This is a genomic window from Martinezella sp. CNPSo 3795 (genome assembly GCF_057784475.1).
Genome location: NZ_JBXSOQ010000006.1, coordinates 57239 through 281538 on the forward strand (window position 1 = coordinate 57239; position 224300 = coordinate 281538).

General features: G+C 59.9%; 229 protein-coding genes and 1 tRNA gene (1 of these 230 cut by a window edge). 121 read left to right on the top strand and 109 right to left on the bottom strand.

Translation table 11 applies throughout. The features are described 5' to 3' along the window. Positions 1 to 188 precede the first annotated feature (188 nt). From pgsA to AC13QY_RS18220, 3 genes are all read left to right on the top strand, one after another. A complete protein-coding gene (gene pgsA, locus AC13QY_RS18210; RefSeq protein WP_113354689.1) occupies positions 189 to 776 on the top strand; it encodes a CDP-diacylglycerol--glycerol-3-phosphate 3-phosphatidyltransferase in 588 nt (195 codons plus the stop codon). Beyond that, positions 776 to 1030 carry a molybdopterin converting factor subunit 1 gene (gene moaD, locus AC13QY_RS18215; RefSeq protein ID WP_069616328.1) on the top strand — a complete coding sequence of 85 codons (255 nt, stop codon included), beginning with the start codon at positions 776 to 778 and terminating at the stop codon, positions 1028 to 1030. Before pgsA ends, moaD begins: the two co-directional genes overlap by 1 nt. 125 nt (positions 1031 to 1155) lie before the next feature. Continuing rightward, positions 1156 to 1623: a molybdenum cofactor biosynthesis protein MoaE gene (locus tag AC13QY_RS18220; RefSeq protein ID WP_488487119.1), complete on the top strand. Its 468-nt coding sequence runs from the start codon at positions 1156 to 1158 to the stop codon at positions 1621 to 1623. A 3-nt stretch (positions 1624 to 1626) separates the two neighbouring features. Here AC13QY_RS18220 and AC13QY_RS18225 read toward each other — a convergent pair whose 3' ends face one another. Further along, complete coding sequence (locus AC13QY_RS18225; RefSeq protein WP_488487120.1) at positions 1627 to 2523, bottom strand: branched-chain amino acid ABC transporter permease; 897 nt, start codon at positions 2521 to 2523, stop codon at positions 1627 to 1629. A 67-nt stretch (positions 2524 to 2590) separates the two neighbouring features. On the opposite strand from AC13QY_RS18225, the gene AC13QY_RS18230 reads away from it, so the two are divergent. Beyond that, entirely contained in the window at positions 2591 to 3139 is a 549-nt protein-coding gene (locus AC13QY_RS18230) for a CGNR zinc finger domain-containing protein (RefSeq protein ID WP_488487121.1), read from the top strand. Beyond that, positions 3136 to 3657 carry a hypothetical protein gene (locus AC13QY_RS18235; protein WP_488487122.1) on the top strand — a complete coding sequence of 174 codons (522 nt, stop codon included), beginning with the start codon at positions 3136 to 3138 and terminating at the stop codon, positions 3655 to 3657. Before AC13QY_RS18230 ends, AC13QY_RS18235 begins: the two co-directional genes overlap by 4 nt. Before the next feature lie 359 nt (positions 3658 to 4016). Here the strand turns inward: AC13QY_RS18235 and ndk are convergent, their stop codons facing one another. After that, positions 4017 to 4439, bottom strand: a complete 423-nt coding sequence (ndk, locus tag AC13QY_RS18240; RefSeq protein ID WP_069616210.1) for a nucleoside-diphosphate kinase — start codon at positions 4437 to 4439, stop codon at positions 4017 to 4019. A gap of 192 nt (positions 4440 to 4631) precedes the next feature. Here ndk and AC13QY_RS18245 point away from each other — a divergent pair, with 192 nt between their 5' ends. From AC13QY_RS18245 to AC13QY_RS18270, 6 genes are all read left to right on the top strand, one after another. Further along, positions 4632 to 5141 carry a DinB family protein gene (locus tag AC13QY_RS18245; RefSeq protein WP_113351710.1) on the top strand — a complete coding sequence of 170 codons (510 nt, stop codon included), beginning with the start codon at positions 4632 to 4634 and terminating at the stop codon, positions 5139 to 5141. Between the two features lie 157 nt (positions 5142 to 5298). After that, a complete protein-coding gene (locus AC13QY_RS18250) occupies positions 5299 to 5799 on the top strand; it encodes a hypothetical protein (RefSeq protein ID WP_113351709.1) in 501 nt (166 codons plus the stop codon). A gap of 49 nt (positions 5800 to 5848) precedes the next feature. Then, a complete protein-coding gene (locus AC13QY_RS18255) occupies positions 5849 to 7738 on the top strand; it encodes an ABC-F family ATP-binding cassette domain-containing protein (RefSeq protein WP_152096028.1) in 1890 nt (629 codons plus the stop codon). 104 nt (positions 7739 to 7842) lie between these two features. After that, complete coding sequence (locus AC13QY_RS18260; RefSeq protein ID WP_113329071.1) at positions 7843 to 8736, top strand: polysaccharide deacetylase family protein; 894 nt, start codon at positions 7843 to 7845, stop codon at positions 8734 to 8736. 116 nt (positions 8737 to 8852) lie between these two features. Next, complete coding sequence (locus AC13QY_RS18265; protein ID WP_152096027.1) at positions 8853 to 10913, top strand: prolyl oligopeptidase family serine peptidase; 2061 nt, start codon at positions 8853 to 8855, stop codon at positions 10911 to 10913. 143 nt (positions 10914 to 11056) lie between these two features. Further along, positions 11057 to 12166: a TRAP transporter substrate-binding protein gene (locus AC13QY_RS18270; RefSeq protein WP_069616205.1), complete on the top strand. Its 1110-nt coding sequence runs from the start codon at positions 11057 to 11059 to the stop codon at positions 12164 to 12166. Positions 12167 to 12261: 95 nt separating this feature from the next. Here the strand turns inward: AC13QY_RS18270 and AC13QY_RS18275 are convergent, their stop codons facing one another. Continuing rightward, positions 12262 to 14028 (bottom strand): TRAP transporter large permease, encoded by a 1767-nt coding sequence (locus AC13QY_RS18275; RefSeq protein ID WP_488493774.1) that lies wholly within the window; start codon positions 14026 to 14028, stop codon positions 12262 to 12264. Further along, positions 14028 to 14603 carry a TRAP transporter small permease subunit gene (locus AC13QY_RS18280; protein ID WP_145320542.1) on the bottom strand — a complete coding sequence of 192 codons (576 nt, stop codon included), beginning with the start codon at positions 14601 to 14603 and terminating at the stop codon, positions 14028 to 14030. The genes AC13QY_RS18275 and AC13QY_RS18280 overlap by 1 nt, the downstream gene beginning before the upstream one ends. Before the next feature lie 204 nt (positions 14604 to 14807). Between AC13QY_RS18280 and AC13QY_RS18285 the strand changes: the two genes are divergently transcribed. Together AC13QY_RS18285 and AC13QY_RS18290 are read left to right on the top strand one after the other, a co-directional pair. Beyond that, the gene (locus tag AC13QY_RS18285; RefSeq protein WP_488493775.1) at positions 14808 to 15731 is read left to right on the top strand and encodes a Gfo/Idh/MocA family protein; all 924 of its coding nucleotides are present in this window, start codon (positions 14808 to 14810) and stop codon (positions 15729 to 15731) included. 75 nt (positions 15732 to 15806) lie between these two features. Beyond that, entirely contained in the window at positions 15807 to 16352 is a 546-nt protein-coding gene (locus AC13QY_RS18290) for a GrpB family protein (RefSeq protein WP_113351705.1), read from the top strand. 21 nt (positions 16353 to 16373) lie between these two features. Here AC13QY_RS18290 and AC13QY_RS18295 read toward each other — a convergent pair whose 3' ends face one another. Beyond that, positions 16374 to 16823, bottom strand: a complete 450-nt coding sequence (locus AC13QY_RS18295) for a DNA polymerase III subunit chi (protein WP_095434413.1) — start codon at positions 16821 to 16823, stop codon at positions 16374 to 16376. Positions 16824 to 16956: 133 nt separating this feature from the next. Continuing rightward, positions 16957 to 18453: a leucyl aminopeptidase gene (locus tag AC13QY_RS18300; protein WP_488493776.1), complete on the bottom strand. Its 1497-nt coding sequence runs from the start codon at positions 18451 to 18453 to the stop codon at positions 16957 to 16959. A 202-nt stretch (positions 18454 to 18655) separates the two neighbouring features. On the opposite strand from AC13QY_RS18300, the gene AC13QY_RS18305 reads away from it, so the two are divergent. From AC13QY_RS18305 to rsmA, 7 genes are all read left to right on the top strand, one after another. Next, positions 18656 to 19438, top strand: coding sequence for a phosphatase PAP2 family protein (locus AC13QY_RS18305; RefSeq protein ID WP_113351703.1), 783 nt, complete (start codon positions 18656 to 18658; stop codon positions 19436 to 19438). A gap of 102 nt (positions 19439 to 19540) precedes the next feature. Next, positions 19541 to 20719: an LPS export ABC transporter permease LptF gene (gene lptF, locus AC13QY_RS18310; RefSeq protein ID WP_113329079.1), complete on the top strand. Its 1179-nt coding sequence runs from the start codon at positions 19541 to 19543 to the stop codon at positions 20717 to 20719. Beyond that, positions 20716 to 21801 (top strand): LPS export ABC transporter permease LptG, encoded by a 1086-nt coding sequence (lptG, locus tag AC13QY_RS18315; RefSeq protein ID WP_113329080.1) that lies wholly within the window; start codon positions 20716 to 20718, stop codon positions 21799 to 21801. Before lptF ends, lptG begins: the two co-directional genes overlap by 4 nt. Next, positions 21802 to 24195, top strand: a complete 2394-nt coding sequence (locus AC13QY_RS18320; protein ID WP_488493777.1) for an LPS-assembly protein LptD — start codon at positions 21802 to 21804, stop codon at positions 24193 to 24195. A gap of 309 nt (positions 24196 to 24504) precedes the next feature. Further along, positions 24505 to 25449 carry a SurA N-terminal domain-containing protein gene (locus tag AC13QY_RS18325; RefSeq protein WP_069616195.1) on the top strand — a complete coding sequence of 315 codons (945 nt, stop codon included), beginning with the start codon at positions 24505 to 24507 and terminating at the stop codon, positions 25447 to 25449. A 6-nt stretch (positions 25450 to 25455) separates the two neighbouring features. Continuing rightward, positions 25456 to 26481, top strand: a complete 1026-nt coding sequence (gene pdxA / locus AC13QY_RS18330; RefSeq protein WP_152096025.1) for a 4-hydroxythreonine-4-phosphate dehydrogenase PdxA — start codon at positions 25456 to 25458, stop codon at positions 26479 to 26481. Next, the gene (gene rsmA / locus AC13QY_RS18335; RefSeq protein ID WP_152096024.1) at positions 26481 to 27308 is read left to right on the top strand and encodes a 16S rRNA (adenine(1518)-N(6)/adenine(1519)-N(6))-dimethyltransferase RsmA; all 828 of its coding nucleotides are present in this window, start codon (positions 26481 to 26483) and stop codon (positions 27306 to 27308) included. The genes pdxA and rsmA overlap by 1 nt, the downstream gene beginning before the upstream one ends. 6 nt (positions 27309 to 27314) lie before the next feature. On the opposite strand, the gene gmk is transcribed toward rsmA, so the two are convergent. The 7 genes from gmk to fabD all read right to left on the bottom strand — a co-directional run bounded on the left by gmk (position 27315) and on the right by fabD (position 34014). Next, on the bottom strand, positions 27315 to 27977 hold the full coding sequence (gene gmk, locus AC13QY_RS18340; protein WP_069616193.1) for a guanylate kinase: 663 nt from the start codon (positions 27975 to 27977) through the stop codon (positions 27315 to 27317). Between the two features lie 3 nt (positions 27978 to 27980). Beyond that, positions 27981 to 28868: a YicC/YloC family endoribonuclease gene (locus AC13QY_RS18345; RefSeq protein ID WP_069616192.1), complete on the bottom strand. Its 888-nt coding sequence runs from the start codon at positions 28866 to 28868 to the stop codon at positions 27981 to 27983. A 110-nt stretch (positions 28869 to 28978) separates the two neighbouring features. Further along, the gene (gene mltG / locus AC13QY_RS18350) at positions 28979 to 30193 is read right to left on the bottom strand and encodes an endolytic transglycosylase MltG (protein ID WP_113351698.1); all 1215 of its coding nucleotides are present in this window, start codon (positions 30191 to 30193) and stop codon (positions 28979 to 28981) included. A gap of 213 nt (positions 30194 to 30406) precedes the next feature. Continuing rightward, positions 30407 to 31669, bottom strand: a complete 1263-nt coding sequence (gene fabF, locus AC13QY_RS18355) for a beta-ketoacyl-ACP synthase II (protein ID WP_113351697.1) — start codon at positions 31667 to 31669, stop codon at positions 30407 to 30409. A gap of 114 nt (positions 31670 to 31783) precedes the next feature. Then, complete coding sequence (locus tag AC13QY_RS18360; protein ID WP_004122114.1) at positions 31784 to 32020, bottom strand: acyl carrier protein; 237 nt, start codon at positions 32018 to 32020, stop codon at positions 31784 to 31786. A gap of 286 nt (positions 32021 to 32306) precedes the next feature. Then, complete coding sequence (gene fabG / locus AC13QY_RS18365) at positions 32307 to 33044, bottom strand: 3-oxoacyl-[acyl-carrier-protein] reductase (protein ID WP_092710547.1); 738 nt, start codon at positions 33042 to 33044, stop codon at positions 32307 to 32309. Between the two features lie 25 nt (positions 33045 to 33069). Beyond that, complete coding sequence (fabD, locus tag AC13QY_RS18370) at positions 33070 to 34014, bottom strand: ACP S-malonyltransferase (protein WP_113351696.1); 945 nt, start codon at positions 34012 to 34014, stop codon at positions 33070 to 33072. 194 nt (positions 34015 to 34208) lie between these two features. Here fabD and AC13QY_RS18375 point away from each other — a divergent pair, with 194 nt between their 5' ends. Further along, a complete protein-coding gene (locus AC13QY_RS18375; RefSeq protein ID WP_113351695.1) occupies positions 34209 to 35252 on the top strand; it encodes an aldo/keto reductase in 1044 nt (347 codons plus the stop codon). A 49-nt stretch (positions 35253 to 35301) separates the two neighbouring features. On the opposite strand, the gene AC13QY_RS18380 is transcribed toward AC13QY_RS18375, so the two are convergent. Both AC13QY_RS18380 and AC13QY_RS18385 read right to left on the bottom strand, forming a co-directional pair. After that, on the bottom strand, positions 35302 to 36483 hold the full coding sequence (locus tag AC13QY_RS18380) for a hypothetical protein (RefSeq protein ID WP_269244366.1): 1182 nt from the start codon (positions 36481 to 36483) through the stop codon (positions 35302 to 35304). Between the two features lie 156 nt (positions 36484 to 36639). Then, a complete protein-coding gene (locus AC13QY_RS18385; RefSeq protein ID WP_113329142.1) occupies positions 36640 to 37386 on the bottom strand; it encodes a histidine phosphatase family protein in 747 nt (248 codons plus the stop codon). Between the two features lie 390 nt (positions 37387 to 37776). Here AC13QY_RS18385 and rpsF point away from each other — a divergent pair, with 390 nt between their 5' ends. The 4 genes from rpsF to rplI all read left to right on the top strand — a co-directional run bounded on the left by rpsF (position 37777) and on the right by rplI (position 40227). Next, positions 37777 to 38223 carry a 30S ribosomal protein S6 gene (rpsF, locus tag AC13QY_RS18390; protein WP_069616186.1) on the top strand — a complete coding sequence of 149 codons (447 nt, stop codon included), beginning with the start codon at positions 37777 to 37779 and terminating at the stop codon, positions 38221 to 38223. Between the two features lie 13 nt (positions 38224 to 38236). Beyond that, on the top strand, positions 38237 to 38485 hold the full coding sequence (gene rpsR / locus AC13QY_RS18395) for a 30S ribosomal protein S18 (protein ID WP_004122103.1): 249 nt from the start codon (positions 38237 to 38239) through the stop codon (positions 38483 to 38485). A 165-nt stretch (positions 38486 to 38650) separates the two neighbouring features. After that, positions 38651 to 39628, top strand: a complete 978-nt coding sequence (locus AC13QY_RS18400; RefSeq protein ID WP_113351693.1) for a DUF2232 domain-containing protein — start codon at positions 38651 to 38653, stop codon at positions 39626 to 39628. Between the two features lie 20 nt (positions 39629 to 39648). Continuing rightward, positions 39649 to 40227 carry a 50S ribosomal protein L9 gene (gene rplI, locus AC13QY_RS18405; RefSeq protein WP_069616184.1) on the top strand — a complete coding sequence of 193 codons (579 nt, stop codon included), beginning with the start codon at positions 39649 to 39651 and terminating at the stop codon, positions 40225 to 40227. A 97-nt stretch (positions 40228 to 40324) separates the two neighbouring features. Here the strand turns inward: rplI and AC13QY_RS18410 are convergent, their stop codons facing one another. Genes AC13QY_RS18410 through AC13QY_RS18420 form a run of 3 tightly spaced genes read right to left on the bottom strand, consistent with a single transcriptional unit; the run spans position 40325 to position 43508 of the window. After that, on the bottom strand, positions 40325 to 41392 hold the full coding sequence (locus tag AC13QY_RS18410; protein WP_113351692.1) for an HlyD family secretion protein: 1068 nt from the start codon (positions 41390 to 41392) through the stop codon (positions 40325 to 40327). 17 nt (positions 41393 to 41409) lie between these two features. Next, positions 41410 to 43056, bottom strand: coding sequence for an MFS transporter (locus AC13QY_RS18415; protein ID WP_113351691.1), 1647 nt, complete (start codon positions 43054 to 43056; stop codon positions 41410 to 41412). Between the two features lie 8 nt (positions 43057 to 43064). Further along, positions 43065 to 43508 carry a MarR family winged helix-turn-helix transcriptional regulator gene (locus tag AC13QY_RS18420; protein ID WP_069616181.1) on the bottom strand — a complete coding sequence of 148 codons (444 nt, stop codon included), beginning with the start codon at positions 43506 to 43508 and terminating at the stop codon, positions 43065 to 43067. A 329-nt stretch (positions 43509 to 43837) separates the two neighbouring features. On the opposite strand from AC13QY_RS18420, the gene AC13QY_RS18425 reads away from it, so the two are divergent. Further along, complete coding sequence (locus AC13QY_RS18425) at positions 43838 to 45334, top strand: replicative DNA helicase (RefSeq protein ID WP_069616180.1); 1497 nt, start codon at positions 43838 to 43840, stop codon at positions 45332 to 45334. 60 nt (positions 45335 to 45394) lie between these two features. On the opposite strand, the gene AC13QY_RS18430 is transcribed toward AC13QY_RS18425, so the two are convergent. The 3 genes from AC13QY_RS18430 to AC13QY_RS18440 all read right to left on the bottom strand — a co-directional run bounded on the left by AC13QY_RS18430 (position 45395) and on the right by AC13QY_RS18440 (position 47335). Continuing rightward, complete coding sequence (locus AC13QY_RS18430; RefSeq protein ID WP_113351690.1) at positions 45395 to 45697, bottom strand: AzlD family protein; 303 nt, start codon at positions 45695 to 45697, stop codon at positions 45395 to 45397. After that, a complete protein-coding gene (locus AC13QY_RS18435; RefSeq protein WP_113351689.1) occupies positions 45694 to 46398 on the bottom strand; it encodes an AzlC family ABC transporter permease in 705 nt (234 codons plus the stop codon). Before AC13QY_RS18435 ends, AC13QY_RS18430 begins: the two co-directional genes overlap by 4 nt. Before the next feature lie 115 nt (positions 46399 to 46513). Continuing rightward, positions 46514 to 47335, bottom strand: a complete 822-nt coding sequence (locus AC13QY_RS18440; protein ID WP_113352017.1) for an AraC family transcriptional regulator — start codon at positions 47333 to 47335, stop codon at positions 46514 to 46516. 226 nt (positions 47336 to 47561) lie between these two features. On the opposite strand from AC13QY_RS18440, the gene AC13QY_RS18445 reads away from it, so the two are divergent. Together AC13QY_RS18445 and alr are read left to right on the top strand one after the other, a co-directional pair. Beyond that, complete coding sequence (locus AC13QY_RS18445) at positions 47562 to 48062, top strand: GFA family protein (RefSeq protein WP_113351688.1); 501 nt, start codon at positions 47562 to 47564, stop codon at positions 48060 to 48062. Positions 48063 to 48377: 315 nt separating this feature from the next. Beyond that, positions 48378 to 49541: an alanine racemase gene (gene alr, locus AC13QY_RS18450; protein WP_113351687.1), complete on the top strand. Its 1164-nt coding sequence runs from the start codon at positions 48378 to 48380 to the stop codon at positions 49539 to 49541. 21 nt (positions 49542 to 49562) lie between these two features. On the opposite strand, the gene AC13QY_RS18455 is transcribed toward alr, so the two are convergent. Next, positions 49563 to 50198: a LysE family translocator gene (locus tag AC13QY_RS18455; RefSeq protein WP_113351686.1), complete on the bottom strand. Its 636-nt coding sequence runs from the start codon at positions 50196 to 50198 to the stop codon at positions 49563 to 49565. Between the two features lie 151 nt (positions 50199 to 50349). On the opposite strand from AC13QY_RS18455, the gene radA reads away from it, so the two are divergent. From radA to rarD, 11 genes are all read left to right on the top strand, one after another. Then, on the top strand, positions 50350 to 51753 hold the full coding sequence (radA, locus tag AC13QY_RS18460; protein WP_113351685.1) for a DNA repair protein RadA: 1404 nt from the start codon (positions 50350 to 50352) through the stop codon (positions 51751 to 51753). 92 nt (positions 51754 to 51845) lie between these two features. Continuing rightward, entirely contained in the window at positions 51846 to 52466 is a 621-nt protein-coding gene (locus AC13QY_RS18465) for a CvpA family protein (RefSeq protein ID WP_069616173.1), read from the top strand. 164 nt (positions 52467 to 52630) lie between these two features. Further along, positions 52631 to 54115 (top strand): amidophosphoribosyltransferase, encoded by a 1485-nt coding sequence (gene purF, locus AC13QY_RS18470; protein WP_113351684.1) that lies wholly within the window; start codon positions 52631 to 52633, stop codon positions 54113 to 54115. Between the two features lie 69 nt (positions 54116 to 54184). Further along, on the top strand, positions 54185 to 54925 hold the full coding sequence (locus AC13QY_RS18475) for an SDR family NAD(P)-dependent oxidoreductase (protein ID WP_113351683.1): 741 nt from the start codon (positions 54185 to 54187) through the stop codon (positions 54923 to 54925). Positions 54926 to 55148: 223 nt separating this feature from the next. After that, on the top strand, positions 55149 to 56540 hold the full coding sequence (gene cysS, locus AC13QY_RS18480; protein ID WP_113395697.1) for a cysteine--tRNA ligase: 1392 nt from the start codon (positions 55149 to 55151) through the stop codon (positions 56538 to 56540). A 212-nt stretch (positions 56541 to 56752) separates the two neighbouring features. Further along, positions 56753 to 57121: an endonuclease domain-containing protein gene (locus tag AC13QY_RS18485; RefSeq protein ID WP_113351681.1), complete on the top strand. Its 369-nt coding sequence runs from the start codon at positions 56753 to 56755 to the stop codon at positions 57119 to 57121. Beyond that, on the top strand, positions 57118 to 57603 hold the full coding sequence (locus AC13QY_RS18490) for a GFA family protein (protein WP_488493778.1): 486 nt from the start codon (positions 57118 to 57120) through the stop codon (positions 57601 to 57603). The genes AC13QY_RS18485 and AC13QY_RS18490 overlap by 4 nt, the downstream gene beginning before the upstream one ends. Then, positions 57596 to 58072, top strand: coding sequence for a GFA family protein (locus tag AC13QY_RS18495; RefSeq protein WP_113351679.1), 477 nt, complete (start codon positions 57596 to 57598; stop codon positions 58070 to 58072). Before AC13QY_RS18490 ends, AC13QY_RS18495 begins: the two co-directional genes overlap by 8 nt. Further along, positions 58069 to 59028, top strand: a complete 960-nt coding sequence (pip, locus tag AC13QY_RS18500) for a prolyl aminopeptidase (RefSeq protein WP_113351678.1) — start codon at positions 58069 to 58071, stop codon at positions 59026 to 59028. Before AC13QY_RS18495 ends, pip begins: the two co-directional genes overlap by 4 nt. Positions 59029 to 59073: 45 nt before the next feature. After that, positions 59074 to 60690, top strand: coding sequence for a citramalate synthase (gene cimA / locus AC13QY_RS18505; RefSeq protein ID WP_488487126.1), 1617 nt, complete (start codon positions 59074 to 59076; stop codon positions 60688 to 60690). Positions 60691 to 60798: 108 nt separating this feature from the next. After that, positions 60799 to 61710 carry an EamA family transporter RarD gene (rarD, locus tag AC13QY_RS18510; protein WP_488493779.1) on the top strand — a complete coding sequence of 304 codons (912 nt, stop codon included), beginning with the start codon at positions 60799 to 60801 and terminating at the stop codon, positions 61708 to 61710. Between the two features lie 126 nt (positions 61711 to 61836). On the opposite strand, the gene AC13QY_RS18515 is transcribed toward rarD, so the two are convergent. After that, positions 61837 to 62460 (bottom strand): LOG family protein, encoded by a 624-nt coding sequence (locus tag AC13QY_RS18515; RefSeq protein WP_113329107.1) that lies wholly within the window; start codon positions 62458 to 62460, stop codon positions 61837 to 61839. Between the two features lie 155 nt (positions 62461 to 62615). On the opposite strand from AC13QY_RS18515, the gene AC13QY_RS18520 reads away from it, so the two are divergent. From AC13QY_RS18520 to AC13QY_RS18545, 6 genes are all read left to right on the top strand, one after another. Next, on the top strand, positions 62616 to 64667 hold the full coding sequence (locus AC13QY_RS18520; protein WP_113351675.1) for a LysM peptidoglycan-binding domain-containing protein: 2052 nt from the start codon (positions 62616 to 62618) through the stop codon (positions 64665 to 64667). Positions 64668 to 64870: 203 nt separating this feature from the next. Continuing rightward, positions 64871 to 66757 (top strand): ABCB family ABC transporter ATP-binding protein/permease, encoded by a 1887-nt coding sequence (locus AC13QY_RS18525; protein WP_488493780.1) that lies wholly within the window; start codon positions 64871 to 64873, stop codon positions 66755 to 66757. A 133-nt stretch (positions 66758 to 66890) separates the two neighbouring features. Next, entirely contained in the window at positions 66891 to 67589 is a 699-nt protein-coding gene (locus AC13QY_RS18530; RefSeq protein WP_113351673.1) for an acid phosphatase, read from the top strand. A 306-nt stretch (positions 67590 to 67895) separates the two neighbouring features. Continuing rightward, positions 67896 to 68594, top strand: a complete 699-nt coding sequence (locus AC13QY_RS18535) for a phosphatidylserine decarboxylase (RefSeq protein ID WP_113329110.1) — start codon at positions 67896 to 67898, stop codon at positions 68592 to 68594. 20 nt (positions 68595 to 68614) lie between these two features. Next, positions 68615 to 69475 (top strand): CDP-diacylglycerol--serine O-phosphatidyltransferase, encoded by an 861-nt coding sequence (gene pssA / locus AC13QY_RS18540; RefSeq protein WP_015339321.1) that lies wholly within the window; start codon positions 68615 to 68617, stop codon positions 69473 to 69475. A gap of 327 nt (positions 69476 to 69802) precedes the next feature. Beyond that, the gene (locus AC13QY_RS18545; RefSeq protein WP_015339320.1) at positions 69803 to 69943 is read left to right on the top strand and encodes a hypothetical protein; all 141 of its coding nucleotides are present in this window, start codon (positions 69803 to 69805) and stop codon (positions 69941 to 69943) included. Positions 69944 to 70019: 76 nt separating this feature from the next. On the opposite strand, the gene AC13QY_RS18550 is transcribed toward AC13QY_RS18545, so the two are convergent. Then, positions 70020 to 70784, bottom strand: a complete 765-nt coding sequence (locus tag AC13QY_RS18550; RefSeq protein WP_113351672.1) for an SOS response-associated peptidase — start codon at positions 70782 to 70784, stop codon at positions 70020 to 70022. Positions 70785 to 70827: 43 nt separating this feature from the next. Continuing rightward, complete coding sequence (locus AC13QY_RS18555) at positions 70828 to 71148, bottom strand: YnfA family protein (RefSeq protein WP_113351671.1); 321 nt, start codon at positions 71146 to 71148, stop codon at positions 70828 to 70830. 162 nt (positions 71149 to 71310) lie between these two features. On the opposite strand from AC13QY_RS18555, the gene AC13QY_RS18560 reads away from it, so the two are divergent. The 7 genes from AC13QY_RS18560 (at position 71311) to AC13QY_RS18590 (ending at position 75556) form a co-directional block, all read left to right on the top strand. Then, on the top strand, positions 71311 to 71730 hold the full coding sequence (locus AC13QY_RS18560; RefSeq protein WP_069616156.1) for an NUDIX hydrolase: 420 nt from the start codon (positions 71311 to 71313) through the stop codon (positions 71728 to 71730). A gap of 94 nt (positions 71731 to 71824) precedes the next feature. Continuing rightward, on the top strand, positions 71825 to 72259 hold the full coding sequence (locus AC13QY_RS18565) for a TIGR02301 family protein (protein ID WP_488493781.1): 435 nt from the start codon (positions 71825 to 71827) through the stop codon (positions 72257 to 72259). Positions 72260 to 72363: 104 nt separating this feature from the next. Beyond that, positions 72364 to 72621, top strand: a complete 258-nt coding sequence (locus AC13QY_RS18570) for a hypothetical protein (protein ID WP_068385602.1) — start codon at positions 72364 to 72366, stop codon at positions 72619 to 72621. Between the two features lie 16 nt (positions 72622 to 72637). Continuing rightward, the gene (locus AC13QY_RS18575) at positions 72638 to 73396 is read left to right on the top strand and encodes a hypothetical protein (RefSeq protein WP_488493782.1); all 759 of its coding nucleotides are present in this window, start codon (positions 72638 to 72640) and stop codon (positions 73394 to 73396) included. Positions 73397 to 73572: 176 nt separating this feature from the next. Beyond that, the gene (gene ygfZ, locus AC13QY_RS18580; protein ID WP_113352016.1) at positions 73573 to 74412 is read left to right on the top strand and encodes a CAF17-like 4Fe-4S cluster assembly/insertion protein YgfZ; all 840 of its coding nucleotides are present in this window, start codon (positions 73573 to 73575) and stop codon (positions 74410 to 74412) included. Next, the gene (locus AC13QY_RS18585) at positions 74409 to 75026 is read left to right on the top strand and encodes a YfbR-like 5'-deoxynucleotidase (RefSeq protein ID WP_113329114.1); all 618 of its coding nucleotides are present in this window, start codon (positions 74409 to 74411) and stop codon (positions 75024 to 75026) included. Before ygfZ ends, AC13QY_RS18585 begins: the two co-directional genes overlap by 4 nt. After that, the gene (locus AC13QY_RS18590) at positions 75023 to 75556 is read left to right on the top strand and encodes a tyrosine phosphatase family protein (RefSeq protein WP_113329115.1); all 534 of its coding nucleotides are present in this window, start codon (positions 75023 to 75025) and stop codon (positions 75554 to 75556) included. Before AC13QY_RS18585 ends, AC13QY_RS18590 begins: the two co-directional genes overlap by 4 nt. A gap of 57 nt (positions 75557 to 75613) precedes the next feature. Here the strand turns inward: AC13QY_RS18590 and AC13QY_RS18595 are convergent, their stop codons facing one another. The 3 genes from AC13QY_RS18595 to AC13QY_RS18605 all read right to left on the bottom strand — a co-directional run bounded on the left by AC13QY_RS18595 (position 75614) and on the right by AC13QY_RS18605 (position 77515). After that, positions 75614 to 76246: an EF-hand domain-containing protein gene (locus AC13QY_RS18595; protein WP_233788689.1), complete on the bottom strand. Its 633-nt coding sequence runs from the start codon at positions 76244 to 76246 to the stop codon at positions 75614 to 75616. Positions 76247 to 76516: 270 nt separating this feature from the next. Then, on the bottom strand, positions 76517 to 77029 hold the full coding sequence (locus AC13QY_RS18600; RefSeq protein WP_113390074.1) for a superoxide dismutase family protein: 513 nt from the start codon (positions 77027 to 77029) through the stop codon (positions 76517 to 76519). 147 nt (positions 77030 to 77176) lie between these two features. Next, positions 77177 to 77515 (bottom strand): hypothetical protein, encoded by a 339-nt coding sequence (locus AC13QY_RS18605; RefSeq protein WP_113351666.1) that lies wholly within the window; start codon positions 77513 to 77515, stop codon positions 77177 to 77179. A gap of 294 nt (positions 77516 to 77809) precedes the next feature. Here AC13QY_RS18605 and AC13QY_RS18610 point away from each other — a divergent pair, with 294 nt between their 5' ends. From AC13QY_RS18610 to AC13QY_RS18620, 3 genes are all read left to right on the top strand, one after another. Continuing rightward, complete coding sequence (locus AC13QY_RS18610) at positions 77810 to 80569, top strand: DUF2339 domain-containing protein (protein ID WP_113352015.1); 2760 nt, start codon at positions 77810 to 77812, stop codon at positions 80567 to 80569. A gap of 70 nt (positions 80570 to 80639) precedes the next feature. Next, on the top strand, positions 80640 to 81293 hold the full coding sequence (locus tag AC13QY_RS18615; protein WP_371864907.1) for an HD domain-containing protein: 654 nt from the start codon (positions 80640 to 80642) through the stop codon (positions 81291 to 81293). Positions 81294 to 81302: 9 nt separating this feature from the next. Beyond that, positions 81303 to 82151, top strand: a complete 849-nt coding sequence (locus AC13QY_RS18620) for an MOSC domain-containing protein (protein WP_113351665.1) — start codon at positions 81303 to 81305, stop codon at positions 82149 to 82151. 30 nt (positions 82152 to 82181) lie between these two features. Here the strand turns inward: AC13QY_RS18620 and recO are convergent, their stop codons facing one another. The 11 genes from recO to rpoZ form a co-directional block, all read right to left on the bottom strand. Beyond that, positions 82182 to 82961 carry a DNA repair protein RecO gene (gene recO / locus AC13QY_RS18625; RefSeq protein WP_069616149.1) on the bottom strand — a complete coding sequence of 260 codons (780 nt, stop codon included), beginning with the start codon at positions 82959 to 82961 and terminating at the stop codon, positions 82182 to 82184. Positions 82962 to 83019: 58 nt separating this feature from the next. Next, positions 83020 to 83502 (bottom strand): response regulator, encoded by a 483-nt coding sequence (locus AC13QY_RS18630; protein WP_233788697.1) that lies wholly within the window; start codon positions 83500 to 83502, stop codon positions 83020 to 83022. Between the two features lie 219 nt (positions 83503 to 83721). Then, a complete protein-coding gene (locus AC13QY_RS18635; protein ID WP_113351664.1) occupies positions 83722 to 84477 on the bottom strand; it encodes a Crp/Fnr family transcriptional regulator in 756 nt (251 codons plus the stop codon). 84 nt (positions 84478 to 84561) lie between these two features. Beyond that, on the bottom strand, positions 84562 to 85506 hold the full coding sequence (gene era / locus AC13QY_RS18640; RefSeq protein WP_113351663.1) for a GTPase Era: 945 nt from the start codon (positions 85504 to 85506) through the stop codon (positions 84562 to 84564). A 20-nt stretch (positions 85507 to 85526) separates the two neighbouring features. Next, on the bottom strand, positions 85527 to 86246 hold the full coding sequence (gene rnc / locus AC13QY_RS18645; RefSeq protein ID WP_113351662.1) for a ribonuclease III: 720 nt from the start codon (positions 86244 to 86246) through the stop codon (positions 85527 to 85529). Further along, complete coding sequence (gene lepB / locus AC13QY_RS18650; RefSeq protein ID WP_113351661.1) at positions 86243 to 86989, bottom strand: signal peptidase I; 747 nt, start codon at positions 86987 to 86989, stop codon at positions 86243 to 86245. Before lepB ends, rnc begins: the two co-directional genes overlap by 4 nt. Positions 86990 to 87103: 114 nt before the next feature. Beyond that, positions 87104 to 87508, bottom strand: coding sequence for a holo-ACP synthase (gene acpS / locus AC13QY_RS18655; protein WP_015339297.1), 405 nt, complete (start codon positions 87506 to 87508; stop codon positions 87104 to 87106). A gap of 39 nt (positions 87509 to 87547) precedes the next feature. Next, positions 87548 to 88135, bottom strand: coding sequence for a DUF2062 domain-containing protein (locus AC13QY_RS18660; RefSeq protein WP_069616144.1), 588 nt, complete (start codon positions 88133 to 88135; stop codon positions 87548 to 87550). 221 nt (positions 88136 to 88356) lie between these two features. Continuing rightward, positions 88357 to 88506: a DUF3563 family protein gene (locus AC13QY_RS18665; RefSeq protein WP_015339295.1), complete on the bottom strand. Its 150-nt coding sequence runs from the start codon at positions 88504 to 88506 to the stop codon at positions 88357 to 88359. 192 nt (positions 88507 to 88698) lie between these two features. Then, positions 88699 to 90921 (bottom strand): RelA/SpoT family protein, encoded by a 2223-nt coding sequence (locus AC13QY_RS18670; RefSeq protein WP_113329125.1) that lies wholly within the window; start codon positions 90919 to 90921, stop codon positions 88699 to 88701. Between the two features lie 100 nt (positions 90922 to 91021). Next, the gene (gene rpoZ / locus AC13QY_RS18675) at positions 91022 to 91420 is read right to left on the bottom strand and encodes a DNA-directed RNA polymerase subunit omega (RefSeq protein ID WP_069616142.1); all 399 of its coding nucleotides are present in this window, start codon (positions 91418 to 91420) and stop codon (positions 91022 to 91024) included. A gap of 311 nt (positions 91421 to 91731) precedes the next feature. On the opposite strand from rpoZ, the gene AC13QY_RS18680 reads away from it, so the two are divergent. Then, positions 91732 to 92316, top strand: a complete 585-nt coding sequence (locus AC13QY_RS18680) for a LabA-like NYN domain-containing protein (RefSeq protein WP_069616141.1) — start codon at positions 91732 to 91734, stop codon at positions 92314 to 92316. Positions 92317 to 92616: 300 nt separating this feature from the next. Here AC13QY_RS18680 and smpB read toward each other — a convergent pair whose 3' ends face one another. Continuing rightward, the gene (gene smpB, locus AC13QY_RS18685) at positions 92617 to 93096 is read right to left on the bottom strand and encodes an SsrA-binding protein SmpB (protein WP_069616140.1); all 480 of its coding nucleotides are present in this window, start codon (positions 93094 to 93096) and stop codon (positions 92617 to 92619) included. 139 nt (positions 93097 to 93235) lie between these two features. Beyond that, the gene (gene dapA, locus AC13QY_RS18690; protein ID WP_113333821.1) at positions 93236 to 94120 is read right to left on the bottom strand and encodes a 4-hydroxy-tetrahydrodipicolinate synthase; all 885 of its coding nucleotides are present in this window, start codon (positions 94118 to 94120) and stop codon (positions 93236 to 93238) included. A gap of 217 nt (positions 94121 to 94337) precedes the next feature. Here dapA and AC13QY_RS18695 point away from each other — a divergent pair, with 217 nt between their 5' ends. Both AC13QY_RS18695 and AC13QY_RS18700 read left to right on the top strand, forming a co-directional pair. Then, positions 94338 to 96389, top strand: a complete 2052-nt coding sequence (locus AC13QY_RS18695) for a lytic transglycosylase domain-containing protein (protein WP_113333820.1) — start codon at positions 94338 to 94340, stop codon at positions 96387 to 96389. A gap of 126 nt (positions 96390 to 96515) precedes the next feature. Then, positions 96516 to 97409 (top strand): alpha/beta fold hydrolase, encoded by an 894-nt coding sequence (locus AC13QY_RS18700; protein WP_113333819.1) that lies wholly within the window; start codon positions 96516 to 96518, stop codon positions 97407 to 97409. A gap of 125 nt (positions 97410 to 97534) precedes the next feature. Here AC13QY_RS18700 and AC13QY_RS18705 read toward each other — a convergent pair whose 3' ends face one another. From AC13QY_RS18705 to AC13QY_RS18720, 4 genes are all read right to left on the bottom strand, one after another. Next, positions 97535 to 98602 carry a porin gene (locus tag AC13QY_RS18705; protein ID WP_112723018.1) on the bottom strand — a complete coding sequence of 356 codons (1068 nt, stop codon included), beginning with the start codon at positions 98600 to 98602 and terminating at the stop codon, positions 97535 to 97537. A gap of 447 nt (positions 98603 to 99049) precedes the next feature. Then, positions 99050 to 100111 carry a porin gene (locus tag AC13QY_RS18710; protein WP_113333818.1) on the bottom strand — a complete coding sequence of 354 codons (1062 nt, stop codon included), beginning with the start codon at positions 100109 to 100111 and terminating at the stop codon, positions 99050 to 99052. Between the two features lie 541 nt (positions 100112 to 100652). After that, positions 100653 to 100937, bottom strand: coding sequence for an Atu4866 domain-containing protein (locus AC13QY_RS18715; protein ID WP_269244456.1), 285 nt, complete (start codon positions 100935 to 100937; stop codon positions 100653 to 100655). Between the two features lie 35 nt (positions 100938 to 100972). Then, positions 100973 to 101701, bottom strand: coding sequence for an SDR family oxidoreductase (locus tag AC13QY_RS18720; RefSeq protein WP_113354066.1), 729 nt, complete (start codon positions 101699 to 101701; stop codon positions 100973 to 100975). A 118-nt stretch (positions 101702 to 101819) separates the two neighbouring features. On the opposite strand from AC13QY_RS18720, the gene AC13QY_RS18725 reads away from it, so the two are divergent. Then, on the top strand, positions 101820 to 102734 hold the full coding sequence (locus AC13QY_RS18725; RefSeq protein WP_113354065.1) for a LysR family transcriptional regulator: 915 nt from the start codon (positions 101820 to 101822) through the stop codon (positions 102732 to 102734). Between the two features lie 70 nt (positions 102735 to 102804). Here AC13QY_RS18725 and AC13QY_RS18730 read toward each other — a convergent pair. The 3 genes from AC13QY_RS18730 to AC13QY_RS18740 form a co-directional block, all read right to left on the bottom strand. Further along, positions 102805 to 102894: transfer RNA gene (locus AC13QY_RS18730), tRNA-Ser, on the bottom strand. 129 nt (positions 102895 to 103023) lie between these two features. Next, entirely contained in the window at positions 103024 to 104241 is a 1218-nt protein-coding gene (locus AC13QY_RS18735; RefSeq protein WP_113354064.1) for an NAD(P)/FAD-dependent oxidoreductase, read from the bottom strand. 136 nt (positions 104242 to 104377) lie between these two features. Then, positions 104378 to 105496, bottom strand: a complete 1119-nt coding sequence (locus AC13QY_RS18740; RefSeq protein WP_488493783.1) for a Gfo/Idh/MocA family protein — start codon at positions 105494 to 105496, stop codon at positions 104378 to 104380. Positions 105497 to 105729: 233 nt separating this feature from the next. Between AC13QY_RS18740 and AC13QY_RS18745 the strand changes: the two genes are divergently transcribed. The 5 genes from AC13QY_RS18745 to iolB all read left to right on the top strand — a co-directional run bounded on the left by AC13QY_RS18745 (position 105730) and on the right by iolB (position 112545). After that, a complete protein-coding gene (locus AC13QY_RS18745; protein WP_113333813.1) occupies positions 105730 to 106602 on the top strand; it encodes a MurR/RpiR family transcriptional regulator in 873 nt (290 codons plus the stop codon). Positions 106603 to 106781: 179 nt separating this feature from the next. Continuing rightward, on the top strand, positions 106782 to 108716 hold the full coding sequence (locus AC13QY_RS18750) for a bifunctional 5-dehydro-2-deoxygluconokinase/5-dehydro-2-deoxyphosphogluconate aldolase (RefSeq protein WP_113333812.1): 1935 nt from the start codon (positions 106782 to 106784) through the stop codon (positions 108714 to 108716). Between the two features lie 25 nt (positions 108717 to 108741). Beyond that, positions 108742 to 110592, top strand: coding sequence for a 3D-(3,5/4)-trihydroxycyclohexane-1,2-dione acylhydrolase (decyclizing) (iolD, locus tag AC13QY_RS18755; protein ID WP_488493784.1), 1851 nt, complete (start codon positions 108742 to 108744; stop codon positions 110590 to 110592). Between the two features lie 63 nt (positions 110593 to 110655). Continuing rightward, on the top strand, positions 110656 to 111573 hold the full coding sequence (gene iolE / locus AC13QY_RS18760) for a myo-inosose-2 dehydratase (RefSeq protein WP_113390069.1): 918 nt from the start codon (positions 110656 to 110658) through the stop codon (positions 111571 to 111573). Between the two features lie 174 nt (positions 111574 to 111747). Next, on the top strand, positions 111748 to 112545 hold the full coding sequence (gene iolB / locus AC13QY_RS18765) for a 5-deoxy-glucuronate isomerase (RefSeq protein ID WP_152093515.1): 798 nt from the start codon (positions 111748 to 111750) through the stop codon (positions 112543 to 112545). A 275-nt stretch (positions 112546 to 112820) separates the two neighbouring features. Here the strand turns inward: iolB and tnpA are convergent, their stop codons facing one another. From tnpA to AC13QY_RS18780, 3 genes are all read right to left on the bottom strand, one after another. Then, entirely contained in the window at positions 112821 to 113255 is a 435-nt protein-coding gene (gene tnpA / locus AC13QY_RS18770) for an IS200/IS605 family transposase (RefSeq protein ID WP_152093868.1), read from the bottom strand. A gap of 152 nt (positions 113256 to 113407) precedes the next feature. Continuing rightward, positions 113408 to 114775: an MATE family efflux transporter gene (locus tag AC13QY_RS18775; RefSeq protein WP_488493785.1), complete on the bottom strand. Its 1368-nt coding sequence runs from the start codon at positions 114773 to 114775 to the stop codon at positions 113408 to 113410. Positions 114776 to 114839: 64 nt separating this feature from the next. Further along, positions 114840 to 115274: a glyoxalase superfamily protein gene (locus AC13QY_RS18780; protein ID WP_113330842.1), complete on the bottom strand. Its 435-nt coding sequence runs from the start codon at positions 115272 to 115274 to the stop codon at positions 114840 to 114842. A gap of 309 nt (positions 115275 to 115583) precedes the next feature. On the opposite strand from AC13QY_RS18780, the gene AC13QY_RS18785 reads away from it, so the two are divergent. Further along, positions 115584 to 115982, top strand: a complete 399-nt coding sequence (locus tag AC13QY_RS18785) for a PilZ domain-containing protein (RefSeq protein ID WP_173002491.1) — start codon at positions 115584 to 115586, stop codon at positions 115980 to 115982. Between the two features lie 16 nt (positions 115983 to 115998). Here the strand turns inward: AC13QY_RS18785 and AC13QY_RS18790 are convergent, their stop codons facing one another. Then, the gene (locus AC13QY_RS18790; protein WP_113390318.1) at positions 115999 to 116907 is read right to left on the bottom strand and encodes an AraC family transcriptional regulator; all 909 of its coding nucleotides are present in this window, start codon (positions 116905 to 116907) and stop codon (positions 115999 to 116001) included. Positions 116908 to 117004: 97 nt separating this feature from the next. On the opposite strand from AC13QY_RS18790, the gene AC13QY_RS18795 reads away from it, so the two are divergent. Then, positions 117005 to 117757: an SDR family oxidoreductase gene (locus tag AC13QY_RS18795; RefSeq protein WP_488493786.1), complete on the top strand. Its 753-nt coding sequence runs from the start codon at positions 117005 to 117007 to the stop codon at positions 117755 to 117757. Between the two features lie 121 nt (positions 117758 to 117878). Here AC13QY_RS18795 and purN read toward each other — a convergent pair whose 3' ends face one another. Next, the gene (gene purN, locus AC13QY_RS18800; RefSeq protein WP_152096013.1) at positions 117879 to 118478 is read right to left on the bottom strand and encodes a phosphoribosylglycinamide formyltransferase; all 600 of its coding nucleotides are present in this window, start codon (positions 118476 to 118478) and stop codon (positions 117879 to 117881) included. A gap of 179 nt (positions 118479 to 118657) precedes the next feature. Between purN and AC13QY_RS18805 the strand changes: the two genes are divergently transcribed. After that, positions 118658 to 119770, top strand: coding sequence for a pyridoxal phosphate-dependent aminotransferase (locus AC13QY_RS18805; RefSeq protein ID WP_113390377.1), 1113 nt, complete (start codon positions 118658 to 118660; stop codon positions 119768 to 119770). Between the two features lie 130 nt (positions 119771 to 119900). Here AC13QY_RS18805 and AC13QY_RS18810 read toward each other — a convergent pair whose 3' ends face one another. Continuing rightward, on the bottom strand, positions 119901 to 120164 hold the full coding sequence (locus AC13QY_RS18810; protein ID WP_015339268.1) for a sel1 repeat family protein: 264 nt from the start codon (positions 120162 to 120164) through the stop codon (positions 119901 to 119903). Between the two features lie 463 nt (positions 120165 to 120627). Between AC13QY_RS18810 and AC13QY_RS18815 the strand changes: the two genes are divergently transcribed. The 3 genes from AC13QY_RS18815 to AC13QY_RS18825 all read left to right on the top strand — a co-directional run bounded on the left by AC13QY_RS18815 (position 120628) and on the right by AC13QY_RS18825 (position 122967). Beyond that, the gene (locus AC13QY_RS18815; protein ID WP_488493787.1) at positions 120628 to 120966 is read left to right on the top strand and encodes a DUF2147 domain-containing protein; all 339 of its coding nucleotides are present in this window, start codon (positions 120628 to 120630) and stop codon (positions 120964 to 120966) included. A gap of 202 nt (positions 120967 to 121168) precedes the next feature. Then, a complete protein-coding gene (locus AC13QY_RS18820) occupies positions 121169 to 121345 on the top strand; it encodes a hypothetical protein (protein WP_167376563.1) in 177 nt (58 codons plus the stop codon). Between the two features lie 119 nt (positions 121346 to 121464). Then, entirely contained in the window at positions 121465 to 122967 is a 1503-nt protein-coding gene (locus AC13QY_RS18825; protein ID WP_112335670.1) for an AMP nucleosidase, read from the top strand. Between the two features lie 17 nt (positions 122968 to 122984). Here the strand turns inward: AC13QY_RS18825 and AC13QY_RS18830 are convergent, their stop codons facing one another. Next, positions 122985 to 123215 carry a hypothetical protein gene (locus AC13QY_RS18830; protein ID WP_488493788.1) on the bottom strand — a complete coding sequence of 77 codons (231 nt, stop codon included), beginning with the start codon at positions 123213 to 123215 and terminating at the stop codon, positions 122985 to 122987. A 156-nt stretch (positions 123216 to 123371) separates the two neighbouring features. Between AC13QY_RS18830 and AC13QY_RS18835 the strand changes: the two genes are divergently transcribed. Genes AC13QY_RS18835 through AC13QY_RS18850 form a run of 4 tightly spaced genes read left to right on the top strand, consistent with a single transcriptional unit; the run spans position 123372 to position 125755 of the window. Further along, a complete protein-coding gene (locus AC13QY_RS18835) occupies positions 123372 to 123731 on the top strand; it encodes a YciI family protein (RefSeq protein WP_488493789.1) in 360 nt (119 codons plus the stop codon). A gap of 10 nt (positions 123732 to 123741) precedes the next feature. Further along, positions 123742 to 124104, top strand: coding sequence for a YciI family protein (locus AC13QY_RS18840; protein ID WP_113330852.1), 363 nt, complete (start codon positions 123742 to 123744; stop codon positions 124102 to 124104). Between the two features lie 17 nt (positions 124105 to 124121). Beyond that, a complete protein-coding gene (locus AC13QY_RS18845) occupies positions 124122 to 124499 on the top strand; it encodes a YciI family protein (RefSeq protein WP_183811590.1) in 378 nt (125 codons plus the stop codon). An 11-nt stretch (positions 124500 to 124510) separates the two neighbouring features. Next, entirely contained in the window at positions 124511 to 125755 is a 1245-nt protein-coding gene (locus tag AC13QY_RS18850) for an RNA polymerase sigma factor (RefSeq protein ID WP_488493809.1), read from the top strand. Positions 125756 to 125771: 16 nt separating this feature from the next. On the opposite strand, the gene AC13QY_RS18855 is transcribed toward AC13QY_RS18850, so the two are convergent. Beyond that, positions 125772 to 126740 (bottom strand): lysylphosphatidylglycerol synthase domain-containing protein, encoded by a 969-nt coding sequence (locus AC13QY_RS18855; RefSeq protein ID WP_113330831.1) that lies wholly within the window; start codon positions 126738 to 126740, stop codon positions 125772 to 125774. Between the two features lie 96 nt (positions 126741 to 126836). Between AC13QY_RS18855 and AC13QY_RS18860 the strand changes: the two genes are divergently transcribed. Continuing rightward, positions 126837 to 127856 (top strand): glycosyltransferase family 2 protein, encoded by a 1020-nt coding sequence (locus AC13QY_RS18860; RefSeq protein ID WP_173002505.1) that lies wholly within the window; start codon positions 126837 to 126839, stop codon positions 127854 to 127856. Between the two features lie 50 nt (positions 127857 to 127906). Further along, complete coding sequence (locus AC13QY_RS18865; RefSeq protein WP_246661765.1) at positions 127907 to 128527, top strand: NUDIX hydrolase; 621 nt, start codon at positions 127907 to 127909, stop codon at positions 128525 to 128527. Here AC13QY_RS18865 and AC13QY_RS18870 read toward each other — a convergent pair whose 3' ends face one another. Then, on the bottom strand, positions 128528 to 129895 hold the full coding sequence (locus AC13QY_RS18870; protein ID WP_488487074.1) for an aspartate aminotransferase family protein: 1368 nt from the start codon (positions 129893 to 129895) through the stop codon (positions 128528 to 128530). A gap of 287 nt (positions 129896 to 130182) precedes the next feature. On the opposite strand from AC13QY_RS18870, the gene AC13QY_RS18875 reads away from it, so the two are divergent. Continuing rightward, positions 130183 to 131523, top strand: a complete 1341-nt coding sequence (locus tag AC13QY_RS18875; protein WP_113354044.1) for a glutamine synthetase family protein — start codon at positions 130183 to 130185, stop codon at positions 131521 to 131523. A gap of 5 nt (positions 131524 to 131528) precedes the next feature. Here AC13QY_RS18875 and AC13QY_RS18880 read toward each other — a convergent pair whose 3' ends face one another. Further along, positions 131529 to 132476: a diacylglycerol/lipid kinase family protein gene (locus AC13QY_RS18880; RefSeq protein ID WP_113354043.1), complete on the bottom strand. Its 948-nt coding sequence runs from the start codon at positions 132474 to 132476 to the stop codon at positions 131529 to 131531. A 321-nt stretch (positions 132477 to 132797) separates the two neighbouring features. On the opposite strand from AC13QY_RS18880, the gene AC13QY_RS18885 reads away from it, so the two are divergent. Further along, on the top strand, positions 132798 to 134015 hold the full coding sequence (locus AC13QY_RS18885) for an MFS transporter (protein WP_488493790.1): 1218 nt from the start codon (positions 132798 to 132800) through the stop codon (positions 134013 to 134015). Here AC13QY_RS18885 and AC13QY_RS18890 read toward each other — a convergent pair. After that, positions 133980 to 134384, bottom strand: coding sequence for a winged helix-turn-helix transcriptional regulator (locus AC13QY_RS18890; protein WP_069616108.1), 405 nt, complete (start codon positions 134382 to 134384; stop codon positions 133980 to 133982). The genes AC13QY_RS18885 and AC13QY_RS18890 overlap by 36 nt on opposite strands. 105 nt (positions 134385 to 134489) lie before the next feature. Between AC13QY_RS18890 and AC13QY_RS18895 the strand changes: the two genes are divergently transcribed. After that, positions 134490 to 135503 carry a zinc-binding alcohol dehydrogenase family protein gene (locus tag AC13QY_RS18895; RefSeq protein ID WP_113354041.1) on the top strand — a complete coding sequence of 338 codons (1014 nt, stop codon included), beginning with the start codon at positions 134490 to 134492 and terminating at the stop codon, positions 135501 to 135503. A gap of 354 nt (positions 135504 to 135857) precedes the next feature. Beyond that, on the top strand, positions 135858 to 137231 hold the full coding sequence (mgtE, locus tag AC13QY_RS18900; protein ID WP_113354040.1) for a magnesium transporter: 1374 nt from the start codon (positions 135858 to 135860) through the stop codon (positions 137229 to 137231). Positions 137232 to 137296: 65 nt separating this feature from the next. Here mgtE and AC13QY_RS18905 read toward each other — a convergent pair whose 3' ends face one another. Beyond that, positions 137297 to 137818 (bottom strand): Lrp/AsnC family transcriptional regulator, encoded by a 522-nt coding sequence (locus AC13QY_RS18905; protein ID WP_371864906.1) that lies wholly within the window; start codon positions 137816 to 137818, stop codon positions 137297 to 137299. Between the two features lie 96 nt (positions 137819 to 137914). Between AC13QY_RS18905 and AC13QY_RS18910 the strand changes: the two genes are divergently transcribed. The 3 genes from AC13QY_RS18910 (at position 137915) to AC13QY_RS18920 (ending at position 139479) form a co-directional block, all read left to right on the top strand. Next, the gene (locus AC13QY_RS18910; protein ID WP_488493791.1) at positions 137915 to 138817 is read left to right on the top strand and encodes a DMT family transporter; all 903 of its coding nucleotides are present in this window, start codon (positions 137915 to 137917) and stop codon (positions 138815 to 138817) included. Positions 138818 to 138919: 102 nt separating this feature from the next. Then, entirely contained in the window at positions 138920 to 139117 is a 198-nt protein-coding gene (locus AC13QY_RS18915) for a type II toxin-antitoxin system VapB family antitoxin (protein WP_069616104.1), read from the top strand. After that, positions 139114 to 139479, top strand: a complete 366-nt coding sequence (locus AC13QY_RS18920; RefSeq protein ID WP_113354039.1) for a type II toxin-antitoxin system VapC family toxin — start codon at positions 139114 to 139116, stop codon at positions 139477 to 139479. The genes AC13QY_RS18915 and AC13QY_RS18920 overlap by 4 nt, the downstream gene beginning before the upstream one ends. Before the next feature lies 1 nt (position 139480). On the opposite strand, the gene AC13QY_RS18925 is transcribed toward AC13QY_RS18920, so the two are convergent. Then, a complete protein-coding gene (locus AC13QY_RS18925; RefSeq protein WP_113330821.1) occupies positions 139481 to 140008 on the bottom strand; it encodes a GNAT family N-acetyltransferase in 528 nt (175 codons plus the stop codon). 6 nt (positions 140009 to 140014) lie between these two features. Beyond that, the gene (locus AC13QY_RS18930; protein ID WP_152096003.1) at positions 140015 to 141679 is read right to left on the bottom strand and encodes an electron transfer flavoprotein-ubiquinone oxidoreductase; all 1665 of its coding nucleotides are present in this window, start codon (positions 141677 to 141679) and stop codon (positions 140015 to 140017) included. 292 nt (positions 141680 to 141971) lie between these two features. On the opposite strand from AC13QY_RS18930, the gene AC13QY_RS18935 reads away from it, so the two are divergent. The 7 genes from AC13QY_RS18935 to AC13QY_RS18965 all read left to right on the top strand — a co-directional run bounded on the left by AC13QY_RS18935 (position 141972) and on the right by AC13QY_RS18965 (position 150556). Then, entirely contained in the window at positions 141972 to 142760 is a 789-nt protein-coding gene (locus AC13QY_RS18935; RefSeq protein WP_113390329.1) for an SDR family oxidoreductase, read from the top strand. 427 nt (positions 142761 to 143187) lie between these two features. Continuing rightward, positions 143188 to 144420: an efflux RND transporter periplasmic adaptor subunit gene (locus AC13QY_RS18940; protein ID WP_113354036.1), complete on the top strand. Its 1233-nt coding sequence runs from the start codon at positions 143188 to 143190 to the stop codon at positions 144418 to 144420. Then, a complete protein-coding gene (locus AC13QY_RS18945; RefSeq protein ID WP_152096002.1) occupies positions 144417 to 147536 on the top strand; it encodes an efflux RND transporter permease subunit in 3120 nt (1039 codons plus the stop codon). Before AC13QY_RS18940 ends, AC13QY_RS18945 begins: the two co-directional genes overlap by 4 nt. Before the next feature lie 227 nt (positions 147537 to 147763). Further along, complete coding sequence (locus tag AC13QY_RS18950) at positions 147764 to 149053, top strand: Hsp70 family protein (protein ID WP_152093527.1); 1290 nt, start codon at positions 147764 to 147766, stop codon at positions 149051 to 149053. Between the two features lie 55 nt (positions 149054 to 149108). After that, entirely contained in the window at positions 149109 to 150002 is an 894-nt protein-coding gene (locus AC13QY_RS18955; protein WP_488493792.1) for a uracil-DNA glycosylase, read from the top strand. Positions 150003 to 150140: 138 nt separating this feature from the next. Beyond that, positions 150141 to 150332 carry a hypothetical protein gene (locus tag AC13QY_RS18960; RefSeq protein ID WP_092710297.1) on the top strand — a complete coding sequence of 64 codons (192 nt, stop codon included), beginning with the start codon at positions 150141 to 150143 and terminating at the stop codon, positions 150330 to 150332. A gap of 59 nt (positions 150333 to 150391) precedes the next feature. Further along, positions 150392 to 150556 (top strand): hypothetical protein, encoded by a 165-nt coding sequence (locus AC13QY_RS18965; RefSeq protein WP_168192546.1) that lies wholly within the window; start codon positions 150392 to 150394, stop codon positions 150554 to 150556. Between the two features lie 74 nt (positions 150557 to 150630). Here AC13QY_RS18965 and AC13QY_RS18970 read toward each other — a convergent pair whose 3' ends face one another. Beyond that, the gene (locus AC13QY_RS18970) at positions 150631 to 151482 is read right to left on the bottom strand and encodes a hypothetical protein (protein ID WP_183813258.1); all 852 of its coding nucleotides are present in this window, start codon (positions 151480 to 151482) and stop codon (positions 150631 to 150633) included. Between the two features lie 469 nt (positions 151483 to 151951). On the opposite strand from AC13QY_RS18970, the gene pepN reads away from it, so the two are divergent. Together pepN and AC13QY_RS18980 are read left to right on the top strand one after the other, a co-directional pair. Continuing rightward, on the top strand, positions 151952 to 154600 hold the full coding sequence (gene pepN / locus AC13QY_RS18975; protein ID WP_488493793.1) for an aminopeptidase N: 2649 nt from the start codon (positions 151952 to 151954) through the stop codon (positions 154598 to 154600). A gap of 229 nt (positions 154601 to 154829) precedes the next feature. Beyond that, the gene (locus AC13QY_RS18980; RefSeq protein ID WP_113354030.1) at positions 154830 to 157145 is read left to right on the top strand and encodes a PAS domain-containing sensor histidine kinase; all 2316 of its coding nucleotides are present in this window, start codon (positions 154830 to 154832) and stop codon (positions 157143 to 157145) included. Here AC13QY_RS18980 and AC13QY_RS18985 read toward each other — a convergent pair whose 3' ends face one another. The 13 genes from AC13QY_RS18985 to AC13QY_RS19045 form a co-directional block, all read right to left on the bottom strand. After that, complete coding sequence (locus AC13QY_RS18985) at positions 157146 to 160103, bottom strand: bifunctional [glutamine synthetase] adenylyltransferase/[glutamine synthetase]-adenylyl-L-tyrosine phosphorylase (RefSeq protein WP_113354029.1); 2958 nt, start codon at positions 160101 to 160103, stop codon at positions 157146 to 157148. 153 nt (positions 160104 to 160256) lie between these two features. Further along, a complete protein-coding gene (locus AC13QY_RS18990) occupies positions 160257 to 161672 on the bottom strand; it encodes a sensor histidine kinase (RefSeq protein ID WP_113354028.1) in 1416 nt (471 codons plus the stop codon). Next, positions 161669 to 162427 carry a response regulator transcription factor gene (locus tag AC13QY_RS18995; protein ID WP_069616091.1) on the bottom strand — a complete coding sequence of 253 codons (759 nt, stop codon included), beginning with the start codon at positions 162425 to 162427 and terminating at the stop codon, positions 161669 to 161671. The genes AC13QY_RS18990 and AC13QY_RS18995 overlap by 4 nt, the downstream gene beginning before the upstream one ends. Positions 162428 to 162531: 104 nt before the next feature. Continuing rightward, the gene (locus tag AC13QY_RS19000; RefSeq protein ID WP_113330810.1) at positions 162532 to 164088 is read right to left on the bottom strand and encodes a Do family serine endopeptidase; all 1557 of its coding nucleotides are present in this window, start codon (positions 164086 to 164088) and stop codon (positions 162532 to 162534) included. Positions 164089 to 164255: 167 nt separating this feature from the next. Further along, positions 164256 to 164711 (bottom strand): cytochrome c-type biogenesis protein, encoded by a 456-nt coding sequence (locus AC13QY_RS19005; protein WP_488487080.1) that lies wholly within the window; start codon positions 164709 to 164711, stop codon positions 164256 to 164258. Positions 164712 to 164923: 212 nt separating this feature from the next. After that, the gene (locus tag AC13QY_RS19010; protein WP_488487081.1) at positions 164924 to 166912 is read right to left on the bottom strand and encodes a heme lyase CcmF/NrfE family subunit; all 1989 of its coding nucleotides are present in this window, start codon (positions 166910 to 166912) and stop codon (positions 164924 to 164926) included. Beyond that, entirely contained in the window at positions 166909 to 167358 is a 450-nt protein-coding gene (gene ccmE / locus AC13QY_RS19015) for a cytochrome c maturation protein CcmE (RefSeq protein WP_488487082.1), read from the bottom strand. Before ccmE ends, AC13QY_RS19010 begins: the two co-directional genes overlap by 4 nt. Then, positions 167355 to 168497 carry a c-type cytochrome biogenesis protein CcmI gene (gene ccmI, locus AC13QY_RS19020; RefSeq protein ID WP_488487083.1) on the bottom strand — a complete coding sequence of 381 codons (1143 nt, stop codon included), beginning with the start codon at positions 168495 to 168497 and terminating at the stop codon, positions 167355 to 167357. The genes ccmE and ccmI overlap by 4 nt, the downstream gene beginning before the upstream one ends. 95 nt (positions 168498 to 168592) lie before the next feature. Continuing rightward, positions 168593 to 169024 carry an RT0821/Lpp0805 family surface protein gene (locus AC13QY_RS19025; RefSeq protein WP_069616086.1) on the bottom strand — a complete coding sequence of 144 codons (432 nt, stop codon included), beginning with the start codon at positions 169022 to 169024 and terminating at the stop codon, positions 168593 to 168595. A gap of 91 nt (positions 169025 to 169115) precedes the next feature. Continuing rightward, positions 169116 to 170510 (bottom strand): sensor histidine kinase, encoded by a 1395-nt coding sequence (locus AC13QY_RS19030; protein ID WP_488487084.1) that lies wholly within the window; start codon positions 170508 to 170510, stop codon positions 169116 to 169118. Beyond that, positions 170500 to 171171: a response regulator transcription factor gene (locus AC13QY_RS19035; RefSeq protein ID WP_113330802.1), complete on the bottom strand. Its 672-nt coding sequence runs from the start codon at positions 171169 to 171171 to the stop codon at positions 170500 to 170502. Before AC13QY_RS19035 ends, AC13QY_RS19030 begins: the two co-directional genes overlap by 11 nt. 123 nt (positions 171172 to 171294) lie before the next feature. After that, complete coding sequence (locus tag AC13QY_RS19040; RefSeq protein ID WP_075852053.1) at positions 171295 to 171549, bottom strand: hypothetical protein; 255 nt, start codon at positions 171547 to 171549, stop codon at positions 171295 to 171297. Between the two features lie 566 nt (positions 171550 to 172115). Next, the gene (locus AC13QY_RS19045) at positions 172116 to 172424 is read right to left on the bottom strand and encodes a Dabb family protein (RefSeq protein ID WP_113330801.1); all 309 of its coding nucleotides are present in this window, start codon (positions 172422 to 172424) and stop codon (positions 172116 to 172118) included. Between the two features lie 152 nt (positions 172425 to 172576). Here AC13QY_RS19045 and AC13QY_RS19050 point away from each other — a divergent pair, with 152 nt between their 5' ends. Continuing rightward, entirely contained in the window at positions 172577 to 172906 is a 330-nt protein-coding gene (locus AC13QY_RS19050) for an MmcQ/YjbR family DNA-binding protein (protein ID WP_113354022.1), read from the top strand. On the opposite strand, the gene AC13QY_RS19055 is transcribed toward AC13QY_RS19050, so the two are convergent. Further along, positions 172884 to 173372, bottom strand: a complete 489-nt coding sequence (locus AC13QY_RS19055) for a YcgN family cysteine cluster protein (RefSeq protein WP_069616308.1) — start codon at positions 173370 to 173372, stop codon at positions 172884 to 172886. The two genes, AC13QY_RS19050 and AC13QY_RS19055, sit on opposite strands and share 23 nt — an antisense overlap. A gap of 166 nt (positions 173373 to 173538) precedes the next feature. Here AC13QY_RS19055 and AC13QY_RS19060 point away from each other — a divergent pair, with 166 nt between their 5' ends. The 3 genes from AC13QY_RS19060 to AC13QY_RS19070 all read left to right on the top strand — a co-directional run bounded on the left by AC13QY_RS19060 (position 173539) and on the right by AC13QY_RS19070 (position 177102). Continuing rightward, positions 173539 to 175758, top strand: a complete 2220-nt coding sequence (locus AC13QY_RS19060) for a transglycosylase domain-containing protein (protein ID WP_113354021.1) — start codon at positions 173539 to 173541, stop codon at positions 175756 to 175758. A gap of 215 nt (positions 175759 to 175973) precedes the next feature. Then, positions 175974 to 176561: a DUF1214 domain-containing protein gene (locus AC13QY_RS19065; protein ID WP_113354020.1), complete on the top strand. Its 588-nt coding sequence runs from the start codon at positions 175974 to 175976 to the stop codon at positions 176559 to 176561. Continuing rightward, positions 176554 to 177102 carry a DUF1254 domain-containing protein gene (locus AC13QY_RS19070; protein ID WP_113330797.1) on the top strand — a complete coding sequence of 183 codons (549 nt, stop codon included), beginning with the start codon at positions 176554 to 176556 and terminating at the stop codon, positions 177100 to 177102. Before AC13QY_RS19065 ends, AC13QY_RS19070 begins: the two co-directional genes overlap by 8 nt. Before the next feature lie 180 nt (positions 177103 to 177282). On the opposite strand, the gene AC13QY_RS19075 is transcribed toward AC13QY_RS19070, so the two are convergent. Then, positions 177283 to 177450 carry a hypothetical protein gene (locus tag AC13QY_RS19075; RefSeq protein ID WP_167459816.1) on the bottom strand — a complete coding sequence of 56 codons (168 nt, stop codon included), beginning with the start codon at positions 177448 to 177450 and terminating at the stop codon, positions 177283 to 177285. A gap of 524 nt (positions 177451 to 177974) precedes the next feature. On the opposite strand from AC13QY_RS19075, the gene AC13QY_RS19080 reads away from it, so the two are divergent. Further along, positions 177975 to 178181: a hypothetical protein gene (locus AC13QY_RS19080; RefSeq protein ID WP_113330796.1), complete on the top strand. Its 207-nt coding sequence runs from the start codon at positions 177975 to 177977 to the stop codon at positions 178179 to 178181. A gap of 430 nt (positions 178182 to 178611) precedes the next feature. Continuing rightward, positions 178612 to 179628 carry a DUF2336 domain-containing protein gene (locus tag AC13QY_RS19085; protein ID WP_113395720.1) on the top strand — a complete coding sequence of 339 codons (1017 nt, stop codon included), beginning with the start codon at positions 178612 to 178614 and terminating at the stop codon, positions 179626 to 179628. A 7-nt stretch (positions 179629 to 179635) separates the two neighbouring features. Here the strand turns inward: AC13QY_RS19085 and AC13QY_RS19090 are convergent, their stop codons facing one another. From AC13QY_RS19090 to AC13QY_RS19100, 3 genes are all read right to left on the bottom strand, one after another. Next, complete coding sequence (locus tag AC13QY_RS19090) at positions 179636 to 179995, bottom strand: DUF1491 family protein (protein WP_069616307.1); 360 nt, start codon at positions 179993 to 179995, stop codon at positions 179636 to 179638. A gap of 97 nt (positions 179996 to 180092) precedes the next feature. Beyond that, a complete protein-coding gene (locus tag AC13QY_RS19095; protein ID WP_113354019.1) occupies positions 180093 to 181118 on the bottom strand; it encodes a peptidoglycan-binding domain-containing protein in 1026 nt (341 codons plus the stop codon). Next, entirely contained in the window at positions 181090 to 182643 is a 1554-nt protein-coding gene (locus tag AC13QY_RS19100; protein ID WP_113354018.1) for a sensor histidine kinase, read from the bottom strand. The genes AC13QY_RS19095 and AC13QY_RS19100 overlap by 29 nt, the downstream gene beginning before the upstream one ends. A gap of 453 nt (positions 182644 to 183096) precedes the next feature. On the opposite strand from AC13QY_RS19100, the gene AC13QY_RS19105 reads away from it, so the two are divergent. After that, a complete protein-coding gene (locus AC13QY_RS19105; protein ID WP_113330793.1) occupies positions 183097 to 183561 on the top strand; it encodes a DUF5330 domain-containing protein in 465 nt (154 codons plus the stop codon). A gap of 129 nt (positions 183562 to 183690) precedes the next feature. Continuing rightward, positions 183691 to 184113 carry a SufE family protein gene (locus AC13QY_RS19110; protein WP_092710230.1) on the top strand — a complete coding sequence of 141 codons (423 nt, stop codon included), beginning with the start codon at positions 183691 to 183693 and terminating at the stop codon, positions 184111 to 184113. Between the two features lie 72 nt (positions 184114 to 184185). On the opposite strand, the gene AC13QY_RS19115 is transcribed toward AC13QY_RS19110, so the two are convergent. The 8 genes from AC13QY_RS19115 to AC13QY_RS19150 form a co-directional block, all read right to left on the bottom strand. Next, on the bottom strand, positions 184186 to 184614 hold the full coding sequence (locus tag AC13QY_RS19115) for a Ros/MucR family transcriptional regulator (protein WP_069616071.1): 429 nt from the start codon (positions 184612 to 184614) through the stop codon (positions 184186 to 184188). Between the two features lie 531 nt (positions 184615 to 185145). Then, a complete protein-coding gene (gene mnhG, locus AC13QY_RS19120) occupies positions 185146 to 185511 on the bottom strand; it encodes a monovalent cation/H(+) antiporter subunit G (protein WP_069616070.1) in 366 nt (121 codons plus the stop codon). Further along, positions 185511 to 185888: a cation:proton antiporter gene (locus tag AC13QY_RS19125; RefSeq protein ID WP_113354017.1), complete on the bottom strand. Its 378-nt coding sequence runs from the start codon at positions 185886 to 185888 to the stop codon at positions 185511 to 185513. The genes mnhG and AC13QY_RS19125 overlap by 1 nt, the downstream gene beginning before the upstream one ends. Then, entirely contained in the window at positions 185885 to 186358 is a 474-nt protein-coding gene (locus AC13QY_RS19130; RefSeq protein WP_113354016.1) for a Na+/H+ antiporter subunit E, read from the bottom strand. The genes AC13QY_RS19125 and AC13QY_RS19130 overlap by 4 nt, the downstream gene beginning before the upstream one ends. After that, the gene (locus AC13QY_RS19135; protein ID WP_113354015.1) at positions 186355 to 187917 is read right to left on the bottom strand and encodes a Na+/H+ antiporter subunit D; all 1563 of its coding nucleotides are present in this window, start codon (positions 187915 to 187917) and stop codon (positions 186355 to 186357) included. The genes AC13QY_RS19130 and AC13QY_RS19135 overlap by 4 nt, the downstream gene beginning before the upstream one ends. Positions 187918 to 187921: 4 nt before the next feature. Continuing rightward, entirely contained in the window at positions 187922 to 188299 is a 378-nt protein-coding gene (locus AC13QY_RS19140; RefSeq protein WP_069616066.1) for a Na+/H+ antiporter subunit C, read from the bottom strand. Then, positions 188299 to 188718, bottom strand: a complete 420-nt coding sequence (locus AC13QY_RS19145; protein ID WP_069616065.1) for a Na+/H+ antiporter subunit B — start codon at positions 188716 to 188718, stop codon at positions 188299 to 188301. Before AC13QY_RS19145 ends, AC13QY_RS19140 begins: the two co-directional genes overlap by 1 nt. Beyond that, positions 188715 to 191111, bottom strand: a complete 2397-nt coding sequence (locus AC13QY_RS19150; RefSeq protein WP_113354014.1) for a putative monovalent cation/H+ antiporter subunit A — start codon at positions 191109 to 191111, stop codon at positions 188715 to 188717. Before AC13QY_RS19150 ends, AC13QY_RS19145 begins: the two co-directional genes overlap by 4 nt. A gap of 359 nt (positions 191112 to 191470) precedes the next feature. Between AC13QY_RS19150 and AC13QY_RS19155 the strand changes: the two genes are divergently transcribed. Continuing rightward, on the top strand, positions 191471 to 191986 hold the full coding sequence (locus tag AC13QY_RS19155; RefSeq protein WP_113330786.1) for a hypothetical protein: 516 nt from the start codon (positions 191471 to 191473) through the stop codon (positions 191984 to 191986). Here AC13QY_RS19155 and trhA read toward each other — a convergent pair. Beyond that, a complete protein-coding gene (trhA, locus tag AC13QY_RS19160; protein WP_069616062.1) occupies positions 191961 to 192629 on the bottom strand; it encodes a PAQR family membrane homeostasis protein TrhA in 669 nt (222 codons plus the stop codon). The genes AC13QY_RS19155 and trhA overlap by 26 nt on opposite strands. Positions 192630 to 192955: 326 nt before the next feature. Between trhA and AC13QY_RS19165 the strand changes: the two genes are divergently transcribed. Together AC13QY_RS19165 and AC13QY_RS19170 are read left to right on the top strand one after the other, a co-directional pair. After that, on the top strand, positions 192956 to 193822 hold the full coding sequence (locus tag AC13QY_RS19165; RefSeq protein ID WP_152095996.1) for a VOC family protein: 867 nt from the start codon (positions 192956 to 192958) through the stop codon (positions 193820 to 193822). 103 nt (positions 193823 to 193925) lie between these two features. Next, positions 193926 to 195098, top strand: coding sequence for an AI-2E family transporter (locus AC13QY_RS19170; protein ID WP_113354012.1), 1173 nt, complete (start codon positions 193926 to 193928; stop codon positions 195096 to 195098). Between the two features lie 11 nt (positions 195099 to 195109). On the opposite strand, the gene AC13QY_RS19175 is transcribed toward AC13QY_RS19170, so the two are convergent. Further along, positions 195110 to 195901: a polysaccharide deacetylase family protein gene (locus tag AC13QY_RS19175; RefSeq protein ID WP_113354011.1), complete on the bottom strand. Its 792-nt coding sequence runs from the start codon at positions 195899 to 195901 to the stop codon at positions 195110 to 195112. Between the two features lie 260 nt (positions 195902 to 196161). Here AC13QY_RS19175 and AC13QY_RS19180 point away from each other — a divergent pair, with 260 nt between their 5' ends. Both AC13QY_RS19180 and AC13QY_RS19185 read left to right on the top strand, forming a co-directional pair. Beyond that, complete coding sequence (locus tag AC13QY_RS19180; protein ID WP_069616058.1) at positions 196162 to 197073, top strand: DnaJ C-terminal domain-containing protein; 912 nt, start codon at positions 196162 to 196164, stop codon at positions 197071 to 197073. A gap of 3 nt (positions 197074 to 197076) precedes the next feature. After that, complete coding sequence (locus AC13QY_RS19185) at positions 197077 to 197409, top strand: chaperone modulator CbpM (protein WP_113330782.1); 333 nt, start codon at positions 197077 to 197079, stop codon at positions 197407 to 197409. Between the two features lie 79 nt (positions 197410 to 197488). Here AC13QY_RS19185 and AC13QY_RS19190 read toward each other — a convergent pair whose 3' ends face one another. Beyond that, positions 197489 to 197878, bottom strand: a complete 390-nt coding sequence (locus AC13QY_RS19190; protein ID WP_113354084.1) for a DUF930 domain-containing protein — start codon at positions 197876 to 197878, stop codon at positions 197489 to 197491. Further along, positions 197841 to 198179, bottom strand: a complete 339-nt coding sequence (locus AC13QY_RS19195) for a hypothetical protein (RefSeq protein ID WP_152095995.1) — start codon at positions 198177 to 198179, stop codon at positions 197841 to 197843. Before AC13QY_RS19195 ends, AC13QY_RS19190 begins: the two co-directional genes overlap by 38 nt. Here AC13QY_RS19195 and AC13QY_RS19200 point away from each other — a divergent pair. Together AC13QY_RS19200 and AC13QY_RS19205 are read left to right on the top strand one after the other, a co-directional pair. Then, positions 198166 to 200259 (top strand): S9 family peptidase, encoded by a 2094-nt coding sequence (locus tag AC13QY_RS19200; RefSeq protein ID WP_152095994.1) that lies wholly within the window; start codon positions 198166 to 198168, stop codon positions 200257 to 200259. The two genes, AC13QY_RS19195 and AC13QY_RS19200, sit on opposite strands and share 14 nt — an antisense overlap. Before the next feature lie 21 nt (positions 200260 to 200280). Next, positions 200281 to 200802, top strand: a complete 522-nt coding sequence (locus AC13QY_RS19205) for a DUF1697 domain-containing protein (RefSeq protein WP_113390338.1) — start codon at positions 200281 to 200283, stop codon at positions 200800 to 200802. Here the strand turns inward: AC13QY_RS19205 and AC13QY_RS19210 are convergent. Beyond that, positions 200799 to 201110, bottom strand: a complete 312-nt coding sequence (locus AC13QY_RS19210; protein WP_113330778.1) for a type II toxin-antitoxin system RelE/ParE family toxin — start codon at positions 201108 to 201110, stop codon at positions 200799 to 200801. The two genes, AC13QY_RS19205 and AC13QY_RS19210, sit on opposite strands and share 4 nt — an antisense overlap. A gap of 2 nt (positions 201111 to 201112) precedes the next feature. Next, positions 201113 to 201373: a ribbon-helix-helix domain-containing protein gene (locus tag AC13QY_RS19215; RefSeq protein ID WP_113354008.1), complete on the bottom strand. Its 261-nt coding sequence runs from the start codon at positions 201371 to 201373 to the stop codon at positions 201113 to 201115. Positions 201374 to 201468: 95 nt separating this feature from the next. Between AC13QY_RS19215 and AC13QY_RS19220 the strand changes: the two genes are divergently transcribed. Beyond that, on the top strand, positions 201469 to 202974 hold the full coding sequence (locus AC13QY_RS19220) for a protein adenylyltransferase SelO (protein WP_113354007.1): 1506 nt from the start codon (positions 201469 to 201471) through the stop codon (positions 202972 to 202974). 70 nt (positions 202975 to 203044) lie between these two features. Next, on the top strand, positions 203045 to 203578 hold the full coding sequence (locus tag AC13QY_RS19225) for a hypothetical protein (protein ID WP_368518255.1): 534 nt from the start codon (positions 203045 to 203047) through the stop codon (positions 203576 to 203578). 81 nt (positions 203579 to 203659) lie between these two features. Here the strand turns inward: AC13QY_RS19225 and bla are convergent, their stop codons facing one another. The 3 genes from bla to dmeR all read right to left on the bottom strand — a co-directional run bounded on the left by bla (position 203660) and on the right by dmeR (position 206052). Beyond that, positions 203660 to 204661 carry a class A beta-lactamase gene (bla, locus tag AC13QY_RS19230; protein WP_113354006.1) on the bottom strand — a complete coding sequence of 334 codons (1002 nt, stop codon included), beginning with the start codon at positions 204659 to 204661 and terminating at the stop codon, positions 203660 to 203662. An 85-nt stretch (positions 204662 to 204746) separates the two neighbouring features. Continuing rightward, on the bottom strand, positions 204747 to 205748 hold the full coding sequence (gene dmeF / locus AC13QY_RS19235) for a CDF family Co(II)/Ni(II) efflux transporter DmeF (protein WP_113354005.1): 1002 nt from the start codon (positions 205746 to 205748) through the stop codon (positions 204747 to 204749). A gap of 31 nt (positions 205749 to 205779) precedes the next feature. Then, complete coding sequence (gene dmeR, locus AC13QY_RS19240; protein WP_113354004.1) at positions 205780 to 206052, bottom strand: Ni(II)/Co(II)-sensing transcriptional repressor DmeR; 273 nt, start codon at positions 206050 to 206052, stop codon at positions 205780 to 205782. Between the two features lie 193 nt (positions 206053 to 206245). On the opposite strand from dmeR, the gene AC13QY_RS19245 reads away from it, so the two are divergent. Further along, entirely contained in the window at positions 206246 to 206659 is a 414-nt protein-coding gene (locus tag AC13QY_RS19245; protein WP_015339186.1) for a MerR family transcriptional regulator, read from the top strand. A gap of 198 nt (positions 206660 to 206857) precedes the next feature. Continuing rightward, a complete protein-coding gene (locus AC13QY_RS19250; protein ID WP_069616046.1) occupies positions 206858 to 207346 on the top strand; it encodes a GNAT family N-acetyltransferase in 489 nt (162 codons plus the stop codon). 98 nt (positions 207347 to 207444) lie between these two features. On the opposite strand, the gene AC13QY_RS19255 is transcribed toward AC13QY_RS19250, so the two are convergent. Next, on the bottom strand, positions 207445 to 208014 hold the full coding sequence (locus AC13QY_RS19255) for a cysteine peptidase family C39 domain-containing protein (protein WP_233788695.1): 570 nt from the start codon (positions 208012 to 208014) through the stop codon (positions 207445 to 207447). Positions 208015 to 208170: 156 nt separating this feature from the next. Here AC13QY_RS19255 and AC13QY_RS19260 point away from each other — a divergent pair, with 156 nt between their 5' ends. Continuing rightward, the gene (locus AC13QY_RS19260) at positions 208171 to 208950 is read left to right on the top strand and encodes a class I SAM-dependent methyltransferase (RefSeq protein ID WP_488493794.1); all 780 of its coding nucleotides are present in this window, start codon (positions 208171 to 208173) and stop codon (positions 208948 to 208950) included. A gap of 9 nt (positions 208951 to 208959) precedes the next feature. On the opposite strand, the gene AC13QY_RS19265 is transcribed toward AC13QY_RS19260, so the two are convergent. The 3 genes from AC13QY_RS19265 to AC13QY_RS19275 form a co-directional block, all read right to left on the bottom strand. Continuing rightward, the gene (locus AC13QY_RS19265; RefSeq protein ID WP_488493795.1) at positions 208960 to 209874 is read right to left on the bottom strand and encodes a cytochrome c; all 915 of its coding nucleotides are present in this window, start codon (positions 209872 to 209874) and stop codon (positions 208960 to 208962) included. Between the two features lie 86 nt (positions 209875 to 209960). Beyond that, positions 209961 to 210404, bottom strand: a complete 444-nt coding sequence (locus AC13QY_RS19270) for a c-type cytochrome (RefSeq protein ID WP_113330767.1) — start codon at positions 210402 to 210404, stop codon at positions 209961 to 209963. A 164-nt stretch (positions 210405 to 210568) separates the two neighbouring features. Further along, positions 210569 to 211204 carry a LysE family translocator gene (locus AC13QY_RS19275; protein ID WP_183813305.1) on the bottom strand — a complete coding sequence of 212 codons (636 nt, stop codon included), beginning with the start codon at positions 211202 to 211204 and terminating at the stop codon, positions 210569 to 210571. Between the two features lie 128 nt (positions 211205 to 211332). On the opposite strand from AC13QY_RS19275, the gene AC13QY_RS19280 reads away from it, so the two are divergent. Further along, the gene (locus tag AC13QY_RS19280; protein ID WP_488493796.1) at positions 211333 to 212034 is read left to right on the top strand and encodes a helix-turn-helix transcriptional regulator; all 702 of its coding nucleotides are present in this window, start codon (positions 211333 to 211335) and stop codon (positions 212032 to 212034) included. Positions 212035 to 212068: 34 nt separating this feature from the next. Here AC13QY_RS19280 and AC13QY_RS19285 read toward each other — a convergent pair whose 3' ends face one another. After that, on the bottom strand, positions 212069 to 212851 hold the full coding sequence (locus AC13QY_RS19285) for an SDR family NAD(P)-dependent oxidoreductase (RefSeq protein WP_488493797.1): 783 nt from the start codon (positions 212849 to 212851) through the stop codon (positions 212069 to 212071). A 161-nt stretch (positions 212852 to 213012) separates the two neighbouring features. On the opposite strand from AC13QY_RS19285, the gene AC13QY_RS19290 reads away from it, so the two are divergent. Then, positions 213013 to 213909: an AraC family transcriptional regulator gene (locus AC13QY_RS19290; protein ID WP_488493798.1), complete on the top strand. Its 897-nt coding sequence runs from the start codon at positions 213013 to 213015 to the stop codon at positions 213907 to 213909. A 30-nt stretch (positions 213910 to 213939) separates the two neighbouring features. Here the strand turns inward: AC13QY_RS19290 and AC13QY_RS19295 are convergent, their stop codons facing one another. From AC13QY_RS19295 to AC13QY_RS19305, 3 genes are all read right to left on the bottom strand, one after another. After that, on the bottom strand, positions 213940 to 214446 hold the full coding sequence (locus AC13QY_RS19295) for an anthrone oxygenase family protein (protein ID WP_488493799.1): 507 nt from the start codon (positions 214444 to 214446) through the stop codon (positions 213940 to 213942). A gap of 82 nt (positions 214447 to 214528) precedes the next feature. After that, positions 214529 to 215377, bottom strand: coding sequence for a metallophosphoesterase (locus AC13QY_RS19300; RefSeq protein WP_488493800.1), 849 nt, complete (start codon positions 215375 to 215377; stop codon positions 214529 to 214531). 125 nt (positions 215378 to 215502) lie between these two features. After that, entirely contained in the window at positions 215503 to 216105 is a 603-nt protein-coding gene (locus AC13QY_RS19305; protein ID WP_015339177.1) for a superoxide dismutase, read from the bottom strand. Between the two features lie 265 nt (positions 216106 to 216370). Between AC13QY_RS19305 and AC13QY_RS19310 the strand changes: the two genes are divergently transcribed. Then, positions 216371 to 217027, top strand: coding sequence for an aspartate/glutamate racemase family protein (locus AC13QY_RS19310; protein ID WP_488493801.1), 657 nt, complete (start codon positions 216371 to 216373; stop codon positions 217025 to 217027). Between the two features lie 4 nt (positions 217028 to 217031). On the opposite strand, the gene AC13QY_RS19315 is transcribed toward AC13QY_RS19310, so the two are convergent. Continuing rightward, positions 217032 to 217376, bottom strand: a complete 345-nt coding sequence (locus tag AC13QY_RS19315) for a nuclear transport factor 2 family protein (RefSeq protein ID WP_113390341.1) — start codon at positions 217374 to 217376, stop codon at positions 217032 to 217034. A gap of 179 nt (positions 217377 to 217555) precedes the next feature. On the opposite strand from AC13QY_RS19315, the gene AC13QY_RS19320 reads away from it, so the two are divergent. The 4 genes from AC13QY_RS19320 (at position 217556) to AC13QY_RS19335 (ending at position 221063) form a co-directional block, all read left to right on the top strand. Next, complete coding sequence (locus tag AC13QY_RS19320) at positions 217556 to 218371, top strand: helix-turn-helix domain-containing protein (protein WP_488493802.1); 816 nt, start codon at positions 217556 to 217558, stop codon at positions 218369 to 218371. 106 nt (positions 218372 to 218477) lie between these two features. Beyond that, on the top strand, positions 218478 to 219164 hold the full coding sequence (locus AC13QY_RS19325; RefSeq protein WP_488493803.1) for a YbhB/YbcL family Raf kinase inhibitor-like protein: 687 nt from the start codon (positions 218478 to 218480) through the stop codon (positions 219162 to 219164). Then, on the top strand, positions 219161 to 220390 hold the full coding sequence (locus AC13QY_RS19330) for an MFS transporter (RefSeq protein WP_152093549.1): 1230 nt from the start codon (positions 219161 to 219163) through the stop codon (positions 220388 to 220390). Before AC13QY_RS19325 ends, AC13QY_RS19330 begins: the two co-directional genes overlap by 4 nt. Positions 220391 to 220523: 133 nt before the next feature. Next, the gene (locus tag AC13QY_RS19335) at positions 220524 to 221063 is read left to right on the top strand and encodes a GNAT family N-acetyltransferase (RefSeq protein ID WP_113353992.1); all 540 of its coding nucleotides are present in this window, start codon (positions 220524 to 220526) and stop codon (positions 221061 to 221063) included. A gap of 14 nt (positions 221064 to 221077) precedes the next feature. On the opposite strand, the gene AC13QY_RS19340 is transcribed toward AC13QY_RS19335, so the two are convergent. After that, entirely contained in the window at positions 221078 to 221689 is a 612-nt protein-coding gene (locus tag AC13QY_RS19340) for a TetR/AcrR family transcriptional regulator (RefSeq protein ID WP_113353991.1), read from the bottom strand. Positions 221690 to 221805: 116 nt separating this feature from the next. Here AC13QY_RS19340 and AC13QY_RS19345 point away from each other — a divergent pair, with 116 nt between their 5' ends. Beyond that, on the top strand, positions 221806 to 222489 hold the full coding sequence (locus tag AC13QY_RS19345) for a glutathione S-transferase N-terminal domain-containing protein (protein ID WP_113353990.1): 684 nt from the start codon (positions 221806 to 221808) through the stop codon (positions 222487 to 222489). Positions 222490 to 222532: 43 nt separating this feature from the next. Here the strand turns inward: AC13QY_RS19345 and AC13QY_RS19350 are convergent, their stop codons facing one another. After that, positions 222533 to 223420, bottom strand: coding sequence for a branched-chain amino acid aminotransferase (locus tag AC13QY_RS19350; protein WP_113330753.1), 888 nt, complete (start codon positions 223418 to 223420; stop codon positions 222533 to 222535). A 309-nt stretch (positions 223421 to 223729) separates the two neighbouring features. Here AC13QY_RS19350 and AC13QY_RS19355 point away from each other — a divergent pair, with 309 nt between their 5' ends. Further along, positions 223730 to 224300 carry the 5' portion of a zinc-dependent alcohol dehydrogenase family protein gene (locus tag AC13QY_RS19355; RefSeq protein ID WP_113353988.1) on the top strand. 470 nt of this gene lie beyond the right edge of the window, so the window shows 571 of its 1041 coding nt (coding positions 1-571); its start codon is at positions 223730 to 223732; the stop codon falls past the right edge of the window.

Here is a 224300-nt window from a genome sequence, read left to right on the forward strand (position 1 = left end):
TCCACGCAATAGCGGTGAAAAAACAGAAACAATATTGACGATAAACTGACCAACCCATCATCTAGGGTGTGACCACCAAAAAGTGCGGAGCGGTTTTTGGGATCACACTCCATCAGACGACTTCAGCGGGATGGGATCAACAGTGCCCAATCCGGTTCGGTCGAGACAACAGAAACGAAACGATTTCCATGGCTTCGCGCGCTTACAGCATCCCCAATCTGCTCACCTACGGCCGCATTATCTGCGTACCCCTGATCGTTCTTTGCTTCTTCATCGAGGGTAAGCTGGAGGGCTCCGATTTTGCGCGCTGGGTCGCGCTCTGGATCTTCATCATCGCCTCGATCACCGATTTCCTCGACGGCTATCTCGCGCGCATCTGGAACCAGACCTCGAATATCGGCCGAATGCTCGATCCGATTGCCGACAAACTGCTGGTCTCCGCGATCCTGCTTCTGGTTGCCGCCGACGGTACCATTGCCGGCTGGTCGCTCTGGGCCGCCATCATCATCCTCTGCCGCGAAATCCTGGTTTCGGGCCTGCGTGAGTATCTGGCGGCGTTGAAGGTCAGCGTTCCCGTGACGCGCATCGCAAAATGGAAGACGACGGCCCAGCTCGTCGCCATCGCCTTCCTTCTGGCTGGGCCGGCAGGCGACAAGGTGCTACCCTACACGACAGAGATGGGCATCGTCCTGCTCTGGGTCGCAGCGCTTTTGACCATCTATACCGGCTATGACTATTTCCAGGCCGGGCTAAAGCATGTCGTGGATGAGGAATGATGACGAAACTCGTCTATTTCGCCTGGGTGCGTGAGCGGATCGGTAAGGCCGAGGAAGAGATTTCCCTGCCCGCCGATGTCGTCACCGTCGGCGATCTCCTGAGTCACTTGAAAGGCTTGGGCGAGGAATACGAGGCGGCACTTCAATTCCCCCAGGCGATCCGCGTCGCTATCAACATGGAACATGCGGAGCACGATGAGCCGATCGCCGGAGCGCGGGAGATCGGGCTCTTCCCGCCGATGACCGGGGGGTGAGGAGCGGTCGGGCGAAGCCCGAGTAATCGATCCAGTGAATCGATTGCAGCGACGAACGCCCTGAGCCTTAGCGAAGGGTCGGGAGGCACCTCAGCATGTTTGCGAAGCCGATCAAGGAAATTGCGATGATTTCACCATTCGTCAAAGTCCAGCGCGAGGATTTCGATCTCCAGGCGGAGATCGATCGGCTAGCCGCCGGGCGGCGCGATATCGGCGCTGTCGTGACCTTCTCGGGCCTCTGCCGTGACGAAGGGGGCGCGCTCGGTGCCCTCGAACTCGAACATTATCCCGGCATGGCGGAAGCGGAGATCACCCGCATCGCCAGACTAGCCATCGAGCGTTTCGAGCTTCTCGGCCTGACCGCCATCCATCGCTTTGGCAAGATCGCGCCCGGCGAGAACATCGTGCTCGTCATTGCCGCGGCACCGCATCGGCAGGCCGCCTTCGACGGCGCCAATTTCGTCATGGATTTTCTGAAGACCTCTGCTCCCTTCTGGAAGAAGGAGCACGGCAAGGATGGCGAAGAAGGCGGCTGGGTTTCCGCCAGGGATGCCGACGATGCCGCGCGAGCCAGGTGGGCCGGCAACAAATAGGCTTCAGGGAACCACTCTTTCACGACGGCTCATGACCAGCAGCAGGACGAGCAGCGAGAAGATGACGAAGTCGCGCCACAGGAACGGGCCGTAGGCACCCCACATGGTTTCGAAGAGGCCGAGAAGTGCCGCCCCACCAGCCGATTTCAGCGGATCGGAATAGCCGCCGACGGCCGCGATCATCAGCACCTTGAGCCCGAACATCAGCCCTGCCCCAAAATCCATCGTTCCATAGTAGGAAGTAGCCAGCAGGCCGCAGATGGTTGCGACGAGGGCTGACGCGACATAGGCCAGCAGGAAGACGCGGTTGGCGCTGGCGCCGCAGAGCTCGGCAGCAAGGGAATCGTCCGTCACCGCCCGCCAGATACGCCCCCAGCCGGTGTATTTCAGCACATAGGCGCCCGCGAGGATGACAAGGATCATCAGGGCCGTATTGAGCAGCTGGATTTCCGTCAGCGTCACGCGGAAATCGCCGCTATCCCAGAAGACGACAGCATCGTTCAGGAAGGATGGCAGCCAGATGCCACGCGTATTCGAGGCAAGCCGCGCCGTTTCCATCAGGATGATCATCATGCCGAGTGCCGCAACGATGACGGTATTCGGCGATTTTCGCGACAGCGGCAGCATGATTGCACGGCCGACGAGGAAGCTGGTGCCGATCGTATAGCCGACGGCGACGACGGCACCGAAGGCAAAGGCGGCCGGCAGAACCAGATACATCTTGGTGTAGCCGACATCGGTAAAGAGCACGAGCATCTGGCCGGCAAAGGCAAACAGCGCGCCATAGGTGATATCGGCCCGCTTCATGACCCCGAAGGCAATGGAATAGCCGAAGGCCAGCGTCGCATACAGTGCAGCGAGCGGAACGGCATTCGCCAGTTGCTGCAGAAGATAAGCCATTCCATCTCTCCGAAGAACCAGCAAATAGTAACTGGCAAAATGAATTTTACCAGTTATAATTTTCGCCATGAGTTTTTCCTGGACCCCACATCGCTTCTCCGGCGGCGCACTCGCGCTCGATGTCGCCAACAGCGTGATCCTGCGCCATGACGACGGGCGTCGGATCGACCGCTTCGAGGCACCGGGACAGATGGATAGCTTCCCGAAGGCGGCTGCCAATTTCTGCGCGGAGCGAGCGCTCTTCGGCGATATCCTGCCCGTGAAGCGGGAAAACCAGGCCGATTTCGTTGCCCTCCGCGAGTTGATCGACCGCTATTTCCGGGCACGCATTCTTGGCGAGGCTGTCGATCTGCTGCTTGCGGATCTGCTTGCGGCATTGGCGAAAGTTCTGAAACGAGCCTCATCCGGTGGACTCGATGCCGCGACCGTGCATTCGACGCTGCGCCTCATCGCCATGCCCGATCCCGAACGAATGAAAATATGCCGCAACTGCGGCTGGCTCTTCATCGACCGCAGCAAGAACAAAAGCCGCGCCTGGTGCGACATGGCGGTTTGCGGCAACCGAGCCAAGGCTAGCCGGCACTACCGGCGCAAGAAGGAGGAGACTGCGCCATGACAATAAGAAGGATTATGCTGACAACAATAAGTGTCGGGATCATCGCCGGCCTGGCGCTGGCCGGCTGCCAGAGGAAAGACGACGAAGGCCCGACCCAGCTCACCGGTCGCCTTTTCGTCTTCAACTATCGCGTGGCGAGCGCAAGCTACATGATCACGCTCAAGAAGATCGCCCCGATCCCGGAGGGAACAAAGGCGATCGCGGAATTCGAAAATCCCGCGGGCGGCAACCCACTCGTCGTCACCCAGAAGATCTATACATTCTGGGACAAGATCACGCTGGAAAGCCCGGACCTGCACTGCGTGCGCAAGGACCGCCCCTATGCCGTCTCGATCAAGCTGGTGGATGCCAGCGACAAGACTATCCAGACGATCAAGACCGAAGTCAAATCCGATCTCGACCAGACCGTGCTGCCGACGAAACCGCTGGTCGTCGGCCCGGTCTATACCGCCAATCCGGATGTCTTCAAAGGTGACGGCAGCGCCGATTACGGGAAGGATATGGCCTGCCCGGCTTGAGAGGCAGCAGCGGGATAGTCTCCTCTTCCCACTCGCGGTAGGACAATCACATATGGGGTAATCAGCGCCGGAAATCCCTTCTCCCCTCGGGGAGAAGGTGGCCCGAAGGGTCGGATGAGGGGGTTACGATTTGAATTCATGAATTTTGGTGGTCTTGGCGCGCACCCCCTCATCCGCCTTGCGGCACCTTCTCCCCAAGGGGAGAAGGAGGACGGCGGCGATTTCAGTTCATATGCGATACCCCCTGCCGCCCACGGGGAGAGGGAGTCTAATTTGCCTGCATGAAAAAAGCCGGGATGCGAGGTCCCGGCTTTCATGAGTCAATTCAAATCGTTCAGCGCTGAAGCTGAGAGGCTGATTCAGCCGACGATTTCGGTTTCGGAGAACCAGTAGGCGATTTCGACGGCAGCCGTTTCCGGAGCGTCCGAGCCGTGAACGGAGTTTTCGCCGATCGAAAGGGCGAAGGTCTTGCGGATCGTGCCTTCGGCAGCGTTGGCCGGGTTGGTCGCGCCCATGATTTCGCGGTTCTTCAGGATGGCGTTTTCGCCTTCCAGAACCTGAACGACGGTCGGGCCGGAGGTCATGCCTTCAACGAGTTCGCCGAAGAACGGACGTTCCTTGTGAACGGCGTAGAAGCCTTCAGCTTCGCGCTTGCTCATCCAGACGCGCTTGGAGGCGATGACGCGCAGGCCATTGTCTTCAAAAACCTTGGTGATGGCGCCGGTCAGGTTGCGCTTCGTCGCATCCGGCTTGATCATCGAGAAAGTACGTTCAATCGCCATGGGTCCATTCCTTGTAATCAGAGAAAAGTGGGCGGTCTTTACCTGCCCCAAGGCCCGAAAACAAGGGGGATCGGCCAATTTCACGCCGCTGTCACAGTCCGAGCAGCTGATTCGCGATCTGCTGGGTGGCGAAGCGGCTGTCCGCCACCAAACTTCGCGATAAAATCACCACCACTATAAGAGGAGACGCATATGCTCAAACATTTCAAGATGCTTGCCGACTATAATCGCTGGGCCAATGTCCAGGTCTACAATGCCGCAGCAGACCTCAGCGACGCCGAATTTCACGAAGACCGCGGCGCCTTCTTCGGCTCGCTCCACGGAACGCTCAATCATCTGCTGATAGCGGACCGGCTGTGGATGCACCGTTTCAACGGCACTGGCGGCGTACCTGCGTCACTCGATACCGTCCTACATGACACCCTTGAAGGCCTTTACAGCTTACGGGAGGCGGAAGATCGAAATATCATTACTTGGTTGGAAACGCTCGATGCCGATGCACTTGCCTCCGACATCACCTATACCTCGATCCTGCGCCCGGGCGCCATCACCGTTCCCCTCCATGCGGCGGTATCCCATATGTTCAACCATCACACCCATCACCGCGGCCAGTGCCACACTATCCTCACATCCATGGGCAAGCCGTCACTGGTGCTGGACCTCCTGCATTTTCTGCGCAGCGAAGGACAGCACTGGATGTAGCCAAGGGGAGAACCGTCGTTTCCCATCTTCGCCCAGACGTTGATCACATGCCTCATTTTGTTGCGCTGCGGCGAGGATCGGCCGTCTTGTTCATGTTCCCTTAACCTGCCGACCTGCAGATTGATAAGATATATCAGCTCACGGTCCAAAGGCAGGCATGAAGAACTCGCAGACAAGCGTTTCGGCATATTCCATCGATGACGATGAAACGGAAACCGAGCTTGAGGTTATCGGCCGCTTCATGACGCGGCTGAAGGTGAAAAACCTGCCGCGCAACTATCAGCTCTTCTATGAAGCGCTCTATGGCCAGGACCGCTGTCTTGCCGAAGAGATCGAGGCGCTTGGCCCCCTTCCCCCGCAAAGCGGGCTCGACGAGATTGGCCTGAAGCATCGCCTTGTCAGCCATTGCGGGCTGGTGGCGCGCAAATCCGAGAGCGACGCGGCCGAGATGCTGCGCGAAGTCGCCGATCAGCTCGCCAAGGGGCTGATGAAAAAGCAGCATTTTGCCCGCGAGATCGACACGACTCCGCATGCCAATGCTGCACTCGACAGCCTCAATGCCTCGCTCAGCAATCTCATGCTCTATGAAACGGAGCTGACCGAGCGGCTGCGTAACTGCGCCAATCTCTCGAAATCCTCGCAGAAGGCCGGCGCCTAAGCGCCGTCCCGCTCTTGCCTTCAGCGTCGAGTTCGGCCAAAACCGCGCCATGATTTCGATTTCAGACCTTTCCGCCCGCATTGCCGGCCGCCTTCTCATCGACCATGCCAGCGTGACGCTTCCGGCGGGCACGAAGGCTGGCCTCGTCGGCAAGAACGGTGCTGGCAAATCCACGCTGTTCAGGATCATCACCGGCGATCTCGCTGCCGAGAGCGGCTCGGTCTCGATCCCCCGCAATGCCCGCATCGGCCAGGTGGCGCAGGAGGCACCCGGCACCGAGGAGCCTTTGATCGATATCGTCCTGGCAGCCGACAAGGAACGCTCCGCATTGCTTGCGGAAGCCGAGACCGCAACCGATCCGCACCGCATCGCCGATATCCAGACGCGGCTTGCCGATATCGATGCGCATTCGGCTGAAGCGCGCGCCGCCAGTATCCTTGCCGGCCTCGGCTTCGACCATGAGGCGCAGAAGCGCCCCGCCTCCTCCTTCTCCGGTGGCTGGCGCATGCGCGTTGCGCTCGCGGCCGTCTTGTTTTCCGAGCCGGATCTGTTGCTGCTCGACGAACCGACGAACTATCTCGACCTTGAAGGCACGCTCTGGCTGGAGGACTACATCCGCCGCTATCCGCACACGGTCATCATCATTTCGCACGACCGCGATCTGCTGAACACGGCCGTTAATTCCATCGTGCATCTCGACCAGAAGAAGCTCACCTTCTATCGCGGCTCCTACGATCAGTTCGAGCGGCAGAAGGCTGAGGCCGACGAGTTGCAGATGAAGGCGAAGGCGAAGAACGATGCAGCCCGCAAGCACCTGCAGAGCTTCATCGACCGCTTCAAGGCCAAGGCCTCGAAGGCGCGGCAGGCGCAATCGCGCATCAAGGCACTGGAGCGCATGGGCACCGTCGCCGCCGTCATCGAAGACCATGTGATGGGCTTCAGCTTTCCGGAACCCGAAAAGCAGCCCGCCTCGCCGATCATCGCAATCAGCAGCGGTGCCGTCGGCTATGAGCCGGGCAAGCCGATCCTGAAACGGCTGAACCTGCGCATCGATGCCGACGACCGCATCGCGCTGCTCGGCTCCAACGGCAACGGCAAATCGACCTTCGCGAAGTTCATTTCCGGGCGGCTGGGCGCAGAAAGCGGCGAAGTCAGGCTCGCACCGAACCTGAAGATCGGCTTCTTCGCCCAACACCAGCTCGACGATCTCATCCCCAACCAGACGGCCGTCGAGCATGTCCGCCGCCGCATGCCCGAAACGCCGGAAGCGAAGGTGCGCGCCCGCGTCGCGCAGATGGGGCTTGCGACGGAGAAGATGGACACGCAGGTCAAGGATCTCTCCGGCGGCGAGAAGGCACGGCTTCTCATGGGCCTTGCCGCCTTCGACGCACCGAACCTGCTGATCCTCGACGAACCGACGAACCATCTCGATATCGACAGCCGCAACGCGCTGATCCAGGCGCTGAACGATTATTCCGGCGCCGTCATCCTGATCTCGCACGACCGTCACCTGATCGAAGCCACCGTCGATCGGCTGTGGCTGGTGCGCGACGGCACCGTCTCGACCTTCGACGGCGATCTTGAAGAATACCGCAGCCTCGTTGTTGCCAGCCCGAAAGCCAAGGACGACAAGGCCAAGGCAAATACCAGCGACGATTCCGTTTCCAAAGCGGATCAGCGCAAGCTTAATGCCGATCGGCGCGCCTCGCTGGCGCCGCTCAAGAAGAAGATCAATGAAATCGAATCCTTGACCGGCAAGCTTGAGAAACTGATTCAGGCTCTTGACGCAGAACTTGCGGACCCCGCCCTCTATGAGAAGGCACCGGCCAAGGCTGCGGGAAAGGCAAAACAGCGTGCCGATGCGGCAGAAAAGCTCGCGGCGGCCGAGGAGCAGTGGCTGGAACTTTCATCGGAATATGAGAGCGGCATGGCCAGCTGAAGCTGACCGCTTGTTAAGGAATTCGCGGCCGCTCCTAACCGATCATTAACCATAACTGCAGAATATGCGCTCAACTTTCATAGACATAGTGTTGAGCGATTCTGATGAACTACCGTGTGTTGCTGGCTGGCCTCGCCGTGTCCCTGGCTCTCGGAGGATGTGCCACGAAACCAGGCAATGAAGCGTCGCTCAAGAGCAGCTATGCCGCCGAAGAGCCGCGTCACAAGCCGCTGAAGGCCAACGATCCCATCGAGATGGAGCCGAAGAAATGGCTCGTCGCCGATCTCGAAACAAGGAGTGACCTGGCGGGCATGAATGGCCCGCACAATCTCGCCGGCCGGACGCTGGAGGTCTCGTCGCTCAAAGATATCAGGCTCGCCGACAAGGAGGTCATCCTGACCTTCGATGACGGCCCGGCTCCCGGCAAGACGGAGCGCATTCTCGCCACGCTCGACAAATTCGGCGTCAAGGCCGCCTTCATGATGGTCGGCGAAATGGCGCAGGCACATCCGGCGACGGCACGCGAGGTGCTTGCGCATGGCGATGCGATCGGCAGCCACACCTTCCGCCATCCGGATCTCGACAAGATGACCTTCGACGCGGCGATGACCGAGATCGCCCGCGGCAAGGATGCCGTCACCAAGGCGATCGGCACGGACGTTCCCTTCTTCCGCTTCCCCTATCTTGCCGACTCCAAACGCCTGCGCACGGCGATTGCCGCTCGCGACATGATCGTCATGGATGTCGATATCGACAGCAAGGATTACTTCACTTCGACTCCAGCCTCAGTGGTCGATCGCACCATGAAGCAGCTCCATCAGCGCGGCCGCGGCATCGTTCTGATGCACGACATCCATCAGCGCACGGTTAGGATGCTGCCCGTTCTCCTCAGCCGACTGGAGAATGAGGGCTACAAGGTCGTCACGCTGAAATACAAGCGCGAACCGGCCCCGGCGAGCAATATGGTCGCACAGGCCGACACAAAGATGGTCCGCTAAGGCGGGTCGACACCGAAAAATCTATGACCGATACGGGCGCGGAAGCATGGTTGCTTCAGCGCCCGTATTTTGGTTTGCTGAGGGCGACCACCACCAACAATGGAATGGCGAGCCCCATGCACCTTCACCTTGAACGCGACGACGACCCACAAACTCTGCAGTTCGTTGCAGAGAAGGATACCGAATCCGAGCGGCTGCTAATGACGCCGGAATTCGAGGCGGATCGCAACGCGATCAAGGAGATGATCGAACGCGAGGATCGGCTGATCGCCACGACCCGGCGCGGCAGCTGGCTGTTCGATTTTCATCGCAGCGCCGATCATCCGCTCGGTTGCTGGTATCGGCTGCCGGCCGATCTTACCCCTCTACCCGACGCTCCCTGGGAACCAATCTTCGATCTCGACGCCTTCTGCGCCGAGGAGGGCAGAAAATGGCTCTGGCGCGGTGCGCTCACCTGCCCCTGGGAGCCGACGCGCGTGCTGCTTTGCCTTTCCGATGGCGGCTCCGATCCCATTCGGATGCTCGAATTCGATTGCGAGACGAAGAGCATCGTCGAAGGCGGCTTCGACACGCCGGCCGTGCGCAGTCACGCGACCTGGCTCAGCCGCGACGAAATCGCCTATTTCGGCTCCATCGACCGCGAATCCTCGACGCGTTCCGGTTGGCCGCGTGTCGGCCGCCGCCTGAGGCGTGGTCAGGTGCCGTCCGATGCACCGGCACTCTATGCCGCCGATGACAGCGACATCTATGGCTCCTGTTCGGTCTTCGATCCGCAACTCGCCGGTCTGGCGACGGGAGATGCGGCTAGGCCGATCCGTATTTTTAGCGCAGGTCACGAAATCGGCAGCGCCAGCCATTTCATCGAGGATGGGGACGGTTCGCTGCGGCGGATCGACCTGCCGAAGGATGCCGAGTTCGGGTTCAACCACTCCCATCTGATCTGGCTTGCCAAGACAGACGAACGGATCCCGGCCGGCAGCCTGGCCCTGCAACCCCTGCCTCGAGAGCCCGGCAAGACCGGTATCGATGCAAGACGCATCCTGTTTTCGCCCAATGACCGACAATCGGTTTCGCAATTCCTTTTGATGCGCGAATGGTGCGTCTTCATCGTCTCGGACAATATGCAACCGCATCTCTTCGTTCTCGACCTGACGAGCGCCGATGCCGAAATCCGCGAAATCGCACTGCCTGATGATGTTCAGACGGTGTCGGTCGCCCCGCTCTATTCCGATCTGCATCTCGGTGACGACACGCTGCAGGTCTATGGCGCGGGCTTTCTGCAGCCGCCCTCCTCCTACCGGCTGGATCTTGGCGATCGCAAGGCCCCGCTTGAACTCAAGCACATTGCCAGTTCGCCGACCTATTTCGACAGCGAAGGCATGACGTCCCTCCTGCTGGAAGCTACCTCCGAGGACGGGACGAAGGTGCCCTATCATATCGTACTGCCGAAGGCCTGGACCAAGGGCGAACTGCCGGTGCTGCAATATGGCTACGGCGGCTTCGACGTCCCGCTCGGCCCATATTATTCCGGGGTCATCGGCCGCTGGCTGGAACAGGGTAACGCCTTTGTGACGGCCTATATTCGCGGCGGAGGCGAATTCGGGCCGAACTGGCATCGCGTCGCAAAAGGCCAGGGTCGCCACAGGGCATTCACGGACTTTGCCGCCGTCGCCCGCGACCTCGTCGCCCGCGGCTATACCAAGCCATCGCGCATAGCCGGCAATGGCGGCAGCAATGGAGGTTTGCTGACTGGCGTCATGGCGACACGCTATCCGCAGGATTTCGGCGCGATCTGGTGCCAGGTGCCTGTTCTGGATATGACCCGCTTCCATGTCTTCCCGGCCGGAAAAGCCTGGATCGACGAATATGGCGATCCCGACAATCCGGCTGATCGCGATTACCTGCTGAGCTATTCGCCGCTGCACAATGTCAAGCCTACCTCCGAGATCACGTATCCGTCGATCTACATCGAAAGCTCGAGCAATGACGACCGGGTTCATCCTTCGCATGCCCGGCGCTTCGCCGCCCAGCTGGAAGCGCTCGGCCATCATCCGCTGTTCCACGAATTCGGCTCGGGTGGCCATGGCGGCGACGGCGCATCAATCGAGCTCGCGACGCGCACGGCTCTGGGTTACAGTTTTTTGCGGGAGACGATCGTGAAGGGCAAAAGCCTTTAGATCACGCTTACGGCTCGCAGCAAAAATCAATGGTTGCACCAGCTTCCGATACGCTTGAAACGCGCCGAGCGGCATGATTAGCTGCGGCCGTGATTACGAAGAGCGGGCGAGTCCGCCCCGCTCGTATCCGGGGGGAGTAATAGATGGATCGTCGTTCATTTCTGCGGAAAGCCGGCGTCGCCGGCGCCGGGTCGGTGGCAGCGGCTGCAACACTTGCAGCACCGGCCATTGCGCAGAGCAATCCGAAAATCAACTGGCGCCTCACATCGTCGTTTCCGAAGTCGCTCGATACGATCTATGGCGGCGGTGAAGTGCTATCGAAATATGTTTCCGAGGCTACCGACGGCAATTTCAACATCCAGGTATTTGCAGCCGGCGAAATCGTGCCTGGCCTGCAGGCTGCAGACGCAACTTCGGCCGGAACCGTCGAAGCCTGTCATTCGGTCGCCTATTATTATTGGGGCAAGGATCCGGTCTGGGCCTTGGGAGCTGCCGTTCCTTTCGCGCTCAATGCCCGTGGCATGAATGCCTGGCAATATCACGGCGGCGGCATCGATCTCTTCAATGAATTCCTGGCGACGCAGGGGCTGATCGGCTTCCCGGCCGGCAATACCGGCGTGCAGATGGGCGGCTGGTTCCGCAAGGAAATCAACACGGTTGCCGATCTCAAGGGGCTGAAGATGCGTATCGGCGGCTTTGCCGGCAAGGTGGTCGAGCGCCTCGGCGTCGTGCCGCAGCAGCTCGCCGGCGGCGACATCTATCCGGCACTCGAGAAAGGCACGATCGATGCGGCCGAATGGGTCGGCCCCTATGACGACGAGAAGCTCGGCTTCTACAAGGTGGCACCCTATTACTACTATCCCGGCTGGTGGGAAGGTGGCCCGACGGTGCATGTCATGTTCAACAAGGCCGCCTATGAAGGCCTGCCGAAGGCTTATCAATCGCTGCTGCGCACGGCCGCGCAGGCGACCGACGCCAACATGCTGCAGAAATACGACTACCTGAACCCCGCCGCCATCAAGCGGGTCGTGGCCGAAGGGGCGAAGCTCAGGCCCTTCAGCACCGAGATCCTGAATGCCTGCTTCGACAAGGCCAACGAGGTCTATGCGGAAATGGAAGCCAACAACCCGACCTTCAAGAAGATCTGGGAATCGATCAAGGGCTTCCGCGGCCAGCACTATCTCTACACTCAGGTCGCCGAATACAGCTACGATGTCTACATGATGACGCTGCAGCGCTCCGGGAAGATTTGAGCGACCGGTAGGTTCAAAAGAGAAAACCCCGGAGCGATGCTCCGGGGTTTTTCGTTGCGTCAGATCGACAAGCAGGCCGATGCAGACCGTATGTCTCAATTAAAAGACGGCGGCTGGCTGAGATCGTTGGCCGGCGGGTTTGACGCGCCGCCGCCCTTATCGGCTGGCTTGCTGTCAAGCGGATTGCCGCCTGGAAGCTGCAGGCCCGGCAGGCCGAGGCCGCCGCCATTATCCTGGCCGGGTGCGCCGAAGCCGGGGACCTCGATCTTGATCGTGTTGGGATCGACGCCGGTGCCGGCTCCCTTGTAGTGCATGACCATCTGCGGGAACATGATCGTCAACGCCACCATCAGGACCTGGATGCCGACGAAGGGCACGGATCCCCAGTAGATCTGCCCGGTCGTGACGGGCGCGATCTGCTTGCCGGTCACCCTGTCGAGATAGGGCACGCGCGCGGCCACCGAGCGGAGATAGAACAGCGCGAAGCCGAAGGGCGGATGCATGAAGCTCGTCTGCATGTTGACGCCGAGCAGCACGCCAAACCAGATGAGATCGATGCCGAGCTTTTCGGCAGCAGGTGCCAACAACGGTACGATGATGAAGGCAAGCTCGAAGAAATCGAGAAAGAAGGCCAGCACGAAGACAAGGATGTTGACGGCAATCAGGAAGCCGACCTCCCCGCCGGGCAGCGATACCAGCAGATGCTCGACCCAGACATGGCCATTGACGCCATAGAAGGTCAGCGAAAAGACGCGCGAGCCGATGAGGATGAACAGCACGAAGGCCGAAAGCCGGGTGGTCGAGGTCAGTGCCGAACGGATGACCTCCATGTTCAGCCGGCCTTTCGCAGCGGCCATTATGAGCGCGCCCACTGCCCCCATTGCGCCGCCTTCCGTCGGCGTCGCGATGCCGAGAAAGATCGTGCCAAGCACGAGGAAGATCAGCGCCAGCGGTGGAATGAGGACGATGATGACCTGCTGGGCCAGCCGCGACATCACGTTGAGCTTCATCCCCTTATCGAGCACGGCGATCGCGTAGATGAAGGCGACGCCAACCGTTGCACCGAGAATATCGGCGTTTTCGCCATAGGCGGGCGTCAGGTAAACGTGTGCGGCATAGGCCACGCCTGCGCATATCAACAATGCGATCAGCAGGGACGTGACGCCGGAGCCAAGCGAGCGAGCCTCCTTCGGCAATGCCGGCATGGAGTTCGGCTTCACGATCGACATGATCAATACATAGAGCATGTAGAGACCGGTCAGCACCAGGCCGGGAATCAGGGCGCCGGCATACATGTCACCGACCGAACGGCCGAGCTGGTCGGCAAGCACGATCAGGACGAGCGACGGCGGAATGATCTGCGCCAGCGTGCCGGAAGCGGCGATGACGCCGGAGGCGACCCGCCGGTCATAGCCATAGCGCAACATGATCGGTAGCGAGATCAGACCCATGGCAATGACCGAAGCGGCAACGACGCCGGTGGTGGCCGCCAGCAGCGCTCCGACGAAAATCACCGCATAGGCAAGCCCCCCGCGGATCGGCCCGAACAGCTGGCCGATCGTGTCGAGCAGGTCTTCGGCCATGCCGGATCGCTCCAGCACGATGCCCATGAAGGTGAAGAACGGGATCGCCAGCAGCGTGTCGTTCGACATCACCCCCCAGAATCGATCCGGCAACGCGTTGAGAAGCGGCCATGAGAGATTGATGGTCCCGCCCGAATAGGGTGCGAGCTCGACACCGATCCAGAAGAACAGAAGTCCGTTCGCAGCAAGCGCGAAGGCGACGGGATAGCCCAGAAGCAGGAAAATGATCAGCGAGGCGAACATGATCGGCGCCATGTTCACGGCAATGAATTCGAGCATCAGCGCGCCTCCCCGGTCGGGGTTTCGACATCGAGCGGCGCATGCGTCGGCACATAGGGAGTCGGATCATCCATATCGCCGCGCATGACGGCGATCTTCTTGATGATTTCGGAGATCCCCTGCAGCGCCAGCAGAAAGAAGCCCGCCAGCAACAAGGCCTTGCCCGGCCAGATGATCAGGCCGCCGGCACTCGAGGAAACTTCCCCTGATAGGAAGGAGATGCGGACATAGGGCACGAGATCGTAGACCATCAGCAGCACGAAAGGCATCAGGAACAGGCAGTGGCCGATGAGATCGATCCAGTGCTGCACGCGGCGCGGCAGGGAGCCGTAGATGATATCGATGCGGATATGCTCGTTCTGGCGCAGCGTATAGGCGGCGGCGAGCATGAAGGCGGCGCCGAACAGATACCATTGCGCTTCCAGCCAGGCATTGGACGATGTGTTGAAGACCTTGCGGACAACGGCATTTCCGGCGCTGACCAAGACAGCGACCAGAATAAGCCATGAGACTGATTTTCCGATGATCTCAGTCACATAGTCGACGATTCGGCTGAAGCCGAGCAATGTTTTCATGATTTCCCCCCGCAGCGATTCTTCCCGGATCTTTTGGCTGCGCAGAGGAAGAGTGCCGATTTCAGGCTGTGAATCAAGAGCCGGCACCCGTTTTCCAAGCATCAAGATTGGACCTGACGGCTGCATTTGCGATTTGCCGCCCTTGCCCGCATGCGGCATTCTGATAAAGATCGCATCAATAATCATACTAATCGAGAGACACCCATGTCCCCCATCAACCTCGCTATCGTCGGTGTCGGCAAAATTGTCCGCGACCAGCATCTTCCGTCCATCGCGAACAATGCGGATTTCAAACTGATCGCTACGGCAAGCCGTCATGGCACTGTCGAAGGGATCCCGGCCTTCACGACCATCGAAACCATGCTCGATGCCGTACCGGAGATCGACGCCGTTTCTCTCTGCATGCCGCCGCAATACCGCTATGAAGCCGCATACAAGGCGCTTTCGGCCGGCAAGCATGTTTTCCTGGAGAAGCCGCCGGGCGCGACGCTCAGCGAAGTGGCCGATCTCGAGGACCTGGCAAAAGGTAAGGGCGTCTCGCTTTTTGCAAGCTGGCATTCGCGCTATGCGCCGGCCGTGGAGGCTGCAAAGAGCTTCCTCGCCAGCACCAATATCCGCAGCGCTCATGTGATCTGGAAGGAAGATGTCCGTCACTGGCATCCGAACCAGGAATGGATCTGGCAGGCTGGCGGTCTCGGTGTCTTCGATCCCGGCATCAATGCGCTGTCGATCGTCACCCACATTCTGCCGCCGCTCTTCCTGACCGGCGCGACGCTCGAATTCCCGGAAAACCGTGATTCGCCGATCGCGGCCGACCTGCACTTCAAGAGCGGAACCGGCCTCCCCGTCCACGCCGAATTCGACTGGCGCCAGACCGGCAAGCAGAGCTGGGATATCGTCGCCGAAACGGACGCCGGCCAAATGCTTCTTGCCGAAGGCGGTTCCAAGCTTTCCGTCAATGGCGAGCTGAAATTCTCGGCGCCCGAGGCAGAATATCCCTCGCTCTATCGCCGCTTTGCCGAGATCGTCAAAGCCAGTACATCCGACGTCGACGTTTCGCCGCTGCGCCACGTCGCCGATGCCTTCATGCTCGGCAAGCGCAAATTCGTTGAAGCATTTTACGATTGATGAGGCTTTCCCGGTGAAGACAATGCCGCCCGCGGCGTGCTAGCGTGGCGCATCGTCTTCACTGGAGAGATGCCTATGGCATCGGAGCATGAACAATCTTTTGGCCTCGGCGTCGGCAACAAGTCCGTCAAGCTCGCCGACCCGAACCAGAGCTGGCACGAAGCCTATTTGCTGGAGGAAGCTGCCATTCGCAAGGCTCTCGGCGACCTTGCCGTCGATGTCCAGCATTTCGGCAGCACGTCGATCCCAACGATAAAAGCCAAGCCGATCATCGATATTGCCGTCGGCGTGCGGCGCTTCGAGGATGGGCTTGCCTGTGTCGAGCCGATGGCCTCCATCGGCTACGTCTATGCCGGCAGCAATATCGTCCCGGACGACCATATTTTCGGCCGAGACATAGAAGGGGATACCCGCACGCATCTCGTGCATGTGGTCGAATATAATGGCCCGACCTGGCGCAACTTCCTCATCTTTCGCGACCGGTTGCGCAGAGAACCGGATCTGGCGCATGCCTACGAAGCGCTGAAGATCGAGCTTGCGGCAAAATATGCCAATGATCGCGCATCCTATACGGCAGCGAAGAAGGATTTCATTCAGAAGATCCTGTCGGAAGGCGCGTAGCTCTTCACGAGCGGAAAAAGGTCAGGCCTTCTTCTCCCACCGGCCGTCCTGCGTCTGCTGCCAATAGGTAAGGTTATGCCCCTCGCCTTTCAGGCGTTTCCATTGGGCCCGCGCGCTTTCCAACTGTTCCTGATCGTAGCCGTCGAACATCAGCACGACGCGCTGATAGGCTCCGACATCCGTCACCTCAGCGCCGTCGATGAAGAAACGTACGGTGGCATCATTTATATTATCAGGCGAAATCGTCAGCAGCACGGGCTGGCGACTTGCCATCTCATCTTCATCGGTGCCATGCGGCAGAAAGCTGTCCTCCCGATAGGTCCAGAGATGGCTATCAAGGAGATCGCGCCTGGCCGGCTCGCGCATCTGCACAGCGACCTGCCAGCCGCGTTCGACACTCTTGTCGATCAGCGGCGGCAGGGCGTCTTCAAGCTTCGATTCCGTCAGATGATAGAAGAGAACGTCGGTCATGACGCCTCTTCTAAAGCAATTCCAGGAAAAGTGCGAAGCGGTTTTCCGTTCGTAATTGCGTCGGAAAAAAGGATAGAGCGTTTTCGCGATTCGAAGAAAAGCGGAAAGGCTCTATCTCACAAAATCCGGCTAGTCACGATTCGTAATTGGAACGGACCAGCTGATCGAGCAGGCGCACGCCGAAGCCCGAACCCCAGGACTGATTGATCTCGTCCTGAACCGAGCCCATCGCCGTGCCGGCGATATCGAGATGCGCCCAGGGCGTGTCGCCGACGAAGCGCTTGAGAAACTGGGCAGCGGTGATCGAACCCGCATGGCGTCCGCCGGTATTCTTCATATCGGCGAATTTGCTGTCGATCATCTTGTCATAGTCCTTGCCGAGCGGCATGCGCCAAAGGCGCTCGTCGGTCACAAGTCCCGCCGCCGTCAGCTCGCCCGCCAGCTTGTCGTCATTGCAAAATAGGCCGGCCTGCAGATTGCCGAGCGCGACAAGGATCGCACCGGTCAAGGTCGCCAGGTTGATCATGAACTGCGGCTTGAAACGGTCGTTCGTGTACCAGAGCGCATCGCAGAGAACGAGCCGCCCCTCGGCATCCGTGTTGATGATCTCGATCGTCTGGCCGGACATGGAGGTGACGATATCGCCCGGGCGCTGCGCATTGCCATCGGGCATGTTTTCCACAAGACCGATGACGCCGATGGCGTTGACCTTGGCTTCGCGTGCAGCAAGCGTATGCATGAGGCCGGTAACGGCCGCAGCCCCTCCCATGTCCCCCTTCATCTCCTCCATGCCGGCAGCCGGCTTGATGGAGATACCGCCGGTGTCGAAGACGACGCCCTTGCCGATGAAGGCAACCGGCTTGTCTTTCGCCTTGCCGCCCTTCCATTGCATGACCACCAGCCGCGGCGGCCGGGCCGACCCTTGCGCGACGCCCAGCAGGGCCGCCATGCCGAGCCGGCGCATCTCACGCTCCGTCAAGATTTCGATCTCGACGCCAAGCTTCTCCAATTCCTTGGCCTTGGCCGCAAACTCGACGGGACCGAGAACATTCGGCGGCTCGTTGACGAGATCACGCGCGAGAATCACGCCGCCGGCTACGGCTTCGGAGGTCGCATAGAGCTTCTTGGCCGCAGCCGCTTCCTGGGTAACGATCGTCACCTTCACCGCCTTGCGGGAGGCCCCCTTCTCGTCCTCATCGCCCTTCTTCGTCTTGTAGCTATCGAAGCTGTAGGCACGCAGAAGCATGCCCAGGGCAAAATCGGCCGCTTCCTTTGGTCCGACTTCGACGCTGGGTGCATCGAGGAAAATCGCGACCTTCTCCGTGTTGCGGATTTTTGCAGCGGCGGTGCCGCCAAGCTTCAGCCAGTCGTGCGCGGTCAGGTCCTTGGCCTTGCCGGCACCGATGACGATGATCCGGTCGACGGGCGAGGCCTCGGGCGCGATGATATCCAGACTGCTCAACGCCTTGCTCTTGAAGCCGAATACCGGCGCCGCCTTGGCGAAAACATTCGCCGGATCGGCGCTTTCGGCACCAGCCGGCAGCGCACTGTCCGTTCCTTTCAGGAGAATAGCCAGACCGCGGCTGAGACGAGCTGACTTGGCGAAGGAAATCTCGAATTTCACAGACATTTCTGCTCCGATAATATGCGTCGTAGTGAGAGAACTTTGCACAACCATCATTCAAGGTCTGGCTAAGGAATACAAGCGTTTGGCAAAGCATTCCTTATATATGGCTGTTGGCGGCTTCAAATCCCTGTCATTTAGCGAGGCTAGACTATACGCGATGGTGTTTTAGCCGCCTCGGCGGCACAATTCTTGTCGGAAAGCCGCCTTGATCATAGATTTCAACAGCCTCAATCGCGAAGATCGCTTTCCAGAGATTCTACGGCCGCGCACGGCAGGTGATGCCTTCATCGCTCTCTTCTGTCTCTGGTGGGCTTTGCTGGGACTGTTTTCACTTTTCCCACAAATCGATCTCGGCGTCGCGACCATGTTCTTCCAACCGCAGCAATGCCTCGGAAGCACCAAGCCCGATCAGATCTGCGGCATTTTCCCTTATAGCGGCGATCAGCACATGCGCCTGCTGAGGGAAATATTCTTTCAGCTACCCTACGTCGTCGCCTTCGTGCTGCTCTGGATGCTTCTCAGGTGCTGGCAGGATCACGGCGCAACCTTCAACGCGCTGAGAGCCCGCAATCTCAAGGTTGCGCTCGGCTCCCTGCTCCTGGGGCCGGTGCTGATCGTCAATCTGTGGCTGAAAGCCTTCTCCGGGCGCCCGCGCCCACGACAGACCGATCTCTTCGGCGGCACGCTCGACTTCGTGCATGCCGGATCCTTCGCCGGCAAATGTGTCAGCAACTGTTCCTTCATCTCGGGCGAAGCGGCAGCGGCAGGCTGGCTGTTCTGTCTGATCCTCATCATTCCGCAGCCGTTCCGATCGGCGGCCGCCCTGCCGATCGCGGCAGTTTCGCTGCTGATTCCGGCACTTAGAATAGCCTTTGGCGGACACTATCTTTCCGATGCCGTCCTCGGCTGGCTTTCCTCGCTTGTCATATTCGCCGCGCTGCTCGCTTTATCCGAAACGACACACGACAGAAGAATCTCGGAAAATTAACGAATTTTTTTCGAGTTGGTTGTCGCCAAAAAAACGTAAACAGCGTAGAGGAGGGTGAATCTCTGTCGGCTCGTTCGGCAGCTGTTGCGTTTAAGGGCCGGCATGAAGTTATTCGAGACATATATCGTACGGCGTGTCGGTATGATGTTCCTGGTAGCGCTGCTGCCAGTGCTCGCCATTATTTGGACCACCCAGGTCCTGCAACGCATCAATCTCGTGACCGATAGCGGCCAGTCGATGGGCTCGTTTGCGAAGCTCGCGACACTCATTCTGCCGACGATCATCCCGATCGTTCTGCCTTTCGCATTGGTCATCGGCATCACGCAGACCTTGACGGCGATGAACAGCGATTCCGAGCTGACCGTCATGGAAGCTGCCGGCGCGAAGCGCAGCATCATCATCCGCCCGATCATGATTCTCGCCATTGCGATTAGCGTCTTCTCCTTTTTCGTGGACAATGTCGTCGAGCCGAGAGCGCGTGTCGCCGCCCGCCAGATGGTGGCCGAAGCCTATGCTGATCTTCTGTCCACCGTGATCGAAGAGAAGAACTTCCGGCGCATCGAGGATGGGCTCTATGTGCAGATCTCGCAGCGCCTTTCGGGACGAATCCTGAAGGGGCTGTTCGTCGTCGATTCCCGCGACCCAGCCTTTGACCTCATCTATTATGCCAAGGAAGGCGCCGTCGATCCGAGCGGTACGTCGCTGCTGATGAAGGATGGCGAGGTGCACCGCAAAACGCCCGATGGCAGCGTCTCGGTCATCAAGTTCGATTCCTACTCCTTCGACTTGTCGGATATGACGCAAAGCCGCGGCCAGGCAAATGCGCGTGCCAGCGACCGCAGCCTCGGCTTCCTGTTCAATCCGGATACGAACGATCCGGACTACAAGCAAAGACCTGGCGATTACCGCGCGGAATTGCATCGCCGCCTCAACGACTGGGCGCTGCCGGCAATCTTTGCGCTGATATCGCTTGTTATTGCCGGTGATGCGCGATCACATCGCGAGGCGCGGCTACATCCGATGGTATCGGCGCTGACTCTATCCTTCGCGTTGCGCTGGGCGGATTTCTACGCTGCCAACCAGATCGACCATTCAGCCAAATTCATCGGCGTTCTCTACGCAATCAATATCATCGCGGCGCTTATCGCGATCATCCTCTTGCTGCGGAACCGGAAGATGACGATGCCCGTCTCGATCCGCAACCGCCTCAGCAACTGGCGGCAAAGAGTTCAGGACCGCATGCCGACCGCACCAGGCAGCTCGAACGGGGGCGGTGCATGATTTTCGGCACGCTCGGGCGCTACTTCTTCACGCGTTACATCGTGACGACGTTCTGGTTCTTCCTCGGCGTCCTCTCGATCGTTTATCTCGTCGATTTCAGCGAGACCGCTGGGCGGCTTGCCGGCCTGCCCGGATATACCGTCTCCATCGGCTTGCTGATGACGGCGGTCAGACTGCCATTCATCCTGCAGCAGACGGTGCCGTTCATCGCGCTCTTCGTGGGCATGACGGTACTGATCGCCCTCAATCGCCGCCGCGAGCTGGTTATCGCACGCGCTGCCGGCATTTCCGTCTGGCAGTTCATGACGCCCTTTCTGATGGGGGCTTTCTGCGTCGGGCTTCTGACCATGCTTGCCCTCAATCCAGTAGCAGCATGGGGCCAGCGACATGCCGAAGCGATCGAAGCCGATCTGCGCGGCGACCCGTCCTATCGCAATACACTTTCGATTCCGTGGCTGCGCCAGTCCAACGGAAAAGACGACACGATCATTGGTGCAAAGGCCATTCTGAATAACGGAACGACCCTGACGGGCGTCGTGTTTATCCACTTCGATTCACAGGGAAATATCGTCCTGCGACAGGATGCGGACTCGGCAAAGTTGGAAGATGGTTACTGGCTTCTTAACAATGTTGTCGAACGGCGGCCGGGCGAAATTCCGGATCACAAAAATTCGATACAGGTCCGTACGAATCTGAAACAGGATTTCGTCTCGCAACGTTTGGCGCAACCGGAAACCATTGCTTTTTATGATCTTTCTAATCGAATAAAGGTCGCACGCTCCTTCGGCATCTCGACCAACGCACTTGAGACACAGTTTCATTCGCTGCTGTCACAGCCATTCCTTCTCGTGGCAATGACTCTGATTGCGGCAACCGTGTCCCTAAAATTCAGTAGATTCAATCAATCGCGCTCTGTGATTCTGGGTGGAATCCTCTCCGGCTTCGTGCTTTATGTTGTCACCGTGCTTGTAAAGGCATTCGGGAGCAGCGGAGTGGTTCCTCCCTACGTGGCGGCATGGATACCCGTGATCGTCGCATTGGCATTCGGGGCAACGATCCTGCTTCATCAGGAGGACGGCTAAGTGGCGGCAGGCAACCGCAAGAGTATCAGAAAGTATGTGGCTGCCCTCGTTACGGGCACGGCCGCGTGTGCATATATTTTGAGTCCGGTCGTCGCTTACGCCCAGGCCAATAATAATAATGCCAACACCAACAATGGCGGCTCCGGCGCTGCGACCTCCCCTCTCAAGGTGAAGGTGCCGGAAGGCTCTAAGCTAGTCCTTTCGTCCAACGAATTGGTCTATAACAAGGATACGCAGATCGTCACGGCGACGGGTGCGGTCCAGATCAACTATGGCGGCTATAGAATGGTCGCCCAGAAGGTTGAATATAATCAGAAATCCGGGCGGATGACGGCTCTCGGCAATGTCGAGCTGATCACCCCGGACGGCAATCGCATGTACGGTGACAAAATGGACGTCACCGACAGCTTCTCCGACGGTTTCGTCAACGCTCTGCGCATCGAAATGCCCGACAACACCCGTATGGTCGCCGAAAAGGGCGAGCGGGTCGGCGGCAATCAGCTGATTCTCACAAAAGGCGTCTATACCGCTTGCATGGCCTGTTCCGAGCAAGGCCGCGCGCCACTGTGGCAGGTCAAGGCACAGCGTGTCGTCCAGAACGGCGTGACACACACGATTCGTCTCGAGCACGCCCGTTTCGAGTTGTTCGGACAGCCGATCGCCTATGTTCCGTGGGTCACGGTTCCCGACAATACGGTCAAGCGCAAGTCCGGCTTCCTGTTTCCGTCGGTGACTGTCTCCCAGCGTCTCGGCGTCGGTGTAACGGTTCCTTATTATTACGTCATCTCGCCGAGCATGGATGCGACGGTCACCGCAACGGGCTACAGCAATCAGGGTCTGCTGCTCCAGGGTGAATTCCGCCAGCGCTTCGAGAACGGTACTCACACCCTGCGTGTTGCCGGCATCAGCCAGATGAATCCGGACGCCTTCACGGCCGGTACGACCGATGCCGAGCACAAAACACGCGGCATGATCAGCTCCAAGGCAGATTTCAGGATCAATCCTCGCTGGACTTTCGGCTGGGATGTCATGGCGCAGAGCGATAATAACTTCTCGCGCACCTATGGCCTGGATGGTCTCAACCAGAGCACCCATACGAACCAAGCCTATCTGACCGGCATCGGAAAGCGCAATTTCTTCGATATGCGCGCCTTCTACTATAACGTGCAGGACACAGACGATAACGCCACGGCGCAGAAGCAGCAGGCATATGTCTATCCGAGCGTCGATTATCACTATGTCGATCCGAACTCGGTTTACGGAGGCGAGCTGTCGGCAACGATGAATTTCACGCATCTGTCGCGTGATAAGACGTCTGTGCTCGATAATGTCGCAAATCTCGGCGACGCCAGTCTGAATGACCGCTACCTCGGTCTTTCCGGAGATTATACGCGTCTGAGCACCGAGCTGCAGTGGCAGCGTACCTTCACCACGGATCAGGGTCTGGTTTTGACGCCGCTGGCAGCACTTCGCGGCGACGTCTACGGCCTGGACATGAACGGGCCGGCGGCCAACACCTACTCCGGCAATTATGACAACAGCGACTATGCCGCGCGCGGCATGGCGACCCTGGGTCTCGAAGCCAAGTATCCGTTCCTCATTACGACAAGCAATAGCACCCACGTGTTCGAACCGATCGCACAGATCTATGTGCGCCCGGACGAGCAACTTGCCGGACGGCTGCCGAATGAAGACGCGCAGAGCTTTGTCTTCGATGCGACCAACCTGTTTGATCGTGACAAGTTCTCGGGCTTCGACCGCATTGAAGGCGGCACGCGTGCCAATGTCGGGTGGCGCTACACCGCCAGCTTCGACAGCGGTTACAAACTGCAGCATATTTTCGGACAGTCCTATCAGCTCGCGGGACGCAACTCCTTTGCGACCGACGATCTGGTCGGTGCAGGTTCGGATTCGGGACTTGAAACCACCCGTTCTGACTATGTCACCATGTTCGGCTTGACGACGCCGCAGGGCATTTCGCTGTCGCAGTCCTACCGCTTCGACGAGAAGGATTTCGCCTTCCGTCGCGGGGATACGGCAGTCGGCTTCTCGAACGATGTGTTCCAGACATCCTTGATCTACACGCATATTGCGGCCCAGCCGCAATATGGTTTCACCAGCAATCAGGACGAAATCCAGTCGCGCGCGCAGATCAAGTTCAAGGAATACTGGTCTGTCTTCGGCACGGTCAGCTATGATCTCAACAGCAATGAGATCACTCGCCAGGGCGTCGGTCTTTCCTATGAGGACGAATGCACGATCTTCACCGTGTCATTCCTCGACAAGAAGGATTCGACAGCCAGCTCGGCCACCAATTGGTCGATCGGCGCTCGCCTGACCTTCCGTACGCTTGGCGACGTCAACCTCGGCAGCGTTCAGGACGCAACATTCTGATCTGAATCGAAACTGCAGAGAGCCGGCTTCATCGCCGGCTCTTTTGCATGGATGCGGTTGACCGCTGCCTACCGCGCAATTCCTTAAATCTGGATCGATTTAAGGAATTGCGCGGCAGATTTAAAATACTACAGCGACCTTTGCGCGTCACATATGACGCGCGGCGCTGTCGTGTCATTGTTTCGCCGCAAGGATTTTGCAATTCATCGCGCTTGATGTAGACATGTGGCGCGAAGTTGCCGTACTGCGCAACAGGCATAGCAAAACGGCGCCATGCTGGCAGGAAATACCTTTGGGAAGGGGTAATTGATGTTTTCTGGAAAGACACCGATGCGCGCTCTGTTGTTCGGAGCCGCGGCCTTGGTTATGGCGAGCTTCGCCGTGCCGAGCAGCGATGTTGCTTTCGCAGCAAGCGAAGTGAAGGTCCTCGTCAATAGCCAGGTAATCACATCCGGCGACATAGCCAGGCGCGTCGCCTTCCTCAAATTGCAGCGCCAGAAAGGCGATCTGAACAAGCTTGCCAAAGAGCAGCTTGTTGACGAAACGCTGAAGCGCGCGGAGATCTCCCGCCTGCGCATGTCCGTTTCGACGACGGACGTCGATGCCGCCTTCGGCCGTTTCGCCTCCAGCAACAAGATGACACCGGCACAGCTTAGCCAGATTCTCGAAAAGGCCGGCGTGGGCGTCGATCACTTCAAATCCTATATCGCCGTTTCCATGAGCTGGCCGCGGGTCGTCAATGCACGCTTCGGCGCAAGAAGCCGCATGTCGAACGATGATCTCGTGACGCGCATGACGGAAAACAAGACGAAGCCGGTCACGACGGAATATTTCCTGAAGCAGATCGTCTTCGTCGTTCCGGCTGCGAAGCGGAACGCCATTTTGAATCAGCGCAAGGCGGAAGCCGAAGCATCGCGGTCGAAGTTCCCGGGCTGCGACCAGGCAAAGGTCTTCGCCGCGACCATGCGTGACGTCTCCGTCCAGGACCTTGGCCGCGTCCTTGCACCAGAAGTTCCGGAAATGTGGAAGCCGCTCCTGGAGAAGGCATCCGGCAACACGACCACGCCGATCGTAACCGATCGCGGCGTCGAATATGTCGCCATTTGCTCGCAACGTCAGGTGAATGATGACGTCGCCGCCGCTGCCGTGTTCCGTGCCGAGGATATCGGTAAGGACAAGGCAACGGGTGTGAGCGCCAATGACAAGAAGTATATGGATGAGCTGCGCTCCAAGGCGCAGATCGTCTATCGCTGATTGACGATGCCACCGCGCTCTTCCCTCCCCCTCGCGCTCACGCAGGGGGATCCGGCTGGCATAGGTCCCGACATCACCCTCGCCGTCTGGCTTCGCCGCGGCGAGCTGGATCTGCCGCCCTTCCTGTTTCTTGGCGATGCCGCCGTGCTTGAGGCGCGAGCTTCTCAGCTCGGCCTGACCGTACCGCTTGCGACTGCCGATCCGGCGAATGCCTGCAATATCTTTCCCGATGCGCTGCCGATCCTGCCGATCGACGCTGGCATGGATATCATCGCCGGCGAGCCGCATGTGGCGACCGCAAAAGGTACGATTGCCGCCATCGAAACGGCCGTTTCCCTCAGCATGAGCGGCCGGACATCCGCAGTCGTCACCAATCCGATCGCCAAATCGGTGCTCTATGACGCCGGTTTCGGCTTTCCCGGCCATACGGAATTCCTGGCGGATCTTGCAACGCGCGCCACTGGAAAGCCGGTCATGCCGGTCATGTTGCTTGCCGGTCCCAAGCTTCGCGCGATCCCAGTCACCATCCATATTCCGCTGAAGGAGGTGCCTGAAACGTTGACCTCCGATCTGATCGCCGAAACCTGCCGGATTACCGATCACGACCTCCGCGTCCGTTTCGGCATCTCCAAGCCGCGTCTTGCCGTTGCCGGTCTCAATCCGCATGCGGGAGAGAATGGCGCGCTCGGCAAGGAAGACGACGAAATCGTACGGCCTGCGATCGACAGGCTCCGCTCCGAGGGCATCGACGCATTCGGGCCCCTGCCCGCCGACACCATGTTCCATGACGACGCCCGTCGACGTTACGATGTAGCCATCTGCATGTATCACGATCAGGCATTGATCCCGGCCAAAGCGCTCGGCTTCGACGATTCCGTCAATGTCACGCTCGGCTTACCTTTTGTCCGCACGTCTCCGGATCACGGCACGGCTTTCGGCATCGCCGGTAAAGGTATTGCCAAGGAAGACAGCCTTGTCGCTGCGCTGAAGCTGGCCAGCGAAATCAGCAGCACGACCGGAAACAACCCCTGATGGCCGCTCTCGATGGCTTGCCGCCCCTTCGCGATGTAATCCAACGCCACGGCCTCGATGCGCGCAAGGCGCTTGGCCAGAACTTCCTTCTCGACCTCAATCTGACCCAGAAGGTCGCGCGCGCAGCCGGATCACTTGAGGGCGTCACCGTTTTCGAGGTCGGGCCTGGGCCGGGCGGACTGACGCGCGCCATCCTGGCGCTCGGTGCGGCCAAGGTCATCGCCGTCGAGCGCGATGCACGCTGTCTGCCGGCGTTGGCCGAAATTGCCGATCACTATCCGGGCCGACTAGAGGTGATCGAAGGCGATGCGCTGAAGACGGATTTTGCCTCCCTTGCCCCGCAAGGGCCGGTGAAGATCATCGCCAACCTGCCCTATAATGTCGGGACGCAGCTTTTGGTGAACTGGCTTCTGCCGGCGCAATGGCCACCCTTCTGGCAATCCCTGACCCTGATGTTCCAGAAGGAAGTCGGCCAACGGATCGTGGCGCAGGAAGATGACGATCATTATGGCCGGCTCGGCGTGCTCTGCGGCTGGCGGACAGAGGCCCGCATGGCTTTCGACGTGCCGCCACAGGCCTTCACGCCGCCGCCCAAGGTGACCTCGACCGTGGTGCACCTGACGCCGAGGGAAAACCCTATTCCTTGCGCGGTCGACAAGCTGGAGAAGGTGACACAGGCCGCCTTCGGCCAGCGCCGCAAGATGCTGCGCCAGAGCCTGAAGCCGCTTGGCGGCGAAGCCCTGCTGCTAAAGGCCGATATCGACCCGCAGCGCCGCGCCGAAACGCTTTCGGTAGAAGAATTCTGTCGGCTGGCGAATTGCCTGTAACCAGCTTTATAGCTTCGGCGTCTCTTCCAGCAGATCGCGGACGAAATCGAACATGCCATGCCGACGGTCGCGGCGCAGGCGCTCGGCCTTGACGATCGACTGAACCGCGTCGAAAGCAATGTTCAGATCGTCATTGACGATGACATAGTCGTATTCGCGCCAGTGAGCGATCTCGGCCCGGGAATTGGCAAGACGCATGGCGATGACCTCTTCGGAATCCTCTGCGCGGCGATGCAGCCGCGATTGCAGCTCCGTCATAGTCGGCGGCAGCACGAAGATGGAGACGACATCTGCCGGCATCTTCTCCTGCAACTGCTGGGCGCCCTGCCAGTCGATGTCGAAGAGCATGTCGCGGCCTTCCGACATCGCCGTCTCCACGGGCTCGCGTGGCGTGCCGTAGAAATTGCCGTGTACCTCCGCCCATTCGAGCAAGGAGTCGGAATCGCGCAGACGCTCGAATTCGCGCTGCGAGACAAAATGATAGTGCACGCCTTCGATTTCGCTCGGCCTGCGCTGCCGCGTCGTGACGCTGACCGAGAGGCTCACCTGCTTGTCCTTGTCGAGCAGTGTGCGCGCGATCGTCGACTTGCCGGCTCCTGACGGCGAGGAGATGGCTAGCATCAACCCCCGGCGGGCGATCGGAATGGATGTGGATGTCGCCGGCTTCATGGCCTACTCCAAATTCTGGACCTGTTCGCGGAACTGGTCGATGACTACCTTCAGCTCGATGCCGGCGGCAGTCACGGCCGCTGCATTCGATTTCGAACAGATGGTATTCGATTCCCGGTTAAATTCCTGTGCAAGAAAATCGAGCTTGCGGCCGACAGGGCCGCCCTTGGAGATCAGATCGCGCGCCGCGGCCACGTGGGCCTTCAGGCGATCGATCTCCTCCCGCAAATCGGCCTTGGTGGCGAGAAGGGCAGCTTCGGCATGGAGCCGGTCACGGTCAAGGCCCGACGAGCCGTCCAGAAGCATCGAAACCTGCGTCGCCAGTCTCGCGGCAATTTCCTGCGGGGAACGGGACGGATCGCGCTCGACCGTTGATGTCAGCGCCTCGATCGTCGCGACATGACCGAGCAGAACCTTGCCGAGTGCATCGCCTTCCTGCCGGCGCATGTCGCGGAGATCGGCGAGTGCCGCCTCGAGGCCGGCCATGATATCTGCGTCGCGCGCGGCGACGGCGTCCTCGTCTTCCTCGGCTTCCTTGAATTCCACCAGGCCGCGCACAGCCATCAGGCTTTCCAGGCGCAGCGGAGCGGGATCCACGATGCCGGCCAGCTGATCGCGTAGCGCCAGGACCGCCGTCAGCGCATCCTGGTTCACGACGACCTCGATACGGCTTTCTTCCACCGAGAGCGACAGGCTGACCTGAAGATTGCCGCGGGAGAGCCGATCCGCGATCGACTTGCGGACATCAGTTTCGAGGCGCTCCAGGCCTGGCGGCAAGCGCAGGCGGATATCCAACCCCTTGCCGTTCACCGAGCGCAGTTCCCATGCCCAGCGGCCACGACCACTCGTTCCCTCACGCCGGGCAAAGCCGGTCATGGACTGCAACGCCATGCAAGCCTCCGATAGTTCCTATCCCCAATCCATCGAAAATCTTCGGATTACGGGCCAATGTAAAGTGAATCCACGCCGGGCACTCTATGCAGACCACGGCGTGGCGAGGATTAGTTGGTCTTCTTCTTCTGCTGCGTGCCCGAACCGGGGGCTACGGCAGCATCGTCGGGCTGACCATCAACGGCAATGGCGCTGGGATCTTCGCCCTTCTCGGCAACCAGCTTGCGCCAGCGCCTGACATTGGCATTGTGCTCGTCCAGCGTTGCGGCGAAGACATGTCCACCGGTGCCATCCGCCACGAAATAGAGGTCCTGCGTCTTCCAGGGGTTGGCGACGGCCTCCAGAGCATCCTTGCCCGGATTTGCGATCGGCGTCGGCGGCAAGCCCTTGATGAGGTAGGTATTATAAGGCGTGTCCTTCTTCAGGTCGGACTGGTAGATGGGGCGATCGGACGGCTTTCCTTCACCACCGAAGAGGCCATAGATGACCGTCGGGTCGGACTGCAGACGCATACCCTTGCCCAACCGGTTCAGGAAGACGGAAGCGACATGGGCGCGTTCGTCCGCCACACCGGTTTCCTTCTCCACCATGGAAGCCAGCGTGATGAAATCCTGCTTGCTCGCCAGCTGGACGCTGGAATCGCGCTTCTCCCAGATCTGATCGACCAGTTTGGCCTGTGCTGCCGCCATCTGCTGAACGATTTCGGTGCGCTTGGTGCCGCGCGTGAACTTATAGGTGTCCGGTCTCAGGCTGCCTTCCGGCGGCAGGGCCGACGGCAGATCGCCCTCCAGCACAACATCGGCCTGCAGCTTGTTGAACATCTGCCGCACCGTAAGCCCTTCCGGCAAAGTAACCGAATAGAGGATAGACTTGCCGGACTTCAGCAGCTCCATGATGTCCTTCATGGAAGCGCCGGCCTTGATCTCGTATTCGCCGGCGCGAAGCGTTTCACCATCACGCAGATAGGTGGCCGTCAACCAGCGGAAGATGCGCTGATCGGTGATGATGTTATTGGATTCCAGGCGGTTGGCGATCTCGCTGAGGCCAGCACCATTGCGCACGATGAAATTGGTGTTGGTCGTCAGAGGACCGGGACCCTGATAGATCGAAAACGCGTAATAGGCGCCGCCGATGGCGGCAACGGCGACGAAAACCGCAAGTGTCATCAGGAAGTTCAGGAAGATGACCATCTGGCTGCGGGCCTTGCGCGAACGCTTCGGCGGATCCGGAACACGCTCCGGACGCAGGGCTTCATTGGCCGATTTCGGGATAATCGGTCCCTTCTGCCCGTTCGGAGTTCCGTTGCTCTGGTTCGTATCGCTCACCGGCAATCCCTTCCTTTTTGTGATTGCCTGCTCTTTGGCCAAGCAATGCGGCAAAAAGCAGGTTCAGAAGATAAGGCGGAGCTCGAGGCTCCGACTTCGACCGATCAGGCGTTCCCGCACCACATTCCCGAGAAAGACGAAGGCGCAGCAACAATCAAGGATGCGGGCGAGATTGCCACAAGGCACCCTCACCCCAACAGTTACGCGTTGTTATTAAGCCTCATAACGGCGCAGGACAAGCGACGCATTCGTGCCGCCGAAGCCGAAGGAGTTTGACAGCGCGACGTTGATTTCGCGCTTGCGGGCCTTGTGCGGAACGAGGTCGATGGCGGTCTCGCGCTCCGGATTGTCCAGATTGAGCGTCGGCGGGGCGATATTGTCGCGAATGGCGAGCGTGGCAAAGATCGCTTCGATGGCACCGGCAGCGCCAAGAAGATGACCGGTTGCCGACTTGGTGGACGACATGGAAATCTTCGACGCGGCATTGCCGACCAGCCGTTCGACAGCGCCGAGTTCGATCGTATCGGCCATCGTCGATGTGCCATGGGCATTGATGTAGTCGATATCGGCAGGCGTCAGGCCGGCGCGCTTCAGCGCAGATGTCATGCAGCGGAAAGCGCCTTCGCCGTCCTCGGACGGAGCAGTGATATGATGGGCGTCGCCCGAGAGGCCGTAGCCGACGACTTCTGCGTAGATCTTGGCGCCGCGCGCCTTGGCGTGTTCTAGTTCTTCGAGAACGACGATGCCGGCGCCCTCGCCCATGACGAAGCCGTCACGGTCGCGGTCATAGGGGCGCGAGGCCTTTTGCGGCGTATCGTTGAAGTCTGTCGACAGCGCCTTGCAGGCAGCAAAGCCTGCAAGCGAAATGCGGCAGACGGGAGCTTCGGCACCGCCTGCTACCATGACGTCGGCATCGCCGAGCATGATAAGACGGGCGGCATCGCCGATCGCGTGCGCACCGGTCGAACATGCGGTAACGACCGCATGGTTCGGGCCGCGCAGCTTGTGGCGGATCGAAACCTGGCCGGAAACGAGATTGATGAGGCGGCCTGGGATGAAGAAAGGCGAAATGCGGCGCGGACCCTTGTCGCGCAGCGTGTAGCCAGCCTCGACGATGCCTTCGAGGCCGCCGATGCCGGAACCGATCATGACGCCCGTCGCGATCTGATCCTCATCCGTGGCCGGGTGCCAATTCGCATCGGCCAGCGCCATGTCGGCGGCCGCCATGCCGTAGATGATGAAGGGATCGACCTTGCGCTGCTCCTTCGGCTCCATCCAATCGTCTGCGTTGAACGTGCCGTCGGTGCCGTCGCCGACAGGGATGCGGCAGGCAATCTTTGCCGCGAGATCATCGACCTCAAATTCGGTCACGAGGCGGGCGCCGTTGTGCCCAGCGAGCAAACGCGTCCAGGACACCTCCGTGCCACAGCCCAAAGGTGATACCATGCCGGTACCCGTGATAACGACACGTCTCATCGCCCGCAGACCCCCGTCTTTTTATGATGATATGCGTATAAGCTTGCTTCGTCCGACGTCGCCGGACGAAATAGGGCGGACTCTTCAGCCCGCCCCGTCAAAAAGCGCGAAAGATTAGGCCTGAGCCTTCTCAATGAACTTTACCGCGTCGCCGACCGTCAGGATCGAGTCAGCAGCGTCGTCCGGAATTTCAACGCCGAATTCTTCTTCGAAGGCCATGACCAGTTCGACGGTGTCGAGCGAGTCCGCACCCAGATCGTCGATGAAGCTTGCGCTTTCAACAACCTTGTCGGCGTCAACGCCAAGATGATCAACAACAATTTTCTTTACGCGTTCTGCGATATCGCTCATGTCGGTTTCCTCGACCTTATATCCTGATGAGAATGCCTTGTGACATCCCTACCCTAATTCAAACCTGCAGCATCTGTTCCGACGCCGCTGGCAAACCCGTTCAACCCGGCATTGAGATCCGGTCCAGCGCCTTGAATGTGGCCCAGTCCGCCTGAATTTTCCGGACGACTGTTCACAGTCATGGCCCGCTTAACACGGTTTAAGTCCGTCGCAAAGCCAGAAAATAGCCGGCTCCGGGTTGCTCAACATGCTATTGGCGGGAAAGTTCCCCCCAACAGCAATTCCTTTAGATCATTGCCATGCCACCGTTGACATGGATCGTCTGCCCCGTGACATAGCTCGCCTCCGAGGAAGCGAGATAAGCAACGGCAGAAGCGACTTCCTGACCCGTGCCCATACGCTTCATGGGGATCGCCCCCATGATGGCTTCTTTCTGCTTGTCGTTCAGCTTGCCCGTCATCGCGCTTTCGATGAAGCCGGGGGCAACGCAGTTGACCGTGACGTTTCGCGTTGCGATTTCCTGCGCCAGCGACTTGGTGAAGCCGATCATGCCCGCCTTGGAGGCGCAGTAGTTGGCCTGGCCCGGATTACCCGTCACGCCGACGACGGAGGTGATGTTGATGATGCGGCCGTAGCGGCGGCGCATCATCGGATGGGTCAACTCCCGCGTCAGGCGGAAGACGGCGGTCAGATTGACTTCCAGCACGGCGTCCCAGTCCTCGTCGCTCATGCGCACGAAGAGGCCGTCCTTGGTGATGCCGGCATTGTTGACCAGGATATCGACGCCGCCGAGCTCCTCTTCCGCCTTGGCGCCGAGTGCCTTGACTTCGTCGCGGTCCGACAGGTTGGCCGGGAAGATCTTGACGCGATCGCCGAGCTCGGAGGCCAGCGCCTCCAGCTTTTCGACGCGCGTGCCGTGCAGGCCGACGATGGCGCCCTGCTTGTGCAGGAGCCGGGCAATTTCTTCACCGATGCCGCCGGATGCGCCGGTTACCAGGGCCTTGCGGCCGGTCAAATCAAGCATATGTGTCCCTCGTTCCTTGAATATATCAGCCGAGCAATGCGGCAAGCGCCGTATCTATATCTGCAGCATTGTTGACGGCGATGCCGTTGACCGACTTGTCGATGCGGCGGGCAAGACCCGTCAGCACCTTGCCGGCGCCAATTTCATACAATGTTGTCACATTGTTGGCGGCAAACCATTCCACCGTCTCACGCCAGCGCACCTGGCCGGTAACCTGCTCGACCAGCAACCGCGCAATCTCATCAGCATCGGTAACCGGAGCCGCCTTCACATTAGCGATAACAGGCACGACCGGGTTGGCCTTGGCGACGCCGGCGAGCGCCTCGCGCATGGCGTCGGCAGCCGGAGCCATCAACGCAGAATGGAACGGTGCGGAGACGGGCAAGAGGATGGCGCGCTTAGCGCCCTTGGCGGTCGCAAGTTCCGCTGCCTTTTCGACCGGGGCTTTCTCGCCGGAGATAACGATCTGGCCGCCACCATTGTCATTGGCGATCTGGCAGGCGCCGAGTGCAGAAGCCTCCTCGCAAATGGCGACGACATCGGCATGTTCAAGGCCGATGATTGCGGCCATGGCACCGACGCCGACGGGGACTGCCGCCTGCATGGCATTGCCGCGGATGCGCAGCAGCCGCGCCGTATCGGCAAGCGAGAAGGTGCCGGCGGCACAGAGCGCGGAGTATTCGCCGAGCGAGTGACCGGCAACATAAGAGACCTTGCTCTTCAGATCGAGGCCGCGAGCCTGCAGCACGCGGATGACTGCGAGCGAGACGGCCATCAGCGCAGGCTGCGCATTGGCCGTCAGCGTCAGCTTGTCTTCCGGGCCGTTGAAGATGACGTCGGAAAGCTTTTCACCGAGCGCTTCATCGACTTCCTCGAAGACGGCGCGCGCCTCGGAGAAATTGTCGGCAAGATCCTTGCCCATGCCGACGGCTTGGCTGCCCTGGCCGGGAAATGTGAAAGCAACAGTCATTATAAAGCGTCCTTTTGGGGGTCGTTTTGCTTCCCAATGACATTGTTTGCAGCGGAGTCAATAGTGCAAGCCCCGCAGCCACAGGCTTTTGCACCCGCGAAGCGCAATGATTTTTTTCTTGCGCTCGCTCAGATCGGGCCTAAATTTGCGCGACCTCATTCATTTTGACCTTCTCCCATCCCCAAGGTTTTCCCATGAAATATAAGAGATTAGGCCGTACCGATATTTCCGTTTCGCAGATTTGCCTGGGCACGATGACCTGGGGCACGCAGAACAGCGAAGCCGAAGCCCATGAACAGATGGACTATGCTGTCCAGAAGGGCATTAATTTCTTCGATACCGCCGAAATGTATCCGACGACGCCTGTGGGGCCGGAGACTCAGGGGCGCACTGAAGAATATATCGGCACCTGGTTCGAGAAGACCGGCAAGCGTAGAGATGTCGTGCTCGCTACCAAAGTCGCCGGGCCGGGCCGCGAATATCTGCGCGGCGGGCAAGGTCCGGACGCCGCCAATATCAATGCGGCTGTCGACGCCAGCCTGAAGCGGCTGAAGACCGATTATATCGACCTCTATCAGGTTCACTGGCCGAACCGCGGCCATTTCCATTTCCGCCAGAACTGGCGCTATAACCCCTTCAACCAGGATCGCGAGAAAGTCATCGCCGAGATCACCGAGATCCTGGAGACGATGGGCGAGCTGGTGAAGGCCGGCAAAATCCGCGCCGTCGGCCTCTCGAACGAGACGACCTGGGGTATCCAGAAATATCTGACGATTGCAGAGCAGAAGGGCCTGCCGCGCGTCGCCACCACGCAGAACGAATACAATCTCCTCTACCGCCATTTCGACCTCGATCTGGCTGAACTGTCGCATCACGAAGATGTCGGCCTGCTCGCCTATTCGCCGCTCGCTGGCGGCATCCTCACCGGCAAATATGTCGGTGGTGCCCGTCCGGCCGGCTCGCGCGGCTCGATCAATCTCGACATCGGCGGCCGCCTGCAACCGCTGCAGGAGCCGCCGGTTAAGGCCTATCTCGAGATCGCCGCCAAATACGGTATTGACCCGTCGAAACTGGCGCTGGCCTACTGCCTCACCAAGCCCTTCATGACGTCCGTCATCATCGGCGCGACGACGATGGCGCAGCTCGAGACCGACGTGGCCGCCGCTTATGTGACGCTACCCGAGGAGGCACTGGCCGAGATCGAGCAAGTGCATCGGAAATATCCGATGCCTATGTGAGAAGCCTGCCGGTAGGATCGAAAACGGATAAGCGGGCAAGTTTGCCCGTTTATTCGGCCGTGGCAGCGGAAGCACTGCAGCAGATTTCGCGAACGTAGTCGTTGCCATGAGTGATGATGGCGTTGAGAGGGATTTTTTTACTCCCTATCAGGTGTTGATATACCAGCGGAGCGATATTTTTGTCGTAGGCGTCCTTAATGGTAAGGGCATACCGCCCCTGCGCGGTCAAATGGACCGCCATAGGAGGGTTTGCCCCCTTGGCCAACTGTATGGCTGTCGTCAACGAGGGATCGACGAATATTTGGATGTATTGTTTGCCAAAGCGATTTTCTTCGAACTCGCGCACCCACACTGACGTCTGAAGCATATAGCCGGATTTCTTGCCGATCGACACACGATACCAATCGCCGATGCTCTTTTTGATCGTCAATTCGCTCCCATTCGGGAAAGTCGCAATCGTCTTGGCGCTCATGTTCCGGCTGGTCTTGAGCAGGGCCGCTCCTGCGTCGTCTTGAACAATGCCGTTTCTCGGGATTGGAACTTGCAGAAGCGGCGACTCCTCGTTCAGTGGCTGAGTTGCCTTACGCGCTTCAGCACTCGCTGCCGGAGCATTATTAGACGACGACTTTGCTGCGAACTCCTGAATCTCCTGGTATGACACGGTCGTCACTCGAAACTGTGTCATTTCGCTCGATGACAGATAACGAATATCGTTGCTGTCATATTTGAGCGTGAGCTGCAGCAAGCCCGGGTCAATGCCCATTTCGTTCATATAGGCAATCACGTCCGCAGTCTGCCGTTGGACGGCTGCTACGGCAGTCTCGACATCCATTCCTTTTGCATCGCTGACCGAAGACTTGTGAACGCCGATCGAGCCCGGTTCGGCAAACCGGCCCACTCCGCCAAGAAAGGACAAGGAACAAGCCGAGGAGCATTCGGCGCTTCTTACAGCGAGAGTGCTGAGCCCCAGAGATCTTATCAGCCGGCCAAGTTCCAATGCCTTGGATACATTGCCGCCGCCGCTGTCGAAGCCGACGTAGATAGCGTGGCTGGAAACAGCCTTATCGCGGAATAAGCTCAAATCATCGTCGGCTTCGAAACTGCCAATTACCGTAATGTAGGTAATTCCATCATCCGCAGTTCGAACGTCGTAGCTCAGCCGCGCCGCGGCATTTTGCGCAAGAAGCGCGAAGCCCAGAGCAAAACCCAGCAAAGCAAAGCTTTTCTTCACAGCCCACCCCCAAATTGCAACCAAGCCATGAATTCCATAGCTCCAGGCGCTTCACAAGCCATGATTGCAGCCCACATTCGAAAGATTCGGCCTTACCGATGAAATGAAAGCAGGCTCATATGGCAGCGGGAAAAAGCCATGCTTACGGCAAGCTGCCTATTGCTTTGTCTTCGGCGCAATTGCCAATTCGGAACCATAAGCCGCCTTCAATTCCTCCTGCCCCTTCACACGGTCCACGGACTTATGAAGCAGGATCGAGCGATAGCCTTCCGAACTCCGCTCCTCGATCAAGGTGACATCGGCGTTTCCTGGATTGTCCGAGCGCTCGAACCAATCGACGGGGTGATGCAGGAAATTCATCTCGAAGGCCCGGTTGGTGACGCCATGGCCGACGATGATGACATTGTTCTTTCCGTTTTCGGCATCGTGCATGACCGTCTGCAGAAATAGACGGACACGCTGGGCGACATCGGCGCGGCTCTCGCCGTCCGGCGGCCGGGCGTAGAACTTGCCGTTATTGTTGCGCAGCCTTGCCCATTTCTCGAACTCATCGGGGAATTTCCGCTTCTGTTCGGCATGATCGTAGATTTCGGTGAAGAGGCCGAAGTCCTGCTCACGCAGGAGATAATCCTCTCTGATATCTCCGATGAGTTCGGCGGGCAGAACCTCCAGCAGGGCATCCTTGCTCTGCCGCGTCCTCAGGAAGGGCGAATACCAGACGCTCAGCTTGCGCAGTTCGGCTGATGGCAATCCCTTGAGATAGGCTGATATCGCCTGCCCTGCTTCCAGCACCTGCCGATAGCCCCATTCCGTCAGGGGCACATTATGGTCGCCGAATTGCCGATAGGCCTGGTCATCGATATTGCCAAGGGATTCGCCGTGCCGAACGAGAAAGATGCGCATGAATCGTCCCTGTTGCTGCAATTCGCATCCCATCATATGGGAGAGCGCGGCGGGTGCAACGCTGCGGCGGATGGGAGCTCGCGATTTGGCCCAAGCATCGACGCCGCTCGCGGGCAAAACGGCATAATTTCGCCCCTACCCTTGCCTTTCGAAGAAAAATCCGTATAAGCCGCCCTGTTCGCAACCCGGTCTTCTGGCTGGTGGCTGAACGGAGGGCCGGTTTCCGATAAGGGAATCGTTCGGAACGGAAGCGTTCCAGCCTCCCGTGTCTCCGCTCTCGACCGTCTCGGAAACGCTTTTCTTGCTTGGGTTTACCCTATCAGGAGCAGTCGTTGAGGCTTAGCCGCCGAATATCGGGTTCAGACCAACGCAAGAAAGGCAAAGCTATCCATGGCTCTTTACGAACATGTATTCCTTGCCCGGCAGGATATTTCCGCTCAGCAGGTCGACGCCCTCGTAGAACAGTACAAGGGTGTCATCGAAGCTCACGGCGGTAAAGTCGGGCGTATCGAGAACTGGGGCCTCAAGTCCCTCACCTACCGCATCAAGAAGAACCGCAAGGCTCATTACGCCCTGATGGACATCGATGCTCCGGCCGCTGCGATCCAGGAAATGGAACGCCAGATGCGCATCAGCGAAGATGTCCTGCGTTACATGACGATCGCTGTCGAGCAGCACGAAGACGGCCCGTCGGCCATGATGCAGAAGCGCGACCGTGACGACCGTCCGCGCCGCGATGGCGACCGTCCGGAGCGCAGCTTCGGCGATCGTGGTCCGCGCCCGGATCGTGGTGACCGCGAAGACCGTCCGCGCCGTCCGCGCGAAGACCGCGTATAAGGAGATTTGAGAGATGTCTGAAGTTTCTTCCGCACCGGTCCGCCGTCCGTTCCATCGCCGCCGCAAGACCTGCCCGTTCTCGGGCGCCAATGCGCCGCGCATCGACTACAAGGACGTTCGTCTCCTGCAGCGCTACATTTCCGAGCGCGGCAAGATCGTTCCGTCCCGCATCACGGCCGTTTCTCAGAAGAAGCAGCGCGAACTCGCCCAGGCGATCAAGCGCGCCCGTTTCCTCGGCCTGCTGCCCTACGTCGTCGCTTAATAGCGCCTGACGGAGAATGAATTAGAGGGAAGGCAGCGATGCCTTCCCTTCTCCCTTTCGCGATGGGCGCGGATCGGAACCTTGAAACCCCATGTTGGGGATAAGCTTTCAGGCCCGTGTGGCGAAGGCATCCTCTAACTGCTCGATACGAAGCAGGACAGCGACGTGAAAAAGTTGAACGCAAAAGAGCTTGGCATCGGCGCGCTCGCCGGTCTGACCGCCGCCCTACTCGTGTATGGCGCGACGGTGCAGCCATTGCTGTTCATCCTGTTCGGCGCACTTTCCGCTCTCCCGATCCTGATCGTCGGCCTCGGCTGGGGCAATATGGCCGTCATCGTTGCCGTCGTGGTCGCCGGCATCGTCGGAACCGTTACGCAGTCGGTCTATTTCGGGCTCTTCGTCGTTCTCCTGACGCTGATCCCCGCTTGGCTCAGCCATCTCGCCAATCTGGCGCGTCCCGCCTCCGAACTCGGAGGCCCGGATAATCTGATGGCCTGGTATCCGCTCTCCGACATCATGCTGCACCTGTGCGGTCTCGCCGCCATCGTCATCATCGTCGCCGGAGCGGTCATGGGCTACGGTGCCGATCTGGTGGGTCAGGTCGTCGACGCCTACATGGCCGCGGTGAACCAGCAGTCTCCCGATCTTCAGCTCAATCCGGCTGCGATCGCGAAGATGAAGTCACTGATGCTCTACATGATCCCGATCGCCTGGGGCATGATCTGGGTCATGATGCTGTTGGCCGCCTATTACGTGGCGACACGCATCGTTGCGGCTTCGAGCCATAATCTGCGCCCGCGCGACGATATCCCCTCGTCGTTGCGCATGAACCGCAATGCGATCTTCGTCTTTCTCGTGGCGATCGTCGCTATCTTCTTTGGCGGAGTTCTGGCTCTCATCGCCGCCGCCGTGCTCGGCGCCTTCGGTGCTGGCTTCATCGTTTCCGGCTTTGCTTCGCTGCATTACCGGACGCGGGGCAAGGACTGGCGTCTGCCGGTTCTGATCCTCTGCTACCTGGTATGCTTCTTTGTGACGCTGCCGCTCTTCATCGTTCTCGTTCTCGGTCTTTACGATACCCGCAAGGCGATATCGCTGACCCCGAACAAGAATGCCGACACATCCAAACAAGACACAAAAATCTGACATCGAAAGGAACAACGAAAATGGAAGTCATTCTCCTCGAACGCATCTCCAAGCTCGGCCAGATGGGCGAAACCGTCAAGGTTCGCGACGGCTTTGCCCGTAACTACCTGCTGCCGCTCGGCAAGGCACTGCGCGCCAACGCCGCCAACAAGGCTCGTTTCGAAGCCGAGCGCGCAACGCTCGAAGCCCGCAACCTCGAGCGCAAGAGCGAAGCCCAGAAGGTTGCCGACGTTCTCGCCGGCAAGTCCTTCATCGTCGTTCGCTCGGCTGGCGAAACCGGCCAGCTCTACGGTTCGGTCGCTGCTCGTGATGTCGTCGAAATCCTCGCCGCCGAAGGCTTCAACGTCGGCCGCAGCCAGGTTCACATGAACACGCCGATCAAGGCCATCGGCCTGCACAACGTCACGATCGGTCTTCACGCCGAAGTCGAAATCACGATCGAACTCAACGTTGCACGCTCCGCTGAAGAAGCCGAGCGTCAGGCCAAGGGCGAAACCCTCACCTCCGCCGACGCCATCTACGGCGTTGACGAAGACGCCCTGCGTCCGGAAGACTTCTTCGATCCGGAAGCTGACCGCGACGGCGACGAAGAAGCTTGATCTTCAAGCCTTTTTCGTAATTTCTAATGCAAGAAAGCCTGGGTCCTCCGACCCAGGCTTTCCTGTTTTCTGACAGAAGATGGAGCGAACGCCCAGGTCAGTCGTTATCCTTGATTTCCGGCAACGGAGCCGAATCCTTGTCGATCGAAACGACGACGGACATACCGGGCGCCAACTGGTCCGCCAGAGGCTGCCCATCCTCGATCTTGATCCTGACGCCGAGACGCTGGGCGACCTTGGTGAAATTGCCCGTGGCATTATCGGGTTTGATGACCGCAAATTCCGAGCCAGCGGCCGGGGAGAAGCGCTGGATGCGGCCCTTGATCTCGCGATGTCCGAGCGCATCCACGGAGATGGTGGCAGGCTGATCGAGCTTCATGCCATCAAGCTGCGTTTCCTTGAAATTGGCGATGACCCAGACGTCCTTCGGAACGAGGTTCATCAGCTGCGTGCCGGGCGTCACATATTGGCCAAGACGCACGCCGATCTCGCCGACGCGGCCGTCCTGCGGCGCCCTGATCGTCGTATTGTCGAGATCGATATCGGCAAGCTGCACGGCCGCTTCCGCGCCGCTGACACCGGCTTCCAGCGAAGCGCGGTTGACGATGATCGTCGTCAGGTTCTGCTGGGAGACATCGAGAGCGGCCTTTGCCTGATTGACCGATGCCTGCGCCTGCTGCAGCGTCGCCTGCGCCTGTTCGGAATCACTGGTGGTCGAGACGCCTCTGGAGACGAGTGTCGTGACGCGATCGAAGGCAAGCTGGGCACGCTTCAGCGCTGCATTGGCGCTGTCGATCTGCGCCTGGCTGGAGACGATGCCGGCCTTGGCGGCCTGCTCCTGCTGCTGCGAATTGGCGAGTGCGGCCTTCTGTCCGTCCAGCGTCGCGTGGGCCTGCGCCACCTTCTGCTTGTAGATGCGGTTATCGATCTGGGCGAGCACATCGCCTTCCTTGACGAGCTTGTAGTCCTTGATCGGCACGTCGGTGATATAGCCGCTGACCTGCGGGCTGATGGTCGTGACATAGCCTTTGACATAGGCGTCGTCCGTGGTTTCGACCGCGGTCTTGAACGGCGGCAGATGCCAGGCGTAGAGCACCAGCATGACGCCGCCGACACCGGCAAGAACGGCGATGACTTCAATTGGGGAGCGAACGAGCCTCGACATGGAGCTATTTCATATCCTCATGGGTTGGATGTCGCGACCTCTACCCGATCGCCAGCGAAGCGAGCCCTGACGACGCGGAAGAGAACATGGATTGAGAGGCCGGCAAGTGACAGGAAGGCGATTACGGCGGCAGTGAAGAAGGCATCTCCATAGGCAAGCATATTGGCTTCGCGGCTGACCTGCGCGCCGAGCAGCGCCAGCCCCTCCCCCTTCAGCAGCGCGCTATCCCCAATCACCTTGCCATAGGAGGATGAAAGCTGGCTGACGCGTGTGGCCACATGCGGATCCGTCAGCAGCACGCGCTCGGTCAGGACGGCCGAATGGAACTTCTCGCGAATGGTGATCAGCGTGCCGTAGAAGGCCGAGCCGACGAGGCCGCCGATGCTTTGCGTGAAGGTGAAGACGACGAAGAAGGTCACCAGATAGGGCGGCCCCTTGGATATAGCCTCCTTGAAGCCTGCCGACATGGATGGCGGCAAGAAGAGCGCCGCACCGGCCGCCACCAGGGCCTGGCTGAGATACATCTGCTCGGGACGGGTCAGGTTCGTCACCTGAGAATCCATCAGCGAACCCACCCCCATCAGAATAAGCGCGACGAACTGGATCTGCCACGTGTAGCCATAGCTCATGAACACGGTGCAGATGAGGCCGCCGATGATCGAGAAGGCGAGGATGATCCAATAGAGCAAGGCAAGCTGGTCATAGAGCAGGCCGACCGCATTCTGATAGAAGGTCATGATGACGGAGGTCTGCTCGGCGGCAATGATGCGGAAGACCAGGAGGATCGCCGTCAGATGCAGAATTTCCGGCCGAAGCAGCCAGCGAACGTCGATCAAAGGCGTCGACCGTCTCAGTTCGACGACGATGGCAACGGTCAGGGATGCGACGGCAATAGCCAGAACGACGCCGAGCCATGGCACCTCCAGCCACCAGTAGAGGCGCCCGACCGACAAGGCGACGGCAAGACAGCCGAAACCGACCGCGACAAGAAGATAGCTGAAGATATCGCCCAGCACGATAACCTTGACGCGCGGCGGCGGCGTCAGCGGCAGCAGATAGATGATCGGCATGACGAGGAGCGCCAATGCCATTTCAAGCGTATAGAGGCCGCGCCATTCGCCATAATCGAGTAGCGAGGGCGATACGAGACGGGTGATGGGAGCGGCAAGCAGCGTGTTCATCATCGCCAGACTGACGCCGATCGTCATCTTCTTCGCCGGCTCGAAGGCCTCCAGCATATAAAGAAAGCCGAGCGTCGAGAGTGGCGCACCGGCAATCCCGCTCAGGAAGCGGACGACGATCGCAGAATGCAGGTCGGAAACGAAAAGATTGAGCAGCGAGGCGAGCACGAAGCCGAGAATGCTGACCTCGGCGAAATTGCGCACGCCATATTGAAGGCGGATCTTCACCAGCGCGATGGCGAGGCTGACATTGGGCGCCATATAGGCAGCAGAAAGCCATGCCGACTCTGTGGTGGTCGCCGCGATGGTTCCCTGAATTTGCGTAAGGTTGGCGAAGGCGAGATTGAGACCGAGGCCCTGCGTCAGGAAGAACATGACGGACGCCGCAATATAGAGCGGCACTTTCCAGCCCGGCATAGGCGGTGGAGCGGATGGGACGGCGTTGGCTTCCGCATTGGCGACCGGGCCCGGATCCCCGCTCATGCACTACCTCATGATTTGCCGATATTCTGAAGATTGGCAGTCATGGCACGGATAACTTTCAGCGCCATGCCGACATCCTCGTCCGAAATCCCCTCCAAGATATCCGCACGCACACTGGTGGCAAGAGCCTCAACCTCGGCGGCAACGACTTTTCCTGATTCCGTCATGAAGATCTGCTTGGCGCGGCGATCGGATACGGCGGCGCGGCGCTCAATGAAATTCTGCGCCTCCATGGCATCGAGGATGCGCACGAGCGTCGGCGTTTCCAGCTCCAGCTCGTCGGCAAGCTCCCTCTGGTTTATTCCGTCCCGGCGGGAGAGCTTGCGAAAAACCCTCGCGCGGGAAAGGGTCATGCCGTGCTCTCGAACGAGAGCGTCGAAAGCCGCCCTCAGCTTGCGATTGAACGCGGAGAGGTCGTCGAAGAGTTCTTGTCTTGATGGCGCACCTGGCATTATTGCAACTTTATACTATTAGCATCCTACCCTAATTTAAGGGGAATACCCGGATTTTCCCAGTTTTTCAAGCAGGATAGCCGCAACAGTTGATGCGCGCAGCGAAAGACCGGCTAAAATGTTCCCCACAGATAGTTTGCATAAGTGATTCGTGTGTCGATCTTTGCGTTGCAAAGTGGCCACAAGGGATTTTTTACGTGGCGGAAACTTGTCCCTGTGGACGAGTGGAACAACGTTGATAGGTCGGTATGGCCATCCGTTTGCACGGTTGACCATGACATCGGAACATCGCAAACCAGACGACACCCTAAAGCATGAAGAGATGGAAAATGAACGAAGCTGCGCGCAAGCTTGCCGCCATTGCTCCCGCCGACCAGCATTATCGCGAAGCGCCCAATAACATTGAGGCGGAACAGGCTCTGCTCGGTGCCATCCTCGTCAACAACGATGCCTATTATCGCGTCTCCGATTTCCTGAAGCCGATCCATCTCTACGAGCCGCTGCACCGGAAGATCTTCGAAGTCGCCGGTGATATCATCCGCATGGGCAAGACCGCCAATCCTGTGACCATCAAGAGCTTCGTGCCGGCTGACGAGAAGGTCGGCGACATGACGGTCGCGCAATATCTCGCGCGCCTCGCCGTCGAGGCCGTGTCGATCATCAACGCTGAAGATTACGGCCGCGCCATCTATGACCTGGCGCTGCGCCGTGCGCTGATCACCATCGGCGAGGACATGGTCAACATCGCCTATGACGCGCCGCTCGACATGCCGCCGCAGACGCAGATCGAGGATACGGAGCGCCGGCTGTTCGAGCTTGCCGAGAATGGCCGCTACGACGGCGGCTTCCAGTCGTTCAACGACGCCGTGGCACTGGCGATCGACATGGCGGCCGTTGCCAAGGAGCGTGACGGCGGCCTCTCCGGCATCTCCACGGGCATCCACTCGCTTGATAGCAAGATGGGCGGCCTGCAGCGCTCCGACTTGATCATCCTTGCCGGCCGTCCCGGCATGGGCAAAACCTCGCTTGCCACCAACATCGCCTATAATATCGCCGCCGCCTACGAGGGCGAAGTCCAGCCCGACGGCTCGATGAAGGCAAAGAACGGCGGCGTTGTCGGCTTCTACTCGCTGGAAATGTCATCGGAGCAGCTCGCCACCCGTATCATCTCCGAGCAGACGGAAGTCTCCTCCTCGAAGATCCGCCGCGGCGACATCAACGATGCCGATTTCGAAAAGCTGGTGGCCTGCTCGATGATGATGCAGAAGGTGCCGCTTTATATCGACCAGACCGGTGGTATTTCCATCGCCCAACTCGCCGCCCGCGCCCGCCGCCTCAAACGCCAGCGCGGCCTCGACGTTCTGGTCGTCGACTACGTGCAGCTCATGACCGGTTCGAAGAAGTCGGGCGAAAACCGCGTTCAGGAAATCACCGAGATCACCACTGGCCTGAAGGCGCTCGGCAAGGAGCTCAACGTTCCGATCGTCGCACTCTCCCAGCTCTCGCGCGCGGTCGAAAGCCGCGACGATAAGCGCCCCCAGCTTTCGGACCTTCGCGAATCCGGCTCGATCGAGCAGGACGCCGACGTGGTGCTCTTCGTGTTCCGCGAGGAATATTATGTGAAGAACCAAGAGCCCCGCGACCCGAACGACCCGAAATATGCGGAATGGGAAGCGCTGTTCGACCGCGTGAAGGGCACGGCCGATGTCATCATCGCCAAGCAGCGTCACGGACCGACGGGCACGGTGAAGCTCGCCTTCCAATCGGAATTCACCCGATTTGCCGACCTCGCCGACCCGTCTTTCACGCAGTACGAAGAACATTGACGCTTGCCGCGTCAATGTTCCGCTGGGATGAGAACCGCTTCGCACTTTGCCGGAAAGGCTTCAGAGTCCCGCAGCCCTCAGCAAAGCCACCGTCGCAACGCCGACGATAACGCTTGCCAGCAACGGCAAGCGGCGAGAGACGATTGCGGTGACCATGCAGGCCAGCGTCTCCGCCCAGCCGGTGGCAAAAGCTGTGGGGGCAATGACAGCCATCAGCACGGCCGGTGGAATGGCTTTGATTGCGGTTTGCCGACGCTCGTCAAGCTTCACGTAGCGAATCAAGACGAGACCGCCAACACGGGTGAAGATCGTTGCGGCAGCCATGGCGAGGATGGCGAGCAGAGTGTTGAAATCGAGCGTCATGCCGCTTGCTCCCGCGCTCTGCCCTTCCAGAAAGCCATTGCCAGTCCCGCCAGCGCGCCGGCTGCAATATGCCAGACACCGGGCACGAACTGGTGGACAGCAACGGCTGCAATTCCGCTTGCGGCAAGCACCGCGCCGGTTTCCGGTCCTTTCCAGAAGCCCATGACCAGCACGATGAAGACGGCCGGAAAGGCGAAGTCGAGACCGATGACGGCGGGATCGCCGAGAAAAGCGCCAAGCAGAGCACCCGCAAGCGACGAGCCGACCCAGGCCAAGTAAAATGGCGTGACGATGCCCGCATACCAAGCGGGCGTGAGCCGCATCGTGCCGGCGCGGAACTCCGCCATGGCCCAAATCTCATCGGCGAGAAACAGCATGGCGAGATAGCGTTTGATGCCGGAGAAAGACTGCATCTTCGTGCCGATCGAAGCGCTCATCAGCAAGTGCCTGACATTGACGAGCAGGGCCGCGAAGCCGGCGCCGATCCAGCTTGCGGGATGTGTCCAGATATCCATCGCCACGAATTGCGAGCCGCCAGCAAAGACGAGCGCGCTCATCAGTGTGGTCTCCAGCGGCGAAAGCCCCTTGGTCGCCGAAACCGCGCCGAACACGAGGCCGATCGGCAGGACGGCAACGATCAGCGGAAGAATGGCACGCATCCCGGCTTTGAATTCGCCGGCCGGCCGGCTTTGCTGCAACATTGGCAACCTCCACTTCAACAATGACGGAGGGGTAGCCGACGGCAGCCGGCGCTGTATTGAACGAAAGTGATCAGACGCATTCCGGACAGAAAGCCGTTTCGCAATTGGAAATGCGCTAGCCGACGCGGAACTGGCCCGGGGTGACGCCGGTGCGCGATTTGAAGTGGCGCGTGAAATGCGCCTGATCGGCAAAACCACATTCCATGGCAACATCGGCGGGCATGCGGCCCTCCCTAAGCAATCGGCGGGCAACGATGACACGCCGGTCGGTCAGAAAGGCATGGGGCGTAATATGATACTCCCTGCGGAAGGCGCGAATCAGGTGCGCGCGGCTCAGGCCTGCGATCTTGGCCAACTCCTCCAATCCGATATCGCTGTCGAAATTCTCAGTGAGATAATCGCGGGCGCGCACGACGGCGCTACGCTCCTTGGTGTCGACGGGAAGGACGATCGTGCTACCATAGCGCGCAAAGAGGGCCGCCAGCACCGAGAACATGCCTTCATCGGATTCCAGCGCACCGGCGCCGCTCTCGAGTGTGCGATGCGCCTTGTGGAAGGCGCTTGCAAGCTGCGGATCGCGCAACAACGAACTGGCGAAAGATGGCGTCGCATTGAAGGCTTTGCCCGTGACGTCTTCCAGAATATCGACGAAGAGCTTCGTGTCCGGGTAGATCATGCGGTAGCGATAGCCTTCGCCGCCCGGAGCGCCGTCATGCACTACTCCAGGATTGATCATATAGAGATCGCCCGGTCCGGCTTCCTCCCGACTGCCGAGCAGCGTGGTGATCTGGCTGCCTCTTTCAATCGTCCCGATGCTGAAGGTGTCGTGCGCATGCGGCGCATATTCATGCGTCACGAAGCTTGCGCTCAGGCATTCCATGTCACGAAAGCGACCGTCTCGCCAGAAGCGGGTCGATTCCACCTTGGCAAGCGGCATGGCGTCAGCCGCCTCTTTCTGCGAAACGTTCTGCATCCCCGAAGATTAGCGCGCCGGCTCCCGCGCGTCTTGAACAAAAGTGATCGCATGTGGGAAAGGCTGGCATCCACCCGTCCGCGCTTTTTTTGAGAAGGTGTGGTCGGATCCGTCGTTCCGCTGGACGATCCCAAGATGAAAACCTAAAAAGCATTTAGGCCCAAACTCGCCTTTTGGAGGAGAAGGAAAATTGAAACGCATTGAGATGACGGTAAGCGGCGGCTGCCAGTGCGGTGCCGTGCGCTATCACGCAACTGCCATGCATGATAATTCGCATCTCTGCCATTGCCGCATGTGCCAGAAAGCCTCCGGCAACATCTTTGCCGCGCTTGTCGCCGCGCCTGATGATGCGCTCACCTGGACGCGCGGCAAGCCGAGCATCTGGAAGAGTTCTGAGCTTGTCGAGCGCGGCTTCTGCGCCAATTGCGGCACGCCATTGTTCTTCCATCACCTCAAAAACGGCCGCACCAACCTGATGATCGGTTCGCTTGATAATCCGCACGCCTTCCCGCCGCATGCCAATACCTGCACCGAGAATATGGTGACATGGTTCGATACGATCACGGGCATAGAAAATACCGGTGCGACCGAAAATAACGGCGCCGAATGGGCTGCGGCGATCAAGACGAGCAACAACCAGCACCCTGATTGCGATACCGCCTCATGGGCGGTGAGATGGCGTGACGACTGAGCCTATTCCGGCGATCGCCAGCGGGGAACGATGCCGCTGTTCCGAAATAGCCATCATCCCGGAAACTAAAGCCTACGACAGCCTGCCTTCAAGATGATGCGCACAGCGTGCCTGAAGGCCTGCCCTTCAGCTCATTCGTGCCGCAAAGCAGCCTGTTGGTTTCCGACCTTTAGCCGGAAGCTGTCGTCAGAAATGTGGCGGCAGTTTCTGCCTAATTCCGCATACATGCATCGCAGCACTTTTTCTTTTCATCGACGGCCAGTATCCTGACCCAAGCCAAATCACTTCCGGCCACTTCCTTGTTTAGGGCGCCCCATGACAGATAATTTCAATGACGACGATGCTTTCGCTTCCGCCGGCCTGCGGCTGACGGTGGATCTCGGCGCGCTCGTCGAAAACTGGCGCGACCTCGCGCACCGCTCGGGGAAGGCGCGCACGTCAGCCGTTGTCAAGGCCGATGCCTACGGGCTCGGGATCGAGGATGTCGGCGAAACGCTTTACGCTGCCGGGGCGCGCGATTTCTTTGTCGCCACCGCCGATGAAGGCGCGACCTTGCGGCTCTACGCGCCCGAGGCGCGCATCTTCGTGCTCAGCGGCATCTGGCCGGGCATGGAGCGCCGGTTCTTCGAAAACGACCTCGTACCCGTCATTGCTTCGGAAGAACAGCTGACCTTCTGGATGTCGGTTCTGTCTGATTATGGCGATTATCCCTGCGCACTGCAGGTCGATACCGGCTTCAACAGGCTCGGCCTGCCGATGGATGATGCGATCGCGCTTGCCGATGACGTCTCGCGTCCGGCAAGCTTTGCGCCGGTTCTCGTCATGAGCCACCTCGCCTGCGGCGACGATCCTTCCAACGCGATGAACGGGCAGCAGCTCGAGGCTTTCCGCAAAGTCAGTGCCGCCTTCGAAGGCATCGAGGCGAGCCTTGCCAATTCGGCCGGCATCTTTCTTGGGGCCGACTATCATTTCGATCTCACCCGCCCCGGCATCGCCACCTATGGCGGCGAGGCAGTGCCGGGCATGGCCAATCCGATGCGCCCGGTGGCGACGGCGGAGGCTCGGATTATCCAGACCCGCTCGGTCAAGGCGGGCGAAACGGTGGGATATGGCCGCGCGCTTCAATTGACCCGCGACAGCCGACTGGCGATCGTCTCGGCAGGGTACGCCGACGGCTATATGCGCAGCCAGTCGAGTGCCGGCGTGCCATTGCGCCAGACCGGTATTGCGGGCGGTCACGGCTTTATAGCCGGCCATAAGGTGCCCGTTGCCGGCCGCATCACCATGGACCTCACCATCTTCGATGTCACCGACCTGCCGGAAAACCTGGTCAGAGCTGGTGACTACGTTGAACTTTTCGGCAGCAACATCTCGGTCGATGAGGCCGCAAGGGCGGCAGGCACCATCGGCTACGAGATGCTGACCAGCATGGGGCTGCGGCACGAGCGTCGGTATATCTCGGAGGAGAACGAGGAATAGCCCGGCTACTCCTCAAAATATTTAGCGGGCGCTGATCGCCAGCCGGACACCAAGGGCGACGAAGAGCGTGCCGAGCCCGCGATCGAGCCACAGACCGAGGCTGCGATTGCGCCGAAGCGCGTCACTCAGGCGACCGCCCAGCAGGATAAGCGGCGGCTCGATGAAGGCTGCCACGACGATAATCAGGCTTCCGTGCAGCAAAAGCTGCGCCCAAACCGGGCCGGCACCCTCGACGACGAATTGCGGCAGGAAGGCCAGGAAGAAGATGGCGACCTTCGGATTGAGCAGCGAGACCAGAATACCTTGGCGATAGATACGGCTAAAGGGCAAGGACTTGCCGGCTTCCTTGATCCATGCGCTCTCGCCCTTCGAGCGCAGCGCCTGGATGCCAAGCCAGATCAGATAGGCCGCACCGACCCATTTGACGGTCGAGAAGGCCAGTGCAGAGGCGGCAAGGATCGCCGACAGGCCGGCGGCCGCCATCAGTACATGCAGGCACGCGCCGCTCCAGATGCCGAACAGCGCTGCAAAGCCGGAGCGCATGCCGCTTCTGATCGTGTGACCGAGAATGAAGGCGATATCCGGCCCCGGCGACAGATTAAGGAGAATCGCAGCAGTCAGAAAGCCCATCCAGTGCGCAAGCGAATAGTCAAACATCGATCATCATCCATAAAACCCGGCATAAAGGCTGACACGATCGCCGTTGATACGGAAATCATTAGTTTTGATAGGCCGGGAAAGACATTATCTGACTGCCCAAGCGATTCGTCGCGAAAAGCGAAGCATTTGAACTTGAGAATAGCATCCTATGGCTAAGGCCCGCACACAATTCATCTGCCAGAACTGCGGCACGGTCCACAATCGCTGGGCCGGCAAGTGCGACAGTTGCGGCGCGTGGAACACCATCGTCGAGGAAGATCCGATGGGCGGGATCGGCGGCGGACCAACGAAGACGCCGCGAAAGGGCAAGCCCGTCACGCTGACCACGCTTTCGGGTGAAATCGAGGAAGCGCCGCGCATCCATACCGGCATATCCGAGCTCGACCGCGCCACGGGCGGCGGTTTTGTGCGTGGCTCGGCCGTTCTCGTCGGCGGCGATCCTGGCATCGGCAAGTCGACGCTGCTGATGCAGGCGGCAGCAGCCCTCGCCCGGCAGGGGCACAAGATCGTCTACGTCTCCGGCGAAGAGGCCGTGGCGCAGGTGCGCCTGCGCGCCCAACGGCTGAAGGCGGCCGATACCGAAGTGCTGCTCGCCGCCGAAACCAATGTCGAGGATATCCTGGCAACGCTGGCAGAAGGCAAGCGGCCGGATCTTGTCATCATTGATTCCATCCAGACGCTGTGGAGCGAGCTTGCCGAATCCGCACCCGGCACGGTAACGCAGGTGCGTACCGGCGTGCAGGCGATGATCCGCTTCGCCAAGCAGACGGGAACTGCCATGGTGCTGGTCGGCCATGTCACCAAGGATGGCCAGATCGCCGGGCCGCGCGTCGTCGAGCATATGGTCGATGCCGTTCTCTACTTCGAAGGCGATCGGGGCCATCATTACCGTATCCTGCGCACGGTGAAGAACCGCTTCGGTCCGACCGACGAGATCGGCGTCTTCGAAATGTCCGACGCCGGGCTTCGCGACGTGCCTAATCCGTCCGAACTTTTCCTTGGTGAACGCAACGAAAAGTCGCCAGGCGCGGCGGTCTTCGCCGGCATCGAAGGCACGCGTCCGGTGCTGGTGGAGGTGCAGGCGCTGGTCGCGCCGACATCGCTCGGCACGCCGCGCCGCGCCATCGTCGGCTGGGATTCGGCGCGGTTGTCGATGATTCTGGCCGTTCTGGAAGCGCATTGCGGCGTGCGGCTCGGTCAGCACGATGTTTACCTCAATATTGCCGGCGGCTACCGCATTTCCGAGCCGGCTGCGGACCTTGCGGTCGCTTCTGCACTGGTTTCCTCCCTGGCTGGTCTTGCTCTGCCCGCCGATTGCGTCTATTTCGGCGAAGTCAGCCTGTCGGGCGCCGTCCGGCCGGTTGCGCACACCGCCCAGCGCCTCAAGGAAGCCGAGAAGCTGGGATTTTCCGCGGCCGTTCTGCCTGCCGCTTCCGCCGATCTGCCAAAGGGCAATGGCGGACGCTGGAGCGAGATCGACAGCCTGCCGGATCTGGTGGCGCGCATTGCCGGATCGAAAGGTGCGCTCAAGCGAGCGGAAGACGAAGACTGAGCCTTACTTCAGCCGTTCTTGGCGAAGAAGAGGCTCATGAATTGAGGCCGATGCCGACCATGAGGTCCGGCAAGTCTTGAAGTGGATTATAGATGCCCATTACGATTTTCGACGGTATTGTTATCGGCGTTCTTCTCTTCTCCGCCATTCTGGCCATGGTTCGCGGCTTCTCACGCGAAATTCTCTCGATCGTCAGCTGGGGCGGCTCCGCAGTCGCCGCATACTATCTCTATCCGCTGCTCGTTCCCTATGCGTTGCAATACAAGGCCGACACCAAGATCGCCACGATTGCGTCAGCCGCCGTCATCTTCCTGCTGGCGCTCATCATCATTTCCTTCATCACCATCCGGATTGCCGATTTCATCATCGACAGCCGCATCGGCGCGCTCGACCGCACTCTCGGCTTCCTCTTCGGCGCGGCACGCGGCCTGCTGCTCATGGTCGTCGTCGTTGCCTTCTGGAACTGGCTGGTGGCACCGGCCGCACGTCCGGACTGGGTCAATAACGCCAAGTCGAAGCCTTTCCTCGATTCGATGGTGGAGAAGCTGACTGCGGCGCTGCCCCAAGACATTCAGGCAAGGCTGCCGGCCGAAATCCTCAACAAGATCGCGCCAAACCAGCAGCAACAGCAGCAGCAGGGAAGCGGCGACAACGCCACGCCGAACGATACCGCGCCGTCGGATGACGCACCGGCGCCGCAGACAAACAATTGACGGTGCGTTTACAGGCTTGACCTGCCGCCCGAGAATCGCCATTTGAGCGGCGTGACAATAGAAGATCCGGCCCGATATTTTTTCCGGCCGGATTTTAAGTTATTTTAATGGTCACTCGTGACGCCGCCCCGATCCGCCCACGTTGAGAGCAAAGGCCCGCAGCCATGAACCATTCCGTTTCCTTCGAGGACGATATCGACGGCGACACGCTGCATGAAGAATGCGGCGTCTTCGGCATCCTGGGGCACCCGGATGCGGCAACACTGACGGCGCTCGGCCTGCACGCCTTGCAGCATCGCGGCCAGGAAGCGGCCGGCATCGTCTCCTTCGATGGTCAGCGCTTCCACTCGGAGCGGCGGATGGGTCTGGTCGGAGACCACTACACTGACCCGGCCACCCTCGCCCGCCTCCCCGGTGACCGCTCGATCGGTCATGTACGCTACTCCACCACCGGCGAGACCATCCTTCGCAATGTCCAGCCGCTGTTTGCCGAGCTGGAAGTCGGCGGCATCGCCATTGCCCATAACGGTAATTTCACCAATGGCCTGACCATGCGCCGTCAGCTGATTGCCGATGGTGCCATCTGTCAGTCGACCTCGGATACCGAAGTCGTGCTGCATCTCATCGCCCGCTCCAAGCATCCCTCCTCCTCAGATCGTTTCATCGATGCTATCAGGCAGATGGAAGGCGGCTATTCGATGCTCGCCATGACGCGCACCAAGCTGATCGCCGCCCGCGATCCGATCGGCATCCGGCCGCTGGTCATGGGCGAACTCGACGGCAAGCCCATCTTCTGCTCGGAGACCTGTGCTCTCGACATCATCGGCGCAAAATATGTCCGCGACGTTGAAAACGGCGAGGTCATCATCTGCGAGATCCAGCCTGATGGTTCGATCACCATCGACGCCCGCAAGCCGGAAGTTTCACAACCCGAGCGTCTCTGCCTGTTCGAATATGTCTATTTCGCCCGTCCCGATTCCGTCGTCGGCGGCCGCAACGTTTATGTTGCCCGCAAGAACATGGGCATCAACCTTGCCAAGGAAGCGCCTGTCGCCGCCGATGTTGTCGTCCCCGTGCCGGATGGCGGCACGCCGGCCGCTATCGGCTATGCGCAGGCAAGCGGTATTCCCTTCGAGCTCGGCATCATCCGCAACCATTATGTCGGCCGCACCTTCATTGAACCCACGCAGCAGATTCGCGCCTTCGGCGTTAAGCTCAAGCATTCCGCCAATCGCGAAATCATCGCTGGCAAGCGCGTGGTGCTCGTCGACGATTCCATCGTGCGCGGCACGACATCGGTGAAGATCGTGCAGATGATCCGCGATGCCGGCGCCAGCGAGGTGCATATCCGCGTCGCCAGCCCGATGATCTTCCATCCGGATTTCTACGGCATCGACACACCGGACGCCGACAAGCTGTTGGCAAACCAGTACACGAGCCTGAAGGCCATGTGCGAGTATATCGGCGCGGATTCGCTGGAGTTCCTGTCCATCGATGGCCTTTACCAGGCTGTCGGCGGCGAGCCGCGCAACAATGCGCAGCCGCAGTTCACCGACCATTACTTTACCGGTGACTATCCGACGCGTCTGCTCGACAAGGAAAGCACCAGCAACGTGCGCAAGCTCTCCGTCCTCGCGAGCAACGGCTGACAAGCCCAAGTAACGGCTGACAGGGGCGCCCTGCCCCTTTCTCTTTCCACGCATTCGGATCAAGGCAGCATGAGCGTCAATCTCAAGGACAAGATCGCCCTCGTCACCGGCGCATCGCGCGGTATCGGCTATTTCACGGCACTGGAGCTGGCCAAGGCCGGCGCGCATGTGATCGCCTGCGCCCGCACGGTCGGGGGCCTTGAGGAGCTTGACGATGCCATCAAGGCTGCCGGCGGCTCGGCGACCCTTGTGCCCTTCGATCTTGCCGACATGAATGCCATCGATGCGCTCGGCGCCTCCATCTACGAGCGCTGGGGCAAACTCGACATCCTCATCGCCAATGCCGGCGTGCTTGGCGTGATCTCGCCGATCGGCCATGTCGAAGCCAAGGTGTTCGAAAAGGTGATGACGATCAATGTCACCGCCACCTGGCGGCTGATCCGTTCCGTGGAGCCGCTGCTGATGCGCGCCGAGGCGGGCCGCGCGGTTATCCTCTCTTCGGCCGCCGCCCATCGCTGCCGGCCATTCTGGGGTCCCTACTCCGCCTCCAAGGCTGCCGTCGAGGCGCTGGCGCGGACCTGGGCCGGGGAAACGCAGAGCACGCCGCTGCGCATCACCAGCGTCGATCCGGGCGCTACCCGCACCGCCATGCGCGCCCAGGCCATGCCCGGTGAAGATCCGGATACACTGCCGCATCCGCGAGAGGTCGCTCAGGCGATCCTGCCTCTGGTCGGCCCCGACGTCACCGAAACCGGCAAGCTTTTCGTCGTGCGCGAGAACAGGCTCGTCGACTATCGGATGCCGGAATAAAAACATCTCAGCCCTTTACGCGAGACGCCTTATCCCTACTTGACCAAATTCATCCGGCGCGCGATAAAGCCGCCCATGAAAACGGTTATCTGCATTATCTGCCGGAAGATTATTCGCTAGCGTTTCGCTGGCCTGGCCGTTTTCGTCTCCCAAAATCCAAGATGACAAACGTCCGGCCTGCCGGTGACGGTATTTTTTCGGATTTATGCCTTGGGAGAGTGACATGGCCGCCGAGCCGCAATTGAAGTTCTACAACACGCTGACGCGCGAAAAGGTCGATTTTCAGCCGATCGACCGCAATAACGTCCGCATGTATGTCTGCGGCCCCACGGTCTATGACTTCGCCCATATCGGCAATGCCCGCCCGGCGATCGTCTTCGACGTGCTGTTCCGGCTGCTGCGGCACGTCTACGGTGAGAGCCGTGTCACCTACGTCCGCAACATCACCGACGTCGACGACAAGATCAATGCGCGTGCGCTGCGCGACCATCCCGGCCTGCCGCTGAACGACGCGATCCGCCTGGTGACGGAAAAGACCGAGCGGCAGTACCGTGAAGACACGACAGCGCTCGGCTGCCTGGAGCCATCGGTGCAACCGCGTGCGACCGACAATATCGCACAGATGATCGGGATCATCGAAACGCTGATCACCAAGGGCCATGCCTATCGGGCCGCCGGCGAAGTGCTGTTCGATACCAAGTCGATGGCCGATTATGGGCAGCTTTCGAAGCGCAATCTCGACGAGCAGCAGGCCGGCGCCCGCGTCGCCGTCGACGAGCACAAGAAGAGCCCCGGCGATTTCGTTCTGTGGAAACTTTCGGACGAGAACGAACCCGGCTGGGAAAGCCCCTGGGGCCGCGGTCGTCCGGGCTGGCATATCGAATGCTCGGCCATGAGCGGACGCTATCTCGGTGATGTCTTTGACATTCACGGCGGCGGCCTGGACCTGATCTTCCCGCACCATGAAAACGAAATTGCCCAATCGCGTTGCGCGCATGGCACGCATGCCATGGCCAATGTCTGGATGCATAACGGCTTCGTGCAGGTCGAAGGCCGCAAGATGTCGAAATCGGAGGGCAACTTCGTCACCATCTACGAGCTGCTGCAGACGGAAAAGCTCGGCGGCCGGACCTGGCCGGGCGAGGTGCTGAGGCTTGCCATGCTGATGACGCATTATCGCGAGCCGATCGATTTCTCTGTGAAGCGTCTGGAAGAGGCCGAACGGCTAATCGCCAAATGGCCGGCGGGGGATGCCAGCGGTGCCGCGCCGGATCAGACAGTCCTTGCCGCTCTCGGCGACGATCTCAACACCGTCGCCGCCATCCAGGCGCTGCATGCCCTGGCGCAAGCAACCAATGCCGATGCCAGCCTCCTGCCGGTGTTCGCGGCCAGCGCCGATCTTCTCGGCCTGCTGCCGAAGAAGGCGGAGATGGACGAAGCTGTGGTCGCGGAGATCGATACCAAGGTACGTCAGCGACTGGAGTTGTTGAAGGCAAAGAACTTCGCCGAAGCCGACAAGCTTCGCGAGGAGCTGACGGCCATGGGTATCCAGCTCAAGGATGGTAAGGATCCAACGACGGGCGAGCGTATCACGACTTGGGAGATCAAGCGGTGAGTCTGGTTACCCCCCTCTGTCACTTCGTGACATCTCCCCCACAAGGGGGGAGATTGGGGGAGTTTGCCGACCGCTCTAGTTCCAAGCTGCCTTCTATTTCAGCAGCAATACGTTTCCGCCTGCGCGGGAAAGAAGATGGAGGGCTAACAGCTCGCCGCGAACAATCTCCCCCCTTGTGGGGGAGATGTCACGAAGTGACAGAGGGGGGTAACTTGCCGCATACTCCAGTCCCGCCGAAAGCCCGAAGCAATGCACGCCGCATGCGCAAGGTCATGACGGATGCGGAACTGCGTCTATGGAACGAATTGCGTGCCCATCGCCTCATGGGCCTCGGCTTCCGCCGCCAGTTGCCCATCGCTGGATATATTGTCGATTTCGCATGCCCTGCCGAAAGGCTGATTGTCGAAGTCGACGGCTTCCAGCATGGTAATGACCACGATCAGACCTATGACCAGGTTCGCACCCGCCGCCTCGAAGCCGATGGCTGGACTATCCTGCGCTTCTGGAATGACGATGTCCTGAAGGATATCGATAACGTCTGCATGCATATCCTGATCGTCAGCGGAAAGGATAAATCATGACCGTCTCGACCTACACCGGCGGCTGCCAGTGCGGCGCGGTTCGCTTCCGGGTGCGGGGCGGACTGAAGGATGCGTCGATCTGTCATTGCCGCATGTGCCAGAAGGCCTTTGGCGCCTATTACGCACCGCTGGTCTCGACGCGTGGTGCCGAGCTCACATGGACGCGCGGCGAGCGGAAGCTGTTTCAATCGTCGAATTATGTAAAGCGCGGCTTCTGCGGGGATTGCGGAACGCCGCTGACCTACGAGGCACTCGATGGCATTGCGGTCGCGGCTGGCGCCTTCGATGATCCCGCGCAACTGCCGCCTGTGATCCAATACGGCACGGAGGCCAAGATCGGCTTTGTCGATCGGTTGCATTTGCTGCCCGGACGCTCGACGGAGGAAGATGCCGCGCAAGCGCCCTTCGTTGTAAACATCGTGTCAAATCAACATCCCGATTACGATACCCCAAGCTGGCCAGAGGAGAAGAGCCATGAATGAAGCTACCAGAAGCGGAGGATGCCAATGCGGCGCGGTACGGTTTCGCATCCGCGGCCAGCTCGGCCGCCCCTCAATCTGCCATTGCCGCATGTGCCAGAAGCAGTTCGGCAACTTTTTCTCTGCGCTTGTTACCGCACCTGAAGACGGCGTGGAATGGACGCGCGGCGAGCCGAGTTATTTCCAGTCTTCCGTCAATATCGACCGCGGCTTCTGCAAGAACTGCGGCACGCCGTTGACCTACCGTCATCCGGGCGGCCTCGAAATCGCCATCGGCGCCTTCGACGAGCGCGACGATCTCGCCCCGCAGATCCAGGTCAACCACGCCTATCGACTGCCTTGGGTAGAGACGATTTTCGAAAAGCCCATTCATCAGGATCCAGATTTCTATTCGCGGCAGGAGCAGATCATTTCCTTCCAGCATCCCGATCATGACACCGATGTCTGGCCGGCCGAGGGGCTGAAAATATGACCGAAGTCCTGCGCACATTCTATCCGGAGATCGAACCTTACGCCTCCGGTCATCTCGATGTCGGCGACGGTCATGTGATCTATTGGGAACGGGTGGGAACGCCCGGCGCCAAGCCCGCCGTCTTCCTGCATGGCGGACCCGGCGGCGGCATTTCGCCCAGTCATCGCCGCGTATTCGATCCGGCGCTTTACGACGTGACCCTTTTCGACCAGCGCGGCTGCGGGCGCTCGACGCCGCATGCCGGCCTTGAAGCCAATACGACCTGGCATCTGGTCGAAGATATCGAGCGGCTGCGCAAAATGGCCGGCGTTGAGAAATGGCTTGTTTTCGGCGGCTCCTGGGGCTCGACGCTGGCGCTCGCCTACTCCGAAACACATCCGGATCGGGTTTCCGAACTGGTCGTGCGCGGCATCTATACGCTGACGAGAGCCGAACTCGACTGGTATTATCAGTTCGGCGTCTCCGAAATGTTCCCTGACAAATGGGAGCGCTTCATCGCCCCTATCCCACCGGAAGAGCGCCATGAGATGATGGCCGCCTACCATCGGCTGCTGACGCATCCCGATAAGGCTGCCCGCCTGGAAGCCGCAAAGGCATGGTCGATCTGGGAAGGCGAGACGATCACGCTTCTGCCGGAACCTGCCGTCAGCGCCCAGTTCGAAGATGCGGAATATGCGCATGCCTTCGCCCGTATCGAGAACCATTTCTTCGTCAACGCCGGCTGGCTCGAAGAGGGCCAACTCCTGCGCGACGCCTACAAGCTGAAAGACATTCCCGGCGTCATCGTCCATGGCCGCTACGACATGCCCTGCCCCGCCAAATATGCCTGGGCGCTGCACAAGGCTTGGCCGAAAGCTGAATTTCACCTGATCGAGGGCGCCGGCCATGCTTCGTCCGAGCCTGGCATTCTGGATCGGCTCATCCGCGCCACCGACAAGTTTGCAGGCAAAGCATAGGCCGGGCATCTCAATATCAATAACCGGTTCGCCGGAGGAAACAGTATGACACGCGCAAAAATCTATCTCTTCGACACGACGCTCCGCGATGGCCAGCAAACACCCGGCATCGATTTTTCGGTCGAGGACAAGATTGCCATTGCGACCATGCTGGATGAATTCGGCCTGGATTATGTCGAAGGCGGGTACCCCGGCGCCAACCCGACCGATACGGCCTTCTTCAACGAGAAGCGCACGACATCGGCCTCCTTCGTCGCCTTCGGCATGACGAAGCGCGCCGGCATCTCCGCCTCCAACGATCCCGGCCTTGCGAGCCTGCTGCAGGCGAAATCAGACGCGATCTGTTTCGTTGCGAAGAGCTGGGACTATCACGTCCAGGTGGCGCTCGGCTGCACCAACGAGGAAAACCTGGAAAGCATCGCCGAAAGTGTCAAGGCGGCCATTGGCGCCGGCAAGGAAGCCTTGGTCGATTGCGAGCACTTCTTCGACGGCTACAAGGCCAATCCGACCTATGCGCTTGCTTGCGCCAAGACGGCCTATGATGCCGGAGCGCGCTGGGTCGTGCTCTGTGACACCAACGGCGGCACACAGCCGCCGGAGATTCGCGCCATCGTCGAGGCCGTCATCGCCTGCGGCGTTCCTGGGCACTGTCTCGGCATCCATGCCCATAACGATACCGGCCAGGCGGTCGCCAATTCGCTCGCGGCGGTCGAGGCCGGCGTGCGGCAGATCCAGGGCACGCTGAACGGCATCGGCGAGCGCTGCGGCAATGCCAACCTGATCACACTGATCCCGACCCTGGCGCTGAAAAGAGCCTATAGCGAACGCTTCGAAACGACGATCGACGCCGAGCGGCTGGTGGGCTTGACCGGCCTTTCGCATGCCTTCGACGAGCTTCTGAACCGCTCACCCGACTATCAGGCGCCCTATGTCGGTGCCTCCGCCTTTGCCACCAAGGCTGGTATCCACGCCTCGGCGCTGCTGAAGGACCCGCGCACCTACGAGCATGTGCCGCCGGAAAGCGTCGGCAACTTCCGCAAGGTCATGGTCTCCGACCAGGGCGGCAAGTCGAACTTCATCAATGCGCTGAAGCGGCGCGGCATCGAGGTCGGCAAGGACGATCCGAAGCTCGACCAGCTGATCCACATCGTCAAGGAACGCGAAGCGACAGGCTATGCTTACGAAGGCGCGGATGCGAGCTTCGAACTTTTGGCGCGCCGCACGCTCGGTACCATCCCGGAATTCTTTGCGATCGATGGTTTCCGCGTCATGGTGGAACGCCGCTTCGATTCCCACGGCCGAGTGAAAATCGTCTCGGAAGCCGTCGTCAAGATCATCATCGATGGCGAAACCATCATGTCGGTTGCAGAGGGCGACGGCCCGGTTAATGCGCTCGACCTGGCGCTGCGCAAGAATTTCGGCAAATACCAGCACGAGATAGACGATCTGGAACTGGCCGACTTCAAGGTGCGTATCCTCAATGGTGGCACAGAGGCCATCACCCGAGTCCTGATCGAATCCACCGATAGCGATGGCGTACGCTGGTGGACGGTCGGTGTCTCCGAAAACATCATCGATGCGTCGTTCCAGGCCTTGATGGATTCCGTCATCTACAAGCTGATGAAAAACCGGCATATGGCAGGCAGGATTGCGGCGGAGTAATCCGCCGCCCATCAAAAAGCTTGACGATGCCGTCAATGAAATGAATTAGCCATGCCGCATGCATTGGGGTAATCCCGTCTCAAATAACAGAGAATGACGGGAAAATTCATGGCCACTGACGCGGTCAAACCTGAAATCAAGAACAACGACGCTATCCGCAGCTTCGGCTTTGCGATGACGGCCTATCTCTTCTGGGGCGTTCTGCCACTCAATATGAAGGCGTTGGCGCATATCCCGGCTTTCGAAGTCATCGCCCATCGCATCGTCTGGTCGGTTCCCGTCGCCGGCATCGTGCTGCTGGCGCTCGGCCGCCTGGGTGACGTGAAGGCGGCGTTTCGCAACCCGCGGACAATCGCCATGGCGTCGCTGACGGCAGCGCTCGTCACCATCAACTGGGGAACCTATGTCTGGGCCATCGGCGCCGGCCATTCGCTCGATGCGGCCCTCGGTTACTTCATCAATCCGCTGTTCAGCATCGCGCTCGGCGCCATCCTGCTCAAGGAAAAGCTGGCGCCGACGCAGATCGTCGCGATCTGCCTTGCAGCCGCCGCCGTCATCATTTTGACGGTGAAAGCCGGCACCCTGCCCTGGGTCGCGTTGTCGCTGACCTTCTCCTGGGGCTTCTATGCCTTTTTCCGCAAAACCCTGCCTGTTGGAGCCAACCAGGGCTTTTTCATCGAGGTGCTACTGCTCTGCATCCCGGCAGCATTTTACATCCTCTATCTGGAAGCGCGCGGCGAAGGCCACTTTTACCAGACCGGCCTTTCGGATACCGGGCTCCTGCTCGGCTGCGGGCTCGTGACGGCGCTGCCGTTGATGATCTTCGCCAATGGTGCGAAGCTTTTGAGGATGTCGACCATCGGCATCATGCAATACATCGTTCCCACAATGGTCTTCCTGATCGCCGTTTTCCTGTTCAAGGAACCCTTCGGCACGACACAGCTCGTTGCATTCTCGCTGATATGGGCCGGTCTCGTGCTCTACAGCTGGTCGATGCTGCGTCAGAGCAGAGGAGCATAACCAGGCGATATGGTTAGCAAATCGCTATTTGTGGCGGTTTGGCTTTCAAGAAAGCCGTGAACCGCCTCGTCCCTTGTCATCACGCAGCCCTAAGCGAAAACCGCTGCTCGTTTGCCGGAACAGCTTTTAGAGCTTGGAAATCACGGCCTCTTCTCCGCCGCGGTCGCCGCGCGTCTCTGCGGCATGCTTGCGGATGGCCGGAATGATATCGGCCACCTTGTCGATCACAAGCGGCTGGACACGATGGGCGGTATGGATGAAGCCCTCGTCCCGCATATGACGGACGATTTCCATCATCGAATCCCAAAAGCCGTTGATATTGGCAAAAACCATCGGCTTTTCGTGACGGCCCAGCTGGCCCCAGGTCATGATCTCGACGATCTCCTCCAGGGTGCCGATTCCGCCCGGCAAGGCCACGAAAGCGTCGGCGCGCTCGAACATGCCATGTTTGCGCGTATGCATGTCCGGCGTTATGATGAGTTCGTCGAGCTGACCGAGCGAGTGGCGCGTCGCTTCCATATCGACCAGAAATTCCGGAATGATGCCGGTGACCTGACCGCCGTGCGACAGCACGCCGCTTGCGACAGCGCCCATGATGCCCTTCGTTCCGCCGCCATAGATCAGGCGCAGGCCGTTTTCGGCAATGCTTTTGCCGAGTTCGCGGCCAGCGGCCATGTAGGAAGGATCGCGTCCCGGCTGTGAGCCACAATAGACGCAAATGGTTCGAATTGGCGCGGAATCGTCGGTCATGGATGCAAAGAACTATGCTGCAGGTGCGCAGTCAAGATTTTTCAAAGGAAAACTTGTGTCGGAACATGCGAAAATGGCTGAGAAAGCTTGTAAAAGCAGGCGAAATCGCTAGCAATTTCAGGAGTTGCGATGACTTCGCCGCGTGGAGATGAATGATGATGAAGAACCGTGCCGGTTGGCTGGCTCTGTTGGTGTTGGCAATTGCGACCTTGTTGATGGTCTTCTTCGTGATGCCGCGCATCAACGGTGACAAGACCCCGATCGGCAACGTGGTTAATCAAGCCGGCAATGCGGTGAAAAATACGATCGACCAAAACGCGCAGAAGGCTGGTGAGACCGCCGAGAACGCAACCAAGGCCACGCAGAATGCCGTGTCGACCGCCGTCAATACGGCAGACCTCGCGAAAAAGCTGACCGGCCTGACCGACGCGGCAACCGCTTCGCTGGCCGATTTGAAGGCGCTCTTCAAGGATGGCAATGGACCGGCCCAGGATGTCTTCACGGCTGCGAAGACAAAGGCGATTACTGCCCTGCAATCGATCGTCGGCTTCGCGCTTCCCGAAGGGATCGACGCAACGACAACGGGACTCGTTAAGAAAGCGCAGGACGGTGCAGGCAAGGCTCTCGCCATCATCCAATCTCTCCCCGAGAATGCTGCCGAAGCCAGTGCGGCGATCGACAAGGCTCTTGCAACGCTGACAGGGCAACAGGCGCCCGGGACCAACTCGGCTGCCAATCCTCGCGTACCATCATTCGACGTATTGCGCGTCGAGCCGGATGGCTCCACTGTTATCGCAGGCTCAGCCGAGCCGAATGCCAAGCTAGAGATCGTCGACGGCGAAAAGGTTGTCACGACGACCAATGTCGGCCCGAGCGGCGACTTTGCCGCCGTACTCGACAATCCGCTGCCGCCTGGAGACCACGAATTGGTGCTGCGCGCCACCGGCAAGGACGGTAAGGCCGTCAGTTCCGAGGAAATCGCAACCGTCTCCGTGCCGAAGGACAATTCCACCCAGGTTCTCGCGATGGTGTCGAAGCCAGGCGCTGCAAGTCGCATCATCACCGCGCCTTCCGCCAAGCAGGGCCGCGTGACCGCCGGCGAACAGGACGCGTCCGCAGCCGGCACTCAGGCCAAAGCGACCACGACAGATGCCAAGCCGCAACAGGATGGTACGGCGGTCGCATCCGCCAATCCCGCGGCAGGCACGGCAACACCGCCAGCAGCGAAGGTAGAGGCGAATCCAGACGTCATGGTCAATGCGGTGGAGATCGAAAACGATCATATCTTCGTTGCCGGCACCACGAAGCCGAATGCCAAGGTCCGCGCCTATGCCGACGACAAGCTCATCGGCGAGAACGTCGCGGGTGCGGACGGTCACTTCGTCGTGGACGGCCCCATGCCTCTTGCCGTCGGCGATCACAAGATCCGCGTCGACATACTCGATGGCGCAGGCAAAGTCGTCGTGCGGACCAGCGTCAACTTCACGCGCCCCGAGGGCAATCAGGTGACGGTCGCGGCGCAGACACCCGCCGCCGCAAATGGTCAAGGGCAGACGGCCACGGCAAACATGGTGCCGCTCGACGAGGGCGAGCTTGCCAAGCTCAAGGAAGGCGCGGGCAAGGCTTTTGCGCTGCTCAAGGGCCTCTTTACCGACGGCAAGCAGCCGAATACGGAGCAGCTCGCAGCCGCCCGCTCCGGCACGGAAATCGCGCTCAAGTCGCTGTCTGAATTCCGGCCGACCATCAACGCCAGTGCTGCGTTGAAGAAGGCTGCTTCCGACGCTTCGAGCACAGCCTCCAAGGCGCTTGCCACCTTGCTGGCTTTGCCGAAAGATCCGAAATCGGTCGGCGCGGCGCTGCCTGGGCTCGAACAGATGATCGCTGTTATCACGCAGCCTGCTCAGACGGCACCGGCGCAGCCGAACACAGAGGTCTCATCCAACGACAGTGGCCCGAAGACGCTCGAACAGGCACCGCTGTCGCAGGACACCAATGCCGTCATCATCCGTCGCGGCGATACGCTGTGGCAGATATCGCGCCGCATCTACGGTGCGGGCGTGCGCTACACGACGATCTATCTGGCCAACGAGGACAAGATCAACAATCCGGACCGCATCCTGCCGGGTCAGGTCTTCGGTCTGCCGAAGGATGCATTGCCGAATGCCGAGGAGCTTCACCGCAAGCGGCTTTCGGGCGAGCACCTCTAGCGCAACGACCGCCCATCGTGAACATTGGCAGCGCCCAGGCTCATCAACGCCTGGCCGCTGCTTTTATACCGCATGAAAATAGTATAAGCGTCGCCCGACCCCATAGCCTTCCCACAACGGCCATGTCTTGGCTATGAAGGCTTGCCAGTCGGCTGTGCAAACGCTGCCACATCCGGCTGCCCAATCATTCGCCGGAGACGGACATGGCAGGCCAGAAGAAAACCATATCGGCGGATTCCCGCAATCCATTGAACACGATCGTCAATCTCTGGCCCTATATGTGGCCGAGCGGGCGTATGGATCTGAAAATGCGGGTGGTCTGGGCAACCGTCTTCCTGCTGGTCTCGAAATTTTTCCTGCTGCTGGTCCCCTACTTCTTCAAATGGTCCGTCGATGCGCTGAACGGCAAGCTCGACATGCAAGGCATTCTGCCTGCTTTCCTGGTCGGCGCCATCGCTTTGATCATCGCCACGAACGCGACGCGTCTGATCCAGCTCGGCCTCAACCAGCTGCGCGATGCCCTGTTTGCGAGCGTCGGCCAATATGCGGTGCGCCAGCTCGCCTACAGAACCTTCGTGCACATGCACGAGCTCTCGCTGCGTTTCCATCTGGAGCGCAAGACCGGAGGCCTCTCGCGCATCATCGAGCGCGGCACCAAGGGCATCGAGACGATCGTCCGCTTCACGATCCTCAACACGTTTCCGACCTTCATCGAATTCCTGCTGACCGCCATCATCTTCTGGCGCGGCTATGGCTTTTCCTATCTCGCCGTCACGGCCGTCACGGTCTGGCTCTACATCTGGTTCACCGTCAAGGCGAGTGACTGGCGCATCTCCATCCGCCGGACGATGAACAACAGCGATACCGATGCCAACACCAAGGCGATCGATTCGCTGCTGAACTTCGAGACGGTCAAATATTTCGGCAACGAGGAGATGGAAGCCAAACGCTTCGATCAATCGATGGAGCGATATGAAAAGGCAGCCACCAGCGTCTGGACGTCGCTTGGTTGGCTTAACTTCGGCCAAGGCTTAATCTTTGGCCTTGGCACGACAGTGATGATGGTCATGTCGGGCTGGTCCGTCCTGAACGGCCATCACACGGTCGGCGACTTCGTCTTCATCAACGCGATGCTGCTGCAGCTCTCCGTACCGCTCAACTTCATCGGCTTCGTCTATCGCGAAATACGCCAGGGCCTGACCGATATCGAGGAGATGTTCGACCTGCTCGAGGTCAAGCCCGAGGTGGTCGATGCGCCTGACGCCAAGGAGCTCGTCATCGGTAATGGCGCAATCGCATTCAAGGACGTGCATTTCGCCTATGATCCCGCGCGGCCGATCCTGAAGGGCATTTCCTTTGAGGTGCCGGCTGGCAAGACGGTCGCCGTGGTCGGGCCTTCAGGCGCCGGTAAATCGACGCTGTCGCGCCTGCTCTATCGTTTCTACGATGTGCAGGACGGCACGATCACCATCGACGGCCAGGATCTGCGAACCGTCACGCAGAAGAGCCTGCGCAAGGTCATCGGCATGGTGCCGCAGGATACCGTGCTCTTCAACGATACCATCGCCTACAACATCCGCTATGGCCGTCCGAGCGCCAGCGAAGGGGAAGTTACCGCGGCCGCGGAGATCGCGCAGATCGGCGAGTTCATCCGCAATCTGCCGGAAGGCTTCGAGACCAAGGTCGGCGAGCGTGGCCTCAAATTGTCTGGCGGCGAGAAGCAGCGCGTCGCGATCGCGCGCACCATTCTCAAGGCGCCGCCGGTCCTGATCCTCGACGAGGCGACCTCGGCACTCGACACGACGACCGAGCGCGAAATACAGGCTGCCCTCGATGTCGTCTCCAAGAACCGTACGACGCTTGTCATCGCTCACCGCCTGTCGACCGTCATCGGAGCAGATGAGATCATCGTGCTGAAAAGCGGCGTGATCGCCGAGCGCGGCACGCATGCCGAGCTTCTGGCGCGGAACGGGCTTTATGCGTCCATGTGGAGCCGCCAGCGCGAGGCAACGCAGGCGGAGGAGCATCTGAAACAGGTACGCGAAAACGACGATCTCGGCGTTGTCGACCGACTGGCGCCGGCAAGCTGAGAAAACCCGTAGAAGCATGGAATTCCGCCGCCCATGACAGCATCGGGTGCGCAGCGGTTATGCACCGATTGTTGTCACGAGACTGAGATGACAGCTTGCTAGGTACGAGGGTCTTTTCAACGGAGCCCCTCAAATGCGTAGTTTTGCCAAAGCTTTCAGCCTGTTGCTCATCGTCGGCCTCGCCTCGCCGGTTTTCGCCGAAGATGCCAAGCCTTTCACCGATGCCAAGGAGATCAACCTCCTCGATCTGCTGCCGCCTCCGCCCGCCAATGATTCCGCACAGATGAAGGCTGAGCTCGGCGAAATCCTGACGATCCAGGTGACCCGCACGCCGGAAATGGCGGCTCGCGCCGTGGCCGATGCCGAAGAGAACGTCTGGCGCTTCTCCGACGTCATCGACAATCCGAAATTCACCAAGGAAAACCTGCCGAAGTTTTCGGCCTTCTTCGATCGCGTCGTCGAGACCGAAGGCGCCGTCGTCGATCCCGCCAAGGATGTCTGGAAGCGTCCGCGTCCGCATCTCTACAGCGACCTCGTCAAGCCGATCGTGCCGCTCTCCAAGTCCGGCTCCTATCCGTCCGGCCACACCACGGTCGGCACGCTGATGGGCATTGTGCTTGCCAACATGGTGCCGGAAAAGCGCGCCGCCATCATGGCTCGCGCCTGGGAATACGGCCACAACCGTATCGTCGGCGGCATCCACTATGCTTCCGATATCGAAGCTGGCCGCATTGCAGGCACCGTCATCGCCGAAACCATCATGACGCATGAGGACTACAAGACCGAGTATGAGGGCGCCAAGGCTGAACTGCGCGCTGCTCTCGGCCTCTGATTTCCGATCGGCCGACGCGGGACACAGGAGGCCGCCGCCATCGGCGGCCTTTTCATTGCGTCCCGCACGGGTTTCCACAGGCTGCACTTTTCAAGTCAGGGGAACGTTGGCATCTTGCTCGACGCGGATTGCGTTGAGGACGAGCGCGCGAAAGCATTGCCCATGACAGAGTTTGCCTGTAGTCACGCTCGACTGGTATTCAGAGCAAGACCGCTTATCTTGTTCTCATTCTTTTGACTGGCGTGATCTTGCCGAAGAACCGGAGCCCGGTTCCTGGTGAGCATGCCCTAACGGAGTAGGCCATAGATGAGCTTGATGAACAGCGTACGCAACGTCATCGTTCCCATACACAAGGAGGGCTATCCCTTCGTTGCAGGCTTCTTCGTCGCGTCGCTGGTGCTCGGTTGGATCTTCAAGCCGCTCTTCTGGATCGGCCTGATCCTGACGCTGTGGTGTGCCTATTTCTTCCGCGATCCCGAACGCATGACGCCTCAGGACGATGATCTGGCGATATCGCCTGCCGACGGCAAGGTTTCGAGCGTGCAGATGGTGACGCCGCCGGCCGAGCTCAATCTCGGCAGCCAGCCGATGCTGCGTATCTCGATCTTCATGAATGTCTTCGATTGCCATGTGAACCGTTCGCCGATGCGCGGTCGCATCACCAACGTCGCCTATCGCCAGGGCAGCTTCCTCAATGCCGAACTCGACAAGGCCAGCGAACAGAATGAACGCAACGGCCTCGTGATCGAAACGAAGCATGGCGAAATCGGCGTGGTGCAGATTGCCGGCCTCGTTGCCCGCCGCATTCTTTGCTTCGTCCATCCGAACGAGCCGCTGGATGCCGGCGAGCGCATCGGCCTCATCCGCTTCGGCTCGCGCCTCGATGTCTTCCTGCCGGAAGGCGCTGCGCCGCGCGTTGCCGTCGGTCAGCGGGCGATCGCCGGCGAAACCGTCATTGCCGAATTCGGCTCGGCCAAGGGCGCAACCCTTAGCCGCCGCAGCTGAAGTGTAGGAACACGAGCGAGATGAAGACGCCTTTTCCGCCTTTCGAGCCGCACGGGCCCAATGACGAAGCGCGTGGACCGCGTCTCCGGGAAATTCCGTTGCGGCTGATTGTGCCGAACATGATCACCGTGCTGGCGATCTGCTCGGGCCTGACGGGCATTCGCCTCGCTTTCGAAAACCGTTACGAGCTCGCCGTCGTGGCGGTGCTGGTTGCCGCCTTCCTCGACGGCATCGACGGGCGCGTCGCGCGGCTGATGAAGGCCACCTCGAAATTCGGCGCGCAGATGGATTCGCTCGCCGATATCGTCAATTTCGGCGTTGCGCCGGCCCTTGTCGTCTACGTGTTCCTGCTCGACCAGGCCCGCTCGCTCGGCTGGATCGCGGCGTTGATCTATACGATCGCCGCCGGATTGCGGCTCGCCCGCTTCAATGTCATGGCTGAACGCGAGCATAAAGCCTCGTGGCAATCCGAATATTTCGTCGGCGTACCGGCGCCTGCCGGCGCCATGCTGGTGCTGCTGCCTGTTTATCTCGGCTTTCTCGGCCTTACGCCGGACCGCACCTTCGCCTTATGGGGCGCAGCCTACACGGTTCTCATCGGCTTCCTGCTGGTCAGCCGATTGCCCGTATGGTCCGGCAAATCGGAAGGCAACGGCGTAAGGCGCGATCTGGTGCTGCCGATCATGCTCGGCCTCGTCGTCTATGTCGCGCTGCTGATGAGCTATACGTGGCATGTCATGGTCGTGACCGTCGTCATCTATTTGCTGTCCCTACCCTTCGGCGCACGCTCCTGGGCAAAGAAATACGGCACCTACACCATCAATGGCCCCGCCGATCCCAATGTCGACGATTCCAACGACGACATCGGCCGACATATCTAGGACCAGCATATCAAACCGCTGCACAACAGCCCTCTGGCGGCACTGCCGCGCTGCAACCGCTAGTCTGTAAGTCTCCCTTATCAATCAGAGACATGGCGGTCGCTCATCGGCGCAATGGAAAGCCAGCTCGGCGCGATATTTCCGCAGATTCAAACATTGCGGCAGTGCGGATTCTACACGAGGTTTCGGCGCTAATCTCTCGAAATATGGTCGTTGTTTACAAAAGCTGATTGGAAAACGCCTTCGATTTGTCATGATTTACGACAAAAAGCACTACTCGACTGTGAATCGAAAAATGCTCCGTGGGAGCGTGGTGAGGAGTGAAACATGACGCAGAAAAAGGACCAGCCGGCACAACCGCAGGCAAAGATCGATCCCAGCAAGCATTATCGTCCGCTGGGGCTGAAGGCCGTTCTTGCAGCCCATCTGATGCTGAAGACAAAGCCTCTCAAGAAGAAGATCGCCTGAGAATATAGTTCTGCCCACCGCCGACCAATGCCGGCAGGCAGCATTTCCGTTCACTGGCCGCTAAAATGGCGGCCGCTCAGAGAAGGCTTAGTTGGCCATCGTCCGGATCCGTCTTTTTCGGCGGTTTCCTGACCGGATAGAGCACCACGGGTGTCTGCACATCCGGCCCCATATTGGCAACTTTGTTGACGCGATCCGAAACCGGAATCGCCTCGAAAAAATCCTCCTGGACCGGCTTCATCAGACCAAGCACATCGCGAGGCTCCTGCGTCTTGCAATCGAGCCAGCGGGCGAAATCCTCCGGCTTGATGACGACGGGCATGCGGTCATGGATGGATCGAATGGCGCTGTTTGCCGCCGTCGTCAGGATCGCACCCGTATCGATCTCGGAACCATCTGCCGACGACCAGGTTTCCATCAGTCCGGCAAAAGCGATGACGCCGCCGCTACGGGGGCGGATCCAGTAGGCTTGCGGCTTCTCGCCGCTTTCCTTCGGCGGCCGATGCCATTCATAGAAGCCGGATGCCGGGATGAGGATGCGGCGATGGCGCATGGCCGCGCGGAAGGAGGCCTTACCTATTGCCGTTTCCGCCCGCGCATTGATCAGCAGCGGGAAATCCTTGGGGTCCTTCACCCAGTCGGGCATAAAGCCCCAGCGCACGAGCAAGGCGCGACGATCCGGCAGATTGCTTCCCGGTCGCTGCCGATCGCCCGATATCACGACAAGGATCGGCTGCGTCGGCGCGATATTGTAGCGCGCGGGAAAAGCCTCGTTCAGCAGGACGCCGAGCGCTTCCCCCACGTGATCTGCCGTCGATGTCAAAGCGAAACGTCCGCACATCAGGCCTGTGTTGCACCCGAAAAGCGGCTGGTCAAGCCTAACGTCAGCCGCGCGGACCGAGCAGAATGACCGCCGCCCCGACGAGGCAGATGACGGCGCCCGAAATATCCCATCGGTCCGGTAGCCGCCCTTCTGCGAACCAGAGCCAGAGAATGGAGGCAACAATATAGACGCCGCCATAGGCAGCAAAAGTGCGGCCGGCCGCCTCGCTCGGCACCAGCGCCAGCAGCCATGCAAAGAGCACCAGCGAGAAAAGGCCGGGTGCAAGCCACCAGACGGGCTTCGACAGACGCAGCCACGCCCAGAAGGCAAAGCAGCCCGCAATTTCGGCAAGAGCCGCCAAAGCATATAGCCCGTAGATCATTCCCGATCGTCCCCGTATTCGGCGCATTCAGAATCGCGGCTTCCGCTGGAAGCGAGTTAAGGGGCTTTCCCATGGGACAGCAAGCACCGTTTCCTGTAGAAATGGGCCGCAGATGGCTCCTTGCCATCGCGCATCGATCTTCATCCGAATGCAAAGTGATCCATGACTTCCAACCCTCGCCCTGCCTCCTCCGCCATTCTCGAACGCAACGGTCGCTTCCTGCTTGTCTTGCGCAGCAATCCGCCGTCCGCCGATATGTACGCCTTTCCGGGAGGGCGGGCCGAAGACGGAGAGACACCGGCCGACGCGGCGTTGCGCGAGTTCAAGGAGGAGACAGGCATCTCAGCCCGCAATCCTCGCCTGTTCGAGACTTACGATCTCCGCTCTCACGCGGCGGACGGAACGTTGACGAGCCACTTCCTGCTCTCGGTCTTTCTTGTGGATGCCGATGAGGACGCGGTCGCCGAAGCCGCCGACGATGCAGCCGCCATTGGCTGGTACACGCTGGAAGAGGTGCGCACCCTGCCCGTTCCCGCCAGTGTGCTCGAATGCGTGGAACGACTTGCTGCAGAAAACGCATAGCTCGGCGCCGAAATTAACGATGCTGAGCAATATCGGCGTGGAAACCGCCCCTTGCGCCTTGTTCCCGTCATGCTTGTCCGGTCAACATGGTTACATGATTCATAACAGCCTTGGCCGACCGCTTCTGATCTGCATCGCGCTTGCCGCAGCCCTTCCCGCTGCCGCACAGCCAGCAGCAAGCGCGCCACCGGCACAGGCTGCCGACAATGCGAATGCCGAGCAGCCTGCGCCCTATGACGAGCAGCTTTCCCGGCTCTCCGAAATTCTCGGCTCGATCGACTATTTGCGCAATCTATGCAGCCCGACGCAGGAAGACGGATGGCGCGGCGACATGCAGCACTTGCTCGACACGGAGACCAAGAGCGAGCCGAAACGAAAGGAAACGCTCACTGCCGCTTTCAACCGTGGATATCGGTCCTTTGCATCGGTTTACACGAATTGCACGCCGCAGGCCCGCGTCGCGGAAGAGCGATACCGTAACGAAGGTGCAACACTGGCGGCAGAAATCACCGCACGCTTTGGAAATTGACGATTTATTAACCTCTTTTCATAGCGAGCCGTGTCGTTTTGGGAAAAGGCTGATAGAGTTATTAAGCAAGTGGTAAGGACATGAACGTCTCGAGGAAAGAAACAATGGAAACCAGCCTGAACGAAATCGACGACATGATCGTTCATGAAAAGATGCAGGCAGCGCTGGAATACCAGAATGAAGCTTGGGCCGACGGCATGGCAGATGGCATCGAGCCCGAAATCATCGCCGACGCCGCCATCGCCCACGCGATTCGCGAGACGATCCGGAATCAAGGGGAACAGGGCGCCGAAGCCTTGCTCGAATCGCTGCGTGAACGCATGCTCGCTGGCGAGTTCTCTCCGAACCGTACCCTGCAATAACACCCAGAGATTGCTAATGCGTATCTTTCCAGGCAATGCGCTCACCTGTTCCATTGCCTCGTTCGCTGCCGTAACCCTGCTTTTGGGCAGCACCGCCTTGCCGCTACCGGCCAATGCCTTTTCCCAGCTCAACCCGCCGGCTCCCCAGGCGAAAGACGCAGCACAGTCCACTCCCAAAGAGAACGAGAAGCCGATCGAGCAGGCGCTGGAAGCGCCTGCCAATAACGCGCTGCCAATGCCCGATCCGCTGATCAACAAGCAGGCAAGCCAGAGCAGCGGCGATGCTTCGAACACAAACAAGTCAGTCGAATTCCTCTACGATATCGACAGGGCGCCGGAGCCGGTAAAGAAGCTGCGTGCGGCGATCGTCGAGGCTGCCGCTTCCGGTGATCTCGAGCGCCTGCGCCCGCTGATGAATGTCGGCGGCGGGCTCAAGCAGACGCAGGTCACCGCCGACGACCCCGGCGAAGATCCGATCAAGACCCTGCATGATCTTTCAGGCGATCCCGACGGCATCGAGATCCTGTCCATTCTCCTCGACATCATGTCGACCGGCTTTGCCCATGTCGGCCAGGGAACCCCTGATGAGGTCTATGTCTGGCCCTATTTCGCCGAGAAGGACATCAAGACACTCTCCACGCCGGAGAAGGTCGATCTGATGCGTATCGTGACGGCCGGCGACTATGCCGACATGCAGGAATTCGGCGGCTATAATTTTTATCGCGTCGGCATCACGCCGGACGGCCGCTGGAAATTCTTCACCTCGGGCGAATGATGCGGCCGGGGAACTTGCGGTTCCCCGTCGAAGGCCCTACCTCTGCGTGATGAAGCATGTCGCGCAAAAGTGCGCAGCGGTTTTGCGACAACGACATGCGCAAGAACAAAGACCTGAAGCGCAGGAAGCGACCTGAAAGATCGCGACGTGCTTTAGGCCAAATCAGCGGAACCATCATGCCAGCCGTATTCCTCAGAGAGCGCTCCTTCATCCGCATTGCCGGCGCGGAGGCGGAGACGTTCCTGCACAATCTCATCACCACCGATCTCGTCTCGCTCGGCACCGACGAGGCGCGCCCAGGCGGGCTGCTGACGCCGCAGGGCAAAATCCTGTTCGACTTCATGATCTGGCGGGACGGCCCTGGCTTTCTGCTCGAAACGGACACGGCGCAGCGGGAGAGCCTGCTCAAGCGGCTCACCATGTATCGCCTGCGAGCCAAGGTCGATTTCGTCGTGGAGGAGATGCAGGGCGTCACGGCCGCATGGGGGGATGCCACAGCCGGCGGTCCCAAGGATAGCCGCTTCGCGAGGGCGGGAATTGTGCTGACCCGGACGCCCGGCGAGCACGGCAGCGATCCAGAGACACTTTATGACGCCCTGCGTATCGACAACGGCATCGCCATTTCCGGCCGCGATTTCGCATTGCAGGACGCGTTCCCGCATGACGTGCTGATGGATCTGAATGGCGGACTGGGCTTCCGCAAGGGCTGCTATATCGGCCAGGAAGTGGTTTCCCGCATGCACCATCGCGGAACGGCGCGCAGGCGTGTCGTCATCGTCAACGGCAGGGCCGAATTGCCGCCCTCCGGCACGGAATTGACTGTTGGCGGCAAGCCGATCGGAACGCTCGGCTCGACCGCCGGCAATATGGGCCTAGCCATCGTCCGCATAGACCGGGCCGGCGAAGCCATTGCCGAAGAGGTTCCGATAAAGGCTGGCGAGGTTGACGTCATCGTGTCACTTCCGATCTGGTCCGGCCTCTCCTTCCCCACCCGCGCCGACGAGGCGTCGGCATGACATCGGCGACGACCGCGCGCGCCTGGCAGCGCATGTTATCCGGGCGCAGGCTCGACCTTCTCGATCCCTCGCCGCTCGACGTCGAGATCAGCGACATTGCGCATGGGCTTGCCCGTGTCGCGCGTTGGAATGGACAGACCTCCGGCGACCATGCCTTTTCGGTGGCGCAACACAGCCTTGTCGTCGAGGCGATCTTTCGCCATCTCAATCCGGCAACGCCCGACGAATTGCTTGCCGCCTTGCTGCATGACGCACCGGAATATGTGATCGGCGACATGATATCGCCGTTCAAGTCCGTCGTCGGCGGCGATTACAAGGTCGTGGAGAAGCGGCTCGAGGCGGCAATCTACCGGCGCTTCGCCCTGCCCCCGCATTGCGCGCCAAAGCTCAAGGAAAAGATCAAGAAGGCCGATACGATCTCGGCCTATTTCGAGGCGACGCTGCTTGCCGGCTTCACGCCCGATGAAGCCCGCAAATTCTTCGGCCAGCCGCGCGACATCACGCGCGAGATGCTGCCGATCGACCCCATGCCGGCAATTGAGGCACAACGGCTGTTCCTCAAGCGCTTCGAGGCGATCGAGGCAGAGCGTGCCGCCATGAGGGTCGGCGCGTGACAGCAATCATCGTATCGCCGCTTGCGCGCATCGCCGAAATGGCCGTTCGCCATGGCGCGCGCGAAATGATCAGCCTGATGGCGAAGGAGCAGAATTTTCACCGTCCCGCCGTCATCAAGGCGGATCGGCATCTGCTGCTCAATATGAACGACATCAGCTTTGCCGGAACCGGCGATCTCGTCGCCCCGCAGGAGACGCATGTCCGCGCCATCATCGATTTCGCTACCGGTTGGGATCGAGGCGCACCTTTGCTCATCCATTGCTGGATGGGTATTTCACGCTCGCCGGCGGCGGCACTGATTGCAGCTTTGGCCGTTCACCCGGAGGAGAACGACCTTGTGCTGGTCCGCCGCCTGCGCGCGAGCTCGCCATTCGTCACGCCGAATGCCCGGCTCGTTGCCATCGGCGACGACATGCTTGGACGCCGGGGGCGGCTGGTTGCTGCAGTCAAAGAGATCGGCCGTGGCGCAGATGCTGACGGAAATGCACCTTTCATGCTGCCCTTGGCCGACTCGAGCACCGGCGCTTAAAAAGCGGAGACCGCGTTTCGCAATCTCCGCTCGCTTCACAGCAATGAACAACCGCGATCACGCGGCGACGACATCCGTTTGATCCGGGTCATACTGACCATAAGTATTCTGGTAAAGCGACGACGGATCCTGTATGTCGTTCAACAAGACGTCCAGCGCCTGATCCTTGGCAAGTGTCGCGGCATCCGTTGGACTGCTGTCGCTCGTATCGGGCTCCAGCGACAGCATATCGGCGGCTGCGACATCCGACGATTTCAGGGCATCGAGACCCTCGGCGAATTGATCCTTGGTCAGGGAGCCGGCGTTTTGCGTATCCAGGCTCTTGAACAGGTTTTCAGCATCGCTCTCGCTCATATCCTTCGGACGGCCAGCGACGAACTCGTCCTGCGAGACTTTGCCGTCCTTATCGGTGTCCAGGCTGGCAAACAGCTGGTCCATGGGCGATTCGCCGGAAGAGCCGTCGGCCGACGTGGAACCGCTTGACTGGCTGTTCTGCTGCATCTGCAACAGCATCGAGGCCAGATTGCCGGAAAAGACATCCGTCGCGCTGGGATCGCTGCTGCTGTTGCTATCCTCATCGTTGAGCATGCTCGCCGACAGAAGGCCGGACTGCGCCGCCTCCTCCAGCTCCTGAGCATCCACGACGCCGTCCTGATTCTTATCCAAGGGACTGTACGAGGCAGCCGTCATGCTGCTTCCAATTGAAGAAACCCCGCTCATCCAAATCTCCTACGGCAAATGCCATCGCGTGTTTGATAGACCCCGGCACGCTTAATCATCTGCAGATAGGATAGGTCTGATTGCCCTGCCGGTTGAAGATCGGTGTTAATTCACCATTAACCATAATTGACAGACACCGAATCATATCGCCGGTGGGCGCCTACGCAGCAGAAACAACCGCTGCTTGGCATCCGCCGCTTCAGTGGCGCGAATCATCTTCGCTTCCTTATGGACCGCTTCCTATTGGATGACGGCACATGCCAGGCGCTTGCCGGCGCCGCCGACGGGTTGACTGCGGTAATCATCCGAGTCGGCATGGATCATCAGCGTGCGGCCGCGGATGCCGTTTTTCCCGTTCAGCGATACCATACCATTGAAGACCTGGGCACGCAGTTTGCCATCCTGATCGACATACTGGTTGGGCATATCGCCGGCATGCGGCCCGTTGGCGGCCAGAAAGCCGTGTTCCGCCTTGGTTGGGTTGAAATGACCACCAGCGGACTCGAAGCCGTGCGCATGGTCGCAACGGCTGTTTTCATGGATGTGGAAGGCGACCCAGCGATTGGCCGGCATGCCTGACACTTCCATCTCGATCAGCACGCCCTTTTTGCCCTCGGTCAAGGTCGCCCGGCCGGCTTGTTTACCGTCGAGGCCGACGAAATCAGCAGTGGCGGTGTTTTGACTTTGGGTTTGCGCTGCCGCGGGCGCGGCTGCGGCAAGGGCAAGGATAGCAACGATCGTCATCCGCTTCATGGAACACCCTCCCTTTTCTGCGTGGCAATTGCCCAACGCGTGGCAGGCATGAGGGTTCCGGCGAATGGAAAAAATGACCCTAATCAAAATGATAAGGCGACTTGCCGGCATTCCGGCAGATCGCCTTGCATCGGACGAAAGTGCTTGTCAGGCCGCTATACTGTCGACGTCATACTGGCCGTATGTGCTGTTATAGGCATCCATCGGCGACAGCAGATCCAGGTCGAAATTGACATTGGATTCCGGTGACTTGGCCGTGGAAGCGATATCGGCGCCCGGCAATTGCATGAGCTTGGCAATGAAGCCGCTCAGTGCACCATTCGAACCATTGGCAGCAGCGTCGGTATTGCTGGCCTCGAGAATGCCGGGGCGCTCGTCCACCGCGCGTTCCTCTTGGCTCAAAAGACCATCGCCGTTCGAATCGAGGCGCGAAAGCGTGCCACGATATGGGTAGGAGCTGTTGGATACGGAAGAAACATGGGACATACAAACCTCCTAAGGTAGGAGTCGCCTCATGCGACGTCGTTTGTACGCAATACATTCAGAGTTGGACTATGAGCCGTTATTAAGCTGCTTCGCGCTGCCGGTAAAGACAAATTGTTAATGAGTATTAACCATAGTTCCCAAGCGGTAAATCTGAATTTCCTAATGTTGCCTTTGCAATCCGTTTTGAGGCGATCCGGCATAATCCACTGGAATCATAGGGGAATCTGACTATCTAATCTTACCCGGCGAGTGGTTTCGTATATGCTAAAGCGGATCGCCCATGGAGAAGACATGATGGAATTGTTACCGCTCGTCATCCTGGTCGTTGGTATCCTGGTACTGCGAGGCCACAACCTAAGGATAAGACAGCTGGAAGCGCGCGTTCAGGAGCTGCAAAATGCTCTCGCGGGCAAGGTGCTGACAGCGGAAACGGGCGAATCGATTCCTGCGACGGATTCGATGGCTCTTGCTGCTAGACAGCCTGTCGAAGAAGAGCCGAAAGCGGTGATCGAAGACACCTCCGCGCCCGATACCGAGCAACCGGCCCTCGCCGCAAACAATGTCGCGGATGTGGTCGAGGAAGAGACCACGCCTCTTGCCGGCCAGACATCCGTGCAGACGAAGGAAAGCCTGGAGAGCACGATCGGTGCACGCTGGGCCGTCTGGGTCGGCGGCATCGCGCTGGCGCTCGGCGGCGTCTTCATGGTCAAATATTCGATCGAGAGCGGTCTTCTCAGCCCCAGCGTCCGGCTTGTTCTTGCGGCGCTCTTCGGTCTCGTCCTGATTGCCGCCGGTGAAGTGATCCGCCGCCGCGCCGCACCGGTTCTGAACAATGCCTTCCAGAATGCGATGATCCCTGGCGTCTTGACGGCGGCTGGCGTCGTTGCCCTGTTCGGCGCGACCTATGCCGCGCATGCCATTTACGAATTCATCGGCCCCACGACCGCCTTCATTCTTCTCGCACTAATCTCGCTCGCGACGCTCGGACTATCGCTATTGCATGGGCAGGCGCTTGCCGGCCTTGGTCTGCTGGCATCAATGGCAACCCCTGCCCTGATCGCATCGACTGCGCCACGCCCTTGGACACTCTTCAGCTATCTCGTTCTGATCTGGCTTGCGACCCTATTGGCATCCCGCCTGCGCCGCTGGCTGATCGCGCCATCCCTAGCAAATGGGCTGCTGAGCCTCTGGCCTCTGCTCTACATCACCTTCAGCCCCACCGTCGATCTGACGCCGGTTACGCTTGCTATGCTTGCGATGATCGGCGGCACCATCTTCCTCTGGCCGGGGCGCTATCCGATCTCCGAGGCAGCAAAGGAAGACAGCGCAACGGCGCCCGCCGATGATGTGCCTCAGCAATTGAGTGCCGGCATGGGATGGGCGGCGTTTCTCGCCCGTCCGCCGCTCGGCATGACGCTGACGGCGGCGATTGGCGCGCTTACGGTATCGCTCTGCATCGTCAGCTACAGCCTTCGATATGGATATCCCATTGTCGACGCCACATTCATGTTTGCGGCGATCGTTGCGGCGGTAGCTGCCTTCGGTGCCGGTCGCCTGCATGCAGCCTGGGCAACGATCCTGTCGGCGCTTGTCGCCGTCATCGGCGCGTCCGGCATTCTGGCCAACTGGATTGCCGGGATCGAATCCACGGGTACGGACGGAACTGCCGGTCTGCAGAGCACGGTGCTCTATGAAGTGCTCGGCATCGGCGCCCTCTTCGTACTGATCGGCGCCTTTTTCCTCAGGCGCTTCGCCCAGGCGGAGAAACCCTATGCCGCACTTTGGAGCCTCGTCATGGCCGCCACGCCGCTGGCGATCGCGACGATCAGCTTCGTCAACTTCGGCAACTGGACGCTCGACTGGCTGCATGGGCTTTACGGCATCGGACTGGCCCTAGTTCTCATCGGGCTCGCGGAATGGCAGGATCGCCGAGACGGAGAAGCGTTGAAGCTGCCGACGAATATCCTGGCGGCCGGCTCTTTTGCCGCCGCAGTCTTTGCCCTGCATACGCTTGCGCATCATGCCACCGCGACGATCCTGCTGCCGGTTCTCGGCATCGTCTATCTGCTGGCGGAACGGCTGCGCAACTGGCCCGTTCTGCCATGGACCATGGTTGCTGCACTGGTCATCGCCATGGGGCGCATCGCCTGGCAGCCGACGATTGTCGATCCTTCGGAACTCGGCACGACACCGGTCTTCAACATGCTGCTTGCCGGCTACGGCATTCCGGCCGCCCTTGCCGTCCTAGCCACCTTCATCACCCGTCATTCGCAGAGCCCGCGGCTGCGCAACGCTTTGCAGGCGCTCGCCTGCTTCCTTGTGTTGCTGACGATCGCTATCCTCGTGCGCCATGCCATGAATGGCGGCGTCCTGAACGATGCGGTTCCGACGCTCGGCGAACAGTCGATCTACACGCTGCTGGCGATCGGTGCCTCGGCGACGCTGATGGCGCTCGATCTCAGCGCCGCAAGCCCTGTCTTCCGCTATGGCGGCATGGCGCTCGGCGTCATTTCGGTCTTCATGATCCTGACCCTGCATCTGCTGGGGCTGAACCCGTTCATGACGGGTGAGAGCACAGGTGGCATCCCGCTCTTCAATCTGCTGCTGCTCGCCTATCTCCTGCCAGCCATCGCTTATGCCGGCCTGGCGCTCTTTGCCCGCAATCGTCGTCCCCTGCCCTATGTCGGCATGTTGGCGGTCGCGGCGGCCGTCATGGCCTTCGCATGGGCGACCCTGTCGGTGCGGCGCTTCTGGCAGGGCGAGTACATTCCCTTCTGGAACGGTTTCATCCAGGGCGAGCTCTATTCCTATTCCGTCGTCTGGCTGCTGATCGGCATCGCGCTTCTCGGGCTCGGGACCCGCCTCGAGGCCCGGAGCCTGCGGATCGCCTCGGCGGTGCTGGTCTTCATCGCCGTCGTGAAGGCCTTCCTGATCGACATGGCGAACCTTGAAGGCTTCCTCCGGGCGCTATCCTTCATCGGCCTTGGCGCTGTCTTGATCGGTATCGGCCTGTTCTATCAGAGAATCCTGACGCGCAAGAAAGCGACGGAGTGATTGCGGCGAATCCATTCGCCCGGTAGGAGGAAAGAACCTGCCGACTGATCATCCCGGAGCAAGTGCGACCATGAATACCGACAAGATGGCGCGGGCTTTCGCCCCGTTCGAAGCACTGGCTGCGGATCTCATCCCCCACGCCGCGGATGGCGATGACGGTTCGCACGATATTGCCCATATCCTGCGCGTCTTCCGCAATGCCATGGCCATCCAGGCCGAAGAAGGTGGCAATGCCCGTATTCTCGCCGCGGCCGTGCTGCTGCACGATTGCGTTGCAGTCGAAAAAAATTCGCCGCATCGCGCGCAGGCCTCGCGGCTCGCAGCCGAGAAAGCTTCGGGCATTCTGCGGCAGCTCGGCTGGGCGGACGACGATATTGCGGCTGCCGCGCATGCGATCACCACGCATAGTTTCTCCGCCAACCTGCAGCCGGAAACGCTCGAAGCGAAGATCCTGCAGGATGCCGACCGGCTGGATGCCATCGGCATGATCGGTGCGGCACGTTGCTTCTACATTGCAGGCCGTCTCGGTTCCGGTCTTTACGACCCGTTCGATCCGCTTGCGACAGAGCGGCCGCTTGACGACAAGCGCTTCGCCATTGACCATTTCGAGACAAAGCTGTTCAAACTTGCGGATGGATTCCAGACCGAGACCGGGGCCAGGTTTGCCGAAGCGCGGCATGACCGGCTGAAGACCGTGCTGACAATGTTTATGGACGAAATCTGAGGGCCACCCATGCGCGTCAGCGATCTTTTCATCTATCCCCTCAAGAGCGCCCGCGGCATCGCCATTCCGTCGGCAGCCATCGATGCCTTCGGTCTCGCGGGTGACCGCCGCGCCATGCTGGTCGATCCCTCGGGCAACTTCATCACCCAGCGCGAATTGCAGGCACTGGCCCGGATCGATATCCAGCCGGCGCCTTCCTATCTGCGTCTGAAGATGGAGGGCAAGGCTGACATCATCGTGCCGCCACCCCACCCCGACAACCGCATGGATATCATCGTCTGGAAATCAGCCGTCAACGCCTCCGTCGCGGATGAAGAAACCAACAAGGCCCTGTCGGCCTGGCTGGATCGCGAGGTCAGGATGGTGTTCTTCGACAGGCTCGCGAAGCGCATCGCCAACCCGGAATGGGCCGGCGAGGATACGCCTGTCACCTTTGCAGACGGATACCAGATCCTCGTCACGACGACCGGCTCGCTAAAGGCACTCAACGCCAATCTTGCCGCTCACGGCGAAGGTGCAGTCGGCATGGAGCGCTTCCGCCCCAACATCGTCATCGATATCGACGAGGAATGGCCGGAGGATCGCTGGGCCGCCATCGAAATCGGCGGTATCCGCCTCGATCTCGTCAAGCCCTGTTCGCGCTGCATCATGACGACGCAGGATCAGCAGACAGGCTCGCGCGACGTGCCGAACCCGATGCCCGCCATGGGCCGTATCCGCATGTCCGCCGACCGGCGCGTGCCCGGCCCGCTCTTCGGCTGGAATGCCGTGCCGCGTGGCGAAGGCGCTGTGAAGATCGGCGATACGGTGACGGTGCTCGAGGAACGGCCGGAAGGCTGGGCACTCAAGCGGCGCTAAAACTGACCCTCTGTGCAGGCCTTTTACTGCTCAGCCTTTGGCGACAAGGCCCGGGGATGCCATGCCCTCGTTCAGCGAAGCGACGGCAACCGCCTTCAGCGCGGCTTGCATAAAGCCGTCGCGCGCCGCGGCAATCTCTATGCCGCGCGGTTCGTAGACGTGTCGATGCAGAAAGAAGCCAGTAAGACGGAAAGCGGCGGAAAGGCTTTCCCTATCTGCGGCGATCATGGCCCCTGTCGTCAGAAACGGCGGCAATGCCAACATCTTGTCCGCCCAGGGCATGCCGGCTGCCCGGCAGACGGCACGCCCGGACTTCGGCGAAACGAAAGCCAGATCCTCACGCACGCCAGTTGCCGCGCATTCCGTCAAATCGAGGCCGAAACCAAGATCATTCAACACGGCAAGCTCGAAGCGCACGAAGAGTTCACCCGCGTCGGCGGGATTCTGCAGGTTTTCAAGGATGACATCGAGCGCATCGTAAAGATGCGGGTGTGGATCGCGCTCCGGCAGCAGCCGCAGCAAAGCGGCCATCGCCTGTACGCCATAGACAGCGGTCGCTGTCTCCATCAGCCGCGCAGCCCTCAGTGTCACCGGCTCCATGCGAAATTCGCCGAGATGCTCATGCAGTCTTGCCCGCCAGGTGACTTCGACGAGATTGCCGGCCTGCAGCACCGGCTGCATGGCGCGCGAGCGGCCGGATCGCACCAATCCCATATGGCGACCGCGGGTACGCGTCATCACCTCGGCGACGACGCTGGTCTCGCCGAGACGTTTGACGCCCAGAATGATCGCATGGTCCTGCCATTGCATCGGCCGGTTGCCCCGAAAGATTTCTGCGATTCGAGTTTAGGACAAATGACTGCCGCTGTCACATGGCGAGCGGGGAACCGCCGGCCAGCGTCTCGACGAAGAGGCGCATGGATTGCTCGTCGAAAGGCTTGTTCAAAAGCGGCACATGCCGCAGATCTGCCGGAAAATCGAGTGTATCGGAATAGCCGCTGACGAAGCCGAAGGAAATGCCGCGTTCCATCAGCAATCGGGCAAAGCCGAAACTGGTCGACTCCCCAAGATTCACGTCGAGCATTGCAAAATCATAATGTTCCGAATGAATGGCGTTGACCGCCTGCTCCAGATTCGAAGCAATCTCAATTTGTTGAATTCCGACGAGGTGAAGAATTTCCTCCGCCTCCATGGCAATGATAAGATTATCTTCCAGTATAAGGACGCGCTGAAACGTCATATCAGCGCCATCCTTGCACGTACGCGCCAATTGGCGCACCCCGTAAAAAGTCCCGCATCTATCCCTCCGGCGCCAATCATCGGCCCGTCTTGAATGGATGGCTTTGCCCATCCGTTTTGGCTCAGTCTCTTGTGACATGACTTCGCCTCCAATCCGCTTCGCACTTTTTGCACTGCGGGACTATGGGCTCGTCACCATGCTCCAATCGCTTTTGCCGCCGCGGTTAGTAAAAGGTGAAACTGGTCGAAAAGTGACGATAACAATAATCTATGCTGATACAGTTGTCGTCAGCATTTAAAAAAGACATGTCGTTTGTGCAAAAGGCTGCCCTCAAATGAAGGGGCGCCTGACCGAATCAAGGCCGTCCCAACCAGCGAGCTCAGCAAGGCCTTCGCTGTCCAAAACCTCACAGCCTCGCTCGTTCCAGAGCAGCAGCTTCCGCGCCGCCAACTTTTTCAATGTCTTGTTGGTATGAACCACCGAAAGACCAAGCGTGTCGGCGACGTGCTGCTGCCGGATGGGGATGGTCTTGCTGCCATTGAACAAGCGGAGTGCGCGGGCACGCTGATGCAGATACGCGATCAGATAGGCTGCACGCTCGAGCGCGGAGCGGCGACCTATGCTTAGAAGATGTTCATCCAGTATCCGCTCCTCTCGCGATGCGATCCAGGTCAGATCATAGGCTAGCGAAGGATGGGAATTGTAGAGCGTCATCAATTCCGTGCGCTCGAAGACGCAAAGCGATATTGGCGAAAGCGCCTCCGTCGAGTGCTGCATCTCGCCCATGATCGAACCTTGCAATCCGATGAGGTCGCCGGGCATCACATAGTTCAGAATCTGGCGGCGCCCATCCTCCAGCGTCTTGTAGCGGAAGCCCCAGCCGGAGAGGATGGTGAAAAGGTGGGCGCTATGCGCGCCTTCAAGAAAGATCGTGGCACCGGCGTCGACGAGAAGTTCGCCCTTCTTGAAACCGCTGATGAAATTCAGCTCGTCGCGCTCGAATTCTCGGAAATGCGGCAGGGATCTTAGTGGACATTGCTGGCAGGGCGTGCGTTGTCCATGCACAGTCGCAGCTGCCTTCGTCATGAAATGCTCCCCTCAGTTGCAGCGGCAAAGCGACATGCCCGATAAACCGCTGCAATATAAAGCGCTCAGGGAAGCAAAGTTCCATCAATGCGGGAAATCGAGCCCCATCTCCCGGAAACGCTCGGGATCGTCTCCCCAGTTTTCGCGGACCTTGATGAAGAGGAAAAGGTGCACGGGCTGTTCCAGAATTTCGGAGAGTTCCTTGCGCGACGCGGTCGAGATCGCCTTGATCGTCTCGCCACCCTTGCCGAGCGCGATCTTCTTCTGGCTCTCGCGCTCGACATAGATCACCTGTTCGATGCGCACCGAGCCATCCTTGCGCTCCTCCCATTTCTCGGTCTCGACATGCGAGGAATAGGGAAGCTCCTGGTGCAGGCGCAGGAACAGCTTTTCCCGGGTAATTTCGGCGGCGAGCTGGCGCATCGGCAGGTCCGAAATCTGATCCTCGGGATAGTACCAGGGGCCTTCCGGCAAGGTCTTTGCCAGATAATCCATCACGTCGGCGCAGCCGGAGCCGTTCTCTGCCGAGATCATGAAGGTCTGCTCGAAGGCGATCTTCTCGTTGGCGGCGGCGGCAAGTGCCAGCAGATCCTCGCGGCGGACGCGGTCGATCTTGTTCAAAACCAGGATCTTCGGCTGGGAAACGTCCTTCAAGCCTTCCAGAATGGCCTCGGCATCGCCGCGCAAGCCGCGCTCGCTGTCGATCAACAGCATGATGAGGTCGGCATCCTTGGCTCCGCCCCAGGCAGACGTCACCATGGCGCGATCCAGCCGGCGGCGCGGCTTGAAGATGCCCGGCGTGTCCATGAAGACGATCTGCGCATTGTTGTGAATGGCAATGCCGCGCACGATCGCGCGCGTCGTCTGCACCTTGTGGCTGACGATCGAAACCTTGGCGCCCACAAGCCGGTTGACCAGCGTAGACTTGCCGGCATTGGTGGGGCCGATAAGGGCGACGAAGCCTGAATGCGTCGGACCGATATGTTCAGCCGCGCCGTCTTCGGCTGAGGTGTCCTGTTGATTGCTCATTTGTCACTATTCCCCGGCAGTCACTTCTCAGTCAACTGAGGCTGCCATACACCTTCGCGCTCCAGGATCCGTGTCGCCGCCATCTGTTCGGCCGCACGTTTGGAGCGCTCTATTCCCGTTTCGGGCGCTGTACCCTTGACTTCCACGGTCACCGTGAAGCGCGGATCATGATCCGGTCCGCTGCGATCATCAACCCTATAGACCGGAGTGACGCCAAATTTCGCATGCGCCCATTCCTGCAATTCCGTCTTTGCATCGCGCCTTGCGCCTTCCGGCCGAATAGCCCGGCGCTCCCAGAAACGCAGGATGAACGCGCGGGCGACTTCAAGGCCGCCATCCAGATAAAGCGCGGCAATCAGGCTTTCGACGACATCGGCGCGCACGTTGAGCATGCGCTTGCCCGTGAGCTTCTTCACGTCGGCGCCAGTGCGGATGTAAAGATGCAACTCCATCTCATCGGCAACTTCAGCGCAGGTCTCTGCACTCACCAGCTGGTTGAGACGTACCGAAAGCTCGCCTTCCGTCGCCGCGCCGAAGGTCTTGAAAAGCAATTCTGCAATGCACAAGCCGAGAACACGGTCGCCGAGAAATTCCAGCCGTTCATAGTTGCCCGTCTTGTGCGTCCGCGCGCTGGCATGGGTCAGCGCGCGGTCGAGACGCTCCTTTTCGGCGAATTCATGGCCTATAACGACCTCAAGCTTGGCACGATCCGCCTGGGAGAGCGTCTGCGCCTTCGTCATTCGACAACCTTGAAAATACGGTCCCAACGCATGTTGGTCGGCCATTTCCAGACTTCGCGAAACGAGGTGTCGTGGCCCAGCGAGAAGAAGATGATGCTGGCGCGGCCGATCAGGTTCTCGGCAGGGACATAGCCGACATCGAAACGGCTATCGTCGGAATTGTCGCGATTGTCGCCCATCATGAAGTAATGGCCCGGCGGAACGACATATTCCTGGGTATTGTCGCCACGCGAATTCGGCGAAAGATCCAGCGTGTCATAGACCTTGCCGGTATCAGGCAGGCGCTCGCTGTAGACGGCGATGTTGTCGCCCGGCTCCTGACTGTAGTCCGAGGAGAAGGTGCCATGCGGCTCGCGCGGAACGGCCTGACCGTTGATGTAGAGGATATCACTCTTCACCTGGATGCGGTCGCCCGGCAGACCGATCACGCGCTTGATGTAGTCGACATCCGGATTGGGCGGGAAGCGGAAAACCACGACGTCGCCACGCTTCGGTTCGCTGCCCAGGATGCGGCCGCTGAACAGATCCGGCGAGAACGGCATTGAATACTTGGAATAGCCGTAGGCGAACTTGTTGACGAAGATGTAATCGCCGACAAGAAGCGTCGGCATCATTGAGCCTGACGGGATGGTGAATGGCTGAAAGAGAAACGTGCGGATGATCATGGCCAGGACGAGCGCCTGTACGATGACCTTGATGTTCTCCCACAGGGCGTTCTGCTGTTTTACGGCTTTCTCGGACACGCAGTCTTATTCCTTTTTCGCACCCCACCGGCGCACTTGCATTCAGGCACTGTCTACTCGCTTCACATCATCGCGGCAATGGCGCGGTTGCCAAAAGCGACATACAGTCGTGATTCAGGCATCCATCGGCAGCGCTTCGATGATCACAAAAGCCTGAGCAAGAGGAAAATCATCCGTTATAGTCAAATGAATGGCGGCGCGATGATTTGGTGGCAGCATGGCCGCCACTCTTTCGGCGGCACCGCCGGTCAATTGCATCGTCGGCTTACCGCTTGGCAGATTGACGACCCCCATGTCGCGCCAGAAAACACCCTGCGCCAACCCCGTGCCCAAAGCCTTGGAGCAAGCTTCCTTGGCAGCAAAACGCTTGGCATAGGAGGCCGCCTTGTTCTTGCGGCGCTCGGACTTGGCGCGCTCAATATCGGTAAAGCAGCGCTCGGTGAACCGGGCGCCGAAACGTTCGATCGTCTTCTCGACCCGGCGGATGTCGATAAGGTCGCTGCCTATGCCGATAATCATGGGAAGGCCCTCCTGGCGGCCCGGACAAGGTCAGGCACGTCAGACGCTCGATGCGTTTTCGGCGAGCGCGAGCCGCTCGCGCGCACGTTCCATCAAACGCTCCTTGCGGCGCGTCTTGAAGGTCTTCACACCATAATAGGTAAGCGCATAGACGATCACACCCGTCACGATGGCGGGCGGAATGCCGCCGATCAGCATCGGCTTCAAAACCGGGTCCCAGATTTGCGTGAGATCACCCTTGTGCCACAGCGCCGGCAGATCGATGCTGCCGCCCTGGCCACCACTGTCACGCGCCAGGATCAGATGACCGATTTCCCAGGTCAAAGCCCAGATGAAGGGGTAGGTAATCGGATTGCCGGCAGCCAGACAGCCGAGCGCGGAGGCAATGACATTGCCGCCGACGAGATAGGCTATGATGATCGCCATGACGAAATGTACACCGATGAACGGCGTCCAGGACACGACAATGCCCGCCGCAAAGCCGGCCGCGACCGAATGCGGCGAGGCGGCGAGGCGAACGAGGCGCTTACCGAAATATTGGAACGAACGGACGAAACCCTTGCGGGGCCAAAGGTGTTCCCGCAGTTTTTCCTTGAATGTCAGTGGTTTTCGGCGACGAAACAGCATGCGGCTTATCTAGTGCAATGGAGGCCGTCGTGACAAGAGCGGCCGAACGTATCATGCACTGATTAAGAACCGAAAGTGCGGCTCTTTTTGGGAACATCCTCTGCGCGGCGCGCAGAAAATGGACGTTCTCTTCATTTGCAGGAAGCAATCCCGCAAGATCGGGATGCTCCAAGGGCGCAACAACGACGCGCCCCTTCTGGTCTTTCAAGTATTAACAGCGATTAACGCGTGCGGAACAGACCGCGGTCGACCTGACGCTGACGATACTCAAGGTCAAAACGGTCATGCGAACCATTCAGGTAAGCCATTTCGCGTTCTTCAACACTCGGAACACGCAGAGCACGGGCGATTTTCTTGATCGGGCTAAACATTGTCTTCTCTCATCTCAGTTTCGTTTCTTCGATGATCAGAAGATAGGCCCGACAAAGGTTAATTACCACCGCTCTAAAATATACACAGCCATGCGCTCAATGCATATCTATCCAAAAGGGCGCTCGAATTTGGTCATAAAATGATCACAAAATATGCAGCCTGCCTCGGATCGGCAGCAATCCCGGTAGATCTCATTCGTAGAGGCGCTTTACGGTGGCGATACAGTCGAGTTCCTTGAGCTGCACCAGAAGCTGATTGAGCTGGCGCAGATCCCAAACTTCGACGTCGAGGGCCATTTCGGTGAAATCGGCTGCAACCCGAACGGTGTTGAGCACGCGAATATTGACGTCCACATCCGCCACGGTTTGCGCCACCTTCGCCAGGGTTCCCGGCTCATTGAGGGCATTGATCAGGATGCGGGCGGCAAAGCGGGACTTGTTGGCCTCGTCCAGATCCCAGCGCACATCGATCCAGCGCTCCGGCTCGTCATCGAACCGCTGCAGGACAGGCGACTGGATCGGATATATGGTGATGCCCTTGCCTTTTTCCATGATGCCGACGATGCGGTCGCCGGGGACGGCACCGGTCGGCGCGAAATGCACCTCGACATTCGAAGAGATGCCGCGGATCGGCGGCGCATCGAGATCGGCGCCGTCGGAAACCTCGGCCTTGTTCTTGCCGGGGATCTTGAAGATCATGCCGGAGGCGCTGCGAACGTTGAACCAGCCCTCGTCGCCGGCGGGCTTCACGGTCACGCGTTCGTCCTGATGATCGGGATAGACGGCGCGCAAGACATCAAGCGACGACATCTCCCCTCGCCCGACGGCGGCGATCGCGTCCTCGACGTCCTTCTGGCCGAGGCGATGCAGGGCCGGCTTCAGGGCATCGCGCGAGAAGACCTTGCCGGCGCGCTCGAAGGTGCGCTCCAGAATGCGATGGCCTAGGCCGGCATATTGCTTGCGGATGGCAAGGCGGGTGGCGCGGCGAATAGCGGCGCGCGCCTTGCCGGTGACCACGATCTCTTCCCAGGCGGCCGGCGGCACCTGCACGCCCGAGCGGATGATCTCGACCTCATCGCCATTGTTCAGCCGCGTGACGAGCGGCATGATGCGGCCGTTGATCTTGGCGCCGACCGTGGTGTCACCGATATTGGTATGGACGGCATAGGCAAAGTCGATCGGCGTCGCGCCGCGCGGCAGGGCGATCAGCTTGCCCTTGGGCGTGAAACAGAAGACCTGGTCCTGGAACAGTTCGAGCTTCGTGTGCTCTAGAAATTCTTCAGGGCTGTCGCCCTCGGCCAACGCCTCGATCGTATGGCGCAGCCAGGAATAGGCGTTGCTTTCCCTCGACAGGAGCTCGCTATCGCCATTGGTGTTGGCGCCATCCTTATAAAGCGTGTGGGCGGCAATGCCGAATTCGGCGATCTCATGCATGCGCTTGGTGCGGATCTGCAGTTCGATGCGCTGGCTCGAAGGGCCGACGATCGTCGTGTGCAGCGAGCGGTAATCATTCTGCTTAGGCGTCGAGATATAATCCTTGAAGCGGCCGGGAACGACGCGCCAGCGGGTATGGACGATGCCGAGCGCCCGATAGCAGGAGGGAATATCGTCGACCAGAAGGCGGAAGCCGTAGACATCGGAGAGCTGCTCGAAGGAGAGCGACTTCGACTGCATCTTGCGAAAGACCGAATAGGGCTTTTTCAGCCGGCCCTTGACCATGGCGTTGGCAAGGCCATTGGCGACAAGCAGATCGCGCAGCTCGGTCTCGATCTTCTTGACCAGGCCCTCGTTACGGCGCGACAGTTCCTCAAGGCGCTTGGTGACGGTATCATGCGCTTCGGGATTGATATGGCGGAAGGAAAGCTCCTCCAGCTCCTCGCGCATGTCCTGCATACCCATGCGGCCGGCAAGCGGCGCATAGATTTCCATCGTCTCCTCGGAAATGCGCGCGCGCTTTTCCGGCGACATGTGATCGAGCGTGCGCATATTGTGCAGGCGGTCGGCAAGCTTCACCAGAAGCACGCGCACATCGTCGGAAATGGCGAGCAGCAGTTTGCGCAGGTTTTCAGCCTGCTTGGCCTTCTTGGTGACGAGATCCAGCTTCTTGATCTTCGTCAGGCCCTCGACCAGGCGACCGATGTCTTCGCCGAACATCTCGTCGATTTCGGCGCGCGTCGCCGTCGTATCCTCGATCGTGTCGTGGAGAAGAGCGACTGCGATGGTCGATTCATCCAGGCGCATATCCGTCAGGATCGCAGCAACTTCGAGAGGATGGGAAATATAGGGGTCGCCGCTGGCACGTTTCTGCTGGCCATGCTTCTGCATCGCATAAACATAGGCTTTGTTGAGGAGAGCTTCGTTGGCATCGGGCTTGTATTTCTGCACGCGCTCAACAAGCTCGTATTGCCGCATCATTCCAAAGCTACTCCAGCAAAAACAAAAGCGCGCCAGTCATATGACCGGCGCACGCATTTTCCCATCATATCGCTCCTGCCCGGAGCATCAAGATCGACGATCAGTAATCGTCGCTTTTTTCCGGCGGAACCAGACCTTCGATACCGGCCAGAAGCTCTTCTTCCGACATCTGATCGAACGTAACAGTTTCCGGCAGATCTTCCTCCTCGTCGCTGGAGGCGGAAGCGCCGGCGGCGAGCAGGCTTGCGGGATCGGGCTCAGGCTCATCCACTTCGACATGCTTCTGCAGCGAATGGATGAGATCTTCCTTGAGATCGTCCGGCGACAGCGTCTCGTCGGCGATTTCGCGCAGAGCAACAACCGGGTTCTTGTCGTTGTCGCGATCGATGGTGATCGACGAGCCCTGCGAAATCAGGCGGGCGCGATGGCTGGCGAGCAGCACGAGCTCGAACCGGTTCTCTACTTTATCAATGCAATCTTCTACTGTGACACGGGCCATTGCCTGTCCTTTGCGGTCGTGATGTCGTCATCATGTCTCGGAGTAGCACGCCGATACAAGCAAACGATGGCAAATTCAAGTTTTTCCTGTTTCAGCGCCTTTGCACCCTTCCGGAAAGTGCTAAAATTCCCCCAGACAAACAACGATTTCTACCTTGGATTGCTTGGAATATCGCATTGCGTGCCCTAAATCTGGGTTATATGAATAATTCATAAAGTAATACGAATTATTCTGCAACGCCCTACAAGGCATTGTTTTAGCTTGTGTTTGAATGAAGTGATTACGTTTTTATAACAGTGGATATGTAAGAGATGTTTGACCCACGCGAAAAAATTGCACTCTTTATAGACGGCGCCAATCTCTACGCTGCATCCAAGAGCCTCGGCTTCGATATCGACTACCGGAAGCTCCTGAAAGCATTTCAGAAACGCGGCTATCTGCTGCGCGCCTATTATTACACCGCCCTCATCGAAGACCAGGAATATTCCTCCATCCGGCCGCTGATCGATTGGCTCGATTACAACGGCTACAAGGTGATTACCAAGCCGGCCAAGGAATTCACCGATTCCATGGGACGCCGAAAGATCAAGGGCAATATGGACATCGAGCTGGCGATTGACGCCATGGAGCAGTCCGAAACCGTCGATCATCTGGTGATCTTTTCCGGCGACGGCGATTTCACGACCCTCGTTGAAGCTCTCCAGCGTCGCGGACGCAAGGTATCGGTCATCTCGACCATGGCGACCCAGCCGCCGATGATCGCCGACGATCTGCGCCGCCAGGCCGATCATTTCATCGATCTCGTATCGCTGAAGGCCGAAATCGGCCGCGAGGCTTCCGAGCGTCCACAACGTCCCGCCGAACCGACACCGGCCGCTTCGGATGACGAAGAATAATTGGGACTGGCTGCATCTGACAGGTTCGCTGGCCGCTGGAGAGTAGTTGCGCGCAGCGGAAGCGTTTGTTGTTGCCGCGGCAGTTGGCCCTTCGCTAGGGCATCATGATGCCTGCCGAAGGGGCGTTCGTCGCTGCAATCGACTGACGCGCAGCTGTGGTTGCGCAGGGATGGTTGTGGACGCCGGGAAGCGTTTCGTATTTGCCGCGACAGCCGGCCCTTCGCTAGGGCTCAGGGCGTTCGTCGCTGCAAACGATTCGCTGGATCGATTGCTCGGGCTTTGCCCGACCGCTCCTCACCCTCACCCATTGTCCTTGAGCAGGCGGCTCTTCTGCCTGTTCCAATCGCGCTCCTTCTCGGATTCGCGCTTGTCATGCAGCTTCTTGCCCTTGGCGAGGGCCAGTTCCAGCTTGGCGCGGCCGCTGTCGTTGAAGTAGATTTTCAGCGGCACGAGCGTCATGCCTTCGCGATTGATGGCCGAGCGCAGCCGGCCGATTTCGCGGCTGGAAAGCAGCAGCTTGCGGCGGCGGCGCGGCTCGTGATTGAAGCGGTTCGCCTGCAGGTATTCCGGCAGATAGGAGTTGATCAGCCAGATCTCGCCATCCTCGTCCGAAGCGTAGGACTCTGCAATATTCGCCTTGCCTTCGCGCAGCGACTTGACCTCGGTGCCCTTCAGCACGAGCCCTGCTTCATAGGTATCGATGATCTCGTAGTTGAAGCGTGCCTTGCGGTTCTCTGCCACAATCTTCTTCACCACACGCTGGCTGCCTTTGGGTGCCATGATTCTTCTTCTTTTCTTGCGTCATTCCGGCAGCGGCCGAACGCGCGCCTGTCCCCTAAACTGTCCCCTAAATAAGCGAGACCGCTCTCCTTGTGAAGAGAGCGGCCCGCAGAGTTTCGGCAGCGCGCCTGTGACGCCGTTAGTTCAGGAGGCCGGCATGGCGCATGGCCGCGTCGATCGCTGCCTCAGTGCCCGGCTCCAGGGTCGACAGGAGCGGCGAGCGCACGTTGCGGCTCATGCGGCCAAGACGCGAAAGACCGTACTTGGCGCCGCAGAGACCGGGTTCAAGGAAGATCGCCTTGTGCAGAGGCATCAGGCGATCCTGATATTCGAGCGCCTTGGCATAGTCACCGCCAAGTGTGGCCGCCTGGAATTCGGCGCAAAGGCGCGGCGCGACATTGGCGGTGACCGAGATGCAGCCGACGCCGCCATGGGCATTGAAGCCGAGCGCCGTCGCATCCTCACCGGAAAGCTGGCGGAAATCGCGGCCGCAGCTGATGCGCTGTTCGGAGACGCGTTCGATCTTGCCGGTCGCATCCTTTACACCGACGATATTGGCGTAGGCCTTGGCGAGCGCGCCCATCGTCTCCGGCGTCATATCGACCACCGAGCGGCCGGGAATGTTGTAGATATAGATCGGCAACTTCACCGCTTCCGCGATCGCAGCGAAATGCGCGTAGAGGCCCTTCTGCGTCGGTTTGTTGTAATAGGGTGTCACGACCAGCACCGCATCGGCGCCGACCTTTTCGGCATGTTGCGCCAGCTCGATCGCCTCGCGCGTGTTGTTCGAGCCAGCGCCCGCCATCACCGGGACGCGCTTGTTGGCGATCTCGATGCAGAGCTCGACGACGCGCTTGTGTTCATCATGCGAGAGGGTGGGCGATTCACCCGTCGTTCCAACGGGCACCAGTCCCTTGCTGCCCTCTTTTATCTGCCAATCCACATGCGAGGCGAAGGATGCCTCGTCCACCTTGCCGGCGTCAGTAAAGGGCGTAACGAGAGCGGGAATGGATCCCTGGAACATGCAAGTCTCCTAGCGGCGCGGCATTCATGCTTCAGCCGCAATCCATGGTTATGAATCCGCGCACCATAAAGCGCCGGCTTGACGGCGACAAGCACGCTTTGAATGGTTAAGGGCAGTTTCCGATATCATAATTGATTGAAATTCGGACCACCGGTAAGGTTTCGTTAATATTGCATTTGGCAAATGGAAGGGGCCTGTTTGTTTTGTGAGTAGCCGGATGAAGAGACCTGTCATGATCTGGACCGCCGTGGGCTTGGCGGTCGCCTGGGGCGCGGTTGCCTCGCAACTTCCCGGCCAGCAGATACCGACGAGCGCCAACGCCTATGTCGCCATGGCGCCGGACCCCATGAGCACGGCCGCGATCCCGCGTGGCGGCACCATCGCGCCGGTGAGCGGAGACCTGAAGGCAGGCCTCGACGCCCTTTCCAACAAGAACCCGATGCAGGCGCTTGCCATCCGCAACGGCATGGGTGAAGGCACGCTCGATCGCCATATCCTGACCTGGGCGATTGCGACTTCGGGCCAACCAGGCATTCCCTCCGGCGAGATTGCCGCCGCCGCCCGCGAGCTTCAAGGCTGGCCGGGCCTCGGCAGCCTGCGCGCCAATTCCGAGCGGGCGCTCTACATAGAAAATCCGGCAACGGATCAAGTCCTTGCCGCCTTCGGCAGCTCGCAGCCGGAGACCGTGGAGGGCAGCATCATCCTCTCGCGTGCTCTTATGGCACGCGGCGCGTCGGCACAGGCCGGAAAGCTGATCCGCAAGATCTGGCGCGATGAGCCATTGGACAAGCCTCTCGAAGACAAGATCCTTGCGGAATTCCCCAGTCTGCTTTCGCCTGCCGATCACAAGGCGCGCATGGATTATCTGCTTTACCGCGACCGGACCGCGCAGGCCAAACGCTTCGGCGACCTCGGCAAAGCGCAATCGCTCTATAAGGCGTGGGCGGCGGTCAATGATCGCTCGCCGAAGGCCGATGCGCTGATCGCAGCCATCGACGCGCAATGGCGCAAGGACCCCGCCTATCTCTTCATGCGGATCGAAAACCTGCGTCGTCAGAACAAATATGACGATGCCGCCAATCTTCTGGCGCAAATGCCCAAAGACCGCAGCGTGCTTGTCAGCCCCGGCGCATGGTGGGCCGAGCAGCGCATCGTCAGCCGCGGCCTGGTGGATCAGGGTGAGTTCAAGGCCGCCTACCGCGTCGTCGATGCCAGCGTCGCAGAAAGCCCGCAGGATGTCGGCGAGGCCGAGTTCCATGCCGGCTGGTACGCTCTGCGCGGCCTGCAGGACGGCGCAAACGCGTCAGCCCATTTCCGCAAGATCCTGCAGGTCTCGAACGGCCCGATCTCGCAATCGCGCGGCTGGTATTGGCTCGGCCGTGCCGCCGAAGCGGGCGGACCGGGCAAGGCTGCCGATTTCTACGCGAAGGCCGCCTCTTATCCGAGCACCTTCTACGGCCAGCTTGCCGCCGAGAAGCTTGGCCGCCGCACCCTCAACGTCACCTATCCCTCGCCCTCGGCTACGGATCGCCAGCGCTTCCAGGGGCGTGAGGCGGTACAGGCGATTTCGCGGCTTGAGGCCGCAGGGCACGGATGGCGTGCCGATGCGCTCTATCGTGCGCTCGCGAAACAGCTGGATAGTCCCGGCGAAGTCGCCATGCTGGCTGCCCGCGCGGAGCGTTCCGGCAATCACCAGCTTTCGCTCCAGATCGGCAAGATCGCCTATGGGCGCGGCATCGACGTCGCTGCACTCGCCTTCCCGATCGGCGTCATTCCGGACAATGCGAATATTTCCGGCTCCGGCAAAGCGCTAGCCTATGCCATTGCCCGGCAGGAGAGCGCCTTCAATCCGGCCGCCGTTTCCTCTGCCAATGCCCGAGGCCTGCTGCAGCTGCTGCCGAAGACGGCAAAGGCGGTTGCCGGCCGGCACGGAATGGCCTTTTCAGCCGACAAGCTGACGCAGGATGCGGGCTACAATGCCACGCTTGGCGCTCATTACCTCGGCGAGCAGATCGACACCTTCGGCGGCTCCTACATTCTGACCTTCATCGCTTACAATGCAGGGCCGAACAAGGTGCCGGAATGGATCAGCCGCTATGGCGACCCGCGCGGCAAATCGCTCGACGATGTGATCGACTGGATCGAGCGCATCCCCTTCCCCGAGACCCGCAACTACGTGCAGCGCGTGATGGAAAACTATCAGGTCTACAAGGCGCGGCTGGGACAGAAGACCGACATCGTACACGATCTGGTTGACGGCCGCGGCTAAGCCCCAGTACTATCGCAAAGCCGCCGCCCGGCCTTACGCGATATGCTTCAGCCAACAACCGCAGTTGTGAAGGTTGAGAAAATGACGTTACATCACTCGTGATAGCCAGAGCACGAGGGATGACGCATGAGCAGCGACGACGAAAGCGGTTTTCTTGTCAGAACGATCGCAGCGGAAGATGGCCTGAAGCTCCATGTGCGGGACTATGCCGGTGACGAGACGACCACGAAGGCCAGAACACCCGTCTTCTGTCTGCCCGGCTTGACGCGAAACTCGCGGGACTTTCATCAACTGGCGCTGCTTCTGTCACAGGACCCGGTAGCCCCGCGCAGAGTGATCACGCTCGATGCCCGCGGGCGCGGAGCATCCGAATGGGATGAGGACAAATCTCACTACAATCTCATCGTGGAAGGGCAAGATGTCCTCGCGGTTTGCGCTGCGCTCGGGATTCATCAGGCCATCTTCATCGGCACCTCGCGCGGCGGCCTGGTCCTTCATATGCTAGCGGCCAGTCGGCCCGATATCCTCAAGGCGGTGATTCTCAACGATATCGGTCCAGTCCTTGAGAAGATCGGATTGGCGGATATCCGCGATTATCTCAACCGGGACAAGAAACCCGCCAATTGGGACGAGGTGATCGAGATCCTTCGGGAGAACCATGGCAGCGCCTTTGGCGCGCTTGACGAGGAGGATTGGCAGGACATGGCACGGGCAATCTATGCCTTTCGTGACGGCAAGCCGATTGCCGATTACGATCCCGCCATCGCAGCGCAGATGCAGGCACTCGACCTGGAGGCGCCGATTCCAGACCTCTGGCCGCAATTCCAAGCGTTTCAAGATATTCCACTGATGGTGATTCGCGGGGAGAATTCGAAGCTTCTGACACAGACCACAACAGACGAGATGGCAAGCCGCCATCCGGGAATGGCCATCAAGATCGCGAGAGGACAAGGACATGCTCCGATTTTACATTTGGGCGATGTTCCGGATGCGATCCGGCATTTCATCTCGGGGTTTTAACAACAGGCACCCGCGCACTATTCGACGTCTGGCCAAAGCAAAAGGCCCGGTTGGGAGACCGGGCCTTTCCTCTTCCGATCGGAGGTCTGACCAGAAGATTTATCAAACTTGTTCGGCGAACCGAATTAGAAGGTGCGCTGGAAGCGGAGGATACCAGCCCAGGTATCCTTGTTGACGGCGTCGTAGTTGACGTAGGTCACTTCCGGCTCGATCAGCAGGTCCTTGACGGGGTTGAACTTGACGTTCGTCGTCGCAGCGAAAGTCTTCAGATCGTCGTAGGCGAGCTGCAGGTTCCACTTCAGCTTGTCGTTGATCGGAACGCCAACGCCGCCCCAGACAGCCCAGTCACCCCAACCGAGACCAGCACCGCCGGCGCCGGCATACTTGTTGAGCTTGTCGCCATCAGTGTTCCAGCCGCCCATAACGAAAGCGGTGAGAACGCCGAAGTCGGCATCGACGCGAGCCTTAACCGCGCCTTCTTCAACGATGGAGTCATAGCCACCAACGACGCGGAACTGCCAGGCGCCGGCCTTGTAGCCAACACCGGCAACGACGTCCGGAGCGTAGTGGTCGGAGCTGTCTTCGCCGTTTGCACCGGTCGCGCCCGTGCCGGAATTGGAATCTTCGAGCGAGATCACAGCCGTGAAGCCGTTGCCGGCGTCATATTTGTAGGTGATCTGGTTCAGTTCGTCGGTGTTATTGATGCCGTATTCGATCACGTCGTCGTTGATGACGTCGCCGGCATAGCCGAGGAAGGTCGAGTAGACCGAATCGGCCTTACCGACGAGGAAACCACCCAGGCTGATATTAGCCCAAAGCAGCTTGGTCGTGGTGGCGTTGCCGTCATTCCAGTCCCAACGAACAACGGTATTGGTCTTCAGCGGGCCGTATTCGGTGTCGGTGGCAGTGTCGAGAGAGAGTTCGGCGCGGGTATGCCAGTAGGTACCACGGGCACCTGCGTCCTGGCCAGCCTTGTAGGCGTTGTACCAGCCGCCTTCGGTACGGACGCGGCCGCCGATCTTGAGGCAGGTTTCCGTGCCCGGGATGAAGAAGTAGCCAGCGCCATAGGCATCGCAGATGCGGACGTATTCCAGCGGCTCCGGCTCAGCAGCGACGATCGCGTCAGCAGCATGAGCACCGGATACTGCTGCCAGCGCAGCAGCGGAGCCGAGAAGAAGGCTCTTGATGTTCATAGTAACTCCAGTTCCAATATCGATTAGGTATGACAATTCACGCCGAGAAAATCGACGCGCCCTACCCCACCTGGTTTTAAAGTTGACCCCTGATCTGGGAGAACCAAGACGCTAAGTCTCGCTTCCGATTTGGAACCTACAGATCGTTTTTTTCAGAGCAATATCAGAGATAAACTATGAACAATTGTGACGGCGGTTTCAAACGCGTGCGTTGCACAAAAATCACGTCGCAAAACTGTCATACTGCCGGCACGTTAGCAGCCGAAAACTACTTCAGATTACTTGAAAGAGATGCGCAACCACGGGTCGATCACGCCGAAAAAGAGCATAGAGCGCTCTCAAGACTGAATTCTAATTGTCGATATTCTCAAATAAAGAAAGCCCAGCTATTCGCCGGGCTTTCCATCATCGTAGTGAACAATCTTAAATGACCGAGGTCAGATCAGATTAGAAGGTGCGCTCGAAGCGGAGGATACCAGCCCACTGGTCCTGATTGATGGAGTCCCAGTTGGTGTAGGAGACTTCCGGCTCGATGAGCAGGTTCTTGACCGGGTTCCACTTGACGTTCGTGGTAGCGGCAAAGATCTTCGAGTCGGTGTAGGCGAGCTGGAGGTTCCACTTCAGCTTTTCGTTGATCGGAACGCCAACGCCGCCCCAAACAGCCCAGTCACCCCAGCCGATACCGGCAGCATCGCCAGCGCCGTTCGAACCAGCATACTTGTTGAGCTTGTCGCCATCGGTGTTCCAGCCGCCCATCAAGAAGGCCGAGAATGCGCCGAAGTCGGCGTCAACACGAGCCTTAACGGCGCCTTCTTCGACGATCGAGTCGTAACCGCCGACGACCTTGAAGCCCCATGCGCCAGCCTTGTAGCCAACACCTGCGACAACGTCAGGAGCGTAGTGGTCGGAGCTGTCTTCGCCGTTGGAACCGGTCGCGCCCGTGCCGGAATTGGAATCTTCCAGCGAGATCACAGCCGTGAAGCCGTTGCCGGCGTCGTAGTTGTAGGTGATCTGGTTCAGTTCGTACGGGCCGTCATAGACCACGTCGTCGTTGATGACGTCGCCGGCATAACCGGTGAAGACGTTGAACTGCGAGTCCGTCTTACCAACCGTGAAGCCGCCGAGGCTGATGTAAGCCCACAGCAGGTTGGTCTTGGTGGCGTTGCCGTCGTTCCAGTCCCAACGGATGATGGTTTCCGTCTTCAGCGGACCGTATTCGGTGTCGGTCGCGGTGTTGACGTTCAACTCAGCGCGGGTATGCCAGAGAGTACCCAGACGAGAGTTCGGGTTGTAGGCGTCGTACCACTGACCTTCGGTACGAACCTTACCGCCGATCTTGAGGCAGGTTTCCGTGCCCGGGATGAAGAAGTAACCAGCACCGAATGCATCGCAGATACGGACGTATTCGAGCGGCTCCGGCTCAGCAGCGACGATAGCGTCAGCCGCATGAGCACCGGAAACTGCTACGAGTGCAGCAGCGGAGCCGAGAAGAAGGCTCTTGATGTTCATATTGACCTCCAGTCAAAGTTTTATCTCGAGAATGAAAACTACCCGAAGGTATTCCCTGTCCCATCCTCGTGTTTCAAGAAGTGGACGATCAATCGCCCTCGCTTCCGAGAGTGAAAATACAAGACGTGCACTGTCACGCAATCGACATTTTCGCGGAACAGGGGATTTGCGTAAGCCTTCCGCAAGTCCTGTTGCCGAAAGGACACAAGTCAGCAACACGGCGGCCGCAATTATTTATACTTCATTAAGAAACTCCTTAATCTACCGGCACTTACGCGCGCAGTGAAAATGGTCCCCGCTGATTGGAAAAAGGCATTCGAATGGCCTTTCCATGGCTAACCGGCGGATTTTGCTAGGTTTGGTAAGCTCTATATGACGCTTGCCTCGCCGACCCACCCGGGATCGACAGCCACTGGCGGGTCTGGCCCTCGTCCCAAAACGACGCAAGGACAGAGTGATTCCTTGAAATGGCCGATTCGACTGCGACGTGTAGGCATTGAGCAAGGCCAAGCCGCCAATGACCAGATATCGCCCTACATCGTCATTTCCTTCGATAGAGGATCATTCCGGCGTGATGAAGCACACCATCGATGAAATCGCCATCGGCGGTGAAACCGGTATCGTCCCAATAGTCGATATGATCGCCCGTCACCACGTAGCGCCCCTGATAGGCACGCTCACGGCTTCCCCGCGCTTCAATGTATCGGCCATTTGGCAGGAGTTCATGACGGATATGATTGTCGGCCGTCGTCCACATGCCGACGTAAGCATGTATCGGTGTCTTCATTTCGATTCGATCCTCGGAAAAGGCAGGCAGCGGGAACACGACGCCGGACAGGGTGAGAGCAAAGAGAGTGCGAATCAATGTGCCGCCCACGTCGGGCGAACGACGATCTCATTGACATCGACATCATCGGGCTGCTCGACGGCGAAGCGTACCGCGCGACCGATGGCGTCGGGCGTTAGCGCGACGGCCCGATAGGACTTCATCGCTTCGGCGGCCACCGGGTCGGTGATCGTCTCGGCCAGCTCGCTCTCGACGACGCCCGGATGGATGCAGGTGACCCGGATATCGCGGCATTCCTGGCGCAGCCCGTCGGAGATTGCCCGAACGGCATATTTGGTCGCGCAATAGACGGCGGCGGTCGGAGAGACCGCCAGCGCGCCGATCGAAGCGATATTGATGATGTGACCGGTGCCGCGTGCCGCCATTTCCGGCAGCACCGCCGCAATGCCGTGAAGCACGCCCTTGATATTGACGTCGACCATTCTGTCCCATTCCTCGACTTTCATCGAAGCCATCAAGGAAAGCGGCATGATGCCGGCATTGTTGACGATCACATCGACGCGTCCCCAGACCAGGCGTGCCGCCTCTGCAAAGGCGGCTACGTCAGCCCTATCGGTGACGTCGAGCCGGCGGGTCATGACCGTGCCGCCCATTTCCCGAATCTCGGCCGCCAATGCTTCCAATCTATCGATGCGCCTGGCGCCCAACATGACCCTTGCGCCGGCGGAAGCGAGTTCGCGGGCGATGCCCGCGCCGATGCCGCTGGAGGCACCGGTGATAAGAATAACTTTATCGATAGGCATACGATCACTCCTTGCTATGTGAACGGTTCTCTCCTGGAATCGCTACAGGGAGGATACAGAGCCTCATTGTCGTGATAAGCCATCCATTCAGTGACAGCTTGGAAAGTAATAATTACCAATGTGGCCTGATCTCAATGCTCTCTCCGTCTTCATTCTCGTCGCTCAAGAGCGCAATTTTCGCGCCGCTGCCGATAGGCTCGGCGTCACCCGGTCGGCGGTCAGCCAGACGATCCGGCGATTGGAGGAGAGCATGGGCATCGCGCTGCTGCAGCGCACAACCCGCAGTGTCAGCCTGACAGAGGCTGGCGAACGGCTTTATGCGGACATAGAGCCGGCGGTATCGGACATGCGCACCGCGATGGAAAAGACGGACGCATTGCGGACGCGGCCCCGCGGTCAATTACGGCTCGCCGTTTCATCGATCGCGGAGCGATTTCTCTCCGGCGATTTTCTAGCGGGCTTTGCGGCCGCCAATCCCGAGATCCAGCTCGACATCACCGTCACGGACGAGGAATTCGACATCGTCTCGGAAGGCTATGACGCCGGCGTCCGGCTTGGTGAAGTCATCGATCAGGATATGATTGCCATACCCGTCGCCGGCAACGAGCGGCAACTGGCCGTCTGTTCGCCCGCTTATCGCGATCGATTCGGCATCCCCTTGCATCCGAAAGAACTCTCCCTGCATCGATGCATAGGCTGGCGCCCTGCGCCAAAGGCTGTCCCTTACCGCTGGGAGTTTGCGGAAGAGGGCAAGGAATTCCGGGTGGAGGTCGCACCCGAGGTGACGACGAATGACATGGGCGTGATGATCAAGCTGGCTGTCGCCGGAGCGGGAATCACATTCGGGATGGAGGAAAGCTTTCATGACTTCATCGGCAGAAACGAACTGGTGCCGATCCTGGAGGAATATTGCCCCTATTTCCCTGGTTTCTATCTCTACTATCCCAATCGACGAAACATGGCTCCGAAGCTTCGAGCGCTGATAGCGTATCTGAAGCGCTATGAGGGCTTTGCGGGCCGAAATTCCCGATAGAAACTTGCTTTAGGATTTGGCAGCGCCAAGATCGTGGGCCGTCGTCTGTAGGGTAAGATAAACGGGAAAATGGCGGAGAAGATGGGATTCGAACCCACGATACCATTTCTGGTATACTCCCTTAGCAGGGGAGCGCCTTCGACCACTCGGCCACCTCTCCGGTGCGGCCCTGATAGGGCCATTCATTTATCGACGCAAGCGCTTTTTCGCGCTTGTGTACGTTCTTTCCATGATTCAGCAACAGGCGATTGCCGGCCGAACCATGCTCCGGCCGGCTCGAAAATTCACATCAAGCCAGCAGCTGCTTCAAATCCGCGGCCGGGTCGGCAAGGATCTCCCGGGATGGATTGGCGCCGGTTTCCAGCAGCTTTTTGCCGGTCACATAGGCCTTTGCGTCGTTTATCGCGTCGACGGCTATGAAACGACCCTGCTTGAAATACCAGACGGAAGCAGCACCCTCGCGCGCGCCGGGACGCAGAAGCGTCTCGTCGTAACCCAGATTGAAACCGGCGATCTGCAGTTTGACGTCATATTGATCCGACCAGAACCACGGCTTCGGGTCATAGGCCTTTTCGTTGCCGGCTATGATTCCCGCCGCGGCTTCCGCCTGGTCGACGGCATTCTGCACGGATTCGAGCCTGATACGGCCACCCTCCCATGGCAACTCCACGCAATCACCCATGGCGAAAATTGCGGGATCGGAGGTGCGGGCAAACGAATCGACGACGATGCCGTTGCCAACCTCAAGGCCGGCCTCCTTGGCAAGCCTATCATTGGGAGCTACGCCGATGCCGACGACGACGAAATCGACATCGATGGTAGACCCGTCGGACAATTCGGCGGCGGCAACATGGCCGTTGCGGCCGATGAGCTGCTTCAGGCCGGTCTTCTCGCGAATGACCACATCGTGCTTTTGATGGATGGCCCGGAAAATATCGGCCGTTTCCTTGGCCGCCACCCGCTGCAATATCCGGTCGCCCATCTCGATGAGCGTGACCTCAAGGCCGCGATGGCGCGCGACAGCGGCTGCCTCAAGCCCGATATAGCCGCCGCCGATGATAAGCACCCGGCGTCCGGGGCGCATCTCGCCGGCAAGAAGATCGGCATCGCGCTTGTCGCGGGCGAGATAGACGCCTTCGAGCGCGCCGCCGACGGAGGGCGGCAGGCGGCGGGGCGTCGAGCCCGTCGCAAGCGCCAGCGTCTCATAATCCAGCCTGGAGCCGTCCTGCATGACGATCTGCTTTGCGGCACGATCGATCTGCTCGACCCAGGTGGACACACGAATCTCGACATTATTGTCGGCATACCAATGTTCAGGCCGGAACAGCAGGCGATCAAAAGTCATTTCGCCGAGCAGATACTTCTTGGTCAGTGGCGGTCGCTGATAGGGAAGATTCTCTTCAGCACCGACGATGGTGATCGGCCGCGAATCACCCAACCCGCGCAATTTGGCAGCGAGCGCGAAACCCGCCTGCCCGGCCCCGATAATGACCAATCTGCCCGTCACGATCCGTACTCCATTGTTATTATGGCGAGCCCCAGTATGGACGCGCTCGTAGGATTCAGGGGTAACGCCTGCATCCGCAAGCGTCAATCACGACTGACCCTGCGCCCCGGATCGGGAGAAAGTTAGGCCGACAGGCTCAGCCTGATATTTCGACCCAGCGGCGCTCGTGGAAGGATTGCGCCATGGCGTGCACCGATTTCTCGATTCGCAGCCCATCCTTGAAAGCCACGACTGACGCGGCTTCGCCCGCTATGGCGCGGATCAGCTCTCGGCATTCGATGATCTTCAGATCGTTGAAGCCAAGGCCGTGGCCGGGCGCCGGGATGAAACGGTCATAGGGCTTATGCGCGAGCGCGGCCAGCACCTTGCGGAAACCCTGTTCGCTGTCCCTGCCCTCGGCTTGGTAGAGCTCGAATTCGTTCATGCGCTCCTGGTCATAGGAGATCGAGCCTTTGGAGCCGAAGATCTGCAACGCGATCCGTCCTTTGCGGCCCCAGGCGGAGCGGTTGGCCATGAGAACCGCGGAAATGCCGCCGCCAAGCCGCATCAGCACATTGGCAAGATCGTGATTTTCGACCGCGCGGCTGCCGCCATCCTTCAACGGCCGTTCGGCATAGGGTTTCACCATGTCGGTAATGACAGCTTCCACATGGCCGAACAGGAACCAGAGCAGCGAAAGCGGATGCACGGCGAAATCATCGAGAGCGCCATAACCGGAGGCAAGCTCGCTCTTCCAATAGAATAGGCCGTTCGGATCGGCCATGAAGTCCTCGTCCATCTCGACGCGGACGTGATTGACCGCTCCGATCGCGCCTTCCGCAATCAGCGCCTTGATGTGCCGCATCACCGGGTTCTGGATATAATTGTAGCCGAGAATGGCAACCTTGCCCGAGGCCTTGGCCGCAGCCAGCATGCGTTCGGCATCGCCATAGGATGGCGCCATCGGTTTTTCGCACCAGACATGCTTGCCGGCTTCAAGGGCTGCGATCGCCATTTCCGGGTGGAACTGGTTGGGGGTCGTGACCGAGACGACATCGACATCCGGATCTGCGATGAGCTCGCGCCAGTCGGCCGTTGCCTTTTCGAAGCCGAATTCGTCGCCGCGCGCCTTTGCCAGATCGGCATTGGCTTCGGCAAGATGCACCAGGCGCGGCCGCGCGACATCGCCGAATACTGTTTTGACCGCATTCCATGCCAGTGCATGGCATTTGCCCATATAACCGGTGCCGATCAATCCAACGCCCAACGGCTTCATCTGCTCTTCCTCCTCAAATCCGCTCCCGAAGTTGCGCAATTTTTGGAATATTTAGACCGTTTTGACAAGCACACTCATGGCATCGGCATCTCTTCCGCAGGCAGGAATTCATATTTACACGTTTAAAATCATAAACTTAAAATTATTCGTGCCGAACGATTCAAAATCCGGTATCGTTGGAAATATGGAACGTTTGTTTCATTACGGGCATTGGGGGAGCTAAAGGACGGTGCATGGACAACAATATCGAGACGCAGACCAAGGTACCACGCGACTTCGAAAGCCTGCGCAGCACCATTATAGAGCGCAAGAATGCCATGCCGAAACGGTTGGCCCAGGTTGCCGCCTTTGCGCTCGGCAATCCCGATGAGATCGCCTTCGGCACGACGGCCAGCATCGCCGCTGCCGCCGAAGTTCAGCCTTCCACATTGGTGCGCCTTGCTCATCACCTCGGCTATGAGGGTTTTTCCGATCTTCAGAGCATCTTTCGTGAACGGTTGCGCGACCGGACGCTGAGCTATGAGGAGCGGCTGGTAACGCTCGAACGCTCCGGCATCGAGAACGAAGAGGCCAGCATTCTCTCGGGCTTCCTCTCTGCGGCGAGCCAATCCGTCAACAAGCTCGCCGCAACCATCGAGACCGACACCTTCGCCAAGGCCGTCGACGTGCTTGCAGCGGCCGAGACGATCTATCTCATCGCCAAGCGCCGCTCCTATCCGCTGACGGCACATATGACCTATGCCTTCTCCAAGCTGAACATTCGTCACCAGATCGTCGCCTCGCCGAACGGCATCGACGGCGAGATCACCCGCTTCGCAACGGAGAAGGACGCCGCCATCGCCGCGAGCTTTTCGCCCTATGCCGCCGATAGCCTGGCGCAGGCACAGGATCTCTCCTCGCGCAACGTCCCGGTCATCGCCATTACCGATTCGGCCTTTTCGCCGCTTACCGCTTGCGCCGACTACTGGCTTGAAGTGGCGGAAGCCGATTTTGCGGGTTTCCGCTCGCTATCGGCATCGATGGCGCTGATCATGGCCTTTCCTGTCGCCATCGCCGAGCGCCGTCGAAAAGCTGCGACAAAAGCCGATAAAACGAAAATGGAATAAACATTCCGAATTGACAAAATCTCGGAACCAATGTTTCACTACAACCAAGATCACGGCCGCGGGAGATGGCTGCCAGATCCATAGCAACCGGGACGAAACGAACACCGGCACTTTCAATAACGCATGATCTCGGCGCAGGCTGAAAAGCAAAAGAGGTCATGCTCCGACGGGAGGACATCATGGCACACGACAATTCTGGCGCTGGGCCGGACGCAAAACTCGATGTGATCACCATCGGCCGCTCCTCCGTCGACCTTTATGGTCAGCAGATCGGCTCGAAGCTCGAAGACATCGCCTCTTTCGCCAAATCGGTCGGCGGCTGCCCGGCCAATATCGCCATCGGCACGGCGCGGCTCGGCCTGAAATCCGGCCTTATCACCCGTGTCGGCGACGAGCAGATGGGCCGCTTCATCCGCGAGCAGACCGCCCGCGAAGGTGTGGCCGTCGACGGGATCGCAACAGACAAGGAACGGCTGACGGCGCTGGTATTGCTCGCGGTCGAGGCCGAAGGCGTCTCGCCGATGATCTTCTATCGGTCAGATTGCGCCGACATGGCGCTGAACGAAGACGATATCGACGAAGGCTTCATCAAGTCCTCGGGCGCTGTTCTGGTCTCCGGCACGCATTTCTCCAAGCCCAACACCGAAGCGGCCCAACGCAAGGCGATCCGTATCGCCAAGGCGAACGGCCGCAAGGTGATCTTCGATATCGATTACCGGCCGAACCTCTGGGGCCTCGCCGGCCATGCCGAAGGCTTCGAGCGCTATGTGAAGTCGGATCGCGTGTCCTCCAAAATGAAGGAGACCTTGCCGGATTGCGACCTGATCGTCGGCACGGAAGAAGAGATCATGATCGCCTCCGGCGCCGACGACGTGCTCGGCGCCTTGAGGGAAATTCGCCGTCTCTCGTCCGCCGTCATCGTGCTGAAACGCGGCGCCATGGGCTGCATCGTCTATGAAGGCCCGATTTCGGACGATCTCGAAGCCGGCATCGTCGGCCAGGGTTTCCCGATCGAGGTCTTCAACGTTCTCGGCGCAGGCGATGCCTTCATGTCCGGCTTCCTGCGCGGCTATCTGCGCGGCGAGCCCTTGAAGACCTGTGCCACTTGGGCGAATGCCTGCGGCGCCTTCGCCGTCTCGCGCCTGCTCTGCTCGCCGGAATATCCGACCTGGACGGAGCTCGATTTCTTCCTGAAGACGGGCAGCAAGCATAGGGCGCTGCGCAAGGACGAGGCAATCAACCACATTCATTGGGCGACGACCCGCCGCGCCGATGAAATCCCGCTGCTGATGGCGCTTGCGATCGACCATCGCTCGCAGCTCGTCAGCGTCTGCGATGAACTGGGCATCGGCCATGACAAGATCGTCGCCTTCAAGCGGCTGGCCGTCGAGGCGGCGGCTCGGGTGGCCGACGGCCGCCCCGGCTACGGCATGCTGATCGATGAGCGCTTCGGGCGCGACGCCTTCTTCGATGCGGCAACCAAGAATTTCTCCTGGATCGGCCGTCCTGTCGAACTGCCGGGATCGAAGCCGCTGAAATTCGAATTCAGCCAGGACATCGGCTCCCAGCTCGTCGAATGGCCGCTCAATCATTGCATCAAATGCCTATGCTTCTACCATCCGGACGATCCGCAAGAATTGAAGGCGGAGCAGCAGGAGAAGCTGCGGACCCTGTTCGAGGCCGCGCGCAAGGTAGGACGCGAACTGCTGGTGGAAATCATCGCCAGCAAGAACGGACCACTGACCGACGATACGATTCCGAGGGCAATGGAAGAGCTCTATGCACTCGGCATCAAGCCGGACTGGTGGAAGCTGGAGCCGCAGGAATCGACGGCTGCCTGGAAAAAAATCGATGCCGTGATCGCCAAAAATGATCCATGGTGCCGTGGTATCGTCCTGCTCGGCCTGGAGGCGCCGGCGGAAGAACTGATCCGCAGCTTCGAGGCGACGCTGGCGGCTCCCTCGGTCAAGGGCTTCGCCGTTGGGCGGACCATCTTCTCCGATGCGGCCCGTGCGTGGCTCTCGGGTGGCATGAACGACGAGGAAGCGATTGCCGACATGGCCGGCCGTTTCCGGCAACTGACGGACGCGTGGCTCAAGACTCGCGGCCTGTGAGAATCTAGCATTTGGGAGGCGCCCGATGGGCAAGACGATCCGATTGACGATGGCACAGGCCGTCGCACATTTCCTCAAGAAGCAGATGACCATCATCGACGGACAGAAGCAGCCGATCTTCGGCGGCGTCTGGGCAATCTTCGGTCACGGCAATGTCGCGGGCATCGGCGAGGCGCTCTATCAGGTGCGCGAGGAACTGCCGACCTTCCGCGCCCACAATGAGCAGGGCATGGCCCATGCCGCCATCGCCTATGCCAAGGCGAGCTTCCGTCAGCGTTTCATGGCCTGCACGACCTCCATCGGTCCCGGCGCGCTGAATATGGTGACGGCCGCCGGCGTTGCGCATGTCAATCGTATTCCGGTTCTCTTCCTGCCGGGAGACGTCTTTGCCAATCGCGCGCCCGATCCAGTGCTGCAGCAGATCGAGGATTTTGGTGACGGCACCGTTTCGGCCAACGACGCCTTCCGCCCTGTCTCGCGCTATTTCGACCGCATCACCCGCCCGGAGCAGATCATGACGGCGCTGAAGCGCGCCATGCAGGTGCTGACCGATCCCCTCGATTGCGGCCCGGTGACGCTTTCACTCTGCCAGGACGTGCAGGCCGAAGCCTATGATTATCCCGAAAGCTTCTTCGAAGAGCATGTCTGGACGCAGCGCCGGCCGCAGCCAGATGCCGACGAACTTGCCAATGCCATCTCGCTGATCCGCCGCTCGGAAAAGCCCGTCATCCTCGCCGGTGGCGGTGTTCTCTATTCACAGGCGACCAAGGAACTGGTGGCTTTCGCGGAAGCGCATGACATTCCCGTCGTCGTCACGCAGGCCGGCAAATCGGCGATCGACGAGACACATCCGCTCGCACTCGGCTCTGTCGGCGTGACAGGCACCTCTGCCGCCAATGCCATCGCCGAAGAAACCGATCTGGTGATTGCCGTCGGCACGCGCTGCCAGGATTTCACCACCGGCTCCTGGGCGCTGTTCAAGAACGAGAAGCTGGCCATGATTGGCCTGAACATCGCGGCCTATGATGCGCTGAAGCACAACAGTCACCCATTGGTGACGGATGCGCGCGAAGGGCTGAAGGCGCTTTCCGCGGGCCTGACCGGCTGGCGCGCACCGGCATCGCTTGCCGAAAAGGCGACGAAAGAAAAGCAGATCTGGATGGAAGCCGCCGCAAAGGCCATGGCGACCACCAATGCCGCCCTGCCCTCCGACGCCCAGGTCATCGGCGCCGTCACCCGCACGCTCGGTGGCGAAAACAGCATTCTGGTCTGCGCAGCTGGCGGCCTCCCCGGCGAGCTGCACAAGCTCTGGCCGGCGACCGCACCCGGCAGCTATCACATGGAATATGGCTTCTCCTGCATGGGCTATGAGATTGCCGGTGGCCTTGGCGTCAAGATGGCGCGGCCGGAGAAGGATGTCGTCGTCATGGTCGGCGACGGCTCCTATATGATGCTGAATTCCGAACTGGCGACCTCCGTCATGCTCGGCCTGAAGATTACCGTCGTGCTGCTCGACAACCGTGGCTATGGCTGCATCAATCGCCTGCAGATGGCGACCGGCGGCGCGAACTTCAACAATCTCTTGAAGGATGCGCGCTTCGAGGTGATGCCGGAGATCGACTTCCGGGCGCATGCGGCCAGCATGGGCGCGATAGCCGTGAAGGTCTCGTCCATCACCGAGCTGGAACAGGCCATCGAGGCATCGAAGAAGAACGACCGCAGCTCGGTCATCGTCATCGACACCGACCCGCTGATCACCACGAATGAAGGCGGCCACTGGTGGGATGTCGCCGTTCCCGAAGTCAGCCCGCGTGCCGAAGTCAACAAGGCTCGCGCCGCCTACGAACAAGCCCGCGCCGCCCAGCGCATCGGCTGATTATTTCCGTCATTTTTCTGGAGGAGCTTCGGCTCCTCCAATAGCTTTTCAAGGAGACCATTGATGAAGGCCAAACTCGGCATGTCGCCCATCGCCTGGTGGAACGACGATCTTCCGGAGCTCAGCGACGACGTATCTTTGGAAGAATGCCTACGCCAGTCGCGCGGCGCCGGCTTCACCGGCATGGAACAGGGCCGGCGCTTCCCCAGCAACCCCGATGAGATGCTGCCGATCCTGCGCGCCGCCGACGTGACGCTCTGCGGCGGCTGGTTCTCGGGCACGCTCGTCAATGAGGAGCTTGCCGCCAACAAGGATCGTATCGCGCCGATGATCGAGCTGTTCAAGGCCGTCAATGCGCCCTGCATCGTCTACGGCGAAGTCGGCCGCTCGATCCAGGGCGATCGTTCCAAGCCGCTCGCCACCAAGCCGCGCCTTTCGGATGACGAGATGAAGGCCTATGCCCGCCGCGTCACCGAATTCGGCGAATGGTGCGCCGAGCAAGGCATGCCGCTTTCCTATCATCATCATATGGCAGCCGTGGTCGAAACCGAGCCGGAACTCGACGCCTTCATGCGCAATTCCGGCGAAGGTATTCCGCTGCTGCTCGATGCCGGTCACCTGGCCTTTGCCGGCGGCGACGTGCTGCGCGCCATCGACAACCACCACGCCCGCATCAACCACGTTCACGTCAAGGATATCCGCAAGTCCATCGTCGACGGGCTGGATCGCAGCCGGCAGTCCTTCCTCGATGCCGTCGCGCTCGGCGCGTTCACGGTGCCGGGAGACGGCTCGCTCGATTTCGGCGCCATCGTCCAGCGCTTCGCCGATTACGGCTATGAAGGCTGGTTCGTGGTCGAAGCCGAACAGGACCCGCGCAAGGCGCCGCCACAGAAAATGGCCGAGATCGGCCATGCCGAGCTGATGCGCGTCATGACGGCCGCAGGCTACACGGTGGAAACCGAAGGCTTTCCCAAGGGATAGCTGGAGCGCTTCCGCTTTTCTTCGAATCGCGAAAACGCTCTAGCTCTTTGTTTTCACGCAATTCCGGACGGAAAACCGCTAAGCACTTTTCCTGGAATTGCTCGAGAGATGAGCGCCCCTCGCCCCATCGAAGGATGGGAAGGGGCGTTCTCCCAAGCAATGGAGGAAGAACCCATGCCCAATCTCAAGGTCAAACCTGACGGCTCCCATGGCCGCGTCACCCATGTCACGCCCGAAAGCGCCGGCTGGACCTATGTCGGCTTCGATCTCCACCGCCTGAAGCCGGGCGAAACCGCTTCGGCCGAGACCGGTGATCGCGAAATCTGCCTCGTCTGGGTTAGCGGCAAGGGCAGCGCCAAGGCGGGTACGAAGGATTTCGGCTCGCTCGGCGGGCGCATGAGCCCCTTCGAAGGCGCACCGCATGCGCTCTATATCCCAGCAGGCTCGAGCTGGTCGGTGACCGCCGAGACCGATCTGGAGCTCGCCGTCTGTTCGGCACCGGGCGGCGGCTCCTATGAGGCCCGTGCCATTCCGCCAGGCACCCATCCCGCGCTCACGCGCGGCAAGGGAACCAACGTCCGCTACGTCAACAATATCATGCCGGAAGATGATGGGGCGGCACATTCGCTGCTGGTCGTGGAAGTGATCACGCCCGGCGGACACACCTCCTCCTATCCTCCGCACAAGCACGATCAGGACGATCTCCCGAACGAAAGCTTCCTTGAGGAGACCTATTACCACCGCCTCAACCCGCCGCAGGGTTTTGGCTTCCAGCGGGTCTATACCGACGACCGGTCGCTCGATGAGGTGATGGTGCTGGAGGATGGCGATGTGACGCTGGTGCCAAAGGGATATCACCCTTGCGCTGCCTGCCACGGCTATGATCTCTATTACCTGAACGTCATGGCCGGGCCGAAGCGCATCTGGAAATTCCATAATGCCGTGGAACACGAATGGCTGCTGAAGTCCTGAGCTGGTGGCGCTGTTCTCAACCATCCGCCCTCGTGCTTCGAGACGGCCCTTCGGGCCTCCTCAGCATGAGGGCTGACCTTTGCACCCAGCCGCTACGGGCTCATTTCTTCATTGCCTCTGCATTGCGATAGCGACGAGCCTGCTCCATCCTCACCCTGAGGAGCGAAGCCTCGAAGGGCGAGGATGGCCACAAGCTCCCGGAAAGTCATGACCTCCACCAGAGGTGGAGGTTTGAAACGCTGCGCTTGAACCGCTAGAAGCGGTATTGTTAGCGCTTAGTAGCTACGATTGAAGAGGTCGGCAAAGTCGGAAGCTTTGTCGGCCTTTTCCTGATGACGGATATATTGTCTGACGACCTGCTCATTGTAGCCCGTCGTCGATACGAAATAGCCGCGCGCCCAAAAGTGATAACCCTTGTAGCGGCGCTTGCGCGCATACTTGTTGGCAACATAAAGGGCTGTCTTGCCCTTCAAAAAGCCGACAATATGCGCAACCGAATATTTCGGCGGGATCGAGATCAACATATGCACATGATCGGGCATCAAATGACCCTCTTCGATCTGGCAGCCTTTCTGCTGTGCCAGCCGACGTAAGAGGTCTCCCAACTCACGCCGTACGTCCCCGTACAGCCTTTTCGTTCGGTATTTGCTGCCAAAAACAATGTGATACTTGCAGTCCCACGTCGCGTGCGAGAGCGTCTGCTCATCCATAAAACCTCCTTGTTCGAAGTCTGGGCCACCCCAGCGGTTCAAGCAGGAGGTCTCTCAACTACCGTGTAGAACTCGTCCAGTCCTCCACCGTAGGTGGAGGCTTATTATCGATATAACAAAGGGCCGCGCCCGAAAGCGCGGCCTTTTTCATGTCATGCGGGCAACAAGCCGTAGCGCCATTTCCGATCCCTGGCATTGCGCGACAGCACCAGCCAGGTCAGCAGAATCATCCCCATTTCTGCAAAGATCGGCGTCATCCATATCCCGCGTTCGCCGAAGACAAGCGGCAGGAGGAATGTCAGCGGCAGGGTGAAGAGGTAAGACCGTGACAGGCCAAAGATCGCGCCGCGTTTCGCATCGCCGATCGACTGGAAATAGGACGACAGGATGATCGCCTGGCCGAAGAGGAAATAGGCGCCGATCGTCCAGGGCAGGATGCGGCCGACCTCCGCGACGATCAGGGGATCGGCGACGAAGACCGAGCCCAGATGCCCCGCCAGCAGCTCGACGACGAATTCGACGGCGGCGCAATAGACCAGAGCCGAAATCAGGGCGATGACAACGCTATGACCGACGCGCGCCGGAAGCGCTGCGCCATGGTTGTGGCCCGATATGGTCTGGAGAGCGATGCTCAAGCCCAGTAGCGGCAGATAGGCGAAGGTCATGACACGGGTCACGATGCCATAGGCGCCGACGGTTGCGACATAATCGCCCTGATGCCAGATCGACACATTGAAGAGGATGGCGGCCGAGCTTAGCGAAATGCCGATGAAGCCGAGGCTCATCGGCGCGCCGAAGGCAAAGATGCCGCACCACTCGCGAATATGCAGCGCCATGTCGACCCCAAGCCCGTTCGGCCGACGCAGGCGATAGATGACGACGAGCGCCAGGCAGATGAATTGCGCCAGAATCGAGCCGCCGGCGGAGCCGACCACGCCCCAGTGAAGGACGGCCATCAGCAGCCAGTTTGCCAGGATATTCAGCAGCGTCGAGGCAAGCGTCACCAGCGTCATGAAGCCGAGCTTTCCTTCGCAGCGCAGCCCATCGAGATGCACCGACAGGAAGAAGCTGATCGGCGCGAAGGCGATCATGATGCCCATAAAGGCCTCGGCGTTGCGGGCAACATCGACATTTCCCGCCGCAGCCACGGCAATGAACTGCCGGCCCGCGAGCCAGTAGACGAGGTTGATTGCGACCACGACAGCGAGTGCCAGCGTATGGGCGCCGGTGAACACCGATCTCGCCCCATCGCGATCTCCGGCGCCGAGGCGGCGGGCGAGAATGCTCGCCATGCCGTTCGAAACCAGCGTCTGCAGCGCGATCAGCAGCATGAGCGCGGGAAAGATGAGGCTGACGGCGGACAGCGCGTCGCCGCCGACATAGACGCCGAGGAAATAGGCGTCGACGACGGCGAAAAGGCCGCTGACCGTGGTGATGACGATGATCGGCGCGGCCGTCCTGGCAAAGACGCCAGGCAGCCAGCCGGTGAGGAACATGTTGTTTTCGTTCGTGTGCGCCATGGTGGTGTCCGGACGGAATCGCTCGCAGGCGGCGAGGATAATGGTCTAGTGATGAAGGATGAAATCAGATGTCGAGAACGAGGTGCGGTATGCCGTTCGATGTCCGGCGCGGCGAAATGCCATCGGCGTCGACCTGGGCATTGATGCGCTGGCGGAATGCCGAGAAGCTCTTGAACTCCACCACATCGACAGGCTCGTCAAAATGGATCGTTATCCTGTAGAGCCCGCCCGACTTCGCCGACATCGCCAGAACCTTGCCCGTGAAGGGCTTGTTCAGATAGCGCCCACGCACGGCGGAACCGACATCGAAAGGCGCGTCCGGCCCATCGTTGGGTTTTGCGGCAAGCGCCGACAGCGTGTTCCAGTCGCGCAGCCCGTGTTGCTTGGCGATGAGTTCCAGTGCCGTCGAGTGGCTCATGTCGTCGCCGCGTTCGGCCATCGCCTGACGCAGACGCCGGGCCTGAGCCTTCAATTCATCTATGGACGGATACGTCGTCATAGGATCAGCCTTTGCTAAGGCACGCATTACGACCGTGAAACGGGGCTCGCATTACCGTCAGTCAGCATGCCCTGAATGGCCGTGACCTAAAACAGCGAGGACTTCACCTTGGATTTTCATCCGCGAGCGGCAGGCGCCTCGAACCGAGCTTTCGTATGATCGAAGCCGCTCCCGCTGTCAAGATGCGCCCAAATCGGCACAAAAGACGAACCCGTTAAAATTCTACCAATGCAATTGACGCTTCCGCAAAATCTCCGTGCAAGGTTCATAGAGTAACCGAGATGAATTCGGTCTGTTCTCCAACAGGGAATGACAATGCTTCGCGCAACCCATCTGGCGAAAGTCAAATCCGAAGTCTACGAACGCAGCTGGGAACGGTTCTACGTCCAGAGGCCGGCGCGCCTGGTAGCGGTTCGTCCCTGTCTGACGGGTATTTCCGTACGCAGCGCCGAAATTACCGACATTTCGCGCGGCGGCGCGAGCTTCACCGTCGCCACGACCGTCGGCCTGCCGACCCATTACTATCTGAACATCCTCGGTCTTGCCTACCGCATCGCCTGCGCTGAAACGAGCCGCAACGGCAACCGCGTCCATGTGCGCTTCATCAACCTGATCGAACCGGAAACGCTGCGTCGCGTCGTGCGCGCCGATTTCATGATCGGCAATGTCGAAGCGCTGGCTGCGCGCGGCAAGAGGCGGCCGGTATAAATTCGGCTTCACATCCTCAATCGCTTCGCACGTCCCCGCGGGCATATCGTGCAGGCGGCATACCTGTGTATCGAGCAAAGGCGACGCTGAAAGTGCTTGCCGATCCGTAGCCAACGCGTTCAGCTACCTGATCCATCCCCAATTCGCGGCTGCGCAATAGCTGCTTTGCAAGAGCCATGCGCCAAGCCAACAGATATTCCATTGGCGGCAGGCCGACGACGCGGCTGAAACGCGCAAAGAAAGCCGATCGGGACAGGGCCGCTTCGGTCGCAAGATCCGCGACAGTCCAAGGATGGGCAGGACGCGCATGCATCGCGTGAAGTGCTGCGGATAGGCGTTCATCGGCAAGGCCGCGACTCAAGCTCGACGTGACGGTTGGTTCCGTGCCGGATCGCAATGCCTCGATCAACAACACCTCCAGCAGCCGTTCCAGCACGAGTTCGCGTGCCGGCCGGCGCTCGCGCGTTTCCTCACCGACCAATTGCATCAGCGTCGCGAGCCGAGGCTCGTCACGAACGATAACTACATCAGGCAAGAGGGAAACGAGCAAGGCCGCATCCGGCGCACCGAAGCTGCAATGCCCTATGCGCATGCGCATATCCGCCGGCCCTTCGAGGCGTCCGACACGGAAATGGCCGCCACTCGGCTGCGTTGGAACCATGGCGGACAGACCGGCCGGTGCGTCGACACTCTCGTTGATGAGGTCGCGCATGGCCGGCACGAGCACGAAATCGCCGGCTCGGAGGATGAAAGGCTGATGTCCTCCAAACGTTACACGGCAACGCCCCTCAAGGATTGCGCAGTAGAATGGCTCGCCTGTGGCCTCGCGATGAATTCGCCAGGCGCCGGCGCATTCCACCAGCTTCGAAAAGCGTGCGGCCGGCTGCAGCAGTGTGACGATTTCGGCAAGGGGATCGACGGTCATAATCAGGACTAACGCTAAAGAAAGGGAGACTATAGCGTATATAAAGTCTCTCGTGCGGTCACTACCATGGTATCATTCCTTTTGTTTGGAGAGGCTCATGTCCACGATATTGATTACTGGTTGCTCGTCTGGCTTCGGCCTGGAGACTGCGAAACTGTTTTTTGAACGAGGGTGGGATGTCATCGCAACGATGCGCACGCCCATACCCGAGCTGCTACCGGTTTCCGAACGCTTGCGTATTCTCGCGCTCGACGTCACCAATCTGGCAAGCATCGCAGACGCCGTGAAGGCTGCCGGTCCGATAGACGTATTGGTCAACAATGCCGGTTTCGGAGCGCCCTCACCAATCGAGCTGACTGCGCCGGAGACGGTGCAGTCGCTGTTCCAGACAAATACGATCGGCACATTGGCGATGATTCAGGCCGTATTACCCCAGATGCGTCAACGTCGGGCCGGAGTCATCGTCAACGTCACCTCCACGGTGACGGTCAAGACTCTGCCTGTGATTGGGATCTACCGGGCGAGCAAGGCAGCGGTGAACGCGTTCACCGAGTCCTTATCGGTGGAGATGGAGCCATTTGGCGTGCGGGTGCATATTGTCCTGCCAGGCCGGTCGCCGGAAACTCGCTTTGGGGAGAATGCGCGTCCACATTTGCGTGGTCTGGACGATCCGGATTATGCGCCCTTGATCCGGCAATTCATAAAGAATGTACAGGACGACACCGGCCCTGTGACCTATGCTCCCGACGTAGCGAAGGCAGTGTGGCGGGCAGCCACCGATCCATCCGCCCCGCTGCGAATTCCGGGCGGTGCGGATGCTGAACTCTGGATGGCTGAGGCAGGTTTGTAACCGGAATCGGTGGCAGCCAAAAAGCTGCTGCCGTCCCGACTCGGCCGTGCATTAGAGGGAACACGCAGCCATCGGCCCCGGGAGCGCGGACCGGCAGCTGCGTTCGGCTCTTTGCGCCGTTCTATAACGGCAGGCGTAGTTCGCCCTTTGATATGCGGCGTATGAGATCGGTGAAAAGATCGCATTCCGCAGCCATGACCCGTTGTTCCAGCGAAACTACGCTATCGTCGGGATGGATTTGAACAATCGTTGTGGCCACAGTTCTTCCGTGATCGTACTCTCCGTCTACGAGGTGGATCGTTGCACCTGTTTCTGTCTCCCGATTGTCGAGCACGGCTTGGTGGACTCTTCGCCCATACATTCCCAATCCGCCGTATTTGGGCAGCAGCCCCGGATGAACATTCAATATTCGCCCCTCAAAAGCGGCTAGCGTAAGCGGGCCAAGTCTCTTGAGATAGCCAGATAAGACAACGAGTTCAGCGCCATAGGCGATTAGCGTGTCGCGAAGCTGTTTGTCCGCATCAGCTTCCCTATCCTTCGTCGGAATATGGCACGAGGGAATGCCGTTAGCCTCAGCATAGGCGAGCGCTGGGGACGAAGCCCTATTGCTAACCAGTACGACAGCGGTGGCGTTCATTGTGTTCGCTCGAATGGCTTCGTTGATCGTCCGAAATGAGGTTCCATTGTTTGATGCAAGGAACGCTATTGCGAGCTTATCCATCAGGGGCCTCGTTAATCGATGCTATCGCGACGACCGAGACTCCCTTTCATGACAACTGACGAGGATTTTCAATGATTGCGACGGCGCAATCCGAAAGCCACGTCTTTCCGCCCTTGCAACCACCCGCCAAGCGCCTATTCTGCCGCACCCAGCAACCGAATTCAGGAAACAAAGCCAGCATGTCCGCCTTCTCGCGCTTCACGCCGCTGATCAGCGCCCTGCCCTCCACCGTTCCTTTCGTCGGCCCCGAGGCGCTGGAGCGTCAGCGCGGACTGACGGTCAAAGCCCGTATCGGCGCCAATGAAAACGGCTTCGGGCCTGCGCCCTCTGTCATCGCCGCCATGCGCGAAAACGCCGGCGATATCTGGATGTATAACGATCCGGAAAATTTCGAGCTGAAGCAGGCGCTGGCGGCCCATCTCGGCGTCCAGCCGGCCAATATCGCTGTCGGCGAAGGCATCGACAGTCTGCTCGGCCTGATCGCGCGCATGGTCATCGAGCCCGGTACACCCGTCGTCACCTCGCTCGGGGGCTATCCCACCTTCAATTTCCACGTCGCGGGGTTCGGCGGCCGCCTCGTCACCGTGCCCTATGTCGATGATCGCGAAGACCTCGATGGGCTGCTCGAAGCAGTGAAGCGCGAAAACGCGCCGCTCGTCTATTTCGCCAATCCCGACAATCCGATGGGCAGTTGGTGGGATGCCGACAAGATCGTCGCCTTTGCCCGTGAATTGCCTGACAATTGCCTGCTGATCCTCGACGAAGCCTATAGCGAAACCGGGCCTGCCAGCTCGCTCCCGGCTATCTCAACTCTGATTGATCTGCCGAATGTCTTGCGCACCCGCACCTTTTCCAAGGCCTATGGGCTTGCCGGTGCCCGCGTCGGCTATGTCATCGGCGCGCCCGAGACGGTGCTGACCTTCGACAAGATCCGCAACCATTTCGGCATGAACAGGCTTGCGACCGTGGCCGCGCTCGCCGCGCTGAAGGATCAGACCTATCTTGCCGAAGTGGTCGGCAAGATCCGAGCCGCACGCGAAGAGATCGGTACGATCGCCCGCGACAATGGCTTGCTGCCGCTCGCCTCCGCCACCAACTTCGTCGCCATCGATTGCGGCCGCGACGGCACCCATGCCCGCGCGATCGTCGACGGGCTGATCCAGCACGGCGTCTTTATCCGCATGCCAGGTGTCGCGCCCCTCAACCGCTGCATCCGCGTCAGCGTCGGCCCGAAGCAGGATCTCGATCTCCTGGCCGAGGCGTTGCCGAAGGCCCTGAAGGCGATCGGTTAAGCTCAAAACGACGAAACCGCGCCTGCCTTGTCCCGGCCGGTCGCGGTTTTCATCATTTCGGCTGGCCTCTCCGTCAGCCGCCGACATCCCCTCTTGAGAGGTCAGGAAGTCTTACTGCATGCGGCACGCTTCAGTGTGTCGTCATCCATTCGCGGGCGGCGCGCAGCGCGGCTGCGAGCTGCATCTTGGTCAAGGTCGCCGCGACATCGGCGCGAAGCTCGGCCGCGCGCTCGCTGCCACGGATGGCGGCGATATTCAACCATTTGTGGGCGGCAACGAGGTCTGCATTGCAGCCCCTGCCGGTCGCGTAGTTCACGCCCAGTTCGCAAAGGGCATCGGCGCTGTTACCACCCATCATGGCATTTCCAGACATCGGCGTTTCGAAGCGTGCCATTGCTATTATCCCTGTTTGACTTCTGTTCGTATCTGCCCTGTTTTCCGTCCGAACCTTGCCGTCATCCGCGGCTTTCCGGTTCTTCCGGCCGGCGGGTTCGCCCCGCTCGTTTGATGGCTTCACTATCGCAGACGGCCTTCAAAAAACGCCTAAAATGCATGATTAATTCGATGCAAACAAAGTGCAAATGCTTGGTAAACTTGGGATTTTGTTAAACATCGCTTCCCTTGCAAATTAAGGATTTTCGCGCAGCCTTAACCTTTCGTTAGGATTTTGATTTAAACCCTTCGTTCACCACAAAAAGAGCGCAGTTGAATTCGATGTCGTGTTTCGAGGGCGCACGGATACCCGCACAAACGGGTATTTGGGTTCCGAAAATCATATTTACCTTTACGTTCGCGTTAGATAATCTCGCCACGTTTCCGGCCATGGAGCCGGATGGCGCCCGGGGAGGAATAAGAACATGATCCGTGCCACCATTCTTGCTGCCGCGATGCTGTTGAGCGCGAGCGCGGCCTTTGCCGAAGAGCCGATCGTCGGCAACTGGAAGACCGTCGCTGGCGATACTGCCGTCATTGCTCCCTGCGGCGACAGCTACTGCGTGACGCTGAAGACCGGCAAATATGCCGGCAAGCAGATCGGCAAGATGCAGGGCAAGGGCGACAGCTATACGGGCGAACTGACCGACCCCTCCGAAGACAAGACCTATAGCGGCTCCGGCACGGTCAGTGGCAACAAGATCAAGATGCAAGGCTGCGTGCTGAAGGTATTCTGCAAGTCGCAGACCTGGACAAAGCTTTAAGACGGCTCCTGTTTATTTCAGAAAGCGCTGTTGCGCCTGCCCGCCCCGGTTGGCAGGCGGCTTTTATTTGCCTGCGGAAGATTCATTCGACCATTCGAATCCGGTAATATTTATGAACGCTGGATGAACCGGTATCTCAGCACCTGTTCAGCATGACCATGGCAAAACAGTGTCCAGTATAGGGCACGGGTAGGCCAAGGACATGGACTCGATCATCATCGCGCGGCGCTTCGTTGTTATCATGCTGTTTGCCGCCATCTTTGCATTCAGCTTCTCGGTTGCGGTCGAGCATGGCGGTCGCAGCGGCGCACAATCGCACTTCGGTGCAAGCTTCACCTGCGTGCAAACTGGTGCGCCTTACTGCACGACAGTGCAATAAAGAACGCCTGCGCGCGATCCTCGCGCGGGCCCTTGACCGGCTCCCAAAATAGCTGCGAGAATCCGAGCCGCTTGTTGCAACGTCGTTTGCTTGTAACCAACGACATTCTATAATGGCGCATGAGCAACAGAATCTCTCCCTTTTCACCCCTCGACATCTCCTCCCCCAGCCCGTTCCAGCCGCGGACCTTCGATGATCCGGGCAAGGCCGTCGAAGCGCTGACGGAGCTTTACGATCGCAACACCGCGTTCCTGATCGACAATTTCACCAAGCTTGCCAAGGGCGCGCCGATCACCGCACGCTACCGCGCTTTCTATCCGCAGGTCAGCATCGAAACGACGAGCTTCGGCCATGTCGACTCGCGTCTCTCCTACGGCCACGTGACGGCGCCCGGCGTTTATACGACGACGATCACCCGCCCGCAGCTCTTCAAGCATTATCTCAAGGAACAGCTGACGCTGCTGATGCGCAGCCACAATGTTCCGGTCGTTGTATCGGAATCGACGACGCCCATCCCGATTCATTTCGCCTTCGGTGAAGGCGCTCATGTGGAAGCAACCGCGAGCATTTTCGAAGACATTCCGCTGCGCGACCTCTTCGACACACCGGACTTGAACACCACGGACGACGAAATCGCCAACGGCGAATATATCCCGCCGCCGGGTGAGCCCTCGCCGCTTGCGCCATTTACCGCGCAGCGCATCGACTATTCGCTGGCCCGCCTCGTCCATTACACGGCGACGAGTGCGGCGCATTTCCAGAATTTCGTGCTGTTCACGAACTACCAGTTCTATATCGACGAGTTCTGCAAATGGGCGCGCGACCTGATGGCGAGCGGCGGCGACGGCTATACCGAGTTCGTCGAACCGGGCAACATCATCACCAAGGCTGGCTCCAGCCAGCCCGAAGGCGATGTGACAGCGCCGCGGCTGCCGCAGATGCCGGCCTACCATCTGAAGAAGAAGGGCCATGCCGGGATCACCATGATCAATATCGGCGTCGGCCCTTCCAACGCCAAGACAATCACCGACCACGTGGCCGTGCTGCGCCCGCACGCCTGGCTGATGCTCGGCCATTGCGCCGGCCTGCGCAACAGCCAGCGGCTCGGCGACTATGTGCTCGCCCATGCCTATATGCGCGAGGACCACGTTCTCGATGACGACCTGCCGGTCTGGGTGCCGATCCCGGCGCTCGCCGAAGTGCAGGTGGCGCTTGAGGCGGCCGTTGCCGAAATCACCGGCTATGAAGGCTTCGAACTGAAGCGCATCATGCGCACGGGCACGGTCGGCACCATCGACAACCGCAACTGGGAGCTGCGCGATCAGGCAGGCCCGGTGAAGCGGCTCTCGCAGGCCCGTGCTGTCGCGCTCGATATGGAATCGGCCACGATCGCCGCCAACGGCTTCCGCTTCCGTGTTCCCTACGGCACGCTGCTCTGCGTTTCCGACAAGCCGTTGCATGGCGAATTGAAGCTGCCGGGCATGGCAACGGCCTTCTACCGCACGCAGGTCAATCAGCATTTGCAGATCGGCATCCGCGCCATCCAGAAGCTAGCCGCCATGCCGCCGGAGGCACTGCACTCACGCAAGCTGCGCAGCTTCTTCGAAACGGCGTTCCAATAAGCAATAGGGTTTCCCTCCTATCGCCCATCCGCGGGCAACGAATATGCATTGGCAGCGGCCGCGACTTGCGGCCGTTCGTCGTTCGGGTGTGCACCCCAGCTCAGGCACAGGATCACCAGGGCAAAGCCCGCTAAGCCGATCCAGGTGCGGAACACGACCCTGCCGACATCGGCTGCGTCGAGCAACTCCTCTTCCGACAGCGTCTTCTTTTGCCAGTAATGCACGATTGCGGCTTCCAGACTGTACATTTCCGTCCCTCCTTATGGTGTTGACGGAACTGGTCGACCGGGCTCGGGCTTTTTCGACAACCTCAAAAAATTTTGTCATGCTGTGGAAGAGGATGTCGATTTGCTTGGCAGCCGCTCGTCTATGGCTGTCAGCAAATTGAGAGAGGAGACGCTGCGATGAAATATCTCTGCCAGGTCTGGTTCGATGGCACGAGGCTCGACCTCATGACCAAGAAGGAAAAGCAAAAGCTCGATGCCGATTCGCTCGGCTATGATCGCGATCTGATGGCGAGCGGCAATATGATCCAGGCTGAAGCGCTACAGTCGCCAAAGTCTGCGGTAACGGTGCGGGTCCGCAATGGGGAGACGGCGGTGACGGACGGCCCTTTCATCGAAACCAAGGAGCATCTTGGCGGCTTCATCCTGATTGAGGCGAAGGATCTGAACGATGCGATCCGGATTGCGGCGGGCATTCCGCTCGCCAAGCTCGGCGCGATCGAGGTGCGGCCGATCCATAACTTCGGCCCGGATGCTTGAGGAGGTTCAGATGAAATTTCTTTGCCAGGTATGGTTCGAGAGCGCGGAAATCGCCAAGCTTTCCGAGGAGGAAGGGCGCAAGCTGACCCAGGATTCGGTCGATAGCGACAACCGGCTGCGCGAGAGCGGGCACCTCATCGTCGCAAATGCACTGCGCGAACCGGAAACTGCGAAAACCGTTCGCGTGCGCAGGGGCGAAACCGCCGTGACGGACGGCCCTTTCACTGAAATGAAAGAGCATCTCGGCGGCTTCGTTCTGATCGAGGCCCGGGACATGGAGGAAGCGACGGCGATCGCCGCCACCTTCCCGGTTGCGCGCTACGGCATGATCGAGGTTCGTGCGGCCTTCGACATCCGCTTTCCGAACGAATAGCAGCGAGAGGAGAAGACATGCGGTTTCTATGCCTGATCTACACGACGGTCGATGTCGACGGACGATTGACGCCAAACGAGATGAACCATCTGATCGCCGAGCACTTCATCTTTGATGAGGGTTTGCGGCGGGACGGCACCATGATCGTTTCCGATGCGCTGGCGCTCCGAGACAAATCGATCGTCATCCGTCCGGACGGCGACACATTTTCGGTAACGGACGGGCCGTTCGCGGAGACGAAGGAGCATCTGGCCGGCTTCTACCTCATCGAAGCTCCCGATCTTGAGGAAGCAGTCGGGATCGCCAAGCGCATTCCCTCGGCGCGTTACGGCGCCGTCGAAATCCGCCCTGTGCGCATCTTGACCCTGCGGGGGGACCTGGCGGAGACACCCTGACATCCATGTCGCTGAACCGAACCATCGAAAGCATCTACCGCAGCCACTCGCGCCGCGTGCTGGCAACGCTGATCCGTCTGCTCGGTGATTTCGACCGCGCCGAGGAAGCGCTCCACGATGCTTTCGCGGCGGCGGCGCAGCAGTGGACTAACGAGACGATCCCGGCCAATCCCTATGCTTGGCTCGTTTCCGCCGGACGCTTTCGCGCCATCGACCATATCAGGCGGCGCGCGCGCTTTGACACCGCCCGCTCCGATATTGCCGAGAGCCTTTATCCGGAGGGCGAGGCGATGGAGATCGCCGAACATGAAGAGATCGAGGACGACATGCTGCGGCTGATCTTCACCTGCTGCCACCCGCTTATTCCTGCCGAGGCGCGGATGGCGATGGCGTTGCGGGAGGTATGCGGGCTGACCACGGAAGAGATCGCCCATGCCTTTCTGATTCCGGCCCCGACAGTCGCCCAGCGCATCGTCCGCGCCAAGAACCGCATACGCACCGCCAACATTCCCTACGAGGTGCCTGATAAGACCGAACTGCCGGAGCGGCTGGCGCAGGTGCTGCATGTCATCTACCTCGTTTTCAACGAGGGCTACTCGGCCTCCTCCGGCTCTGCGATCGTGCGCGCCGATCTGGCCGCGGAGGCCATACGGCTCGGCAGGCTTTTGCTGCAGCTATTGCCGGATTCGGAAGTCGAGGGGCTACTGGCAATCATGCTGCTGCAGGATTCGCGGCGGCATGCGCGTACCGATACCTCCGGCGATCTCGTTCTGCTCGTCGATCAGGATCGTGCGCTGTGGGATCATGGCCAGATACGCGAGGGCCTGCAGCTGTCGGCGCGGGCCATGTCAGCGGAGAGCGTCGGCAGCTATGCCCTGCAGGCCGCGATCGCGGCGGAACATGCACGCGCCGTAACCGCCGACGACACCGACTGGCGGCAGTTGGTGACGCTTTACGACCTGCTGCTGATCGCAAGCCCATCCCCTGTGATCGAGCTCAATCGGGCGGTGGCCATCTCCATGCGCGACGGGCCTGCGACGGCATTGTCCATCGTCGACGGGCTGTTGCGGGAGGAGCGTATGGCACGGTATCATCTCACCCATGCGGCGAAGGCGGATTTCCTGCGCCAGCTTGGCCGGACGGACGAGGCGCGGCAATCCTACCAAACGGCGCTATCGCTCTGTCAGCAGGCGCCGGAGCAGGCCTTCCTGCGCAGGCGATTGGCCGAGCTTGACGATAAGACGACCCGGCATTAAGGCGCGTCGCGATCTTTCAGGGCGCAGTTGCGCGCTTGCGTGAGACCAGCAACCCGATCGCGGTTCCTGTTAGCGCCGATACCACGATCAGAAGGTGAGCATTGATGCTGGCCTGCGCGAGATTTTCGATTGCCTCCTTCGCACTCGAAGCACCAAAGGCCATGGCACCGGCGGTAATGCCGGCCGGATAGGTGCCCACGCCTCCGGGTGCATGCACGGGCAGGACTGAGGATAGTTCGCCGCCGAGCGCGCCACCGAAGCTTGCGGAAAGTGGCGTGACGTTCATGAGGCCGAGCGCCCAGGCGAGCACCACGACCTTGACGAGCCAGTTGACGATGGTCGTCAGCCAGGCGCGCGCAAAGGCGCTGGCATCAACCGGCAGACCGCGTTCCAGCTCATGCACAAGCCCTTGCGCCTTCTTCGGCAGGATGCGGGCGGCAAGGCGGATCAGCGGTCGCCGGGAAGCGAAACCCGCGACCGGCAGCAGCAGGAAAGCCGCCCATACGATCCAGGCCAGGACATGATAGGGCGAAGCAAGTGCAAGGCCGACGCCGGCTGCGGCCAGCAGCGCATGCAGGTCGAGCAGCCGCATGACGAACAGCGCCGAGGTGCCGCGGGCCAGCGGAATGCCGAATTCGGAGCGCATCAGCACCGGGAAGCTGGTTTCCCCCGTTCGGAACGGCATCATGATATTCAGCAGATTATGAACCTGCGTCACGCGAAACAGCGCCGCAAAATGGCCCGAGGTTTCCTTCGGGAAATAATCGTAGATGCGCCATGTGCGCAGGAAATAGGTGCTTGTCAGAAGTGCTAGCGCCAGAAGGATCGGCAGCGCGCCGACCTTGCTCCATTGCGCAAGGATCGAGCTCCAGCCCCAAAACCATTCGATGAAGGCGGCGTAGGCAAGGACGACCGCGAGCGTCAAGAGCGTCATTCGGTTGCGAATAAACCAATTCTGTCGGCTGGCAACCGTCGGAGTCTTCATGTAGTTAGGGCACCCAAATGCGAGCGGAAGGCTGAAACCGGACTTTTCGCTCGTTCCGTCCGGCAGGTACTGCCGGTCTTTTAGGAGAAAGAAGTGTTGCAGACAACGGCAGAGTCGACCCTCCCCCAGGCCGATCCGGCAAGCCCTCTCGAGCTTTCGCTGGTCGTGCCCGTCTTCAACGAGGAAGAAAGCGTCGGACCGCTGATCGAGCGCATCTGTTCCGCCATGGCGGGCTTTGCCAAATCCTGGGAACTGATCCTGGTCGATGACGGCAGCACGGACGCGACGCTCGTCAATGCCCGCCGATCGCTTTCGCAGGAAGGCTTGACGCTGCGCATTGTCGAGCTTCAGCGCAATTTCGGCCAGACGGCGGCCATGCAGGCCGGCATCGATGCGGCGAACGGCCGCCTGATCGCCACCATGGATGGCGACCTGCAGAACGATCCGAAGGACATTCCTTCGATGGTCGAGGAACTGGAGCGGCGGCAACTCGACCTGCTCGTCGGCTGGCGCAAGAATCGTCAGGACGGCCTGCTGCTGCGCAAGATTCCCTCCTGGTGCGCCAACTACCTGATCGGCCGCATTACCGGCGTCAAGCTGCATGATTATGGCTGCAGCCTGAAGATCTATCGCTCCTCCATCATCAAGCAGGTGAAGCTGATGGGCGAAATGCATCGCTTCATCCCCGCCTGGGTCGCCGGCGTCGTGCCGAGCTCACGGATCGGCGAAGTCCCGGTCACTCACCATGCCCGCCAGCACGGCACGTCGAAATACGGGATCTCCCGCACCTTCCGCGTCATCCTCGATCTGCTGTCCGTAATGTTTTTCATGCGCTACAAGGCGCGGCCAGGGCATTTCTTCGGCTCGCTCGGCCTCGGCCTCGGTGCGCTTGCCGGCTTGATCCTGCTCTGGCTCTTCATCGACAAGTTCATCTTCGGCGATGATATCGGCAGCCGCCCGCTGCTGATGGTCGGTGTCGTGCTGCTCCTGTCGTCGGTGCAGATGATCACGACAGGCATCCTCGCCGAAATGATCGCCCGCATCTATTATCGCGACGATCTCTCGCCGAACTATATCGTGCGCAAGATCTTCGATCGAGATCATCAAGATGCCTAGGCATCCTTTGCCTGAGTATGGGCCTATCTGAAACAGGGACTGAACCACGCGTGAGCCAGAAAGACGATATCGTAAGCTTGGTGTCGGACACGGTGGATCTTCCGCCCTGGCAGACGACGAGCTCGACGCATCTGTTTCATGATCGCTGGCTGAAGGTTCGCGCCGACAACTGCGTGACGGCGGAGGGCGTGGAAATTGCGCCCTACTACGTATTGGAATATCCCGATTGGGTCGAGATCATCGCGCTCGATGCCGAGGATCACATCTATCTCGTCCAGCAGTATCGTCACGGGCTCGGCGTCGTGGCGCTCGAGCTCCCCGGCGGAGCGGTGGATGCGAGCGATGCAAGCCCAGTCGAGGCGGCCGCGCGCGAATTGCGGGAGGAAACAGGGCTCTCGTCGACTGACTGGGACTATGTCGGCAAGCTCGCGCCCAATCCGGCGACGCATACCAACCTCGCGCATATCGTCATCGCCCGCAATGTCGAGCTTACCACCAGGCCGGCGGACGACCCGACCGAGCGCATTCGCCTGATCCGCCTGCCGATCCGGCAGGCGATCGAACTGGCACTGGAAGGCAAGATGATCCAGGTCATCCATGTTGCGGCACTGACCCTTGCCCTTCACAAGGCAGGCAAATGGGACGTGCCTGCGCCATCAGGCAAGCTCTAGTTACGACTTCACTTCTGCCCAGACGGCATCGAGCGCGCCGCGCGCGATGCGCACCATGGCATCCACTTCCTCGTGGCTGATGACGAGCGGCGGCGAGGCCAGCATGCGGTCGCCGGTAGCGCGCAGTACCAGGCCATTCGCCAAAGCATGGTTGCGAACAGCGGAGCCGATTGCATCCGGCTTTTCAAAGCGGCGGCGTGTCGATTTCTCCGCCGCAAGCTGCAGGCCGCCCATGAGGCCAATGCTGACGGCTTCGCCGACCATGTCGTGATCGGCAAGGCTGCCCCAAGCCTTGGCGAAGTAAGGGCCGATATCGTCGCGCACACGCTCGATCAGCTTTTCTTCTTCGATGATCCGTAGATTTTCGAGGGCGGCGGCCGCGCAAACGGGGTGGCCGGAATAGGTGAAGCCATGATTGAATTCGCCGACTTCGTTGATCAGCACATCGGCGATGCGATCGCTGACGAGCACGCCGCCGATCGGCAAGTAGCCTGATGACAATCCCTTGGCGATCGGGGCCAGATCCGGCTCGACGCCGAAATGCTGATGGCCGAACCATGCGCCGAGACGGCCGAAGCCGCAGATCACTTCATCGCAGACGAGCAGAATGTTCCTTACCTTGCAGATGCGGGCAATCTCGGGCCAATAGGTCAAAGGCGGAATGATAACGCCGCCGGCACCCTGAACCGGCTCGGCGACGAAAGCCGCGACATTATCCTCACCCAACTCATCGATCTTGGCTTCAAGTTCACGAGCCATCTTCAGGCCGAATTCCTCCGGCGAGAGATCGCCGCCCTCGGCATACCAATAGGGCTGGCCGATATGAACGACGCCTGGGATCGGCAAATCGCCCTGCTCGTGCATGTATTTCATGCCGCCCATGCTGGCGCCGGCGACCGTGGAGCCGTGATAGCCGTTCTTGCGGGCAATGATAGCCTTCTTCGTCGGCTTGCCTACAGCCCCCCAATAGACCCTCGCCATGCGAAACCAGGTATCGTTAGCCTCGGAGCCGGAATTGGTGAAGAAGACATGGTTGAACTGCGGCCCGGCATGGGCGCAAACCTTTTCGGCAAGCAGCGTCGCGGGTGTCGTAGTGGTGCTGAAGAAGGTATTGTAATAGGGCAGCTCGTTCATCTGCCTGGCGACGGCATCGGCGATTTCGGTGCGGCCGTAGCCGATGTTCACGCACCAGAGACCGGCAAAACCATCCAGATACTTCCGCCCTTCCGCATCGAAAATATAGACGCCCTCACCGCGCTGGATGACGCGCGCACCTTCGGCATTGAGCTTGCGCATATCCGCGAAGGGATGGAGGTGATGGGCGGCATCGAGGGCGGCGAGATTGGAGCGGCTTGGCGTGTCGGACATGGTTGAATGGAACCCTGTTTGAATTTCGGCTGGTCAGGCAAATCTACGGACGCTGAGATTATGTGCATGGTCCCTCACCCCAGCCCTCTCCCCGTCAAACGGGGAGAGGGGGTTATCCTGCCCATGCCGCTACGTGCGAGGCTGAGCATCAGAAAGTCCCCTCTCCCCGCACATGCGGGGAGAGGGCTAGGGTGAGGGGCCGGGCACGAAACCGCTACGCAGCCACACTTGACTGAAAGCTATCTTGGTTTACGACCATGCCGTGAGCATGGGGGATTTACAAGAGCATGGCGGCCGACAACGCAACCGAAGGTAACGCGCGCATCGAAGTGCTGATTTCGGACATGAACGGCCGGCTGCGCGGCAAGCAGATACCGATTTCAGCCGAAAAGAAGGTCTGGTCCGGTGCCGTACGGCTGCCGACTTCGACACAATCGCTCGATATCTGGGGCTATGACAATGACGAATTTACCGGCCTTTCAATAACGATCGGAGATCCCGACGGAACCTGCGTTGCCGACCAGCGTACGCTCGCCGACATGCCTTGGGCACCAGCGGGATCGAAGCAGGTGCTCGCCACCATGCATGAGCTCGATGGCCGCCCGAGCTTCCAGGACCCGCGTGCCATTCTTGCCGCCGTCGTTGATCGCTACAAGGCGCTTGGCCTGACGCCCGTCATCGCGACCGAGCTGGAATTCTACCTTCTGGCCGGAGACTGGCGCGACAAAGGCATCCCGTCGCCGCCGCCGGCCCTGACCTACCGGGGCGAACCGAACGGCTTTCAGCTTTACGACATGGATGCCGTCGATCTCCTTGATGGCTATCTTGAAACCTTGCGTGCCTATGCGCGGGCTCAAGAGTTGCCGGCGGACGCAACGACGGCGGAATTCGGCCCCGGCCAATTCGAAGTGAACCTTCTGCATCGCCCGGATGCGCTGGCCGCTGCAGATGATTGCGTCATGCTGAAGCGCGTGGCCGAGCAGGCGGCGCGCAAGCACGGCCTGAAATCGACCTGCATGGCCAAGCCCTATACAGACCATGCCGGCTCGGGACTGCACGTGCATGCAAGTATAATTGACGCCCAAGGGCGCAATGTCCTCGATGCAGCTGGCGGCGAGCCGAAGAGACTGAAGTCGATCTGCGCAGGGCTGCTACAGACGCTGCAGGACGCGCAGCTGGTCTTTGCGCCCTATGCCAATTCCTACCGCCGCTTCCAACCAGGCTCCTTTGCCCCCGTCGATCTGACCTGGGGCTTCGGCCATCGCGGTACGGCCGTGCGCATTCCCGAAAAGGACGGGCCGGGTGCACGCATCGAGCACCGTGTCGCCGGTGCGGATGCCAATCCCTATCTCATGCTGGCGGCAATCCTAGGCGGCATGCTGCTCGGCGTGCAGAACGACCTCGATCCCGGTGAGGAGACGACGCCGGCTTATGTGCCGGCCGACGCGCCCAAGCTGACGCATGATTTTCTGACTGCGGTGGAGCGCTTCCGAACGTCAGCCTTCATTGCCGATGTGTTCGGCGAGCAATATCAAAGGCTCTATGGCGATACCAAGCAGAAGGAGGCGATCCGCTATCTGCGCACCGTTTCCGATTTCGATTATCGCACCTATCTGCCGCGTCTCTGACGACGTCAGACGGCGAGGCTATCGATAGCACCCTCGCTCTGGACGCGCGCGGCGGTCCCTTCACGGACCATCACCTTGAGCTCGCCCGGATGCACCTTGAGCGTCACATCACGCTCGAGGGGCAGCAACTCGCCATCCATGACGCAGTTGGCAAGCTGGCGCAGCTTCGGAAAGTGCAGATGCACTTCCGGCGCATGCATGACCATGACATCGGCGTTCTCACGAACCCGGCCGCGCAGCATGTCGATGGCAAGCCGGGCGACGCCGAGCGGCCGCAGGGGCTTTGCCGTGTAAAAGCCCAGTTCGCCGCTGCGCAGGCTGTCGGCGTAAAGCAGCGCATTGGCGCCGAAGGGATTGTTCGAGACCGAGATCGCCGAGACATGCCGGCGCTCGCGAATGTCGCCGGCCTCGAAGTCGACGTCGAATTCCGGAGGATTGGCAATGACGCCGAAGGCGGCGCGCGTGCTGGCCGACATCTTTCCGATGCGCGAGCGATAGGTGTAGCCATTGCGATAGCGCACCATGCGCGCATGCAGGCCCGCTGAAAACTGATGAATGAAAGCGCGGCCGTTGGCGCTGCCGATATCGACATTGTCGACCTCGCCTGTCGCAAGAACGTTTAACGTCTGCCAGATGTCCAGCGGCAGCCGTAACGAACGGGCAAAGAGGTTCATAGTGCCGGCTGGAATAACGCCGAGCGCGACGCCGTTTTTCCAGGTGATGGCCGCGGCCGCCGAAATCGTGCCATCGCCGCCGCCGGCGACAATGCCGTCAATATCATCACGACGTGCAGCACGCTCCATTGCCGAGACGATGTTGCGTCCCTCCACGACCACGGCTTCGAAATCATGACCGGCGTCGCGGAAGATCTGTTCCGCTTTCCTTTCATAGGCAGCCATGTCGGTCGTGCGGAACGTTCCGCCATCGCGATTGAAAAAGCCGATCAACTTCATCGGGGGGCTCTCGGTCTTCCCGCAAAATATGTCTCTGAGGGGCTAAAGCCCCGTGCGCTTCTTCTCAGATGGTTTTGGATGGAATGATTTCAAGCATTGCGGCCGTTTCGCCCGGTCGCCGCAGCGCACTTATGCACGATCGGACATGCTGCACTGCGAAAAATGCACGCGACAGGAACATTGCTCTCATTGATAGTATCAACGAGGGTGTGTCCATACCCGCCTGTCCCTTATTCCATTTTGATGCACTGAGCGCCGAATGCCGGGATTTGCCGCCTGATTCGCGGCGCTTGACCTTCGTGTGCCGCCCAAGGAGTTTTCGTGAGCGATATTACCGCCGAGGTCCTCGATACCCAAACCACCCTCGAAGCACCGTCGCGCACCGCGATCGCGCTGGTGACTTTGGCGCTGGCCGTCGGCAGCTTCGGTATCGGCACGGGCGAATTCGTCATCATGGGACTCTTACCGAATGTAGCCGACACCTTCGGCGTTACCACTCCGGAAGCAGGTCATGTGATCAGCGCCTATGCGCTCGGCGTCGTCGTCGGTGCACCAATCATCGCCGTGCTCGCCGCAAAGATGGCGCGCCGCACGCTGCTCCTCCTGATGATGGCGATCTTTGCCGCCGGCAATATTTCCAGCGCCGTCGCACCCACTTTCGAAAGCTTCACGGCACTGCGCTTCATCACCGGCCTGCCGCATGGCGCCTATTTCGGCGTTGCCGCGCTCGTAGCTGCCTCGATGGTGCCGGTCCATCGCCGCGTGCGCGCCGTCGGCCAGGTGATGCTCGGCCTCACGATCGCGACGCTGATCGGCACGCCGATCGCGACTTTCCTCGGACAGCTTCTGAATTGGCGCGTAGCCTTCATGATGGTTGGCGCTATCGGCCTAGCCACCATGCTGCTGATCGCCCTCTTCCTCCCCAAGGACAAGGTTGAGGACGGCGCGAGCATTACGCGCGAGCTCGGCGCGCTGAAGCGCATCCAGGTCTGGCTTTCGCTTGGAGTCGCCGCCGTCGGCTTCGGCGGCATGTTTTCGATCTTCAGCTACGTCGCGACGACCACGACCGATGTCGCCGGCCTCGGCTCCGCCATGGTGCCGGTCGTGCTGGCTCTCTTCGGCATCGGCATGAATGTCGGCAACATCGTCGGCTCTCGCCTCGGCGATATATCGATCAAAGGAACGATCGGCGGCATGATGGTCTTCAACATCGTCATCATGACGCTCTTTTCGCTGACGGCGGCTAACCCGATCATGCTCTGCGTCTGCGTCTTCCTGATCGGCTGCGGCTTTGCCGCCTGCCCCGCCGTACAGACCCGCCTGATGGATGTAGCTGCCGACGCACAGACGCTGGCCGCCGCCTCCAATCATTCCGCCTTCAATATCGCGAATGCGCTCGGCGCCTGGCTTGGCGGGCTGGTGATCTCCTGGGGCTTTACGGCGGCTGCAACTGGCTATGTCGGCGCGGTGCTTTCCGTTGCAGGCCTCGCCGTCTTCGCCGTTTCAGTTGGCCTGGAGCGCCGCACCGGGCGTGCATGACATGCCAGGGGCGCCCAGCTGCTGGCGCCCATCGCGGCAAAATACATTCTCCTCGCCCCAAACGGCCATCGCCTTGATGATCGGCCCCAGGCTGGCGCCAAGCGGCGTCAGCGCATAATCGACGCGCGGCGGCACGACCGGAAAGACAGTGCGTGATAGCAGACCGGATTCTTCCAATTCCCGTAATTGCTTGGTCAACATGCGCTGCGTTACCGACGGCAGCTTGCGGCGGATTTCGTTGAAGCGCAGCGTTCCATCCATCAGGTGAAACAGGATCACGCCCTTCCATTTGCCGTCGAGCACGCTCAGCGTCGCCTCGACCGGGCATCCGGGGAAATTGCCGACAAGCTTGGAGCGGGGAACCGACATTTGACAGTATCCTTTTTGTATCTACGTACAGAAAATGTGCATTCTTGCGCCTTTTGAAGATAATGCGCATCTAGCCTCTGTGCAATCAACCCAGGAGCTTCTCCCATGCGCGCAGTCGCCTACAAGCAGCCACAACCCATCTCCGCAGAAACATCCCTGATCGACATCGAACTGCCGATGCCCGAGGCAGAGGGTCATGATCTGCTCGTCGAAGTGAAGGCCGTTTCCGTCAATCCGGTCGATGTCAAAGTCCGTTCCAATGTCGCGCCGCCAGAGGGTGAATACAAGGTCATCGGCTGGGATGCTGCCGGCATCGTCAAGGCGGTCGGGCCAGACGTCACCATGTTCAAGCCCGGAGACAAAGTCTTCTATGCGGGCGCCATCAATCGCGGCGGCTCCAATGCCGAATTCCATCTGGTCGACGAGCGCATCGTCGGCGCCAAGCCAAAGAGTCTCGATTTTCCGGCGGCCGCCGCGCTGCCGCTGACCTCGATCACGGCCTACGAGACACTCTTCGATCGGCTGAAGGTGCAGGATCCGGTTCCCGGCGCCGCCAATGCCATCCTTATCATCGGCGGAGCCGGCGGGGTTGGATCGATCGCCATCCAGATTGCACGCGCGCTGACCGATCTCACCATCATCGCTACGGCATCCCGGCCGGAAACACAGGCTTGGGTGAAGGAATTGGGCGCGCACCATGTCATCGACCACTCGAAACCACTTGCGCCGCAGATCGAAGCGCTCGGCATCGGTGCTCCGGCCTTCGTCTTCTCTACGACCAATACGTCGGATCATGTCGGCTCGATCGTCGAGGCCATCGCGCCCCAGGGCCGGTTCGCCCTGATCGACGACCCGAAAACCCTTGATGTCGTGCCCTTCAAGCGCAAGGCGGTATCAACCCATTGGGAGCTGATGTTCACTCGTCCGCTCTTCAACACCGCCGACATGATCGAGCAGCACAAGCTGCTGACGAAGATCGCCGAACTGGTGGATTCCGGCAAGATTCGCTCGACCCTGACGGAGACCGCGGGCGCGATCAACGCCGCCAATCTCAGGAAGGCGCATGCCCTCGTCGAGACCGGCAAGATGAAGGGCAAGGTCGTTCTGGCCGGCTTCTGAGCGGCCAATATCCGCGACAGATCAGGCCGGGCGAATGTCGTCCGGCCGCTTTGTTTTGACGCATTTGCACTAGGTTTTGTTGCATCGCAAAAATTTGCAGCCGCCTAAACAAATTTTTATCGCAGGATCGAGCATTTAGGCGTGTCCGCCTCTTGACTTTTCATGCCTTCGGCGCGACTTCTCCGCACGTGGGGAACAGCGTTTTCCATACCGATTAACCGGAGCCATCTTTCGATGCCTAGCGACAGTAGTAGTCGATTGCCTTTGCCGTCAGTAGCATTCGTGCACTAACCGACTCCTGTCGGCTCGCCACGATCCGCTACGACGGCGGATCGACCGGAAAGGCGAGCTATAATGAACATCAACAGCTTTCCCGCGCGGGCCGGCAATGCCGCTCGTGCATTCATCAATAATAATCGCGCCGTCACCATTGCGGAACGCGTCGAGGCTCTGAACGCAACGGACGTAGCGGAGGCTGCCCGCATTCTCGCCAAAATGCCGGAAGAGCGCGCCGTGCGCATTCTCGACCGGCCGGAGCTGCGCAACGCACCCGCCATTCTCGAAGTCATGGGCAACGCAGATGCCGCGCGCCTGCTGCATGGCATGTCCAACGACCGCGTCGCCGACGTGCTGCTCGAAATGGATGTCGACGCGCGCGCCCGGCTGTTCGCGACCTTTGACGAGCATACAAGGCAGGCGATCCAGGGCCTGATGGGCTATCCGCCGCGCACGGCCGGCGGCATCATGACGACGGAATTCGTCAGCGTTTTCGCGAGCTGGACGGTCGCCCAGACGCTCGATCACGTTCGCCAGGTCGAGCGCTCCCGCGAAACGGTCTATGCCATCTATGTGCTCGATGACGAGACGCATGTGCTGCTGCACGTCGTGACGCTGCGCCGCCTCATCACCGGCGAGCCCGATGCCTGTATCCTGACGGTGGCCCAGAAAGGCGTGCCGGTTACGGCACCGCCGCTAATGAAGCAGGAGGATGTCGCGCGCCTGATCCGCCGTCACGATCTTCTGGCGCTGCCTGTCGTCGACGACAAGGGCCATATGCTCGGCATCGTCACTGTCGATGACGTCATCGACACGATGATCGCCGATACGACCGAGGACGCCCAAAAGTTCGGTGGTATGGAGGCCCTCGGCCAGCCCTATATGAAGATCAGCTTTGCGGGCATGATCCGCAAGCGCGCCGGCTGGCTTGCCGCCCTCTTCCTCGGCGAGATGTTGACCGCAAGCGCTATGCAGCACTTCGAAGGCGAGCTGGAAAAGGCCGTCGTGCTGACGCTCTTTATCCCGCTCATCATGAGCTCGGGCGGCAATTCCGGCTCGCAGGCGACCTCGCTGATCATCCGGGCGTTGGCGCTCGGCGAGCTCAAGCTTTCAGACTGGTGGCGCGTGGCGTTCCGCGAACTGCCGACAGGCATCGTGCTCGGCGCGATCCTCGGCCTCGTCGGCTTTGCCCGCATCGTGCTCTGGCAGAATATCGGCCTCTTCGATTACGGCCCGCATTGGCAGCTGGTCGCTTTCACCGTCTTCGCGGCCCTGATCGGCATCGTCACCTTCGGCTCGCTTGCCGGCTCTATGCTGCCCTTCGTTCTGCAGAAGCTGCGCCTCGATCCAGCCAGCGCATCGGCGCCTTTCGTTGCAACGCTGGTCGATGTCACCGGCCTGGTGATCTACTTCTCGGTTGCCCTGCTGATCCTCAGCGGAACGATGCTCTGAGGATAATCAAACTCTCATCGCAAAGGGGCCGGCAACGGCCCTTTTTCATTTTTACTCCGGCTATTTCATTCAGGCTGCGGCAATTTCAGAGCACCATTGGTCTTGATCGTGCGAATCGCGAAGTTCGAGCGCAGATCGACCACGCCTGGAAGGACAAGCAGCTTTTCCGACATCACCTTCTCATAGGCGGCCAAATCCTCCACCACGACCTCAGCCAGGAAATCGGCCGTGCCCGAAATCAGATGGCAGGCGACGACTTCCGGAATGGCGAGCAATGCTGCCTGCTGCGTCTCGGAATTCTCCTTCGAATGATGGCCGACCTTGAGTTCCACGAAGACCGTGAGACCGAGGCCGGCCTCCTTGCGGTCAATATCCGCGCGATAGCCGCGCAAAAGCCCGGATTTTTCCAGATTGCGAATGCGCCTGAGGCAAGGAGACGGCGAGAGATTTACCCGCTCGGCGATCTCGACATTGGTGGCGCGCGCATCCTCCTGAAGGCAGTTGAGGATCGCAATATCGAATTTATCCAGTTTTGGCATATTCGAGAAACTCTTATTTACAAATTGGCAGATTATTGCTGATAGCACGATTTTTGAGCCATAACTAGCAAGGACATGCCTCGGCCTTCGGGGCTATCTTTTCCTCATTCGAAAGATAACCGGATCGTTGGAAAGGATATGTCGATGACCGCTTTGTCTCTCTCCACCCGCAAGGCAACCCCCACCATAGTCGGCTATGCCGGCGCCATCGTTACCGTCTTGATCTGGGCAAACTGGATTCTTGCCACCCGCCACACGGCCGAAACACAGATGGGCACCATCGATCTCGGCCTCATCCGCTACGGCGTGCCGGCCCTCGTGTTCGCTCCCGTCTGGTGGAAGACGGGCCTGCTGCCGAAGGGCGTGCCACTGAAACTGCTCGCGCTGATGGTCTGCGGCTCCGGCGCCCTCTTCTTCCAGCTGACCACGCTTGCCATCCAGTTCACGCCTGCCTCGTCTGCCGGCATCCTGCTCGGCGGCTCCATGCCGCTCGCAACTGCCCTGATTGGTGTGCTGTTGTTCCGCGAGCGGCTTGATATCACCCGCTGGCTCGGCCTTGGCGGCATCGTCGCCGGCGTCGTGATCCTCCTGGCACGCAGCCTCTATGGCGTGCAGATCTCCTGGGAGGGCTTTATCCTGCTGCCGCTGTCTGCCGTGCTCTGGGCAAGCTACACGCATGCCTTCCGCCGCTCCGGCCTGAGCGCCCTGCAGTCGAGCGCCATCATCGCCGTCTGGTCGTTCCTGATCCATGTCGGCCTGGCCGCCGTCTTCGGCAGCTCACTTGCCTCGGTGCCGCTGCCGGAAATCGGCCTGCAGATCGTCAGCCAGGGCCTGCTGTCTGGCCTTGCCGCCACCCTCGCCTATGGCCTCGCCGTCCAGGCTCTCGGTGGCACCCAAGCCGCAGCCTTCACCGCCATCACCCCCGTCCTTGCCACGATCGGCGGCGGCTTTCTGCTGGGCGAGGAAATCGGAATGGCCGGGATTGCCGCAGCGATCGTCACGGGGCTTGGGGTGGCACTTTCGACCGGGGTGCTGGCCCGGAAATAAGTCTTTCAACTGCAAGACAATGGATCGAAGGCTGCCATGTGCAACCCTCGGCATTGAAAGCAGCATCATCTGATGCTAATTTTGATGACAACGGAGATATCAATGCGCACCACCGTAGCCATCGACGATAAGTTGCTTGCGGATGCACGCGAGGTTACCGGTCTCGCCGAGACCTCGGCAATCCTGCGTGAAGCATTGAAAGCCCTTGTGGAACGGGAAGCCGCCAAAACGCTGATACGTCTCGGCGGCACCGAACCGAATATCACGGCTCCCCCTCGTCGTCAGTTTGGCGTCGAATGATCCTGGTCGATACGTCGATCTGGATCGATCACTTTCATACGCTGGAGGCGCGGCTTCAATCTCTGCTGGAGCAAAAACAAGTCGTCGTTCATCCCTTTGTCGTCGGTGAGATCAGCCTTGGCAATCTGCGGCAATATGATCTCGTGATAGGAAGCCTCCGTAGACTGCCTGCAATTGCGAGAGCCTCGGATGAGGACGTTCTTTATTTCATCCGAAGCAACAAACTGCAGGGTACCGGAATCGGCTATATCGATGCTCATCTCGCGGCCGCGACGATACTGGCGCCTGGAACCTATCTCTGGACGCGCGACAAACGGCTGCAACGTGTGGCCGAAAACCTCGGCATTGCCGCGCTGCTATAAATCAGAAGCGCAGCGCCATGGCCACGCGTCTGGCCGGATCAGCGCCGTGGTCAAATTCATTCTCCAGGATCTGCGTGAGAGCGGCCGACCTTTCTCCATCATCGAGGATTTGAAATCCTAAGGAGGCGTAGAATGGCGCGTTGAAGGCCACATGCCGGTCCGTCGTCAAAGTGACGCCAGTGGCCCCTTGCGCTCTCGCCGCCGCAATCGCAGCTTCCATCAGCCGACGCCCAACACCTCGCTTCTGCCAACGTCTAACGACATCGATTTCGGCGATGTAAACCGAGCTATCTTTCATAACGCCGGCCAAAAAGCCGAACGGCCGATCTTCATCGTCGACGGCAACGAACAGCAAGCCTTCCGCAAGGGATTGCTCCAACACGTCGAGAGGCAGGGACGTCGGCTCGCAAGCAACCGCGCCGGCCTCATGCAGAGCCCAGAAAGCATCGATCTCGATGGCAGCGAGCAGATGCAGTTCGTCGGCCCTGGCCGAACGGATCGTCCAGACGCCCTGTTCGATCTCCGTCATCGCATCTCACATATTCGGATAGACCGGCCCTTCGCCGCCCTGCGGCGGCACCCAGTTGATGTTCTGGTTCGGGTCCTTGATATCGCAGGTCTTGCAGTGGACGCAGTTCTGGGCGTTGATGACGAAGGTATCCTTGCCGTCCTTCTCCACCCATTCGTAGACGCCGGCCGGACAGTAGCGCGTTGACGGACCGGCATAAACGTCATGCTCCGAATTCTTCTGCAGTGCCATGTCCTTGACCTGCAGATGCACCGGCTGATCTTCCTCATGATTGGTGTTCGACAGGAACACCGAGGAGAGGCGGTCGAAGGTGAGCACGCCATCCGGCTTCGGATAGTCGATCTTCTGGTGCTGGGCTGCGGGCTCTAGGCTCTGCGCGTCCGTCTTGCCGTGCTTCAGCGTACCGAAGAAAGAGAAGCCGAACAGCTGGTTCGTCCACATGTCGAGGCCGCCGAGCGCCACGCCGATCGCCGTGCCGAACTTCGACCACAGCGGCTTGACGTTCCGGACGCGCTTCAGGTCCTTGCCGATATCCGAAGAGCGCCACTCGTTCTCGATCTCGACCACCTCGTCATTGCCGCGACCAGCCGCGATTGCCGCGGCGATCCTGTCTGCTGCCAGCATACCCGACAGCACCGCATTGTGGCTGCCCTTGATGCGGGGAACGTTGACGAAGCCGGCCGAACAGCCAATCAGCGCGCCCCCCGGGAAGGTGAGCTTCGGCACCGACTGATAGCCACCCTCGGTGATGGCGCGTGCGCCGTAGGAAATGCGCTTGCCGCCCTCGAAGGTGCCGCGGATGGCCGGATGGGTCTTGAAGCGCTGGAATTCCTCGAAGGGATAGAGATAGGGGTTCTTGTAGTTCAGGTGCACGACGAAGCCGACCGCGACCAAATTGTCTTCCAGATGGTAGAGGAACGAGCCGCCGCCCGTCTTCATGCCAAGAGGCCAGCCGAAGGAGTGCTGCACCAGGCCCTTCTTATGGTTCTCGCGCTTGACCTCCCAGAGCTCCTTGATGCCGATGCCGAACTTCGGCACGTCGCTGTTCCGCGCGAGATCAAACTTGGCAATCAGCTGCTTTGCGAGCGAGCCGCGCACGCCCTCGCCGATCAGCACGTATTTGCCGAGCAACGCCATGCCGCGGGTATAGTTCGGGCCGGGTTCGCCGTTCTTCTCGATGCCCATGTCGCCGGTCGCGACGCCGATGACGGCTCCCTCTTCATTATAGAGCACTTCGGTCGCGGCAAAGCCGGGATAGATCTCGACGCCGAGAGCTTCGGCCTTCTCGGCAAGCCAGCGACAGACATTGCCGAGCGAGACGATATAGTTGCCGTGATTGTTCATCAGCGGCGGCATCAGGAAATTCGGCAGGCGGACGGAGCCGGCAGGCCCCAGAAACAGGAAGTGGTCGCTCGTGACTTTGGTCTTGAAGGGATGCCCCTCCTCGTCACGCCAGCCCGGCAGCAGGCGGTCGATGCCGATCGGATCGACGACGGCGCCCGACAGGATATGCGCGCCAACCTCGGCCCCCTTCTCGAGCACGACGACGGTCAGATCGGGATTGATCTGCTTCAGCCGGATCGCCGCCGACAGGCCCGCTGGACCTGCGCCGACAATCACAACGTCGAATTCCATGCTCTCGCGTTCCGGCAGCTCGTTCGCGTCAGTCATTCATCTTCTCCGCTTGGCCGGCGTCCGATCATCCCGGATCGCAGCCTTGTCCCCTTGGGCGTCTTCCCCGTTTCGGTTATCTCTTGTCAAAATGGGAGGGGATTGTCGAGCCGGGAAGCGACAGGCAATCCCCCAATTTGCCCAACACGTAAAACAAGTTAAATGACCCTTACGTTAACGTCAATATTCTGATGGTATTTGCCATCAGTTGTGAAGTGCACCTTCCATAGTCGCCCGATGGCCCTCTATAAATGCCAATCAGACAATCCAAATAGTATGAAGGGTGATCAAGATGGATCTTCGTATTGGCGGGAAGCGCGCACTGGTGCTCGCCTCATCGAAGGGGCTGGGCCATGGCATCGCCGTGGCGCTTGCCCGCGAGGGCGTGAATGTCCTGCTCTGCGGCCGCAGCGGAGACCGGCTGGACAGCAATTGCAAGGCCATCAATGCCGAGGGCAAGGGCCGGGCCGACTGGATCTGGGCCGACCTCAACGACGAGAACTTCGTTGAGGTCGTCACCAAGGCTGCGACCGAGAAGCTCGGCGGCATCGACATCCTCGTCAACAATAGCGGTGGCCCGACTCCCGGCACGACGGAAGATATGACCGCCGACCGGCTGGAGACCTATTTCATCTCCATGGTGTCGCGGATCATTACCCTCACCAATGCGCTCTTGCCTGAGATGAAGGCACAGGGATGGGGACGCATCCTCACCGTCGCCTCCTCCGGCGTCATCGAGCCCATTCCTAATCTTGCGCTCTCCAACACGCTGCGCCCGGCGCTTGCGGGTTGGAGCAAGACGCTGGCCGGCGAAGTGGCGGCATACGGCATCACCGTGAACATGCTTCTGCCAGGCAGCATCGCGACCGACCGGCTGGCGGAGCTCGATTCGGCCACGGCGAAACGCGGCGGCAGAAGCCTCGACGAGGTCAGCGCCGAGCGCCAACAGCGCATCCCCGCCGGCCGCTACGGCCGCGTCGAGGAATTCGCCGCCACCGCCGCCTTCCTTTGCAGCGAACCGGCGAGCTACGTGACGGGCACCATGGTCCGCTGCGATGGGGGAGCTGCTCGCTCCCTTTGAGATCGCCACCGCGGCGAACAGAGTGCAGGCCCTTGCAACAGGGCCTGACAACACAATTCCGTGAGCTGCAGCAACGCTTCTATGCACGCTGCAGCACATCTTTACACTATAAATACCGCCTAAAGCTGTTTTGCCGACCGATTATTACATAACGGCAATCAAAAAATAGCCATTTGACTGTTTGCTGCACTGCACAAACAGAAACAATTCCAAAGCTTTCCAAGCTTTAATTTTTCGTCGTCCGGAACTGTGGTAGATTCCACAGCATCAGCGTTCATGAATTCGCGTTAAAGGGACAGAATTACCGAACGTTAGCGGTAACGGCGATGTATGGATTGCGGCGAAGCTCGTCTTTGTTGTGCGACGCAATAAATACACTTCACCGTCCTCGCGCTTCCTGCAACAAGCCCCGACCGGTTCTTTAAATATGAAAAAACTTTGGCTTCCCCTCGGCCTTCTCGTCGTCGCAGCCCTTGCGGCATGGAGCTATCGCGACCGTATTCCTTTCCTTTCCGCCTTTGTCGATCAAGCGTCCGCAGAAACCAAAGACGCCGGCAAGGCGGCGCAGGCCGGCGGCAAGCGTCAGGCCGGCCCAATTGCGGTAAAGACCGTTGCCGCAGTCAAAACTACGCTCCCAATGGACGTTCCCGCGACCGGCTGGGTCGTGCCGATCGATTCAACGACGATCGCCGCACAGGAGGCCGGGTTGATCACGCAGATCGCCGTAAAAGATGGCGCGACGGTCAAAGCCGGCGACCTGATCGCAAAACTCGATCCGCGTACGGCACAGGCTGCCGTCGACAAGGACAAGGCGAACATTACGAAAGACCAGGCAAACCTTGCCCAAGCGGAGACGGCGCTGACCCGTGCCAATAGCTTGCTCACGAGCAGCGCCGGCACTCAGGCGACTGCCGATGAAGCGCGTGCGACCCGCGACGGCGCCATTGCCACGCTCAGCGCGGACCAGGCACAGCTTGCCTCGGATCAAGTCCTGCTCGGAAATACCGACATACGGGCACCCTATGATGGCAGGCTTGGCGATGTCCAACTGAGCCTGGGTGCTTATGTCAGCGCCGGCACGCCGATCGTGACGATCAGCAAATATGATCCGGCATATATCAAGTTTACCATGCAGGAAAACAATCTGCGCGAACTGCAGGAACAGCTGGCCGCGGGTCCTGTTCACGTCACCACCGTTCCCCGTTCCGCACAGGGCAAGCCCCGCACCGGAACGATCACCTTTTACGACAACACGGTCGACCAGGCTTCCGGAACGATCGCCGTGAAGGCAACGTTCGAAAATGCCAACGGTGCCTTGTGGCCGGGACGCTCCGCGAATGTCATGGTTCACTTCGCCGACAACGAGCAGCTGATCGTCGTGCCGACCGTTGCCGTCAGCCCGGGGCCGGACGGCTATATCGCCTTTGTGGTGAAAGACAACAAGGTCAAGATTACGCCGGTGACGATTGCTCGCGCCAATGGCGGCCGCACAGCCGTCGCCACGGGCCTTTCGGTCGGCGATCATGTCGTTGTCGAAGGCCAGTCGCAACTGAACAACGGCACCGAAGTCAAGGAACAGTTCAGCGACAATCCAAACGAGAAGGTCGCTTCGGCCGATGATGGAAAAACAGAAACCATCGCAGTTGGAGCGCAACAATGATCCCGACCTTCTGTATCCAGCGTCCGGTCGCGACCACGCTCCTCGCTATCGGCGTGGTGCTTGCCGGTCTCGCCGGCTATCAGCTCATCCCCGTCGCGGCAGTGCCGCAGGTGGATTTCCCGACGATCAACGTCTCGGCCCAGCTGACGGGCGCCTCACCACAGACGATGGCGACATCGGTCGCTACGCCGCTGATCAAGCAATTCGAGACGATCCCCGGCATCAGCGAGATTTCTTCGACAAACTCGCTTGGCAATACCAGCATCGTGCTGCAGTTCAATCTCGACCGCAACATCGACGCCGCCGCCGGTGACGTGCAGGCGGCGATTTCGACCGCGCAAAGAAAACTTCCCAACAACCTGACCACCCCGCCAAGCTACCGGAAGACCAATCCGGCCGACGCGCCTGTCATGCTGATCGCCGTACAAAGCGACACCTTGCAGCGCAGCAAGCTCGACGATATCGCCGAGAACATCATCTCTCCATCGATCTCGACACTGCCTGGCGTCGCTGAAGTGACCGTAAACGGCGCGCAGACCTACGCGGTGCGCATCGACGTCGATCCGAACAAGCTTCTGGATCGCGGCATCGGTATCGACACGGTCAATACAGCCGTCGTCAACGCCAACAACCAGGTCCCGGTCGGCACGTTGCAAGACTCGGCGCAGAGCATGACGATCAATGCGAATACGCAGCGCGTCAACGCCGACGAGTTTCGCACGCTGGTGATTGCCAATCCCAACGGCAAGCCAATTCACCTCGGCGACGTCGCCGACGTGCAGGACAGCGTGGAAAACCAGAATATCGGTAGCTGGTATGATGGCCAGCGAGCGATCATTCTGGCTATTCAACGCCAGCCCGATGCCAACACCGTCGACGTTGTCGATGCCGTGAACAAGACGCTGCCGAAGCTGCAGGCCGAAATGCCGGCTTCCGTCAAAATGACCGTTATGAACGACTCGGCCCAGCCAATCCGCGAGGCCATCTCGGACGTCAAGTTTACCTTGCTGCTGACCATCGGCCTGGTCGTTCTCGTCATCTACCTGTTCACGGGCCACGTGACGGCAACGATTATCCCCGGCCTCGCCGTGCCCCTTTCGCTGATATCAACTTTCGGCATGATGTATGTGCTCGGCTATAGCGTCGACAATATCTCGCTGCTCGGATTGACGATCGCGGTGGGCCTCGTGGTGGATGACGCCATCGTCATGCTGGAGAACATTCTGCGGCACATGGAAGAAGGCATGCCTGTGCGGCAGGCAGCCATCCAGGGCGCGGCCGAAGTCAGCTATACGATTATCTCCATGTCGGTCTCGCTGATCGCCGTGTTCATCCCTATCCTGCTGATGGGCGGCGTCGTTGGCCGTATCTTCAACGAATTCGGAATGGTCGTGGCAATCGCCATCATATCGTCCGCGGTGGTTTCGCTGACCGTCACGCCGATGCTCGGCTCGCGTCTCTCCAACGCCCACAGCCATCCTCCCTTGCCGGTGCGCATCTTCAATAAGGGCTTCAACTGGACCGAGGTCAATTACGGCAAGGGCGTGGAATGGTGTATTCGCCATCGTTACATCGTGCTCGGAAGCTTCCTTGCTTCGGTCGCGCTGTCGGCCTACCTTTTCCTGACGCTGCCGGCCAGCTTCTTCCCCCAGGAAGACATCGGCCGGCTGCAGATTTCAACCCGCGCCCGCCAGGATATTTCCTATCCGGCAATGCGTGACCTTCAGAACCAGGCCGCTGCGGCGATCAAGGCGAATCCTGCCGTCGAGCACGTGATGTCGGTTGTCGGCGCTAGCGCGCGTCAGACACTCAACAACGGTACGATCTATGCCCAGTTAAAGGATAAGAAGGATCGTCCGCCTCTCGACCAGACTTTGCGCGAAATACGCGCCGCCGTCGCCAAAATCCCAGGCATTCAGGTCTTCATCAACCCTCAGCAAAGCCTTCGCTTCGGCGGACGCCAGACCGCCAGCCAATATCAGCTCGTCATCCAGGCGCTTAACGCCGATCTGACCAACGAGTGGGCCAACAAGATGCTGCAGGAGATGCGAAAGGATCCACGTTTCACCGACGTGACCACCGACGCGCAATACAATGCACTGCAGGCCAATATTGTGGTCGATACGGAGAAAGCCGCCGCCTACGGCATCAACAACAACCTGCTGCGCACCACGCTTGAGGAGGCCTTCAGCGACTACGCCGCCGCACAGATCCAATCGACCGGCGACAGCTATGACGTGATCATCGAATATGATGCGAACCAGCCTTGGGACGACCAGAAGCTGTCGCGTATCCATGTGACATCTTCGAGCGGCCAGCAGGTTCCATTGTCGGCCTTCGCGCGCATCGAGCGCAATACCGGTCCGGTGACCATCAACCAGACCGGTCAGCTCGTCTCGACCACCGTATCCTTCAACCTGCCGGCCGGCGAAGCGCTTGGCGACGCCACGGCACAGATCGAACAGATCAAGAAGGACATCAACATGCCGGCGGACATCTTCACGTCCTACGGCGGCACGGCGCAGATCTTCCAGCAGTCGCAGGGCAGCACGCCCTATTTGATCCTCGCTGCGGTGCTGACGATCTATGTGGTTCTCGGCGTTCTCTATGAGAGCTTCATCCATCCCCTGACCATTCTGTCCGGTCTGCCGGCCGCCGCTCTCGGCGCACTGCTTGCGCTGAAGATCTTCGGCTTCGACCTGTCGGTCATCGCGCTCATTGGCTTGCTGATGCTGATCGGTATCGTGAAGAAAAACGCGATCATGATGATCGACGTGGCGCTGGAAACGCTACGCTCGAGTACTGGCATGTCGCCGGCGGAAGCGATCCACGAAGCCTGCGTACGCCGTTTCCGCCCGATCATGATGACCACCTTCTGCGCCCTGCTCGGCGCCCTGCCGATCGCGGTCGGCAGCGGCGCAAGCTCCGAGCTGCGCCAGCCGCTCGGTATCGCTGTGGTCGGCGGCTTGGTGGTGTCGCAGCTTCTGACCCTGTTCATCACGCCTGTCATCTTCCTGGAGATGAACCGCCTGAGCGACTTCCTCGGTCGTTTCGGCCGGCGCAAGGACGACGACCCGCACCAGAAGGAACCGCCGTCGGCGATTGCCGCGGAATGACAAAAACGGGCGCCGAAAGGCGCCCATTCCTTTTCCAGCAAAGCGAAACGCATCGCGGTGAAATACTGTCGGCGGATACCACGGCGGGCAAAAATAAAAGCACCTCTCCGTCTTGAACTTGACGTCCAGCCATGTCATGACGCGCCCTCTTTGCGACAGGGCGCGTCATGCGTCCCATCAGGGGCTTGGCCCCAATCCAGACAATTTCGACGGAAAGGAGTGCGGGCATGGCTCGGGCGCTTGGTTTCGACTTCGGCACCACGAACACGGTTCTGGCGATGGCCGAAGGACCCGCGACGCAATCGGTCGCCTTCAACAGCACGGCCGGCACCGCCGACAGCATGCGCACCGCGCTCTCCTTCATGAAGGATCCGGGGCTGGGTGCGGCCGCGCTCAAGGTCGAGGCAGGACATGCGGCCATCAGGCAGTTTATCGACAATCCCGGCGACTGCCGCTTCCTGCAGTCGATCAAGACTTTTGCGGCGAGCGCACTCTTCCAGGGTACGCTGATCTTCGCCAAGCGCCACAGCTTCGAGGATCTGATGGAGATCTTCGTGCGTCGCCTGCGCGCCTACGCCGGAGAGGGATGGCCGGAGAATGTTTCGCGCATCGTCACCGGCCGACCGGTGCATTTTGCTGGCGCCAACCCGAACCCTGCCCTTGCCACCGAGCGCTACAATGCCGCTCTGGCACGATTCGGCTTTCCGGAAATTCACTACGTCTACGAGCCGGTGGCGGCGGCCTTCTACTTCGCCCAACACCTGAAGAAGGATGCGACCGTGCTGGTGGCCGACTTCGGCGGCGGCACAACCGACTATTCGCTCATCCGCTTCGAGACCCATGCCGGAAAGCTGACGGCGACGCCGATCGGCCATTCCGGTGTCGGCATCGCCGGCGATCATTTCGATTTCCGGATGATCGACAACATCGTCTCGCCGGCCATCGGCAAGGGAAGCTACTTCAAGAGCTTCGACAAGCTGCTGGAAGTGCCGACCTCCTACTACGCCAATTTCGGCCGCTGGAACCAGCTCTCGATATTCAAGACCTCGCGCGAATATGCCGACCTGAAGACGCTGGTGCGCAGCAGCCTGGAGCCGGAGAAGCTGGAAACCTTCATCGAGCTGGTCGAGCATGACGAAGGCTATCCGCTCTATCAGGCCGTATCTGCGACGAAGATGGCGCTTTCGAGCGAGGAAGAGGCCGAATTCAACTTCCCGCCGCTCGGCAAGGCCGGCCGCAAGCATGTTCGCCGCGCTGACTTCGAAAGCTGGATCGCCGAAGATCTTGCCCGTATCGAAGGGGCATTGGACGATGTGCTGACAACCACCAACACATCACCGAATGCGATCGACAAGGTGTTCCTGACCGGCGGCACCTCCTTCGTGCCGGCCGTTCGGCGCATCTTCACGGAACGCTTCGGCCAGGAGCGCATCGAAACGGGCGGCGAACTGCTGTCCATCGCCCATGGTTTGGCCCTGATTGGCGAGCGCGACGATATCGCCCAGTGGACGGCGTGAGATAGCCGACCATCCTGCCCTTTCGTTCCCGCGCCGCTTTGGTTAGAGTTCGCCCATGATTTCCGCCAGCGACCTCACACCGGCCGAGCTTGCCGCCCTTCTGCACTTCCATGCGGATGCCGGCGTTGATTGGCTGCTGGAAGATGAGCCGGTGGATCGGTTTGCGGAATTCGAGGCGATGCGCGCCGCGCGGCAGGGCTCGCGCGCAACGCAGCCAAGGGCCGAAGCGCCAGCACCCGCACCCGCCACACGGTCACAGCCCGAGCGTCGCCCCGCCGCAAAGCCGGCGACGCCTGCCGCGGCATCACCACCGCGCGCAACGCCGGCCATTCCCGACGAGCAAGCCGTGGAACAGGCCCGATTCGCGGCCGAAAGTGCGCGTTCTCTCAGTGAGTTGAAGACTGCGATCGAAGCCTTCAATGGCTGCAACCTCAAGAACAGCGCCCGCTCGACGATCTTTGCGAGCGGCACGCCGGAGGGCCGGATCATGGTGATCGGGCCGATGCCGAGCGCCGACGATGATCGCGAGGGGGCACCGTTTGCCGGCCGCGCGGGACAGTTGCTCGACAGGATGCTCGCCGCCATCGGCCTGCAGCGCGATTCGATCCTGCTCACCAACGTCATTCCGTGGCGACCGCCGGGCAACCGCTCCCCTTCTCCCGCAGAAATCGAGATATGTCGTCCGTTCATAGAACGGCAGATTGCACTTGCCGAGCCGAAGGCTGTGCTGCTGCTCGGTAATTTCACCGCCCGCCACTTCTTCGGCGGTGGCGAAACCATCCATGGATTGCGCGGACAATGGCGGGAAATCAGCATTCTCGGCCGAACTATCCCCGCTATCGCCAGCCTGCATCCGCAGGAACTGCTGACTGCGCCGATCAATAAACGTCTGGCGTGGAGCGATCTTCTGGCCTTCAAGAATTATATCGCCGCTGAAATATTAGGCTAATTTCAACAGCCATTAATGGAGAATGACACAAGTTATGCATTTATTGCATGGCAGTCTTCCTTTGCTGTGCGTTGCAGAATCTATGTTGCACTGCAATATAAAGGTTGTCTTGGGAGGAATTCGAAAGGAACCAAGGCAATGACTGCACGTTTTCGCCCTATTCACTGCGGGTTTGATACCCTGCGCCGCGCCATCGAGCCCGTGCGCGCCATAAACGGCCATCGCAATCTCGGCATTGCTGCCAATGAGCAGATGACCGCACGAGGCACCGGCATCTCGGCTCGCATCAGCCGCCCGACGGCAATTTTCGCCGATTTCCGCGCCTGCTGACTTGCGGGCGCGAATTGCCGGGCGATCCAGCGTAACGTTCAAGTATCGGGATACCCATCATGTCTTCAGGTTTGCGTTCATTCATCGCTCTGCTCGATTCCGTCGGCCATATCGGCTCTGCGGTGCGGGCCGCCGAGGAATTCGAGCGCGCACGCAATTTTCACAAGGACGAGTGCCGCAGCACAAGCGCTGCCCGGATCGTCGCGACCAGCATTCCGCTTTGAGATTTTACAGGCAGAATTACTCTGCCTGATCAACGGCTCGGACCGAACGGGCAGTTCCGAGAGAGCCCTGCCCTCTATGTGGACCGCGCCCAGGCGAAGGCCTCATCGACCGCAGCCAATTTTACGGCCTGCCATCCGCAATACTGATCGAGAAAATTGCGCGATATCCACATACGCGTCTTCTTGGGTTCGTCATGCCAGCCGATGTCTCCGCGGTCGGCAGATTTACGCAGGATACGCTGCAAATGGGTACGCGATATCATAAAATGCGCGGCGAGAGCGCGGGCATCGACATGGCCGATATCGATTCGATCGCCGACTTCTCCACTGAGATCCAGCCTTGACACGATATGATCGACAACAAGACCGCCGGATTCCGTCCAGAGAAATAGGCCTACGCTTTCCGGCGGTTCGCGCCAGATGTCGGCGGCCAGACAATTGCGGGTCATGCGCGGCTGTGCCAGATCCATCAGCATCGGCGAAGCCACTAGCGCGGCTGCGCGGCTGCCATTGTCAAGGAGATCGAGCGCGGCCAGATTGGCGAGATACCAGCCGAACATCGCCGTATAGCTGATTTCGGTCGGCACGTAGCGGCGCGGACGGCGGGCAGGACCTGGAGCCAACTCCAGGAAGCGATAGGTCAGCAGTTCCTCGATGAAGCTCAGGACCGTGTTGCGGCTGGCGATGCGGTAATGCGTGATGAGGTTGCGCAGGGCAACAACGGTCAGCCCCGAGCCCGGAATCCCCGGATCATATTCAAGATGAAGCGCATAGGCGGCCTGGGTCAGAAGCCAGCGCTGATGTGAGGCGAGCATGCGCGCAACCCTCGGGCCGCTATCATAACGGTTACGCAATGTCTCAGAGAGAAAGCTCAAGGATGCTACGAACTTGGGATGACGAGCAAGTTGCTCGATGGGAAAACTCAATCGGGCCTCCTGGGGTGCCCTTCTTAAAAGCAACAGAAAGTGGATGTTTCATTTTTGTGAACAAAACTATCGGAATCGATCATAATTCCGACATCTAATAGCATGCTATAGTTATGCAAGCGCTTTTATATCGCAAGGGGTTAAACAAATAATTTACTTTAAATTATTGTTTCCCGACCGTAACGGCCTGCATCCAACAGCAATGCAGTCATGATGATCCACCGGAACGTTATGGTAGCAATTGCACTGTCGGTCTGCAAATGCAGGCGTAGAGCTACCACTTTTTATTCGAATAGCTGAATCGAGAGCCGCTCGGCGAGCGAATACTTATTGTGCCATAACAAAACATATCGGCATTGCGATATGACTTTAACTTTGGTTCAGATTTCGGTGTAATGATGCGGCACTTTCAGTCCGGAGGAGGGCTTCGGACTGTGCCCGCCACAGCATAGCCTGATCAGGATAGACCATGCGCACAGACACCGGCCAGATCGTCAATCTGGCAGACTATCGTCCCACCGACTTCGTTCTGGAACGCGTGGACCTCACCTTCGATCTGCATCCGACCGAGACCAAAGTGGAGGCACGGCTGATCTTCCATCGGCGCGAAGGTATCGATCCCAAGGCACCCCTGGTGCTCGATGGCGACGAGCTGTTGCTCTCCGGCCTGCTGCTCGATCAGGCGGAGCTGCCTGTCGCGCAATATGACGCCACGCCTGAAAGCCTCACGGTTCGCGATCTGCCGGAAAGCACGCCCTTCGAGCTGACGATCACGACCGTGATCAACCCGGAAGCCAACACGCAGCTGATGGGTCTCTATCGCACCGGCGGCATTTATTGCACGCAGTGCGAGGCCGAAGGCTTCCGCCGTATCACCTATTTCCCCGACCGGCCGGATGTTCTCGCCCCCTATACGGTCAACATCATAGCCGATAAGGCCGCCAATCCGCTGCTGCTGTCGAACGGCAATTTCCTCGGCGGCGCCGGCTATGGTGAAGGCAAGCATTTCGCCGCGTGGTTCGATCCGCACCCGAAGCCGAGCTATCTCTTCGCGCTCGTCGCTGGCGATCTTGGTATCGTCGAAGACACGTTCACCACAATGTCCGGCCGTGAGGTCGCACTGAAGATCTATGTCGAGCACGGCAAGGAGCCGCGTGCGACCTACGCCATGGATGCGCTGAAGCGCTCGATGAAGTGGGACGAAGAGCGGTTCGGCCGCGAATACGATCTCGACATCTTCATGATCGTCGCCGTATCGGACTTCAACATGGGGGCGATGGAGAATAAGGGCCTCAACGTCTTCAACGACAAGTACGTTCTGGCCGACCCCGAGACGGCAACCGATGCCGACTATGCCAATATCGAAGCCATCATCGCGCACGAATATTTCCACAACTGGACGGGCAACCGCATCACCTGCCGCGACTGGTTCCAGCTCTGCCTCAAGGAGGGCCTGACCGTCTATCGCGATCACGAATTTTCCGCCGATCAACGTTCGCGTCCCGTCAAGCGGATTGCCGAAGTCCGTCACCTGAAGTCGGAACAGTTTCCAGAGGACAGCGGGCCGCTTGCCCATCCAGTGCGGCCGACGACATACCGTGAAATCAATAACTTCTATACGACGACCGTCTATGAGAAGGGCAGCGAAGTCACACGCATGATCGCGACGCTGCTCGGCCGCGATCTCTTCAAGAAGGGCATGGACCTCTATTTCGATCGGCATGACGGACAGGCTGTCACGATCGAAGATTTCGTCAGATGTTTCGAGGATGTCAGCGGTCGCGATCTCACACAGTTTTCGCTGTGGTATCACCAAGCCGGCACGCCGCTCGTCACGGCATCCGGCGCCTATGATGCCGATGCCAAGACGTTCACCCTGTCGCTCGAGCAGATGGTGCCGGCGACGCCGGGCCAGACCGTGAAGAAGCCGATGCACATTCCGCTACGCATGGGCTTGCTCGCCGAAGACGGCACGATCATCACGCCCGCGTCCGTTACCGGGGCAGAGCTCACCGACGATGTCCTGCATCTGACGAAGCAGGCGCAGACCGTGACATTCCACGGCATTCCCTCGCGGCCGGTTCTTTCGCTCAATCGCAGCTTCTCGACGCCGATCAACCTGCAATTCAGCCAGAGCACCCAGGACCTTGCACTGATTGCTCGCTACGAGACCGATCATTTCGCCCGCTGGCAGGCGCTGATCGATCTTGGCCTGCCGAACCTCTTGCAGGCGGCGCGCGATATACGCCAAGGCACCGATATCACTTGCGATTCTGCCTTCACCGAGGCGCTGCTCGCAGCCGCAGCCGACGAAAGCCTGGAGCCGGCATTCCGCGCTCAGGCACTCGCCCTGCCCAGCGAGGCCGATATCGCCCGCGAACTCGGCGGCAACAACGACCCCGATGCCATTCACGCCGCGCGCCAGACGATCATCAAGCGGGTCGCGGAAGCTGGAAAGCATGTCTTCACCGCCCTCTATGACAGCATGCAGACGTCCCGCCCCTTTACCCCGGATTCGGCAAGCGCCGGTCGCCGCGCCTTGCGCAATACGGCACTGAGCTATCTCTCGCAGTTGGACGAGACGCCAGCGAGAGCAAAGGCCGCCTATGACGCGGCGAACAACATGACCGATCTCAGTGCGGCACTGACCATTCTGGCGCAGCGCTTCCCGGATACTGCCGAGACGGCGGCAGCGCTTGCGCATTTCCGCGACCGCTTCGCAGACAATGCGCTCGTCATCGACAAGTGGCTCGCCATTCAGGCCGCGATTCCTGGCGCCGGCGCGCTGGAGCGCATCCGGCTGCTCATGGGGACACCGCTGTTCAAGCACACCAATCCCAACCGCGTGCGGGCGCTGATCGGCACCTTCGCCTTCGCCAACCCCACCGGCTTTGGCCGCGTAGATGGTGCCGGATACAATTTCCTGGCCGACGAGATCCTCGAGATCGATCAGCGCAACCCGCAGCTTGCGGCACGCATCCTGACTTCAATGCGCTCCTGGCGCCTGCTGGAGCCGGTGCGGGCCGACCATGCCCGCGCGGCGCTGATGCGGATCGAGCGCGCAGGCGGTCTTTCGACCGACGTGCGCGACATCGTCGAACGTATCCTCAAGGAGTGATTTCGATCGCCCGGTGCGCCGATTTCGAGGGCTGATTTGCATTGGCCTTTTCAGCTTCAACGAGTCCCGAAAGCGTGCAACTTACCGCTGCGTGTGCAAAATATGCTGAAATCGCAGATGGTTAAGAAAGTTTTACCGCACCCTCTGGACAAGCCGAATCACGAATGATTCATTAGGGCAGATTCGGGCGAGCGTCGCAGCGAATCACACGAGGGACAAGGCTAAAGCGATGGTGGACGTGCGGCGGGCAACCGCGGCCGATGGACGGCTGCGTGTTAATTTCGACGGTCTGAAATCCTGGCATAGCGGCGTTACCGATCGAACCGGAGTGCGGGTGAAGACGATTTCACGTCGTTTTCCGCAGACGGAGCATATTCTCAAGCGCATCATTCCCGTCCTCATCGTTTCCTTCCTGATGGTCGTCGCCGCCTCGCATTTCTTCGGCATGATCACGGAGCATAGCCGGATGGCGGCTTCCGCCCGCCGAACGACCTCGCTTTCGATCGCAGCAGCCGCCGCCGCCTTTTCGAATGATGCCAGCCTGTTCCAGGCCGGCGACCGCAGCGGCGCAGAACGGAAACTGGCCTCCTATCTGCCGCAGGATCGACTGGACACCGGCGCTTTCGTCCTGTTGGTGCAGGCAAGCGGCCGGGTGTTCGGCTCATCGGCCGCCGGCTCAGGCTATATCGGAATGCTCGTCTCCGACTTCTTTCCCGAAGTGACGGCCATCCGCAGTTTTGGCGACCATGCCGGCGTAATCGAGACCATGATTGGCGGCGAGCCCTTCTACGCAGCCATTTCCCTGATCGGCGACAAGGGTGATTTCATTCTGTCGGCTGCATCGATGGATCAGATCGACAAGCTCTGGCGCGACGAGCTGACGCTGAACGTCACACTGTTTGCCGGCATATCCTCCATCCTGCTCGTCATCCTCTACGCCTATTATACGCAGGTGAAACGCGCCCGGGACGCCGACGAAATCTTCCTCGAATCCAACCTGCGGGTCGAGACGGCGCTGTCGCGCGGGCGCTGTGGTCTTTGGGATTTCGATTTCACCAGCCGCCAATTCTTCTGGTCGCGGTCGATGTACGACATGCTCGGGCTGCCGGTCGCCGACAAGCCACTCGCTTTCACGGACGCGGCGCGGCTGATGCATCCGGACGACAACAGCCTACATATGCTTGCCCGCACAGTCACCCGGGGCAATGCCGGCCAGGTGGACCAGATCCTGCGCATTCGCCACGCCAAAGGGCATTATGTCTGGATGCGCGCCCGCGCCCAGATAATCCGCACCAATTCCGGCCGCGTCCACATGATCGGCATCGCGATGGACGTGACTGAACAGCACCGCCTGGCGCAACGCTATGCGGAGGCCGACCAGCGCCTGGCCGATGCTATCGAATGCACCTCCGAAGCCTTCGTGCTGTGGGACAAGAACGATCGCTTGGTCATGTGCAACGCGCATTTCCAGCAGGCTTATGGTCTGCCCGACAATGTGCTCGTTCCCGGCACCGAGCGCGCCGTCGTCAATGCCGCTGCGGCACGACCGGTCATCGAGCGCCGCATCGTCGATCCCGGCCGCTCCAATCATTCGCAGACGACGGAGGTGCAGCTCGCCGACGAGCGCTGGCTGCAGATCAATGAGCGTCGCACGCGCGACGGTGGCCTTGTCTCCGTCGGTACCGACATCACACAGCTCAAGCGCAATCAGGAGCGCCTTCGCGACTCCGAGCGCCGGCTGATGGCGACGATCAATGATCTCTCCGCATCGCGGCAGATCCTGGAGAAGCAGAAGGCGGAGCTTTCGACCGCCAACGCCAATTATCTCGCCGAGAAGGAGCGCGCCGAAGCCGCCAACAGGGCCAAATCGGAATTCCTCGCCAACATGTCGCATGAACTGCGCACGCCGCTCAACGCCATTCTCGGCTTCTCGGAAATCCTGCAGGACCAGATGTTCGGTCCGCTCGGCTCGGCCCGCTACAACGAATATGCCAAGGACATTCACGACAGCGGCAAGCATCTGCTCAACGTCATCAACGACATTCTCGACATGTCGAAGATCGAAGCCGGGCATATGAAGCTCTCCTGCGAGCGGATCAATCTCGCACCGCTCATCGAGGAATGCCTACGCTTCACCCGCATTCCGGCCGCGCAGAAGAACATTCTCGTCGAGCAAGATATTTCCTCCGAGATCAAGCTCAATGCCGACCGGCGGGCGATGAAGCAGATCGTGCTAAACCTGCTCTCCAATGCCGTGAAATTCACCAATGACGGCGGCCGCATCGCGGTTCGCACACGCAGGGTCGACGATGCCGTCATGCTCGTCATCGCCGATACCGGTATCGGCATTCCGAAATCGGCGCTCGGCAAGATTGGCCAGCCCTTCGAACAGGTGCAGAGCCAATATGCCAAGAGCAAGGGAGGCTCCGGCCTGGGGCTCGCCATTTCCAGATCGCTGACCGCGCTGCATCAAGGCCGCATGCGCATCCGCTCGCGCGAAGGTATCGGCACGGTGATCGCAATCCGCATCCCGGATCAGAGCTGATCAGCTTCCGACTGTTGCCTGGAATACTTTCCGAACGGCCTTCGACAGGCGCTTCAGCTCCGCTTCCAGCGTGCGGATATCCGGGCAATCGCCGGCGCGGCAAACCAGTTCGATCAGGCCGGAAGGCGTGTTTTTCGGATCGAACGTGCCATCGATGCAAAGGCGGATAAGCTGCGACACTTCCGTATAGAGCTGCAGAGCTTCCAGGCAGACGTCCAGATCGTTGCGATCCATCAGGCTGCCGCCGAGCAGTTTCAACGCTTCGGCGGTGCTGAGGCCGTTTGCATCGATGCCAACGCCGCGAACCGACGCGATCAGCCGCAGATATTGCGCGATGAATTCGATATCGATCAGGCCGCCGGGGATCAGTTTCAGATCCCAGATGCTTTCCGGCGGCTTTTCCTGTTCGATCAGGGCGCGCATCTCGCGAACATCCTTAGCGATCCTGGCGACATCTCTCTTTGTCGAAAGAACCTCGCCTATGACGCGCTCCGCATCGTTCACCAGCTTCTCGTCGCCGCAGATCAGGCGCGACCGCGATAGAGCCATATGTTCCCACGTCCAGGCTTCCTCGCGCTGGTACTTCTCGAAGGAATTGATGCGCGTGGCGACCGGCCCCTTGTTGCCGGAGGGACGCAAGCGCATGTCCACCTCATAGAGCACGCCCTCGGCCGTCGGCGCCGAAAGGGCCGCGATCAGGCGCTGCGTGACGCGGGTAAAATAGCGCGTGGCATCGAGCGGCTTCGGACCATCGGATTCGCTGGCTGCGTCGTCGTAATCGTAAAGCAGGATGATATCGATATCGGAACCAGCCGAGAGCTCGAAACTGCCAAGTTTGCCCATTCCGACGATGGCAACTCGCCCGCCGGGATAGTCCCCATGCGCCCCCCGGATTTCCTTCAAGACGGCATCCAGCGCTGCCTCGACGATGAGATCGGCAAGATAAGTAAAGGCGCGGGCCGCCATGACGCCGCCTATTGCACCCGTCAACAGGCGAATACCGATCAGGAAACGCTGTTCGGAGGCAAAGATGCGCAGGAGATCGAGCGTCTCTTCATAATGCCGTGCCGGGGCAAGAAAGCTCTGGAGGCGCTCTGCCAGATAGTCGCGCGTCGGCAATTCCGCCATCAGCGTTGGATCCAGCATGCCGTCAAAGACATGCGGCTTGGCCGCGATGATCTCGGCAAGTCGCGGCGCCGACGACATAATGTTGACGATGAGCGAGAGAAGCGCCGGATTGTTCCCGAGCAGCGAGAAGAGCTGTATGCCTGCCGGCAGGCCGGAAATGAAGCTGTCGAAGCGCAACAAAGCCTTGTCGGCACGCTTGCTTTCGCCAAAGACTCGCAGCAGCTCCGGCGTCAGTTCCGTCAACCGTTCTCGTGCCTCTACCGATTGCGTCGCGCGATATCGACCGTAATGCCAGGTGCGGATGACGTTGGCGATGTCAGAGGGGCGATCGAAGCCAAGACGGCGTAGCGTCTCCAGGGTATCGGGATCGTCGCCCTGGCCGGTAAAGACCAGATTGCCAGTTTCGCTCGATAGTTTGGTTTCCTGTTCGAACAGGCGCGCATAGCGGCGCTCGACGGTTTTCAACGTCGTCACCAGCGCTTCGGAAAAAGCCGACACGTCGGCAAAACCCATCATGTAGGCGATGCGGCGGAGTTCGGCATCGGTTTCCGGCAACAGATGCGTCTGCTCGTCGCGCACCATCTGGATGCGATGCTCGACGTCGCGCAGGAACCAATAGGCCGTCACCAGTTCGTCGCGCGTTTCCGCATCGATCCACTTCGCCTCGGTCAGCTCGAAAAGCGTCTCCTCCGTCGATCGGCTGCGCAGAGACGGCATGCGACCGCCAGCAATCAGCTGCTGCGTCTGCACGAAGAACTCAATCTCACGAATGCCGCCGCGGCCAAGCTTGACGTTATGGCCTTTGACCGCGATGGCGCCGTGTCCTTTATGCGCGTGGATCTGCCGCTTGATGGAGTGGATGTCTGATATCGCGGCGTAATCCAGATATTTGCGGAAGACGAAGGGCACGAGATCGCGGATGAAAGCCTGACCGGCAGCGATATCACCGCCGATGGGACGCGCCTTGATGAAGGCGGCGCGCTCCCAGTTCTGCCCCCTGCCCTCGTAATAGATCATCGCAGCGTCCACAGGGATCGCGAGCGGCGTGGAGCCGGGATCGGGACGCAGACGGAGATCGGTGCGGAAGACATAGCCATCTGCCGTGCGCTCCTGCAGGATGCGCACCAGCCGGCGCATCAGCCGCGGGAAGATGTCGATGGCATCATCGGGATCGGGCACGATGCCTGCCGTCTCATCGAAAAAGACAACCAGATCGATGTCGGAGGAATAGTTCAGCTCTTCGGCGCCGAGCTTGCCCATCCCGAGGACGATCAACCCGGATTTCCAACTCGGGGCGGCGGGATCGGGAACCGCGATCTTGCCGGCCTCGTGCGACGACAGCAACAGGTGATCGATCGCCGCTGAGATGGAGGCCTCTGCAAGCCTGCTCAGCCAGCGTGTGGTCACCCTGCCATCATAGATGCGCGCGAGATCGGCAAGGGCAACGAGGAAGGCCGCACGGCGTTTGGCAATGCGCAGACGGCTCATTACCTCAGATTCAGCAGGAGAGGCACCTTCCCCATCCGCGGGCAGCCAGGCGCGGCGAGCCTCTTCCACCAGCCCTTCGATCTGCGGCGACAGCGGCTTCTCGATCGCGGCGACGAGGAGCGACGGTTCGAGATTGGCGATTTCGCGCAAATGAGGGGACAGGGTCAGAGCCGCGACGATGAAATCCCGCAACGCACTTTCGCCCGCAAGGAGATCGGCAACGACCGGCTCCGTTCCGGCGATCTGCTTGAGATCGGCAAGCGCAGACTTCGTCTCCGTCTGGTTCAACGGCCGCAACCGCCCGGCCGGAACATCCCGCAGCAAATCGCTTTGCGTCGTCATGCAGTTCTCCCCAACAGCAAGCGGATACAGCATGATGCCGAAAAGTATGAGCGGTTTTCGGATAACATCATGCTCTACTTCTTTGACGCTAGAGCGGATTCAGATTTCAGGTCGTTTCGACCTAAAATCATCCGGCTCTAGTGCAGGATTAACCTATTGTTTCTGCATGGGGAAGATCATGGTGACCGTTAATCCCTTCGCGTCGGGACTGTCGGGGACCGTATCGGAAAGCTCAAGCCGACCGCCATGCAGCTCCATGACAGCCTCCACCAGTGCAAGGCCGAGGCCTGTTCCCGGCTTCGAGCGGCTTTCGTCCAGACGGAAGAAACGCTTGACCACATCGGCACGTTGATGGGCGGGAATGCCTGGCCCATGATCGGCGACCGCGAGCGTCACGGCGTCGTTGGTGCGCGCCAGCTTGAAGGTGATCGTCTGCTCGCCGTTGCAGCCCGTCGCATATTTGAGGGCATTGTCGATGAGATTGAAGAGTGCCTGACCGATCAGCTCGCGATTGCCCTGAATTTCGACATTCGGCTCGATATCGGCCGTCAGCGTCAGACCCGCCTCTTCTGCGACCGGCTCATAGAGTTCGGCCGTATCGGCGACGATGGAAGAGAGATCGACTTCAGTCATTTCCGCCGCTACCGACCCCGCCTCGACGCGGGAAATCATCAGAAGGGCATTGAAGGTGCGAATCAGCTGATCGGATTCGCCGATAATGCCCTCAAGGGCGACACGACGCCCCTCGCTGTCGGCACTGTCGAGCGCATCGGCGGCCTTGTTGCGCAGGCGCGTCAGCGGCGTCTTGAGGTCATGAGCGATATTGTCGGAGACCTGCCGCAGCCCTTCGTTCAGCTTCTCGATGCGCTCGAGCATCGCATTAAGCGAGGCGGACATGCGGTCGAACTCATCGCCGGAACCACCGACCGGCAGCCGCTGCGAAAGATCGCCCGCCATGATCTTGCGGCTGGCATCCGTCATCCGGTCGATGCGCTTCAATGCGTTGCGGCCGATGCCGAACCAGATGACCAGTGCGCCGAGCCCCATGATAGCCAGCGCCAGCATCAGCGCCTGGCGCACCAGCACGCGGAAGCGCTCGGGCTCGCCGAGGTCGCGGCCGATCAGGATGCGCAAGCCGTTGTCGAGAATGAAAATATTGGCAATTGCCAGATGCCGGCGCTCCGGATCGTTGGAGGCGTCGGTGTAGCGCTCGTAGGAGAAGGGCAACTCCGTCCAGCCGGCTTGGCCGAGCACACCGGGCTGCACGGAGGCGACGTTGCCGGCCAGGATATCGCCCGATGGCCCGGCAATGACATAGAGATTGGCACCCGGCTGACGGGCGCGGCGCTCCATGGTGCGCAGAAGCAGGTTCAGACCGCCGATGTCGTAGGCGCGCTTGACCTGACTGACCTCCTGCTGGACTGCATCGCGGATCTGCCCCGTCAGCAGCCGTTCGGACATGGCCGTGACGTAGAAGACGAGCGTCGCGGCGCAAAGCGAGAAAAGAAGGATGTAGAGGGCGGAAAGGCGGACTGCGGTGGACTTGAAGAGGACGCGGAAGCGGCTCATCCCTCGTCCTTGATCATGTAGCCGGCGCCGCGAATCGTCTTCAGCAGCGGCTGGCTGAAATCCTTCTCGATCTTGGAGCGCAGACGCGAGACATGGACGTCGATGACGTTTGTCTGCGGATCAAAATGATAATCCCAGACATTTTCCAGCAGCATGGTGCGGGTCACGACCTGGCCGGCATTCTTCATCAGATATTCCAGCAGGCGGAATTCGCGCGGCTGCAGCAGGATTTCCTTGCCGCCGCGGCGCACCTCATGCGAGAGGCGGTCCAGTTCCAGATCGCCGACGCGATAAAGAACATCCTGTTCCGGCGTCCCCTTGCGGCGGCCGAGCACTTCGACGCGGGCCAGAAGCTCGCTGAAGGCATAGGGCTTGGGCAGGTAATCGTCGCCGCCGGCGCGCAGGCCGGTGACGCGGTCATCGACCTGACCGAGCGCAGAAAGGATCAGAACCGGCGTGTGCACGCCCTTGCGACGCAATTCGCTTATGACGGAGAGGCCATCGCGGCGCGGCAGCATGCGGTCGATGATGGCGACATCGTAGGTGTTTTCAGTGGCCATGAAGAGACCGCTCTCGCCGTCGCTCGCGTGATCGGCAATGATGCCGGCCTCGCGAAACGCCTTGGTGAGATAAGCCGCCGCTTCGAGATCGTCTTCGATGATCAGAATCTTCATATGGGCGACATTACCTGCCGAGGCTGCCTCGGCACAACCAGAATCGGAGGAATTCACGGCATGTTGGCCAGCGGTTGTCATCTTTCACCTGCCTTGGAGCCAGTCATCTTCGACATGTTCTAAAAAGGAAGCCGCGCAAGCCGTGGCCTGCGCGGCTTCCTGATTCATTTCATTCGCTTAAAGGATCAACCGGCATTGATCGGCAGAGCGACGAAGCGGCTGCCATTGCCGGACTGAATCTGGAACAGGGCGCGCGTGCGTCCATCCTTCTTCGCCTGCTCGATGACCTTGGCGATATCGCCGGCGTTCGAGACCTGCTGGTTGTTGACCGAGGTGATCTTCTCGCCCTCCTTCACGCCCTTGTCGGCGGCATCGGAGTCGGGATCGACCGCGGTGATCGCAACACCCTTGCCATCGTCGGAAGGGCCGACGGTGAGACCGAGGTCAGCCAGCGCCTTCTCGGAGGACGGCTGCTGCGGCTGCTGATCCGGCTGCGAGTCGTCATTAGAAGCCTGGTTCTGATCGGCAGGCAATGTGCCGAGTTCGACCGTGACCGACTGCGACTTGCCGCCGCGCCACAGCGAAACCTCAACCTTGGAGCCTGGCTGCATGGCGCCGATGCGACGAGCGAGATCGCGCGGGTCCTTGACCGGATCGCCATTGACCGCCGTGACGACGTCACCATTCTTGATGCCGGCCTTCTGGCCAGGCGAGCCGTCCTGCGGGGAGACGACCAGAGCGCCGCTTGCTTCGGCAAGGCCGAGCGATTCGGCGATGTCCTTGGTGACGGGCTGGATCTGAACGCCAAGCCAGCCGCGTGAAACCGTGCCGGTCTTGATCAGGTCGGTCACGACGTCCTTGGCGGTGGTCGCCGGGATTGCGAAGGCAATGCCGACGCTGCCGCCTGACTGCGAGAAGATCGCGGTATTGATGCCAACCACCTGGCCGTTGAGGTTGAAGGTCGGGCCACCCGAGTTGCCCTTGTTCACCGGCGCATCGATCTGGATGTAATCGTCATAGGGGCCGGAATGAATGTCACGGCCGCGAGCCGAGACGATACCGGCGGTGACCGTGCCGCCGAGGCCGAAGGGGTTGCCAACGGCAACGACCCAATCGCCGACGCGGACCTTGGAATCATCGGCCCAGCCGACATAGGTGAACTTCTTGCCCTTGGGATCGACCTTCAGGACTGCCAGGTCGGTGCGGCTATCCTTGCCGACGAGCTTGGCGTCAAGCTCGGTGCCGTCATTGAGGACGACGACGAAAGCGGCACCGTCGGAAACGACGTGATTGTTGGTGACGATGTACCCGTCTTCGGAGACGAAGAAGCCGGATCCTTGAGCGACCGGACGCAGGCGACCCTTGTCATCGGAATTCTTCTGCTGGTTCTGACCATGCTGCTGGCCGCGACCCTGCTGCTGCTCGAACTGGCGGAAGAACTTCTTCAACGGGTGATCGTCCGGAAGATCATCGAAGCCGCGGCCGAGACCGAAGGAATCGTCGTCATCGGCAACCGGATTGACACGGGATTCGACGCGGACCGAAACGACGGCCGGCGATACGGCGTCGACCACATTGGCAAAGCTCGGAACCTGCGGCGCCTGAACGTTGACGGCATCGGCATAGGCACCGGTAACGACGGCCGGAACACCCGTTGCCAGGGCAGCAACAGCGAGGCCGGCGACGACGGAAGCCTTCATAGCGGTGCTGCGGGACAAAGTGTCCTTGATATTCCTGAACATATGCGAATTACCTTCTCTTTTCTCGTCAGATTTGCGCCGGCCAAACCGGCTGTGTTGCGCCATAATGAAGATATAGGGCACGGCACCTTACAACGAACTGTCCGCCCCATGAAAAATTCGTAATGTAAGGTATCGGTGCAACATTATGACGAAAGACGACAGTCGGGTCACTTTCCGAGGATATCTTTCAGCTGCGCCTCTTCATCGGCGCTCAAAGCGCTGCCGGTGGGCTCGCCGACGCGGCGGCGCGCGTAAAAGGCAAGGGCCAATCCGCCTGCTACGAAGAGCACGATCGGTGCTCCCCAGAGGATGTATGTCTTCTCGCTCAAGCGCGGCTTGAGCAGCACAAACTCGCCGTAGCGCGAGACGATGTAATCCAGCACCTGCTGATCGCTGTCGCCATCGGTCAGGCGCTTGCGCACCAGCAAGCGCAGGTCCCGCGCAAGATCGGCATTGGAATCATCGATGGATTGATTCTGGCAGACCATGCAGCGCAGCTCCGCCGAGATCGCCCGCGCCCGTGCCTCCAAGGCCGGATCGGACAGGACTTCATCGGGATTGACGGCAAAGGCAGGGGCCGCGGCAAAGAGCAATGCCAGCAACATAAGCAGGCGCGCGAACACCGCTACCTTCTTCCCGGCCCCGCTATTCTTAACACACAATACCCCCTCATCCGCCCCTACGGGGCACCTTCTCCCCGAGGGGAGAAGGGGAAATTGCCGCTGTGGTGCCGGTGTCGCACAAAAGCCAGTCGAGGAAGACTGCAGCGGTTTTCCCTTCTCCCCTCGGGGAGAAGGTGCCCGAAGGGCGGATGAGGGGGTATTGGTCAAACCTATCATTCTGCCGGCTCCATGGCCGGGCGAACTGGTTTCGCCTTGCGGCTCGGTGCACCGACGCGCAGGCGGCGGTCGCTGAGTGATACAAAGCCGCCGAGCGCCATGACCAACGCGCCCATCCAGATGCAAAGAATAAACGGCTTCCACCAGATGCGCACGACCATGCCGCCATCCTTGCTGGCGTCGCCGACCGACACATAGAGCTGGTTGAGGCCGAGCGTGAGAATGCCCGATTCCGTGGTCGCCGTGCGGCTTGCAGTAAAGACGCGTTTGGCGGACGACATCTGGGCAAAGGCAACCCCGCCACGGCTAACGGTGAAGTGGGCGCGATCCTCGGTAAAATTGGGGCCGACGCCCGGCTGCACTCCATCGAAGCGCAAGCTGTAGCCGCCAAGCTCGGCGACCTCGCCCGGCTTCATGCTGGTGATGTGTTCCCCCTCGAAAGTCGTCACAGCGACGATGCCGAGTACGGTGATACCGAGGCCGGCATGGGCTAGCGCGGTGCCGAAGGCAGAGCGAGGCAGCCCGCTCAGGCGGCGCCAGGCGACACCAGCCGCCACCTTGCCGACGCCGGCGCGATACCAAAGATCGGCCAAGGCGCCGAAGGCCAGGAAGAAGCCGGCGGCAAGGCCGAGGGCGGCCAGTATGGGGCCGCCATGCTCGATGTAAAACAGAACAAGGCCAGCCAGGAAGGCTAGGCCTGCCACGAGATAGAGCCTCTGCAGTGCGCCGAGCAGGTCACCGCGCTTCCAGGCGAGCAGCGGCCCGAATGGCACAGCGATGAGGATCGGGGTCATCAACAGCCCGAACGTCATGTTGAAGAAGGGCGGGCCGACAGAAATCTTGTCGCCGGTCAGTGTTTCAAGCGCCAGCGGATAGAGCGTGCCGGTCAAAACCGTGCCACAGGCGACCGTGAGGATCAGGTTGTTCAGCACAAGCGCGCCCTCGCGCGAGATCGGCGCGAACAATCCACCGGAAGCAAGCTTCGGCGCACGCAGCGCAAAAAGCGATAAAGCCCCGCCGATGAAGATCAGGAGAATGCAGAGAATGAAGATACCGCGCGTCGGATCGCTGGCGAAGGAATGGACGGAGGTCAGCACGCCGGAACGCACGAGGAAGGTGCCGAGCAGTGACAGCGAAAACGTCAGGATCGCCAGAAGCACCGTCCAGATCTTCAGGGCGTCGCGCTTTTCCATGACCAGTGCCGAATGCAGCAGGGCCGTGCCGGCAAGCCAGGGCATGAAGGAGGCATTTTCCACCGGATCCCAGAACCACCAGCCGCCCCAGCCGAGCTCGTAATAGGCCCAGTAGGAGCCCATGGCGATGCCGAGCGTCAGGAAGCTCCAGGCGGCGAGCGTCCAAGGCCGGACCCAGCGTGCCCAAGCGGCATCGATGCGACCTTCCAGAAGCGCGGCGACAGCAAAGGAGAAGCAGACGGAGAAGCCGACATAGCCGAGATAGAGCAAGGGCGGATGGATCGCCAAACCGATATCCTGGAGAACGGGATTGAGATCCTTGCCCTCGGCCGGCGCCGGGTTGAGCCGAATGAAGGGATTGGAGGTGAGCAGAATGAAGACAAGGAAGGCCGAGGAGATCCACGACTGTACAGCCAGTACATTGGCGCGCAGTACATCCGGCAGATTGCGCCCGAAGAGCGCGACAAACGCGCTGAACAGGGCCAGGATCAGCAGCCAGAGCATCATCGATCCCTCGTGATTGCCCCAGACGCCGGAGATCTTGAAGATCAGCGGCATCAGCGAATGGGAATTGGCCCAGACATTGAGGACGGAGAAATCGGAGGCGACATAGGCGTAGGTCAGCACGCCGAAGGAGAAGGCGACGAGCAGGAACATGACGATGGAGCCGACCGGGGCGATATCCATCATCGACACGTCCCCGCGCCGGGCACCGACGACAGGCAGGATGGAGACGATCAGCGCGGTCGCGAGCGCCAGCACCAGGGCATAGTGTCCGAGCTCGATGATCATTGGCTGGCCTCCTCGCCTTTCCAGACGCCATCAGCCTTCAGCTTGTCGGCGACCTGCTTCGGCATGTAACGCTCATCATGCTTGGCGAGCACGCTGTCGGCAACGAAAACGTCACTGCCCGGCTCGAACTTGCCTTCGGTGACGACGCCCTGCCCTTCGCGGAACAGGTCCGGCAGGATGCCATCATACTTGACCTTGATCGTATCGGTGCCGTCGGTGACCGAGAATTGAACCTGCGTTCCCCGACCGCGCACGATCGAGCCTTCACCGACGAGGCCGCCGAGGCGGATCAGCGTCCCGGCATTGACCGGTGTCTTGGCGAGATCCGCCGGCATATAGAAATAGGCGACCGACTGGCTGAAGGCGAACAGCACGAGCAACACGGCGGCGGCGATGAAACCCATACCGCCGGCGATCACGGCCAGACGTTTCTGCTTGCGGGTCATTGCTGCGTCACCTCCGTCGGCAGTCCCAATTCCTTCGCCAGCGCCAGAAGCTGCTGGCCCTCTCCTCCATCGGCCGGAAAGGCCGCAAGACCGCGCTTCAATGCATCCGCCGCGCGCTCCCGATCATTCAGCACGGCGTAGGAGCGGATCAACCGCATCCAGCCCTCGAAATTCTTCGGATCTTGCTTGAGCTTGGCATCGAGGCTGTCGACCATGCCGCGGATCATCTGCTGGCGATCGCCGCTGCTCAGCGCATTGGCTGCAGCGACATCCTCCGCGGTCGGATTGCCGGGTGCATTGTCATTGGCGGATGCCATCGCCCGACCGCCATTCTTGATGATATGCTCATTGACCGCGGCAAGCCAGGGTGCGTCGGGCGGCGATTGTTTTGCCAGGGCCTCAAAGGCCGTTTTCGCATCGGCCGCCTTGCCCTCCTGCTCCAGTGCCAGCGCCAGATAGAAAAGCGTGCGCGGATTGGTGGCATCGAGCGCCAGCGATTGCTGCAGCACCTCGCGCGCCTCCGCAGTCACAATGCCATTGGCCTTCACGACCAGCACCTCGCCCAGATCGCCAAGCCGAGCTGCGTTCGGTCCCAGCAGGCGGATGACATTGCGATAGGCAAGCTCGGCGTCGCCGATACGGTTGGTCTTGAAATAGATCGGTGCCAGGACCTCCCAGCCCTTGGCATCATCCGGGTTCTTGGCCAGATGCTGCTCGATCTTGACGATCGAGATGGCGAGATCGTTTCCCGGCTTCTCCAGCCGCGCTTCCAGCGGCTGCGCCGGCAGGCCGGGATCGCCATTGACGAGATAGAGACAGAGACCAACGGCCGGAAGAAGGACGATGATGAAGGCCTGAGCAAGACGGTAACTGCCATGTGCAGGCGATTTCGCTGCCGTCTTTTCGTCCTTGGCGGCAGCGATGAGACGCCGTCCGATTTCGGCGCGGGCATAGTCGGCCTCCTGCGCGGAGATGAGGCCGCTGGCAAGGTCCCGGTCCAGTTCGCTGAGCTGATCACGATAGACCTCGGCCTCTCCGGAACGACGGTCCTCCGCCTCCTTCGCACCACGCAGAAGGGGATAGAGGAGCACAGCGCCGACAACCGCCGTAAGAACGGCCACGAGAATCCAGAACAGCATAGACGCCCAATACTTTAACGGGGCGCTTATTCCAACCGGGAAAGGCCATCTGACGAAGATTTGAGGCGTTTGGCCGCGCCTTTCAGTGCAGACGCCTATTCAAGCGGCGTCCAGGTGCCGTCGTCATTGCGGCAGGCCGCGCCCCTCGCAGTCGTCGGCTTGCCGTCGACCGTGACCGTGTGCGTATATTGCCGGCAATTCTGCGAGCCGACCTGGTAGGGCGCAGCGGGAACAACCTCGCCGCTTGCATTCCTGCCCTTCCATGCCACAGGTTGGCCGAGAGGCGAGGTTTCGAGGGCACGATATTCCGCTTCCAGCGCACGCTGTTTGTCGTTGTCGCTCAGCTTGATGCCGGTGCGCTCGACGATACCACCATCAAGAGCATTGATGAAGGTCGCTGAGGCCGGAGGCTTCGCGGACGAAAACAGGCTCTTGCTGCCCCCCAGGCCGCTTGTCGTCGAGCAACCAGAAAGCGCAAGCGCGGCAAAAAGAGAGGGAATGACCAGAAAAAAGGTACGAAGCTTCATACAACCGAACCAGTATCAAAAAGCAAAACCATAGGTACTGCGCTGCGGCATCATCATGATCCACAACGCCTTTTTGGCATCATGCCGTTCCTCACGCAACATCCTTCGTCAGGCCCGGCAAAATTAGGCTCGCGCGAAGCCCGCCCCAGCTGCCCCGGGAGAGCTCGAAACGGCCTTGATATTCATTCGTAATCTCGCTGACGATCGACAGACCGAGACCGGTGCCGGGCTTGCTCTCGTCCAGTCTGCGCCCGCGTTTCATGGCTTCGCGGATCTGATCCGGCTCCAGCCCTGGGCCGTCGTCTTCAACCACCAGTTCCACCCAATGGCGGCGCGCCGGATCGATACCCTTGACTTCAGCAGGCGCTTCGTTTGCAACCAGACGCACTTTGTGTTCGGCAAAGCGGGCGGCATTTTCGAGGAGATTACCGACCGTCTCCTCGAGATCCTGCTGCTCCATGGCGAGCGCCAGATTGGGCGAGACGGAGAGTTCGAACTCCTTGTCGGTATTCAGCCGCCGCATGACGCGGACCAGCCGCTCCAGCGCCGGCTCGGCTTCGGTGCGCGCCAGCACGGATTCGCGCTGGGCGGCGATGCGGGCACGATTGAGATAGGATTGCACCTGCCCCTGCATGACCTCGGCCTGGTTCTTCACCAGATCGCCATGCGATCGCTCGAGGACACGGGATTCATTCAGAAGAACCGCAATCGGCGTTTTCAGCGAGTGCGCGAGATTACCCACCTGCATGCGGGCGCGCTCGACGATACGCCGGTTGCTGTCGATCAGCGCATTGATCTCATTGGCAAGCGGCAGGATCTCACGCGGAAAATCGCCTTGCAGGCGTTCGCTTTCACCGGCGCGGATGCGTTCCAGCGCGGCCCGCGCCTTATCGAGCGGCTTCAGACCGTAGAGAATGGCAAGCGCATTGACGATCAAGCTTCCGACGCCGAAGCCGACGAGCGCGAAATAGAGGCTGTGGGAGAAATTGCGCACGTCATCTTCAACCACGGCGACATTGCCGGTCACGCGAAACCGAGCCGCATGGTCCGTATCGAACTGGATTTCGGTTTCCGCCACCTGAACGCGATTTCCGAAGGCGTCGGTGACGATATAATAGCGCTCGTAATTCTTATCGAAAGGCGCTTCCAGCACGGATAGAACCGGCAGGTTTGACGCGCCGAGCGACGACGAAACCAAGGGGTTTGACGTATATGTGCCGAGCGGCTCGACTATCCAATACCAGCCGGTCTTCGGCTGTGAGAAACGGAGGTCTCCAAGCTGCGGACTGCCTGACAGCGCACCCTGATCACCGATCGTCACGGAGTTGATGACGTTATAGAGCTGCGCCCGCAACAGATCCTGAAAGCCGCGCTCGGCGTTCTTGCGGTAGATATCGGAGATGACAAGCCCGATCACCACCAGCGCCACCGCCGACCAAAGCGTGGTCAGCAGCAGGACGCGAGCGGTGAGCGACTTAATTCGCATTGGTCGCTGCTTGGATGCGGTAACCAAGGCCACGGACCGTTTCGATCAAATCGACGCCCATCTTCTTGCGAAGGCGTCCGACAAAAACTTCAATCGTATTGGAATCACGGTCGAAATCCTGATCGTACATATGCTCGACCAGTTCGGTGCGTGAGACGACCTCGCCCTTGTGATGCATGAGATAGGCAAGCAGCCGATATTCATGAGACGTAAGCTTGAGCGGCTTGCCGTCCACGGTCGCCTTCGAGCTCTTGGTGTCGAGCCGCACCGGGCCGCAAACGATTTCCGAAGAGGCGTGGCCTGCGGCGCGGCGGATGAGCGCGCGGATGCGGGCAAGCACTTCCTCGACGTGGAAAGGCTTGGCGACATAATCGTCCGCGCCCGCGTCTATGCCTGCCACCTTGTCGCTCCAGCGGTCGCGGGCGGTCAGAATCAGAACGGGCACGGTGCGTCCGGCGCCGCGCCATTTTTCAAGCACGGTGATGCCATCCATTTCAGGCAAGCCGATATCGAGGATGATCGCGTCATAAGGTTCGGTGTCGCCGAGGAAATGCCCCTCTTCGCCATCAAAGGCCGTATCGACCACATAGCCCGCCTCCTTCAAGGCCTCGGCAAGCTGGCGGTTCAAGTTGATATCGTCTTCGACTATGAGAATGCGCATCTCTGAATCCAATTTCCCCGGTTCGAGAAACAGTACTGTAAATCACGCTGCAGTGGAATCACGGAAACAATAAGATTTTGTGTGAGATTCAAGGCTTTAGGTTGGTACCCACATGCCCTGGCATCACATCGGCACCTTCATCGTCACCTTGCGCGGGCGCTGCCCGTTGCCCTGAACGAGAACGGTGATGATGCAGCTGTCGCCGGACGGCTGTGCGGAAAGAAGCTGGCCACCGGTCTTGGCGACGACTTCCTCGGCTGCCTCGCTGCAATCGCTGTTGGCGCGCGCGACCAGGGTCGACGTCGGCGCTGGCGCCGGCAGAACAGACGAGCCGGCCAGGACGAGGGCCGCTGCTGCTATGCTTGAAAATGAGGCCATGCTTCGGACTTCCCACAGGGATATGAACTTGGCCGATTATTTACCCAAACACGTCTGAATGGCAAATGAATGGGCTGTAATTTTCGGCCAGCCGGGCGCAGGGGTCGTCCAGAGGATTTTCTAAGCATTTGAAATTGTTGAATGTGGATCCGCTGCAGCGTGAGGACAGCAACCGTCTGTCGCTTCAGAACGCGGCATCGATACAATCTATCGGCGATATGAGTGGACCGATGCATGCCCGGCTTCGCGAGCACTACGCGCGGAGCCGCCAGCTCAGCCATTTTTAATCATTCTTGCTTATCATCGGTTCATGTCGGCGAGATGAACCGCGCCCTCCCGTGACCAATGCAACTGGCCTGGAGACGCCTTATCGGCATAAGGCGTGATGATTTCCTTGAGTCCTTTGAATCGCTTGCCGCGATTTCCTCTCAAATTGAGTCCGGAGCTTCAAAAGTTGATTCAAGAACCTCAAGCCGAGAATCCGGTCGCGGACAATCCGATTCCGCTTGCATGCTCAATCCATTGAAAGGACTGGCGGGAAATAGTTCTGCCCCCGCGCCCGACATTCAGAAAGGTTCACGGACGGCCGTCGCCGTCTCGTAATCTGCGGCAATGCGCATTTCGCGCAGCGGCCGAACGCGCTCGATGGAGCGCTGGTAATTCGGATGGGCCTTGTAAGCCGCCAATGCCGCCTCGTTGTCGAATTCGCCGTAGACCACAAGATCGACTTCGGTTCCGAGCTGATCGGTCTTGACGTTCGTGCCGATCTCCAAAAGCCGCGCATGCGGAATGGCCGTGAGGATCGAGAGGCCGGAACGGACCTCCTCAAGCTTGGCGCGATCGGGAACGGTAAAGAAGACGATATGACGGATCACGCGGCGGCTCCTTGTGCATATGCGAGGGCACCGCGCGATACCATGTGGACAGGCTCAATTCAATAAACTCACCATCTCGTCGTAGAACCGTTTGATCGCACCCTTTTCAAGCCTCCATTTACTGCATGGAAGGAGATGATACTGTCGCGGCCATGACCGACGAGGAGCTTGCATCCCTCGCCCTCAGCTTGCCTGAAACGGCAGAGGGCTCGCATTTCGGCACCCGTGACTTTCGCGTGCGGGGCAGAATCTTCATGACACTTCGCGGATCGGATTTCTGCGTCGTCAAGCTGACGCCCGATCAGCAGCAGATGGCTTCGGCCATCATGCCAAGGCATGTCGCCGCTGTGCCCGGCAGCTGGGGCCTGAAAGGATGGACGCGACTTTTCCATCGCGATGCCGGAAACGAGGAGATCAAAAGGCTCTTGCGCCAGGCTTGGCGAAATGTAGCGCCGAAATCTATGGCTTTGCCGGAGGATTAGGCATCATGTCATCCTCGACGGTCAGCGGCCAATCGACGACATAATCCTCGAAATCGTCAAGATCGACATCGTTCTCGCTGACGGTGCGCCCTTGGGCGGAAACACCGGCGATATGCACCGTTTCCGGATCACCCGAGATCAGCGGATGCCACCAATAGAGATCGCGGCCCTCATTGACGAGGCGATAGGCGCAGGTGGGCGGCAGCCATTCCAGCTCCGGAACCTTCTCCGGCGTCAGTTGTACGCAGTCGGGCACGAAATCCCAGCGGTTCGGGTAGCTGGTGCAACGACAGCTTTCGCCGTCCATCAGCTTGCAGCGGATCGAGGTGAAATAGACGTCGCCGCTATCCCACTCCTCGAGCTTGTTGAGACAACAGAGGCCACAGCCGTCGCAAAGGCTTTCCCATTCCGACGGGCTCATTTCCGCCAGGGTCTTGCTTTTCCAGAAGGGTATCTCGTCTGTCATCATCGTCGTCCTCGCCACCCGGCAAAGGGAATTCGGGCTGCGGCATGCATGTCTCTTGTTCTTTTCTCTAAATCAACCAATTATTCAATTAGCCGTTCTATGAGATAATGGGCTTTGCGTGTGCCACAAGGAGACACGCGGCAGTAATGTGGTCGGGAAGTAGAGCGTGGAAGACCCATCCAATCCAGAAAACGGGCCGAAGATGGAGCCCGAGACGCCTAAGGATAACGGGGCCGAGAAGCCGCGGCGTCGCAAGCGCTATTTCTTTTTGCGCCTTGATTCATGGATCGACTCCACTTTGTGGAATGCCGGCTTCGGTCTCGCCGAGGCATGGGAGGAGATCACCATCTTCTTCCGCCGCTTCCGCGTTCGCGGCTGGAAACGCGTCTTTTTCGAACTGCTCGGTGAAGGCCTGACGCTGGGGACGGCCGGCTCCGTCGTCATGCTGATGCTCGCCATGCCGGCCTTCGAGGCGACGCAGGGCGACTGGCGCAACCGCGGCAATTTCGCCGTCACCTTCCTCGACCGCTACGGCAACGTCATCGGCCATCGCGGCATCATTCACGAGAATTCCGTGCCGGTAGACCAGCTGCCGGACTATTTCATCAAGGCGGTGCTGGCGACCGAGGACCGGCGCTTCTTCGACCATTTCGGCATCGACGTCATCGGCCTGTTCCGCGCGGTCACCGTCAATGCGCAGGCCGGCGGCGTCGTTCAGGGCGGCTCGACGCTGACGCAGCAGCTTGCCAAGAACATCTTCCTCAGCAATGAGCGCTCCATCGAACGCAAGGTCAAGGAAGCCTTCCTGGCGATCTGGCTCGAGGCCAATCTCTCCAAGAAGGAGATCCTGAGCCTCTATCTCGACCGCACCTATATGGGCGGCGGCACCTTCGGCGCAGCGGCGGCGGCGCAATTCTATTTCGGCAAGAGCATCACTGACGTCAATCTGGCGGAAGCCGCGATGCTCGCCGGCCTCTTCAAGGCGCCGGCAAAATATGCGCCGCACGTCAACCTGCCGGCGGCGCGCGCCCGCGCCAACGACGTGCTGTCCAATCTCGTGCAAAGCGGGCTGATGACCGAGGGACAAGTGATCGCCGCGCGACGCAACCCGGCTTCGGTGGTCGACCGAGCTCAGATCGAATCCCCGGATTATTTCCTCGATTGGGCCTTCGATGAAGTGCAGAGGCTTGCTACGCGGTTCCCCGAGCGCTCGCTGATCGTGCGCACCACCATCGATATGGGGCTGCAGAAGGCGGCGGAGGATTCGGTTCAATCCAGCCTGATGGAGTTCGGCGAGCGCTATAAGGCCAAACAGGGCGCCTCCGTCGTCATCGAAAATGGCGGCGCTGTGCGCGCCATGGTCGGCGGCAGCGACTATGGCGAAAGCCAGTTCAACCGCGCGACCAAGGCGCTGCGCCAGCCCGGTTCGTCCTTCAAGATCTATACCTATTCGGTCGCGATGGAAAACGGCATGACGCCCACCTCCACCATCGTCGATGCGCCGATCAGCTGGGGCAACTGGAGCCCGCATAATTACGAAAACCGCTACGAAGGCAAGGTGACGCTCACCCAGGCGCTGACGCAATCGATCAACACTATCCCCGTGCGGCTTGCCAAGGAGAAATTCGGCATTCAGCCCATCCGCAACATGGCCAAGGCCATGGGCGTGGAAACGCCGATCCGCAACGACAAGACCATTCCGATCGGCACATCGGAAGTAACTGTCCTCGATCAGGCGACGGCCTATGCGGTGTTCCCGGCCAACGGCATGCAGTCGCGCCGCCACGGCATCGAGCAGATCACCGGTTATGACGGCAAGGTGCTCTACGATTTCAACCGGGACGAGGCGCCAGCCAAGCGGGTTTTGAGCGAAAAAGCCACGTCATACATGAACCAGATGCTGACGCAGGTTCCCGTGATCGGCACCGGCCGCAAAGCAGCCCTCGACAACGGCATCGTGGTCGGCGGCAAGACCGGCACCACGCAGGCCTATCGCGACGCCTGGTTCATCGGCTTTACCGGCAACTACACCTGCGCCGTCTGGTTCGGGAATGACGACTATACCTCTACGAACAATATGACGGGCGGCACGCTGCCGGCCATGACCTTCAAGAAGATCATGGATTACGCCAATCAGGGCATCGTGCTGAAGCCGATCCCGGGCATCACCAACCCCTTCCCCGTGCAGAAGCCGCAAACAGTTGCGGCCAAGAAGCCCGCCGACCCCGCCAGTAGCGCCCTGCCGCCGCTGGTGCGCCCGCGCTCGCTTTCAGTAGACTCCACGAATATCCTGCGCGATATCGGCGAAAGGCTGAAGGCGGCGACACCGCTCGGCGCGCAGAAGGTGGCGACGGCGGAGCATCGCAGCATGACTGCGCCTGAGTGACCAACCCTCCCGGAAACTGTACTGCAACGCGAGGCAGGTGACGGCGGCAAACCTGCCGTCGAATTGAAGGATGGAAGCCGGCGTTTTGGATGCCCACTGCCGTTCCCGATCTTGCCTATTGTTCCCAAGACAGCCGTAAATAGTGGCTTGCCCTTCCCCCTATCGCCAGAATCAGGAATAACTCGACACTGATTTGTCACGAGGACGATCCTAGGGTGTTCCGAGTTCCCCTTCTTGTTGCGCTTTCGCTTGTCATCGCCTTTGGCGGCGGTATCGTGTTCACGCTTCTGGCGTTGGATGCCACCTCCGGCTTCGGCGCGATCAAGCTTGGCGCCTGGCAGGCGTTCCCCGAAATGCAGACAGCGGATGCGGACCCTTATGCGAAATCGCATCGAGCACGCGCGGGGCGTTTGCTGTACGGCACAGCCGAAGGGCTGGTGTTTACCGCCTCCGACGATGACAGCAAAGCGCGGCTGACCGCAAATTGCACCTACCGCATCAGCGGCCAGACGCCACCGGCAAGGCTTTGGACCCTCTTCATCGCCGGCAATGACGGCCGGCCGATCGAAGACGCTGCCGGTCGCCCTTCCACCATCAATTCCTGGGTGGTGCTGCGCAAGCCGGATTCGACCTTCAACATCACGGTTTCATCCAATCCCCAGGCGGGCAACTGGCTCGCCCTGCCGCCATCTGGCAATTTCCGCCTGGTATGGACGCTTCTGGATTCGCCGGCGGCCAGCAATTCCGGCCTGATCGATCTCGGCATGCCGAAACTCGAGAAGATCGGATGCGGCAATGTTTAGATTCGTCTTCGCGATCCTCACCGGCCTATTCGGCGCGGTGCTGCTGCATATCATCATCATTCTGTCGCTGCCGCATTTCTCCGATCGGGACGCCTATACGCGTGTATCGGACGAGGGTGACGAAAATCATTTCTATATGCTTGACAACAAAGATGACGATGCGGGGCTTTCCAATACCGATCCCTACATTCGCACGGCCGTCTGCGCCTTCGACATCGAGGATACGCCCGTTCATCTGACCGCGAAGGGCAAGGTGCCGTTCTGGTCGCTTGCCATCTATGACGCGGCCTCCAATGAAGTGTTCAGCATGAGCGACCGTACGTCGGTCGGCGGAACGCTCGATTTGCTGCTTGCATCGCCTGTCCAGCTGACTGGCATACGCAAGGCACTGCCACCCGCGCTTGCCCAATCGATCCTGGTGGAAGTGCCGCGGGCTCAAGGCTATGCGGTGCTGCGCACCATGGCGCCGCAAGCAAGTTTCGACGATGCGGCGCAAGAATTTCTCTCCGAGGCCGGCTGTGACGAATTCGACAATGGCTGAGATCTTTTGGAGCTGAGATCTTAGGAGCTAAAATCCTTGGCTGAAAACCCCGGCTCCAGAATTGTACTGCGGGAAGCTGGCGGCTCGTGGCGAGTGGCGCCAGCAAGCGCTATTCGGCCGGATTGCGACGACAACTGGCAGGCGCGAGAACTCGCCACGCGCTTGCATATGTTGAAGCGCTTACTTTCCCTTTGCCCGCTTCGGGCCTGCCCCGGGGCGATGCGTTGGCGTATCAAGATGCTCGTAACGTACGCCGGTGAACAATAGTATCTTTGCCTCCACCGGTTCCTTCTGGGCGCGCGGCGGCAGGCGCAATCGCCAATCCGAAAGAGATATGATCTTTGCCATTCTCGTCTCCATTAACGTCTCGAGACGGATGAACCTGCGACTTGATTTCACCCTGCCCGCCACTGAAGCGGACTAACGCTCCCCTCCATTCCAGCCTTTGTTTTGGGCTTCAATGGAGGCATCCGCGCCTTCTCACGGCATTTCCCTTACACCGTGGCATGAGCACCGATTTTTCGGCTTCCATGCTGTCTGTACACTCGATCACATTCTGCCAATGGCTGCTTTCAAGCGGAATTCAGACATATCGCAGTTAACAGAATGCTAATTCTCATCGCTCGTCATTCTCGGCATCACTCGTCATGCTCTATTAACGCCGTGACGGCGGCTTTGGTTTCATCGGCTGTTGAAAAATTGCGGAACGCGCTTTTGCCATGAAAACGAGCAATATCATGCTCTTAACTCAACAGACGATCCGGCGGGCACATGGAAAGCGCGAATACCACGTTGCAGAAAAGCGTCACACAAATATTATTTGCGCTCACGAAAAATTAACGTAATGTAAGGTCGTAATTCGAGGGCAATCAATGTTTGCGGCGGGCAGTTCCGTCTTTTCACCGGAGGACGTCACCGTCTTGCGCGATGCGCTGGATGGGTGGTGCCTGGAAAAGCGGATCGATATTAGAAGCACGGAAGCCCAGTTCGCGGCCACGGCGGCAATCGGCCTTTTTCAATCCGGCTACAACACCTCGGAAAAGCTGCTCGCAGCCTTGCGCGAGCATAAGGGCATCTGAAGAATCCCACCTGCATCAAGAAGCCGGATCTCCGCTTTTGCAGCGAGTGACATCGCTTTTGACTATCTCCACAACAGAAGCACTCATAGGTTGAATTTGCCTGTAAGCACCTATGCCCAGAAAGGTTTTCCACAGGTCCGCTTTCGCCCCAAACTGCCGTCCATGCGGCCAAAAAGCCGCTGCACTCCTCGCGCAAGCTTAACGCGCAATTTTTATTCGGATTTTAATAAAGTTTTCACGAACCATTAACTCTGCCGGCCTTAGTCTTTGGCGAAAGCCAGATAAGGACGACCGTGTCCATACCCGTTTCGACAGTCATCATCGAGGACGCTCTCTTTATCGAAAGAGTCGTTCCGTTCGACTGGAGCGAAGCAAAGCGGAAGCCATGGTCGACCTTCGGGCTCCCTGCTTTTTTGTTCGGCGTATCAGTATGGGTGTTGGCGTGCGTGATCGGTTTAGAGACCTTGAAGAGCCTGCGACTGTCCGCAAGAAGGACGTGGTTCTGATGGCGACGATCACCAGCTTCGAAGGCATGGGCCATCCGTCCAAATCGGAACTTCGCCAATTTGCCGAGCTTTTCACCCCGGTTTTCCAGGCATCTTCGGACGAGGCGAAGCGGCAGGCGGTTGCCGCCCTCTCCCAATGTGAAACCGTGCCCCAGGCAGTTGCCCTGTTCATCGGCTGTCAGCCGATCGCCATTGCCGCTCCGTTCCTCACGAGTTCGCAGGCGATCGACGACGATACACTCATCACCATCGCTCGCACGCAAGGGGCCGCTCACGCCCGAGCAATCGTCCGCCGCTCATCCCTTTCCCCCAAAGTCATAGACGCACTTGTCGGTCTGCATCAGGCCGAGCCGGAACGCGGCATGACAATGCAGGAGCAGCCAGCTGATGTAATTTCATCGCAGGCCGAGGCGGAAACCGAACGGCAGTCACGCGAAGAAATCCTGCGCCAGCAGATCAAACAGGCTGCGCGCCATCTCAACCGCGATGACAGCGACCGGCTCGGTCTGCGCAGCCTTAGCGAGACGCAGGAAGCGCTGCTCGTCCGCTTTGCGCGCGAGCGCGATGCGGTGCAATTCGCAACGACGCTCGCCGATGCCCTCTCCTCCAGCTACTGGCTTGCTGAACGCATCCTGCTCGACACTTCGGGGCAACAGCTCGCCGTCACGCTCGTCAGCCTCGGCATGGGCATCGCCGATGCCGTCTACTCGCTGGAGCGCTTCTATCCGCATCTGGCCGAACGGCATGGCAGCGTCAGCCGGGCATGGCTGGTGCTCGATGATATCGACTCGGAAGAGAGCCAGGCGCGCGTCGACGCATGGCGCCGCGCCGACAGTTACACCTATCTGCCGCAGGAAAAGCCGGCGCAGCGTCCTGCAGCGCCGTTGTTCGGGGCAAAACCAGGTCCTCTCCGCGAATTGCGTGTCGCAAACCGTCGGTAAAGACGGCTCAATCCAGCGGATTGGCGCGGAAACCGGCCAATGGGACGATATCGGCGATATCGTCCGTTTCCAGTTCGACGATCCATAAATCAGGATCGAATTTCAGCTCGCGATCAAGGGTTTCGCGGATTTCCTGCGGTTCCTTCCGCTCGATGCGGATCTCGAAGAGCCGCGTCCCGCTCTCCTCCTCATCGAACAGGCTCTGCGGTGCCGGCGCATAAAGGGTTTCTGATCCATCGCGGAAGCGTTGGCGGATGAAGATCGCGCCAGCCTGCTCCTCGCCCTTGTGCTCGACAGCAGCAAAATCCCCACGCGCAAACAAGCGGCGGACAAGGGCGGAAACAAAGATGTCGCTGCGCAATCTCATGCCCGAGCTATAGCGATGCATGCTCGCCAAGGCAATTGAAGCCGCCTGCAGCGCGTAGTCGCCACCAGGTTTGCGGCAGAGGCTTGTACCGCGGGCTTCAGAGCGCGCCGATATCCTGCAACTTCTTGAGGACCGCCATATTCGGCTCGCCAGTTTCCGGCAGGCGATAGTGCTTCTGGAAGCGGCGGATCGCTGCCTTCGTCTGCTCACCGGCTACGCCGTCGATGCTGACATTGCTATAGGCGATATTGCTCAGACCCTTCTGGATCTGCATGACCATATTGACCTTGTTGACCGCATCGCTTGGCGTTGCTTTGGCCGCTACCGCGCCGGTCTTCAAGTTCTTTTCGGCATTCTGTATGGCGGCAGCAACCGGGTCGATCGCATCCGCCGTGGCGGAAACGTTGACGGGGCGCTCGGCGGGGACGGCAGCCGTCGCATTCGCTCTGCCGCTAGCCGGCTGTGCAGCAGCGGCATTGCTGGCCTTGAGGGCGGCAAGAAGCTCCGGTGTCGGCGTACCGGTCTGCGGAAGACCAGACGCCTCCTGAAAGAAGAGGATGGCCGATGTCGTGCGCGATCCCGGCTTCCCATCGGCTGCGCCATCATAGAGGCCGTGACGGATGAGTTCAGCCTGTACATCGGCAATCAGTTTCGACGGCGCGCTGGACGATTGTGCCGCGACCTGGCCGGTTGACGACGGCGGGGCAAGATCGGCGGCCGAATCCTGCCTTTCTATCCGAAAGGTCGTTACATTGCCGGCATCGGCCTGCTGCGCGTGCAGGAAGGATTTGCGGCCGGGGATCTGGTAGGGAGACGCGGGATCGCGGGTGCGCAATATGGGCGATGGATGCGCGCCCGTCTGATACCAGAGCGCGTTGGCGGTGACGAAGCCAAAAACCCCGAAGAAAAGCGCCATGCCGCCTGCAATGGCTGGATGACGGCCGACTGCACTGCCGATCAGAGCGGCGAGCGCGCCCGCACCGCGAAGGCCAAGGCCGCCCAGCGCGGTGCTGCCGCGCAGGCTCAGGCTGCCAAGGGCAACCGCACCACGGGAGGCCAGGCCGGGCTGCTTGCGCTTACCCCTTCCTCTTCCCTTAGGCGATTTTCGCTTTTGCGGGGCCATTCATCAGTTCCTTGTTTCGCCCTTCATCTATCTCCATAGTATGTTTCAGGCGCGGCGGAAAATCGACAGGGCGATTAACATCCACAGGCTGCTGCATCGTTACGGCACCGGAGCCGTCGAATGGAATGAGGATGGTGATGACCGTACCCTCGCCCGGCGCGCTGGCAATCGAGAAGTTTCCGCCATGAAGGCCGACGAGGCCCTTGACGAGCGACAGACCGAGGCCGGTGCCGGCGTAACGGCGGGTGTAGTCGTTCTGGATCTGCACGAAGGGCTGGCCGAGCGATGCCAGCCGTTCGCTGGCAATGCCGATGCCCGTATCGCCGACCGACAGCTTCAACATGCCATCGGCCAAGGCCGCATCGATGGTGATCGCGCCGCCCGCATCGGTAAATTTGATGGCATTGCCGACGAGGTTGATGAGAATCTGCTGGATCGCCCGCTGGTCGGCGACGATCTCGCCGAGGCCGCGCTGGATGCGGCTTGTCAGCGTCAGTCCCTTTTCCTTCGCCTGCAGCCCGAGCATTGCTTCGCATGTCGCAATGGTGTCCTCGATCGCGAAGGATTCGAGCAGCAATTCATAGCGGCCAGCCTCGATCTTGCTCATGTCGAGCATGGTATTGACGACCGACAGAAGATGGGCACCCGACTGGCGGATCAGGCCGACATATTCGCGCTGGCGGTCATTTTCCAGCTTGCCGAAATACTCGCCGCTCAGAATATCGGAAAAGCCGAGGATGGCGTTAAGCGGGGTACGCAGCTCATGGCTGACGGCAGCGAGGAAGCGCGACTTGGCATCATTGGCCGATTCCGCCTCGGCCGCCTTGCGCGCCGCATCCTCGCGGAGCTGCTGGTCCTGAGAAATATCGCGCAGCTGGCTGACGATTGCCGTCAGGCGCCCCTCGCCATCGCGGCGCGCGGTCAGCTCCATGCGCACATGGACGAACTGGTCATCACCGCCGACAACCGCCGAGCGTTCCAGGCGCAAATCGGCGCTATGGGCATCCCTTCCCTGGCGCAGTACATCGATCGCCTGCAGGAAGACGATTCTGTCTGAGACGTGGATCTGCTCGACGAAGCCACGCCCGACGGGGTCGCGCATCCAGCTCAGAAATTCCGCACGATCGCGACCACCGACTGTGGTCACATTGCCCTGGGGGTCGAGCAGCAGGACGAGGCCGAAGGCCGACTCCAGCATCAGATCGTGGTGCTCGACGACGACGGCCTCTGCCGGGTGGAGGGCAGGCCGCTGACGCGACAGCGCGATGCTGCCCACGGCCGAAAAGAGGAAGGCGGCGCATACCGTGGCCACACCGGCAGGCAGCGCCACGGCCGGGCTTGTAACGAGGGAAAGACCGGCCGGAACGGCAAAGAGCGCGACGGAAGAAGCAAGCGCAAGCCGGCGCAGGATCGCCAATTCCTGCCCACGGACTTCGCCATCCCCGCTCGTCCGGGAAAGCCAGCTTCGGCCTACCCGGTCCACGAGGGCTACAGCCCCGACAGAAATGTCACTCAATACGCGCACACTACAACCCGTCAAAACGGTCACTTATCGGACTGCACAATAGGCCCCGCCGACTTAAGGAAAGAATAAAGAAGGAACGCTCAGGACGGCCGAAAAGGGCTCAAAATCCCGTTTTGACGCAGAATGAAGGACCTTTGTTTTTTGTGGTTAACAGCGGGTAAGCAACGGATTTTATTCGTATTTCCGCCGCGCGTTAACTTTTGCGGCAAGGCTTGCATCCGCAAACCCCTGCATATCAGGCGGATAGGGCGAGACATGCTTAACAGCAATCGCTACAATTTGAACCAAATGCTGGTCAAAGCCGGAAAGCTAAAATTTGAATCAAAATTGCAGAAAATGCTGCCGAGTTTTGAAAAGCGCTGTTGTCCTCTGCCAGATAGGGTTCGAACCAGATCGGACGGGCAAGTCCGAATCGGCGATCGAGCCGAGCGACAGAGAGGATGGGGCTAGGCGATGTGGTTTCTGATTAGAGCAGGGTTCTGGTTTTCGCTGGTTCTCATGTTCCTGCCGATCTTTGCAAAGCCCGAGGGTGCGCCGCGGCCGGCAGGTGAAGCGACGCTGCAGGTTTCCGATGCGATTTCGGCTGCATCGGGCGTCGTTCAATATGTCGGCGCCATGTGCAACGAGAAGCCGGATGTCTGTGCCAAGGGCGGCGAAACGCTGACGGCGCTCGGCTATCAGGTCGGCGACGGCGCTCGCGTCGCCTACGACATGCTCGGCCGTCACTTCAAGGATCAAGCCGCAAATCCGCAGGCAGCTGCCGCAACGGCTCACACGGGCACCGATCAGGTTGCCGCCATGGCGCAGCCGATGCCGGCCAAGCGCATCACGGGTACAGAAACGGCCGACGCCGTCGTTACCGGCACGGTCAAGCTGCCGTCCTCCATTCCGCTGCCGATGCCGCGCCCACATATCTGACATTTTTTCCATTGGCCCCAACTTCAGCGCCGCCGCCCCCTATGGTCGGTGGCGTTCTTTGTCGTCCCGGGTTCAAATCGGGCACCGTTTCGCCTATATCCAAGACAATGGACAATCTGGACTGCTGCAATGACACCGCTTGAGAAGATCATCGAAGACTTTTCCTTCCTGGACGAATGGGAGGATCGCTACCGCTTTGTGATCGAGCTCGGCAAGGCGCTGCCCGACCTGCCGGAGGAAAAGCGGACTCTGGAAAACAAGGTACAGGGCTGTGCGAGCCAGGTCTGGCTCGTCACGCATGCATCTGGCGATCCGGACAATCCGATATTGACCTTTGAAGGCGATTCGGACGCGCATATCGTGCGCGGGCTGGTGGCGATCGTGCTAGCCACCTATTCCGGCAAGCCAGCTTCGGAAATCGCGGCTCTCGACGCACTCGATGTCTTCGGGAAGATCGGGCTGGTGGAGCATCTGTCCTCGCAGCGCGCCAACGGATTGCGCTCGATGATCAAACGCATTCGCGAAGAGGCTCGTGTCAGGGCCGCGGCATAGGCCGCTCCTGCAGCCAACATGGGGATAACCCGGCCCAAAAGCCGGGTTATCTTTAAGGTCGTTATGGAACTCTCAGCGGCCGCGCTTGCGACGTTGGCCGAGGCCCATTTCCTTTGCCAGGCGCGAACGGGCTTCCGCATAGGCTGGTGCCACCATCGGATAATCGGCAGCGAGGTCCCACTTTTCGCGATATTCTTCCGGCGAAAGACCATGATGGGTCATGAGATGGCGCTTCAAAGACTTGAAGCTGCCGCCACATTCGAGGCAGGTGATCTGGTCATCCTGCACGGATTTGCGAACGGATACGGCCGGCTTCTGCTTTTCGACCACGGTTACGGCAGGTGCCGGAGCCGAGGTGCTGCTCAAGGCGGAATGTACGTCGGAAATCAAATTCGGAAGGTCGCTGACCGGTACGACATGGTTGCTGACATAGGCCGCAACAATGTCGGCAGTCAGTTCAACCAGTAACTCCTGCCCGTTGCCAAGGGCCGCATCTGTCATTGTGTTCTCCTGTTCATCGGCTTGCCTGCTGCGTCCGCGCCTCCGGAGAGCACGCAGGGCACAACGTTGCTATATATTTTGCGCTCGGCTACGGAAATCTGTCGATTTCGCTATGTCCCAGCGCCGAACAATCCGCACAAACGCATTGCTCGTATTCGTAGCAGTCACCAGCAAGAAAACGGTGGATAAAACCAAATTTCTTTCCGCATGAAATCCACCCCTAGACCTCACGTGAGAGAAAACCGCCCCTTGCCGCCTGACATCAGAATTAGCGACCGCGATAGCGATCTTTAATCACTTACCGGAAGAAAGTTTTGCTCAGCTTTTCATCAAAGAAAGATAAAAGCATCGAGAGCTTAAACCCGGTCGAGACTAACTCAACATCAGAACTCTACTTGAATCTGAATTAGCACTCTTTATCCAAATGTCCAGTTTTTAATCCCTACATTTCTTCGCAAAAAATTCATCTACTAAAAAACAGATAACTAATAACGCGAACAGCTATTCCTTTCTGAACAATTTCCACGTTTGTTAGCCCTTCTTTCTATACGCGCTCTTGGTGATCTGCTCCCTCGCCAGCAGTTCATCCCGCACGGAAGGCGGCGTCAGCCGATGTCCAGCCCTGTGTGCCGCCCTCGCGAGAAGATGCGCTGCGATCGGTGCCGTCAGCACGAAAAAGACGAAACCCGCCAATGCTCTTGCCAGGACAGATATGTCCTGCGAGTGGATACCGACTGCAAGTAGCAGCAGGCCGGAGCCAACCGTACCCGCCTTCGACGCCGCATGCATACGGCTGTAGAGATCGGGAAGACGCACGATGCCAATCGCTGCAATGAGCGAGAACAGCGCACCCGAAAGTAGAAGCACGGTTACTATTATAGCCCAAAGCAAATCCACTATCGCCCTTCCTTCTTCAGCCCGCGGTGCTTACGCCTCTTTTTGCCTTCGGCTGCGGTATTCTCATCCGGTCCTGCGCCAGCCTGTTGCACGGCATCCGATTGCCCCTGTGTCAGGATGAACCGTGCGAAGGCGACGGTCGCCAGAAAGCCGACGAGACCGAGCGAGATGGCAATATCGATATAGAGCGTGAAACCCGTCTTGATGGCGATGATGGCGATGAAGCCGATGGCGATCGCCACCAGCATGTCGAGCGCGAGAACCCGGTCCGGCAAGGTCGGGCCGGCCACCACACGATAGACGGTCAACAGGAAGGCAATGCTCAGAATGCCGAGCGCCACCATCGCGGCGGCTGAGACGACGGATGCGGCCATCATCGGAAGGCCTCCATGATCCGGCGCTCGAAGCCATCGGCGATGCTGCGCCTGATGGCCTCCGGATCGGAGCAATCGAGCGCATGGACGTAAAGCGTCTTGCGATCATCGGAGACGTCGACGGACAGAGTTCCCGGCGTCAGCGTGATAAGATTGGCAAGCAGCGTGATTTCGAAATCGCGATCGACCGTCAAGGAAAAGGCGAAGATACCGGGCTTCACGTCCATCCTGGGGCTCATGACGGCGACGGCGACCGCCCAGACCGACTTGGCGAGCTCCCGGATGAACAGCAACAGCAATGCCAAAATGCGGCGGACACGGCCGAGATAAAGCACGCCGCCATAGGACGAGCGGACGATCGCCAGCGCAATTGCCGCAAGGACGAATCCGAAGATCAGATTGATGAAGGAAGCGCTGCCGGTGATGGCGACCCAGACGATGGCGAGCAGCAGGTTGAAGACGAATAGGATCATTGCGCGCCTCCTGCTGTGGGGAAGACCGAGCGCAGATAGGCCGACGGTTGCTCAAGGCCGGCAGCGGCGGCCTGCGTCAGGTGCAGGAGCCATTCCGGAAACAGGCCGAAGCCGACGACAAGCAGAGAAAGAGCAAGGAGCGGCAGCGCCGCCTGCCATGCAATCGGCTCCGCTTCAATCCCATCTGCCGCCGCCGGGCGCCAATAGGCCAGGAGAAATACCCGCCCGAACACGATTGTCGTCAGGAAACCGGCCAAAAGGATTGTTGCGGCAAGCCACCATGCGCCCGTCGCGAGCGCCGCCTTCACGAGCACGACTTTAGGCCAGAAGCCGGAAAAGGGCGGCAAGCCGCTGATGGCGAAGAACAGCACCAGCGAGATGCCGGCAAACCAGCCGTTGCGACGATAGAGGCCACCGAGGGCGCTCAAGGAAAAGCTGCCGCCGAGCCGAGCCGCCTGCCCTGCAAGCAAGTAAAGTGCCGTCATCAGCACCATCGAATGCAGTGCATAGAAGATCGCGCCGCTGAGGCCGTCGGCACTGCCGAGAGCGACACCCGCAAGCATGGTTCCGATACCGGAGATGACGATATAGCCGAGCATGCGCCTGACATCGTTTGCCCCCAGCGCTCCGACGACGCCGACAAGCATGGTGGCAATAGCAACGACCGCGACGAGCGGACCAAGCTCCACCCGCTCGACAGGCAGTAGCATGACCAGAACCCGGATCAGCGCATAGACGCCGACCTTGGTCAGCAAGCCGGCAAAAATCGCCGAAACGGTGATGCGTGGCGTGTGATAGGAGGCCGGGAGCCAGAAATTGACCGGAAAGGCGGCAGCCTTCATGCCGAAGGCCAGCAGGAATAGGCCGGCCAGCGTCATCAGCGGTGCGTTGCTGTCACCCGCCCTCGCCTTCAGCGCGATATCGGCCATGTTGAGCGTGCCGAAGACGGCGTAGAGATAGCCCACGGAGACGAGAAAGAGCGTGGTGGCGATCAGGTTGAGGACAGCATATTTCAGCGCACCGTCGATCTGCTCTGGCTCCGAGCCAAGGATCAGCAGGCCAAAAGACGAGATCAGCAGCACCTCGAACCAGACGTAGAGGTTGAAGACATCGCCCGTCAGGAAGGCGCCGCTAACGCCGGCGAGCAGCAGCATCAGGAATGGAAAGAAGCCATATCGCCGACCACTCACCGTGATTTCGCCAAGAGAATAGAAACCCGCTGCGAGCGCAACCACCGCCGCCGTCAAAGCCATGAGCGCGCCAAAAATATCGACGGTGAAGGCGATGCCGAAGGGCGGCAGCCATCGCCCCATGACCATGGTCACAGCGCCGTCGCTGACGACCCGGTAGAGCAAGGCGGCATCGATCAGCACTAATAGCGCAAGGCCGGGAATGGCGATCGCGGCATGCCATTCGGTACGATTGCGCAGCATCAGAAGAAGCGCGCCGAGCCCGATACACAAGACGACCGGCAAAATGACGAGCCAATGTCCCATCGGTATCGGCGCTGCGACCAGCGCCTGGGAAAGATCAACTGCGGTATCCGTGGGTCCAGCCATGGCGTCAGTACCCCAGGGGCGGCAGCGGCCGCTCCTCCGGTTCAGCGAGCCGCATCTCGCCCGTATTGTCGGTCTTCAAGGCCTGATAGGCCCGATAGGTCAGGACAAGCAGAAAAGCGAGGAACGAGAAGGAGATGACAATCGCTGTCAGGATTAAGGCCTGCGGCAGCGGATTGGCGGCGGCAAGATCGAGCGTGGCCGCGCCTTTCTGAATGATCGGCGGCACTTCGGGCGTGACCCGGCCGGCCGTGAACAGCAGAAGGTTGACGGCGTTGCCGAGGATCGCGATGCCGAGCATGATGCGGATCGAGTATCGCGAAAGCATCAGATAGATCGCAGCGGTGAAGAAGATGCCGACGACGACGGCGAAGACGGCTTCCATCAATCCACCTCCCGCTCTTCGAGCGCGAGCGCGATCGAGGTGATGGCGCCGACGACGACCAGATAGACGCCGGTGTCGAAGAGCATGACGGTGGAAAGCGGCACCTCGACACCGAAGAGATGCGGATAGATCCACAGCCCCGTCATGAACGGCACGCCGGCAAAGACGGACACCAAGCCGGCAAGGGTCGAGGCAAGCAGGCCGAAACCGGCAATCGCCAGCGGATGAAAGATGATCGCGCGGCGGACGGCCGTCACGCCGCAGGCAATGCCATAGATCGCGAGCGCCGAAGCCGCGATCAGGCCGCCGATAAAGCCGCCGCCGGGCTCGTTATGACCGCGCAGCAGCACGAAGATGGAGAAGAGCAACATCAGGGCCGTCAAAAACGGCGCGGCGGTGCGGAAGATCAGCGTGTTCATGAGCGCTCGGCCTCCATCCCTTCCTCGAAACCGGGCTTCTCCTCAAGATCGGGATCGTTGGTTGCTAGCTTGCGCTCGCCGCCGGCGCGGATGCGGATCAGCGCCAGGATGGCAAGCCCGGTCATGGCGACGACTGCGATTTCGCCGAGCGTATCCGTGCCGCGGAAGTCGACGATGATGACGTTGACTACATTGTCGCCATGCGCGATCAGCTTCGAATATTGATTGAAGAAGGCGGTCAGCGTCAGATCGAACGGCGCTTCGGTCGCCTTCAGCAGCAGGAGTGCAAAGCCGCTGCCGCAGGCAATGGCGAGCACGGCATGGGCGATCCTGGCGAGCGGCGGCCGGCGATCGGACGGCGAAAGCCGCAGCCGCGTCATGACAAGCGCCAGAATCACCACCGCAAGCGTCTCGACCATAAACTGCGTGAAGGAAAGATCCGGTGCGCCGAACAGCAGGAAAATGACGGCGACGGCAAAGCCCTGGATGCCAAGCGAAACGATCGCCGTCAGCCGGTCCCGCGCAAAGACGACCGCAACAACGCCGATGACGGCAATCAAAAAGATCGTTGCCTCATGCCACTGCAGGTTCGGCAATGCCGGCATCGCGGGCAGCTCGCCATGAGCAGCGAGAGGGATCAGCAACATTGCCGCCAGGCAAAGGAAAGTGACGGTGACGTAGATTTCCAGTCGGCCAGGCTGCAGCAGCCGCGAGACGACATGCGACAGCCGCACCAGACCGGAGATGAATCCATCGAAACCGCGATCCGGCCCCGGCCCGAGGGCACGCAGAACGACGGACATCAGGAAACGGGCGCGATCGAGCTGCCAGTAGACGATGACGCCGATCAGCACGGTCAGCAGAGAAAGCGCCAGAGGTAGACCAATATGCGGGATCAAGGAGACCGAAATCTCCAATCCCTTGCCGCCGACCGCGCTTGCCATCGGCGAAGAGACATACTCGTGCCAAAGGCCCGAGAACAAAGCCGAAGCGATGCCGAGTAAAGCAAGCGTGACCGGTCCGAGCCAGAGCAATGGGGGCGCCTCATGCGGCGGGCGAGGCGTCTCGGTCAGCGGGCCGACGAAGGGCTTCAGCGCCACGGCAAAGGCGATGGCAAACATCAGCGCATTGCCCGCCACGGCGATGAGGGTGAGGATGATGGCAGCCGGCGATGCCTGTGCCAGCGCGGCATAGATTTCCTCCTTCGCGAGGAACCCGAAAGCCGGAGGCAGCCCTCCCATCGATATGGCAGCGACCAAGGCAGCGACAAAGGTCAACGGCATGGCCGAGCGCAAGCCGCCCAGCCGGGTGATGTCGCGTGTTCCCGTTTCATGATCGACGATGCCGGCAACCATGAATAGGGCGCCCTTGAACAGGGAATGCGCCACCAGATAGAGGACGGCGGCTTCGACGGCATAATCGGTGCCAAAACCGGTGAGCATCACCAGCAGGCCGAGCGAGGAGACCGTCGTATAGGCGAGCTTCAGCTTCAAGTCGGTCTGGCGGATGGCAAGCAAAGTTCCGACGAGCAAGGTCGCCGCGCCGAAGACCGGCAGGATCGTCTGCCACGCCATCGTCCCGCCCATGATCGGATTGAGCCGCATCAGCAGATAGACGCCTGCCTTCACCATGGTCGCCGAATGCAGATAGGCCGAGACCGGAGTCGGCGCCTCCATGGCATTCGGCAGCCAGAAATGAAAGGGAAACTGCGCCGATTTGGTGAAGGCCCCACCAAGCACCAGGATCAGGGCCGCCAGATAGAGCGGGCTTGCGCGCAGGACATCGCCAGCCTTCAGGAGATCGGACATCGCGCCGATGCCTGTGATCTGCCAGATCAACAACAGGCCCGCCAGGAACAGCAGCCCGCCGCCGCCGGTCACGACCAGCGCCTGCAGCGCCGCCCGTCGCGACGCTTCCCGATGATGATCGAAGCCAATCAGCAGGAAGGAAGTGATCGAGGTCAGTTCCCAGAAGACGAACAGCGTGAGGAAGCTGTCCGAGACGATGAGGCCGAGCATCGAGCCCATGAAGAGGAAGATGAAGGAGAAGAAGCGGCCGAGATCGACATGCCCCTTCAGATAGCCGCCAGCATAGAGGACGATCAGCGTGCCGATGCCGGTGATGAGCAGCGCAAAGGTCAGCGACAGGCCATCAATCAGCCAGGAGAACCGGAGATCAAGGCTCGGCACCCAATCGAAACCGCCAGTTTGGATGCCGCCGGCTGCAACGACAGGAAGGAAGCTCGAAAAATGCAGAAAGGCAAGAGCGGGAAGCAGCGCCAGGAGCCACGCCGCATTGTGGCCCAAACGCCGAAAGACAACCGGCGCGGTCAGCGCACCGAGAAAGGGCAGGCATAGAGCCAGGAATGTCAGGCCCGCGGTGGCGGCGGCCATGCTCCCCCCTTACTGAACGTTCATGCAGAATCCGGCAAAGCCGGAGCGGTCTTGAAGGGATAGGCGAAAGGACACATCGCCTCAAGCCCTGACAAGGGAAAACCGGACGTAAACCACCGAAATCGATTTTTGCTGCCAGCAACCGTGGAGGTTGCAGGATTCAATGATCGTCCGGAAGCCTGCGATGCCGGTTTGAACGTCGCAGCATTGCAGAATTCCTTGCTATTCCTGCATGGCTCGCAATGAAGTTGTAATGAATTTGCGCTAATTTATCGGTATTTTCCGAACCGCTATGGAAATTGCGCTCAAAAAAGCGCTAATCTTGATCGGTTTGCAGATCCCGCCTCCCGGAAACCGCAATGCTCGCCCGCCTGATCGCCCTCCTGCTTCTTTTCCCCGCCCCGGCCTTTGCCGCGGACTGGTGGTCCTATGACAATGCAGGCTTTGGCTACGCGATCGAGCTGCCGTCGGAATTCCATCTTGCCGCCTCTTCCGAGGATACCGATCGGCTGTCGCTATCGCCGGCAGATCGCTCCGCTTCGCTGCAGGTCTTCGGCACGATGGTTGCCAATGGCGATTTTGCATCGGAAGCGAATGGGCGCGTGGCGCTTGCCAGAGACCAGGGCTGGAAGATTTCCTATTCGAAATCGAATTCGCGCGGCATCAGCTTTTCCGGCACCAGGCAGGGGCGGATCGTCTACGTGCGTGGGGTCGCGCTCTGCAACGGTGCCGCGGCCTTCTTCCAGATGGATTACTCGAAGGCGGACATGCAGCGCTACGACGCCATCGTCATGCGCCTCGTGCGCAGCCTGCGCTCGACGAAGAAATGCACGCCGACGGCGGAGATCGTCAAAAGTTTTCCGGCGACAGGCTGAAGCAGGTCAGTACCGCCGAATAATGCACGGCGGCGGCAGCAACCACGAAGCCATGCCAGATCGCATTCTGGAAGCGCAGCTTTTCCCAGACGTGAAAGATCACGCCGAGCGAATAGATGACGCCGCCGATGATAATGAGCAGCATCGAGGCGAATGGGATATGCATGGAAACCGGCTTGGCGACGAGGATGCCGCTCCAGCCCATTGCAAGGTAAAGCAGGATCGCCAGCCGATCGAAGCGTCCTGGAAAAAGGACTTTCAGGACGATACCGAACGCCGCAAACACCCAGACGGCGATCAGCACGCCAAGCAGCAGCGGGTCCTCGGATCCGCGCTCCAGAAAGGGGGTGTAAGTAGCGGCGATCAGGACATAGATGAAAGAGTGGTCGAAGCGGCGCAGAAACCATTTCGTCCTGGATACGGGCCATAGATTATAGGTGAAGGACATTCCGAGCGTCAGCACCAGGCCGACGCCATAGATCCAGGCGGCGGCAATTTCGCCGTAGGAGCTCCAAACCGTCGCATAGAAGATCAGCACGGTGGCGCCGATCAGCGCAAGGACCACGCCGACACCATTGACGATGCCGTCTGCGATGATCTCATAGCGATCATAGGCCCAGCGGATGCCTCTGTATTCAGTCATATCATCCGGTTCCGTTTTCGTTGGAGACCGATCCTTGCACTAGAAACAGGAGGAGACAACTGCGCCAAACGCGCACATCGATCAATCTTCGTGAACGGCTTGCCATGGGCCTGCTTATCGCTTGTCAATGGAAAGCGAACGCTCAATCCGCAATTTATGGCCTTCTGTGAACAATCGAAATCCGCCATATGAATATGCAAGTACAGCGGACCAGAGGATCAAAAAGGCATATCAACCGGCGAAACCCTCCTGTCCGCTACCGGCGGCCCTTGCCGCCGACGCCGGTTGCCTTTTCGAGACCCCATCCCAAGGTTGGAACTGACACCATGACCGAAACTGCCCCCTCCTACGCCCTGACCCGTCCCGCCTATGTTGGCCAGTCGCACCTCGTCGTTACCGACGTGGCGCTGGTATCCCGCTTCTATCAGGACATGCTGGGTTTGAAGGTCATCGAGAAGACAGCGAGCGGCGAAGTCCTCGGTGTCGCCGGTCTTCCCCTTCTGACGCTGACAACCGATCGGGCTGCGGTGCGCGCACCGAAGACGGCGGCCGGTCTGTTCCATACCGCGTTCCTGCTGCCGAGCCGTGTCGAGCTTGCGCGCTGGCTTCGTCATGCCGCCCATAAGAACGTGGTGCTGGAAGGCGCTTCGGATCATATCGTCAGCGAAGCCATCTACCTGTCCGACCCCGAAGGCAACGGCGTCGAAATCTACGCCGACCGCCCGCATGAGGAATGGACCTTCCACGATGACGGCACGGTCGAAATGGCGACGCTCCGGCTTGATCTGCAGAAGCTCTACGAAAGCGCCCCGCAGGATCGCTGGGACGGTATGGCCGAAGGATCGGCAATCGGCCATATCCATCTGCAGGTCGGCGATGTTGCCGAAGCCAACGCCTTCTATCGCGACGTCCTCGGCATGAAGGTCATGGCGGCGCGCTATCCCGGCGCGACCTTCCTTGCGACCGGCGGCTATCACCATCATCTCGGCGCCAATACCTGGAACAGCCGTGGCGCCGGCATACGCAGCGAACATATGACCGGTCTTTCCGACTATACGTTGCGCTTCAACGACAAGGCAGCCCTGGACAAGGCCGTAGCCGCCCTGGAGCAGCACGAAATCAAGACGGAGAAGCGCGATGGCGGCATATCGCTGCGCGATCCGTGGGGTATCGGACTTAATCTCATCGCCTGACTTTTCCGATCCGCCCCCCCTTCGACAAGCCCGTTGCGGAACCGCGGCGGGCTTTTCGCGTTGAAGTAGCGAGGCGATCCTGCCTTCGGGGGACTTTCTCGGGATGGAATTCGACAAAATCGCCGCCGGCCGATCGGATGCAGCAACCGCGTCGCAGGATGTCGGCCCGGGTATCGATCGCAACGCATCCCGTGCGAAAGACGACGAAACGGAAATTTTCGGTCTCTCCGACCAGCGAGGACGCGACAAGCTCGATATTGCCGCCTCCTGGGCAATGATCGGCATCTTCCTGATGTTGGCCTTCGCCGCTGTCTACACGATGTCGCTGATCCTCATTCCGGTGACGCTTGCCGTCGTCGTCGGAATGATCCTCGGCTTGGCGGCCGAAAGGCTCAGCAAGCTCGGCATTCCCCGCGTTCTAAATGCCGTCATTCTTTCCTCCAGCGTTGCCCTGGTGATCTTCCTCATCATCAATGCGCTTGCCGAACCGATCGCCAAGCTCGCACAGCAGGCGCCCGACTTCTTCCAGCGCACATCCGACCGGCTGATGCCCTATCTCGACCGGTTTCAATGGCTGCACATTTCTTCCGAAACCTTTCAAGGCAGCCCGATGTCGATCAACACCCTGCTGGAGAACAGCGGCAACGTGCTGCATGTCGTGTCCACCAGCCTGACACCGGCCATCGTGCAGATCCTGATCTTCTTTGCAGCCCTGCTGCTATTTCTTGCCGGCAGGGTAAGCCTGCGCAAGACGATCATCATGACCTTTTCCAGCAGAGCATCTCGACTGAATGCCATCCGCATCATCAATGCCGTGGAGCGGGTGCTCGGCTTCTATTTTGCGACGGCTTCGCTGATTTATGCCGGGATCGGCCTCGTGATGACCTTGATCGCCTATGTCGGCGGAATGAGCGTGCCGGTGCTGTGGGGCGTTTTCGCCTTCTTATCCAGCTTCATCCCATTCCTCGGCGTCACCGCCATGACGATCGCGCTCGCGATCGCCGGCATCATCACGCATTCGGACATCATTTTCGGTCTCGCGCCGGCCGTCGCCTTCTTCGCCGTGCATCTGACCGTGGAAAACCTAGTCTTCCCGGCGATCATGGGCCGCCAATGGGAGCTCAATCCCTTCGTCGTCTTTCTGGCCATCATCTTCTGGACATGGATGTGGGGCGCGGTCGGCGCCATGCTGGCGCTGCCGCTGTCGCTGATCGTCATGACCGTCATTGACGAGCTTTTCATTGAGGAAAAAACGCAGCCGCAATTGCCGGGCTAGCACTCGACCGCTCAGTTGGTCGTGTCGTCGTCACCCTTTTCGGCGATATCCTGCAGACGAACGAAATCGACGCCCTTGGCCTTCAGCGCGAGGATGCTGGCCGCGACCCCCTCGCCTGCCGTATGCGTCGGCTGGTTGATGTGGGAGATGATGACATCACCGTCCTTGGCGGAGGCATATTGCTTTTCCACCATCTTGGCCGGCAGAAGCGAACCGCTGTCGCCATTCACCGAGTAACCGGCGATCCGATAGCCCATGCCACGGATCTGCATGATGGCGGCAGGCGTGTATTTCGCGGTCGCGCCGCGGAACCAGCGCGGTTGCGGAATGCCGGCTGCGATCATGGCGTCCGCACCACCCTTCACCTCCTGGGCGACCGCCTGCGGCGAACCGGCGGCGGCAATGCCATAGACTTTGGTCGGGACATCGACGGCGGGGATATGGTTTTGACCGTGATTTTCCAGCTCGAAGAGATCCGGATGCGCAAGGAAGACCTTCAATGCATCCGGATTGGTACGCAGCCAGCGCGCGGTGACGAAGATCGTCGCCGGAATGCGCTGATCGACGAGGGTGCTCAAAATGCGTGGGTCGGTCTTGCCCATGCAGGCATCAAAGGTGAGCGCGATGCGGGGAGCCCCCTTGCCGGCACGATCGACATGCAGATGCGGCTCCACAAGCTTGATCTTCGAAACCGGCGCCTTCGGCGGCAGCTGCGGCCAACCGGCAGGCGGCTGCTCGGGCTGCGCGGCAAAGGCGGCCGCCGCGGCAAGAAGGAGTGAGGAAGCGAGCAATAGGCGTTTCATCGGACGGCCACCGGTGGATCAGGCAAACAAAATTCGGCGGGCGCTTGATTACCAGCCCAGCCACACCGCTCGCCATTATCCGGCAAGACGCCGGAAATATGGCAAAGCGGCGGCGGCAGCGCCCATTTCACATCACAATGGCGACGGACATGAAAGCTGCCAAGTCCGGGCTTCAACCTGACCGCGTCTATGATACGATTGATATGAGCCTACCCTAGCACTATCTGCGTATCTTTCCGTGCTCCCGAAGAGAGACATGTATGAGTCGCGATCCCTATGAAATTTTGGGCGTAAAGCGGGACGCCCCGCAAAAAGACATTCAAAGCGCCTATCGCAAGCTTGCCAAGAAGCTGCACCCAGATCTCAACCCGGGTGACAAGCAGGCTGAGGACAAATTCAAGGAAGTCTCGGCGGCCTATGGCATTCTCGGCGATGAGGAGAAACGCGGGCGGTTCGACCGTGGCGAGATCGACAGCAGCGGTGCCGAGCAGGCGCCGCGCAACTACTATCGTGATTATGCAGCGCAGGAAGGCCAGCGCGGCCGCTATCAGAATGCGGGCGGCTTTGCCGATTTCGGTGATGCCGACGATATATTTTCCAGCTTCTTCTCGCGGCGCAGCCGAGGTCAATCGCAAATGCAGGGTCAAGACCGTCACTATACGATGGAGGTCGATTTTCTCGACGCCATCAATGGTGCCAAGAAGCAGATCAGCCTGCCCGAGGGGCCGGCGCTCGACGTCCAAATTCCACCGGGGACACGCGATGGGCAGACGCTACGCCTGAAGGGCAAGGGCGATCCCGGCTTCAACGGCGGGAAACCCGGGGACGCGCTGATTGCCGTGCATGTTCGGCCGCACCGCTTCTACACGCGCGATGGCGACGATATCCGATTGGAAGTACCGATCTCGCTGGCCGAAGCTGTGCTCGGTGGCAAGATTCGCGTCCCGACGCCGTCGGGAGCCGTCACCGTGACGCTGCCGCCGAACTCCAATACGGGCAAGGTGTTGCGCTTGAAGGGCAAGGGCGCACCCGTGCGTGGCAAGGACAATGGCGATGCCTATGTCTCGCTGAAGATCGTCCTGCCGGATACGCCGGACCCCGAGCTGACGCGCTTCGTTTCAGATTGGGAGGCAGGCAAGGCGCAAGATCCCAGAAAGACCATGGGAGGATAAGCGATGAACGAGAACGAGTTTCGACTTCACCTCCGGATCGAAACCACGGTGCTGGAAGTCTGGATATCTCAGGGCTGGGTCGTGCCCGAAGTCACCGATCAGGGCCGCAATTTCCACGAAGCCGACATTGCGCGCGGCCGGCTCATTCTCGATCTCAGCAAATCGATGGGCGTCAACGAGCCCGGCGTCGATGTCGTCATGGATCTGGTGGATCAGCTTCACAGTCTCAGAGCGACGCTGCGTGACCTGACGGATGCCGTGTGCCGGCAGCCGCCCGATGTGCAGGATCACATCCTGTCGGAGCTGACACGAGTGGAATCGCTGAGACGGCGATAAGGTTGAAAACTATCTCAGGATGGAGCGTGGCCGCCATGAAGCGATCTCCGGGGCGGCCCCTCGTGCTTCATCCGGGCGCTCAATCGTAAAGATAATGCTCCTGCCAGGCGTCGCGCGGCACCTTGTCACCGATCTGATAGCTCAGATCGCGGACATGAATATGCTGCGGCCCGGTCACGCACGTATAGGAGAGGTGATACCAGTCACCCTTGCTGCGAAAGACCGCACCGGGCGCGTTCATGGCATCCGGCTTCATATCCGGATCGCCGAATGTGTAGGCGATCACCTTGTCCGGCTTGAACCCCGTCTTGTCCGTACCGATCCGCTTCATGGCCTCTGCATCGCATGCCTGCTCCATTCGCTCCGACGGATCGAGCTTCTCCAACTGCTTCTTGATAGCCGCATCGACGGCGAAGGCGGAGGTGGCGACGCTAATCAATGGAATCAGGATGGCGAAGAGTTTCAGCATGAAGACCGGTCCCTTGCATTGTTTTGGATTTGAGTGCGTTCGCTCCATCAGAGAAGGCTTTGACCGCCTTCATGTCGACGCACTGTATGCCGACTTCGATAAAGAATGTGGTCTCATCAAGGCAGCGCCGCGATGCGGTCTCACGCAAGCTGCCTGTTCGAGTAAAACTAATATCGGCTGCTTGCATGAAGCTGGAGGAGCGGACTTGCCGCTTGAACCTCACCTCGCTGCCCTCTATTTCTCTCTTCACTTCACATCCGACTTTCACTCCAGAGAAAGCGCCCCTCGTGTCAGTTTTCAAGAATCTTCCCACCCCGCCCGCCGCTGCGAAAAAACCGTTTACGGATACACGCCACGGCATTACCCGCACCGACGATTATGCGTGGCTGCGGGCCGACAACTGGCAGGCCATGTTCAAGGACCCGTCGATCCTGGCTCCGGAAATCCGGTCGCATCTGGAAGCCGAGAACACTTACATGAACGCCGCGATGGCGGACACGAAGGAGCTGCAGAAAGTTCTCTTTGCCGAGATGAAGGGCCGTATCAAGGAAGACGACAGCTCGATACCGATGAAGGATGGCCCCTATGCTTACGGCACGCTCTTCGTTACCGGCGGCGAACAGCCCCATTTCTTCCGCGAGCCGCGCAACGGCGGGGAACGCAAGCTGCTGCTGAATGGCGACAAGGAGAATGAGGGGAAATCCTATTTCCGTCTTTCTGGCCTCGATCACTCCTCCGATCACAGCCATGGCATCTGGGGCTATGACGACAAAGGCTCAGAATATTTCACGCTGAAGATCCGCAATTTCGAGACCGGCGAGGATCTTGCCGACGTGATCGAGAACACCGGCGGCGACGCCGTCTGGGCGCCTGACGGCAAGAGCTTCTTCTACACACTGCAGGACGAGAACCATCGCCCTTCGAAGATCTTCCATCACATCATCGGCACGCCGCAGTCCGACGACCGGCTCGTCTATGAGGAGGAGGATCCGGGCTTCTTCATGGGCGTCGGCGGCTCGCTGTTGGACGACTACATCTTCATCGACATTCACGATCACGAGACCAGCGAATATCGCATCATCCCGACCTCGGATCTCACCGCCGAGCCCAAGATCGTGGCCGAGCGCGAAACCGAGATCGAATATGAGATCAGCGAAGGCGGCGACGTCTTCTACATTCTCACCAATGACGGCGGCGCCAAGGATTTCAAGATCATGGAAGCGCCGGCGGAGAACCCAGGCAAGGAAAACTGGCGAGAGGTCGTGCCCCACAAGCCAGGCACCTTGATCCTCAGCCATCTCGCCTATGCCCGCCATCTCCTCTGGCTGGAGCGCAAGGACGGCCTGCCGCGCATCATCATCCGCGATCGTCGTACCGGCGAGGAGCATGCGATCGCCTTCGAAGAAGAGGCCTATGCGCTCGGCCTGCAAGGTGCGGCGGAATACGACACGGATGTCATCCGCTTCTCCTATTCCTCGATGACGACGCCGAGCCAGCTTTACGACTACAACATGGTGACGCGCGAGCGCACGCTGCTGAAGACACAGGAAGTTCCTTCCGGCCACAATCCGGAAGACTATGTGACGCGCCGCGTCTTCGCGCCGGCCTGGGACGGCGAGACGGTACCGGTGACGCTGCTTTATCGCAAGGACACGCCGCTGGACGGCTCCGCCCCCTGCCTGCTCTATGGCTACGGCGCCTATGGCGTCACCATCCCGGCCGGCTTCAACACCAATTGCCTGTCGCTTGCCGATCGCGGCTTCGTCTACGCCATTGCCCATATCCGCGGCGGCAAGGATAAGGGCTTCGCCTGGTACGAAGACGGCAAGATGGAAAAGAAGACCAATACCTTCAAGGACTTCATCGCAGCCGCCGACTATTTGAATCAGCAGAAGTTCACCTCTTACGCGAAGATCATTGCCGAGGGCGGATCGGCCGGCGGCATGCTGATGGGTGCCGTCGCCAACATGGCGCCGGAAAAATTCGCCGGCATCATCGCCGCCGTGCCCTTCGTCGACGTGCTCAACACTATGCTTGACGACACTCTGCCGCTGACGCCGCCGGAATGGCCGGAATGGGGCAATCCGATCGAGAGCAAGGAAGAGTACGAGCAGATCGCCGCCTACAGCCCCTATGACAATGTCGGCGAGAAGCCCTATCCGCCGATCCTCGCACTCGGCGGCCTCACCGACCCGCGCGTCACCTATTGGGAACCGGCCAAGTGGGTGGCCAAGCTGCGCGACAAGACGACGAGCGACGCGCCCATCCTGCTGAAGACCAATATGGATGCCGGCCATGGCGGCGCTTCCGGCCGCTTCCAGCGCCTGGAGGAAGTCGCGTTCGAATACGCCTTCGCCGTCAAAGTCGCCGAAAAGATGTAAGCCGGACGGCGGGAGGAAGCCATGACCGTTTTCGTTGCCCTGCTGCGTGCCGTCAATGTCGGTGGCACCGGCATGCTGTCCATGGCCGATCTCAAGGCACTGTGCGAAGAGATCGGCTTCCAGGATGTGCGCACTTACATCCAGAGCGGCAATGTGGTTTTCCGCGCCGAAGCGGATGAGGCAACGGTGCTGGCTCAACTTGAAAAGGCGCTGGCTACGAAGATGGGCAAGTCTCCCGGCGTAATCCTGCGCAGCCGCGAAGCTCTCGAAAGGGTCGCGGAACATTCGCCCTTTCCGCACGCCAAGCCGAACTATCTGCTGGTCACCTTCCTGCAGGAAGCGGCACCGGAGGATGCGCTGGAGAAACTCGTCGCACCCGGCGGCGAGGAAGTGCATATCGCCGGCAGGGAGATCTACGTGCATTATCCCGATGGCTCGGGACGCTCGAAGCTGAAGCTGCCGGCGCTGAAGGCGGGAACATCGAGAAATCTCAATACGGTGCGCAAGCTTGCGGAGATGGCGCGGGAGCTGGAGGAAGACTAGGGACGCGCCAACAGGGTCTCATAGTCTCTGCTTCCAAAGAAGACATTGGTGATCCAGACTGTATTTTCGACAATGGTGTAAAGGATGACGACGCTCTTTTCGAAAACCGCCATGCGAATGCCGGTACCTAGGTCGTCTCGAGCAACGCCTCCGAACGGTGCATCACCGATCTTTTCACAGCGCGCGTAGATACGACCAATATATCCCTCCGCTGTTCTGATATTCTGACTTAGCTCGAACACGTAAGCTGCGACGTCAAGCAGATTTTCCACGGCCTCCGGGCGGTACTCGACCGCATATCGCTCCATGTCTACCGACGCTTGTCAAAAAAAGCATCAAGGCGCTGTTTTACGTCGTGTCCGCTCAAGTTTGGCCGAGGGTCATCCAAAGATGCGGCAACCTTTTGTCTGATCGCTACGATCCGCTGCTGATATTCCTCTTCTTCCCGCAACCAGACCCGGACTGCCGCCCGCAACACCTCGCTCGTAGAGGCATAGCTCCCCGCATCGACGCGCGCCTTGATCGCAGCTACCATTTCACTGGGGAGTGAAATGCTCAGTTTCTCGTTCATCGCAAAATCCTCTTATCCGGTAGGATAAAGTAGGATAATTTCCTACCTGGAGCAAGCGCCTTGCGCTGACTAACTGTCGGTCCTACCTTAGGAACATGAGCTCTCCTCTTCACGATGATACCGCCCTTCGGGCGCCGACGGTCGCCTTCGACAACAGTTACGCGCACCTGCCGCCGCAGTTTTTCACGGATCAGGCGCCGACCCCGGTTGCCGCGCCACAGCTGATCAAGTTCAACGAGGTGCTGGCGCGAGAACTCGGGCTGGATGTCGAAGCGTTGAAACAAAATGCGGCGGCAATCTTTTCGGGCAACGAGCTGCTGCCGGGATCGCAGCCGATCGCCATGGCCTATGCCGGCCACCAGTTCGGTAATTTCGTTCCGCAGCTCGGCGACGGACGCGCGATCCTGCTCGGCGAGGTGAAGGATCGGAATGGCAGGCGCCGGGACATCCAGCTCAAGGGGTCGGGGCCTACGCCGTTTTCCCGCCGCGGCGATGGGCGCGCCGCGCTCGGCCCGGTTCTGCGCGAGTATATCGTCAGCGAGGCCATGCACGCGCTCGGCATTCCGACGACGCGGGCACTTGCGGCCGTGATCACCGGAGAACCTGTCTATCGCGAGGAGGTGCTGCCGGGTGCAGTGTTTACGCGTGTCGCGGCAAGTCATATTCGCGTCGGCACCTTCCAATTCTTTGCGGCGCGGGGCGATACGGAGAGTGTGCGGACCCTGGCGGATTACGTCATTGCCCGGCACTACCCGGAGATCCGAGACCGTAAGAACCCCTATCTTGCACTGCTCGAAGCCGTGGCCGATCGGCAGGCGGCGCTGATTGCGCGCTGGCTGCATGTCGGTTTCATCCACGGCGTAATGAACACCGACAATATGACCGTATCGGGCGAAACGATCGATTTCGGTCCCTGCGCCTTCATGGATGCCTATGATCCGGCGACTGTCTTCTCGTCCATCGACCGCAATGGCCGCTATGCCTATGCCAACCAGCCGGCGATCGGCCAATGGAATCTCGCACGCCTCGGCGAGACGCTTATTCCGCTGATCGCCCCCTCCGTCGATGCGGCGATCGATTTGGCGAACACGGTCATCAAAGCCTATGGCGAACGCTTTCAGGCCTATTGGCTTGCCGGCATGCGCGCCAAGATCGGTCTTGCAAACGAGGAGGACGGCGATCTCGAGCTGATCCAGTCGCTTTTGGCGACGATGCAGCAGCAGGGCGCGGATTTCACCCTCGCCTTCCGCCGGCTTGCCGCACTCGCGGCAGACGGAGATGTGGCCGATTTCGCCGCTACGTTCAACGAGCCGCAATTAGCGGCATCTTGGCTCGAAAGCTGGCGCGAGCGGCTTGCTCGCGATCCGCAGACGCCGGCAGCGCGTGCGGCGGCGATGCGCAAGGTCAATCCCGCCTTCATTCCCCGCAATCACCGAATCGAGCAGGCCATTGAGGCGGCGATCGAGGATGGGGATTTCTCGTTGTTCGAAGCGTTGCTGAGGGTGCTTGCAACTCCTTACCAGGATCAGCCCGCTTTTGCGCCTTATGCCGAGCCACCATTGCCGACAGAACGGGTGCTTCAGACCTTTTGCGGCACCTGAGGAAGCTTGAGCGCACAAGCCCCAGACAGGCTTGCAGAGTCATCGTCCCAGCAACCTGTTGGGAGACATGATGATGAAAGTGCACAGCAGCACCCAAAACTATTTCAGTGCGCCGATCCGCAGCCAGCAGAGCGGCGACAGCGACGACAGCACGCCCTTCTCGCTGCCGGGCGACGGTGGCGGTGACCAGGACGATACGCAGGGGCCTTCCATTGCCTCCAGCGGCGTCCCCTCCTCCATTTCGTCCGGCCTCTGGCTCAGCCAGTTCGGTGATTCCTCGTCTTCGACATCGGCCTCCGCTGACGATCAGTCTGGCGCGAGTGCTTCCAGCAGCTCGGCATCGTCAAGCGAACAGTCCGATCAGGATATTCTCGACGAGTTTGCCAAATGGGCAAATATGACGCCGGCCCAAAAGATCCGCGCACAATATCTGGAAGCGCATGGCCTGACGGAAGATTCTTTCAAGTCCTTGCCGGCCGACCAACAGAAGGCGATCAACGACCAGATTGCCGATGAGATCAAACAGAAGCTCGGCGCCGGCAATGCCGATGGTGATGGCGATCAGGAAACGGACAGCGCAGCCTCAGCACTGGCGCTGGTCTAAACATGCTGACGGATTACATGAAGACGATACGAAGCTGATTCACATCTTGGTCGTATCGCCTTCTATTTATTATCAATCTCGCTATTGCCCGACCATGTCTACGATGATCTTGCTGACCTCGGCAAAAACGGCTTCCACGTCTTTTGCAGCCGCAGTTGCCTCGGCCACGAAAGTTGTGACCAGAACGGGACCGCGTTCCGGCGGCCAGATGACCGCGATGTCGGCATAGGAACCGTTATTGCCTGTACCGGTCTTATCGCCAACCTTCCACTCCTTCGGCAGGCCGGCTCGCAGGCGATTGTTGCCCGTCGTGTTGGCGACCAGCCAGTTGACCAGCTGATCCCTCGATGTTTCCGACAGCGTATTGCCGAGGGTCAGAAGGCCGATCGAATCTAGCATCGCGTCCGGCGTCGTCGTATCGCGCGGGTCGTCTTTGACGGCCTGATTGACATCGGGCTCGTTGCGGTCGAGGCGGGTCTCGGTATCGCCCGTGGTGCGCAGCCATGAGGTCAACGCGGCAGGGCCGCCGAAGCTTTCGAGCAGAAGATTGCCGGCCGTATTATCGCTCAGCGTGATTGCGGCTGCGCAGAGCTCGGCAATGGTCATGCCATCGCCGTCGGCATGCTTTTCTGTTTCCGGCGAATAGGTGACGACCTTGTCCTTGCCATAGGTGACGCGCCGGTCGAGCTTTTCCGTGCCCTGATCGACGCGCGCCAGCACAAAGCCAACGGCAAGCGCCTTGTAGGTGCTGCACAGGGGAAAATACTCCTCCTCGCGATGGCCGAGCGAAATATTGGTTTCGGTGTCAAGCACGGAGACGCCGAGACGACCGCCGGTCTTCTTTTCCAGATCGGCCAGCTGCTTGTCGACATCGTCGGACAGTTGCGAATTGTCCTGCGCTCCGCTGTCGCCTTGCGGGCTCAGGCCGCCGGCGTCGGGCGTTGCCGGATTGTCCGTTGCGGGAGGCGTCTGCGCCGGCGTGCCGCTATCCTCAGCGAAAAGCCTATCAGGGCGGAGCGTCAGGACGGGAAGAAGCAGCGCCGAGCCAGCCATGAGGCGGCGGCGCGTGAGCAATGTGGGCATATGAGAGGCCTCCAGCGGAATCGGCAGGTCTTGGGCTATGCGAGGAATGTGGCAAGCCTCTGACCTGACCGATTGCTAACGGATTCTATGCCGCCTTGTCGACGGTAACTTCGACCGTCACGTGTGAGAGCTCGTGAATCTCGGCAAGTCGCGCCTTGTAGAAAGATGGATCGCGCGAGACGGGCGTTGCGACCGCGACGATGGCGGCATGATGCCCCGGGCCGACCTGCCATACATGTAGATCGGTGATGCGATCCTCGTCCGTCTCGATCGCTTCGCGGATCTCCTCAGGCAGATCCTCACCTTGCGGAATGAAATCGAGGAGAACGGCGCCGGAAGCGCGCAGCAGGCTCCATGCCCATTGCAGGATGACCAGGCCGCCGACGATGCCCATGACCGGATCGAGGAAGGTCCAGCCGAAACGGCTGCCGAGCAGCAGGGCAACAATGGCGAGAACCGAGGTCATCGCGTCGGCAATGACATGGACATAGACCGAGCGCAGATTGTTGTCCCTGCCACCTTTTTGGTCATGGTCGTGGTGGTGATGATCGTCGCCGTGCTCATGATCGTGGGCATGCCCATGCCTACGATCATGGCTGTGCCCGTGGCCGGCGTGGTTGTGGTGGTGATGGCTATGGTCGTCGCGCAGCAACCAGGCGCTGGCGAGATTGACGAGAAGACCCACTACCGCAATAGCAATCGCTTCGCGGAAATTGATTGCCACCGGATCGAGCAATCTCAGAATGCTCTCCCAGCCCATGATGAGCGCGATCAGCGCCAGCACGATGGCGCTGGCAAAGCCCGCGAGATCGCCGAACTTACCGGTGCCGAAGGTGAAGCGCGCATTGTGCGCATGCCGACGGGCGTAGAGATAGGCAAGCGCCGAGATCAGCATGGCGCTGACATGGGTCGACATATGCCAGCCGTCGGCAAGCAGCGCCATCGAGCCATAGATCGTGCCCGCGCCGATCTCGACCACCATCATGACGGCGGTCAGCGCGATGACGACCCAGATGCGGCGCTCGTTGCGCTGGTGATCTGAGCCCAGAAAAACGTGGCTGTGGCCCATTTCGGAAGAAATACTCATGACATTAGTCTCTCTTTGAACGCTCGAATCGTCACCGCAGATAGGTCTTCAGCACGTCGGCAATCTCATCGACCGCCTGCCGGCGGCCCTCTTCACTTTCGGCATGCAGCACGTGCTCCTGCAGATGGTCTTCAAGAACCTCCCCGGTCAGCCCCGTTAGGGCACCCCGAATGGAAGCAAGCAGTTGCAAGATTTCCCCGCAGGGACGCTCGGCCTCGAGCGCCCGCTCCACCGCCTCCATTTGCCCTTTGAGTCGACGGACGCGAGAGAGGAGCTTGGCTTGCTGACGAACGGTGTGGGACATCGCGACCTCGATTTATAATATAGGGGGGTATACTATTTGTGACGATGAATGGGAAGCCACACTTTGTCGCGACGATCGGACGATGAGGTGACCAGCAGAGTATCCCATCCGCCTGTACAGCTACCTAGCCTTGCAATTTCCGTGAATGGGCCTCATATATTGCTCTAGAGACTAGAGGTATTGGAGGCCCTGAATGCTAACCATCGGCGATCTATCCAAGCGGACGGGCGTGAAAGTGCCGACAATCCGCTATTACGAGCAGATGGGCCTGATATCGGAACCGGAACGCAGCGAAGGCAATCAGCGGCGTTATTCCAAAGCCGATCTCGAACGCCTCGCCTTTATCCGTCATGGCCGCGACCTCGGACTGACGATTGATGCCATCAAGGAGCTGATTTCGCTCAGCCAGCATCCGGACCGCCCCTGCGTCGGCGCCGACCGTATCGCCAAGGAGCATCTGGATGACGTTCGCACCAAGATCGCACGGCTGAAGAAGCTGGAGCACGAATTGGAGCGCATCGTCTCGCATTGCGACGGCCACAGCATCGAGGACTGCTATGTGATCCGTGCACTCTCCGACCACGGCCTGTGCGAACACGAGCATTGAGGCCCCATTGACAAACGCGCTGAACCAGATCATTGATGCGCCCATGATCACGCACGCGCTCCACAACTGCTCGTATTTTTGGCTGTACCTGTAACGGGCGGCCAAGACAGATCATATTGTCAACAAGCCGCCGTCAGGCGGCTTTGTTGTATCGGCAGCGTCCTGACGGCTCATTGAAAAACAAGGACGCAAAATGCCATGCTAGACGATAGCGACATCTCACTTCTCCGCCCGCCGGTTCTCACCATCCGCAACGCGCAGCCGCGTGACCTGCCTGAGCTCAACGACATGATCCGGCTGCTGGCCGCCCACCACGGCGATCCCTCCGGCACGACGCCGGAGCAGCTTGAGCGCGATCTCTTCGGCCCCGTGCCCTGGATCACGGCGCTTGTCGCCGAAGGCGAGCAAGGGCTGATCGGCTACGCCATCCTCGTGCCGCTCTACAAGGCGCAGGAAGGCCAGCGCGGCATGGACCTGCATCATCTCTTCGTGCGCGACGGCCATCGCGGCCATGGCGTTGGGCAGCATCTCGTCGACCGCGCCCGCGATATCGCCCGCAAGGCCGGCTGCAGCTACCTTTCGGTCGGCGCCGCAACAGGCAATTTCCAGGCCCACCGCTTCTACGAAAACATGGATTTCAAGCCGCGGCCGGTCACCGGCATGCGTTACCTGCAGGCTCTCGCCTGATGCCGGCCTTTAAGAGGATCGCCATCCGATATTGATTTTTAGAGTGTTTCTGGTTTTGCGCATTCCGGACGAAAAACCGATGCGTATTTGGAAATGCTTCAGTGATCGATGGCGATCCCGCGGCCTGCAAAGAACCTCTCGAACACCTCCAGCGGCATCTCCGCGTTCTCGCGCGTCGCATCGACGTGGCCGGAGGGATTGTGGAAGCGGATGCTATTTCCGTCGACGGCCGTCACCAGCACGAGATGGCCGCCCTTGGCCGGTGGCTCGGTCTCTGGCCAGCGGATCGAATGATGCACCGACGCGATGAAAAACTCCGACTGCATGAGGATATCGGCGATATCAGCAACGGAAATCCCGGTAACCACCCGGGCAGCCAGATTGAAGCGATCCCGCACGAAGGGAACGAACGGCGCGTAGATCAGCCCCTTGATCCTGCCATCCACCTCCTCGACATAGCCGCCATACTCCCTGCAACCCATGGCCAGATCCATGATCGGGATGATTTTGCCGGTGCGGGCCGCGAGCACCATTTTCAAGCATGCCATACCGCAAAGATTGCCGGCCCAGCGGGCATAATCCTCGACGCTGCTTGCGCCGGATGACGCCCAAAGCGGGTCCTTCAGCAAGGCCGATTGTGCGCCCTCGGCGACGACAGCCAACGTCATGTCAGGCGTTTCCCATTGGCTGAAATAAGGAACCTTCCGCGCCACCCTTGCGTCCACGACCACCCTCTCCTGTTGCCGAATCCCGTAGCTACAAGCTTGACCGGAAATGCGCTAGAAAAATGGCCGTCGACTTCGATCTGCAACTGGAGGTGCGCCTTGGAACAACGGTTCACATTTGACGGCGTCGCCAGCCTCTACAATACTTCCCGCCCGCTCTATCCCGATGCGCTTTTTGCCGATGTCATCGATTTTGCCGGGCTGGAAGCCAAGGATCAGGTCCTCGAAATCGGCTGCGGCACCGGACAGGCGACAGAGGGCTTTGCCCGCCACGGCCTCTCCATTCGCGCGCTTGATCCCGGCGCGGAACTGATTGCAGTTGCGCAGGAAAGATTGGCGGAATTTCCGCGAGTGCGATTCGAGCAAACCACCTTCGAAGCATGGCCGGGTAAGCCGGAGAGCTTCACGCTGATATTCGCGGCACAATCCTTCCATTGGGTTTCGCCGGAACTGCGCTTCGCTGCGACGGCCGCCCTTCTCGCGCCGGAAGGAACACTCGCCGTCTTCGGCAATGTGCCGATGAAGCCGGAACCGCCACTATCCGGCAAATTCGCGGGGATCTACGCCCGCCATGCCCCGCAGCTTGCCGGCCCGCCCGTGGAGACATGGTATCTGCCTGATGGCCCTTTTGATCGGGAGCTGCAGCAGTCCGACCATTTCGAAGCTCCGGTGCACCACTCTTATTCCTGGAGCCGGTCGCACACGGCGCAGAGCTATACTGATCTTTTGCGGACGCTTTCAAGCTACCGGCTTTTGAGCGAGGATCGGAGAGAAGCGCTGCTTTTAGAACTTGCCGATGCCATCAACGCGCATGGCGGCGTATTCGAATTGCATTATGAAACCCATCTCTATCTCGCCAAGCGCTCGGGCGCGACCTGAACACCAGGCCTATTTCGCCGGCAGCGCCTTCAGGTAGGCCGCGATCGCCTCGCGGTCGCTTGCCGGCAGATGGGCGATGTTCTGCTGGACTTCGGCCATCGAGCCGCCGGCGGAGTCGTAGTCCGGGGTGAAGCCGGTTTCCAGGTAGTTGGCGATGTCGCCGGCGCTCCAGCTGCCGATGGCCTTCGAGCCGGGCGTGATATCGGGGATCTGTCCCTTGCCTTCCGGATTGGGTGCACCCGCCAGCCATTGGCCGCTTACGAAGCCGCCGAGACCGTCGCGTGGGGTGTGGCATTCGCCGCAATGGCCTGGCCCTTCGACGAGATATTGCCCGCGCTTGACCTTCTCGTCGGCACTGGCGAGCACGATACGCGGCTGGTCGTTGAGATAGAGGAACTTCCAGCCGCCGAGCGCCAGCCGGATGTTGAAGGGAAAGGGCAGCTCATGCGGCGGAGCGACATTGTCGCTCTTCGGCAGCGTCTTCAGGAAGGCCCAGAGATCGTTGATGTCCTTGTCGCTCATGCGGGTATAGGAGCCGTAGGGAAAGGACGGGTAGAGGTGCTCGCCGTTTTTACCGACGCCGCGCTTCATGGCGTTGCCGAAATCGGCAAGCGTCCAGGTTCCGAGCCCGGCTTTCTCATCCGGCGAGATATTCGGCACATGGAAAGTACCGAAGGGGCTCGTCAGCGCGAGACCGCCCGAAAGCACCAGCTTGGCATCACCCTGTGCGCCCGGAGCCGCATGACAGCTCGTGCAGCCGCCTGCCCAGAAAACCATCTGACCGTTCTTGACGTCAGGATCGCCGAGATTGGCCCAATGGCTCGCCGGCAAAGGCGACGGCGCGGTGATGACGTAAAATGCGCCGCCGCCGAGGATGATCACGCCGAAAAGGCAAAGCAACCATCGAATAAACCGCGCCATCACGCACCCCAAGCCTTAGCTCTAAAACCAAAAGGCTCCGCACCGGCAGAACCGGTGCGGATGCCAAGATCGATTTCTAGACCTACCGCTTAATCCTTCTTGATGCGATAGGCCTGATGACAGGCGCCACAGCTGGCGCCGAGGGTCTTCAGCGTCGCGCCAACGGCAGCCTTATCGGCAGGGAGTTGGGCGAGCGCTGTCTCGGCATCGGTCGAAAGCTTGGCGGCATGCGCCTTGAAGTCATCGAGATTGTCCCAGATCTTCGGATTGACCTCGGGATCGGTCTTGTCGCTCTGCGGGTTGAACTGATCCGGGAAGGCCTTGGCCGTTTCGGCGATCGTCGTCAGCGACGCCTTGACGATATCGGCGTCATAGGGCTTGTCCCCCTTGGCGATCGCGCCGAGAGCTCCGGTGGCGCCGCCGATCTTCTTCATCATCCCGATGCGGGAGTCATGCGTGCCGTCGGCTGCGACGACCGAACCTAGTGCGATGCCGGCCAAAGCCGTCGCCATCACAATCGCTTTCCACTTCATTTCGTTCTCCTACCTCTCGGGTGTTCAAGACCGCGCATGCGGCCCGGCGCATGATTACGGCGACATGTTTGCCGGTTTCCTTTCCGGCAATGAAGTCACAAAGTGGTGAGAGCTGAGTGAAATCAGTGTCATGCCATCGACATACACATTCGCGGCGGCAACCCTTACCCCAATTTCAGGCCCTCCCAGACAGTAAACACGGAAACCACGACAAGCATCAGCCCGGCTGCGCGGCCCGCAAAGGCGGTTGCTCTGGGATTGGCGACCAGCAGCTCGCGGCTGCGCCCGGCAGTGATGGCAAGTCCGCCATAGACGGCAAATTGCGTTGCGATGGTCATGGCTCCCATGATGACGGCCTGTATCCACATCGGCCCGTAATCCGGCTTCAAGAACTGCGGATAGACGGCGAAGATGAAGAGATAGGCCTTGGGATTGATGAGGCAAGTCACCGCTCCCTGCCGGAAGGCTTTCCAGGCGGAGCGGCTGCCGGCTGGCCCCTCGTTGCCCACGGTGATGGAGCTGCGCATCAGCGTGTGGCCGATGAAGGCCATATAGGCGCCTCCGGCGATCAGCAGCGGATTGAAGAGAACGGGCACGAAATGCATCAGCAGGCCGATGCCGACGGCGCCGTTCAGCGAGTGCACCGCACCGCCGAGCATGATGCCGCCTGTCGCGGCAAGACCGCGATTGCTGCCGCCGGTCAGCGAATTGGCAAGCACGAACAGCATGTCCATGCCCGGCACGATGATGATCCCTAAGAGAAGGATGAAGAAGAGCCAGAGATTTTCTGCGTAACCCATGTCAGTTGCCTATCGCCCTCTCCAGAGAGACAGGAGAGGAAATGGTTGATTTTCAAGTCAATAGGCAGTCTTATAAAATGAACCAACTGACGGGGTGTTGTCAGTAGCCTTCTTCTTTGGGGCAAGAAATGCGCAAGGCATCGCGCTTGTTCGAGATCATCCAGATCCTGCGGCTGGCCAAAAGGCCGGTAACGGGGGCCGAAATCGCCGCCCGGCTGGAGGTGACGGTCCGCTCGGTCTATCGCGATATCGCGGCACTTCAGGCGATGCGGGTGCCGATCGAGGGCGAGCGAGGCATCGGCTATATCCTGCGGCCCGGCTTCGACCTGCCGCCGCTGATGTTTTCGATCGAGGAGATGGAAGCGATCGTGCTGTCGCTGGCGCTTTTGGAGCGCACCGGCGATGCCGAGCTGAAGCAGGCGGCCAAGCGCGTCACCGCGAAAATTGCCGGTGCCGTACCGCCGCCGCTGCGCCAGACGCTCGACGCCAATGCGCTGCATGCCTGGGGCTTTGCCGCACCTTCCGCCTCGGCGATCGATCTCTCGCTGGTGCGCCGCGCCATTCGCGACGAGGAAAAGCTGGATCTTGCCTATCGCGACGAGTTGGGCCGCGCCACGGAACGCATCATCCGGCCGATCGCCCTCATCTATTATTCGGAGACCGCCAACATCGTCGCCTGGTGCGAATTGCGCCAGGCCATCCGCAACTTCCGTAGCGATCGGATCGAAGGCTGCGAGGCGACGGGATTGTGGTTCAAGGGCGAAGGTGATGGTTTGAGGCAAATCTGGGTGAACGGCTGGCAGATAAACACCTCAACCGCTGCCGGCTGAGGTGCTGCAGATCCCACAGATCTAACGTTGCGAATTAAAGGACCATGCCACCCGAGGCTTCGATGCGCTGCCCGTTGACCCAGCGATTGTCGTCCGACAGCAGCGAGGCGATCATCGGGCCGATATCGTCAGGCAGGCCTGCGCGGCCGAGTGCTGTCATGGAAGCGACCATCCTGTTGACCTCGGGATTGTCGCGGACCATGCCGCCGCTGAAATCGGTCTGGATCGCGCCCGGCGCCACCGTGTTGACCGTGATGCCGCGCGGGCCGAGCTCCTTGGCAAAATAGCGCGTCAGTACCTCGACCGCACCCTTCATCGCCGCATAGGCCGACGAGCCCGGATAGCTGACACGAGCAAGGCCGGAGGAAATATTGACGATACGGCCGCCGTCGTTGATGTGCGACAGCAGCTTCTGCGTCAGGAAGAAGACGCCCTTGAGATGGATGTTGTAGAGCTTGTCGAACTCGGCTTCCGTCGTTTCAGCGATGGGGGCATGATAGGACGTGCCGGCATTGTTGACGAGGAAATCGAAACGATCGCGCGCCCAGCCCTTCTGCAGCACACCGCCAACTTCGGCAACAAAAGCGTCGAAGGATGCGACATCGCCAGTGTCGAGCCGCAAGGCTACAGCCTTTTGACCGAGCGCTTCGATCTCGGCAATGGCGTTATCGGCTTCTGCCTTATTTGCGTTATAGGTCAGGATGCTATCGACACCGCGCTGGGCAAGATGAATGGCGCTATTGCGGCCGAGGCCACGGCTGCCGCCGGTAATGATCGCAATCTTTGTCTTTGATTTATCGGAATTTTCAGTCGTCATTGCCGTTCTCCAGGGAATGTTTGGTGACCGGAATCTACGCCTGCGGAACCATTTCCCTGAATGCCGGAACTCGCGAATTTCTTGCCTATTCCTCCAACTGCCTTGTTCGCTGTTGCCCCGCTGCTATGATGCCGCAGTGGCACTTGCCCCGGAGACCACCAATGTCCTCAGCTCTTAAAGATGCGATCACACAATTTATCGAAGCCAATGACGGCGGCGACAATGGCGTCTTTCCCACGGGCATCGATGGCCTGCTGATCATGCGCTCGACCGAGCCGAAAATGCCGCATGCGATGATCTACCGACCGGCGCTCTGCGTCATTCTGCAGGGCGCGAAGCAATTGATGCTGAATGACAGAGTGATCGATTATGCCGAGATGCAGGCGCTCATCATCAGCATCGAGCTGCCTGCAGCCGGTAGAGTGGTCCAGGCGAGTGTCGAAAAACCCTATATGGCCATCTCCCTGGAATTCGATGTCGGCATGATGCGTGAGGTGATGGGACAGCTCGACAAGCCGCCGAAACCAGCAGGCGGCGCGCAGCTTGGCATCTTCGTCGAGAATCTCGGCGATGAGCTTGCCGATTGCCTGGTACGATTGACCCGATTGCTGTCGAACCCGGGTGCCATTCCGGTGCTCTATCCGGCGATCATGCGCGAAATCTGCTTCTGGCTGCTCACCGGCCCGAATGGCGGCGAGGTCTGCAAGCTGGTGCTGCCCGATGGCCAGACGCGGCGCATTGCGGACGCCATCCGCCTGTTGCGCGACAATTTCACGGAGCCGGTGCGCATCGAGCAGCTGGCCGCTGTCGCACGCATGAGCCCCTCTTCCTTCCACCAGCATTTCAAGACGTTGACCTCGATGACGCCGCTGCAATACCAGAAGCAGATGCGGCTGCTGGAAGCACGCCGCCTGATGGTCGCCGGCCATGCCAATGTCGAGACGGCAGCCTACCGGGTCGGCTACGAAAGCGCCTCGCAGTTCAGCCGTGAATATACCCGCATGTTCGGCGCGTCGCCAAAACGGGATGTGACGGAGATGCGAATGGCGGCGGAATAGTAATAGCTCAACTGTTGGCTTTACGCGCCGCTAAAGAGCAATCGCGGTCACCAACAGAATAAAAGCCAGTAATCCCAAGACCGCTCGCGCGGCATGCGACCATTCCCAGAGATCACGCAGCATGGTCCAGTCCGCCTCGGCATCAGCCCCGATCCGATGACCGCCGACTGGAACGTGGGAAAAGAAGCCTGCGCCCAACCCTTTCAGCTCAGCATCCTTGAGCCAGAAATTGTTTACGGGCTGTATCAGCAACCAAAAGACTGCATGCATGGCAGCCATGGCAGCAAAAGCCGCGGCAAACAGCCAGAACGCGATGATGTTGGCTGGCGTCAGGAACAGGAGAAGCAGAAGCAAAAGAGTGCCGATCGGCTCGGCAACGCCGCCGATCGTGAATCCGGGATAATAAATTCGCTGAACCGTCATATAGTCTTCTTTCGACAGTCGCATTTTACCCGGCAGCTCCAGCAGATGTGCCAGCGCCAGTGCCATGGCAACTGCCACGACCATGATTGTCAGAATTTGCAATACCGGAAACATCGGCTCCGCCTCACAGCAGCCTCGATTCCTAAACTTTCAACGTTGCGGATCGTTCCCCGTGTCAAATCATCCAAGGGATTCATCAAGCGCCCGGCAGCGCCAGCACCCGGCTATCCTCGCGTCCGAAGCCCATGACCTCCAGCCGATCATTGTAGACGGCGACGATCGCACAGGCGCTCGTATCTTCGGTATCGACCATGCCCTTAAAGTTGACGAAGTATGTGCCACCCGACACTCCGAAGTTGCCGGCGTGATTGTGGCCATTGAGGTAGGCGACGACATGCTCGTGCTCCGCCAGAAGCGCCAGCAAGCGGTCGCTGTTCAGGGCGTTATGGGCATTATCCGGGAAGATCGGATAGTGGTTCATGACGATGACCTTCTCGCCCGCCGCCTTTGCTTCCCTGAGCTTTGCAGCAAGCCAGTCATATTGTGTGTCGCCTATCGCTCCGTTCCATCGCTGGCCATTGAGCGCGCCGGTGCTCTCCAGCACCCGCATCATTTCCTTTGCCTCCTGCCGTCGAGGATCGCCTTCCGTCGGGGCAAAGACGCTGATTTCATTGCCGTCGAGCGCAATGAAGCGATAGCCGGAATGGCCGAAATCATAATAGGCGGACGGCATGCCCACGCGTGCCGGCACCGTGCCGAGATGTTCCGATGCCACGGCGAAATCGTGATTGCCGAGGAGAAAGTGCTTGCGATGACGCAAGGCTTCGTAGACGGGCAGAATGGCGTCGAAGCTCTTCCATTCACGATCGATGATGTCACCGAGCGTGACGACGAAGGCGAGATCGTGCCGATTGAACTCCTCAATTGCATCCCGAAGCTTGTCGAGGCTCTTCGCCGGATAGCGATTGAGGGTGAGATTGGGCGCGAGATCGGCATATTGTGGATCGGCGATGACACCGAAGCGGAAAAGCGGCGCTGATGGCATTCAGCCTCCTGTGGCGATCTCCTGAGCCGTCATGCGGCACACAGATATATCAACAAGGCTGCTCATAAGAAAACACCCGACGCCAGGAAGACGCCGGGTGCGAAAGCCAGCCTATGCGGCGAACCTTACTTCGTAGCGGCTTCGTAGCGCTCCAGGACGTAGTCCCAGTTGATCAGGCTGTCGATGAAGGCTTCGAGGTACTTCGGACGCAGGTTGCGGTAATCGATGTAGTAGGAGTGCTCCCAAACGTCGACGCCGAGGATCGGGTCGGCGCCGTGGACGAGCGGGTTTTCGCCGTTCGGGGTCTTGGAGATTTCGAGCTTGCCGTTCTTGACGGAAACCCATGCCCAGCCCGAGCCGAACTGAGTGGCGCCGGCAGCCGCAAAATCGGCCTTGAACTTGTCGTAGCCGCCGAGATCGGAGGCAAAAGCCGCTTCGAGCTTGCCCGGCAGTTTGTTGCCGCCGCCGCCCTTCTTCATCCACTTCCAGAAATGGATGTGGTTGTAGTGCTGGGCTGCATTGTTGAAGAGGCCTGCATTGGTGCCGAAGGACTTCTTCACGATTTCCTCGAGCGACAGATCGGCAAGACCTGCTTCCGCGGCGAGCTTGTTGCCATTGTCGACATAAGCCTTGTGGTGCTTGTCGTGGTGATACTCAAGGGTTTCACGCGACATGAAGGGCGAAAGGGCGTCGTAATCATATGGAAGTTCAGGCAATTCGAAAGCCATGGTCATATCTCCTCTTGGCAAAAAATTGCGTCGGCAGGTGAACCGGAACATAGGAGCGGTCGCCTGGAAGGGCAACCGGCGACATGCCAAAAAAGTTGCACTCGGGAGTAAAAATTGCCCTATTTTTGAATTAGATATAGCATAGACTTAGAAATGAACCTTGCTGTATATGATGATGCCCGAATACAGAGCGAACTGCTGCACCGAAATGTCGACAAGGCAGGTTGCCGAGGCTAGGTTTGCGGATCTCATTCGGTGATGAGGAATGTCGGTGACGATCGCCTGTTTGCACACAGCCGAAAGCAACATCGCCGTCTATGAAACGGCAGCGAAGGCACTTGGATTGCCCGAGGGGATGCTGCGTCATCACGTCCGCGCGGATCTTCTACTTGCCGCCGAAAAAGTGGGGCGCCTGACGGATGAGATCTCTGCGGAAACGGCGGCCCTCCTCTGGCATCTGGCGGAGGATGCCGATGCCGTCGTGCTCAATTGCTCGACACTCGGTCCGGCAGCATTGAAGGTCGCTGCCGGTGCCGAGGCACCGATCATCCGGGCTGATGCGATGCTGGCCGAGCAAGCGGTCAAGGCAGGCGGCAAGGTTATCGTGTTGTGCACCGTCGAAACGACCATCGCCCCGACGACCGCACTTTTCGAAACAGCGGCTAAGGCGACGGATGCTGAAATCGAGGTTCGGCTGGTGCCGGGCGCATGGGCGCACTTCCGCGAGGGGGATCTCCGGGCCTATCTCACCTCGATTGCCGAGGCGGTGAAAGCGGTCAGCGGCGAAGGCGCTGTCACGATCGCTTTCGCTCAAGCCTCGATGACCGATGCTGTTCATCTTCTTCAGGCAAACTGCCCGCAACCTATGACCGGTCCGGCGGCCGCACTTGCCGCGGCAATGGCGAAGACCACGGATAGCTGAAGCGTTACAGGTTGCGCCCGAAATAGACGTTGACCTCAGCAATGCGGTCGCCGGCAAAGCGGATGAGCTCCACATTGCGAAAGCTGGCACCATCCATCTTCTCGGCGCGATAGCCGACGATCACGTCGTCACCATCCGCGACCAGATGTTCGATATGAATGTCGCGGAACACCTTCTCCTTCGGCCAGCAGTGCTCGAAATAGCGTTTTCGGTCGATGTGATCGTCGCGTGGGCTGGAAAAGGTGAAATCCTGGGTCAGCATCGGGTCGACGATATCGGGATGCTGAGCGACATAGGCTGCAAACAGCCGTTTGACCGTATCGCAACGGGCATTTTCGAGAGAGTTCATAATCTGCTTCCTCCTTTGCATCAGCGCAGCTTTTGATCCGCCAACCATTAACTGATTGCGTAACGCAATCAGTTTTATAATATCAGTCGGGCGAACCGACAAGGCGCTTTGCAGACTTGGCATTGCCGCCTGTGTGGTCCAAACTCTGCCGCACTCCCAATCAGCAGAAAGCCATCGCAGTGCCCGAGGCTCATCACTCCATGTTGGAAAAGCTGCGCCGCCTGGCGGCAAAGGACAATCGTCCGGCGGGCGAACCGACCGGCATCGGCAGCTATTCCACACTTTTCACCTTCGTCACGCGCGAACGCGAGCGCATTGCCGGCTCGGCCTTTTCACAGGTTTCAATCGTCGCCATCCTCGAAGGTTCCAAGGAAATCGTCAGCATGGGACGACAGCGGCATTTTGCGGCCGGTACGGTGCTCGCGCTGCCGGCAGGCTGGAGCGGCGATGTCGTCAACGACCCCGATCCGCAGACAGGCTTCTATCGGGCAATCTTCATCACCTTCCCCGAGGAATTGACACGCCGTGCAGCAAAAGCCTTTCCGCCTGCGCAGCCCGCATCGCAGATAGACTTGCCGCTCGATCCGCTGCTGGCTGCCGCGATCAACCATGCCGGCGAAGGCATCGCCGGCGGCAATATGCCGATCCCGCTGATCGAGCACAGGCTTCTCGAAATCCTTATGGTGCTCGGCATGCGCGGTGCCCTGCCCGGTTCGCCGGAGACCACAGCCGAGGCGGTGCGGGCGCTGGTGCGCTGGCAGCCGGATCGAGCCTGGACAGCCGATCTCATCGCCGCCGAGCTCGGCACCAGCAACGCCACGCTGCGCCGCCGCCTGTCGCGCGAGGGCGCCTCCCTGCGAGAGGTGCTGGCAAGCGAGCGCGTGGCGCTGGCCACGACCCTTCTCGCCGAGGACGGGCTATCGCTGCGGGAAGCCGCGCTTGCGACAGGCTATCGCTCGCCCCGACGCTTTGCCGATCGACTTCGCAGCGCGTGAGCGTTTGCGACAGCATTTTGAGCGTTTGCGTGCGCCGACGCTCGGCACGAATTTGTTAGACCCTGCCCTCGAAGCTCACAGGAGCGAACCGCGAAAGGGCAACATCATGAAAACCATGCTCAACCTTCTGAACGCCACCGTCATCGCAGCAGTTGTCGCCACCCCGGCCCTATCGGCCGATCTCAAGGTGACGTTTCCAAAGAGCAATGACCGGACGCTGCTGCCGGAAAACGCCTCCTGCATTTCGACATCTTCAGACAAGTCGGCACCCGGCCCCAACAAGAGCCTTGCCGTTTCCTGGTCGAAAGGGCCGAAGGGCACGCGATCCTATGCGTTGACGATGGTCGACCCTGACGTGCCCACCGATTTCTCGCTGTTCAACAAGGCGGACAAGACCATCCCGAAGGATTTCAAGCGGATGGAATTCGTTCACTGGGTGCTGGCCGATATTCCCGCGTCGCGCACCAGCCTTGCCGAAGGCGCGGACGGAAACGACCCTTCAGCCAATGGCCTGCCGCTCGAACGCACGGCCTATGGACGCCGCGGCCAGAATGGTGCCGGCGGCGGCAATTTGAAGGATGGGCCGCATGGCGGTTATATGGGCGCCTGCCCACCCTGGAATGACGCGCGCATTCACAGCTATCACGTCACCGTCTATGCGCTCGATGTCGACCGACTGAACCTGCCGGATCTCTTCACCCGCGCCGATCTGCTTGCCGCCGCGAAAGGCCATATCCTCGCATCGGGCAGCAAGGAACTGTTTTACACATTGAATGCAAAGGCCGAGAAATGACCGAGACGAGATGGGATGCAGCAGCACCGGCCGAGCCGGAAACCACCCATTGGATGCGGAACCTGATCATCTGCCTCGTCGGCTCGTTCACGACGATCGTGGCGATGACGCTGCTGCTCCCCTTCCTGCCGCTCTATGTCGAGGAACTCGGCGTGAGCGACAAAGCCGCGATCGTGCAATGGTCCGGTATCGCCTATGGCGCCACCTTCTTTGCCGCCGCCTTCGTCGCGCCGCTCTGGGGACGGCTGGGCGATATATACGGCCGCAAGCTGATGCTGATCCGCGCCAGCCTCGGCATGACAGTCGCCATCTCGCTGATGGGCATGGCCGGCAATGTCTGGCAGCTGGTGGCGCTGCGCCTCTTCACCGGTCTTGCCGGCGGCTATGCCTCGGGTTCGATGGTGCTGGTGGCAGCGCAAACGCCGAAGCATCGCTCGGCATGGGCGCTGGGCACGCTATCTGCCGGCATCATGGCCGGCAATCTCGTCGGACCGCTGATTGGAGGCGCGCTGCCGCCTGTTATCGGCATTCGCGGCACCTTCCTGCTGGCCGGCGGCGTGATCTTCCTGACCTTCCTGGCGACGACCTTCCTGATCAAGGAGGAGAAGTCCACGGCACGGAAGAAGGCTGCGAAGGCCAGCGGCAGCTGGGCCTCCATTCCGGACAAACGCCCCGTCGTCGCCATGCTGTCGCTCGGCCTCTTGCTGATGCTCGCCAATATGTCGATCGAGCCGATCATCACAGTCTATGTCGCGCAGTTCGTCACAGACGTCAAAGTGACGATGGTCTCCGGCGTCGTCATGGCGGCCGCTGCGTTCGGCAGCATCCTGTCGTCCTCCTGGCTCGGCAAGCTCGCCGACCGCATCGGCTACTGGAGCGTCATCATGGCGGCGCTTGCTGTTGCGGCGCTGCTGCTGATACCGCAGGCTTTCGTGAGCTCGGCCTGGCAGTTGATCGGCCTGCGTTTCCTGATGGGCGTGGCGCTCGGCGGCCTTCTGCCCTGCATCACCGCCGTTATCCGGCATAATGTTCCCGATGCGGCGACGGGCAGCATTCTCGGGCTCTCCATCTCCTCGCAATATGTCGGCCAGGTGGCAGGCCCAGTCCTGGGCGGCTTCGTCGGCGGCCATATCGGCATGCGCGCCGTGTTCCTCGGAACCTGCGTGCTGCTGGCGATCGGCGCTGCCTATTGCTGGTGGGTCAGCCCGAAGAAGGAAGCGGAATAACTCAGCCGCTACCTGCAAACACGGGCATTGAAGATCAGAATTGCCGCGTGATCGTCGCGATTCTGACCGAGCCAGATTGAGCTCAAATGTGCTTTTGCTATTCTCCCGTGATTGACAGTTGTGGAGATCCGCCATGGCGCTTCCAAGCTTCGAAACCGAGAGACTGATCCTTCTGCCTCGCGTCATGGCCGATCTTGACGATTGCATCGCCATGGATCGCGACCCAGAGGTAACGCGCTTCATTCCCGGCCCGTGGCACGATGCCGTGGCACATCGAACCTTCGTGAAAGGTCGGATCGAGGCGAGTTTCGGTGATGGTCTCGGATATTGGTCAATCCGCGCCAAAGAAAGGCCTAAGCAATTCCTCGGCTGGATATTGCTGATACCCGCCGACGCCGTCGGGCCTGATATCGAGATCGGATGGCGGCTGAACAGGCGTGCCTGGGGCAAGGGTTATGCGACGGAGGCGGCAAGGCCGGTTCTCGCCCATGCCTTCCAGACACTCGAACTCGATCGCGTGATTGCCGATATCGCCCCTGGAAATGCGGCGTCCGTCCGCGTTGCGCAAAAGCTCGGTCTGTCGCAGCCGCGCCAGACCACCTATCACGATGAGCCCTTTGCTTCGTACAGCGTGACGAGAGCCACCTTCGAGGCTGAGCTTACGAGGCAGTGACCCCATGCCTCGCGTCAAGGCCGACCGCAGATAAAATCGACCCCAGAACGCGCTATCGCCTCCAGCGTTTCGCGCTTATCGCCTGCACGCGCTCGAACGGCAAGCGAATGCATGACAGCGGATGCCAGCTTTGCGAGAGTTGCAGCATCCGCTTCAGCCGGAAGCTCGCCCCGCTCAACCGCAAGCTCCATGCGTTCCTTGATCGCATCGTCGAATTCATTCAAGCTGCGGCGCAATACCTCCCGTACTCGATCATGCTGAATAGCCTCTGCCGTGGCCGTGCTGATCAGGAAGCAGCCACGCGCCGCGGTCTCGCCATGCAGGTATATTTTCAGAGCCTCGGCATAGATGCGCGCGAGATTCTCCCGCAGCGTGAGGGCCGGGTTGAGCGCCTCAGACAATATATCGAGACTGTCCTCGCGATAACCTTCCAAGGTGTCAAGATAGAGGTCCTCCTTGTCCCCGAATGCTCCGTAGAGGCTCGGCCGATTGAGTTTCGTCGCAGCGCTCAAATTATCCAATGAGGCCGCCGAGAATCCTCTGTCCCAGAAAACCTCCCGTGCCTGCCCAATGACAGCTTTCGCGTCAAAAGCGCGTGGACGGCCCTGCTTCTTCTCGCTCTTCATATTTTATACTACTTCGCACAAAAATCTTGACCGGATGCATTTTATGCGAAATGGTACAAATATTCAATGGATGCCGACGCCATACCTCGCGCCTGCATCGAAAAGGAGAGAGACCCATGAAACTCTACATGCACGCCGCCGCTTGCTCTTTGTCGCCGCACATCGTTTGTCGGGAGTTGGGGCTGGATGTTGAACTGGTCGAAGTTGATCGAAAGACTCATCGGACGAGTTCGGGCGAGGACTACTTTGCCATCAACGGGAATGGCTACGTGCCGGCATTGATGCTCGATGATGGGAGAGTGCTGACCGAAGGTCCTGCCATTGTGCAATTCCTCGCGGAGTGTTCACCGGAGGGATCGCGCCTCCTGCCGGAGGCCGGAACCTATGCCAGAAGCCAGGTTCAATCCTATCTGAATTTCATCACTGCCGAACTTCACAAGCCAATGGCGATGCTCTTCAACGCCGCTTATGAAGGTGCTCATGCCGGCATTCATGAACTGGTATGCAAGCGACTTGATTGGCTAAACAGCCAGCTCGTCGGCCCCTATCTGACCGGTGACGATTTCACGGTCGCCGACGCCTATCTCTTCGTCTGCTTGAACTGGTCGCCGTGGATCAAGATCGACATCGCACGGAGGCCAGCGTTACAGGAATTCATGGCTCGCGTCAGCGCAAGACCGAGCGTCCGCCACGCGCTCCACGCCGAAGACCTTGAGGCTTTCGAGACTGATGGCGTTTTCTTCGCGCCGCGATCCTACCTTGCTTCGGCAGGTCGTGTAGGAACACCCGTGCGGCCATGAACGGCCGCACTCTTCTGCATGCCCTTCTCCTTGCCAGAAGGGTTTATTCCTCGCTGGCGCTACGGCCGTGTGCCCAATCCATATAGAGTTCCAGCGCCTTGCGGGCGACCGGCCCCTCCTGAAATTCGCGGTCGTCCAGGCGGTTGACGCTGACGACCTTGGAATAGTTGCCGGTCGTGAAGATCTCATCGGCCGTCATGAACTGTTCGACGGACAGAGTTTCCTCGCGCACATCGAAGCCCTCCTGGCGTAGCAGGCTGATGACGCGGGCGCGGGTGATGCCAGCAAGGAAGGTGCGGTTGGCAACCGGCGTATAGACGATACCATCCTTGACCATGAAGACGTTGGACGATGCCGTTTCGACGACATTGCCGTTCATGTCGCGCACCAGCGCATTGTTGAAGCCGCGACCCCTCGCCTCCAGGATCATGCGGCCGCTATTCGGATAGAGCGAGCCGGCCTTGGCGTCGGTCATCGCCGTTTCCGGCGACGGACGGCGGAAGGGCGAGACAGTCAGCGTGATGCCGCCGGTGCCGCCGAGCGGCGCCTCGAACAGGCAGAGGGCGAAGCGCGTCGATTCCGCATCGACGGCGACGACGCTGCCCGGCGAGCCGTGCTCACCCCAATACATGGGCTTGATGTAGATCGGCGTCTTGCCGTCGAATCTTTTGATGCCTTCCCAGGCGAGCGCTTCGATCTCCTGCGAGGTCTTGACCGGCTTCAGTCCCATGGCGACGGCCGAGCGATTGATGCGCTGGCAATGGAGATCGAGATCGGGCGCGATGCCATCGAACCAGCGGGCGCCATCGAACACGGTCGAGCCGAGCCACATGGCGTGCGAGGTCGGCCCGATCAGCGGCGGATTGCCGGAAAGCCATTCTCCTTCGACATAGGTCCAGGTGGCGGTGCGGGGTGACGTATCGACGGACATGGGGGGTTTTCCTCTCCTAAAACAGTTCAGCTCACGGGATCTCTGAACCGCTCTATCTTTTTGTTTTCTCGCAATTCCGGGCGCAAAACGGCTTCGTACTTTTGCTGGAATTGCTCCGGGTGGCGGAGAGCAAATAACCGTGCAACCGAAGGGTCAAGCGGAAACTGCGCGGCAAAATCCATTTGCAACAAAGCGCTTGATATCGCATTCATAACGCAATTTTCATGCGTCGAAACAACAACTTGACGAATGGGTCCATCAGCAAAAGTGATGAACCATAGGGATCGTCAGGAGAGAGGGAGAACTCCCATGAAAGCGATGTATTACGAGGCCTTCGAGGCAACACCCGAAATCCGCACCCTGCCCGACCCGACACCCGGTGAAGATGGCGTGGTCATCGCCGTCGGCGCGACCGGCCTCTGCCGCAGCGACTGGCATGGCTGGATGGGTCATGATCCAGATATCAAGCTGCCGCACGTGCCGGGCCACGAGCTCGCCGGCAAGGTCGTGGCAACCGGGCGCGGCGTCGTCCGTTTCAAGGTCGGCGATCGCGTCACCGTTCCTTTTGTCTCCGGCTGTGGCCACTGCGCCGAGTGTCACTCCGGAAACCAGCAGGTCTGCCCCAGCCAATTCCAGCCAGGCTTCACCCATTGGGGTTCCTTTGCCGAATATGTCGCAATCGACTATGCCGACACCAATCTCGTGCACCTGCCAGAATCTGTCGATGACGCGACGGCGGCAAGCCTCGGCTGCCGTTTCGCCACCTCCTTCCGCGCCGTTGCCGATCAGGCCAAGACGCGCCCCGGCGAATGGATCGCTGTCCATGGCTGTGGCGGCGTCGGGCTGTCGGCGATCATGATCGCCAGCGCGCTCGGCGCCA

Excerpts from the sequence above, each read along its gene's own strand:
- pgsA (WP_113354689.1), top strand. The coding sequence starts at position 189 with ATGGCTTCGCGCGCTTACAGCATCCCCAATCTGCTCACCTACGGCCGC.
- moaD (WP_069616328.1), top strand. The coding sequence starts at position 776 with ATGACGAAACTCGTCTATTTCGCCTGGGTGCGTGAGCGGATCGGTAAG.
- AC13QY_RS18220 (WP_488487119.1), top strand. The coding sequence starts at position 1,156 with ATGATTTCACCATTCGTCAAAGTCCAGCGCGAGGATTTCGATCTCCAG.
- AC13QY_RS18225 (WP_488487120.1), bottom strand. The coding sequence starts at position 2,523 with ATGGCTTATCTTCTGCAGCAACTGGCGAATGCCGTTCCGCTCGCTGCA.
- AC13QY_RS18230 (WP_488487121.1), top strand. The coding sequence starts at position 2,591 with ATGAGTTTTTCCTGGACCCCACATCGCTTCTCCGGCGGCGCACTCGCG.
- AC13QY_RS18235 (WP_488487122.1), top strand. The coding sequence starts at position 3,136 with ATGACAATAAGAAGGATTATGCTGACAACAATAAGTGTCGGGATCATC.
- ndk (WP_069616210.1), bottom strand. The coding sequence starts at position 4,439 with ATGGCGATTGAACGTACTTTCTCGATGATCAAGCCGGATGCGACGAAG.
- AC13QY_RS18245 (WP_113351710.1), top strand. The coding sequence starts at position 4,632 with ATGCTCAAACATTTCAAGATGCTTGCCGACTATAATCGCTGGGCCAAT.
- AC13QY_RS18250 (WP_113351709.1), top strand. The coding sequence starts at position 5,299 with ATGAAGAACTCGCAGACAAGCGTTTCGGCATATTCCATCGATGACGAT.
- AC13QY_RS18255 (WP_152096028.1), top strand. The coding sequence starts at position 5,849 with ATGATTTCGATTTCAGACCTTTCCGCCCGCATTGCCGGCCGCCTTCTC.
- AC13QY_RS18260 (WP_113329071.1), top strand. The coding sequence starts at position 7,843 with ATGAACTACCGTGTGTTGCTGGCTGGCCTCGCCGTGTCCCTGGCTCTC.
- AC13QY_RS18265 (WP_152096027.1), top strand. The coding sequence starts at position 8,853 with ATGCACCTTCACCTTGAACGCGACGACGACCCACAAACTCTGCAGTTC.
- AC13QY_RS18270 (WP_069616205.1), top strand. The coding sequence starts at position 11,057 with ATGGATCGTCGTTCATTTCTGCGGAAAGCCGGCGTCGCCGGCGCCGGG.
- AC13QY_RS18275 (WP_488493774.1), bottom strand. The coding sequence starts at position 14,028 with ATGCTCGAATTCATTGCCGTGAACATGGCGCCGATCATGTTCGCCTCG.
- AC13QY_RS18280 (WP_145320542.1), bottom strand. The coding sequence starts at position 14,603 with ATGAAAACATTGCTCGGCTTCAGCCGAATCGTCGACTATGTGACTGAG.
- AC13QY_RS18285 (WP_488493775.1), top strand. The coding sequence starts at position 14,808 with ATGTCCCCCATCAACCTCGCTATCGTCGGTGTCGGCAAAATTGTCCGC.
- AC13QY_RS18290 (WP_113351705.1), top strand. The coding sequence starts at position 15,807 with ATGGCATCGGAGCATGAACAATCTTTTGGCCTCGGCGTCGGCAACAAG.
- AC13QY_RS18295 (WP_095434413.1), bottom strand. The coding sequence starts at position 16,823 with ATGACCGACGTTCTCTTCTATCATCTGACGGAATCGAAGCTTGAAGAC.
- AC13QY_RS18300 (WP_488493776.1), bottom strand. The coding sequence starts at position 18,453 with ATGTCTGTGAAATTCGAGATTTCCTTCGCCAAGTCAGCTCGTCTCAGC.
- lptF (WP_113329079.1), top strand. The coding sequence starts at position 19,541 with ATGAAGTTATTCGAGACATATATCGTACGGCGTGTCGGTATGATGTTC.
- lptG (WP_113329080.1), top strand. The coding sequence starts at position 20,716 with ATGATTTTCGGCACGCTCGGGCGCTACTTCTTCACGCGTTACATCGTG.
- AC13QY_RS18325 (WP_069616195.1), top strand. The coding sequence starts at position 24,505 with ATGTTTTCTGGAAAGACACCGATGCGCGCTCTGTTGTTCGGAGCCGCG.
- pdxA (WP_152096025.1), top strand. The coding sequence starts at position 25,456 with ATGCCACCGCGCTCTTCCCTCCCCCTCGCGCTCACGCAGGGGGATCCG.
- rsmA (WP_152096024.1), top strand. The coding sequence starts at position 26,481 with ATGGCCGCTCTCGATGGCTTGCCGCCCCTTCGCGATGTAATCCAACGC.
- gmk (WP_069616193.1), bottom strand. The coding sequence starts at position 27,977 with ATGAAGCCGGCGACATCCACATCCATTCCGATCGCCCGCCGGGGGTTG.
- AC13QY_RS18345 (WP_069616192.1), bottom strand. The coding sequence starts at position 28,868 with ATGGCGTTGCAGTCCATGACCGGCTTTGCCCGGCGTGAGGGAACGAGT.
- fabF (WP_113351697.1), bottom strand. The coding sequence starts at position 31,669 with ATGAGACGTGTCGTTATCACGGGTACCGGCATGGTATCACCTTTGGGC.
- AC13QY_RS18360 (WP_004122114.1), bottom strand. The coding sequence starts at position 32,020 with ATGAGCGATATCGCAGAACGCGTAAAGAAAATTGTTGTTGATCATCTT.
- fabG (WP_092710547.1), bottom strand. The coding sequence starts at position 33,044 with ATGCTTGATTTGACCGGCCGCAAGGCCCTGGTAACCGGCGCATCCGGC.
- fabD (WP_113351696.1), bottom strand. The coding sequence starts at position 34,014 with ATGACTGTTGCTTTCACATTTCCCGGCCAGGGCAGCCAAGCCGTCGGC.
- AC13QY_RS18375 (WP_113351695.1), top strand. The coding sequence starts at position 34,209 with ATGAAATATAAGAGATTAGGCCGTACCGATATTTCCGTTTCGCAGATT.
- AC13QY_RS18385 (WP_113329142.1), bottom strand. The coding sequence starts at position 37,386 with ATGCGCATCTTTCTCGTTCGGCACGGCGAATCCCTTGGCAATATCGAT.
- rpsF (WP_069616186.1), top strand. The coding sequence starts at position 37,777 with ATGGCTCTTTACGAACATGTATTCCTTGCCCGGCAGGATATTTCCGCT.
- rpsR (WP_004122103.1), top strand. The coding sequence starts at position 38,237 with ATGTCTGAAGTTTCTTCCGCACCGGTCCGCCGTCCGTTCCATCGCCGC.
- rplI (WP_069616184.1), top strand. The coding sequence starts at position 39,649 with ATGGAAGTCATTCTCCTCGAACGCATCTCCAAGCTCGGCCAGATGGGC.
- AC13QY_RS18410 (WP_113351692.1), bottom strand. The coding sequence starts at position 41,392 with ATGTCGAGGCTCGTTCGCTCCCCAATTGAAGTCATCGCCGTTCTTGCC.
- AC13QY_RS18415 (WP_113351691.1), bottom strand. The coding sequence starts at position 43,056 with ATGAGCGGGGATCCGGGCCCGGTCGCCAATGCGGAAGCCAACGCCGTC.
- AC13QY_RS18420 (WP_069616181.1), bottom strand. The coding sequence starts at position 43,508 with ATGCCAGGTGCGCCATCAAGACAAGAACTCTTCGACGACCTCTCCGCG.
- AC13QY_RS18425 (WP_069616180.1), top strand. The coding sequence starts at position 43,838 with ATGAACGAAGCTGCGCGCAAGCTTGCCGCCATTGCTCCCGCCGACCAG.
- AC13QY_RS18430 (WP_113351690.1), bottom strand. The coding sequence starts at position 45,697 with ATGACGCTCGATTTCAACACTCTGCTCGCCATCCTCGCCATGGCTGCC.
- AC13QY_RS18435 (WP_113351689.1), bottom strand. The coding sequence starts at position 46,398 with ATGTTGCAGCAAAGCCGGCCGGCCGGCGAATTCAAAGCCGGGATGCGT.
- AC13QY_RS18440 (WP_113352017.1), bottom strand. The coding sequence starts at position 47,335 with ATGCCGCTTGCCAAGGTGGAATCGACCCGCTTCTGGCGAGACGGTCGC.
- alr (WP_113351687.1), top strand. The coding sequence starts at position 48,378 with ATGACAGATAATTTCAATGACGACGATGCTTTCGCTTCCGCCGGCCTG.
- AC13QY_RS18455 (WP_113351686.1), bottom strand. The coding sequence starts at position 50,198 with ATGTTTGACTATTCGCTTGCGCACTGGATGGGCTTTCTGACTGCTGCG.
- radA (WP_113351685.1), top strand. The coding sequence starts at position 50,350 with ATGGCTAAGGCCCGCACACAATTCATCTGCCAGAACTGCGGCACGGTC.
- AC13QY_RS18465 (WP_069616173.1), top strand. The coding sequence starts at position 51,846 with ATGCCCATTACGATTTTCGACGGTATTGTTATCGGCGTTCTTCTCTTC.
- purF (WP_113351684.1), top strand. The coding sequence starts at position 52,631 with ATGAACCATTCCGTTTCCTTCGAGGACGATATCGACGGCGACACGCTG.
- AC13QY_RS18475 (WP_113351683.1), top strand. The coding sequence starts at position 54,185 with ATGAGCGTCAATCTCAAGGACAAGATCGCCCTCGTCACCGGCGCATCG.
- cysS (WP_113395697.1), top strand. The coding sequence starts at position 55,149 with ATGGCCGCCGAGCCGCAATTGAAGTTCTACAACACGCTGACGCGCGAA.
- AC13QY_RS18490 (WP_488493778.1), top strand. The coding sequence starts at position 57,118 with ATGACCGTCTCGACCTACACCGGCGGCTGCCAGTGCGGCGCGGTTCGC.
- AC13QY_RS18495 (WP_113351679.1), top strand. The coding sequence starts at position 57,596 with ATGAATGAAGCTACCAGAAGCGGAGGATGCCAATGCGGCGCGGTACGG.
- pip (WP_113351678.1), top strand. The coding sequence starts at position 58,069 with ATGACCGAAGTCCTGCGCACATTCTATCCGGAGATCGAACCTTACGCC.
- cimA (WP_488487126.1), top strand. The coding sequence starts at position 59,074 with ATGACACGCGCAAAAATCTATCTCTTCGACACGACGCTCCGCGATGGC.
- rarD (WP_488493779.1), top strand. The coding sequence starts at position 60,799 with ATGGCCACTGACGCGGTCAAACCTGAAATCAAGAACAACGACGCTATC.
- AC13QY_RS18515 (WP_113329107.1), bottom strand. The coding sequence starts at position 62,460 with ATGACCGACGATTCCGCGCCAATTCGAACCATTTGCGTCTATTGTGGC.
- AC13QY_RS18520 (WP_113351675.1), top strand. The coding sequence starts at position 62,616 with ATGATGAAGAACCGTGCCGGTTGGCTGGCTCTGTTGGTGTTGGCAATT.
- AC13QY_RS18525 (WP_488493780.1), top strand. The coding sequence starts at position 64,871 with ATGGCAGGCCAGAAGAAAACCATATCGGCGGATTCCCGCAATCCATTG.
- AC13QY_RS18530 (WP_113351673.1), top strand. The coding sequence starts at position 66,891 with ATGCGTAGTTTTGCCAAAGCTTTCAGCCTGTTGCTCATCGTCGGCCTC.
- AC13QY_RS18535 (WP_113329110.1), top strand. The coding sequence starts at position 67,896 with ATGAGCTTGATGAACAGCGTACGCAACGTCATCGTTCCCATACACAAG.
- pssA (WP_015339321.1), top strand. The coding sequence starts at position 68,615 with ATGAAGACGCCTTTTCCGCCTTTCGAGCCGCACGGGCCCAATGACGAA.
- AC13QY_RS18545 (WP_015339320.1), top strand. The coding sequence starts at position 69,803 with ATGACGCAGAAAAAGGACCAGCCGGCACAACCGCAGGCAAAGATCGAT.
- AC13QY_RS18550 (WP_113351672.1), bottom strand. The coding sequence starts at position 70,784 with ATGTGCGGACGTTTCGCTTTGACATCGACGGCAGATCACGTGGGGGAA.
- AC13QY_RS18555 (WP_113351671.1), bottom strand. The coding sequence starts at position 71,148 with ATGATCTACGGGCTATATGCTTTGGCGGCTCTTGCCGAAATTGCGGGC.
- AC13QY_RS18560 (WP_069616156.1), top strand. The coding sequence starts at position 71,311 with ATGACTTCCAACCCTCGCCCTGCCTCCTCCGCCATTCTCGAACGCAAC.
- AC13QY_RS18565 (WP_488493781.1), top strand. The coding sequence starts at position 71,825 with ATGATTCATAACAGCCTTGGCCGACCGCTTCTGATCTGCATCGCGCTT.
- AC13QY_RS18570 (WP_068385602.1), top strand. The coding sequence starts at position 72,364 with ATGGAAACCAGCCTGAACGAAATCGACGACATGATCGTTCATGAAAAG.
- AC13QY_RS18575 (WP_488493782.1), top strand. The coding sequence starts at position 72,638 with ATGCGTATCTTTCCAGGCAATGCGCTCACCTGTTCCATTGCCTCGTTC.
- ygfZ (WP_113352016.1), top strand. The coding sequence starts at position 73,573 with ATGCCAGCCGTATTCCTCAGAGAGCGCTCCTTCATCCGCATTGCCGGC.
- AC13QY_RS18585 (WP_113329114.1), top strand. The coding sequence starts at position 74,409 with ATGACATCGGCGACGACCGCGCGCGCCTGGCAGCGCATGTTATCCGGG.
- AC13QY_RS18595 (WP_233788689.1), bottom strand. The coding sequence starts at position 76,246 with ATGACGGCTGCCTCGTACAGTCCCTTGGATAAGAATCAGGACGGCGTC.
- AC13QY_RS18600 (WP_113390074.1), bottom strand. The coding sequence starts at position 77,029 with ATGAAGCGGATGACGATCGTTGCTATCCTTGCCCTTGCCGCAGCCGCG.
- AC13QY_RS18605 (WP_113351666.1), bottom strand. The coding sequence starts at position 77,515 with ATGTCCCATGTTTCTTCCGTATCCAACAGCTCCTACCCATATCGTGGC.
- AC13QY_RS18610 (WP_113352015.1), top strand. The coding sequence starts at position 77,810 with ATGGAATTGTTACCGCTCGTCATCCTGGTCGTTGGTATCCTGGTACTG.
- AC13QY_RS18615 (WP_371864907.1), top strand. The coding sequence starts at position 80,640 with ATGAATACCGACAAGATGGCGCGGGCTTTCGCCCCGTTCGAAGCACTG.
- AC13QY_RS18620 (WP_113351665.1), top strand. The coding sequence starts at position 81,303 with ATGCGCGTCAGCGATCTTTTCATCTATCCCCTCAAGAGCGCCCGCGGC.
- recO (WP_069616149.1), bottom strand. The coding sequence starts at position 82,961 with ATGCAATGGCAGGACCATGCGATCATTCTGGGCGTCAAACGTCTCGGC.
- AC13QY_RS18630 (WP_233788697.1), bottom strand. The coding sequence starts at position 83,502 with ATGGGCAAAGCCATCCATTCAAGACGGGCCGATGATTGGCGCCGGAGG.
- AC13QY_RS18635 (WP_113351664.1), bottom strand. The coding sequence starts at position 84,477 with ATGACGAAGGCAGCTGCGACTGTGCATGGACAACGCACGCCCTGCCAG.
- era (WP_113351663.1), bottom strand. The coding sequence starts at position 85,506 with ATGAGCAATCAACAGGACACCTCAGCCGAAGACGGCGCGGCTGAACAT.
- rnc (WP_113351662.1), bottom strand. The coding sequence starts at position 86,246 with ATGACGAAGGCGCAGACGCTCTCCCAGGCGGATCGTGCCAAGCTTGAG.
- acpS (WP_015339297.1), bottom strand. The coding sequence starts at position 87,508 with ATGATTATCGGCATAGGCAGCGACCTTATCGACATCCGCCGGGTCGAG.
- AC13QY_RS18660 (WP_069616144.1), bottom strand. The coding sequence starts at position 88,135 with ATGCTGTTTCGTCGCCGAAAACCACTGACATTCAAGGAAAAACTGCGG.
- AC13QY_RS18665 (WP_015339295.1), bottom strand. The coding sequence starts at position 88,506 with ATGTTTAGCCCGATCAAGAAAATCGCCCGTGCTCTGCGTGTTCCGAGT.
- AC13QY_RS18670 (WP_113329125.1), bottom strand. The coding sequence starts at position 90,921 with ATGATGCGGCAATACGAGCTTGTTGAGCGCGTGCAGAAATACAAGCCC.
- rpoZ (WP_069616142.1), bottom strand. The coding sequence starts at position 91,420 with ATGGCCCGTGTCACAGTAGAAGATTGCATTGATAAAGTAGAGAACCGG.
- AC13QY_RS18680 (WP_069616141.1), top strand. The coding sequence starts at position 91,732 with ATGTTTGACCCACGCGAAAAAATTGCACTCTTTATAGACGGCGCCAAT.
- smpB (WP_069616140.1), bottom strand. The coding sequence starts at position 93,096 with ATGGCACCCAAAGGCAGCCAGCGTGTGGTGAAGAAGATTGTGGCAGAG.
- dapA (WP_113333821.1), bottom strand. The coding sequence starts at position 94,120 with ATGTTCCAGGGATCCATTCCCGCTCTCGTTACGCCCTTTACTGACGCC.
- AC13QY_RS18695 (WP_113333820.1), top strand. The coding sequence starts at position 94,338 with ATGAAGAGACCTGTCATGATCTGGACCGCCGTGGGCTTGGCGGTCGCC.
- AC13QY_RS18700 (WP_113333819.1), top strand. The coding sequence starts at position 96,516 with ATGAGCAGCGACGACGAAAGCGGTTTTCTTGTCAGAACGATCGCAGCG.
- AC13QY_RS18705 (WP_112723018.1), bottom strand. The coding sequence starts at position 98,602 with ATGAACATCAAGAGCCTTCTTCTCGGCTCCGCTGCTGCGCTGGCAGCA.
- AC13QY_RS18710 (WP_113333818.1), bottom strand. The coding sequence starts at position 100,111 with ATGAACATCAAGAGCCTTCTTCTCGGCTCCGCTGCTGCACTCGTAGCA.
- AC13QY_RS18720 (WP_113354066.1), bottom strand. The coding sequence starts at position 101,701 with ATGCCTATCGATAAAGTTATTCTTATCACCGGTGCCTCCAGCGGCATC.
- AC13QY_RS18725 (WP_113354065.1), top strand. The coding sequence starts at position 101,820 with ATGTGGCCTGATCTCAATGCTCTCTCCGTCTTCATTCTCGTCGCTCAA.
- AC13QY_RS18740 (WP_488493783.1), bottom strand. The coding sequence starts at position 105,496 with ATGAAGCCGTTGGGCGTTGGATTGATCGGCACCGGTTATATGGGCAAA.
- AC13QY_RS18745 (WP_113333813.1), top strand. The coding sequence starts at position 105,730 with ATGGACAACAATATCGAGACGCAGACCAAGGTACCACGCGACTTCGAA.
- AC13QY_RS18750 (WP_113333812.1), top strand. The coding sequence starts at position 106,782 with ATGGCACACGACAATTCTGGCGCTGGGCCGGACGCAAAACTCGATGTG.
- iolD (WP_488493784.1), top strand. The coding sequence starts at position 108,742 with ATGGGCAAGACGATCCGATTGACGATGGCACAGGCCGTCGCACATTTC.
- iolE (WP_113390069.1), top strand. The coding sequence starts at position 110,656 with ATGAAGGCCAAACTCGGCATGTCGCCCATCGCCTGGTGGAACGACGAT.
- iolB (WP_152093515.1), top strand. The coding sequence starts at position 111,748 with ATGCCCAATCTCAAGGTCAAACCTGACGGCTCCCATGGCCGCGTCACC.
- tnpA (WP_152093868.1), bottom strand. The coding sequence starts at position 113,255 with ATGGATGAGCAGACGCTCTCGCACGCGACGTGGGACTGCAAGTATCAC.
- AC13QY_RS18775 (WP_488493785.1), bottom strand. The coding sequence starts at position 114,775 with ATGGCGCACACGAACGAAAACAACATGTTCCTCACCGGCTGGCTGCCT.
- AC13QY_RS18780 (WP_113330842.1), bottom strand. The coding sequence starts at position 115,274 with ATGACGACGTATCCGTCCATAGATGAATTGAAGGCTCAGGCCCGGCGT.
- AC13QY_RS18785 (WP_173002491.1), top strand. The coding sequence starts at position 115,584 with ATGACAATGCTTCGCGCAACCCATCTGGCGAAAGTCAAATCCGAAGTC.
- AC13QY_RS18790 (WP_113390318.1), bottom strand. The coding sequence starts at position 116,907 with ATGACCGTCGATCCCCTTGCCGAAATCGTCACACTGCTGCAGCCGGCC.
- AC13QY_RS18795 (WP_488493786.1), top strand. The coding sequence starts at position 117,005 with ATGTCCACGATATTGATTACTGGTTGCTCGTCTGGCTTCGGCCTGGAG.
- purN (WP_152096013.1), bottom strand. The coding sequence starts at position 118,478 with ATGGATAAGCTCGCAATAGCGTTCCTTGCATCAAACAATGGAACCTCA.
- AC13QY_RS18805 (WP_113390377.1), top strand. The coding sequence starts at position 118,658 with ATGTCCGCCTTCTCGCGCTTCACGCCGCTGATCAGCGCCCTGCCCTCC.
- AC13QY_RS18810 (WP_015339268.1), bottom strand. The coding sequence starts at position 120,164 with ATGGCACGCTTCGAAACGCCGATGTCTGGAAATGCCATGATGGGTGGT.
- AC13QY_RS18815 (WP_488493787.1), top strand. The coding sequence starts at position 120,628 with ATGATCCGTGCCACCATTCTTGCTGCCGCGATGCTGTTGAGCGCGAGC.
- AC13QY_RS18820 (WP_167376563.1), top strand. The coding sequence starts at position 121,169 with ATGGACTCGATCATCATCGCGCGGCGCTTCGTTGTTATCATGCTGTTT.
- AC13QY_RS18825 (WP_112335670.1), top strand. The coding sequence starts at position 121,465 with ATGAGCAACAGAATCTCTCCCTTTTCACCCCTCGACATCTCCTCCCCC.
- AC13QY_RS18830 (WP_488493788.1), bottom strand. The coding sequence starts at position 123,215 with ATGTACAGTCTGGAAGCCGCAATCGTGCATTACTGGCAAAAGAAGACG.
- AC13QY_RS18835 (WP_488493789.1), top strand. The coding sequence starts at position 123,372 with ATGAAATATCTCTGCCAGGTCTGGTTCGATGGCACGAGGCTCGACCTC.
- AC13QY_RS18840 (WP_113330852.1), top strand. The coding sequence starts at position 123,742 with ATGAAATTTCTTTGCCAGGTATGGTTCGAGAGCGCGGAAATCGCCAAG.
- AC13QY_RS18845 (WP_183811590.1), top strand. The coding sequence starts at position 124,122 with ATGCGGTTTCTATGCCTGATCTACACGACGGTCGATGTCGACGGACGA.
- AC13QY_RS18855 (WP_113330831.1), bottom strand. The coding sequence starts at position 126,740 with ATGAAGACTCCGACGGTTGCCAGCCGACAGAATTGGTTTATTCGCAAC.
- AC13QY_RS18870 (WP_488487074.1), bottom strand. The coding sequence starts at position 129,895 with ATGTCCGACACGCCAAGCCGCTCCAATCTCGCCGCCCTCGATGCCGCC.
- AC13QY_RS18875 (WP_113354044.1), top strand. The coding sequence starts at position 130,183 with ATGGCGGCCGACAACGCAACCGAAGGTAACGCGCGCATCGAAGTGCTG.
- AC13QY_RS18880 (WP_113354043.1), bottom strand. The coding sequence starts at position 132,476 with ATGAAGTTGATCGGCTTTTTCAATCGCGATGGCGGAACGTTCCGCACG.
- AC13QY_RS18890 (WP_069616108.1), bottom strand. The coding sequence starts at position 134,384 with ATGTCGGTTCCCCGCTCCAAGCTTGTCGGCAATTTCCCCGGATGCCCG.
- AC13QY_RS18895 (WP_113354041.1), top strand. The coding sequence starts at position 134,490 with ATGCGCGCAGTCGCCTACAAGCAGCCACAACCCATCTCCGCAGAAACA.
- mgtE (WP_113354040.1), top strand. The coding sequence starts at position 135,858 with ATGAACATCAACAGCTTTCCCGCGCGGGCCGGCAATGCCGCTCGTGCA.
- AC13QY_RS18910 (WP_488493791.1), top strand. The coding sequence starts at position 137,915 with ATGACCGCTTTGTCTCTCTCCACCCGCAAGGCAACCCCCACCATAGTC.
- AC13QY_RS18915 (WP_069616104.1), top strand. The coding sequence starts at position 138,920 with ATGCGCACCACCGTAGCCATCGACGATAAGTTGCTTGCGGATGCACGC.
- AC13QY_RS18920 (WP_113354039.1), top strand. The coding sequence starts at position 139,114 with ATGATCCTGGTCGATACGTCGATCTGGATCGATCACTTTCATACGCTG.
- AC13QY_RS18925 (WP_113330821.1), bottom strand. The coding sequence starts at position 140,008 with ATGACGGAGATCGAACAGGGCGTCTGGACGATCCGTTCGGCCAGGGCC.
- AC13QY_RS18930 (WP_152096003.1), bottom strand. The coding sequence starts at position 141,679 with ATGACTGACGCGAACGAGCTGCCGGAACGCGAGAGCATGGAATTCGAC.
- AC13QY_RS18935 (WP_113390329.1), top strand. The coding sequence starts at position 141,972 with ATGGATCTTCGTATTGGCGGGAAGCGCGCACTGGTGCTCGCCTCATCG.
- AC13QY_RS18940 (WP_113354036.1), top strand. The coding sequence starts at position 143,188 with ATGAAAAAACTTTGGCTTCCCCTCGGCCTTCTCGTCGTCGCAGCCCTT.
- AC13QY_RS18945 (WP_152096002.1), top strand. The coding sequence starts at position 144,417 with ATGATCCCGACCTTCTGTATCCAGCGTCCGGTCGCGACCACGCTCCTC.
- AC13QY_RS18950 (WP_152093527.1), top strand. The coding sequence starts at position 147,764 with ATGGCTCGGGCGCTTGGTTTCGACTTCGGCACCACGAACACGGTTCTG.
- AC13QY_RS18955 (WP_488493792.1), top strand. The coding sequence starts at position 149,109 with ATGATTTCCGCCAGCGACCTCACACCGGCCGAGCTTGCCGCCCTTCTG.
- AC13QY_RS18960 (WP_092710297.1), top strand. The coding sequence starts at position 150,141 with ATGACTGCACGTTTTCGCCCTATTCACTGCGGGTTTGATACCCTGCGC.
- AC13QY_RS18965 (WP_168192546.1), top strand. The coding sequence starts at position 150,392 with ATGTCTTCAGGTTTGCGTTCATTCATCGCTCTGCTCGATTCCGTCGGC.
- pepN (WP_488493793.1), top strand. The coding sequence starts at position 151,952 with ATGCGCACAGACACCGGCCAGATCGTCAATCTGGCAGACTATCGTCCC.
- AC13QY_RS18980 (WP_113354030.1), top strand. The coding sequence starts at position 154,830 with ATGGTGGACGTGCGGCGGGCAACCGCGGCCGATGGACGGCTGCGTGTT.
- AC13QY_RS18985 (WP_113354029.1), bottom strand. The coding sequence starts at position 160,103 with ATGACGACGCAAAGCGATTTGCTGCGGGATGTTCCGGCCGGGCGGTTG.
- AC13QY_RS18990 (WP_113354028.1), bottom strand. The coding sequence starts at position 161,672 with ATGAGCCGCTTCCGCGTCCTCTTCAAGTCCACCGCAGTCCGCCTTTCC.
- AC13QY_RS18995 (WP_069616091.1), bottom strand. The coding sequence starts at position 162,427 with ATGACAACCGCTGGCCAACATGCCGTGAATTCCTCCGATTCTGGTTGT.
- AC13QY_RS19000 (WP_113330810.1), bottom strand. The coding sequence starts at position 164,088 with ATGTTCAGGAATATCAAGGACACTTTGTCCCGCAGCACCGCTATGAAG.
- AC13QY_RS19010 (WP_488487081.1), bottom strand. The coding sequence starts at position 166,912 with ATGATCATCGAGCTCGGACACTATGCCCTGGTGCTGGCGCTCGCGACC.
- ccmE (WP_488487082.1), bottom strand. The coding sequence starts at position 167,358 with ATGACCCGCAAGCAGAAACGTCTGGCCGTGATCGCCGGCGGTATGGGT.
- ccmI (WP_488487083.1), bottom strand. The coding sequence starts at position 168,497 with ATGCTGTTCTGGATTCTCGTGGCCGTTCTTACGGCGGTTGTCGGCGCT.
- AC13QY_RS19025 (WP_069616086.1), bottom strand. The coding sequence starts at position 169,024 with ATGAAGCTTCGTACCTTTTTTCTGGTCATTCCCTCTCTTTTTGCCGCG.
- AC13QY_RS19030 (WP_488487084.1), bottom strand. The coding sequence starts at position 170,510 with ATGCGAATTAAGTCGCTCACCGCTCGCGTCCTGCTGCTGACCACGCTT.
- AC13QY_RS19035 (WP_113330802.1), bottom strand. The coding sequence starts at position 171,171 with ATGCGCATTCTCATAGTCGAAGACGATATCAACTTGAACCGCCAGCTT.
- AC13QY_RS19040 (WP_075852053.1), bottom strand. The coding sequence starts at position 171,549 with ATGGCCTCATTTTCAAGCATAGCAGCAGCGGCCCTCGTCCTGGCCGGC.
- AC13QY_RS19050 (WP_113354022.1), top strand. The coding sequence starts at position 172,577 with ATGACCGACGAGGAGCTTGCATCCCTCGCCCTCAGCTTGCCTGAAACG.
- AC13QY_RS19055 (WP_069616308.1), bottom strand. The coding sequence starts at position 173,372 with ATGACAGACGAGATACCCTTCTGGAAAAGCAAGACCCTGGCGGAAATG.
- AC13QY_RS19070 (WP_113330797.1), top strand. The coding sequence starts at position 176,554 with ATGTTTAGATTCGTCTTCGCGATCCTCACCGGCCTATTCGGCGCGGTG.
- AC13QY_RS19075 (WP_167459816.1), bottom strand. The coding sequence starts at position 177,450 with ATGGCAAAGATCATATCTCTTTCGGATTGGCGATTGCGCCTGCCGCCG.
- AC13QY_RS19080 (WP_113330796.1), top strand. The coding sequence starts at position 177,975 with ATGTTTGCGGCGGGCAGTTCCGTCTTTTCACCGGAGGACGTCACCGTC.
- AC13QY_RS19085 (WP_113395720.1), top strand. The coding sequence starts at position 178,612 with ATGGGTGTTGGCGTGCGTGATCGGTTTAGAGACCTTGAAGAGCCTGCG.
- AC13QY_RS19090 (WP_069616307.1), bottom strand. The coding sequence starts at position 179,995 with ATGAGATTGCGCAGCGACATCTTTGTTTCCGCCCTTGTCCGCCGCTTG.
- AC13QY_RS19095 (WP_113354019.1), bottom strand. The coding sequence starts at position 181,118 with ATGGCCCCGCAAAAGCGAAAATCGCCTAAGGGAAGAGGAAGGGGTAAG.
- AC13QY_RS19105 (WP_113330793.1), top strand. The coding sequence starts at position 183,097 with ATGTGGTTTCTGATTAGAGCAGGGTTCTGGTTTTCGCTGGTTCTCATG.
- AC13QY_RS19110 (WP_092710230.1), top strand. The coding sequence starts at position 183,691 with ATGACACCGCTTGAGAAGATCATCGAAGACTTTTCCTTCCTGGACGAA.
- AC13QY_RS19115 (WP_069616071.1), bottom strand. The coding sequence starts at position 184,614 with ATGACAGATGCGGCCCTTGGCAACGGGCAGGAGTTACTGGTTGAACTG.
- AC13QY_RS19125 (WP_113354017.1), bottom strand. The coding sequence starts at position 185,888 with ATGATGGCCGCATCCGTCGTCTCAGCCGCCGCGATGGTGGCGCTCGGC.
- AC13QY_RS19130 (WP_113354016.1), bottom strand. The coding sequence starts at position 186,358 with ATGATCCTATTCGTCTTCAACCTGCTGCTCGCCATCGTCTGGGTCGCC.
- AC13QY_RS19135 (WP_113354015.1), bottom strand. The coding sequence starts at position 187,917 with ATGGCTGGACCCACGGATACCGCAGTTGATCTTTCCCAGGCGCTGGTC.
- AC13QY_RS19140 (WP_069616066.1), bottom strand. The coding sequence starts at position 188,299 with ATGGAAGCCGTCTTCGCCGTCGTCGTCGGCATCTTCTTCACCGCTGCG.
- AC13QY_RS19145 (WP_069616065.1), bottom strand. The coding sequence starts at position 188,718 with ATGAACACGCTGATCTTCCGCACCGCCGCGCCGTTTTTGACGGCCCTG.
- AC13QY_RS19150 (WP_113354014.1), bottom strand. The coding sequence starts at position 191,111 with ATGGCCGCCGCCACCGCGGGCCTGACATTCCTGGCTCTATGCCTGCCC.
- AC13QY_RS19155 (WP_113330786.1), top strand. The coding sequence starts at position 191,471 with ATGCTCGCCCGCCTGATCGCCCTCCTGCTTCTTTTCCCCGCCCCGGCC.
- trhA (WP_069616062.1), bottom strand. The coding sequence starts at position 192,629 with ATGACTGAATACAGAGGCATCCGCTGGGCCTATGATCGCTATGAGATC.
- AC13QY_RS19165 (WP_152095996.1), top strand. The coding sequence starts at position 192,956 with ATGACCGAAACTGCCCCCTCCTACGCCCTGACCCGTCCCGCCTATGTT.
- AC13QY_RS19170 (WP_113354012.1), top strand. The coding sequence starts at position 193,926 with ATGGAATTCGACAAAATCGCCGCCGGCCGATCGGATGCAGCAACCGCG.
- AC13QY_RS19175 (WP_113354011.1), bottom strand. The coding sequence starts at position 195,901 with ATGAAACGCCTATTGCTCGCTTCCTCACTCCTTCTTGCCGCGGCGGCC.
- AC13QY_RS19180 (WP_069616058.1), top strand. The coding sequence starts at position 196,162 with ATGAGTCGCGATCCCTATGAAATTTTGGGCGTAAAGCGGGACGCCCCG.
- AC13QY_RS19185 (WP_113330782.1), top strand. The coding sequence starts at position 197,077 with ATGAACGAGAACGAGTTTCGACTTCACCTCCGGATCGAAACCACGGTG.
- AC13QY_RS19190 (WP_113354084.1), bottom strand. The coding sequence starts at position 197,878 with ATGCTGAAACTCTTCGCCATCCTGATTCCATTGATTAGCGTCGCCACC.
- AC13QY_RS19205 (WP_113390338.1), top strand. The coding sequence starts at position 200,281 with ATGACCGTTTTCGTTGCCCTGCTGCGTGCCGTCAATGTCGGTGGCACC.
- AC13QY_RS19210 (WP_113330778.1), bottom strand. The coding sequence starts at position 201,110 with ATGGAGCGATATGCGGTCGAGTACCGCCCGGAGGCCGTGGAAAATCTG.
- AC13QY_RS19215 (WP_113354008.1), bottom strand. The coding sequence starts at position 201,373 with ATGAACGAGAAACTGAGCATTTCACTCCCCAGTGAAATGGTAGCTGCG.
- AC13QY_RS19220 (WP_113354007.1), top strand. The coding sequence starts at position 201,469 with ATGAGCTCTCCTCTTCACGATGATACCGCCCTTCGGGCGCCGACGGTC.
- AC13QY_RS19225 (WP_368518255.1), top strand. The coding sequence starts at position 203,045 with ATGATGAAAGTGCACAGCAGCACCCAAAACTATTTCAGTGCGCCGATC.
- bla (WP_113354006.1), bottom strand. The coding sequence starts at position 204,661 with ATGCCCACATTGCTCACGCGCCGCCGCCTCATGGCTGGCTCGGCGCTG.
- dmeF (WP_113354005.1), bottom strand. The coding sequence starts at position 205,748 with ATGAGTATTTCTTCCGAAATGGGCCACAGCCACGTTTTTCTGGGCTCA.
- dmeR (WP_113354004.1), bottom strand. The coding sequence starts at position 206,052 with ATGTCCCACACCGTTCGTCAGCAAGCCAAGCTCCTCTCTCGCGTCCGT.
- AC13QY_RS19245 (WP_015339186.1), top strand. The coding sequence starts at position 206,246 with ATGCTAACCATCGGCGATCTATCCAAGCGGACGGGCGTGAAAGTGCCG.
- AC13QY_RS19250 (WP_069616046.1), top strand. The coding sequence starts at position 206,858 with ATGCTAGACGATAGCGACATCTCACTTCTCCGCCCGCCGGTTCTCACC.
- AC13QY_RS19255 (WP_233788695.1), bottom strand. The coding sequence starts at position 208,014 with ATGACGTTGGCTGTCGTCGCCGAGGGCGCACAATCGGCCTTGCTGAAG.
- AC13QY_RS19270 (WP_113330767.1), bottom strand. The coding sequence starts at position 210,404 with ATGAAGTGGAAAGCGATTGTGATGGCGACGGCTTTGGCCGGCATCGCA.
- AC13QY_RS19275 (WP_183813305.1), bottom strand. The coding sequence starts at position 211,204 with ATGGGTTACGCAGAAAATCTCTGGCTCTTCTTCATCCTTCTCTTAGGG.
- AC13QY_RS19280 (WP_488493796.1), top strand. The coding sequence starts at position 211,333 with ATGCGCAAGGCATCGCGCTTGTTCGAGATCATCCAGATCCTGCGGCTG.
- AC13QY_RS19285 (WP_488493797.1), bottom strand. The coding sequence starts at position 212,851 with ATGACGACTGAAAATTCCGATAAATCAAAGACAAAGATTGCGATCATT.
- AC13QY_RS19290 (WP_488493798.1), top strand. The coding sequence starts at position 213,013 with ATGTCCTCAGCTCTTAAAGATGCGATCACACAATTTATCGAAGCCAAT.
- AC13QY_RS19295 (WP_488493799.1), bottom strand. The coding sequence starts at position 214,446 with ATGTTTCCGGTATTGCAAATTCTGACAATCATGGTCGTGGCAGTTGCC.
- AC13QY_RS19300 (WP_488493800.1), bottom strand. The coding sequence starts at position 215,377 with ATGCCATCAGCGCCGCTTTTCCGCTTCGGTGTCATCGCCGATCCACAA.
- AC13QY_RS19305 (WP_015339177.1), bottom strand. The coding sequence starts at position 216,105 with ATGGCTTTCGAATTGCCTGAACTTCCATATGATTACGACGCCCTTTCG.
- AC13QY_RS19310 (WP_488493801.1), top strand. The coding sequence starts at position 216,371 with ATGTCGGTGACGATCGCCTGTTTGCACACAGCCGAAAGCAACATCGCC.
- AC13QY_RS19315 (WP_113390341.1), bottom strand. The coding sequence starts at position 217,376 with ATGAACTCTCTCGAAAATGCCCGTTGCGATACGGTCAAACGGCTGTTT.
- AC13QY_RS19325 (WP_488493803.1), top strand. The coding sequence starts at position 218,478 with ATGAAAACCATGCTCAACCTTCTGAACGCCACCGTCATCGCAGCAGTT.
- AC13QY_RS19330 (WP_152093549.1), top strand. The coding sequence starts at position 219,161 with ATGACCGAGACGAGATGGGATGCAGCAGCACCGGCCGAGCCGGAAACC.
- AC13QY_RS19335 (WP_113353992.1), top strand. The coding sequence starts at position 220,524 with ATGGCGCTTCCAAGCTTCGAAACCGAGAGACTGATCCTTCTGCCTCGC.
- AC13QY_RS19340 (WP_113353991.1), bottom strand. The coding sequence starts at position 221,689 with ATGAAGAGCGAGAAGAAGCAGGGCCGTCCACGCGCTTTTGACGCGAAA.
- AC13QY_RS19345 (WP_113353990.1), top strand. The coding sequence starts at position 221,806 with ATGAAACTCTACATGCACGCCGCCGCTTGCTCTTTGTCGCCGCACATC.
- AC13QY_RS19350 (WP_113330753.1), bottom strand. The coding sequence starts at position 223,420 with ATGTCCGTCGATACGTCACCCCGCACCGCCACCTGGACCTATGTCGAA.